This is a genomic window from Pseudomonas nitroreducens NBRC 12694, assembly GCF_002091755.1.
GTDB lineage: Bacteria > Pseudomonadota > Gammaproteobacteria > Pseudomonadales > Pseudomonadaceae > Pseudomonas > Pseudomonas nitroreducens.
Window position 1 is genome coordinate 161,706 of sequence record NZ_BDAI01000003.1, and the last position, 225,923, is coordinate 387,628.

General features: G+C 65.1%; 194 protein-coding genes, 5 tRNA genes, 3 pseudogenes and 1 riboswitch (2 of these 203 cut by a window edge). Of the genes and pseudogenes, 86 read left to right on the forward strand and 116 right to left on the reverse strand.

Annotated elements, in window-relative coordinates; all coding sequences use genetic code 11:
* Both PNI01S_RS09900 and PNI01S_RS09905 read right to left on the reverse strand, forming a co-directional pair.
* On the reverse strand, positions 1-70 hold the start of the coding sequence (locus PNI01S_RS09900; protein ID WP_084358067.1) for a GNAT family N-acetyltransferase. 536 nt of this gene lie to the left of the window's left edge; 70 of the gene's 606 nt are visible here — the first part of the coding sequence; the start codon lies at positions 68-70; its stop codon lies off the left edge, out of view.
* Between the two features lie 60 nt (positions 71-130).
* Entirely contained in the window at positions 131-1,372 is a 1,242-nt protein-coding gene (locus PNI01S_RS09905) for a TIGR03862 family flavoprotein (RefSeq protein ID WP_084358069.1), read from the reverse strand.
* 380 nt (positions 1,373-1,752) lie between these two features.
* On the opposite strand from PNI01S_RS09905, the gene PNI01S_RS09910 reads away from it, so the two are divergent.
* Entirely contained in the window at positions 1,753-2,208 is a 456-nt protein-coding gene (locus tag PNI01S_RS09910; RefSeq protein ID WP_024764648.1) for a hypothetical protein, read from the forward strand.
* On the opposite strand, the gene PNI01S_RS09915 is transcribed toward PNI01S_RS09910, so the two are convergent.
* On the reverse strand, positions 2,193-3,116 hold the full coding sequence (locus tag PNI01S_RS09915; RefSeq protein WP_084358071.1) for a histone deacetylase family protein: 924 nt from the start codon (positions 3,114-3,116) through the stop codon (positions 2,193-2,195). The genes PNI01S_RS09910 and PNI01S_RS09915 overlap by 16 nt on opposite strands.
* 65 nt (positions 3,117-3,181) lie before the next feature.
* Complete coding sequence (locus PNI01S_RS09920; RefSeq protein ID WP_024764650.1) at positions 3,182-4,387, reverse strand: MFS transporter; 1,206 nt, start codon at positions 4,385-4,387, stop codon at positions 3,182-3,184.
* Positions 4,388-4,595: 208 nt separating this feature from the next.
* Here PNI01S_RS09920 and PNI01S_RS09925 point away from each other — a divergent pair, with 208 nt between their 5' ends.
* Genes PNI01S_RS09925 through PNI01S_RS09940 form a run of 4 tightly spaced genes read left to right on the forward strand, consistent with a single transcriptional unit; the run spans position 4,596 to position 8,242 of the window.
* On the forward strand, positions 4,596-5,138 hold the full coding sequence (locus tag PNI01S_RS09925) for a GNAT family N-acetyltransferase (RefSeq protein ID WP_084358073.1): 543 nt from the start codon (positions 4,596-4,598) through the stop codon (positions 5,136-5,138).
* Positions 5,135-6,751 carry a nitroreductase family protein gene (locus PNI01S_RS09930; protein WP_084358075.1) on the forward strand — a complete coding sequence of 539 codons (1,617 nt, stop codon included), beginning with the start codon at positions 5,135-5,137 and terminating at the stop codon, positions 6,749-6,751. Before PNI01S_RS09925 ends, PNI01S_RS09930 begins: the two co-directional genes overlap by 4 nt.
* 13 nt (positions 6,752-6,764) lie before the next feature.
* Positions 6,765-7,634 (forward strand): acyl-CoA thioesterase II, encoded by an 870-nt coding sequence (tesB, locus tag PNI01S_RS09935; protein WP_037010855.1) that lies wholly within the window; start codon positions 6,765-6,767, stop codon positions 7,632-7,634.
* An 8-nt stretch (positions 7,635-7,642) separates the two neighbouring features.
* On the forward strand, positions 7,643-8,242 hold the full coding sequence (locus PNI01S_RS09940) for an HAD family hydrolase (protein WP_024764653.1): 600 nt from the start codon (positions 7,643-7,645) through the stop codon (positions 8,240-8,242).
* 258 nt (positions 8,243-8,500) lie between these two features.
* Here the strand turns inward: PNI01S_RS09940 and PNI01S_RS09945 are convergent, their stop codons facing one another.
* Together PNI01S_RS09945 and dxs are read right to left on the reverse strand one after the other, a co-directional pair.
* Positions 8,501-10,357, reverse strand: coding sequence for a TonB-dependent receptor domain-containing protein (locus tag PNI01S_RS09945; protein ID WP_084358076.1), 1,857 nt, complete (start codon positions 10,355-10,357; stop codon positions 8,501-8,503).
* Between the two features lie 89 nt (positions 10,358-10,446).
* A riboswitch (cobalamin riboswitch) is annotated at positions 10,447-10,785 on the reverse strand.
* A gap of 19 nt (positions 10,786-10,804) precedes the next feature.
* Complete coding sequence (dxs, locus tag PNI01S_RS09950) at positions 10,805-12,715, reverse strand: 1-deoxy-D-xylulose-5-phosphate synthase (protein ID WP_084358078.1); 1,911 nt, start codon at positions 12,713-12,715, stop codon at positions 10,805-10,807.
* Between the two features lie 244 nt (positions 12,716-12,959).
* Here dxs and PNI01S_RS09955 point away from each other — a divergent pair, with 244 nt between their 5' ends.
* The gene (locus PNI01S_RS09955; RefSeq protein WP_024764655.1) at positions 12,960-13,964 is read left to right on the forward strand and encodes an Ldh family oxidoreductase; all 1,005 of its coding nucleotides are present in this window, start codon (positions 12,960-12,962) and stop codon (positions 13,962-13,964) included.
* 102 nt (positions 13,965-14,066) lie between these two features.
* Here the strand turns inward: PNI01S_RS09955 and PNI01S_RS09960 are convergent, their stop codons facing one another.
* The 31 genes from PNI01S_RS09960 to eat all read right to left on the reverse strand — a co-directional run bounded on the left by PNI01S_RS09960 (position 14,067) and on the right by eat (position 44,777).
* Complete coding sequence (locus PNI01S_RS09960) at positions 14,067-15,644, reverse strand: aldehyde dehydrogenase (NADP(+)) (protein WP_084358080.1); 1,578 nt, start codon at positions 15,642-15,644, stop codon at positions 14,067-14,069.
* A 265-nt stretch (positions 15,645-15,909) separates the two neighbouring features.
* Positions 15,910-16,827 (reverse strand): dihydrodipicolinate synthase family protein, encoded by a 918-nt coding sequence (locus PNI01S_RS09965; protein ID WP_024764657.1) that lies wholly within the window; start codon positions 16,825-16,827, stop codon positions 15,910-15,912.
* Positions 16,828-16,941: 114 nt separating this feature from the next.
* A complete protein-coding gene (locus PNI01S_RS09970; RefSeq protein WP_084358082.1) occupies positions 16,942-17,973 on the reverse strand; it encodes a trans-3-hydroxy-L-proline dehydratase in 1,032 nt (343 codons plus the stop codon).
* 170 nt (positions 17,974-18,143) lie between these two features.
* A complete protein-coding gene (locus tag PNI01S_RS09975; protein ID WP_024764659.1) occupies positions 18,144-18,866 on the reverse strand; it encodes an amino acid ABC transporter ATP-binding protein in 723 nt (240 codons plus the stop codon).
* Positions 18,859-19,509: an amino acid ABC transporter permease gene (locus PNI01S_RS09980; protein ID WP_084358084.1), complete on the reverse strand. Its 651-nt coding sequence runs from the start codon at positions 19,507-19,509 to the stop codon at positions 18,859-18,861. The genes PNI01S_RS09975 and PNI01S_RS09980 overlap by 8 nt, the downstream gene beginning before the upstream one ends.
* Positions 19,510-19,520: 11 nt before the next feature.
* Positions 19,521-20,186, reverse strand: a complete 666-nt coding sequence (locus tag PNI01S_RS09985; protein WP_065086602.1) for an amino acid ABC transporter permease — start codon at positions 20,184-20,186, stop codon at positions 19,521-19,523.
* A complete protein-coding gene (lhpI, locus tag PNI01S_RS09990; protein ID WP_500690487.1) occupies positions 20,186-21,961 on the reverse strand; it encodes a cis-3-hydroxy-L-proline dehydratase in 1,776 nt (591 codons plus the stop codon). Before lhpI ends, PNI01S_RS09985 begins: the two co-directional genes overlap by 1 nt.
* A gap of 13 nt (positions 21,962-21,974) precedes the next feature.
* Positions 21,975-22,781 carry an ABC transporter substrate-binding protein gene (locus tag PNI01S_RS09995; RefSeq protein WP_024764662.1) on the reverse strand — a complete coding sequence of 269 codons (807 nt, stop codon included), beginning with the start codon at positions 22,779-22,781 and terminating at the stop codon, positions 21,975-21,977.
* A gap of 502 nt (positions 22,782-23,283) precedes the next feature.
* Positions 23,284-24,063, reverse strand: coding sequence for an AraC family transcriptional regulator (locus PNI01S_RS10000; protein WP_084358087.1), 780 nt, complete (start codon positions 24,061-24,063; stop codon positions 23,284-23,286).
* A 201-nt stretch (positions 24,064-24,264) separates the two neighbouring features.
* Positions 24,265-25,512: an NAD(P)/FAD-dependent oxidoreductase gene (locus tag PNI01S_RS10005; RefSeq protein ID WP_084358089.1), complete on the reverse strand. Its 1,248-nt coding sequence runs from the start codon at positions 25,510-25,512 to the stop codon at positions 24,265-24,267.
* Positions 25,509-25,745 (reverse strand): (2Fe-2S)-binding protein, encoded by a 237-nt coding sequence (locus PNI01S_RS10010; RefSeq protein WP_084358091.1) that lies wholly within the window; start codon positions 25,743-25,745, stop codon positions 25,509-25,511. Before PNI01S_RS10010 ends, PNI01S_RS10005 begins: the two co-directional genes overlap by 4 nt.
* Positions 25,738-26,850: an NAD(P)/FAD-dependent oxidoreductase gene (locus PNI01S_RS10015; protein WP_084358093.1), complete on the reverse strand. Its 1,113-nt coding sequence runs from the start codon at positions 26,848-26,850 to the stop codon at positions 25,738-25,740. The genes PNI01S_RS10010 and PNI01S_RS10015 overlap by 8 nt, the downstream gene beginning before the upstream one ends.
* Positions 26,847-27,791 (reverse strand): 4-hydroxyproline epimerase, encoded by a 945-nt coding sequence (locus PNI01S_RS10020; RefSeq protein ID WP_024764666.1) that lies wholly within the window; start codon positions 27,789-27,791, stop codon positions 26,847-26,849. The genes PNI01S_RS10015 and PNI01S_RS10020 overlap by 4 nt, the downstream gene beginning before the upstream one ends.
* Positions 27,792-27,904: 113 nt before the next feature.
* Entirely contained in the window at positions 27,905-28,579 is a 675-nt protein-coding gene (locus PNI01S_RS10025; RefSeq protein ID WP_024764667.1) for a GntR family transcriptional regulator, read from the reverse strand.
* A gap of 131 nt (positions 28,580-28,710) precedes the next feature.
* Complete coding sequence (ispA, locus tag PNI01S_RS10030) at positions 28,711-29,598, reverse strand: (2E,6E)-farnesyl diphosphate synthase (RefSeq protein ID WP_084358095.1); 888 nt, start codon at positions 29,596-29,598, stop codon at positions 28,711-28,713.
* Positions 29,595-29,840, reverse strand: coding sequence for an exodeoxyribonuclease VII small subunit (locus PNI01S_RS10035; protein WP_024764669.1), 246 nt, complete (start codon positions 29,838-29,840; stop codon positions 29,595-29,597). Before PNI01S_RS10035 ends, ispA begins: the two co-directional genes overlap by 4 nt.
* A gap of 126 nt (positions 29,841-29,966) precedes the next feature.
* Positions 29,967-30,572 (reverse strand): START domain-containing protein, encoded by a 606-nt coding sequence (locus PNI01S_RS10040; protein ID WP_024764670.1) that lies wholly within the window; start codon positions 30,570-30,572, stop codon positions 29,967-29,969.
* 345 nt (positions 30,573-30,917) lie between these two features.
* Complete coding sequence (gene ppa / locus PNI01S_RS10045) at positions 30,918-31,448, reverse strand: inorganic diphosphatase (RefSeq protein WP_017521720.1); 531 nt, start codon at positions 31,446-31,448, stop codon at positions 30,918-30,920.
* An 80-nt stretch (positions 31,449-31,528) separates the two neighbouring features.
* Entirely contained in the window at positions 31,529-32,347 is an 819-nt protein-coding gene (locus tag PNI01S_RS10050) for a M90 family metallopeptidase (protein WP_084358097.1), read from the reverse strand.
* Between the two features lie 7 nt (positions 32,348-32,354).
* The gene (locus PNI01S_RS10055) at positions 32,355-33,014 is read right to left on the reverse strand and encodes a DedA family protein (protein WP_024764672.1); all 660 of its coding nucleotides are present in this window, start codon (positions 33,012-33,014) and stop codon (positions 32,355-32,357) included.
* 194 nt (positions 33,015-33,208) lie between these two features.
* Positions 33,209-34,093, reverse strand: coding sequence for a substrate-binding periplasmic protein (locus PNI01S_RS10060; RefSeq protein WP_084358099.1), 885 nt, complete (start codon positions 34,091-34,093; stop codon positions 33,209-33,211).
* 88 nt (positions 34,094-34,181) lie between these two features.
* A complete protein-coding gene (locus tag PNI01S_RS10065; protein ID WP_024764674.1) occupies positions 34,182-34,646 on the reverse strand; it encodes a GNAT family N-acetyltransferase in 465 nt (154 codons plus the stop codon).
* A 122-nt stretch (positions 34,647-34,768) separates the two neighbouring features.
* Entirely contained in the window at positions 34,769-35,212 is a 444-nt protein-coding gene (locus PNI01S_RS10070; RefSeq protein ID WP_051445640.1) for a type IV pilin protein, read from the reverse strand.
* Entirely contained in the window at positions 35,212-38,634 is a 3,423-nt protein-coding gene (locus PNI01S_RS10075; RefSeq protein WP_084358101.1) for a pilus assembly protein, read from the reverse strand. The genes PNI01S_RS10070 and PNI01S_RS10075 overlap by 1 nt, the downstream gene beginning before the upstream one ends.
* Positions 38,621-39,166, reverse strand: coding sequence for a hypothetical protein (locus tag PNI01S_RS10080; RefSeq protein ID WP_024764677.1), 546 nt, complete (start codon positions 39,164-39,166; stop codon positions 38,621-38,623). Before PNI01S_RS10080 ends, PNI01S_RS10075 begins: the two co-directional genes overlap by 14 nt.
* Positions 39,163-39,906: a PilW family protein gene (locus PNI01S_RS10085; RefSeq protein WP_084358103.1), complete on the reverse strand. Its 744-nt coding sequence runs from the start codon at positions 39,904-39,906 to the stop codon at positions 39,163-39,165. The genes PNI01S_RS10080 and PNI01S_RS10085 overlap by 4 nt, the downstream gene beginning before the upstream one ends.
* Positions 39,903-40,487, reverse strand: a complete 585-nt coding sequence (pilV, locus tag PNI01S_RS10090; RefSeq protein ID WP_024764679.1) for a type IV pilus modification protein PilV — start codon at positions 40,485-40,487, stop codon at positions 39,903-39,905. The genes PNI01S_RS10085 and pilV (PNI01S_RS10090) overlap by 4 nt, the downstream gene beginning before the upstream one ends.
* Positions 40,488-40,492: 5 nt before the next feature.
* A complete protein-coding gene (locus PNI01S_RS10095) occupies positions 40,493-41,005 on the reverse strand; it encodes a GspH/FimT family pseudopilin (RefSeq protein ID WP_065086592.1) in 513 nt (170 codons plus the stop codon).
* 171 nt (positions 41,006-41,176) lie between these two features.
* Positions 41,177-41,983 carry an ethanolamine ammonia-lyase subunit EutC gene (gene eutC, locus PNI01S_RS10100; protein WP_084358105.1) on the reverse strand — a complete coding sequence of 269 codons (807 nt, stop codon included), beginning with the start codon at positions 41,981-41,983 and terminating at the stop codon, positions 41,177-41,179.
* A 23-nt stretch (positions 41,984-42,006) separates the two neighbouring features.
* Positions 42,007-43,401, reverse strand: a complete 1,395-nt coding sequence (locus PNI01S_RS10105; RefSeq protein WP_084358107.1) for an ethanolamine ammonia-lyase subunit EutB — start codon at positions 43,399-43,401, stop codon at positions 42,007-42,009.
* 11 nt (positions 43,402-43,412) lie between these two features.
* Positions 43,413-44,777 carry an ethanolamine permease gene (gene eat / locus PNI01S_RS10110; protein ID WP_084358109.1) on the reverse strand — a complete coding sequence of 455 codons (1,365 nt, stop codon included), beginning with the start codon at positions 44,775-44,777 and terminating at the stop codon, positions 43,413-43,415.
* A 360-nt stretch (positions 44,778-45,137) separates the two neighbouring features.
* Here eat and qhpR point away from each other — a divergent pair, with 360 nt between their 5' ends.
* Entirely contained in the window at positions 45,138-46,190 is a 1,053-nt protein-coding gene (gene qhpR, locus PNI01S_RS10115; protein WP_084358111.1) for an AraC-like transcriptional regulator QhpR, read from the forward strand.
* A 352-nt stretch (positions 46,191-46,542) separates the two neighbouring features.
* On the opposite strand, the gene exaC is transcribed toward qhpR, so the two are convergent.
* Positions 46,543-48,063 carry an acetaldehyde dehydrogenase ExaC gene (gene exaC, locus PNI01S_RS10120; RefSeq protein WP_084358113.1) on the reverse strand — a complete coding sequence of 507 codons (1,521 nt, stop codon included), beginning with the start codon at positions 48,061-48,063 and terminating at the stop codon, positions 46,543-46,545.
* A 323-nt stretch (positions 48,064-48,386) separates the two neighbouring features.
* Between exaC and PNI01S_RS10125 the strand changes: the two genes are divergently transcribed.
* The 4 genes from PNI01S_RS10125 (at position 48,387) to PNI01S_RS10140 (ending at position 52,795) form a co-directional block, all read left to right on the forward strand.
* Positions 48,387-50,303, forward strand: coding sequence for a sigma-54-dependent Fis family transcriptional regulator (locus tag PNI01S_RS10125; protein WP_084358115.1), 1,917 nt, complete (start codon positions 48,387-48,389; stop codon positions 50,301-50,303).
* A 230-nt stretch (positions 50,304-50,533) separates the two neighbouring features.
* Positions 50,534-51,886, forward strand: coding sequence for a UDP-N-acetylmuramate:L-alanyl-gamma-D-glutamyl-meso-diaminopimelate ligase (gene mpl / locus PNI01S_RS10130; RefSeq protein ID WP_084358117.1), 1,353 nt, complete (start codon positions 50,534-50,536; stop codon positions 51,884-51,886).
* A gap of 2 nt (positions 51,887-51,888) precedes the next feature.
* Positions 51,889-52,518, forward strand: coding sequence for a flavin prenyltransferase UbiX (ubiX, locus tag PNI01S_RS10135; protein WP_084358119.1), 630 nt, complete (start codon positions 51,889-51,891; stop codon positions 52,516-52,518).
* Positions 52,508-52,795 carry a YceK/YidQ family lipoprotein gene (locus tag PNI01S_RS10140; RefSeq protein WP_089285819.1) on the forward strand — a complete coding sequence of 96 codons (288 nt, stop codon included), beginning with the start codon at positions 52,508-52,510 and terminating at the stop codon, positions 52,793-52,795. Before ubiX ends, PNI01S_RS10140 begins: the two co-directional genes overlap by 11 nt.
* A gap of 260 nt (positions 52,796-53,055) precedes the next feature.
* On the opposite strand, the gene PNI01S_RS10145 is transcribed toward PNI01S_RS10140, so the two are convergent.
* The 3 genes from PNI01S_RS10145 to PNI01S_RS10155 form a co-directional block, all read right to left on the reverse strand.
* Positions 53,056-53,697: an oxidoreductase gene (locus tag PNI01S_RS10145; RefSeq protein ID WP_024764689.1), complete on the reverse strand. Its 642-nt coding sequence runs from the start codon at positions 53,695-53,697 to the stop codon at positions 53,056-53,058.
* 30 nt (positions 53,698-53,727) lie between these two features.
* Positions 53,728-55,458, reverse strand: a complete 1,731-nt coding sequence (locus PNI01S_RS10150) for a C13 family peptidase (RefSeq protein ID WP_084358122.1) — start codon at positions 55,456-55,458, stop codon at positions 53,728-53,730.
* A 93-nt stretch (positions 55,459-55,551) separates the two neighbouring features.
* The gene (locus tag PNI01S_RS10155; RefSeq protein WP_017521697.1) at positions 55,552-56,007 is read right to left on the reverse strand and encodes a MaoC family dehydratase; all 456 of its coding nucleotides are present in this window, start codon (positions 56,005-56,007) and stop codon (positions 55,552-55,554) included.
* Between the two features lie 168 nt (positions 56,008-56,175).
* Between PNI01S_RS10155 and PNI01S_RS10160 the strand changes: the two genes are divergently transcribed.
* The 3 genes from PNI01S_RS10160 to PNI01S_RS10170 all read left to right on the forward strand — a co-directional run bounded on the left by PNI01S_RS10160 (position 56,176) and on the right by PNI01S_RS10170 (position 58,002).
* Positions 56,176-56,538 (forward strand): CidA/LrgA family protein, encoded by a 363-nt coding sequence (locus tag PNI01S_RS10160; RefSeq protein WP_024764691.1) that lies wholly within the window; start codon positions 56,176-56,178, stop codon positions 56,536-56,538.
* A complete protein-coding gene (locus PNI01S_RS10165; RefSeq protein WP_081754013.1) occupies positions 56,538-57,251 on the forward strand; it encodes an LrgB family protein in 714 nt (237 codons plus the stop codon). Before PNI01S_RS10160 ends, PNI01S_RS10165 begins: the two co-directional genes overlap by 1 nt.
* Before the next feature lie 160 nt (positions 57,252-57,411).
* Positions 57,412-58,002, forward strand: coding sequence for an LON peptidase substrate-binding domain-containing protein (locus tag PNI01S_RS10170; protein WP_037017820.1), 591 nt, complete (start codon positions 57,412-57,414; stop codon positions 58,000-58,002).
* A 264-nt stretch (positions 58,003-58,266) separates the two neighbouring features.
* Here the strand turns inward: PNI01S_RS10170 and prpF are convergent, their stop codons facing one another.
* The 5 genes from prpF to PNI01S_RS10195 form a co-directional block, all read right to left on the reverse strand.
* The gene (gene prpF, locus PNI01S_RS10175; protein ID WP_065084473.1) at positions 58,267-59,454 is read right to left on the reverse strand and encodes a 2-methylaconitate cis-trans isomerase PrpF; all 1,188 of its coding nucleotides are present in this window, start codon (positions 59,452-59,454) and stop codon (positions 58,267-58,269) included.
* Positions 59,455-59,584: 130 nt separating this feature from the next.
* Entirely contained in the window at positions 59,585-62,194 is a 2,610-nt protein-coding gene (gene acnD / locus PNI01S_RS10180) for a Fe/S-dependent 2-methylisocitrate dehydratase AcnD (RefSeq protein ID WP_167632561.1), read from the reverse strand.
* Positions 62,195-62,208: 14 nt separating this feature from the next.
* On the reverse strand, positions 62,209-63,369 hold the full coding sequence (gene prpC, locus PNI01S_RS10185; protein ID WP_024763010.1) for a bifunctional 2-methylcitrate synthase/citrate synthase: 1,161 nt from the start codon (positions 63,367-63,369) through the stop codon (positions 62,209-62,211).
* 172 nt (positions 63,370-63,541) lie between these two features.
* The gene (gene prpB / locus PNI01S_RS10190) at positions 63,542-64,429 is read right to left on the reverse strand and encodes a methylisocitrate lyase (protein ID WP_024763011.1); all 888 of its coding nucleotides are present in this window, start codon (positions 64,427-64,429) and stop codon (positions 63,542-63,544) included.
* A complete protein-coding gene (locus PNI01S_RS10195) occupies positions 64,426-65,148 on the reverse strand; it encodes a GntR family transcriptional regulator (protein WP_024763012.1) in 723 nt (240 codons plus the stop codon). Before PNI01S_RS10195 ends, prpB begins: the two co-directional genes overlap by 4 nt.
* Positions 65,149-65,368: 220 nt before the next feature.
* On the opposite strand from PNI01S_RS10195, the gene PNI01S_RS10200 reads away from it, so the two are divergent.
* On the forward strand, positions 65,369-65,770 hold the full coding sequence (locus tag PNI01S_RS10200) for a hypothetical protein (RefSeq protein WP_084358126.1): 402 nt from the start codon (positions 65,369-65,371) through the stop codon (positions 65,768-65,770).
* Positions 65,751-66,368, forward strand: coding sequence for a class I SAM-dependent methyltransferase (locus PNI01S_RS10205; protein ID WP_024763014.1), 618 nt, complete (start codon positions 65,751-65,753; stop codon positions 66,366-66,368). Before PNI01S_RS10200 ends, PNI01S_RS10205 begins: the two co-directional genes overlap by 20 nt.
* On the opposite strand, the gene PNI01S_RS10210 is transcribed toward PNI01S_RS10205, so the two are convergent.
* The 3 genes from PNI01S_RS10210 to PNI01S_RS10220 all read right to left on the reverse strand — a co-directional run bounded on the left by PNI01S_RS10210 (position 66,347) and on the right by PNI01S_RS10220 (position 67,969).
* On the reverse strand, positions 66,347-66,604 hold the full coding sequence (locus tag PNI01S_RS10210; protein ID WP_084358128.1) for a hypothetical protein: 258 nt from the start codon (positions 66,602-66,604) through the stop codon (positions 66,347-66,349). The genes PNI01S_RS10205 and PNI01S_RS10210 overlap by 22 nt on opposite strands.
* 108 nt (positions 66,605-66,712) lie before the next feature.
* Complete coding sequence (locus tag PNI01S_RS10215) at positions 66,713-66,955, reverse strand: hypothetical protein (protein ID WP_024763016.1); 243 nt, start codon at positions 66,953-66,955, stop codon at positions 66,713-66,715.
* A 120-nt stretch (positions 66,956-67,075) separates the two neighbouring features.
* Positions 67,076-67,969 carry an NmrA family NAD(P)-binding protein gene (locus PNI01S_RS10220; protein ID WP_084358130.1) on the reverse strand — a complete coding sequence of 298 codons (894 nt, stop codon included), beginning with the start codon at positions 67,967-67,969 and terminating at the stop codon, positions 67,076-67,078.
* Between the two features lie 167 nt (positions 67,970-68,136).
* Here PNI01S_RS10220 and PNI01S_RS10225 point away from each other — a divergent pair, with 167 nt between their 5' ends.
* Both PNI01S_RS10225 and PNI01S_RS10230 read left to right on the forward strand, forming a co-directional pair.
* On the forward strand, positions 68,137-69,117 hold the full coding sequence (locus PNI01S_RS10225) for an AraC family transcriptional regulator (protein ID WP_084358132.1): 981 nt from the start codon (positions 68,137-68,139) through the stop codon (positions 69,115-69,117).
* A gap of 173 nt (positions 69,118-69,290) precedes the next feature.
* Positions 69,291-71,015, forward strand: coding sequence for a hypothetical protein (locus tag PNI01S_RS10230; RefSeq protein WP_218191853.1), 1,725 nt, complete (start codon positions 69,291-69,293; stop codon positions 71,013-71,015).
* Between the two features lie 69 nt (positions 71,016-71,084).
* On the opposite strand, the gene PNI01S_RS10235 is transcribed toward PNI01S_RS10230, so the two are convergent.
* From PNI01S_RS10235 to PNI01S_RS10275, 9 genes are all read right to left on the reverse strand, one after another.
* Complete coding sequence (locus PNI01S_RS10235; protein WP_084358134.1) at positions 71,085-71,534, reverse strand: hypothetical protein; 450 nt, start codon at positions 71,532-71,534, stop codon at positions 71,085-71,087.
* 137 nt (positions 71,535-71,671) lie between these two features.
* Positions 71,672-73,006, reverse strand: a complete 1,335-nt coding sequence (gene aauR, locus PNI01S_RS10240; RefSeq protein ID WP_084358136.1) for a two-component response regulator AauR — start codon at positions 73,004-73,006, stop codon at positions 71,672-71,674.
* A complete protein-coding gene (locus PNI01S_RS10245) occupies positions 73,003-74,895 on the reverse strand; it encodes a sensor histidine kinase (RefSeq protein ID WP_089285817.1) in 1,893 nt (630 codons plus the stop codon). The genes aauR and PNI01S_RS10245 overlap by 4 nt, the downstream gene beginning before the upstream one ends.
* An 80-nt stretch (positions 74,896-74,975) precedes the next feature.
* Positions 74,976-76,649, reverse strand: a complete 1,674-nt coding sequence (gene ggt, locus PNI01S_RS10250; RefSeq protein ID WP_084358138.1) for a gamma-glutamyltransferase — start codon at positions 76,647-76,649, stop codon at positions 74,976-74,978.
* 83 nt (positions 76,650-76,732) lie between these two features.
* Positions 76,733-77,467, reverse strand: a complete 735-nt coding sequence (locus tag PNI01S_RS10255; RefSeq protein WP_037013779.1) for an amino acid ABC transporter ATP-binding protein — start codon at positions 77,465-77,467, stop codon at positions 76,733-76,735.
* Positions 77,464-78,132 carry an amino acid ABC transporter permease gene (locus tag PNI01S_RS10260; protein WP_024763030.1) on the reverse strand — a complete coding sequence of 223 codons (669 nt, stop codon included), beginning with the start codon at positions 78,130-78,132 and terminating at the stop codon, positions 77,464-77,466. Before PNI01S_RS10260 ends, PNI01S_RS10255 begins: the two co-directional genes overlap by 4 nt.
* Positions 78,129-78,875 (reverse strand): amino acid ABC transporter permease, encoded by a 747-nt coding sequence (locus tag PNI01S_RS10265; protein WP_017521678.1) that lies wholly within the window; start codon positions 78,873-78,875, stop codon positions 78,129-78,131. The genes PNI01S_RS10260 and PNI01S_RS10265 overlap by 4 nt, the downstream gene beginning before the upstream one ends.
* Positions 78,876-79,069: 194 nt before the next feature.
* Positions 79,070-79,978: a glutamate/aspartate ABC transporter substrate-binding protein gene (locus tag PNI01S_RS10270; protein ID WP_065084484.1), complete on the reverse strand. Its 909-nt coding sequence runs from the start codon at positions 79,976-79,978 to the stop codon at positions 79,070-79,072.
* Positions 79,979-80,216: 238 nt separating this feature from the next.
* Positions 80,217-80,816 (reverse strand): phosphatase PAP2 family protein, encoded by a 600-nt coding sequence (locus PNI01S_RS10275; RefSeq protein WP_243779560.1) that lies wholly within the window; start codon positions 80,814-80,816, stop codon positions 80,217-80,219.
* A gap of 174 nt (positions 80,817-80,990) precedes the next feature.
* Here PNI01S_RS10275 and PNI01S_RS10280 point away from each other — a divergent pair, with 174 nt between their 5' ends.
* Entirely contained in the window at positions 80,991-81,584 is a 594-nt protein-coding gene (locus PNI01S_RS10280) for a hypothetical protein (RefSeq protein ID WP_169891293.1), read from the forward strand.
* Here PNI01S_RS10280 and ada read toward each other — a convergent pair.
* Positions 81,528-82,616: a bifunctional DNA-binding transcriptional regulator/O6-methylguanine-DNA methyltransferase Ada gene (gene ada, locus PNI01S_RS10285; protein ID WP_084358140.1), complete on the reverse strand. Its 1,089-nt coding sequence runs from the start codon at positions 82,614-82,616 to the stop codon at positions 81,528-81,530. The genes PNI01S_RS10280 and ada overlap by 57 nt on opposite strands.
* A 131-nt stretch (positions 82,617-82,747) precedes the next feature.
* On the opposite strand from ada, the gene PNI01S_RS10290 reads away from it, so the two are divergent.
* From PNI01S_RS10290 to PNI01S_RS10315, 6 genes and pseudogenes are all read left to right on the forward strand, one after another.
* The gene (locus PNI01S_RS10290; protein ID WP_084358142.1) at positions 82,748-85,099 is read left to right on the forward strand and encodes an ATP-binding protein; all 2,352 of its coding nucleotides are present in this window, start codon (positions 82,748-82,750) and stop codon (positions 85,097-85,099) included.
* Between the two features lie 98 nt (positions 85,100-85,197).
* Complete coding sequence (locus tag PNI01S_RS10295) at positions 85,198-86,379, forward strand: response regulator (RefSeq protein ID WP_024763036.1); 1,182 nt, start codon at positions 85,198-85,200, stop codon at positions 86,377-86,379.
* A gap of 72 nt (positions 86,380-86,451) precedes the next feature.
* Complete coding sequence (locus tag PNI01S_RS10300) at positions 86,452-87,348, forward strand: PA4780 family RIO1-like protein kinase (RefSeq protein ID WP_024763037.1); 897 nt, start codon at positions 86,452-86,454, stop codon at positions 87,346-87,348.
* The gene (locus PNI01S_RS10305; protein ID WP_024763038.1) at positions 87,348-87,905 is read left to right on the forward strand and encodes a nucleotidyltransferase family protein; all 558 of its coding nucleotides are present in this window, start codon (positions 87,348-87,350) and stop codon (positions 87,903-87,905) included. Before PNI01S_RS10300 ends, PNI01S_RS10305 begins: the two co-directional genes overlap by 1 nt.
* Positions 87,906-88,061: 156 nt before the next feature.
* Positions 88,062-88,959: pseudogene (locus tag PNI01S_RS10310) on the forward strand (EamA family transporter).
* A 63-nt stretch (positions 88,960-89,022) separates the two neighbouring features.
* The gene (locus PNI01S_RS10315; protein WP_024763040.1) at positions 89,023-89,739 is read left to right on the forward strand and encodes a hypothetical protein; all 717 of its coding nucleotides are present in this window, start codon (positions 89,023-89,025) and stop codon (positions 89,737-89,739) included.
* Here the strand turns inward: PNI01S_RS10315 and cueR are convergent, their stop codons facing one another.
* From cueR to PNI01S_RS10330, 3 genes are all read right to left on the reverse strand, one after another.
* Complete coding sequence (gene cueR / locus PNI01S_RS10320; protein WP_024763041.1) at positions 89,740-90,141, reverse strand: Cu(I)-responsive transcriptional regulator; 402 nt, start codon at positions 90,139-90,141, stop codon at positions 89,740-89,742.
* 48 nt (positions 90,142-90,189) lie between these two features.
* A complete protein-coding gene (locus PNI01S_RS10325; protein WP_084358145.1) occupies positions 90,190-92,595 on the reverse strand; it encodes a heavy metal translocating P-type ATPase in 2,406 nt (801 codons plus the stop codon).
* Between the two features lie 120 nt (positions 92,596-92,715).
* Entirely contained in the window at positions 92,716-93,174 is a 459-nt protein-coding gene (locus PNI01S_RS10330) for a hypothetical protein (protein ID WP_024763043.1), read from the reverse strand.
* Positions 93,175-93,328: 154 nt separating this feature from the next.
* Between PNI01S_RS10330 and PNI01S_RS10335 the strand changes: the two genes are divergently transcribed.
* A complete protein-coding gene (locus PNI01S_RS10335; protein ID WP_024763044.1) occupies positions 93,329-93,526 on the forward strand; it encodes a heavy-metal-associated domain-containing protein in 198 nt (65 codons plus the stop codon).
* 36 nt (positions 93,527-93,562) lie between these two features.
* Here PNI01S_RS10335 and PNI01S_RS10340 read toward each other — a convergent pair whose 3' ends face one another.
* A complete protein-coding gene (locus PNI01S_RS10340; RefSeq protein ID WP_037013785.1) occupies positions 93,563-94,195 on the reverse strand; it encodes a TetR family transcriptional regulator in 633 nt (210 codons plus the stop codon).
* Between the two features lie 155 nt (positions 94,196-94,350).
* Here PNI01S_RS10340 and PNI01S_RS10345 point away from each other — a divergent pair, with 155 nt between their 5' ends.
* The 3 genes from PNI01S_RS10345 to PNI01S_RS10355 all read left to right on the forward strand — a co-directional run bounded on the left by PNI01S_RS10345 (position 94,351) and on the right by PNI01S_RS10355 (position 100,075).
* Positions 94,351-95,535 carry an efflux RND transporter periplasmic adaptor subunit gene (locus PNI01S_RS10345; protein WP_024763046.1) on the forward strand — a complete coding sequence of 395 codons (1,185 nt, stop codon included), beginning with the start codon at positions 94,351-94,353 and terminating at the stop codon, positions 95,533-95,535.
* A 12-nt stretch (positions 95,536-95,547) separates the two neighbouring features.
* Positions 95,548-98,700, forward strand: coding sequence for an efflux RND transporter permease subunit (locus PNI01S_RS10350; RefSeq protein ID WP_038803698.1), 3,153 nt, complete (start codon positions 95,548-95,550; stop codon positions 98,698-98,700).
* A gap of 199 nt (positions 98,701-98,899) precedes the next feature.
* Complete coding sequence (locus PNI01S_RS10355) at positions 98,900-100,075, forward strand: multidrug effflux MFS transporter (protein ID WP_084358147.1); 1,176 nt, start codon at positions 98,900-98,902, stop codon at positions 100,073-100,075.
* Here the strand turns inward: PNI01S_RS10355 and PNI01S_RS28510 are convergent, their stop codons facing one another.
* Positions 100,076-100,252 (reverse strand): hypothetical protein, encoded by a 177-nt coding sequence (locus tag PNI01S_RS28510; RefSeq protein WP_089285816.1) that lies wholly within the window; start codon positions 100,250-100,252, stop codon positions 100,076-100,078.
* Between the two features lie 302 nt (positions 100,253-100,554).
* Between PNI01S_RS28510 and PNI01S_RS10360 the strand changes: the two genes are divergently transcribed.
* Positions 100,555-102,450 (forward strand): propionyl-CoA synthetase, encoded by a 1,896-nt coding sequence (locus tag PNI01S_RS10360; protein WP_084358149.1) that lies wholly within the window; start codon positions 100,555-100,557, stop codon positions 102,448-102,450.
* A gap of 169 nt (positions 102,451-102,619) precedes the next feature.
* On the forward strand, positions 102,620-103,054 hold the full coding sequence (locus tag PNI01S_RS10365) for a response regulator (RefSeq protein ID WP_037006697.1): 435 nt from the start codon (positions 102,620-102,622) through the stop codon (positions 103,052-103,054).
* A gap of 32 nt (positions 103,055-103,086) precedes the next feature.
* Here PNI01S_RS10365 and ypfJ read toward each other — a convergent pair whose 3' ends face one another.
* The 5 genes from ypfJ to PNI01S_RS10390 form a co-directional block, all read right to left on the reverse strand.
* Complete coding sequence (gene ypfJ / locus PNI01S_RS10370; protein WP_084358151.1) at positions 103,087-103,989, reverse strand: KPN_02809 family neutral zinc metallopeptidase; 903 nt, start codon at positions 103,987-103,989, stop codon at positions 103,087-103,089.
* Between the two features lie 189 nt (positions 103,990-104,178).
* On the reverse strand, positions 104,179-105,402 hold the full coding sequence (locus tag PNI01S_RS10375; RefSeq protein WP_038803699.1) for a cation:proton antiporter domain-containing protein: 1,224 nt from the start codon (positions 105,400-105,402) through the stop codon (positions 104,179-104,181).
* A gap of 126 nt (positions 105,403-105,528) precedes the next feature.
* Positions 105,529-107,046 (reverse strand): tryptophan halogenase family protein, encoded by a 1,518-nt coding sequence (locus tag PNI01S_RS10380; protein ID WP_159457344.1) that lies wholly within the window; start codon positions 107,044-107,046, stop codon positions 105,529-105,531.
* Positions 107,047-107,675: 629 nt separating this feature from the next.
* Complete coding sequence (locus tag PNI01S_RS10385; protein ID WP_084358155.1) at positions 107,676-109,202, reverse strand: tryptophan halogenase family protein; 1,527 nt, start codon at positions 109,200-109,202, stop codon at positions 107,676-107,678.
* 175 nt (positions 109,203-109,377) lie between these two features.
* On the reverse strand, positions 109,378-110,238 hold the full coding sequence (locus tag PNI01S_RS10390; protein ID WP_065084199.1) for a PhzF family phenazine biosynthesis protein: 861 nt from the start codon (positions 110,236-110,238) through the stop codon (positions 109,378-109,380).
* Between the two features lie 172 nt (positions 110,239-110,410).
* Between PNI01S_RS10390 and alaC the strand changes: the two genes are divergently transcribed.
* Positions 110,411-111,628 carry an alanine transaminase gene (gene alaC / locus PNI01S_RS10395; protein WP_065084200.1) on the forward strand — a complete coding sequence of 406 codons (1,218 nt, stop codon included), beginning with the start codon at positions 110,411-110,413 and terminating at the stop codon, positions 111,626-111,628.
* 169 nt (positions 111,629-111,797) lie between these two features.
* Here the strand turns inward: alaC and PNI01S_RS10400 are convergent.
* Positions 111,798-112,249 (reverse strand): annotated as a pseudogene (locus tag PNI01S_RS10400) (DUF411 domain-containing protein).
* 184 nt (positions 112,250-112,433) lie between these two features.
* On the opposite strand from PNI01S_RS10400, the gene PNI01S_RS10405 reads away from it, so the two are divergent.
* Both PNI01S_RS10405 and PNI01S_RS10410 read left to right on the forward strand, forming a co-directional pair.
* A complete protein-coding gene (locus tag PNI01S_RS10405) occupies positions 112,434-112,892 on the forward strand; it encodes a DUF4345 family protein (RefSeq protein WP_084358157.1) in 459 nt (152 codons plus the stop codon).
* 98 nt (positions 112,893-112,990) lie between these two features.
* Positions 112,991-113,293: a DUF1883 domain-containing protein gene (locus PNI01S_RS10410; protein ID WP_084358159.1), complete on the forward strand. Its 303-nt coding sequence runs from the start codon at positions 112,991-112,993 to the stop codon at positions 113,291-113,293.
* A gap of 3 nt (positions 113,294-113,296) precedes the next feature.
* On the opposite strand, the gene PNI01S_RS10415 is transcribed toward PNI01S_RS10410, so the two are convergent.
* The 3 genes from PNI01S_RS10415 to PNI01S_RS10425 all read right to left on the reverse strand — a co-directional run bounded on the left by PNI01S_RS10415 (position 113,297) and on the right by PNI01S_RS10425 (position 116,462).
* The gene (locus PNI01S_RS10415) at positions 113,297-113,794 is read right to left on the reverse strand and encodes a DUF4136 domain-containing protein (RefSeq protein WP_065084202.1); all 498 of its coding nucleotides are present in this window, start codon (positions 113,792-113,794) and stop codon (positions 113,297-113,299) included.
* Between the two features lie 95 nt (positions 113,795-113,889).
* The gene (gene trmA, locus PNI01S_RS10420; protein ID WP_084358161.1) at positions 113,890-114,975 is read right to left on the reverse strand and encodes a tRNA (uridine(54)-C5)-methyltransferase TrmA; all 1,086 of its coding nucleotides are present in this window, start codon (positions 114,973-114,975) and stop codon (positions 113,890-113,892) included.
* A gap of 191 nt (positions 114,976-115,166) precedes the next feature.
* The gene (locus tag PNI01S_RS10425) at positions 115,167-116,462 is read right to left on the reverse strand and encodes an NCS2 family permease (RefSeq protein ID WP_017521650.1); all 1,296 of its coding nucleotides are present in this window, start codon (positions 116,460-116,462) and stop codon (positions 115,167-115,169) included.
* A gap of 278 nt (positions 116,463-116,740) precedes the next feature.
* Between PNI01S_RS10425 and PNI01S_RS10430 the strand changes: the two genes are divergently transcribed.
* Positions 116,741-117,232 (forward strand): SecDF P1 head subdomain-containing protein, encoded by a 492-nt coding sequence (locus tag PNI01S_RS10430; protein WP_084358163.1) that lies wholly within the window; start codon positions 116,741-116,743, stop codon positions 117,230-117,232.
* A 231-nt stretch (positions 117,233-117,463) separates the two neighbouring features.
* Here PNI01S_RS10430 and glyA read toward each other — a convergent pair whose 3' ends face one another.
* Positions 117,464-118,717 carry a serine hydroxymethyltransferase gene (glyA, locus tag PNI01S_RS10435; RefSeq protein WP_024763060.1) on the reverse strand — a complete coding sequence of 418 codons (1,254 nt, stop codon included), beginning with the start codon at positions 118,715-118,717 and terminating at the stop codon, positions 117,464-117,466.
* A 216-nt stretch (positions 118,718-118,933) separates the two neighbouring features.
* The gene (locus PNI01S_RS10440; protein WP_167632562.1) at positions 118,934-123,097 is read right to left on the reverse strand and encodes a GGDEF and EAL domain-containing protein; all 4,164 of its coding nucleotides are present in this window, start codon (positions 123,095-123,097) and stop codon (positions 118,934-118,936) included.
* A gap of 411 nt (positions 123,098-123,508) precedes the next feature.
* On the opposite strand from PNI01S_RS10440, the gene ettA reads away from it, so the two are divergent.
* Entirely contained in the window at positions 123,509-125,173 is a 1,665-nt protein-coding gene (gene ettA, locus PNI01S_RS10445; protein ID WP_024763062.1) for an energy-dependent translational throttle protein EttA, read from the forward strand.
* Between the two features lie 56 nt (positions 125,174-125,229).
* Here ettA and PNI01S_RS10450 read toward each other — a convergent pair whose 3' ends face one another.
* Positions 125,230-125,526, reverse strand: coding sequence for a prefoldin domain-containing protein (locus tag PNI01S_RS10450; protein ID WP_240157957.1), 297 nt, complete (start codon positions 125,524-125,526; stop codon positions 125,230-125,232).
* Between the two features lie 217 nt (positions 125,527-125,743).
* On the opposite strand from PNI01S_RS10450, the gene gdhA reads away from it, so the two are divergent.
* The gene (gdhA, locus tag PNI01S_RS10455) at positions 125,744-127,078 is read left to right on the forward strand and encodes an NADP-specific glutamate dehydrogenase (RefSeq protein ID WP_024763064.1); all 1,335 of its coding nucleotides are present in this window, start codon (positions 125,744-125,746) and stop codon (positions 127,076-127,078) included.
* A 158-nt stretch (positions 127,079-127,236) separates the two neighbouring features.
* On the opposite strand, the gene PNI01S_RS10460 is transcribed toward gdhA, so the two are convergent.
* From PNI01S_RS10460 to PNI01S_RS10495, 7 genes are all read right to left on the reverse strand, one after another.
* Entirely contained in the window at positions 127,237-128,268 is a 1,032-nt protein-coding gene (locus PNI01S_RS10460; RefSeq protein WP_084358167.1) for a cytochrome-c peroxidase, read from the reverse strand.
* A gap of 122 nt (positions 128,269-128,390) precedes the next feature.
* Positions 128,391-128,750, reverse strand: a complete 360-nt coding sequence (locus PNI01S_RS10465; RefSeq protein WP_084358169.1) for a hypothetical protein — start codon at positions 128,748-128,750, stop codon at positions 128,391-128,393.
* Positions 128,751-128,837: 87 nt separating this feature from the next.
* On the reverse strand, positions 128,838-129,863 hold the full coding sequence (gene rtcA / locus PNI01S_RS10470) for an RNA 3'-terminal phosphate cyclase (RefSeq protein ID WP_084358171.1): 1,026 nt from the start codon (positions 129,861-129,863) through the stop codon (positions 128,838-128,840).
* Positions 129,860-130,660, reverse strand: coding sequence for a nucleotidyltransferase domain-containing protein (locus PNI01S_RS10475; protein ID WP_084358173.1), 801 nt, complete (start codon positions 130,658-130,660; stop codon positions 129,860-129,862). The genes rtcA and PNI01S_RS10475 overlap by 4 nt, the downstream gene beginning before the upstream one ends.
* A gap of 52 nt (positions 130,661-130,712) precedes the next feature.
* Positions 130,713-131,933: an RtcB family protein gene (locus PNI01S_RS10480; RefSeq protein WP_084358175.1), complete on the reverse strand. Its 1,221-nt coding sequence runs from the start codon at positions 131,931-131,933 to the stop codon at positions 130,713-130,715.
* Positions 131,934-131,965: 32 nt separating this feature from the next.
* Positions 131,966-133,108: a slipin family protein gene (locus PNI01S_RS10485; RefSeq protein ID WP_084358177.1), complete on the reverse strand. Its 1,143-nt coding sequence runs from the start codon at positions 133,106-133,108 to the stop codon at positions 131,966-131,968.
* A gap of 352 nt (positions 133,109-133,460) precedes the next feature.
* Positions 133,461-133,533: transfer RNA gene (locus PNI01S_RS10495), tRNA-OTHER, on the reverse strand.
* Positions 133,534-133,818: 285 nt separating this feature from the next.
* On the opposite strand from PNI01S_RS10495, the gene rtcR reads away from it, so the two are divergent.
* The gene (gene rtcR, locus PNI01S_RS10500; RefSeq protein WP_084358179.1) at positions 133,819-135,420 is read left to right on the forward strand and encodes an RNA repair transcriptional activator RtcR; all 1,602 of its coding nucleotides are present in this window, start codon (positions 133,819-133,821) and stop codon (positions 135,418-135,420) included.
* A 13-nt stretch (positions 135,421-135,433) separates the two neighbouring features.
* Here the strand turns inward: rtcR and PNI01S_RS10505 are convergent, their stop codons facing one another.
* Positions 135,434-137,299, reverse strand: coding sequence for an Lnb N-terminal periplasmic domain-containing protein (locus PNI01S_RS10505; protein ID WP_084358181.1), 1,866 nt, complete (start codon positions 137,297-137,299; stop codon positions 135,434-135,436).
* Between the two features lie 61 nt (positions 137,300-137,360).
* Positions 137,361-137,849, reverse strand: a complete 489-nt coding sequence (locus PNI01S_RS10510) for a DUF3015 domain-containing protein (RefSeq protein ID WP_038803701.1) — start codon at positions 137,847-137,849, stop codon at positions 137,361-137,363.
* Positions 137,850-138,078: 229 nt separating this feature from the next.
* Here PNI01S_RS10510 and PNI01S_RS10515 point away from each other — a divergent pair, with 229 nt between their 5' ends.
* From PNI01S_RS10515 to bamJ, 6 genes are all read left to right on the forward strand, one after another.
* The gene (locus tag PNI01S_RS10515; RefSeq protein WP_024763072.1) at positions 138,079-138,402 is read left to right on the forward strand and encodes a TraR/DksA family transcriptional regulator; all 324 of its coding nucleotides are present in this window, start codon (positions 138,079-138,081) and stop codon (positions 138,400-138,402) included.
* A gap of 96 nt (positions 138,403-138,498) precedes the next feature.
* Positions 138,499-141,006 (forward strand): Lon protease family protein, encoded by a 2,508-nt coding sequence (locus PNI01S_RS10520; RefSeq protein ID WP_024763073.1) that lies wholly within the window; start codon positions 138,499-138,501, stop codon positions 141,004-141,006.
* Positions 141,007-141,152: 146 nt separating this feature from the next.
* Positions 141,153-141,494: a PA4575 family protein gene (locus PNI01S_RS10525; RefSeq protein WP_024763074.1), complete on the forward strand. Its 342-nt coding sequence runs from the start codon at positions 141,153-141,155 to the stop codon at positions 141,492-141,494.
* Positions 141,495-141,698: 204 nt separating this feature from the next.
* The gene (locus PNI01S_RS10530) at positions 141,699-142,193 is read left to right on the forward strand and encodes a TIGR00645 family protein (protein WP_017521628.1); all 495 of its coding nucleotides are present in this window, start codon (positions 141,699-141,701) and stop codon (positions 142,191-142,193) included.
* A 126-nt stretch (positions 142,194-142,319) separates the two neighbouring features.
* Positions 142,320-142,616, forward strand: coding sequence for a DUF6482 family protein (locus PNI01S_RS10535; RefSeq protein WP_024763075.1), 297 nt, complete (start codon positions 142,320-142,322; stop codon positions 142,614-142,616).
* Positions 142,617-142,724: 108 nt separating this feature from the next.
* Positions 142,725-143,342, forward strand: coding sequence for a BamJ family beta-barrel-assembly machinery protein (bamJ, locus tag PNI01S_RS10540; RefSeq protein WP_024763076.1), 618 nt, complete (start codon positions 142,725-142,727; stop codon positions 143,340-143,342).
* A gap of 231 nt (positions 143,343-143,573) precedes the next feature.
* Here the strand turns inward: bamJ and PNI01S_RS10545 are convergent, their stop codons facing one another.
* Both PNI01S_RS10545 and PNI01S_RS10550 read right to left on the reverse strand, forming a co-directional pair.
* Positions 143,574-143,798, reverse strand: coding sequence for a PA4570 family protein (locus tag PNI01S_RS10545; RefSeq protein ID WP_024763077.1), 225 nt, complete (start codon positions 143,796-143,798; stop codon positions 143,574-143,576).
* Between the two features lie 170 nt (positions 143,799-143,968).
* Positions 143,969-144,937, reverse strand: a complete 969-nt coding sequence (locus tag PNI01S_RS10550) for a polyprenyl synthetase family protein (protein ID WP_024763078.1) — start codon at positions 144,935-144,937, stop codon at positions 143,969-143,971.
* Positions 144,938-145,179: 242 nt separating this feature from the next.
* On the opposite strand from PNI01S_RS10550, the gene rplU reads away from it, so the two are divergent.
* From rplU to PNI01S_RS10575, 5 genes are all read left to right on the forward strand, one after another.
* Complete coding sequence (rplU, locus tag PNI01S_RS10555) at positions 145,180-145,491, forward strand: 50S ribosomal protein L21 (protein WP_015475683.1); 312 nt, start codon at positions 145,180-145,182, stop codon at positions 145,489-145,491.
* Between the two features lie 23 nt (positions 145,492-145,514).
* A complete protein-coding gene (gene rpmA / locus PNI01S_RS10560) occupies positions 145,515-145,772 on the forward strand; it encodes a 50S ribosomal protein L27 (protein ID WP_017521622.1) in 258 nt (85 codons plus the stop codon).
* Between the two features lie 158 nt (positions 145,773-145,930).
* Positions 145,931-147,151, forward strand: coding sequence for an Obg family GTPase CgtA (cgtA, locus tag PNI01S_RS10565; RefSeq protein ID WP_024763079.1), 1,221 nt, complete (start codon positions 145,931-145,933; stop codon positions 147,149-147,151).
* Between the two features lie 203 nt (positions 147,152-147,354).
* Complete coding sequence (gene proB, locus PNI01S_RS10570; RefSeq protein WP_024763080.1) at positions 147,355-148,473, forward strand: glutamate 5-kinase; 1,119 nt, start codon at positions 147,355-147,357, stop codon at positions 148,471-148,473.
* 11 nt (positions 148,474-148,484) lie between these two features.
* Positions 148,485-148,940, forward strand: coding sequence for a CreA family protein (locus tag PNI01S_RS10575; protein WP_024763081.1), 456 nt, complete (start codon positions 148,485-148,487; stop codon positions 148,938-148,940).
* Positions 148,941-149,070: 130 nt separating this feature from the next.
* Here PNI01S_RS10575 and rpsT read toward each other — a convergent pair whose 3' ends face one another.
* Entirely contained in the window at positions 149,071-149,340 is a 270-nt protein-coding gene (gene rpsT / locus PNI01S_RS10580) for a 30S ribosomal protein S20 (protein ID WP_009617555.1), read from the reverse strand.
* Between the two features lie 253 nt (positions 149,341-149,593).
* Between rpsT and murJ the strand changes: the two genes are divergently transcribed.
* The 6 genes from murJ (at position 149,594) to ispH (ending at position 157,007) form a co-directional block, all read left to right on the forward strand.
* The gene (gene murJ, locus PNI01S_RS10585) at positions 149,594-151,132 is read left to right on the forward strand and encodes a murein biosynthesis integral membrane protein MurJ (RefSeq protein ID WP_024763082.1); all 1,539 of its coding nucleotides are present in this window, start codon (positions 149,594-149,596) and stop codon (positions 151,130-151,132) included.
* 106 nt (positions 151,133-151,238) lie between these two features.
* The gene (ribF, locus tag PNI01S_RS10590; RefSeq protein ID WP_024763083.1) at positions 151,239-152,177 is read left to right on the forward strand and encodes a bifunctional riboflavin kinase/FAD synthetase; all 939 of its coding nucleotides are present in this window, start codon (positions 151,239-151,241) and stop codon (positions 152,175-152,177) included.
* Between the two features lie 21 nt (positions 152,178-152,198).
* Positions 152,199-155,033, forward strand: a complete 2,835-nt coding sequence (gene ileS, locus PNI01S_RS10595) for an isoleucine--tRNA ligase (protein WP_038803702.1) — start codon at positions 152,199-152,201, stop codon at positions 155,031-155,033.
* Positions 155,026-155,535 (forward strand): signal peptidase II, encoded by a 510-nt coding sequence (lspA, locus tag PNI01S_RS10600; protein WP_024763084.1) that lies wholly within the window; start codon positions 155,026-155,028, stop codon positions 155,533-155,535. The genes ileS and lspA overlap by 8 nt, the downstream gene beginning before the upstream one ends.
* Complete coding sequence (fkpB, locus tag PNI01S_RS10605) at positions 155,528-155,959, forward strand: FKBP-type peptidyl-prolyl cis-trans isomerase (RefSeq protein WP_037006688.1); 432 nt, start codon at positions 155,528-155,530, stop codon at positions 155,957-155,959. Before lspA ends, fkpB begins: the two co-directional genes overlap by 8 nt.
* 103 nt (positions 155,960-156,062) lie before the next feature.
* Positions 156,063-157,007: a 4-hydroxy-3-methylbut-2-enyl diphosphate reductase gene (ispH, locus tag PNI01S_RS10610; protein WP_024763085.1), complete on the forward strand. Its 945-nt coding sequence runs from the start codon at positions 156,063-156,065 to the stop codon at positions 157,005-157,007.
* 74 nt (positions 157,008-157,081) lie between these two features.
* On the opposite strand, the gene PNI01S_RS10615 is transcribed toward ispH, so the two are convergent.
* The 8 genes from PNI01S_RS10615 to PNI01S_RS10650 all read right to left on the reverse strand — a co-directional run bounded on the left by PNI01S_RS10615 (position 157,082) and on the right by PNI01S_RS10650 (position 164,387).
* Positions 157,082-157,486: a type IV pilin protein gene (locus tag PNI01S_RS10615; RefSeq protein ID WP_024763086.1), complete on the reverse strand. Its 405-nt coding sequence runs from the start codon at positions 157,484-157,486 to the stop codon at positions 157,082-157,084.
* Positions 157,483-157,812: a PilY2 family type 4a fimbrial biogenesis protein gene (locus PNI01S_RS10620; protein WP_024763087.1), complete on the reverse strand. Its 330-nt coding sequence runs from the start codon at positions 157,810-157,812 to the stop codon at positions 157,483-157,485. Before PNI01S_RS10620 ends, PNI01S_RS10615 begins: the two co-directional genes overlap by 4 nt.
* Positions 157,812-161,324, reverse strand: a complete 3,513-nt coding sequence (locus PNI01S_RS10625; protein WP_024763088.1) for a pilus assembly protein — start codon at positions 161,322-161,324, stop codon at positions 157,812-157,814. Before PNI01S_RS10625 ends, PNI01S_RS10620 begins: the two co-directional genes overlap by 1 nt.
* Before the next feature lie 14 nt (positions 161,325-161,338).
* Positions 161,339-161,914: a pilus assembly PilX family protein gene (locus PNI01S_RS10630; protein WP_024763089.1), complete on the reverse strand. Its 576-nt coding sequence runs from the start codon at positions 161,912-161,914 to the stop codon at positions 161,339-161,341.
* A complete protein-coding gene (locus PNI01S_RS10635) occupies positions 161,911-162,657 on the reverse strand; it encodes a PilW family protein (RefSeq protein WP_159457345.1) in 747 nt (248 codons plus the stop codon). The genes PNI01S_RS10630 and PNI01S_RS10635 overlap by 4 nt, the downstream gene beginning before the upstream one ends.
* Before the next feature lie 11 nt (positions 162,658-162,668).
* On the reverse strand, positions 162,669-163,238 hold the full coding sequence (gene pilV / locus PNI01S_RS10640) for a type IV pilus modification protein PilV (RefSeq protein WP_089285814.1): 570 nt from the start codon (positions 163,236-163,238) through the stop codon (positions 162,669-162,671).
* An 8-nt stretch (positions 163,239-163,246) separates the two neighbouring features.
* Positions 163,247-163,723, reverse strand: a complete 477-nt coding sequence (locus PNI01S_RS10645) for a GspH/FimT family pseudopilin (protein ID WP_024763092.1) — start codon at positions 163,721-163,723, stop codon at positions 163,247-163,249.
* Between the two features lie 151 nt (positions 163,724-163,874).
* The gene (locus PNI01S_RS10650; protein ID WP_084358186.1) at positions 163,875-164,387 is read right to left on the reverse strand and encodes a GspH/FimT family pseudopilin; all 513 of its coding nucleotides are present in this window, start codon (positions 164,385-164,387) and stop codon (positions 163,875-163,877) included.
* A gap of 194 nt (positions 164,388-164,581) precedes the next feature.
* Between PNI01S_RS10650 and thiO the strand changes: the two genes are divergently transcribed.
* The gene (thiO, locus tag PNI01S_RS10655) at positions 164,582-165,691 is read left to right on the forward strand and encodes a glycine oxidase ThiO (protein WP_024763094.1); all 1,110 of its coding nucleotides are present in this window, start codon (positions 164,582-164,584) and stop codon (positions 165,689-165,691) included.
* A gap of 15 nt (positions 165,692-165,706) precedes the next feature.
* On the opposite strand, the gene PNI01S_RS10660 is transcribed toward thiO, so the two are convergent.
* The 4 genes from PNI01S_RS10660 to PNI01S_RS10675 all read right to left on the reverse strand — a co-directional run bounded on the left by PNI01S_RS10660 (position 165,707) and on the right by PNI01S_RS10675 (position 170,062).
* On the reverse strand, positions 165,707-167,044 hold the full coding sequence (locus PNI01S_RS10660; protein ID WP_024763095.1) for a sigma-54-dependent transcriptional regulator: 1,338 nt from the start codon (positions 167,042-167,044) through the stop codon (positions 165,707-165,709).
* A 15-nt stretch (positions 167,045-167,059) separates the two neighbouring features.
* Positions 167,060-168,649 carry a sensor histidine kinase gene (locus PNI01S_RS10665; protein ID WP_024763096.1) on the reverse strand — a complete coding sequence of 530 codons (1,590 nt, stop codon included), beginning with the start codon at positions 168,647-168,649 and terminating at the stop codon, positions 167,060-167,062.
* Complete coding sequence (locus tag PNI01S_RS10670) at positions 168,639-168,881, reverse strand: PP0621 family protein (protein ID WP_024763097.1); 243 nt, start codon at positions 168,879-168,881, stop codon at positions 168,639-168,641. Before PNI01S_RS10670 ends, PNI01S_RS10665 begins: the two co-directional genes overlap by 11 nt.
* Positions 168,882-169,036: 155 nt before the next feature.
* Complete coding sequence (locus PNI01S_RS10675; RefSeq protein ID WP_024763098.1) at positions 169,037-170,062, reverse strand: outer membrane protein assembly factor BamD; 1,026 nt, start codon at positions 170,060-170,062, stop codon at positions 169,037-169,039.
* Between the two features lie 147 nt (positions 170,063-170,209).
* Here PNI01S_RS10675 and rluD point away from each other — a divergent pair, with 147 nt between their 5' ends.
* The 3 genes from rluD (at position 170,210) to clpB (ending at position 174,731) form a co-directional block, all read left to right on the forward strand.
* Positions 170,210-171,169 carry a 23S rRNA pseudouridine(1911/1915/1917) synthase RluD gene (gene rluD / locus PNI01S_RS10680; protein WP_024763099.1) on the forward strand — a complete coding sequence of 320 codons (960 nt, stop codon included), beginning with the start codon at positions 170,210-170,212 and terminating at the stop codon, positions 171,167-171,169.
* Positions 171,166-171,891 carry a peptidoglycan editing factor PgeF gene (gene pgeF, locus PNI01S_RS10685; RefSeq protein WP_024763100.1) on the forward strand — a complete coding sequence of 242 codons (726 nt, stop codon included), beginning with the start codon at positions 171,166-171,168 and terminating at the stop codon, positions 171,889-171,891. Before rluD ends, pgeF begins: the two co-directional genes overlap by 4 nt.
* 275 nt (positions 171,892-172,166) lie before the next feature.
* Positions 172,167-174,731 carry an ATP-dependent chaperone ClpB gene (gene clpB / locus PNI01S_RS10690; RefSeq protein WP_024763101.1) on the forward strand — a complete coding sequence of 855 codons (2,565 nt, stop codon included), beginning with the start codon at positions 172,167-172,169 and terminating at the stop codon, positions 174,729-174,731.
* 105 nt (positions 174,732-174,836) lie between these two features.
* On the opposite strand, the gene PNI01S_RS10695 is transcribed toward clpB, so the two are convergent.
* Positions 174,837-175,190 carry a PilZ domain-containing protein gene (locus tag PNI01S_RS10695; RefSeq protein WP_024763102.1) on the reverse strand — a complete coding sequence of 118 codons (354 nt, stop codon included), beginning with the start codon at positions 175,188-175,190 and terminating at the stop codon, positions 174,837-174,839.
* Positions 175,191-175,201: 11 nt separating this feature from the next.
* Entirely contained in the window at positions 175,202-177,502 is a 2,301-nt protein-coding gene (locus PNI01S_RS10700) for a DUF1631 domain-containing protein (protein WP_024763103.1), read from the reverse strand.
* A gap of 216 nt (positions 177,503-177,718) precedes the next feature.
* Here PNI01S_RS10700 and PNI01S_RS10705 point away from each other — a divergent pair.
* From PNI01S_RS10705 to cyoE, 13 genes are all read left to right on the forward strand, one after another.
* Positions 177,719-177,794, forward strand: a tRNA-Asn gene (locus PNI01S_RS10705).
* Between the two features lie 9 nt (positions 177,795-177,803).
* A tRNA-Pro gene (locus PNI01S_RS10710) sits at positions 177,804-177,880 on the forward strand.
* A gap of 6 nt (positions 177,881-177,886) precedes the next feature.
* A tRNA-Lys gene (locus tag PNI01S_RS10715) sits at positions 177,887-177,962 on the forward strand.
* 341 nt (positions 177,963-178,303) lie between these two features.
* Positions 178,304-185,215 (forward strand): Ig-like domain-containing protein, encoded by a 6,912-nt coding sequence (locus PNI01S_RS10720; protein ID WP_084358188.1) that lies wholly within the window; start codon positions 178,304-178,306, stop codon positions 185,213-185,215.
* A 99-nt stretch (positions 185,216-185,314) separates the two neighbouring features.
* The gene (locus tag PNI01S_RS10725; protein ID WP_024765650.1) at positions 185,315-186,214 is read left to right on the forward strand and encodes an OmpA family protein; all 900 of its coding nucleotides are present in this window, start codon (positions 185,315-185,317) and stop codon (positions 186,212-186,214) included.
* Between the two features lie 263 nt (positions 186,215-186,477).
* Complete coding sequence (locus PNI01S_RS10730) at positions 186,478-188,667, forward strand: type I secretion system permease/ATPase (RefSeq protein ID WP_081754039.1); 2,190 nt, start codon at positions 186,478-186,480, stop codon at positions 188,665-188,667.
* A gap of 10 nt (positions 188,668-188,677) precedes the next feature.
* Positions 188,678-189,991, forward strand: coding sequence for an HlyD family type I secretion periplasmic adaptor subunit (locus PNI01S_RS10735; protein WP_084358190.1), 1,314 nt, complete (start codon positions 188,678-188,680; stop codon positions 189,989-189,991).
* A 4-nt stretch (positions 189,992-189,995) separates the two neighbouring features.
* A complete protein-coding gene (locus tag PNI01S_RS10740; protein WP_084358192.1) occupies positions 189,996-191,597 on the forward strand; it encodes a TolC family protein in 1,602 nt (533 codons plus the stop codon).
* A gap of 923 nt (positions 191,598-192,520) precedes the next feature.
* On the forward strand, positions 192,521-193,513 hold the full coding sequence (cyoA, locus tag PNI01S_RS10745) for a ubiquinol oxidase subunit II (RefSeq protein WP_084358194.1): 993 nt from the start codon (positions 192,521-192,523) through the stop codon (positions 193,511-193,513).
* A 6-nt stretch (positions 193,514-193,519) separates the two neighbouring features.
* The gene (cyoB, locus tag PNI01S_RS10750; protein ID WP_024765645.1) at positions 193,520-195,502 is read left to right on the forward strand and encodes a cytochrome o ubiquinol oxidase subunit I; all 1,983 of its coding nucleotides are present in this window, start codon (positions 193,520-193,522) and stop codon (positions 195,500-195,502) included.
* Positions 195,503-195,505: 3 nt separating this feature from the next.
* The gene (gene cyoC / locus PNI01S_RS10755) at positions 195,506-196,135 is read left to right on the forward strand and encodes a cytochrome o ubiquinol oxidase subunit III (protein WP_024765644.1); all 630 of its coding nucleotides are present in this window, start codon (positions 195,506-195,508) and stop codon (positions 196,133-196,135) included.
* The gene (cyoD, locus tag PNI01S_RS10760) at positions 196,135-196,500 is read left to right on the forward strand and encodes a cytochrome o ubiquinol oxidase subunit IV (RefSeq protein WP_024765643.1); all 366 of its coding nucleotides are present in this window, start codon (positions 196,135-196,137) and stop codon (positions 196,498-196,500) included. The genes cyoC and cyoD overlap by 1 nt, the downstream gene beginning before the upstream one ends.
* Before the next feature lie 11 nt (positions 196,501-196,511).
* The gene (gene cyoE / locus PNI01S_RS10765) at positions 196,512-197,399 is read left to right on the forward strand and encodes a heme o synthase (RefSeq protein ID WP_024765642.1); all 888 of its coding nucleotides are present in this window, start codon (positions 196,512-196,514) and stop codon (positions 197,397-197,399) included.
* A gap of 221 nt (positions 197,400-197,620) precedes the next feature.
* On the opposite strand, the gene PNI01S_RS10770 is transcribed toward cyoE, so the two are convergent.
* The 3 genes from PNI01S_RS10770 to PNI01S_RS10780 all read right to left on the reverse strand — a co-directional run bounded on the left by PNI01S_RS10770 (position 197,621) and on the right by PNI01S_RS10780 (position 199,867).
* Positions 197,621-198,919 (reverse strand): NAD(P)/FAD-dependent oxidoreductase, encoded by a 1,299-nt coding sequence (locus PNI01S_RS10770; protein WP_084358196.1) that lies wholly within the window; start codon positions 198,917-198,919, stop codon positions 197,621-197,623.
* A 53-nt stretch (positions 198,920-198,972) separates the two neighbouring features.
* Positions 198,973-199,143: a DUF3094 domain-containing protein gene (locus PNI01S_RS10775; RefSeq protein WP_037011479.1), complete on the reverse strand. Its 171-nt coding sequence runs from the start codon at positions 199,141-199,143 to the stop codon at positions 198,973-198,975.
* A gap of 94 nt (positions 199,144-199,237) precedes the next feature.
* Entirely contained in the window at positions 199,238-199,867 is a 630-nt protein-coding gene (locus PNI01S_RS10780) for a DUF1780 domain-containing protein (RefSeq protein ID WP_084358198.1), read from the reverse strand.
* Positions 199,868-199,988: 121 nt separating this feature from the next.
* Here PNI01S_RS10780 and PNI01S_RS10785 point away from each other — a divergent pair, with 121 nt between their 5' ends.
* The 3 genes from PNI01S_RS10785 to PNI01S_RS10795 all read left to right on the forward strand — a co-directional run bounded on the left by PNI01S_RS10785 (position 199,989) and on the right by PNI01S_RS10795 (position 201,431).
* Complete coding sequence (locus tag PNI01S_RS10785) at positions 199,989-200,423, forward strand: hypothetical protein (protein WP_037011476.1); 435 nt, start codon at positions 199,989-199,991, stop codon at positions 200,421-200,423.
* Positions 200,420-201,109, forward strand: a complete 690-nt coding sequence (locus tag PNI01S_RS10790) for an energy-coupling factor ABC transporter permease (protein ID WP_084358199.1) — start codon at positions 200,420-200,422, stop codon at positions 201,107-201,109. Before PNI01S_RS10785 ends, PNI01S_RS10790 begins: the two co-directional genes overlap by 4 nt.
* 106 nt (positions 201,110-201,215) lie before the next feature.
* Positions 201,216-201,431, forward strand: a complete 216-nt coding sequence (locus PNI01S_RS10795) for a hypothetical protein (protein WP_054910366.1) — start codon at positions 201,216-201,218, stop codon at positions 201,429-201,431.
* A 176-nt stretch (positions 201,432-201,607) separates the two neighbouring features.
* Here PNI01S_RS10795 and yacG read toward each other — a convergent pair whose 3' ends face one another.
* The 5 genes from yacG to pilB all read right to left on the reverse strand — a co-directional run bounded on the left by yacG (position 201,608) and on the right by pilB (position 206,281).
* Entirely contained in the window at positions 201,608-201,814 is a 207-nt protein-coding gene (gene yacG, locus PNI01S_RS10800; RefSeq protein ID WP_024765636.1) for a DNA gyrase inhibitor YacG, read from the reverse strand.
* A complete protein-coding gene (gene coaE, locus PNI01S_RS10805) occupies positions 201,811-202,419 on the reverse strand; it encodes a dephospho-CoA kinase (protein WP_037011470.1) in 609 nt (202 codons plus the stop codon). The genes yacG and coaE overlap by 4 nt, the downstream gene beginning before the upstream one ends.
* Before the next feature lie 64 nt (positions 202,420-202,483).
* Entirely contained in the window at positions 202,484-203,356 is an 873-nt protein-coding gene (locus tag PNI01S_RS10810; protein WP_084358201.1) for a prepilin peptidase, read from the reverse strand.
* 3 nt (positions 203,357-203,359) lie between these two features.
* The gene (locus PNI01S_RS10815) at positions 203,360-204,577 is read right to left on the reverse strand and encodes a type II secretion system F family protein (protein WP_084358203.1); all 1,218 of its coding nucleotides are present in this window, start codon (positions 204,575-204,577) and stop codon (positions 203,360-203,362) included.
* A 3-nt stretch (positions 204,578-204,580) separates the two neighbouring features.
* Positions 204,581-206,281, reverse strand: a complete 1,701-nt coding sequence (gene pilB, locus PNI01S_RS10820) for a type IV-A pilus assembly ATPase PilB (protein ID WP_084358205.1) — start codon at positions 206,279-206,281, stop codon at positions 204,581-204,583.
* Between the two features lie 226 nt (positions 206,282-206,507).
* Between pilB and PNI01S_RS10825 the strand changes: the two genes are divergently transcribed.
* From PNI01S_RS10825 to PNI01S_RS10835, 3 genes are all read left to right on the forward strand, one after another.
* Positions 206,508-207,053 (forward strand): pilin, encoded by a 546-nt coding sequence (locus tag PNI01S_RS10825; protein ID WP_084358207.1) that lies wholly within the window; start codon positions 206,508-206,510, stop codon positions 207,051-207,053.
* A gap of 95 nt (positions 207,054-207,148) precedes the next feature.
* Entirely contained in the window at positions 207,149-207,871 is a 723-nt protein-coding gene (gene tfpZ, locus PNI01S_RS10830) for a TfpX/TfpZ family type IV pilin accessory protein (RefSeq protein WP_256576618.1), read from the forward strand.
* 67 nt (positions 207,872-207,938) lie between these two features.
* Positions 207,939-208,014 (forward strand) — tRNA-Thr (locus tag PNI01S_RS10835).
* 58 nt (positions 208,015-208,072) lie between these two features.
* On the opposite strand, the gene galE is transcribed toward PNI01S_RS10835, so the two are convergent.
* Together galE and nadC are read right to left on the reverse strand one after the other, a co-directional pair.
* The gene (galE, locus tag PNI01S_RS10840; protein WP_084358210.1) at positions 208,073-209,089 is read right to left on the reverse strand and encodes a UDP-glucose 4-epimerase GalE; all 1,017 of its coding nucleotides are present in this window, start codon (positions 209,087-209,089) and stop codon (positions 208,073-208,075) included.
* A 100-nt stretch (positions 209,090-209,189) separates the two neighbouring features.
* The gene (gene nadC, locus PNI01S_RS10845) at positions 209,190-210,038 is read right to left on the reverse strand and encodes a carboxylating nicotinate-nucleotide diphosphorylase (RefSeq protein ID WP_084358212.1); all 849 of its coding nucleotides are present in this window, start codon (positions 210,036-210,038) and stop codon (positions 209,190-209,192) included.
* A gap of 278 nt (positions 210,039-210,316) precedes the next feature.
* On the opposite strand from nadC, the gene PNI01S_RS10850 reads away from it, so the two are divergent.
* From PNI01S_RS10850 to PNI01S_RS28815, 5 genes and pseudogenes are all read left to right on the forward strand, one after another.
* Entirely contained in the window at positions 210,317-212,614 is a 2,298-nt protein-coding gene (locus tag PNI01S_RS10850; protein ID WP_084358214.1) for a DUF1631 domain-containing protein, read from the forward strand.
* 75 nt (positions 212,615-212,689) lie between these two features.
* Positions 212,690-213,262 (forward strand): 1,6-anhydro-N-acetylmuramyl-L-alanine amidase AmpD, encoded by a 573-nt coding sequence (gene ampD, locus PNI01S_RS10855; protein ID WP_084358216.1) that lies wholly within the window; start codon positions 212,690-212,692, stop codon positions 213,260-213,262.
* Positions 213,259-214,101 (forward strand): regulatory signaling modulator protein AmpE, encoded by an 843-nt coding sequence (gene ampE / locus PNI01S_RS10860; RefSeq protein ID WP_054910378.1) that lies wholly within the window; start codon positions 213,259-213,261, stop codon positions 214,099-214,101. The genes ampD and ampE overlap by 4 nt, the downstream gene beginning before the upstream one ends.
* Before the next feature lie 1,195 nt (positions 214,102-215,296).
* Positions 215,297-215,500, forward strand: a pseudogene (locus tag PNI01S_RS28810) (HAMP domain-containing protein); the annotation flags it as partial.
* 153 nt (positions 215,501-215,653) lie between these two features.
* Positions 215,654-216,358 carry a methyl-accepting chemotaxis protein gene (locus PNI01S_RS28815; protein ID WP_376784831.1) on the forward strand — a complete coding sequence of 235 codons (705 nt, stop codon included), beginning with the start codon at positions 215,654-215,656 and terminating at the stop codon, positions 216,356-216,358.
* A 237-nt stretch (positions 216,359-216,595) separates the two neighbouring features.
* On the opposite strand, the gene PNI01S_RS10870 is transcribed toward PNI01S_RS28815, so the two are convergent.
* Positions 216,596-217,375 carry a TatD family hydrolase gene (locus PNI01S_RS10870; RefSeq protein WP_084358219.1) on the reverse strand — a complete coding sequence of 260 codons (780 nt, stop codon included), beginning with the start codon at positions 217,373-217,375 and terminating at the stop codon, positions 216,596-216,598.
* A gap of 4 nt (positions 217,376-217,379) precedes the next feature.
* Positions 217,380-218,372, reverse strand: a complete 993-nt coding sequence (cra, locus tag PNI01S_RS10875) for a catabolite repressor/activator (protein WP_024765626.1) — start codon at positions 218,370-218,372, stop codon at positions 217,380-217,382.
* Between the two features lie 203 nt (positions 218,373-218,575).
* Between cra and ptsP the strand changes: the two genes are divergently transcribed.
* From ptsP to PNI01S_RS10890, 3 genes are read left to right on the forward strand one after another with little or no spacing between them, the layout of a single operon-like run.
* On the forward strand, positions 218,576-221,470 hold the full coding sequence (gene ptsP / locus PNI01S_RS10880; protein ID WP_084358221.1) for a phosphoenolpyruvate--protein phosphotransferase: 2,895 nt from the start codon (positions 218,576-218,578) through the stop codon (positions 221,468-221,470).
* On the forward strand, positions 221,470-222,417 hold the full coding sequence (pfkB, locus tag PNI01S_RS10885) for a 1-phosphofructokinase (RefSeq protein WP_084358223.1): 948 nt from the start codon (positions 221,470-221,472) through the stop codon (positions 222,415-222,417). Before ptsP ends, pfkB begins: the two co-directional genes overlap by 1 nt.
* Before the next feature lie 26 nt (positions 222,418-222,443).
* Entirely contained in the window at positions 222,444-224,198 is a 1,755-nt protein-coding gene (locus PNI01S_RS10890; protein ID WP_084358225.1) for a PTS fructose-like transporter subunit IIB, read from the forward strand.
* A gap of 99 nt (positions 224,199-224,297) precedes the next feature.
* Here the strand turns inward: PNI01S_RS10890 and PNI01S_RS10895 are convergent, their stop codons facing one another.
* Complete coding sequence (locus tag PNI01S_RS10895) at positions 224,298-225,680, reverse strand: UDP-glucose dehydrogenase family protein (protein ID WP_084358226.1); 1,383 nt, start codon at positions 225,678-225,680, stop codon at positions 224,298-224,300.
* Positions 225,681-225,720: 40 nt separating this feature from the next.
* Positions 225,721-225,923, reverse strand: the final stretch of a protein-coding gene (arnF, locus tag PNI01S_RS10900; RefSeq protein WP_084358227.1) for a 4-amino-4-deoxy-L-arabinose-phosphoundecaprenol flippase subunit ArnF. It continues 226 nt past the right edge of the window; 203 of the gene's 429 nt are visible here — the last part of the coding sequence; its start codon lies off the right edge, out of view — the gene reads right to left on this strand; the stop codon is at positions 225,721-225,723.

The following is a 225,923-nucleotide window of genomic DNA, read 5'->3' on the forward strand; positions in this document are numbered from 1 at the left end:
CGGAGCTGTAGATCAGCGGGATGGCGGCGTCGACATCATCGGGGCGGGCGCGGCGGAAGGTCAGCGGCATGCAGGCGACTCCTGGGTAGGAGTCGAGAATCTAGCACCATGGTTCCATAAAGTGCAGCGCTCAGCCTTGTGCTTCGAGCCAGTGCAGTGCGCCAAGCCCGGCCGCGCGGCCGCTGGCAAAGCAGGCGGTAAGCAGGTAGCCGCCGGTGGGCGCTTCCCAGTCGAGCATTTCGCCGGCACAGAACACGCCCGGCAGCGCCTTGAGCATCAGGCAGTCGTCCAGCGCCTCAAAGGTCACGCCACCGGCGCTGCTGATGGCTTCGTCCAGCGGGCGGGTGCGCACCATGGTCAGCGGCAGCGCCTTGATCAGGGCGGCGAGGCGCTGCGGGGCGGCATAGTCGGCGGCTGTGGACAACTCGCGCAACAGCCCGGCACGCACGCCGTCCAGCCCCAGGCGGCCGCGCAGATGGTTGGCCATGGACTTGGAGCCGCGCGGCTGCGCCACGGCCTTGGCGACCTGCTCCAGGCTGCGGCTGGGCAGCAGGTCCAGGTGCACCGTGGCGCTGCCGGACTGCTCGATGCGCTCGCGGATAGCGGAAGACAGGGCGTAGACCAGGCTGCCCTCGATGCCGCCGGCGGTGACCACGAACTCGCCCTGGCGTGGCGTGGCGCCGGGCAGCGAGAGGGCCACCGGCTTGACCGGTGCGCCAGCGAACTTGTCGCGGAAGAATTCGCTCCAGCCAGCCACCTCGAAACCGCAGTTGGCCGGGCGCAGCGGCGAGATATCCACAGCGCGCTCGGCCAGCAGCGGTACCCAGGCACCGTCCGAGCCCAGGCGCTGCCAGCTGCCGCCGCCGAGGGCGAGTACGGTGGCATCGGCCGTCACGCTGCGTTGGCCTTCCGGCCCTTCGATCAGCAGCGCGCCGTTGACGTTCCAGCCCAGCCAGCGGTGGCGGGTGTGGATGACCACGCCGGCTTCGCGCAGGCGCTTGAGCCAGGCCCGCAGCAGTGGTGCGGCCTTCATGTCGGTGGGGAATACGCGGCCGGAGGTGCCGACGAAGGTCTCGATGCCCAGGCCATGGATCCACGCGCACAGCGCCTGGTTGTCGAAGGCGTCGATCAGCGGCGCCAGGGTTTGCGCACGCTTTCCGTAGCGCGACAGGAACGGCTCGCGGGGCTCGGAATGGGTGATGTTCATACCGCCGACGCCGGCCAGCAGGAATTTGCGTCCGACCGAGGGCATGGCGTCGAACAGGTCCACCTTCACCCCGGCGCCGGCCAGGACTTCGGCCGCCATCAGGCCAGTGGGGCCGCCGCCGATGACGATGGCGGTACGGGAGGCGAGCGGGCGGGAATCGGTCATGCAGAAGGCCAGGCGGAGAGTGCGGGAAAAGGCGCAATTCTAGCGCAGCAGCACTGCGCGCCGGTTGCTCATTTTTTGCCCAGTTTTCCCGGAGCCTGCGCAGGCGAGGGCGTCGAGCGCTTTCCCGCAGGTTATCCACAGGCCGTTCCACAGCCATGGTGGAAAACGTTGGCCGCGGCATATTCCAAGGAGGTGGTCAGTATCGTACAGCGCGCCCTGATCCCCAGAGGGTAGGGCTTACGATAATTCTGACAGCGGATCGAGATTCCGCCGATGTTGGCGCTTTTGTGAATCCGTCAGCATGCGGGCCTCTTGCAACCTTGGTCCGATGCTCGATGAAAGTTCGTGATTACCTTCGCTCTCATGAGGCTCACCTTTGGGTGGAGGGCAGTGACACCCGCGTGCGCGTGAATGGCCTCGACATCGTTATTCGCGCGCTCCCCAGCGAGGAAATTCGCACTCTGCTCAACGAGGCGGTGGCCCATATGGTGGTGCGCCTGAATAAAAACCTGCAGGGTTCGAAGGTGAAGTTCGAGCAGCGTGTGCTCGAGTTGCTGTCGATACAGGTCGCATTGCACAACCTCTACGTGTTCACCAACTGGAGCCGTCTGTTGCCGCGCTACCTGCAGTTCGCGGGGCCGCTGCGCGCCCAGGAACTGCTGCAGCACCATGTACCCGAACAGGTGATGCGCTTCTGCGAGAAGCACTACGGTGAGGATTGCCGCCTGCGCGCCAGCGCGCTGCTGGGCTTCTCGGCCCAAGAGCTGGCGCGTTGGGAGCAGCAGCGCCTGCCCTCGCGCATGGACACCAACAACTCGCGCTACCGGGCCAACTGAAGCTCGCGCGCTACCCGCGCCGCGCTGTGGTGCAGGATGCCATGGCGCCGGGCCAGCGCGCGGCGGTCCTTGTCGTAGCCCCCGCCGATCACGCCGACCACCGGAATATCGCTGGCCAGGCAGCGGCGGATGACATGCTCGTCCCGCGCTGCCAATCCCGCATCGGTCAGCAGCAGATAGCCCAGGGCATCGTCCTTGTGCACGTCCACGCCGGCGTCGTAGAGCACGATGTCCGGCTGGTACAGCGGCAGCAGGTAGTCCAGCGCTTCCTCCACCACCTTCAGGTAGTCCGCATCGCCCAGGTGCAGCGGCAGGGGAATGTCCCAGTCGCTCTGCGCCTTGCGCGCGGGGAAATTCTTTTCGCAGTGCAATGACACGGTCACCGCGTCCGGCACGTTCTCCAGGATGCGTGCAGTGCCATCGCCCTGGTGCACGTCGCAGTCGAAGATCAGCACACGGTTGGCCTTGCCGCTTTCCAGCAGGTAGAGGCTGATCACGGCAAGATCGTTGAAGATGCAGAAGCCCGAGGCGTGGTCGTGGTGCGCGTGGTGGGTGCCGCCGGCCAGATGACAGGCCAGCCCATGTTCGAGCGCCAGTTCGGCCGTCAGCAGCGAGCCGCCGACCGCACGCACGGTGCGCCGGGCCAGCGCTTCGCTCCAGGGCAGGCCGAGGCGGCGCAGTTCTTCGCGGCTCATCTCGCCGCTGCAATAGCGCTCGATGTAATCGCGGTCGTGGGCCAGGGCGAGGATATCCACAGGGCAGAGTTCCGGACGCAGCAGCTCGGCGTCGCTCACCAGGGCGCTGTCCACCAGGTGGTCGCGCAGCAGGCGGAACTTCTCCATGGGGAAGCGGTGGTTGTCCGGGAAGGGCGGACTGTAGTCGTCGTGGTAGACCAGGGGCAGCGGCATGGCTACAAGGGTACGCCGAGCTCGTGCACGGACGAAAGGGCCGGCATGGCGCCGGCCCTTCTGGATCAGCCTTCGTTGGAGAGGGCGGTGCTGCGTTGCGCGCTTCGGCTGGTGACCACCGAGACCGACCACAGCACGAAGCCGCCGATGGCCAGCAGGCTGCCGACCCAGCCCGGCGAGGTCCAGCCGTAGCCGGCCGCCAGGGCCAGGCCGCCGAGGTACGGGCCCAGCGCGTTGGCGAAGTTGAACGCCGAGTGGTTCAGCGCCGCGGCCAGGCCCTGGGCGTCTTCGGCGACGTCCATCAGGCGGGTCTGCAGCACGGTGCCCAGGGCGCCGCCGAAGCCGACGAAGAACACGCAGATGGAGATGGTCCAGATGTTCCCGGCGGTGAACGGGAAGATCGCCAGCACCACCGCACTCCACACCAGCAGGCCACCGGCGGTGGGCATCACGGCGCGGTCGGCGAGTACCGGGATGAACAGGTTGCCCAGGGTCATGCCGATGCCGAACACCGCCATCACCAGCGGCACGATGCTCGGCGAGACGTGGGTGACGGCGCCAAGGATGTCGGCCAGGTAGGTGTACACCGCGAACAGGCCGCCGAAGCCGATGGCGCCGATGCCCAGGGTCAGCCAGACCTGGCCGCGCTTGAGCGCGCCCAGCTCGCGCAGCGGGCTGGAGTCCGGCTCGGCGGGCGCGTAGGGCGCGAGCAGGCGCACGCAGATCATGGTCAGCACGCCCAGTGCCGCGACCAGGGCGAAGCTCCAGCGCCAGCCCACGGCCTGGCTCAGCCAGTTGGCCAGCGGCACGCCGATGATGGTGGCGACGGTGAGGCCGAGGAACATCCGCCCGACTGCCACCGTGCGCCGGTGCGGCGGCACCACGGAGGCAGCGACCAGCGCGGCAATGCCGAAGTAGGCGCCGTGGGGCAGGCCGCTGATGAAGCGGAACAGCAGCATCCAGTGGTAGGTCGGCGCCAGGGCGCTGAGGCCGTTGCCGACGGCGAACAGCGCCATCAGCAGCACCAGCAGGGTACGCCGCGGCAGGCGCGCGCCGAGCACCGCCAGCAGTGGCGCGCCGACCACCACGCCCAGGGCGTAGGCGCTGATCACGTGGCCGGCGGTGGGGGCATCGATGCCCAGCGCCGGGGCGAAATAGGGCAGCAGGCTCATGGTGGCGAATTCGGTGGTGCCGATGGCGAAGCCGCCGACGGCAAGGGCGAAAAGCACCAGGGCCGTACTGCGTTGCAGTCCGGTGGTGGAGGTCGTCATGGGGTTTCCTTGGTCTTCTTGAGGTGCGCCGTGGCAGCGCGGCTGTCTGCGTGAGCACGGTCAAGGCAGTGACCGACAGCGAAGGTTGGAGAAAAATACCAGATGATGGCGCTCGTTGCTGAATCGATTGCGCCTGGTCTGACGGATTGCCGCCTACAGGTCCGTGGGCGGGTATCATGGTCACCTTTGCCGACGCGTGATGCCGACCATGGATATCCCGAGCCTGACTACCGAGCGCCTGCTGCTGCGGCCCTGGCGCACCGAGGACCTTGCGCCCTTCGCCGCGTTGAACGCCGACGCACAGGTGATGCGCCACTTCCCCGCCTGCATGAGCCGCGAGGAGAGCGACCTGCTGGCCGCGCGCATCCTCCAGCATTTCGACGAGCATGGCTTCGGCCAGTGGATAGTCGAGCGCCGCGAGGATGGCGCGTTCATCGGCGTGCTCGGGCTGGCGCGGGTGTCCTTCGAGGCGGCCTTCACGCCCGCAGTGGAGATCGGCTGGCGCTTCAACGTCGCCTACTGGCGCCAGGGCTATGCCTTGGAAGCGGCCCGCGCCGCGCTGGATTTCGCCTTCGAGCAGTTGCAGCTGGAGGAAGTGGTGGCCTTCACCGTGCCGGCCAACCTGCCGTCCCAGGGCTTGATGCAGCGCCTGGGGATGATTCGCGATGAAGCCGGCGACTTCGAGCACCCGCGCCTGCCGGAAGGCCACGCCTTGCGCCCCCATGTGTTGTACCGGATTCGCCGCCCATGAAGCCGGAAGACGGCGTGCGCGCCTACCACGAACTGAGCAGCCATCGTCCGGAGCGCTTCGCCCCCGGCCCCGGCCAGCTCGACTGGGCGACCCAGCCGGCCGCCTTCCGCCGCTACGCGGGGGCGCGCTGTGTCGAACTGCTGCACCGGCCGCAGGAAGAGTCGCCGGGGTATGACGACGCCTTCGCCGGCCCCATCGGCCAACCGGCGCCACTGAGCCTCGCCAGCGTTTCGCAGCTGCTCTACGACAGCCTGGCGATCTCGGCGTGGAAGGAGGCCGGCGGCAACCGCTGGGCGCTGCGAGTCAATCCGTCCAGCGGCAATCTGCACCCAACCGAAGCCTATCTGCTGCTGCCCTCCGGCGCTGTGGATAACGCTGCGCTGCTGGTGCACTACAGCGCCGACGAACACGTGCTGGAGGTGCGCGCCGAGCTGCCCGCGCCGCTGGCCGAACCCTTGAACGATGCGCTGCCGGCGGGTGGTTTCCTGCTGGCGCTGGCGAGCATTCCCTGGCGCGAGGCCTGGAAGTACGGCGAGCGCGCCTACCGCTACTGCAATCATGACCTGGGCCACGCGCTGGCCTGCCTGGGCATCGCCGCGGCGATCCAGGGTTGGGAGGTGCGCCTGTTGCGCGGTATTGCCGATTCACGGCTGGATGCGCTGATCGGTCTCGACCGTGAAGGCTTCAGCGAGCATGAGTTCGCCGACGCACTGCTATGGATCGGCCCGGCGCAGCCGGCCGAATTCCCATTGCCCGACTCCCTGCTCAAGGGCCTTGCCGAGTTGCCGCTGGACGGCACGCCCAATCGCCTGTCCCGCGACTATCGCCACTGGCCGGAGCTGGAGCGCGTGCACCATTTGTGCCGCGCGCCCGCGTTGCCCGCCGACCAATGGAGCGCCGCGAATGCCGATCCCGCTGTGGATAACCCCGGCCTGCCGTTGCGCCCGATCCTGCATCGTCGGCGCAGCGCGCAGTCCATGGATGGCCGCAGCGGCATTCGCGCCGAACTGCTGTATGCCTGGCTGCAGCGGTTGATGCCGGAGCGCTCGCCCGTGCCGTTCGCCTGCACCGGCGAGCCGGCGCGTGTCGACCTGCTGCTGTTCGTCCACCGCGTCCAGGGCCTGGAGCCGGGCCTGTACTGGCTGGGCCGCAGTGGTCGCGAGGCGGGAGGGTTGCGCGAGGACTACCTGTGGCAGCCGGTCGAGGAGAGCGGTGTGCCGCTGTACCGCCTGTTGTCCGGTGATGCACGCGGGCTGTCGGCGTTCCTGTCCTGTGGGCAGGACATCGCCAGCGACGGTTGCGTCGCCTTCGCCATGCTCGCCGACCTCGACACCGCGCTGACCGAGGGCGCCTGGACTTATCCGCGCCTGTACTGGGAAGCCGGGCAGATCGGCCAACTGCTCTACCTGGAAGCCGAAGCGGCGGGCCTGTCGGGCACCGGCATCGGCTGCTATTTCGATCCGGCAGTACACCAACTGCTGGAAGGGGGTCCGGACTGCCCGGTCAGCCTCTATCATTTCACCATTGGCCGCGCGGTCTGGGATGAACGGCTCACCAGCCTTCCCGCCTATCCGTCGCCACGCCGACTCCCACTTCAGCAAGACCGCAATTGAGGAAACAACGCGCATGACCCAGATCCTGGACAACCTGGTGGCTCTGCTGAGCCTGGAGCAGATCGAAGAGAACCTGTTCCGCGGCACGAGCCAGGACCTCGGGTTCCGCCAGCTCTACGGCGGGCAGGTACTCGGCCAGGCGCTGTCGGCGGCCAGCCAGACCGTCGACCCGGAGCGCCACGTGCACTCGATGCACGGCTACTTCCTGCGTCCGGGCGACGCCAGCAAGCCGGTCGTCTACCAGGTCGACCGCGTGCGCGACGGCGGCACCTTCAGCACCCGCCGCGTCACCGCGATCCAGAAGGGCCAGCCGATCTTCGCCCTGAGCACCTCGTTCCAGACCGACGAGGAAGGCTTCGAGCACCAGATCAGCATGCCCGACGTGGTCGGCCCGGAGAACCTGCCGACCGATCAGGAACTCAAGAAGCGCAGCGCCGCGCAGTTCCCCGAGCGTATCCGCGACAAGCTGCTCTACCCCAAGCCCATCGAAATCCGCCCGGTGACCGAGAACGACCCGTACGACCCGGAGGTCGGCGAGCCGATCAAGTACCTCTGGCTGCGCGCCGACGGCAAGCTGCCGGACATCCCGGCGCTGCACAAGTACATCCTCGCCTACGCCTCGGACTTCGGCTTCCTCACCACCTCGCTGCTGCCCCATGGCCGCTCGGTGTGGCAGAAGGACATGCAGGTCGCCACCATCGACCATTCCGTGTGGTTCCACCGCGACCTGCGCGCGGACGAGTGGCTGCTCTACGCCATCGACAGCCCCTGGGCCGGCAATGGCCGCGGCTTTGTGCGCGGCAGTATCTTCAACCGTGAAGGCCAACTGGTCGCTTCCTCGACCCAGGAAGGCCTGATCCGTCGCCGCGAGGACTGGGCATGACGCTCGCCCTGCCGCTGGGAGAGATTCGCCACTGGGTGTTCGACATGGACGGCACCCTGACCCTGGCCGTGCACGACTTCCCGGCGATCAAGCGGGCCCTGGGGATTCCCCAGGAGCACGACATCCTCACCCACCTGGCCGCGCTGCCGGAAGATGAGGCGGCGGCCAAGCACGCCTGGCTGCTGGAGCACGAGCGCGAGCTGGCGGTGGCGTCCAAAGCGGCGCCGGGCGCGGTGGATCTGGTGCGTGCGCTGCATGCTGCGGGTTACCGCCTGGGCATCCTGACGCGCAATGCCCACGAGCTGGCGTTGATCACGCTGGCGGCCATCGGTATTGGTGACTGCTTCCTGACCGAGGACGTTCTCGGTCGCGGCGAGGCCGACCCCAAGCCGAGCCCGGATGGCCTGCTGCGTCTGGCCGCGCGCTGGGACGTGGCGCCGCAGACCATGCTGATGGTCGGCGACTACCGCTTCGACCTCGACTGCGCGCGTGCGGCTGGGGCACACAGTGCGCTGGTGAATCTTGCTGAGAATCCCTGGCCCGAGCTGACCGACTGGCATGCGCAGGATTGCGCGGAGCTGGGGCGGATGGCGGGGGTGCTGGTTTAATCCGCTGCTTGCGAGCGGGCTCCTGCACCGGGCCGCCGTGGATGTCTGCCCGTGCGCGATTGGGCATCGCGGATGAATCCGCTCCTATGGTGGCCTGATTGGCATCGGTGCTGGGGCTCCTCCCCTCACCCCAGCCCTCTCCCAAAGGGAGAGGGGGCCGTTCGGCGTTGCCCGGGGGCACGGCGTTCGCCGGACGCCAGGTCAGTTCCCTCTCCCTCCGGGAGAGGGTTAGGGTGAGGGGCCGCCAGGCCGCTTTTCTTACAGCTCCGGCGTCCAGGTCACCGCCAGCAGTGCGGTACGGCCTGGTTCGCGGTAGGGGCGGGCTTCGCCCATGAAGTCACTCGGGCTGGTGGGGCGCAGGTAGTCGCCCAGGGTGTAGTCGCGGTCCAGGGCGTTATCCAGCTTCAGGTCGAAGCGGACTTCGTTGCTGGCCAGCCAGCTGGTGCGCAGGTCGAGAACGCCGTAGCCGGAGAGTTCGCGGGTGTTGGCCGCGTCGTCGTAGCGCTGGCTGACCGCGCGCCAGCTGCTGCCGACGCCAAAGGCGCCGAACTGGCGATCCAGGTCCAGGCTCAGGGTGCGGCGCGCGCGGTAGGGCAGGGTGTGGCCGGTGTCGCGGTCGCGCGGGTCGATCAGGCTCAGGCCGAGAGCGGCCTGCCAGCCCAGTACTTCGCGGGCAACGCTGGCCTCGAAGCCATTGATGCGTGCCTTGTTGATGTTCTCCGGCTGGTTGCTGGTGCTGTCCCAGGCGATCAGGTCGTCGACCTCGGTGCGGTACAGCGCGGCTTCCAGGTGCGTGCCGGAAAAGTCGCCGCGCCATTGCAGCTCGTAGGTCTTCGAGGTCTCGGCCTTCAGGTCCGGGTTGCTCGCGCCGGGGTAGTAGAGGTCGCTGAAAGTCGGTGCGCGGAAGCCTTCGCCGTAGCTGGCGATCCAGGTCTGGTTGTTGCCGACCGGCAGGCTGAAGGCGGCGTTCCAGCTGTTCTGGCTGCCGTAGGCCTGGTTGTTGTCGTGGCGGATGCCCAGCTCGGTGCCGAAGTCGTCGCCCTTGAAGCTGTGCTGGGCGAAGAAGGCGCGGTTGCTGCGCTGGTCCTCGGCGAAGTCGGTGCTGCCGTCGACCTTGTCCTCGTACCAGTCGGCGCCCAGGGCCAGCTGATTGGCCTCGTCCAGTTGCAGGCGGTTGATCCAGCTCGCCGAGTGGCGGGTGGTTTCCAGCGTGCCGTTGTTCCAGCTGTCGGCCGCGCCCACGGCCTTGTTGCGGTCGAAGCTGCGGCCCAGCTCCAGGCGGCTGTTCCACATGTTGGTGATCTGGCCGTCGAGGTAGGCGCTGTAGCTGCTGACGCGGAATTCGTCGCGGGGCGAGCCCGGCTCGAAGTTGTAGGCGTCGTCGTATTCGTTTTTGCCGCGCTGGTCGTTGAGGTTCAGGCCGGCCTTCCAGTCCTCGCTGAAGCGATGGTCCAGGTTCAGGTGCACGGCCTTGTTGCGCTGGGCGTCGTGGTCGTTGTCGGCGCCGACGTTGTCGCTGGTGCGGTCCCAGCCCTGGCTTTCGTCCAGGCTGCCGCCGAGATTGTAGCGGGTCTGCTCGTCGCCGCCGGAGAGGCTCAGGCTGCGCTCGAAGGTGCCGTGGCTGCCGGCGGCCAGGCGCACTTCCGGGTGCAGGCCGGCTTCGCCGCGGCGGGTGAAGATCTGGATGACGCCGCCGATGGCGTCGGCGCCGTACAGCGCGGAACGCGGGCCACGGGTCACTTCGACGCGCTCGATGCTGTCGATGCTCAGGTAGTCCAGGCGGGCAATGCCGCTGCTGGCCGAGGCGATGCGCTGGCCGTCCACCAGCACCAGGGTCTGCGCGGTGCTGGTGCCGCGCACGGAGTAGGAGACCACGCCACCGGAGCTACCCATCTGCACGCCGGGCACACGGGCGAGCAGGTCAGGGACGCTGCGTACCTGCAGGCGCTCGATGTCGGCGCGGGTGAACACGCTGTTGGCCGAGGTGGCTTCGGCGCGCGGCTCGGCCTGGCGCGCGGAGGTGATCACCTGGTCGGAGAGCCGGTAGATGTCGTCGGCGGCGAAGGCCAGGCCGGGCAGCAGGCTGGTGGCCAGGGCGAGTCGGGTCAGTTTCATGGAGCGTCCTCAAAAGCGGGCGGATGACTTTCGAGGAGGGCGTGGCAAGGGCGGCAGGCCGCACTTGACGGTGCGGCCCTCCGCAACACCTGTCGGGGCGTGTCGAGGGCGGTCTCCGGGCTGCCGACGTCACATCGCCGCCTTCCCACAATCTGCAGTGGCCATGGCGATGCTACGAATCGAACCGGCCCTGATCTGCTGCACGTCGGCATAACGGCGTTGAAAGCAGAAGCGAAATGCTCATTTGCTGTAGCAAACTCCGCTTCCACTTCTGCTTTCGCCTTGTTCTGCTCTAGCTCGCGAGATCAGGATCCGGTTCGGGAACGTGTCGGTTACCGTTGCGGGGGCAGCGCAGGTCTTTCACCTGCTTCCCGTTACCTCGAACGAAAACGGGCGCACCTTAGTAGGTGCGCCCGTGGCTGGCAATACTCAGGACGAGGGATGTGCTCAGCGGTCGCCGAGGACGTGCAGGCGCGCACGTACCGCGGCTTCGATGCCGGCGGCGTCCAGACCGCACTCCGCCAGCATCTGCGCAGGCTTGGCATGCTCGACATAGTAGTCCGGCAGGCCCAGGTGCAGGATCGGCTGCTGGATATTCTCGCGGGCGAGGAATTCGCTGACGGCGGCGCCGGCGCCACCCATCACCGAGTTCTCCTCGATGGTCACCAGCAGCTCGTGGCTGGCGGCCAGCTGGCGCACCAGTTCCTCGTCCAGCGGCTTGACGAAGCGCATGTCGGCGACCGTGGCGTCGAAGTGTTCGGCGACTTTCAGTGCCTCGGCCAGTTGCACGCCGAATACCAGGAAGGCGACCTTGCCGGCCTTGCCTTCACGGCGCACCACGCCCTTGCCGATTTCCACCGGAGCCAGCTCGGCTTCGATGGCGGCGTTCGGGCCGGTGCCGCGCGGGTAGCGTACCGCCGCCGGGCCTTCGAAGTGATGGCCGGTGGTGAGCAGCTTGCGCAGTTCGTTCTCGTCGCTGGGGGTCATCACCAGCATGCCGGGGATGCAGCGCAGGTAGGAGAGGTCGAAGCTGCCGGCGTGGGTCGGGCCGTCTTCGCCCACCAGGCCGGCACGGTCGATGGCGAACAGCACGTCGAGGTTCTGCACCGCGACGTCGTGGATCAGCTGGTCGTAGCCGCGCTGCAGGAAGGTGGAGTAGATCGCCACCACCGGCTTGGCGCCGTCGCAGGCCATGCCGGCCGCCAGGGTCACGGCGTGCTGTTCGGCGATGGCGACGTCGAAGTAGCGATCCGGGAACTTGTCGGCGAAGGCCACCAGGTCGGAGCCTTCCTTCATCGCCGGGGTGATGCCGACCAGGCGCGGGTCCTGGGCAGCCATGTCGCACAGCCACTGGCCGAACACGCTGGAGTACTTCGGCCCGCCGGCCTTCTTCGGCACGGCGTGGGCGGGGGCGCCCTCGGGTTCGAGCTTGGTGATGGCGTGGTAGCCGATCGGGTCGATCTCGGCCGGGCCGAAGCCCTTGCCCTTCTTGGTCACCACGTGGAGGAACTGCGGGCCCTTGAGGTCGCGCATGTTGCGCAGGGTGGCGATCAGGGTCGGCAGGTCGTGGCCGTCGATGGGGCCGATGTAGTTCCAGCCCAGCTCCTCGAAGAGCGTGCCGGGGACCAGCATGCCCTTGGCGTATTCCTCGGTGCGGCGGGCGATCTCCCAGGCACCGGGCAGGCGCGAGAGCACCTTCTTGCTGCCTTCGCGCATGCTGCTGTAGGTGCGGCTGGAGAGGATCTTGGCCAGGTAGTTGGACAGGCCGCCGACATTGTTGGAGATCGACATGTCGTTGTCGTTGAGGATCACCAGCATATCGGCCTTCACTTCCGACGCGTGGTTGAGCGCCTCGAAGGCCATGCCGGCGGTCAGCGCGCCGTCACCGATCACCGCCACCGACTTGCGGTTGGAGCCCTGCATGCGCGCGGCGATGGCCATCCCTAAGGCGGCGCTGATGGAGGTGCTGGAGTGGCCGACGCCGAAGGTGTCGTACTCGCTCTCCGAGCGGCGCGGGAAGGCGGCCAGGCCGTCCTTCTGGCGCAGGCTGCCCATGCGCTCGCGGCGACCGGTGAGGATCTTGTGCGGGTAGGCCTGGTGGCCGACGTCCCACACCAGGCGGTCGTCCGGGGTGTCGAAGACGTAGTGCAGGGCGACCGTCAGCTCGATGACGCCCAGGCCAGCGCCGAAATGGCCGCCGGTCTGGCCGACGCTGTACAGCAGGTACTGGCGCAGTTCGTCAGCGAGGGTCAGCAGCTCCGCTTCCCCCAGCCGGCGCAGCTCGACCGGCGTGCTGGCGCGGTCGAGCAGAGGCGTGGCGGGGCGCTCGCGGGGAATCTCGTGGAACGTCGTGGGCATCAGGCTGATCGTTATGAGAGGCAAAGATGCGGAAGTTTACCCGAAGCTCCGGATTGGCCCAAGCAACGTGGGGCCAATCCTTCGGACGACCGGATGGTCGGGATTCGGCCGCCGGCTGTGCCGAAATCGTCGTCGCCCCTGCCGATTGCAGGCAAGCCAGCCCCGGCGCCAGGCGCCACTGTAGGCACGATGACCGACCGGCGGCGGTTTGCCGCAGCCTTTTGTAGCAATCGAGGAGGATGGCGTGACCCGACTGAGTCTGGAAGAACTGCGCGAATTGTCCGAGGCGATCCTGCGTCGCCATGGCTTCAGCGAGCCCCATGTGCAGGGCGTGACCGAGACTGTGCTGGCCGGCGAGCGTGATGGCTGCACGTCCCACGGTGTTTGGCGCCTGCTCGGTTGCATCCATACGGCGCGCGCCGGCAAGGTCTCGCTGGACGCTGTGCCAGAGCTGTCGGAACCGGCCCCGGCGCTGGTGCGGGTGGACGCCAAGGGTGGCTTCTCGCAGTGCGCCTTCGATCTGGGGCTGCCGAAACTGGTGGAAAAGGCGCGCAGCCAGGGTATAGCCGCGATGGCGGTGAACCACTGTGTGCACTTTTCGGCGCTGTGGGTGGAGATCGAGCGGATCGTCGCCCACGGCCTCGTGGCCCTGGCCGTTACGCCGGCCCAGGCTTACGTTGCGCCGGCCGGCGGGAAGAGGCCATTGTTCGGCACCAATCCCATCGCCTTCGGCTGGCCCCGCGCCGGGCAGAACCCCTATGTCTTCGACTTCGCCACCACGGTCGTGGCTCGGGGGGAAATCCAGTTGCACGAGCGCGAGGGCAAGTCGATTCCGCTGGGCTGGGGGATCGATGCGCAGGGCAACCCCAGCACTGACGCAAGCGCCGTGCTCGACGGCGCCATGCTCACCTTTGGCGGGCACAAGGGCTCGGCGCTGGCGACCATGGTCGAGCTGATCGCCGGCCCGCTGATCGGCGACCTGACCAGTGCCGAGTCCACGGTGTTCGACGAAGGGACGAAGTCCTCGCCGTACCACGGCGAATTGCTGATCGCCATCGACCCGGCGCGCTTCCTCGGCGCCGAAGCGCCGCAGCACCTGGCGCGGGCCGAGACGCTGTTCGAGTCCATCGTCGACATGGGCGCGCGCCTGCCGTCGCAGCGGCGCTTTGCAGCGCGCGAACGCAGCCTGAAAGAGGGCGTAGAGATCAGCGATTCGCTGTATGCCGACTTGCGCAAGCTGCTGGAGTAACGGCACTTCCCTGTAGGCGCGCATAAAAAAGCCCCGGCGCAAGGCCGGGGCTGAGCATCGGTGCGGGACTGGCCGACAGTTCACTCCCGCGCCGACGAACCCTCAGCGAGTCACGGCGTTGCGTGTCGTCTCGCCATCCACCAGCCGCGCGATGCCCAGCGGGTTGGCGTCCTTCAATGCGTCTGGCAGCAGCGCATCCGGGTAGTTCTGGTAGCACACCGGGCGCAGGAAGCGGTCGATGGCGAGGCTGCCGACGGATGTGCCGCGCGCGTCGGAGGTCGCCGGATATGGCCCGCCGTGGACCATCGCGTCGCAGACTTCCACACCGGTCGGGTAGCCATTGATCAGCAGGCGCCCGGCCTTGCGCTCCAGCACCGGCACCAGGGCGGCGAAGTGTGTGAGGTCGCCCGGCTCGGCGATCAGCGTGGCGGTGAGCTGGCCGTGCAGGCCGTCCAGCGCGCGGCGCAGTTCGGCCTCGTCAGCCACTTCGACGACGAGGGTGGTCGGGCCGAAGACTTCTTCCTGCAGCAGCTCTTCGCCTTCCAGCAGCAGGCTGGCCTTGGCCTGGAACAGTTGCGGGAACGCCTGCCGGCCCTCCTGCGGCTGGCCGGCGAGGTGGCGCAGGCCGGGGTGGGTGAGCAGCTTGGCGATGCCCTTCTCGTAGCTTTTCAGAGTGCCGGCGTTGAGCATGGTCTGCGCCGGGCGCTGGCCGATCTCGGCGATCAGGTTGGCGACGAACAGGCTGAACGCGGGCGAGGCGATGCCGATTACCAGACCGGGGTTGGTGCAGAACTGGCCGCAGCCCATGACCACCGAATCCACCAGTTCGCGGGCGATCTTCTCGCCGCGCGCTTCCAGGGCGGCGGGCAGCACGAGGACCGGGTTGATGCTGCTCATCTCGGCGAATACCGGGATCGGCTGCGGGCGGGCGGCGGCCAGGTCACACAGCGCGCGGCCGCCCTTGAGCGAGCCGGTGAAGCCGACCGCCTGGATCGCCGGGTGCTTGACCAGCGGCTCGCCGACGCCAGCGCCGTAGATCATGTTGAACACGCCGGCCGGCATACCGGTGGATTCGGCTGCGCGGGTGATCGCCTCGCCGACCCATTCGGCGGTGGCCATGTGGCCGCTGTGGGCTTTCACCACGACAGGGCAGCCAGCAGCCAGCGCGGCGGCGGTATCGCCACCGGCGGTGGAGAAGGCCAGGGGGAAGTTGCTGGCGCCGAACACGGCTACCGGGCCGACGCCGGTATGGTACTGGCGCAGGTCCGGGCGGGGCAGCGGCTGGCGTTCGGGCAGTGCGCGGTCGATGCGTGCGCCGAGGAAGTCGCCACGGCGCAGCACCCTGGCGAACAGGCGCATCTGGTTGGCGGTGCGGCCACGCTCGCCCTGGATGCGCGCGGCGGGCAGGGCCGTCTCGCGGCAGACGATGGCGATGAAGTCGTCGCCGAGGGCTTCCAGTTCGCTGGCGATGGCGTCGAGGAACTGCGCGCGGCGCTCCGCCGGCAGCGCATTGTAGGCCGGGAAGGCGGCTTCGGCGGCGCAGGCGGCGGCGTCGACCTCAGCTTCGGTGGCCTGGAGGAATTCGCGGGGCAGGGCTTCGCCGGTGCTGGCGTCGAGGCTCTGCAGGCGGGTGGTGCCGGTGCCGATGCGTTGTCCGGCGATGAAGTTCTGGGCGGTCATGGGCGGGCTCTCTGGTGCTGGATTTCGGTGCGGCGAAGAGCCCCTCTCCCCAGCCCTCTCCCTGAAGGGAGAGGGAGTGTCCGAGTGGCTCGGGCTGTCGTGTACTCCTACGGGAAAAGGCGTCAGGCGGACCACGCTCTGCCCCTTCACGCAGAACCAGTCCCCTCTCCCTTCGGAGCGGGGCGCGTAGCCAGGGGTAGGGGGAGGGAGTCGAGCGCACGGTTGTTTCGGTTTGCGCCGACTGCCCTCTTTCCGCAAGTCGCTATTACAGCCCCACATCCGGCAGCTTCGGCCGATTCGCCAGTGCCTTGGCCATGATCGTCTCCACGTGCTCGCGGTCCGCGCCTTGCAGCGCCAGGCGCGGCGGGCGGGTGAGGGCGGTGCCGCGGCCGGCGATTTCTTCGCAGAGCTTGATGCACTGCACCAGATCCGGGCGGGCGTCGAGGTGGAGGATCGGCATCAGCCATTCGTAGATCGGCATGGCCTCTTCGTAACGACCGGCCTTGCACAGGCGGAAGATCGTTTCGCCTTCCTGCGGGAAGACGTTGGACATGCCGGAAATCCAGCCCTCGGCGCCCACCGCGATGCTTTCCAGCACCACGTCGTCGAGCCCGGCGAACAGGATGAAGCGGTTGCCCACTTCGTTGCGCACGTCGATGAAGCGGCGGGTGTCGCCGGAGCTGTCCTTGAAGCAGACGATGTTCTCGCAGTCGGCCAGGGAGATGAGGATGTCCGGGGTGACGTCGTTCTTGTAGATCGGCGGGTTGTTGTAGACCATCACCGGCAGGTCGGTGCTGGTGGCCACGCTGCGGAAGTGCGCGGCGGTTTCATGGGGCTTGGAGGAGTAGACCAGCGCGGGCATCACCATGATGCCGTCGACGCCGACCTTCTGCACCGCCTTGGCCACCTGCGAGGCACCGTGGCTGGTGAACTCGGCGATGCCGCAGATCACCGGCACGCGGCCGCCGGAGGCGTCCTTGGCGACTTCGGTGACGGCCATCTTCTCCTCGATGGTCAGCGAGGTGTTCTCGCCCACGCTGCCGCACACCACCAGGCCGGAGACGCCGTCGCGCACCAGGTTGGAGATCACCTTGTGGGTGGCTTCCAGGTTGACCGAGAAATCATCGTTGAACTGAGTGGTCACCGCGGGGAACACGCCACTCCAATTGACCTTCTTGCTCATGTTGCTCTCCAATTGTCGTATTTCGTATACGAAACGTCTGAAGGAAATCCCGCAGCATTTCGTCGTCGGGTGCCGCTACGCGGCGAATCAGGGGTGGAATCGGTTAGGGGGAAATCAGTAGCCGTTCGGCCAGGTATCCGAGAGCCGATAGCCTTCGGGCCAGGGATCGCTCGGGTCGAGCAGGTGCTGGTGGGTGCCGGTGATCCAGGCGCGGCCGGAAATGCACGGGTGGATCGCCGGTTTGCCGCCGACGCTGGTGAGGCCGTCGATGCGGCAGTGGAACTTGGAATCGATGATCGAATGGCCGACGAAGCGCTCGCCATCCTTCAACTGGCCCTTGGCATGCAGCACCGCCATGCGTGCCGAGCAGCCGGTGCCGCAGGGTGAGCGGTCGATCTTGCCGGGGCGGATGACCACGGCGTTACGGCCGTGCAGCACGCCGTCGATGCGCTCCACCGGCGCGGTCAGCTGGCAGAAGGAGATATGCGCCCAGTCGTGGTTTTCCGGGTGCCTGAAGCCCAGTTGCTGGTTTGCCGCCTGGGTGATCTTCAGGCCGGTGGCGACCAGGTCGGCGGCCTCCGAGGCGTGCAGGGTGAAGCCCAGCGCGTGCGCGTCGGCCAGTACGAAGCTGTCGCCGCCGTAGGCGGTATCCACCTGCAGCGAACCGAGGCCTTCCACTTCGATCCAGGCATCGAGCTGGTCGGCGAAGGAGGGCAGGTTGCGCACTTCCACGCGCTGCACCTTGCCGTCCTTGCAGTCGGCCACGGCTTCGATCAGGCCGCCCGGCGCTTCCAGGGTCAGGCGCGTCTGCGGTTCCTGCATCGGCAGGATGCCGCTGTCCAGCAGCACGGTGCTGACGCACAGCGAGTTGGAGCCGGACATGGGCGGCACGTCCGCCGGCTCCATGATGATCCAGGCCATCTGCGCCCGCGGGTCCTTCGGCGGGACCAGCAGGTTCACGTGACGGAACACGCCGCCGCGCGGTTCGTTGAGGACGAAGTTGCGCAGGGTGTTGTCGCTGGCGATGAAGCGCGACTGTGCCCACAGGGTGTCGCCGGGCGGCGGGGCGACGCCGCCGACGATGACGTCGCCGACCTCGCCTTCGGCGTGGCAGCTGACGACGTGGATGATCTTGCTCGAACGCATTGTCTTTCTCCCTACGTTGTGGAGCCCGGCCTCCCTCACCCCAGCCCTCTCCCAGAGGGAGAGGGGGCAGGCCGTGCCGGCTGATGCTGTGGTTTCATCCTGCACCGATCAGTCCCCTCTCCCGCTTGAGGAGCGGGGCGCGCAGCCAGGGTCAGGGTGAGAGGCTCTTGTCAGTTCACCGAACGGAGGAACTCCGCCGTCTCCGCCCGCTGCGGATTGCCGATCACCTGCTCCGGCGTGCCGATCTCATGTACCAGCCCCTCGCGGAAGAACGCCACGCGGTCGGACACATCGCGGGCGAAGCGAATCTCGTGGGTGACCAGCACCATGGTCATGCCCTCTTCGGCGAGCAGGCGCATGGTGTCGAGCACCTCGCCCACCAGTTGCGGGTCGAGTGCCGAGGTGGCTTCGTCGAACAGCATGTAGTCCGGCGACATGGCCAGCGCGCGGGCGATCGCCATGCGCTGCTGCTGCCCGCCCGAGAGCTTCTGCGGGAACACCTTGAGCTTGTCGCCCAGGCCGACGTGCTTGAGCTGCTTCACCGCCATCGCCTCGGCCTCTTCCTTGGACAGGCCGAGCACCTTGCGCGGGGCGAGCATGACGTTCTCCAGCACGGTCAGATGCGGGAAGGCGTTCCACTGCTGGAAGACGATGCCGATCTTCTGCCGCAGCTTGTTCAGGTCGGTGGTCTTGGCGTGGACCTCGATGCCGTCGACGCGGATCTTGCCGCGCTGGATCGGCTCCAGGCCGTTGATGCACATCAGCAGGGTGGACTTGCCCGAACCCGAGCCGCCGATGATCGAGACCACCTCGCCCTTCTTCACGGTCAGGCTGACGCCCTTGACCACTTCCAGATCGCCGTAGGCTTTGTGCACGTTGTCGATTTCAATCATTTTCCTGCCACCTTTGTTCCAGCCGGGCGCCGAGGCGCGCCACGACCCAACTCATGAGGTAATAGATGACCCCGGCGATGCACAGCACCAGCAGGGGTTCCTGGATGCGCGTCACGATGGTCTGCGAGGCGCGGAGCAGTTCGACGATGCCGATCCACATGACCAGCGCGGTGTCCTTCATCACCCCCAGCACCAGGTTCAGCCAGCCGGGGAAGGCCACCCGCGCGGCCAGCGGCAGCACGATGTAGCGCAGGTCCTGCCAGTAGCTGAGGCCCAGCGAGCGGCTGGCGCGGCGGATGTTCGGGCCGACGGCGAGGATGCCGCTGCGGATGATCTCGGTGCAGAACGCCGCCGCGTACACGCCCAGCACCAGGCAGCCGACGGTGAAGGCGCTCCAGTTCAGGCCGACGATGCTTTTCAGCGAGTTGAACAGCACGAACTGGATCAGCAGCGGCACGCTGCGGAAGATGTCGAGGAACCAGCCGACCGGCATCGTGGTGCGCGGCAGGGTGGCGCGCAGCCAGCCCAGCACGACGCCAGCGAGGGTGCCGATGAGCATGGCGCCGACGGTCAGCTTGACGGTGACCCAGGCCCCTTGCAGCAGGAACATCAGGTCATTGACGGTGAAGCTCGTGGAAAACATGCGTGCTTCTCCTAGTAGCGGAACAGTCGCCAGCTCAGCAGGCGGGCGACCACCACGATGACCTTGGCGATGAGGTAATAGAGCACCGCGGCCAGGGCGAAGTACTCGAAGGTGCGGAAGGTGCGCACGTTGAAGTCCTGGGTCACGCCGGTGAGGTCGTTGTTCAGGCCCACCACCACGCCCAGCGACGTCATCAGCACCGCCCAGACCATCTGGTTCGTCAGCGGGTAATAGACGATGCGCAGCAGCTGCGGAACGATGATCATCCGGTACGCCTGGAAGGCGCTCATGCCCAGCGAGCGCGCGGCGCGCATCTGGGTGTCCGGCACGGCCTTGAGGCCGCCGCGGAAGTTCTCCGCGAGGTAGCCGGCGTTGTTGAAGGTGATCCCCGCCAGCAGCGCCACCCAGGAGCTGACGTGCAGGCCGAAGGAGCCCAGGCCGAAGTACAGGATGTAGATCTGGAACAGCGACGGCGTGTTGCGTGCGATCGATACCCAGGTGTCGGCGAAGCCCTTCAGCCACGGATTCTTCATCTGCCGCATGACGGTCAGCAGCAGCGCGATGAGCACGCCGAGGATCATCGACAGCGCGGCGGTTTCCAGGGTTACCCAGGCGCCGCCGAGCATGTCCGGCAGGGCCTTGAAGGCGGAGCGCCAGTGGAAGCTGTAGTTGAACATCAGCGCACCCCCTCGCTCAGCCAACTCGGGACGCCACCGTCACCGCGCCCGCTGCAGGCCGCCTCGACGCAGGCGGCAAGGCTGCCAAAGTGCACCTGGCGCCCGGCCAGGCCCGGACCGTAGTGGGCGTACTTCGCCGAATTGGTGATCAGCGTGGTGCAGGACGGCGGAATCACCGGCTCGCCGATCATGCACCAGCAGGTGTCGTTGAGCAGTTGCACGCCGAAGTCTTCCAGCACCTTCACGTCGCCGGCGGCGCGGGCCTTTTCCTCCACGGCGCGGCCGAGAGCGACGACCAGCGCGACGCCCGGATGCTTGCGGCGCCCGGCGACCAGCCTGGCCAGTTCGGCACACTCGCTGGCGGAGAAGTGCGGGTTACCCAGGGACACCAGTTGCACGCTGGGCTCTGCCGCGTGGTCCAGTTCGCGCCAGGAGGCGATCAGGTCCGCCGGGGTGACGCGCAGGTGTTGCAGCGGGGCCTTGCCGCCCAGTGCGGTGGTGACGTCCGGCGCTTCCGGGGTGACGCCGGCGATGTGGAACATCGGCGCAGCGGAGGTAGTGGCGAAGGCTGCGCCGAAGGCTTTCAGCGCATCGCTGTCCGGCGCCAGCGGCTGCAGGCCGTCGACCACCGGGATGCGCGTGCCGCACAGCTCGCCGATGTGATAGCCGAGCAGCGGGAAGATCGACTCGTCATGTTCGGCCGGCAGCTCGACATCGATCCGCAGCACGGCCAGCCGACCTTCGTCGCGGTGGCTGCCGACGTTCGGCGCACGGCCGGTGAGGGCGATGCAGATGTCGAGGTAATCCGGGTATTTCAGGGTGCGCGCGCCGAGCACGCTGTTGGCGTAGACCACGGCGTTGGACTCGGCCCACACGACCTGTTCGCCGAGGCTCGGCTTGCTGTCCAGCAGGTAGGGCGCGCAGGTGTAGCTCATCTGCGCGCCCATCTCCATGTAGGCATCGCCCAGCGCGGCGGCGGGCTCGCCGAAGGCCTTGTCGACGCCCAGTTCGCGCCAGCGGCGGTGATCCACGGAGATGGAATTCAGGGTGGTCGGCACCTTCACCTTGCCGCCCCAGTCCGCCAGTTGGCGGGCGAAGCGCAGGCTGGCGGGGCCGGTATAGATGCAGCCGTCGATGTGCGCCTGGGCGATGTCCAGCAGGTCCTTCGCGCCTTGCAGCGCGGCCATGCGCAGGACGATCTGCATGGCGGCCTGGGCGGCCTTGCCGTGCTGGCCGTCGAGCAGCTCATGGTCGCCGGCGGTGAGCACCAGGCCTTCCGGCAAGGGGCCGGCATCGCTGGCCATCACGCCCTGCCAGCTATCGGCAGGGCGCTCGGCGGTGAGTGTTACCTGTCCGTCTTCGATACGGGCCCAGCCGCCCGTGGACAACTGCTCGAAAGCCTCGTGGCCCAGGCACAGCACCGGGATGGAGCGGCCGAACAACGCCTGCGCCACCAGCACGCCGAGGGTGAGGATCTCGTCCGGCTCGGCCAGCAGCAGGGCTGCCGGCGCATGGCCGTTGAGCAGTATTTCCAGCATCACGCTGCTGCCGGTACAGGAGCCGCGTCCGCTGGGAATCGCCAGCACCCGCCCAGGCAGGAAGCTGCCGGAGAGCGGATGGTGGCGGTCGATGACCTCGCCCGTGAAAGGCTCTACGCCTCCCCAGAAGCTCAGCCCGGTGTCGGCATGGAGTAGCGCCCCTTCGGCGCTACCCCCCATCAGGACCCGCCCTGTTAGGCGTGAGTCCCGCACCCTTGAAGCCTGAATCGAAGACATGTTGCGCCCGCCGTCAGTAGTACACGTGGGGAACGGTGAGGTCGACCGGGGTGCCGCCGACCCACTTCTCGTACAGCTCGGCGTAACGGCCGGTGCGGACCTGCTGGTTGACGAAGAGGTTGAGGTAGTGGATCAGGCCGTACTCGTTGCGCGCGGCGGCCAGCGACACGTAGTCGATCACGTAGGGCGCGTTGCCGACGACCTTCAGGCCCTTGTACTTGCCGGATTTCAGGGTGGAGGCGGCGACGGTGTTGGTCACCACGGTGGCGTCGATGTGACCCTGGGCGACGGCGAGGATGGTGTCGTTCTGGCTCTGGTAGGCGCGGAAGGAGCCCTTGCCGCCCCATTTCTTCACGTCCTTCTCCAGAGCGATGGCTTCATAGGTGCCGCTGGTGTTGCCCACCGGGCGGTCCTTTATGTCCTCGTACTGGGTGATGCCGGTGTCCTCGCGGGTCAGCACCACCATCTGGAAGGCGAAGTAGGGGATGGTCATGGCGACCGTCTTGGCGCGCTCCAGGGTGTCGGAGGTGGAAGCGACGATCACGTCGGCGCGGCCGGATACCAGCGCGGGGATACGATCCGGGAAGGGCGTCTCGACGACTTCGGCGGTAACACCGAGGACTTTCGCCAGGTCGTTGCAGTAGTCCACGTCGAAGCCGACCGGGTTGTTCTGCGCATCGCGCGAACCCATCGGCGGGAAGTCCAGGGTGACGGCGCAGCGCAGCTTGCCGGATTCAATGATGTCGTCGAGCTTGTCGGCCTGGGCCTGGCCGACGAGAAACACAGCGGTGAGGGCTAGCGCAATTCGGGAGAATTTCATGGGGGCCTCTCTGAGTCAGTGTTGTGCAGCGATTTTGTATTATGGATTTCATATACGATATTTCTTAGAGCAAGGCATGTGCCAGAAATGGCCCGGGCATGACCGATCGGTCGCGAGGCCTGCTATTGGTGGGATCAGGGCTACAGGGTGCTTCGAATTGGCTGTAGGTGCGTTCCGAGCGCTGTTACCAAATGAAGCAGGAGCGTGTTTCGCTGCCCCGTATGGGAGCACTCGGGAAGCTGTGCGCGTTGATGTCCCTTGTGGGAGCAATTGTCTTCTGCGGGAAAGTTCGTGCCTGCTTTCCCCTATCCCCAGCCCTGGCTACGCGCCCCGCTCCTGAGGGTGAGGGGGCAGATCGTGCCGGCTGACGCTGGGGTCTCATGCTGCTCGGAACGGTCCCCTCTCCCGCTTGCGGGAGAGGGTTAGGGTGAGGGGGCACTTGTAGAGGAGGAGCCCCTCAGCCCATGCCAGCGATCGCGCGCATGGGGCACTACAGGTTTCGTCAGTTGGGCGCGACCTGCGACTCGCGATATTGCGTCGGCGACAGCCCGGTCAGTGCGCGGAACTGCCGGCTGAAGGCGCTGTGGTCTGTGTAGCCGCAACGCAGGGCGATCTCGGTGATCGGCAGGTCCTCGCCGAGCAGGCGCGTGGCGGCACCCAGGCGCGCCTTGTGGATCATCTGCCGTGGCGTGAGCTGGAAGATGCGCTTGCAGTGGCGCTCCAGCTGGGCGACGGAGAGGCCGGCCAGCTCGGTCAGCTCGGCAAGGTTGATCGGCTTGTCGAAGTGTTCGCGGATATAGGCGTCCACTGCCGCCAGGCGCTGGTACGCGGGATGCGTGGATTGCGCCGCCTGCAGGTCGCTGGAAATCCCCGCCATGCCGATCACGGCGCCTTGCGCATCGCGCAGCGCCAGCTTGTGGGTCAGGCACCAGCCTGGCAGCCGGCCGGGGTAGAGGTGCAGCTCCAGCTGATCGCTGAGCTGGCCGCCGGTTTCCAGTACGCGGCGATCCTGCTCGGTGTAGATCGGGCCGAAGCGCGACGGGAAGACCTCCTCGGCGGTGCGCCCGAGCAGCTCGCGGGCATCCTTCACACCGCAGCGCCGTGCCAGGGTCTGGTTGACCAGCACGTAGCGCGCCGCGGTGTCCTTGATGAAGAACACCACGCCGGGCATGGCATCGAGCAGCGGGGAAATCTGCGCAAGGGTCTGCAGCAGGCTGTCCAGGTCGCGGGCGCCCTGGGGAATCAGGTCGTGCATCGGGAGGCGAGTCGGCTGTCGGAACATGGCGGAAGGTACGCTGCAAGGTGGCGAGATGGCGCGGCGCTGTCAACTCGAAGGGCGCGCAATGCCTCTGGCGAACCACTTGGCGGGGCAACGGCGGCGGATAAAGCGTGCCGCTTTAATGCGCCCTACGGGTGCGATGCGTGAGGCCGACGCAGGGCGGATAACGCCTCAAGCGCTATCCGCCATCCTTGGTCTATGCCTTCAGTCTTCGGCGAGCTGCAGCAGGGTTTCCACTCGCGCCGGACTGAAGGGCGGGCGCGGCGCTGGCGGTTGCCAACCGAACAACTGCGTGGCTGCTGCGCCGCACACGCGGCCCTGGCAGGCGCCCATGCCGCAGCGGCTGGCGAGCTTGGCAGCGGTCCAGTCCGGTTTGCCTGCCAGTGCCGAGTAGGGCACGTCTTCGCAGCGACAGACGAGGGTGTCCGGTTGGGCGAGCAGGTTCAGGCGCGGGTCGAGGGCAAAGTCCTTCTTCAGTGCGGCGGCGAAGCCCTGCCAACGCTGGCGCTGCGACCAGAGCTCGCGGGCTCGGTCGTGTTCACCCGCGGCGGCGTGGCCGGCGATGCGACCCTCCACCAGGGCTTTCTCCGAGCCGCCGAAGCCGGTGCATTCGCCCGCGGCGTAGATGCCATCGCGGCTGCTCGCCTGCCAGGCGTCGACGCGGATTGCACCGTCGTCCACCGCGCAGCCCAGTGCCTGGCCGAGCTGCACGTTGGGGATGAGACCGAAGCCGCAGCCCAGTCGGTCGCATTCGATTTCCTTCAGCTTGCCACCCTGGCTGATTCGCACGCCTTCCAGGTGATCTGTCCCCAGTGCGGCGACGATATGGCTGTCGGCACGGTAGGCCGGGTCGTACAGGCCGAAGGACTGCACCAGCTTGTTCGGCCAGCGTGGCAGCTTCAGGGCGAAGCTGGCCAACGCAGACCACGAGGCCTGTTCGGCGATGCGCTGGATCTTCGCGCCGTTGGCGCGGGCGGTCGCGGCGCTGGCGAGCAGCAACGGGCCGCTGCCGGCGATCACTACGCGCTGGCCGTCCACCGGTACGCCGCCTTTCACCAGTGCCTGCAGTCCGCCTGCACCGGTGACGCCGGGCAGCGTCCAGCCGGGGAAGGGCAGCAGCAGCTCGCGGGCACCGGTGCAGAGGATCAGCTTGCGGTAATCCAGCCGCCAGCCACGTTGGAAGTCTTCCAGCAGCAGGCCGTGTTCGCCGGCCAGGGCCACCACGCGGGTGGCGCTGTGAATCCTGATGTTGGCGCAGGCGGCGACTTTTTCGCGCAGCTCCAGAGCGGCGCGCGGCAGGTGCGCATTGGGCCCGTCGCGCCAGATCTGCCCGCCGGGCAGCGGGTTGTCGTCGAGGATGACGATGTTGGCGCCGCTCGGCGCGGCGGCGAGGGCGGCGGACATTCCCGCCGGCCCGGCACCGATGATGAGGATATCGACGGACTCGCTCATGGGCGCGTCTCCACCTGCATGCCCTCGCGGCACAGGGTCTGGCAGGCCAGGCGGCGCTGGCCGTCGATGATCACCCGGCACTCCTGGCAGATGCCCATGCCGCATAGCGGCGCACGGCGCTGGCCGCTGACGGAGGTGCGCGTGGTGCCGTCGCCGCCCTGGGCGAGCGCGGCCGCCACCGTGGTGCCCGCGGTGACGCGCAGGGGGCGGCCGTCGAGGATCAGCTCAGGCATGGGCGGTGGCTCCGAGGAAGCGGCGCGGGGAATAGGGTTCGGCCGGCAGCGGCAACGGTTCGCCGCACAGTTGCGCGGCGAGCAAGTCGGCGGTGCCTGGCGCGGTAGTCACCCCCAGGCCTTCGTGGCCGACCGCGAGCCACAGGCCGGGGCGCTGCGGGTGCTCGCCCACCAGCGGCATGCCGTCGGGGCTGGCGGCGCGGAAGCCGGCCCAGCTGCGGATTACGTTGAGGTTGGCCAGGCCGGGCATGTAGTCCACGGCGCGGCGCAGCATCTTCGCCAGCATCCAGCCTTCCACCTGCGGGTCGGTGGTGCCGAACTGCCGCGAGGCGCCGATGAACAACTGGCCGGTCGGGCGCGGCTGGATGTTGCAGGCCACCGATGGGCCACTGGCGTTGTGCGCGCTGGTCACGTAGCCCAGCTCCACCAGCGTGCGGCGCACCTTGCCGGGGTAGCGGTCGGTGATCAGCAGATGACCTTTTTTCGGCTCGATGGGCAGGTCGGCGCAGAGCTGCGTGGCCTGGATGCCATTGGCCAGGACGATGGCCTTGGCGCTCAGCCACTGGCCGTCGTCCAGGCGCACGCGGGGTTCGTCGATTTCCACCACCTTGGCCTGGCGCTGGCGGATCGGTTTCAGCGCCGACTCCAGCAGCCACGCGGCGGCGCGCGGCGCGTAGAGAATGCCGTCACCGGTGATCTCCAGCCCGCCGTGCAGGTCGCTGCGCAGCTCGGGTTCTTCCTGCTGCAGCTCCGCGCTGTTTAGCAGCCTTGCGGCGATGCCGTGCTCGCGCAGCATGGCGAACTTGCGTTCGGCTTCGGCCATCTCTTCGTCATTGGCCGCCAGCCACATCGTGCCGTTGCTGCGGTACGCGCATTCGGCGGGCATGTCGTGGCCCCACTCGCGCCAGCGCTGCAGCGAGTAGTTGCTCAGCGCCAGTTCGGCGGCATTGTCGTCGAGCACCAGCAGGTGGCCCATGCCGACGGCGGTGGCGCCGGGCAGGCGCGCATCCAGCACCAGCACGTCCAGGCCGCGGCGGGCGAGGGCGTGGGCGCAGGCGGCGCCGACGATGCCGGCGCCGATGACGATGATGTCCGCATCGCTCACGAACGGATGCCCCAGGCGAACGGGTCGTCTTCTTCCAGCAGCAGGGTGGCTTCCGCGCTGATGTTGGCGCGCCCGCGGATGGTCGGGATGATGCGCCCCTCGGCAGGCTCGCCGACCCACTCGAAGCGGCCCTCGAACTGGCTGCCGATCACGCTGGCCTGGCGCCAGGCGTCGCCGGCGGCGAGCTTGCCGTCAGCGGCCAGGCACGCCAGCTTGGCGCTGGTGCCGGTGCCGCAGGGCGAGCGGTCGTAGGCCTTGCCGGGGCAGAGCACGTAGTTGCGGCTGTCCGCATCGGGATCGTCGGCGAACAGCTCGATGTGATCGATCAGGCCACCGTCTTCGCCGCGGATGCCCTGGTCTTCCAGCGCCTTCTGCACGGCGACGGTGTAGGCAGTCAGTTCGTCCAGGTTGTCGCCGGCGACGCGCAGGCCGTGATCGGCGATCAGGAAGAACCAGTTGCCGCCCCAGGCGATGTCGCCGTGCACCAGGCCATGGCCGGGCACTTGCACCGGCACCTGCTTGCGGTAGCGATAGGAAGGGACGTTGCGCACGCTCACCGAGCGGTCGTCGTGCAGGGTTGCTTCGACGGTGCCCACCGGCGTCTCGATCTTGTGCGTGCCGGGGCCGATACGCCCCAGGTGCGCCAGCGAGACGACCAGGCCGATGGTGCCGTGGCCGCACATGCCCAGGTAACCGGTGTTGTTGAAGAAGATCACCCCGGCGCAGGCGCTCGGGTCCACCGGCTCGCAGAGCAATGCGCCGACCAGCACATCGCTGCCGCGCGGCTCCAGCACGGTCGCGGCGCGCCAGCTGTCGTGCTCCCTGGCCAGCAGCGCACGGCGTTCGGCCATGCTGCCCTTGCCCAGATCGGGAAAGCCGTCGAGCACCAGGCGCGTGGGTTCGCCGCCGGTGTGGGAATCGAGAACCTGGATGCGTTTCATGCTGCCCCCTGAGGTGGTCTTGTGGTTGACCCTAGGGTGGCGCGGAGCGGGGATGGGAGCTTGAGGGTTTTCCGCCGGGCCGATGATGAAATCGGCACAGCGGTTCTTTTCGATCAGCTCGGTGTCGGCCGATTCGGCAGGTGCTCGTAGAGCGTGCGGCAGACACCGTTGATGTGTTCTTCCAGCAGGCGCGCGGCCAGCTCGCCATCGCCGGCGCGGCAGGCGTCGAGGATGTCGTGGTGCTCGTGATCCGCGCGATCCTTGCCGGAGGACAGGCTCATCTGCATGCGCAGGTAGCGTTCGAGCTTGTCATGGATGGAGCGGATCAGGCCAACCAGGTAGGGCCGCTGCGCCGGTTCATAGAGACAGGCATGCAGCTCCCAGTTCAGTTCCGCCCAGCGGCCGACATCGTCCTCGCCGACGAACTCGGCACAGATGCGCTCGGCGCGCTCGAAGGTCTCGGCGGTCATGTTCGGCACCGCCAGGCGGATCGCCTGGGCTTCGAGAACGACCCGTACCTCGAACATCTGCGCCAGTTCCGGCTCGGATATCTTCGTCACCAGCGCCCCCTTGTTGCGCTGGAACTCCACCAGTCCCTCGGCCTCCAGGCGCTTGAGCGCCTCGCGCACGGGAATCTTGCTGACGTTGAAGATCTGCGCGATATCGTCCTGGCGGATCGGCTCGTGCTCTGCCATCTGGCCGGAAATGATCGCCTCGCGCAGGTGCTTGGCGATGGTCTCCGAGGCGGAGGGGACGATACCCAGGTTGGGGGCGTTGCGTAGCGGCACGATGCAGTCCGGTCAGGTGGCTGTTGTCGGATATGGTATACGAAATCCCTGTAATGCAGTGAAGCATCGGCGAGCGGTCATCGCAATGGATGAATCACGGGATTTGCACACGCAATGCGCGTGCCGGGGAATCAGTTACGGCGTTCGACGATATAGCGGGCGAGGGCGCGCAGCGGTTCGGCGCTATCGCCAAAGCCTTCCAGCGCCGCCAGCGCCTGGTCGCGCAGGGCGAGGGCGTAGGCCTTCGCTTCGTCGAGGCCGAGCAGCGCGGGGTAGGTCGGCTTGTCGTGCGCCTGGTCCTTGCCCTGGGTCTTGCCGAGGGTGGCGGTATCGCTTTCGACGTCGAGGATGTCGTCCTGTACCTGGAACGCCAGGCCCACAGCTTCGGCGTAGCGGCGCAGGGCTTCCAGCGCATCGGTGTTGGCGCGCCCGCTGGCGAGGGCGCCGAGCTGCACGCTGGCCTCGATCAGCGCGCCGGTCTTGTGCCGGTGCATGGTTTCCAGCGCCGCCTGGTCGATCCTGCGACCCACGGACTCCAGGTCGATCGCCTGCCCGCCAACCATCCCGGCCGAACCGGCGGCGCGGGCGAGGATCATCAGCATGTCCAAGCGGGTCTGGGCATCCTGCGGATTGAGCTTGGCGTTACCGATCACCTCGAATGCCAGTGCCTGCAGGCCGTCACCGGCGAGAATCGCGCAGGCCTCGTCGTAGGCAATGTGGGTGGTCGGCTGGCCGCGACGCAGGTCGTCGTCGTCCATCGCCGGCAGATCGTCGTGCACCAGGGAATAGGCGTGGATCAGCTCCACTGCGCAGGCAGCGCCGTCCGCCCGCTCGGCGTCGCCGCCCAGTGCTTCGCAGGCCGCGTAGGCCAACAGCGGGCGCACGCGCTTGCCACCGTTGACCACGCTGTAGCGCATGGCGGCGTAGATGCGGGTGAGTTCTTCACGGGGGGCGACGAAGAGTTTTTCCAGCGCAGCGTCGACACGCGCCGTACAGCGCGCCTGGTACCCGGCGATCATGCGTCTTCGCCTTCCGGATCGAAGGGCGCTTCGCTCAGTTCGCCATCGCGTTCCAGCAGGATCTGCACCTTCTGCTCCGCCTGGGTCAGCGCCGCCTGGCAGTCGCGCGTCAGGCGGATGCCCTGCTCGAAGGCCCCCAGCGAGTCCTCCAGCGACAACTCGCCGCTTTCCAGGCGCTCCACCAGCGTTTGCAGCTCGGCGAGGGACTGTTCGAAGTCGAGGGAAGCTTTCTTGCGGGCCATGCGGACATCTCGGCGGGGGTATTCGGAAACCTCGCGACACTAGCAGAGACGGGCTTTGCGGGCAAATCTTCGGTCAGGCCGCCGGCGACTGCACAACCGTTGCCGGCGGCGCTTTCGGACCGGTTTCTAATAGCCGCCGTCGCGGACGCCCTGATGCTCCGCCACCACCCTGAGCATGCGCAGCGACTCGAATGGAGCATCGACCACGAACTGATTCGCCAGCCAGGACGGCACGCTGCCGCCGGGTTCGCCGCGCATTTCGTAGGTGACTTCGGTGAGCTTCGGGCCCTTGGGGACCATCTGCCAGGTGCCGGAAACATTGGGTACGCGTATGCGGTCCTTCACCGGAGGAAGATAGTCCGGCGCAGCCTGCAGGTGGCGGATCATGCCGCCGTCCGCGGTTTCCTCGGTGCTCACCTTCAGCACCAGGTCCCGCGGGGCGGCGGGCCACGGGAGCTTGGTGTCGAGGTAGACCCAGATCGCCTCGTCACTGTACTTGAGCAGGCGCATCTGCGCGCAGGCGTAGAGCCAGGCGCAGGAGACGCGCAGGTTCTCCTGCAGGTGGCCGAGGGTGGCGACGTCGGATTTCACCAGGGTCACCCCGCGGAAACTCTTGTAGCGGGAGCCGGGCACGTCGCGAAGGTAAACCTGCACGCCATCTTCGTTCCTCGCCAGTTTCCAGTCTTGCGCCTGCGCCCAGGCCGGGTTGCATGTCAGCAGTGGCGCTGCCATGAGCAAGGCAACGTGAAGTGGCGAGAGGCGTGTCATGTCGGTGCAACCGGCGAGGGGATAGCTTGATCTTATGCCTGCCTGGTGACAGCGGCGCATTGGCTGGCGAGCGGTCTGACATGGGCTGAGGCTTTTTCGCAGGCATTAAAAAAGCCGGCTTGTGGCCGGCTTTCAGGGGGTGGTCCAACCTTACTTCTGGTAGGGCGGGCCGCCTTGATTCTGTGGCAACGCAGGGGACTGCGTGCGGGGCGCGCATGGTAGCAAAGTCGGGACGAAAAGCCTAATCCCGGTCACAAAAAAGCCCCGCAGTGGCGGGGCTTCTTCGCGGCGGGGGCTACCCCGCGACCATCACTTGGCCTGGAAGGCGGCGACGGCCTTGGTGATGTAATCGTGGGCCTGGGCGGCGTCGCCCCAGCCTTCGACCTTCACCCACTTGCCCTTCTCGAGATCCTTGTAGTTCTCGAAGAAGTGCTTGATCTGCTCCAGCAGCAGGGCCGGCAGGTCGGTGTATTCCTTCACGTCCTTGTACAGGACGGTCAGCTTGTCGTGCGGTACGGCGATCAGCTTGGCGTCGCCGCCGGCTTCGTCGCTCATGTTCAGCACGCCAACCGGACGGGCGCGGATCACGGAGCCCGGAGCGACCGGATACGGGGTCACGACCAGCACGTCCAGGGGGTCACCGTCGTCGGCCAGGGTGTTCGGGATGAAGCCGTAGTTGGCCGGGTAGAACATCGGGGTGGCCATGAAACGGTCGACGAACAGGCAGTCGGTGTCCTTGTCGATCTCGTACTTGATCGGCGCGTGGTTGGCCGGGATCTCGATGGCGACGTAAATGTCGTTCGGCAGGTCTTTGCCAGCCGGGATGCTGCTGTAGCTCATGGACGACTCCAGATAGTGGTCGGGCCGAAAAAGTGCGGCGGATTATAGGCAGATTGCCGTGTCCAAGCCACAGACATCGCCTAGTGCGCCCGAGTTTCCTGATATTCGGGGTGCTCGGCTTGCAGCCGGTGCAGGCGCGAGAGCGGATCTTGCCGGTAGAACAGCGAAAGCTGCTCATAGACTTTGGGATAGGCCGCCTGAAGGAGGTCCGGAGCGGTAAAGAAGTACTCGCTGGTGACGGCGAAGAACTCGGCAGGATTCTCGGCCGCGTAAGGGTCGATGGCGGTGTGCGCCTGCGGATCGCGGTCGAGCTGGCGGTTCATGTCGTCGTAGGCGGCCTGCATGGCGGCAGCCCAGTCGGTGACGCGCATGTCGCGGTGCAGTGGCGGCAGGCCGTTGGCGTCGCCGTTGAGCATATCGAGCTTGTGCGCCAGCTCGTGGATCACCAGGTTGTAGGCGTCCCAGCCACCGCCGCTCTCCACGCCGGGCCAGGCAAGGATCACCGGGCCTTGCAGGGAGGTTTCGCCGGCGCGCTCGTCGTCGAATTCGTGCATGACGCCAGCGGGGTCGCGGTGTTTCTGCGGGCTGACGAAGTCGTCGGGGTAGAGCACCAGCTCATGGAAGCCGCTGTACCAGTTCAGGTCCGGCAGGTGCAGCAGCGGCAGCTCGGCCTGGGTGGCGAGCAGCAGGCGGCGGTAGTCGTCCAGTTCGATGCCGGGCAGCGGCGAGAGGCGCTTGTCGCGCAGGAACAGCAGCGCCCGCTCGCCGAGCCGGCGCAGTTCCTCTTCGCTCAGGCCGTCGAGGATCGGCAGCTGCCGCCGCACCTGCTCCCAGAGCTGGGCGTCGAGCGGATAGCGGGCGAGGAAGCGCCGGCGGCGCCAGGCGTTGAACGACCACATGGGCGGATCAGTGCTCGCCTGGCTGGGCCTTGGCCGATGGGCGCATCTTGTGGCGGATGAAGCCGATCAGCATGGGTACCAGGGAGAAGGCGATGATGGCGATGATCATCACCGAGAGGTTCTGCTTGATGAAGGGCACGTTGCCGAAGAAGTAGCCCAGGGTCACCAGGCCGCCGACCCAGGCGATGCTGCCGGCCACGCTGAAGAACAGGAAGCGCGCGTAGGGCATGTAGGCCATGCCGGCGACGAAGGGCGCGAAGGTGCGCACGATGGGCAGGAAGCGCGCCAGGGTCACGGTCTTGCCGCCGTGGCGCTCGTAGAAGGCGTGGGTCTGGTCCAGGTAGTCGCGGCGGAAGACCTTCGAGTTCGGGTTGCTGAACAGGCGCTTGCCCAGGGTTCGGCCGATCACGTAGTTGGTACTGTCGCCGCTGATCGCCGCGAGCAGCAGCAGGCCGCCGAGCAGCCAGGGGTCCATGCCGCCGGCGGCGCAGATGGCACCGGCGATGAAGAGCAGCGAGTCGCCCGGCAGGAAGGGCGTCACCACCAGGCCGGTCTCGCAGAAGATCACCAGGAAGAGGATGGCGTAGATCCATGTGCCATAGTTGGCTACCGCCAGCGACAGGTAGCTGTCGAGGTGGAGAATCAGGTCGATCGGGTTGAATTCCATGAGAAGCCTGTTTGACAACGAGGTGAACGGCCGGGCCGACCATTATAAGGCGCGACCTGACTGCCGGGGGCGCTCTCCGTCGAATCCTGCGACGGAGAGCCGCGGGAGGATATTACAGCTTCTGCGTGAAAATCCTGTCGCTGCAAGCGCGGCAACGCCTTGTGACAAAAACCGCAGAAGCGCTGGACGCTGCGTCAGAGCAGGCTCGCCTGCCAGCTCAACAGGGCGGGCGCCACCTTGGGTGCCGATGCCGCACCGTGCTGCTCGCCGGCGGCTGGCAATTGTTCGGCCAGCGGGTGTGCGGCGACTTCACGGGTATTCATGGCGGTTTCCAGGTGGGCTTCGGCAATCAGCTGCTGCAGGCGCCCGCTGCGGCGCAGGGTGCGCAGGCCGCGGTCGAGGCTGGCGGCGAGGGCTTCGCCTTCGGCGCGCTTCTTCGGCACCAGCACGTAGAGCGGCTTGACCTCCAGCGGCGGGTCGACGAACTCCAGTTGTTCGCGCAGCGCCGGGGCGTTCTGGCTGAGCAACTGGTAGCCGGTGTAACGGTCCACCACGGCCAGGTCGATGCGCCCGCGCAGGAGTTTTTCCAGGTTCTGCCAGTCGCTGCTGACCACGTCCTTGTTGAGGAAGTCGGCGCTGTCGAAGCTCTCCTGGTTGACGTAGCCGCGCACTACGCCGATGCGGTAGGGGCGCAGGGTATCGAGGTCGCGGGGGTTGATCGGCAGGGCGCGGTCGCGACGGCGGAAGAAGCCGAGCTGGGAGTCCAGCAGCGGCATCGAGGTGTAGAAATCCTGGCGGCGGTCGGGCGACAGGTACGCCGGCATCAGCGCGTCGAAGCGGCCCTCGCGGGTTTCGTTGAGCGCCCGCTGCCAGGGCAGGAACACCAGTTCGGCCTTGTCGCCATTGAGCGCCAGGGCTTCGTTGAGGATGCGGCTGGCCAGCCCGTTGCCCGGCAGGTCGCTACCGACGTAGGGCGCCCATTCCAGGGTGGCGACACGCAACGTCTGGGCCTGGGCGATGGCGCCCGCAAGGCCCAGGCAGAAGCAGGCGGTGCGCAGGACGAGCAGGGAAATACGCATGGGATCCCTTCATGCGGAGGCCGCGGCAATTCCGATGATGGCACTTTAGTGTGCCCGGCCCGCCGCCGCCAGCGGGCCGTTGCGTGCCTCAGTTGAGGTCGTCGCTGATCGGCAGGATGTAGTTCTTGAACTCGCTGTCCTCGCGGAAGCCGATGGACTCGTAGACCTTCTGCGCCACTTCGTTGTTGACGCTGGTGGACACGCGCATGCGCACGGCCTGGGTCTCGCGGGCCATCTGTCGGGCGGTCTGCAGCAGGTGGTCGGCGACCAGTTGGCGGCGGGCTTCTTCGGCGACGTAGATGTCGTTGAGGATCCACACGCGCTTGAGCGAGAGCGAGGAGAAGCTCGGGTAGAGCTGGCAGAAGCCCAGCAGCTTGTTGTCGTCGTCGTCCGGCAGGGCCAGGTAGATCACCGATTCCTTGCGGCGCAGGCGCTTCTCGAGGAATTTCCGCGAGGACTCGGGGTAGGGGAGCATCCCGTAGAACTCGCGATATTTGACGAACAACGGAGCGAGCAGATCGAGGTGGTCGAGCGTGGCTTGCACGATGCGCATAAGCGGGCCTCGGCGGGAGGTGGGTGGGCTGGTATGGCAATGCAGGGGCTATGCCAGCGAGTAGCCATTGGTCCGATGCTGCACCAGAATTTGTGGAAAGCGCAATCCAAGCGAGCGTTTGATCAGCGCCAGCAGCTTTCCACGCTGCCGGCGCTGGTGCCGCGCTGGCCCTGGTGGTCGAGGGTGAAGTCGCCGCATTCGCTGTCGCCGGCCTGGGCGCCCCGGCGCAGGGCGCTCAGGCGGTAGCTGCGGGTGTTGCCGCCGATGAACTCGGCCTGCAGTTCATAAAGCTGGTGCGGCGACAGGCGTTTGCCATCGACCAGCGGGTAACCGAAGGCCAGCCGGGTCGCGGCATCGGTGTACTTGCTGTATTGCGCCAGGTAGCGCTCCTGCTGCGCCGCGGCGTCGCGCAGCAGTGTCTGGGCCTCGCTGCGATTGGCGCGCAGGACGTACTGGCGATAGCTGGGGATGGCGATGCCGGCCAGCAGCGCGAGGATGCAGACCACTACCATCAGCTCGATCAGCGTGAAGCCTTGCACCTGGCTCGCGGGCATACGGATGGACATCAGGGGTACCCCGTGGGCAGGTTGAAATTCAGGATCTGCCAGTTGAAGCGGCCCTGGTTGACCGGGTCGAAGAGCTGCACGGGCAGGCGGCTGCCGTCGGGGGTATAGAGGTTGCCGCCGATGCGTGTCACCGGGCCTTCGATCTGGATGCCGCTGGCGCGTTCACTGAAGGAGCCGTCGCCTGCCAGGTCGAAGACGTTGAAGTTCAGCGCCCCTCCGGTCTTCGGGTTGACGGCGAGCAGCCAGTAGGTGATCCCGGCACTGCAGGGGTCGGCGTTGGGCTTGCTGACGGTGACGAAAAGAACGTCGCCGAGCATGAAGGGCTGGTCGAGGATCATCTCGCTGTCGGCCAGATCGAAGTACCAGCCTCGGATGCCGACGCCACGCTTGCCGCTGCTGTCCCAGCTCACGCTGTCGCTGCTCAGTTGCCGGACCAGGGTGCTGCCGCCGCTGTGGCTGACGGTTTCCTCGGTGAGCGTCTGCTTCTGCAGGTCGCCCAGTCTGGTCAGGGTGGCGGGATCGCCGGCGCCATCGACGTGGGCGAGGTAGTCGGTCTGGTCCCAGAACCCATAGAGCGATTGCGCGGTGGCCGGGCCTTCCTTGTCGCTGCCTTCGAAGTACTTGCCCGTGCCGGCCAGCACCAGCTGCCCGCCGCGCGGATGCTGGGTAACTTCCGGTGCCGCGCTCACAGCCTGGCCCCGTGCGCTGGCGAGGCTGGCCAGCAGGCTTGCCTTGGCATCGATGCCGCCTTGGCGATACAGGTTGCCCTGAAGGCTGCCGTAATAGCGCTGGGCGAGTTCCCCGGGGCTGGCGGCCTGGGTCCAGGCGACCGTGCTGGCGACGTCACCGTCGCCGCCGGTGGCGTGGCTGGCGGCATCGATCCGGCCGTCGGCCAGGCGGATCGACAGCGAATAGCCCTTGCCCGCGTCGTAGCCATTGCCAGTGAGGATGTAGGGCTCGCCATCGAAGGAGGTGATGACCGGGCGCTCCAGCAGGTAGCCGAAGTCGATGGTCTTGCCGTCGCGGCTGGTTGCGCGGGCGGTGTGCTCCCAGAGCAGCGCGGGCGAGTCCGGATCGGTGATGTCCAGGGCGAACAGCCCGCGCCCGCCGCGTCCCGGCGCCATCACCAGGACAGTGCGCCAGGCACCGTCGAAATAGACATCCTGGGTGACGGCAGTGCCGTCGACGAAGAAACGGTGCAGGTTGTTGGTGTTCTCCTCCTCCGAGCGCCCCGCGTAGTTTTTCGCCGGCAGGTAGTTGAGCTTGTCGACCACGGCGGCAGGGATGAAGGCCCAGCGTTCCCGGCCCGTTTCGTCGAAGGCATGCAGCATGCCGTCGTTGGCACCCACGTAAATGCGCCGTTCGCGGTCCGCGTGGTCCTGGCGGAAGGTTTCGTAGCCCGTGGTGCGGGCGGCTTTCTCCAGGTAGTAGGTGACGCTGGAGGGGGCGCCGACTACGACCGGCGAGGAGTAGATGATGTCGCCGAGCAGATGGTTGCGCGCACGGAACGTGACGTCTTCGTCACTGCGGTCGCCACGCAGCCAGGCAAGGCGACGCTGGCCGAGATGGTCGCGAGTCTGGGTGCCGGGCGCCTTGTCGAGCAGGTCCTGCTGTGAGGTCGCGAGGTTGTCCCAGGCGAAGGCCTGGAGGCTCCCACTTGGACGGTCGGGGCGTGAGTTGAAGTAGAGGTTGCGGCTCCCAGGCGAGCGCTGGTCGAGCTGGTTGCGGAAGGACAGCGCGGTATTGGCCTGGGCGTTGCCGTCGGCATCGAGGCGGTATTGCAGGATGTCGCCGCTCCAGTCGTTGGGCTGGTAGCTGGCGCGGTAGAGGTAGGTGTCGGTGCTCAGCGAGGTCGAGCTGGCGCCTGCCGCGGCGACCGCCAGCTGGTTGGTGGAAATGCTGCTGACGATGGCCTGGAAGGCCTGTACCAGTTCGCTGGTGGAGTCGGCGCTGAAGAACTCGCCACGGGCGTTCAGCGCACCATGCCAGAGCGCCGCCACCTTGCCTTCGTTGGCGGTTACCGTCATGCCGTCCAGCACCGTGCTGCCGCTGGGGTTGGGCCAGCTCTTGCTGCCATCGAGCAGTTGCGGGTAGGAACCCGAGTAGGTGTCACCTCCCCACTGCAGGTACTTCAGTGTCGGGCCGAGGCCCAATCCCACGGTGTAGGTGGTGACGTGCTGCCAGGTGGCCGGATCGTTCTTCGGATTCCAGTAGTCGTTGCCGTCGCGGTAGCGCGGCGGGACCTTGTTCTCCAGATCGGCACGCGCATCGGTCGCCCAACCGAGGAAGATGTTGTCGGCCAGGGTATTGGACCACTTGTCGTAGAAAGGCGCGCTGGCGGCGAAGGCCTTTCCGTCGGGCAGGGTGCGCGTGGTGCCGTCGGCATTGTTGCCACCGGAGCCGTCACCGAAGCCATCGGTCATCAGCAGGTGGTAGGTGGGGCGGCAGGCGTACTCGGTCTTCACGTCGCGCGTGGCGCCCGGCGCGCGAGCATAGGGGTTGTACGCGGACGTGCTGGAGAGGTAGCTGTTGACCCGGTTCTGCGCGGCGCCCAGCGGGGTACCGCCACTGGCGACCAGGCGGCTGGTGAAGGTGAAGAAGTCGGCCTTGTGCTGGTCGGCGAAGGCCGCCAGGGTCTGGTTGCCGCAGGTTGAGGAGGACAGGTTGAAGTTGGTGTTGTAGCAGCTGTTCAGCCCCTGCCAGGTCACGCGGATATGATCGGGCAGCTCGAACAATGCCAGGTTGGCGGCGGTGCGCGTCGCGAGCTGGCGAGTACGGTAGAAGGAAAACCAGTTGGCGTAGTTCTGTTTTTCCTCTGCCGTCGTGACCCAGCGAGGCGCGAAGCAGCTCTTGGTGCAGGCGTTTGCATTGGTGTACGAGTAGTCGGTTGCGCAGTTCTGTACGGCGCTGAGCGCATTGGTGGCAACGTTGCGGGCATGCGGACAGGCGGCGTCGAACTGGTAGTAGTGGGCGTATTGCTTGTAGCTGTCGGTGGTGTTGACAGCCTGGATCGAGTTCTGCCCGTAGCCGTTGCCGGTGTACCTGTTCAGGTCCAACGTCCCGGTCTGGAGGGTGAGGAAGCCGTCGTAGTACGCCTTGTCGAACTGGGTGGTGTAGCGCTCGCTGATGAGGCGCCCACCGCTGAAGGTGACCTTCCACGGCGCTTCGTAGGTGATCGCCGGGTTGTAGTACATCGGGTTGTACGACGCGGAGCGGTTGGCGATGGTGTAGGAACTCATGCCGTCGGGCGTGTAGGCGCTGGTCATGCTGCCGGAGTCGTCGAGGGTGACGATCAGGTTCGGCGAGACGCCCTCGACCAGGAACAGCGGTGCCTGGCTCGGCGTGGCGGCCGCAGCGTTGCCGCCGGCGAGCACAGCGGCTCCCAGCAGTGCGCCACGCAGGAGGGTTTCAGCGTTGCACACGGGCGTACTCCTGCAGGCGTACCTGGGCCTGGTCGGTGATGCCGGTGGCAAGGGCGTTCACCTGCAGCAGCAGGGTGCCGCTGCCGGCCAGGCAGTCGGCCATGGCGCTGGAGGAGCGGCTTTCGCACTGGGCGGCCACATACCAGCGTGGCGCGCGGCTGAGTTCATCCAGCTCGCCCGGACTGGCGAGGTCGTTGCCGCGGTAGGTGCGCGCTTTCGTGATGAGGGCGCTGCTGGCCGGGTCGGAAGGGTTCAGCCAGAGACGGTCGCAGAGCAGCACCTGCTGCTGGTCCTGCGCGGTATCGATGCAGTCGTCGACGGTGCCCACCGCCATGCTCGGGCTATGTCGACTGCGGTACAGCGCCTCGTTGATGGCCGAGGTGGCGCCGCCCAGCGCCGCCTGATAGTCGCGGGCGTCGGCGAGGCTGTTGTCCAGTAGCAGGCCGTTGCGCAGATTGCCCAGGGTCAGGATGCTCAAGCCGAGCAGCAGGATCAGGGCGATCAACAGGGTCTGGCCGCGTTGCCGGGTCATGGCTGGTTCCTCAGGTAGAGCGTCTGCGCGAAGGCGCCGCACAGCCCGTGCGTACCGGTGTCTTTCTGCTGGTCGCCGAGCGGGTCGGGATAGGTGCAGTTCTCCGGCAGCAGCGGGCGGGTCGAAGTCAGCACCAGGCCGACGCGGACCTGGTTGACCGAGGCGGCGAGGAAACGCAGGTCGTGGATGCCTGTGGCGAGCACCGCCTCGCCGGCGGAAGCGCTGTTGTTGGTCTTGCAGCGCAGCTCGCCGTTCGAGAAGTACAGGTGGCTTACCAGTACCAGCGGCGTGCCGCTGTCGGTATCGCTGTAGAGGGCGCCGCCACTGCAGTCCTGCTGGAACTGTGCGTCGACCCGCTGCGAACGCTGGTAGCGCAGACACAGGCCCTTGCCGTTGGCGTCGACGGAACTGACCTTGCCAGCGCCAAAGCTGCAGCCGGTACGGCTGTCGGTCAGCGAAGGGAAGGGGCCGTCGCGATCGAGGATGAAGTCGAATTGCGTGGCGTCCTGGGCCACGGCATGGCGTTGCCAGGCGACGTAACCGGCATGCCCGGCCTCGTTCTGCAGCAGGTCGAGGAGGAAGCGCGCGCGGCTTTGGTTCTGTTGCTGGGCATTGTTGAAGGCAGCGTGGTCGCTGCCCGACAGGTAGATCTGCAGCACGGTGAACAGCACCAGGGTGCCGAGCGCCAGCGCGACCATGAGCTCGATCAGTGACAGGCCTTTCTGTGTGCTGGCGTTCATGGCTGGAAACTCAGTCGATAGCGCTCGACGCCACCGTCAGCGTCCGCGCTCAGGCAGGCGGAGTCGGCGTCCTCGGCAACGGTCGGGCTGCCGTTGCGGCAGTTGCGGCTGTGCCAGGCCAGCTGGATCAGCAGCAGGGGCTGTTTCGAACCGCTGGCGCAGGATTTACCGTCGCGGGTGGCGCAGATGAAGGTGGAGTCCTTGAGCAGTTCGTCGTCGGTGACGAGTCGGCGCTGTACCTGCGCCGTCCAGCAGGCCAGCTCGCGACGGATCCTGTCGCTCGCGCCGAGCCCGCTGGTGACGCAGGACGCACCGCTGCCCAGGCTGGGGAACGCGCTGCCCTTGGCCACCAGGAATGCCGCATCGTCCCTGAGCTTGCCCTCACGGACCAGCCCCTCGCGGTTGGCCTGCATGCTGCGGGCGAGATCGGCGGCCAGAAGGATCGCGTTCTGCCGCTGCTGGCTGTCGTGGGCGTAGCTGATGCTGCGGGCCTGCAGGGCCAGCATGCCCAGCAGCCCAACGCTGGTGAGCATCACCGCGACCATGACCTCGATCAGGTAGAAGCCCCGCTCGCTGGGCATCGGCCTCATTCGCATACCCATGCCGCTCCGCTGCGTTGCAGGCAGACCTGGCTGCTGTAGCTGCCGGACACGAGGGTGAAGACCAGCGGGTAGTCGAGGCCGGATTCGGCGATACCGTTGCCGTCGAAGACTACCCTTGCGGCGCTGGTGCTGGTCTGGACCTGCACCTTGGCCGAGTCGTCCAGCTGGGTGCGGCGCAGTTCGATGGCCTGGCTGCCAGCCAGGTCGCCGCCACGCCGCTGGGACACCACCAGCATCGAAGCCCAGTCACCGGATGCCTGCGGTGTGACACTGATTTCCTGGTGGCTGATCTGCGCCTGCGCGCGGGCATATTGCAGCAGGCCGATCAGTTGCTTGCCGCCGCTCTGGGCGCGGTTGCGGTTGATCAGCAGGTCGAAGGAGGGCACTGCGATACCCAGCAGGATCGCCAGGATCGCGATGGTCACCAGGGTCTCGACCAGGGTGATGCCGCGTTGGCTCGCAAGCCGGGTGAAGGTAGCGCTACGGGGTGAATCCATGTTCTCGCCATCGACTGGGGTGCGCCGGGCGGCGCAGCCTTCCGTGCCAGTGCACGGTCCTTGATGGCGAGGTTTTTATCGCGATGAGCGGGAGGGGCGATTTAAGACGATTCTTAAAGACGGCGATCACCTGCGCGGCATGTGGTCGCGTTCACGGCAGGGCCTTCCTGCTCAGCCACCGAGCAGGAAATTACCCCGTGACGGCCCGTCGTCTCCTTCCAGCGCAGGTAGCTGCGCCTCGTCCTTCAGGTTCACTCCCGACAGCTGCCGGCGGCACGCCTCGCGCATCAGGTAGAGCAGGCGGTGCGTGGCCAGGCCGTAGCTCAAACCCTCCAGGCGCACGTTGGAGATGCAGTTGCGGTAGGCGTCGTTCAGGCCGACCTTCGGCGCCCAGGTGAAGTACAGGCCGAGGCTGTCCGGTGATGACAGGCCGGGGCGCTCGCCGATCAGGATCACCACCATCTTCGCCCGCAGCAACTCGGCCACTTCATCGGCGACGGCGACCCGGCCCTGTTGTACCAGGGCGACCGGCGACAGGCTCCAGCCTTCATTGCGCGCCTGTTCTTCCATGCGTTCGAGGAAGGGTAGGCTGTGGCGCTGCACGGCCAGCGAGGAAAGCCCGTCGGCGATCACCACGGCGAGGTCGTAGCCTTGTGGATGGCGCTCGGCATGGCGGCGCAGGATCGCTGCCGAATCTTCGTTCAGGCGGCGGCCGAGATCGGGGCGTTGCAGATAGGTGTCGCGGTCGGCGGCGGCGCTGTGCAGCAGCAGCGTCTCGCGGCCGCGTTCTGCCAGTTGTGCGGCGAGACCATCGCGGTCGAAGGGCAGGTGCACAGCGTCGCGCGCCTGGGCGTGGGCGAACTGGAAGTCCAGTTGCGCGCCGGTCGGCAGGCTGGTGCCGGCGCGGCCCAGGGCGATGCGCGCGGAAGTCAGGCGGCGCAACTCCTGCCAGGGGTTGGGGGTGAAGCTGTCGCTCATCGAAGACTCCTCAAGCGATGTCCTCAGGACAGTTGCGCGAGCGCATGGCGGAAGGCGCCGGGAAGCTGGCTGGCCATGTGCACGCGGCCGTCCTGCTGGCGGAGGATTTCCATGCGCGCAAGCCACGCCTCGAACTCCGGCGCCGGCCGCAGGCCCAGCGTCTGGCGCGCGTAGAGTGCGTCGTGGAAGGAGGTGGTCTGGTAGTTGAGCATCACGTCGTCGGAGCCGGGGATGCCCATGATGAAGTTGATGCCGGCCACGCCCAGCAGGGTCAGGAGCATATCCATGTCGTCCTGGTCGGCCTCGGCGTGGTTGGTGTAGCAGATGTCGCAACCCATGGGCACGCCGAGCAGCTTGGCGCAGAAGTGATCCTCCAACCCGGCGCGGATGATCTGCTTGCCGTTGTACAGGTATTCCGGGCCGATGAAGCCGACCACGGTGTTCACCAGGAACGGCTTGAAGTGCCGCGCCACCGCGTAGGCGCGGGTCTCGCAGGTCTGCTGGTCGACGCCGTGGTGGGCGTTGGCCGACAGCGCGCTGCCCTGGCCGGTCTCGAAGTACATCAGGTTGTCGCCTAGCGTGCCGCGCTTCTGCGACAGTCCCGCCTCGTAGCCTTCCTGGAGGATCGACAGGCTCACGCCGAAGCTGGCGTTGGCCGCTTCGGTACCGGCGATGGACTGGAACACCAGGTCCAGCGGCGCGCCACGGTTGATCGCCTCGATGGAACTGGTGACGTGGGTGAGCACGCAGGACTGGGTGGGAATCTCGTAGCGCTGGATGATCGCGTCGAGCATCTCCAGCAGCGTGCAGATCGACTGCAGGCTGTCGGTGGCCGGGTTGATGCCGAGCATGGCATCGCCGTTGCCGTAGAGCAGGCCGTCGAGCACGCTGGCGGCGATGCCCGCCGGGTCATCCGTGGGGTGGTTGGGTTGCAGCCGCGTCGACATGCGCCCGCGCAGCCCCATGGTGTTGCGGAAACGGGTGACCACGCGGATTTTTTGCGCCACCAGCACCAGGTCCTGCACGCGCATGATCTTCGATACCGCGGCTGCCATTTCCGGCGTCAGCCCCGGCGCCAGGGCGCGCAGGCTGGTTTCGTCGGCGGCATCGCCGAGCAGCCAGTCGCGCAGGCCGCCGACCGTGAGGTGGCTGACCGGGGCGAAGGCTTCGCGATCATGGCTGTCGATGATCAGCCGGGTGACTTCGTCGCTCTCGTAGGGGATCAGCGCCTCGTCGAGGAAGTGCTTGAGCGGGATATCGGCCAGCGCCATCTGCGCGGCCACGCGCTCGGCGTCGCTGCCGGCGGCGACCCCGGCGAGGCGGTCGCCGGAGCGCGCCGGGCTGGCCTTGGCCATCACCTCGCGCAGGCTGTCGAAGCGCCAAATCTGGCCACCGATGCTGTGGGCGAATCCGGACATGCTGACCTCTCTCAGCCCTGGCTGGCGAAGGATGCTTCGGTGCCGCGGTTGAGGCTGATGACGATGCTGCAGCAGGAGCAGCCGCCGATCATCAGCACCAGGAACACTGAGGCGATGACGCTATTGAACCATAGCATCGCGGCCAGGCAGACCAGCGCCAGCACCAGGGCGATGGCCGGGACCACCGGGTAGCCCGGCGCGCGGAAGCTGCGCTCCAGGTCCGGCTCGCTGCGGCGCAGCTTGAACAGGCTGAACATGCTCATGATGTACATGACGATGGCGCCGAACACGCTCATGGTGATCATCGCCGCGGTCAGGGTCATGCCCTGCAGGCTGATCAGGCTGTCGCTGAAGATCGCTGCGATACCCACGACACCGCCAGCGAGGATGGCGCGGTGCGGGGTCTGGAAGCGCGAGAGTTTGGCCAGACTACGTGGCAGGAAGCCCGCGCGAGCCAGGGCGAAGAACTGCCGCGAGTAACCGAGGATGATGCCGTGGAAGCTCGCCACCAGGCCGAACAGGCCGATCCACACCAGCATGTGCATCCAGGTGGAATTGTTGCCGACCACGGCTTTCATCGCCTGCGGCAGCGGGTCGTTGATGTTCGACAGGGCGCGCCAGTCGCCCACGCCGCCGGCGAAGATCATCACGCCGATGGCCAGCGTCACCAGGGTCAGGATGCCGGCGATGTAGGCGCGCGGGATGGTGCGTTTCGGATCTTTCGCCTCTTCGGCAGCCATGGCCGCGCCCTCGATGGCGAGGAAGAACCAGATGGCGAACGGAATGGCGGCGAAGATGCCGGCCATGGCCGGGGCGCCGAATACGTCCGAGCCGGCCCAGCCGTTGAGCACGAAGTTGCTGAAGCTGAAGCCCGGCGCGACCACGCCCATGAACACCAGCAGCTCGGCCACCGCCAGCACTGTCACCACCAGCTCGAAGGTGGCGGCGATGCTCACGCCGAGGATGTTCAGCGTCATGAAGATCACATAGGCGCCGGTGGCCGCCCACTTCGGATCGAGGCCGGGGAACTGCACGTTGAGGTAGGCGCCGATGGCCATGGCGATGGCCGGCGGGGCGAAGACGAATTCGATCAGCGTGGCGATGCCGGCGATCATCCCGCCGGTCTTGCCGAACGCCCGCAGGCTGTAGGCGAACGGCCCGCCAGCGTGGGGGATGGCGGTGGTCAGTTCGGTGTAGCTGAAGATGAAGCAGGTATACATCACCGCGACCATCAGCGTGGTGACGAGGAAACCCAGGGTGCCGGCGGCGGCCCAGCCGTAGCTCCAGCCGAAGTACTCGCCGGAGATCACCAGGCCCACGGCGAGCCCCCAGAGGTGCAGGGTGCCCAGCGTTGGTTTGAGTTGGGATGCGCTCATTGTTGTTGTTCCTCTCTCCGCAAGGGGTAGGCCGCAGATGGCGGGCCGCAGGGGCGTGGACGGATACCTGAGCCTCGATGGTAGTGGCGCACTGCCGCGCAAGACTTGACCGCTGGAATCGGCTTTCGCCGCGCAGGGTCAACTGGCTGTTACCCATTGCCCCACACGGCGCCCGGTGCCCGTTTCTGGTGCCCAATTCCTCGCATCTGCCCTCTGCGGTGGCAACTGCAGGCCAGGCGTGGCGCCGTGTCCGGCTGATCGGTAATGCATGGCGAGGCACGGGAATTGCTTTGTTTATTCGTTCCCTACTTTCCGGGAGACATGTGCCTTGCGCGTCTCAAAACAAGATCGGTAACCGACATGAGCCAGCCTCTGTTTTCTCCGTCCGGCCTTAGCCTGCCCCTGGCCAGCAATATCGGCGTGCTGTCTGCTGCCGCCAGCGGCCTGGGTCGTTTCATCGGCGACCAGGGCGGTGATATCGACCGCGTCTTCGGCCGCGCCGGCATTGACCCGGAACGCCTGCTGCATCCCACCCTGAGCCTGGCGCTGACCAACTATTGCCAGGTGCTGGAAGAAGCCGCGCGACAGTCGGGCTGTGACAACTTCGGGCTGCGCTACGGCGAGCAGTTCCGCCCGCGCGAACTGGGCCTGCTGGGCTACGTCGGGCTGTGTTCCGAGACACTGGAAGACGCGCTGAAGAACTTCGCCGCCGCCTTTCCCTATCACCAGCACGACACGCTGATCCGCCTGGTGGATTGCGGCGAGTGCTACCGCTTCGACTACCAGGTCCGCCACGGCGCGATCCTCGACCGCCGCCAGGACGCCGAGCTGACCCTGGGCATGGCGCTGAACCTGATGCGCCATGCGCTCGGCCCCGAGTGGGCGCCCCGTGCGGTGAGCTTTGAGCACGCGCGGCCGGAGGGTTGGCAGGAACATGGCCGGGTGTTCGACGCGCCGGTGCTGTTCCAGCGCGGCTGCAACTCGATGCTGATTCCCAAGCGCGATCTTTACGGCCAGCAGATGCCCGAGCGCGATGCCAACTTGTTGTTCCTGGTGCAGGACGTGATTCGTCGTCTGGGCGAACAAAGTGGCGCGCCCAACCTGGTCGAGGACGCCGGCACGCAGATTCGCCTGGCGCTGGCCGATGGCGAGCCTTCGCTGGAACTGATCGCCGAGCAACTGGAACTCACCAGCGCCGGCCTGCAGCGCCGCCTGCGCGAGGCTGGGCTGAGCTTCAGCCAACTGGTGGAAAACACCCGCCGCGAATTGGCACTGCATTACCTTCGTCAGCCGCAGCGACCGATTTCCGAGTTGGCGCCGTTGCTGGGTTATTCCGAGACCAGTGCCTTCTCCCGCGCCTTTCGCCGCTGGTTCGGCGTGAGTCCTCGGCAGTGGCGGAGTGATGTGGGCTGATATTCCCCGCTCTAGAGGTGAAATCTGCGCTCGGGATTACCCTCACCCTAACCCTCTCCCAGGGGGAGAGGGGACCGTTCGGAGCAGGATGAAACCATAGCGTCAGTCGACTCGAGCTGCCCCCTCTCCCTGAGGGAGAGGGTTGGGGTGAGGGGGAGGTGTTCACTCGGACTAACCAGAAGGAGATCGTTGTTCTTGCAGGTTCAGCATCCTGCTCTGGAGCGGGCACCGTCTGCGATGATCAGCCACAGATTTCCCTCAGGAATAAAAAAGCGCGGCTCGAAAGCCGCGCAAAGATCGATTCGGGGGAGACCGCCCGGCGAGCCGGGCGGGGCCAATCAGCAGCGCGCAATCAGAAGAAGCCCAGCGGGTTGATGTCGTAGCTGACCAGCAGGTTCTTGGTCTGCTGGTAGTGGTCGAGCATCATCTTGTGGGTCTCGCGGCCCACGCCGGATTTCTTGTAGCCACCGAAGGCGGCGTGCGCCGGGTACAGGTGGTAGCAGTTGGTCCATACGCGGCCAGCCTTGATGCCACGACCCATGCGGTAGGCGCGGTTGATGTCGCGGGTCCAGACGCCGGCACCGAGGCCGTACTCGGTGTCGTTGGCGATGGCCAGTGCTTCGGCTTCGTCCTTGAAGGTGGTGACGCCCACCACCGGCCCGAAGATTTCTTCCTGGAACACGCGCATCTTGTTGCTGCCCTTGAGCAGCGTCGGCTGGATGTAATAGCCGGTGGACAGGTTGCCATCGAGCTTCTCGACCGAGCCGCCGACCAGGATCTGCGCGCCTTCCTGCTGGGCGATGTCGAGGTAGGAGAGAATCTTCTCGTACTGCTGCTGCGAGGCCTGGGCGCCGACCATGGTGTCGGTGTCCAGCGGGTCGCCGCGCTTGATCGCCTTCACTTTCTTCATCACCACGTCCATGAACTGCGGGTAGATGGATTCCTGCACCAGTGCGCGGGACGGGCAGGTGCACACCTCGCCCTGGTTGAAGAAGGCCAGCACCAGGCCCTCGGCAGCCTTCTCGATGAAGGTCGGCTCGGCCTGCATGATGTCTTCGAAGTAGATGTTCGGGCTCTTGCCGCCCAACTCCACGGTGGACGGAATGATGTTCTCGGCGGCGCACTTGAGGATGTGCGAGCCCACCGGGGTCGAGCCGGTGAAGGCGATCTTGGCGATGCGCTTGCTGGTGGCCAGCGCTTCACCAGCCTCCTTGCCGAAGCCCTGGACGACGTTGAGCACGCCCTTGGGCAGCAGGTCGCCGATCAACTCCATCAGCACGCAGATGCCCAGCGGGGTCTGCTCGGCCGGCTTGAGCACGATGCAGTTGCCGGCGGCCAGCGCCGGGGCGAGCTTCCACGCGGCCATCAGCAGCGGGAAGTTCCACGGGATGATCTGCCCGACCACGCCCAGCGGTTCATGGATGTGGTACGCGACGGTGCTGTCGTTGATCTCGGCGGCGCCGCCTTCCTGCGCGCGGATGCAGCCGGCGAAGTAGCGGAAGTGGTCCGCAGCCAGCGGGATGTCGGCGTTGAGGGTTTCGCGCACCGGCTTGCCGTTGTCCCAGGTCTCGGTGACAGCCAGCAGTTCCAGGTTCTGTTCGATGCGGTCGGCGATCTTCAGCAGCACCAGCGAGCGGTCCTGCACCGAGGTGCGACCCCAGGCGTCGGCGGCGGCATGGGCGGCGTCCAGCGCCTTGTCGATATCCTCGGCGGTGGAGCGGGGGAATTCGGCGATGGGCTGGCCATTCACCGGCGAGGTGTTGGTGAAGTACTGACCCTTCACCGGCGGGACGAATTCGCCGCCGATGTAGTTGCCGTAGCGCGCCTTGAACGAAACGATGGCGCCTTCGCTACCGGGATGGGCATAACGCATGGTCGGATCTCCTGGGTCTTGTGCTTGTTGGGGAGGACGTTGATCAAGCGTAGAGCAAGGGCCGGGCCATGCCAGTGAAAGCCCCGCGCCGCTTGGGTTGCGGCGAATCGAGCCGGGCGCCGGAAATCGCCCTGTAACGCCCCTGGCACACGGCTGGGTGACACTTTGTCCCGTATTCGTGACAGTAGTGACCTGACGGTCGGACAGGCGTTGCATTGGTTTGACGCGTGGGGGATGCTGTTCTGCGTTCCGCCGAATTGTCTGACAAACAGTCGCTGGAATCCGGGGCTGCCTCCCCGTCCCCCAAGCGGAGAACAACAAGAATGCGCGCCAACGATTTGAGCCGCCACGCCCGCCAGGTCATGACCGTGGCCGAGGGCAAGGCCCGCGCCGGAGCGCCCGGTGCGGACCCGTCCATCGCCCGCTCCTGGATGCGCTGCCTGGAGCAGTACCACCTCGACCCGGCGCAACCCATGGCGCCGACGGTGCTGGAACATGCGCGCATGCTCGAAGTCCGCGAGCACCATCGCCAGGTGCTGGAAATCGCCAGCGGCGAGATGAACAGCCTGCACCAGCAGCTCTCCGGCGCCGGCCATGCGGTGCTGCTCACCGATTCCCGTGGCGTCATTCTCAATTGCGTGAGCGAAGCCGCCGAGCGCCGCACGTTCGAGCAGGCCGGGCTGTGGCTCGGCGCCGACTGGAGCGAAGCGCGCGAGGGCACCAACGGTATCGGGACCTGCCTGGTGGAGCGTCAGGCGCTGACCATTCACCAGGACGAACATTTCCGCAGCCGCCACACCGGGCTGACCTGCTCGGCCAGCCCGGTGTTCGACCCGCAGGGCGAGCTGCTGGCGGTGCTCGACGTTTCCTCCGCGCGCCGCGACGTGTCGCGGCAGAGCCAGTTCCACACCATGGCGCTGGTCAACCTGTCGGCCAAGGCCATCGAGAGCTGCTACTTCCTGCGGCATTTCGAGGACCAGTGGCTGCTGCGCTTCCACCTGCAGCCGGACGGCCTCGGCCTGTTCAGCGAAGGCCTGCTGGCTTTCGGCGCTGACGGGCGAATCCGCGCGGCGAACCAGAGCGCGATCAACCTGCTCGGCAGCCGCCGGGACAGCCTGGTCGGCCGCTCGCTGGAACAGTTCTTCGATTGCCGGCTGGACGACCTGTTCAGCCGCGCCGACCCGCAGCCCAATGCCAGTTGGCCGTTGCGCACCCACGCCGGGCGCACTCTCTATGCGCTGCTGCGCGGCCGGCGCCCCATCGCCGCCGCGCCGGTGCTGCCGCGTGCGCCGCTGGCGAAAGGGCTGTGCATCGACGATCCGCAACTGGCCCATGATTTCCGCCGGGCGCTGAAGGTCTACGCCCACGACGTGCCGCTGTTACTGCAGGGCGAGACCGGCACCGGCAAGGAAGCTTTCGCCCGCGCCGTGCACCTGGGTGGCGAACGTGCCGGCAAGGCTTTCGTCGCGCTGAACTGCGCGGCGATCCCCGAGACCCTGATCGAGAGCGAGCTGTTCGGCTACCGCGGCGGCAGCTTCACCGGCGCGCGCAAGGAAGGCATGCGCGGCAAGTTGCAGCAGGCCGACGGCGGCACGCTGTTCCTCGACGAGATCGGTGACATGCCGCTGGCGTTGCAGACGCGCCTGCTGCGCGTGCTGGAGGAGCGCCAGGTAGTGCCCATCGGCGGCGAGCCGCTGGACGTCGACATCCGCCTGATCAGCGCCAGCCACCGTGACCTGGAAGCGCTGGTGGCCGCCGGGCAGTTCCGTGAAGACCTCTACTATCGCCTCAATGGTTTGGTCGTCGCATTGCCGCCGCTGCGCGAGCGCGAAGACCGTGGTGCGTTGCTCGATCACCTGCTGGCCGAGGAGAGCAAGGGCCGCTCGGTGCGACTGGACGACGACGTGCGCCGGCACCTGCTCGATTTCCCCTGGCCGGGCAACGTGCGCCAGCTGCGCAACGTGCTGCGCACGCTCTGTGCGCTGTGCGAGGGCGGACGCATCCATATGACCGACTTGCCGGCGGACCTGCGACGTACTTCGGCTCCCGTTCCTGTTGTGGTACCGGTGAGCGAGGAGGGCGGCGACACCCTCGGCGCCGCCGAGCGCGACGCACTGCTGGCAGTGCTGGAAGCGCAGCGCTGGCACGTCAGCCGCGCCGCGCAGCAGTTGGGCATCAGCCGTAACACGCTGTACCGCAAGCTCAATCGCCACGGCCTGAACCGGAGAACTCTTTCGTAGGATGGCGTTAAGCGCAGCGATACCCATCAAGGCAGCGCGGCCGAAACAGCATGGGTATCGCTTCGCTCCACCCATCCTGCGGTCCTCGCCTGTGACGGCTTTCGCTGCTCACCGGGAACCGCCTCCCCACCTCGTCGTCTGATGCCCCGGCGGCGGGCCGCGCGGGGGCGCGCTGTGCTACTCTGCCGCCCATTCGAAGCGCCTGGAAAGGCTTGATTGCAGGAGTCTGCATGCATATCCACATCCTCGGCATCTGCGGCACCTTCATGGGCTCGCTGGCCGTCCTGGCCAAGGAGCTGGGCCACCGCGTGACCGGTTCCGACGCCAACGTCTACCCGCCCATGAGCACCCAGCTGCAAGCCCAGGGCATCGAGCTGATGCAGGGCTACGACCCCGCGCACCTGGAGCCGGCTCCGGACCTGGTGGTGGTCGGCAACGCGCTGTCGCGCGGCAACCCCGCCGTAGAATACGTGCTGAACAAGGGCCTGCCCTACGTCTCCGGCCCGCAGTGGCTGGCCGACCACGTGCTGCAGGGCCGCTGGGTCCTGGCCGCCGCCGGCACTCACGGCAAGACCACCACCAGCAGCATGCTGGCCTGGGTGCTGGAACATGCGGGCATGAGCCCGGGCTTCCTGATCGGCGGTGTGCCGCAGAACTTCGGCGTCTCCGCGCGCCTGGGCGGCACGCCGTTCTTCGTGGTCGAGGCCGACGAGTACGACAGCGCCTTCTTCGACAAGCGCTCGAAGTTCGTCCACTACCACCCGCGCACGGCGATCCTGAACAACCTGGAATTCGACCACGCGGACATCTTCCCTGACCTCGCCGCCATCGAGCGGCAGTTCCACCACCTGGTGCGGACCATTCCCGGTGAAGGCCTGGTCATCCACCCCACCTCCGAAACCGCGCTCAAGCGGGTGATCGACATGGGTTGCTGGACGCCGGTGCAGACCACCGGCGAAGGCGGCCAGTGGCAGGCGCGCCTGCTCAGCGAAGACGGCTCGCACTTCGAAGTCCTGTTCGACGGCAAACCCCAGGGCACCGTGGACTGGGAACTGACCGGCCAGCACAACGTCGCCAACGCGCTGGCCTGCCTCGCGGCGGCCCGTCATGTCGGTGTGGTGCCGGAGCTGGGCTGTGCTGCGCTGTCGGCCTTCAAGAGCGTCAAGCGGCGCATGGAGAAGGTCGCCGAGGTCAACGGCGTGACTATCTACGACGACTTCGCCCACCACCCGACTGCCATCGCCACCACCCTCGATGGCCTGCGCAAGCGCGTCGGTGATGCCAAGGTCATTGCCGTGGTCGAGCCGCGCTCCAACTCCATGAAGCTCGGCGCCCACCGCGACGGCCTGCCGGAGTCCGTGGTGCAGGCCGACAACGTGTTCTGGTACGCCCCGCCGAACCTCGGCTGGGACCTGGCCGCCACCGTGGCCGGCTCCACCGTGCCCACCCAAGTGTGCGATTCGCTGGAGGCCATCATCGAGGGTGTGAAGGCCATCGCCACGCCGGGCACCCAGGTGGTGGTCATGAGCAACGGCGGTTTCGGCGGCCTGCACGGCAAGCTGGCCCAGGCGCTGGAGGGCTGAGCATGGGGGGAGCCGAACGCGTCACCCTCGCCATGACCGGTGCCTCCGGTGCCCAGTACGGCCTGCGACTGCTCGACTGCCTGGTGCAGGAAGACCGCGAGGTGCACTTCCTCATCTCCAAGGCCGCGCAACTGGTGGTGGCCACCGAGACCGACGTGACCCTGCCGAGCAAGCCGCAGGCGATGCAGGCCTTTCTCAGCGAGTACACCGGCGCCGCCCCTGGGCAGATCCGCGTGTACGGCAAGGAAGACTGGATGGCCCCGGTGGCTTCCGGCTCCGGCGCGCCCAGCGCGATGGTGGTGGTGCCCTGCTCGACGGGGACGCTCTCGGCCATCGCCACCGGCGCCTGCAACAACCTGATCGAACGCGCCGCCGACGTGGCACTGAAGGAGCGCCGCCAACTGATCCTGGTGCCGCGTGAGGCACCGTTCTCCAGCATCCACCTGGAGAACATGCTCAAGCTGTCCAATATGGGCGCGGTGATCCTGCCGGCCGCTCCGGGCTTCTATCACCAGCCGCAGACGGTGGACGACCTGATCGACTTCGTCGTCGCGCGCATCCTCAATCAACTGGGCATCCCCCAGGACATGCTGCCGCGCTGGGGCGAACACCATCTTGTCAGTGACGAATAAGCTCCTCGCCACCCTGCTGCTGTTGCAATTGGGCGGTTGCGCCACCGTGAAGACCCTCAACGACAGCCGCCCCGGCGATCCGCTGATCTACGCCGGCACCCGGCTGGACTGGTATTCGCTGAATGGCGGCTGCTGCCCGAAGGATCATTTCGGCACCGACGCGCCGGCCTATCCCGGCCTCGACCTGCCCGGCAGCGCGCTGCTCGACACCTTGCTGCTGCCTCTGTCGATCGCCGCGGAACTGGGGGTTGGCCTGCAGGTGTGGGGCGGGAACTGAGCCCGATCCTGTAGGAGCGAGCTTGCTCGCGAACGGGGTTTGGTGCGGTGGCCGGCCCTCACCCTAACCCTCTCCCAAAGGGAGAGGGGACTGATCGGTGCTGTCCGGGCAGCGCATCGCTCCCTGAAACATCAGGAGAACTGTGGCCGTTACTTGTCGCGGAGGACTGCTCCCTCTCCCATTGGGAGAGGGTTGGGGTGAGGGGAAGGCCTGGGCATCGTTTTTCCAGAAGAAGACCATTGCCCTACCGGCCAGGAAGGTCACTTGCCCAGCTTGCGCAACTCGTCCGATTCGACGACGCGGCTACCCTTGCCGGTTTCCAGCGCCAGGCGCCAGAGCGCGCGGGCCAGGGCGATGGCTTCGATGCCGTGCAGCTTGCCCGGCAGGATGCGCGAGAAGGGCGCGGCGAGCAGTTCGGCGAGGCGGATTTCCTCACGCTGACCCAGTAGCAGCGATGGCCGTGCGATGGTCAGCTGCGGCCAGCCTTGCTGGCGCAGGGCATCCTCCAACTCGCCCTTGACCCGGCTGTAGAAGATCGACGACTTGCTGTCCGCGCCCAGTGCGCTGACCACGATATAGTGCCGCGCGCCGAGTGCCAGGCCACGCTCGCCCAGGGCCAGCGGCAGGTCGAAGTCGACACTGCGGAAGGCCTCCTCGGAGCCGGCTTCCTTGAGCGTGGTGCCCAGGCAGCAGAACACCGTGTCCACCGGCTGGACCAGGTGCGGGATGAGCTCGGCCAGCGGGCCGATGGGGTTTTCCAGGCGTGGGTGCTCCGCCAGCTTCCTTCGGGCCGGAGCGATGACGCGCTTGACCGTGGGCTCGTTGAGCATGCGGTCGAGCAGATGTTCACCGGTCAGGCCGGTGGCGCCCGCTAGCAGGATATTCGTCGGTTTCGAGTACATCTGTGTTTCCCCTCTGACACACTTTCCAGCTTAGTTGCCACCCTGTCGTTTTGCCTGCGCATCGGTATTGCCGAGCGCCAGCTCTCCGTGCGACTGCTGCGCGCGCAGGGCCTGCCAGCGAGTAATGACCGCCTTCGGCGCCCAGAGTTGCGGCTCCGATGGTTCGAACTCTTCCTCCTTCTCGCGCTTGGCCACGGTAGCGCTGGCCAGCGTGAAGGCTTGCTTGAGGTCGTCGGTCTGCCGGAGGGCCTTGGCAAAGAGCGCGTCGCCGAAGTAGGTGAAGTCGGCCTCCTCGGAGCAGCCGAAGGACACCCGGTCGCTGCGTGCGGCGGTCATGATCAGGGTCTTGTCGTCCTTGAGCGCGGGGATGAAGCCACCGCTGTAGCAGGCGGAAATCACCAGCACCTTGTCGCGGTCCTTGAGCGGGGCGAGCAGGCTGGCCAGTTCGCTGGCCGGCAGGTCGTCGAGCTTGAGCCCCGGCATGTCCAGCACCAGCTGGTGGTCATGGGAGCCATGGCTGGTCAGGTAGATGAACACCAGGTCTTCCGGGCCGCTGCGTTCGGCGATGGTGCGCAGGGTGCGGGCCAGGGTTTCTCGGGTGGCCATGGGGCGGTCGGCAAGGTGGTCGCGATGGTTCACCAGGCGCACCACGCCGCGCGCGCCGAAGCGTTCGCCGAGCAGGTTGGCGACGTAGTCGGCCTCGCGCAGGAACACGCTCTGCTTGCCGTCGCCGCCGAGGCTGACGCCATAGAGTTCGATCGCCGGAGTGGATGGCGGGAGGGCGGCCAGTTCCTTCTCCAGCAACGCGCCCTGTTCCAGCAAGCCGACTTCCAGTGGATTGGGCAGCCGCTTGCCGGTGGCATCCTGGCGCAGTTGCCCGGCATTCCAGACGCCTTTCTGCAGACTGCCGTCGCTGCGGGTGAGGGTGCCTTCGCCCGAGTATTCGCCGCGGGCGAAGCCGCCGCTGTAGACCTGGCCATCGGAGCGCGTCAGCGTGCCCTTGCCGTCGAAGCGCCAGAAGCGGAACTCGCCCTGGTAGCGGCTGCCGTCGGTGCCGATGAACTCGCCCGGCCCGCTCAGCGCGCCAGCCTTGAAGCGGCCGAACCAGACATCGCCGTCGGCATTCTGGAAGCGCCCGGTCCCCTCGAACTGGTCGTTGCGGAACTCGCCGCTGTACTGGTCGCCCGCCTCGTCGCGGAAGATGCCCTTACCCTCCAGCACGCCGTTCCTGAAGGTGCCGCTGTACTGGTTGCCCAGGCTGTCCCGACGGGCGCCTTCGCCGTTGGCCTCGCCCTTGGCGAAGGCACCCTGGTGGCGGGTGCCGTCGGGCTGTTCGAGGCTGCCCAGGCCTTCGTAGCGACCCTTGCGGAAACCGCCGCTGTAGGTAGTGCCGCCCTGCGCAAGGCGGCCTTCGCCGTCGAACTCGCCGCGCTTGAACTGGCCTTCGTAGACGCTGCCGTCGGCATATTGCAGGCGGCCGCGCCCTTCGAATATTCCGTTGCGGAACTCACCTTCGTAGCTTGTACCGTTGCCGTCGTTCCATTTGCCCTGGCCGCTCTGCAGGCCCTTGTCGAAGCCGCCCTCGTACCAGGCGCCGTTGCTGTAATCGAGCCGCCCCGGCCCCTGCAGTTGACCGTTCACCAGCTCGCCGCGGTAGCGCGCGCCGTCGGGCAGGCGGGCGTCCGGTGGCGTCAGTGGTTCGCCCTCGCCGCAGGCAGCGAGGAACAGGACGAGGCTCAGGGGAAGTAGGTGGCGTGGCATCGGGAGGCTCGAATCGGCGGAGGGGCGCACTGGCAGTGTGACGCAAAAAAGCCCGCGGTCGCGGGCTTTTTTCTCATCGCTGCGAGCGGGCCGTCAGACGAAGCACAGGCTCAGGGATTCGGCGATGTAGGCCGGCTTGGGCAGGCCTTCGATCTCCAGGGTGCAGCGCGCCTTGATCAACCACTGGCCGGGGTTCTTCTCGGTGATGTCGGTGATGGTCACCTGCAGGCGCACGCGCGAATCCACCGGTACCGGCTGGATGAAACGCACGCTGTCCAGGCCGTAGTTGACCACCATCTTTGGGTTTTCCGGCAGGACCAGCAGGCCCTCGCAGAGTTTCGGGATCAGCGACAGCGACAGGAAGCCATGGGCGATGGTGCCGCCGAAGGGCGTCTTCTTCGCCTTTTCCGGGTCGACGTGGATGAACTGGTGGTCCTCGGTGCACTCGGCGAACTGGTTGATGCGCTGTTGATCGATGGTGATCCACTGCGAATGGCCCAGGTCCTTGCCGATGTAGTCCTTCAGTGCGCTTACGGGTACGAATGCCATGTTTCCTCCGGGGAATGCGTTGTTCTTCTAGTACGGCCTACGTGAAATCCGCCTGTAGATCAGCATGGCGCCCAGGAGCGGTCAAGCATTCATGCTTTGGGCGAATGCCGCGCCATAGCGGGCGCTGGGCGGGCATAATGTCGGCATATTGCGCTGGAGATCTTTCTGATGTTGCTACGCGGCCTGACCTGGCTGGTGCTGTTCCAACTGCTCGGCACGGGCCTGAATGCTCTCATCCTGCACATGATCCCCGGCCCGATCATTGGGCTGGTGCTGCTGTTCGCCTTCCTGGTGTGGAACGGCGAGGTGAGCAAGCCGGTCAACGAGGCGGCTGCCTCGCTGCTGCGCTACCTGCCGCTGTTGCTGGTGCCGGCGGCGGTCGGTGTTATGGCCTACGCGAAGCAGATCGCCGCGGACTTCTGGGCGATCGCCGGCGCACTGGCGTTGTCGCTGCTGGTGTCCTTCGTGTTCGCCGGCTGGCTGATGCAGAAGCTCATCGACCGCCAGCGCAAGCAGAAGGAGAACGCCTGATGTTCGACTGGCAAGGCGCGGTGGACTCCGTTATCCACCATCCGCTGTTCTGCGTTGGCGTCACCCTGGGCGCTTATCAGTTGGCGCTGGCCGCCTATGAGCGTACACGCTGGGTATTCCTGCAGCCGGTGCTGGTGTCGATGCTGATCGTTATCGCGGTGCTGCTGGCGTGCGGCATCGACTACAGCGAGTACAGCAACAGTGCCAAGGTGCTGACCATCCTCCTCGGCCCCGCGACCGTCGCCCTCGCCGTGCCGCTGTTCCTCAACCTCAAGCGCATCCGCCAACTGTTCTGGCCGACGCTGATTACCCTGCTGGTCGGCGGCCTGTTCGCCACCGCGCTGGGCATCGGCCTGGGCTGGCTGTTCGGCGTCGACCACGAATTGCTGATGAGCCTGGCGCCCAAGTCGGTGACTTCGCCCATCGCCATGCTGGTGGCCAGCCAGATCGGCGGCGTGGCGGCGCTGGCGGCGGTGTTCGTGCTGATTACCGGCGTGCTCGGCGCCATCCTCGGCCCGGAACTGCTGCGCCGCTTCGGCGTCCACCATCCGGCTGCGCAAGGCATGGCGCTGGGCATGACCGCCCATGCCGTGGGCACCTCCCGCGCCTTGCAGGAGGGCGAGGAATGCGGCGCCTTCGCCGCCCTGGCGATGAGCCTGATGGGCGTGGCCACCGCTGTGCTGCTACCGTTGGCGGTAGCGCTGATCGCCTGAGAGCCTGTTGACGATCTGCTGCGCGTCGGCTGTAGGGCGTTGGCAAACGCCCTCAGATGCTCATTTACAGCAGTAAACTCCGCTCTTCAGGCGCTTGCCGCCTACTACGGCTCTAGCTCGCACGATCGTAAACAGGCTCTGATCGAAAATGGGAGTACCCATGAGTTTTCCGCTCTTCCCCCTCAATACCGTGCTGTTCCCCGGCTGCCGCCTCGACCTGCAGATCTTCGAGGCGCGCTACCTGGACATGATCGGCCGCTGCATGAAGCAGAACGGCGGATTCGGCGTGGTGGCCATCGTCGAGGGCGAGGAAGTCGGCGATGCACCGGAGCGCTACAGCCTGGTCGGCTGCGAAGCGCATATCAAGGACTGGAAGCAGCAGTCCAACGGCTTGCTGGGCATCCGTGTTGAGGGGGGGCGGCGCTTCCGCGTGCTCTCCGCCAACGTGCAGACGGACCAGCTGACGGTGGCTGAGGTGGAGTGGCTGGACGAGCAGCCGAACCAGCCGCTGACCAAGGAACACGACGATCTCGCCGCGCTGCTCGAAGCGCTGTCCATGCACCCCATGGTGTCGGCGCTGGAGATGGGGGGCGAGGTCAATGGCCAGCAGGAACTGGCCTGCCAGCTCGCCTATCTGCTGCCCTTCGAGCGAGACCAGAAGCAGGTGCTGCTGGAGATGAGCGATCCCACCGTGCGCCTGGCGCGGATCCAGGTATTGCTGGAACAACTCCAGGGCGATTTCGTCGCCTGACCCAGCAGCTTTTGTAGGATCGAGGAGGGCGCCTAGCCCTTGCTCGCGAACCCGCCCAGCGCCGTCACCGCCGGTTAACTCTGTTCGCGAGCAAGCTCGCTCCTACCGGGATTGCCTTTCGGTGTGGCTTGCGTGGGGGCGGACTCCGTCCGCGATCTGCCCCGCTGCCGCGCAAAACCATCGCGGATGAATCCGCTCCGACGCGACCTGAAACGACAAAGCCCGCATGTGCGGACCTTGTGTATTCACGGGTCTGGCGAAGGATCAGAACGAATCCCCCGGCACCCGCACCCAGCCTTCCATGAGGATGCGCGAGCTGCGGCTCATGATGGCCTTGGTCACGGTCCACTCGCCGTTCACCTGCTTCGCCTCGGCGCCCACGCGCAGGGTGCCGGAGGGGTGGCCGAAGCGCACGGCGCTGCGTTCGCCACCGCCGGCGGCGAGGTTCACCAGGGTGCCGGGGATGGCGGCGGCAGTGCCGATGGCCACGGCGGCGGTGCCCATCATGGCGTGGTGCAGCTTGCCCATGGACAGCGCGCGGACCAGCAGGTCGATGTCGCCGGCCTGCACTTGCTTGCCGCTGGAGGTGACGTAGTCCTTGGCTGGCGCGACGAAGGCAATCTTCGGCGTGTGCTGGCGGGTGGCGGCTTCTTCGGCGGTCTTGATCAGGCCCATGCGCAGGGCGCCGGCGATGCGGAATTTCTCGAAGCGCGCCAGTTGCTCGGGGTCGCCATTGATCGCTTCGCGCAGCTCGGCACCGGTGTAGCCGATGTCCTGGGCGTTGACGAAGATGGTCGGGATGCCGGCGGTGATCATGGTCGCCTTGAAGGTGCCGATGCCGGGGACCTCCAGGTCGTCCACCAGGTTGCCGGTGGGGAACATTGAGCCGCCTTCGTCGCCATCGTCGGACGGGTCGAGGAACTCCAGCATGATCTCGGCGGCGGGGAAGGTCACGCCGTCCAGTTCGAAGTCACCGGTTTCCTGGACCTGGCCGTTGGTGATCGGCACGTGGGCGATGATGGTCTTCTGGATGTTCGCCTGCCAGATGCGCACCACGCAGGTGCCGTTGTCCGGGATGCGCGTCGGATCGACCAGGCCGGCGTGGATGGCGAAGGATCCGGCGGCGGTGGAGAGGTTGCCGCAGTTGCCGCTCCAGTCGACGAAGGCCTTGTCGATGGAGATTTGCCCGTAGAGGTAGTCGACGTCGTGGTCGGGCTGGGTGCTTTTCGACAGGATCACGCACTTGCTGGTGCTGGAGGTCGCGCCGCCCATGCCGTCGATGTGTGCGCTGTAGGGATCGGGGCTGCCGATCACGCGCATGAACAGCTGGTCGCGGGCCGCGCCGGGCACCTGGCAACGCTCGGGCAGGTCCTGCAGGCGGAAGAACACGCCCTTGCTGGTGCCGCCGCGGATGTAGGTGGCGGGGATCTTCACTTGGGGTACGTGGGGCATGGGTCGGGTCCTGAAATTTGTTGTAGGAGCGAGCTTGCTCGCGAACAGCCCCGCAGTGGGGTTGGTTCGCGAGCAAGCTCGCTCCTACAGGATTAGTGCCGACCCGCCGTGAGGCGGGCTGGCTGTTACATCACGCTACCGCGCCTTCCAGGAAGTCCTTGGCGAAGCGCTGTAGCACGCCGCCGGCGTTGTACACCTTCACTTCGGCGGCGGTGTCCAGGCGGCAGGTGACCGGGACTTCGACCACGTCACCATTGCGGCGATTGACCACCAGGGTCAGGTCGCAGCGCGGCGAGACCTCGCCCCTGATGTCGTAGGTCTCGGTGCCGTCCAGGCCCAGGGTCAGCCGCGTGGTGCCCGGCTTGAACTCCACCGGCAGTACGCCCATGCCCACCAGGTTGGTGCGGTGGATGCGCTCGAAGCCTTCGGCGACTATCACTTCCACGCCCGCCAGGCGCACGCCTTTGGCCGCCCAGTCGCGGGACGAGCCCTGGCCGTAGTCGGCGCCGGCCACGATGATCAGGTTCTGCTTGCGGTTCATGTAGGTTTCGATGGCTTCCCACATGCGCATCACCTTGCCTTCGGGCTCTACGCGGGCCAGCGAACCTTTCTTCACTTCACCGTTGACCACGGCCATTTCGTTGACCAGCTGCGGGTTGGCGAAGGTGGCGCGCTGGGCGGTCAGGTGGTCGCCGCGGTGGGTGGCGTAGGAGTTGAAGTCCTCCTCCGGCAGGCCCATTTTTGCCAGGTACTCACCGGCGGCCGAGTCCGCCAGGATGGCGTTGGACGGCGACAGGTGATCGGTGGTGATGTTGTCCGGCAGGATCGCCAGCGGACGCATGCCCTTGAGCGTGCGCTCGCCGGCCAGTGCGCCTTCCCAGTACGGCGGGCGGCGGATGTAGGTGGACATCGGGCGCCAGTCGTACAGCGGGCTCTCGGCTTCCTGCACGCTGCCCAGGTCGAACATCGGGATGTAGACCTGCTTGAACTGCTCGGGCTTGACGCTGGCGGCGACGATGGCGTCGATCTCTTCGTCGGACGGCCAGAGGTCCTTCAGGGTGACTGGGTTGCCGTTCTTGTCGGTACCCAGTGGGTCCTGCTCGATGTCGAAGCGCACGGTGCCGGCGATGGCGTAGGCGACCACCAGCGGCGGCGAGGCGAGGAAGGCTTGCTTGGCGTAGGGGTGGATACGGCCGTCGAAGTTGCGGTTGCCCGAAAGCACGGCGGTGGCGTACAGGTCGCGGTCGATGATCTCTTTCTGGATCGCCGGGTCCAGCGCGCCGGACATGCCGTTGCAGGTGGTGCAGGCATAGGCGACGATGCCGAAGCCGAGCTTCTCCAGTTCCGGCAGCAGGCCGGCTTCTTCCAAGTACAGCTTGGCGACTTTCGAGCCGGGCGCGAACGACGTCTTCACCCACGGCTTGCGGACCATGCCCAGCGCGTTGGCCTTCTTCGCCACCAGGCCGGCGGCGATGACGTTGCGCGGGTTGGAGGTGTTGGTGCAACTGGTGATGGCGGCGATGATCACCGCGCCATCGGGCATCAGACCTTCGGCTTCCTCGACGCGGCCGGACGCAAGCTTGGCTTCGTCGGCGATGCCGCGCTCGGCCAGTGCCGAGGTCGGCAGGCGGCGGTGCGGGTTGGACGGGCCGGCCATGTTGCGTACCACGCTGCCCAGGTCGAACTCCAGCACGCGCTCGTACTCGGCGGTTTCCAGCGCGGTGCTCCACAGGCCGAGGGTCTTCGCGTAGTTCTCCACCAATTCCACCTGCTCGGGCTCGCGGCCGGTGAGCTTGAGGTAGTCGATGGTCTGGCCGTCGATGTAGAACATCGAGGCGGTGGCGCCGTATTCCGGGCACATGTTGGAGATGGTCGCGCGGTCGCCGATGGACAGGCTGTCCGCCCCCTCGCCGAAGAACTCGACGTAGGCGCCGACCACGCGTTCCTTGCGCAGGAACTCGGTGATCGCCAGGACGATATCGGTGGCGGTGATGCCCGGCTTGCGCTTGCCGGTCAGCTTCACACCGACGATGTCGGGCAGGCGCATCATCGACGGGTGGCCGAGCATCACGGTCTCGGCTTCGAGGCCGCCGACGCCGATGGCGATCACGCCCAGGGCGTCCACATGCGGGGTGTGCGAGTCGGTGCCGACGCAGGTGTCAGGGAACGCGATGCCGCCGCGTGCCTGGATCACCGGGCTCATTTTCTCCAGGTTGATCTGGTGCATGATGCCGTTGCCGGCCGGGATCACGTCGACGTTCTTGAACGCGGTCTTGGTCCAGTCGATGAAGTGGAAGCGATCCTCGTTGCGGCGGTCCTCGATGGCGCGGTTCTTCTCGAACGCGTCCGGGTCGAAGCCGGCGGCTTCCACGGCCAGCGAGTGGTCGACGATCAGCTGGGTCGGCACCACCGGGTTGACCTTGGACGGGTCGCCGCCTTGCTCGGCGATGGCGTCACGCAGGCCGGCGAGGTCGACCAGCGCGGTCTGGCCGAGGATGTCGTGGCAGACCACGCGCGCCGGGTACCAGGGGAAGTCGAGGTCGCGCTTGCGGTAGACCAGCTGCTCCAGCGAAGCCGTCAGGTCCTGTGGGTCGCAGCGGCGCACCAGTTGTTCGGCCAGTACGCGGGAGGTGTAGGGGAGTTTGTCCCAGGCGCCGGCCTGGATCGCCTCGACTGCCTCGCGGGCGTCGAAGTAATCCAGCGCGGTGCCGGGCAGGCGCTTGCGGTATTGGCTGTTCACGGTAGTAGTCATGGTTATTTGCGGTCCTTGAGCGGCACGAACTTCAGGTCTTCAGGGCCTGTGTAGTTGGCGCTCGGGCGGATGATCTTGCCGTCGATGCGTTGCTCGATGACGTGGGCGGACCAGCCGGCGGTGCGGGCGATGACGAACAGCGGGGTGAACATCGCGGTGGGCACGCCCATCATGTGGTAGCTCACGGCGCTGAACCAATCGAGGTTGGGGAACATCTTCTTGATGTCCCACATGATGGTTTCCAGGCGCTCGGCGATGTCGTACATCTTGGTGTTGGACTGCTCGTTCGACAGCTGGTGGGCGACTTCCTTGATCACCTTGTTGCGCGGGTCGGACACGGTATAGACCGGGTGGCCGAAGCCGATCACCACTTCCTTGCGCTCGACGCGGGCACGGATGTCCGCCTCGGCTTCGTCCGGGTTGTCGTAGCGCTTCTGGATCTCGAAGGCCACCTCGTTGGCGCCGCCGTGTTTCGGGCCGCGCAGCGCGCCGATGGCGCCGGCGATGCAGGAGTAGATGTCCGAGCCGGTGCCGGCGATCACCCGGGAGGTGAAGGTGGAGGCGTTGAACTCGTGCTCGGCGTACAGGTTCAGCGAGGTGTGCATGGCGCGCACCCAGGACTCGCGTGGTTTCTGCCCGTGCAGCAGGTGCAGGAAGTGGCCGCCGATGGAGTCGTCGTCGGTCTCGACCTCGATACGCTTGCCGTTGTGGCTGAAGTGGTACCAGTAGAGCAGCGCGGAACCGAGCGAAGCCATCAGCTTGTCGGCGATGTCACGGGCGCCGGGGTGGTTGTGGTCGTCCTTCTCCGGCGACAGGCAGCCGAGCACGGACACGGCGGTGCGCATCACGTCCATCGGGTGGGCCGACGGCGGCAGGGTTTCCAGGGCGGCTTTCACGCCGGCCGGCAAGCCGCGCAGGGCTTTGAGCTTGGCCTTGTAGCCGGCCAGTTCGGCGACGTTGGGCAGCTTGCCGTGGACCAGCAGGTGGGCGATTTCCTCGAAGTCGCAGCGGTTGGCGAAGTCCAGTACGTCATAGCCACGGTAATGCAGGTCGTTGCCGGTACGGCCGACGGTGCACAGGGCGGTGTTACCAGCGGCGGTGCCACTCAGGGCCACGGACTTCTTCGGCTTGAAGCCGGTGGTGGTTTCTGCGGTAGCGCTCATCGCGTGTCTCCTCATCAAATCCGGTTGCTTGTTCTTGTCCCCCGGCGCGGGCCGGGATTTCGGTTCGAATCTGGTCGGCGGATAACGCCTGTGGCGTTATGCGCCCTACGGTGTTTCAGGCCGGGGCGTAGGGCGAATAACGCCTAGCGTTATCCGCCGTTTTTGCCTCAGATCACTTCTTGCCAGCGGCGAACAACGCATCGAGCTTCTGCTCGAAGGCGTGGTAGCCGATGCGGTCGTACAGCTCGGCGCGGGTCTGCATCAGCTCGATCACATTCTGCTGGTGGCCTTCCTGGCGGATCGCGGTGTACACGGCTTCAGCGGCCTTGTTGGCGGCGCGGAAGGCGGACAGCGGATACAGCTGGATGGCCACGCCGACCGAGGCCAGCTCGTCGCGGGTGAACAGCGGGGTGGCGCCGAACTCGGTGATGTTGGCCAGGATCGGCACGTTCAGCGCATCGACGAAGCGCTTGTAGGTCGGCAGGTCGTAGGCGGCTTCGGCGAAGATCGCATCGGCGCCGGCCTCGACGTAGCGCTGGCAGCGCTCGATGGCGGCGTCCACGCCTTCGGCCTGGATGGCGTCGGTGCGGGCGATCAGGAAGAAGTTCGGGTCGGTCTTGGCATTGGCGGCCGACTTCACGCGGTCGACCATCTCCTGGGTGGAGACGATTTCCTTGCCTGGACGGTGACCGCAGCGTTTGGCGCCGACCTGGTCCTCGATGTGGGCGGCGGCGGCGCCGGCCTTGATCAGGCTCTTCACGGTGCGCTCGATGTTGAAGGCGCTGGGGCCGAAGCCGGTGTCGATGTCCACCAGCAGTGGCAGGTCGCAGACGTCGGTGATACGGCGCACGTCGGTGAGTACGTCATCTAGGGTGTTGATGCCCAGGTCCGGCAGGCCGAGGGAACCCGCCGCCACGCCGCCACCGGAGAGGTAGATGGCCTTGAAGCCGGCGCGCTTGGCCAGCAGCGCGTGGTTGGCGTTGATCGCGCCGATCACCTGCAGCGGCTTTTCTTCGGCAAGGGCTTCGCGGAAACGTTGGCCGGCGGTCTTGTAGCTCATTGTTCACCTCGTTCGTTGGCTGTCTTGGCGTGGGCGTCCAGGTAATGGCGCTCCATATTGCGTTTCGACGCGCCGATGTGACGGCGCATCAGCAACTCGGCCAGTTCGCCGTCACGGTCGGCGATGGCATCGAGAATCCGGTGGTGCTCGGCGAAGGCCTGGCGCGGGCGGTTGGGCGTCGCCGAGAACTGCAAGCGGTACATGCGCACCAGCTGGTACAGCTCGCCGCAGAGCATGCGGGTGAGGGTGCGGTTGCCGCTGCCCTGGATGATCCGGTAGTGGAAGTCGTAGTCGCCTTCCTGCTGGTAGTAGCCACGGCCGGCCTGGAAGGCTTCGTCGCGCTCGTGGGTGTCGAGCACCCGGCGCAGTTCGTCGATCTCGGCCGGGGTCATGCGCTCGGCGGCCAGGCGGCAGGCCATGCCTTCGAGGGATTCGCGGATCTCGTAGAGCTCCAGCAGCTCCTCATGGCTGAGCGAGACCACGCGCGCGCCGACGTGCGGTACGCGCACCAGCAGCTTCTGACCTTCCAGGCGGTGGATCGCCTCCCGCAGCGGCCCACGGCTGATGCCATAGGTACGTGCCAGTTCCGGCTCGGAAATCTTGCTGCCGGGGGCGATCTCGCCCTTGACGATGGCCGACTGGATCTTGCGGAACACGTGTTCCGACAGGGTCTCGCTGTCGTCGCTGGCGGGAGTGGGCAGAATCAGGCTATCGCTCATGGTGTCGACAATCTTCTGGGTGTGCGGCGAAAGCTACCCCTGTAAACCCTATGGGTCAATCGAGATCTGATGAATTGTCGACAATCGTCTAGTGGAAGGCTGATATTTGCCGTGCGGTTGTCTCTGCCGCGAACCCAGCCGGACGTGAGAGGATGTCGCCTGGCGCATCAGGGAGAAGGACGTGATATTGAAAGGACGAACAGGCCGGGCAGCGGCCAGCATGACTGGGTTTCTGCTGCTGGGCTGGGGCCAGGCGTCATGGGGGCTGAATTCCTACCGGGACACCCTGCCGGCCGATATGCGCGATGTCGGCCTGACGGGCGAGATGTTGCCGCTGCTGCTGGTCTGGGTGCCGCTCATCGCGGTGCTGGCCTGGGCACGCTGGATTGCCCCGACCTGGCGTGCGTCATTGTCGTCCCTTGCGTCCCTGGCGGGCTGGTTCTGGGTAGACCTGTGCCTTTATGAAAGCCGCGTGGCCGGCTGGAGTACCTACACTCTGGCGGAGCTGGTGATGGAAGTGGCGGTGGTATGTGCCTGGCCTCTGTCGCTGGCGACCTTGCTGAACCTGCTGGCCTGGAGCCTGCCAAGCCTGAGGACGCGACATGATCCGAACCTGGTATGACCGCCATGCTCTGCCCCGCTTGATCGATTTCGCCTGCGGCATGGGCGATGTGATGAAGCAGCGCTCGCTGCTGGTGCCCCGCGCCCGCGGCCGCGTGCTGGAGATCGGCATGGGCACCGGGCTGAACCTGTCGTTCTACGATCCGGCGAAAGTGTCGACAATCGTCGGCGTCGACCCCGCGGCGCAGATGCAGAAGCTCGCCGGCAGCCGTGCCGAAGCGATTCAAATTCCGGTGGAAATGGTGGCGCTGGAACTGGGGCAGATCCGCGCCGACGCAGGCAGCTTCGACAGCATCGTCTGCACGTTCACCCTGTGCAGCATCCCCGATGCGCTGGCCGCACTGCGGGAGATGCGCCGGGTTCTCAAGCCCGGCGGCGAGTTCCTCTTCTGCGAACATGGCCTGGCGCCGGATGCCGGTGTCCGCGCCTGGCAGCACCGGTTGACGCCGGTCTGGAGGCCGCTGGCCGGAGGCTGTCACCTGGATCGCGACATGCCGGCGCTGATCGAGTCCGGCGGCTTCCAGCTACGCGAACTGAGCCAGGATTACCTTCCGGGGCCGCGGCCGATGACCTACGTCTATCGAGGCATGGCCGACTGATAGCGCGGCAGACGCTCGAGCAGCTCGATGCTCAGGATGTAGGCGCTGCGCAGGAACAGGTCTTCCGTATGCTGCACCAGCCCCGAGGCGGACTGGCAGTCGTTCAGCCGCACCACGGTGGGGGCGTGGCCATCACACAGGGCGATATAGTCGCCTTGGCTGATCCAGCCCTGGAGCACTGAGGATTCGCGGTTGTGCGCGCGAACCACGACTTCGACCTTGAGATGTTCGTTCATTGCCACGGCGCTCGAAGGAAGGTGAAAAGAGGTGGCGAACCATAGCGTTCGCTCCGCGCTGCCTCTGTCAGGTTCTTCTGATTGAGCGGTGCGACTGTCCCTCGTCGTTCAGGCCACCCGTTCGGCCGGGGTGACATTGAGGATGTGCGAGCCGCTGAGGAACAGGTCCTGCACCGGGCCGGTCGGGCAGTGACGGCTCTGGCAGTCGCCCAGGCGTACCTCCAAGGGCGCGCGACCGTTGCGCAGGGCCAGGTAATCCTCGCGGCTGATGCGGCCGTGAAGGATGCGTTGCGGGTGGTAGGGAGACCAGGTCTGCACATCGACCCAGAGACTGTCGGGAGCGTGGTTCATGGCGGTGGTCCGGCCGTTTGCAAATGGGCGAGTACTCTAGACAGCGGACCAGCGCCAAATTCATCAGGGTCTTCCGAGATATTTGTAGGAAATTATGTTGCTCTGACCGAAGGCATCGCCTCAGGGCAAGGCCCGGTAAGCTTTGGCCCAGGCCTGGGCGAAGTCCTCGAAGCGGGTCGCCGTCGTATTGGCCGGCGAGCGTGCTTCCTGCGCCCGTACCCGTCCGCTGCTGATCGCCTCGCCCAGTTCGGCGTAGCACGCGGCGACGCTGGGGGAATAGCCGGCCTCCTGCAGGGCGCCGCTCAGTTCCTGCGGCGACACCACTACGTAGGGCAGCTCCGGACGGCCGATGGCTGCCCCCAGCAGGCGGGTCGCCTCGGCGTAGCTGATATCGCGCTGGCCGAGTACTTCGCGGGTCAGCACCCCCTGCCAACTGCGGTCCAGCAGGGCATGGCTGGCGGCATCGGCGACATCCTGCGTGGCGACCATCGGGACTGGCACATCCGCTGCCACCGCGTCGCTGTAGCAGTCGTAGGCGCGGACGATTTCCAGCGCGCCGTACAGGTTCTCGAACAGCGCGCCGGAGCGCAGCATCAGTACATTCACTTGCCGGGGCAACTGGCGCAGGCGCTGCTCCTGGTCGTGCATGCTGATGATCGGCCCGATACCGGAAGCCACCTCGGCACCCACGCTGCTGAGGAAGACCACCCGGCGCACAGCGCTGGAGCGAATGGCCCGGAGTATTGCTTCCCCCTGGGCGGCCTGCTGGTGGCGGTAGTCCTCGGTGTCGGGCCCGTAGGCGAGCAGGGTGTAGACCGCGTCGGCGCCGTGGAAGGCCTTGGTGAGGAAGGCGGCGTCATGCGGCTCGCCCACGGCAATCCGGGCCCCGGCGGCGGCCAGTGCTTCCAGGCGTTCGGCGTTGCGGCCGAGGGCAAGAACCGGCACGCCGGCATCCAGCAGGTTCTGGCAGATTCTCGAACCGGTGCGGCCGGTGGCTCCCATTACGGTGATCATGGCAGTGTCCTCACTTTGGCCGTCCCGCGGCACCCGCCGTGGGATCGTTGGCCTGGGTTCAGTCTCTCGCTGAATTTCTGGACGGTTAATGCCTGAAAATCGATGCTTCATGCTCATTCGTCCAGACCTGCTGGACGCCGTCCAACTGCCGTAGCAGTCTCAGGGCCATGAACGCTCCTACCGCCATACCGGACCTCACCGACGCCTGGGCCTCCACCGATCCCCTGGGTGAGGCTCTGCATTTCCTGCGCATGAGCGGCACCTTCTATTGCCGCTCGGAGTTCACTGCGCCCTGGGGGCTGGATCTGCCGGCGATGCCGCAGTGTCTGATGTTCCATGTGCTGACCGTCGGCGAATGCTGGCTGGAAGCCGAGGGAGATGAGCCACGTTGTCTGGCGCCGGGCGACCTGGTGCTGGTGCCCCACGGTGAGGGCCACCGGTTGGTGAGCGCGCCGGGTGAGCCTGCGGCGGGGTTGTTCGACCTGACACGCGCCTACGCCAGTGACCGCTACGAAGTGCTGCGCCAGGGCGGCGGTGGCGAGCCGACCGCGATGATCTGTGGCGCGGTGCGCTTCGACCACCCCGCTGCGTTGCAGCTGGTGCGCCTGCTGCCGCGCGTGCTGGAAGCGCAGGTGCGTGACCCCGGCCAGCGCGACTGGCTGATGAGCACCCTGCAGTTGATGGAGAACGAGGCTCGGGCCATGCGCCCCGGCGGCGAGACGGTGATCACCCGCCTGGCTGACATCCTGGTGATCCAGGCCATTCGCGCCTGGATCGAGCAGGACCCCGCCGCCCAGTCCGGCTGGCTCGGCGCCCTGCAGGATCGCCAATTAGGCCGCGCACTGAGCCTGATCCACCGCGAGCCGGCGCGGGACTGGAGCCTGCCGGCGCTGGCGGATGCGGCGGCCATGTCGCGCTCCGCCTTTGCCGCACGCTTTGCCGAGCGGGTCGGCATGCCGCCCATGCAGTACGTCACCCGCTGGCGCATGCATGTGGCGCTGAGCTGGCTGCAGGAGCGCGAGATCGCGGTGGCGGAATTGGCCGAGCGCCTGGGTTACCAGTCCGAAGCGGCGTTCAGCCGGGCGTTCAAGCGCTGCATCGGGATTGCTCCCGGCAGTGTGAGGCGTGCTGCTTCGCGAGCCTTATGAAGGCAGCCGTCTGACGGACGAATGTCTCCGCGCGACCGGACGCGTCGTTTTCCGTTCTGCTCCCTGATTCGGGTGGTCACTACCCGTTTGCGGCACCCGTACGGTGATTCGGTCCGTCGGCGCTCGCTCTCCCGAAGTGATCCATGGCGCCGCTCATTCGCAGGAGTCCGTCGATGTCCCGTCGTTGCATGCCTTCCCTTCGTCTGCTTCCGTTTTCCGTTGCGCTCGCCCTGTGCGGCGGGCTGGCCCACGCCGCCGAGCCGGCGTGGCCCGCGCAGAATCCGTACCTCGCCCAGTCCTACAACAACCAGACGCACTGGAACGATGGCGCCACCGACAGCGTCGGCTTCCCGGTGGCCCGCGGTGCGTACGACGTTACCCCCGAGTCGGTGCAGTTCCTGCCCGGCGAAGGCGTGGGCCTGCCGATCTTCTCCGACACCGTGGACGGCAAGCCGGTGTATTTCTGGTGGTCGGGCTTTGCGTTGCGCAAGGTCAGCCTGGAGGGCGGCAAGCTCACCGAGCTGGCGCGTGCCGATATTCCGGTCAAGCTGCCCAACTACACGCCCGTTACTGCCCAGCAGCGCGTCGAGCAGTCCAGGGCGGTGCAGAAGTTCCTCGATGCGAAGGACGAGAAGGGCCTGCTCGACTACATGAAGGCGCAGCCGAACCGCATGCTCACCGCTGCCTCGGACCAGGCGCTCAACGGCTCTGTCTATGCGCTGCTGACCCGGGAAGATGCCTTCGTCGGCTGCAACGGCCGGCAGATATTCCGCATCGACCAGGCCGACCCCAAGCGGGCCGATTCGGCGATGAAGCTGGGCAAGGTCAGCGCGATTCCGGTAGGCCTGTTCGACAACGAGAAGGTCAAGCGCGGTACCCGCTTCCCCGGCGACATGCTGTTCGGCATGAGCATGAGCTACAACGGCTTCGTCGTGGTCAACACCCTGGGCGGCAAGATCATCACGCTCAACCGCGACACGCTGGAGGTGATCGACAGCTACACCGTCGCCGGCGATGACGAGCTCTTCCTCAACAGTTTCGCCACTGGCCCGGAAGCGAACGGAGGCGCCATCTATGTCGCCTCGAACACCACCATGTACCGACTGGTGGTGGACAAGGATGGCAAGATCCACGACGACGAAGCCAGCGGCGCCTGGAAGGCCGGGTACGAGCGCGGCATCCGCATGCCGGCGCCCAAGCTGGCCGATGGCACCGGCGCCACGCCGACGCTGATGGGCTTCGGGCCCGATGAAGACAAGCTGGTGGTGATCACCGACGGCGCGAAGAACATGAGCATGGTCGCCTTCTGGCGCGACCAGATTCCCGCCGGCTGGAAGCAGAAGCCGGGCACCGCCAGCCCGCGCATCGCCGACCAGCGCAAGGTGGAAATCCCCGGTACCGACACGGTGCAGTCAGAGCAGTCGGTGGCGGTCTACGGCGACTACGCCTTCGTGGTGAACAACATCCGCAGCGCCGACGAGAAGACCCTCGATCCGAGCCCCTACTACGTCAGCACCCTGCTCGGCGCGACGCGCCCGGGACCATTGGGTGCAGCGAGCTTCCGCTGGAACAGCCAGACCCATGAGTGGAAGCAGCTGTGGGGACGCAACGACGTATCGTCGATTTCCGTGGTGCCGATGATTTCCGGCGAAGGCCACATGGCCCTTGTCGATGGGTACTTCAACAACGCCTGGAACGATCGCCATCACATCGGCATGGACCTGGACACCGGCAAGACCGTACTGACCATCCGCGAGGGTAGCGATCCGATCTACAACGGCATGTACGCGCCGATCAAGGTCGATACCAAGGGCAACATCTTCTATGGCACAGCGTTCGGCCTGCTGCACCTGGACACCAGCAAGATGAAGCAGGACCAGCTGTCGGCCAAGCGCTGAGGGCGCTCCGCGCGCCGACAAAAAAGCCCGTTCAGTTGAACGGGCTTTTTTCATTTTCCGGGCTGGACGTCAGAGCTGGATATCGTCGCGGATCAGCACGCAGGTGCAGCCGTCCTCGTCTTCGCGCCAGTCGTGGAGGAAGTACATCTGGATCTTGCCGGCGTCCATCACCGCCAGGTAGTCGCCCACTTCCGGAACGAAGAATCCCGAGGTGCCCGGCTCGGCTTCGCACTCGATGCGGACGCTGAAGAACAGCGCCGGGTCGGCGTCGTCGAAGAAGTCCTCGCGCTCGGCGGCGTCCCACTCGGTGGGCGCCTCGAAGGAGCCGATGAACAGCACCTTGGCGTCGCCCATGTCCAGTTCTTCGGCGTCAGGGTCGTTGTCGTCAGGACGGTAGACGGTGGCGTCCAGCGCGTTGCTGTCGGCGAGGATGGCGCGACGCGCGGCCATGCGCTGCTGCGGGTCGACGCCGGCGTCGGCGCAGAGCTGGTTCCAGAGGGTTTCGGCTTGGGTGGACATGGTGGCTCCCGCTCGTGCGGCCGGTTCAAAGGTGGGTAGTGTCCGGGACCGGGCAGTGCAGATCAATGGGGCGCTGCGCCGCGCGGGAGTTCTCTCGCACGAGCAAGCTCGCTCCTGCAGATGTCGGCAGCCTTGGCTCACTCGCCCTTCAGGCCGTACTTCTTCACCTTGTCGAACAGCGTGGTCTTGGCCATCCCCAATGCATGCGCCGCCTGGCTGAGGTTGCCGGCGTGGCGTTCCAGGGCGGTGGACAGCAGGCTCTTCTCGAAGGCTTCCACGGCTTCGGCGAAGCGCGGCTCGCCGGCGTCCGGGCCGAGGTTGCCGCCGGCCAGCACCGGCAGGCCAAGGGCGAAGCGTTCGGCGACGTTGCGCAGTTCGCGCACGTTGCCCGGCCAGTCGTGGGCCATCAGGGTGGCGGCGGTGGCGTTGTCGATGGCCGGCGCGGGGCGGTCGAAGCGCAGCGAGGACTGCTGCAGGAAGTGCTCGAAGAGCATCAGGATGTCTTCGCGGCGCTCGCGTAGTGGCGGCAAGTTCAGGGTGATGACGTTGAGGCGGTAGTAGAGATCGCTGCGGAAGCTGCCTTCGCGGCCCATGGCGGCAAGGTCGGACTTGGTCGCGGCGATCACCCGGCAATCCACGCGGATCAGTTCGTTGGAGCCCAGGCGTTCCAGCTGCTGTTCCTGCAGCACGCGCAGCAGCTTGATCTGCAGGTTCAGCGGCATGCTCTCGATCTCGTCGAGGAACAGGCTGCCGCCGTCGGCGTGCTCGATCTTGCCGATCCGCCGCTTGCCGGCGCCGGTGAAGGCGTGGGCCTCGTGGCCGAAGATTTCGCTGTCGATCAGGCTTTCCGGCAGGCCGCCGCAGTTGAGCGCGACAAAGGGTTTGGGCTGGCGCCGGCTGGAGTCGTGCAGGCAGCGTGCAACCAGTTCCTTGCCGGTGCCGGTCTCGCCTTCGATGAGCACGTTGGCGGAGGTGTCGGCGACGTTGGCGATCAGCTCGCGCAGCGCCTGCATGGCCGGCGAGCGGCCGATCAGCCGGCTTTCCAGGGCCTGCTTGCCGGCGAGCTGGCGGCGCAGTTGGCTGACTTCGCGGGTCAGGGCGCGCTGGGCCAGGGCACGGCGCGCGGTGTCCACCAGCTTCTCGGGGGAGAAGGGCTTTTCCATGAAGTCGTAGGCGCCGTCGCGCATGGCCTTGACCGCCATGGCGATGTCGCCATGGCCGGTGATCAGCACCACCGGCAGGCTGGGGTCGCGCTCCTTGAGCTTCTCCAGCAGCTGCAGGCCATCCATGCCGGGCATGCGGATGTCGCTGACGACGATGCCGGGGAAGTCGGCGCCGACTTTCTTCAGCGCTTCCTCGGCGCTGCCCACGCTGTCGGTCTCGATGTCTTCCAGGGCCAGCGCCTGCTGGCAGCCGAGCCGTACGTGCGGGTCGTCCTCGACGATCAGGACGCGCAGGGATGGATCGCTCATGCGGGTGTCTCCAGGGCGGGCAGCAGCGGCAGGTGCAGCTCGAACGCGGTGCCGCCGGTTTCCGGGTAGGCCACGCCCAGGGAACCGCCGGCGGCGGTGGCGAGGCTGGCGGAAAGGGTCAGGCCCAGGCCCAGGCCGAGTTCGCCGGGCTTGGTGGTGAAGAAGGGCTCGAACAGGTGCACGCGGGCGTCTGGCGGAATGCCGGGACCGTTGTCGCGCACCACGAGGCGGTAGTGGTTGTCACCTTCGATACGCCCTTCCAGCCAGAGCTGGCGGTCGCTCTGGCCGCTCATGGCGTCGAGGGCGTTGGCGATCAGGTTGACCAGTATCTGTTCCAGGCGCGTCTGGTCGATGGCCAGGTGCGCATCGGGGTAATCGCGGTGCAGGGTTACCGGCACTTCGGAAAGCCGCCCCTGCAGCACCATCACGGCGGCGTCCACCGCCTTGCTCAAGGTCGCCTGGCCGTGGTCGTCGGCGCGCCGGGCGAAGGCGCGCAGGCTGGCGGTGATGCGGCCCATGCGGTCGACCATCTCGGCGATGGCTTCGAGGTTGCTGCTGGCGACGTCCAGCTTGCCGCGTTCGAGGAAGCGCACGCTGTTGCTCGACAGGGTGCGCAGTGCTGCCAGCGGCTGGTTGAGTTCATGGGCGATGCTGGTGGACATCTGCCCGATCACCGCCAGCTTGCCGGCCTGTACGAGGCGGTCCTGGGCCTTGCGCAAGGTGTCCTCGGCCTGGCGGCGCTCGCGGATCTGTTCGCGCAGGTGCTGGTTGCTGGCGCGCAGGTCGGCGGTACGCTCGGCGATGCGGCGCTCCAGCGCATTGTTGGCCTGCTCCAGCGCTTCGCGGGCGGCGAGGCGGGTGGCGATGACCTTGCGCCGCTCGTTCCAGGCAATCAGCAGGAAGGCGAACAGGGCGAAGCCGGCGGCGGCGAGCATGCCGTGGATCATCGCCTCGCGGCGCAGGTCGGCCAGCGGGGTGAGCAGGGTGAAGTTCCACGGCGTGTCGCTGAGCTGGCGCGTCTGCATCAGGTAGCTGAGCGGCTTGTGGCTGTCGGCGTGCTCGCCCGGCGCGAAGCTGATTTCCTCGACGCCTTCGCCCAGCGGTCGGCGCGCCAGCGGCTGCCATTCATTGAGCGCCCACCAGTAGTACTGCAGGCTGCGGGCCAGGCGTTCCTTGTCCGCATCGCTGAGCGGGCGCACGGCCTTCAGGCGCAGGGCCGGGTCGCTGGAAAGGATGATGATGCCGTTCTCGTCGCTGACGAAGGCCTGCAGTCGAGCCTTCTCCCAGCGCTCTTCCAGGGATTCCATCTTCACCTTGACCACCGCCACGCCGACGATCCTGCCGCCATGTACCAGGCCGTGGGCGAGGTAGTAGCCGGGCTCGCCGGTGGTGCTGCCAATGCCGTAGAAACGACCGGGGCGGCCCTGTACGGCTTCCTGGAAATAGGCGCGGAAGGACAGGTCCTCCCCCAGGTAGCTGTCGGCGTCCTGCCAGTTGCTGGTGGCCAGCACGCGGCCGGAGGTGTCCAGCAGGTACACGGCTCGGCTGCCGGCGCGGCGGTTGAGGCCTTCCAGGTAATGGTTGACGCGGTCGCGGTGCAGCGGCGTGGGCTCCACCAGCAGGCGGCTGACGCTGCCTTCGAGTTCCAGCAGGCTGGGCAGGTAGGTGTAGCGGCTGATCTCGCTCTCCACGCCACGGGCGTGCAGTTCCAGCTGGCGCTCGCCGGACTCGATCAGGCTGCGGGTGCCGGCGCCTTCGCTGATCAGGTAGCCGCCGTAGCCGAAGCCCAGGGTGAGCAGGAGCAGCAGGAAGGGCAGCAGGTAGTTGCGCACGAGGCGTGGCTTCACGGTGAGCGGCGGCGGCAATGGGCTGGAAGCGCATTGCAGCACAGTCGCCGGGGCCGAGCCAGCCCAACGCCGGGGGGCGGCGATGGACTGGCTCGGGTACCACACGGTGCGTCTGCCGGGGCTTAGGGTTTGACCACCATCCCGACGCCGCGGCCGCGCGGATCGGAGGCGGTTTCCAGGGCCTTGCCGTTCACACGGATGGCCTGGATGTCACCCATGTTCCAGCCCTGATCTTCCAGGGTGTAGCCCATGGCCTTGAGCTCGTCGGCGACCTTGCCGGTGAGCGGTGCGTACGCGTCGTAATAGATGGTGTCTTTCGGCAGCAGTTGGTGATGCACACGCTGCGCGGCCACGGCCTTCTCCAGGGGCAGGTGGAAGTCGTAGACGTTGTTCAGCACCTGGAAGATCGAAGTGAAGATCCGCGAACCGCCGGGCGTGCCCAGCACCAGGCTGACGTGGCCGTCGCGGGTGACGATGCTCGGGCTCATGGAGGAGAGCATGCGCTTGCCCGGCTCGATGGCGTTGGCGTCGCTGCCCACCACGCCGAAGGCGTTGGCCACGCCCGGCTTGGAGCTGAAGTCATCCATCTCGTCGTTGAGCAGGAAGCCGGCGCCCTTGACCACCACGCCGCTGCCGAAGTCCCAGTTGAGGGTGTAGGTGTTGCTGACGGCGTTGCCGTCCTTGTCGACGATGGAGAAGTGCGTGGTCTGGTGCGGCTCCAGGCCCGGGCGGACTTTCTCGGTTGCCGAGATGGCGTCCGGGTTTACTTCCCCGGCGCGCTTGGCGATGTATTTCGGATCGGTCAGCTGGGCTACCGGCACCTTGGAGAACTGCGGGTCACCGAGGTAGTCGGCGCGGTCGGCGAACACGCGCTTCTCGATCTCCGAGAGCAGGTGGATGTACTTCGCCGAGTTCAGCTCCACGCCCTTGAAGTCGGCGGCGCGCTGTTCCTTGATGCCGATCAGCTGGGCCAGGGCGATGCCGCCGGAGCTGGGCAGCGGCGCGGTGTAGAGGGTGTTGCCCTGCCAGTCGATGCGCATCGGCTCGCGCCACTTGGCCTGGTAGTCGACCAGGTCGTCGGAAGTGATCAGGCCGCCATCCTGCTTCATCTGCGCGATGAGCAGCTTGGCTGTCTCGCCCTTGTAGAAATCGTCCGGGCCCTTGTCGGCGATGCGCTCCAGGGTCTTGGCCAGTTCCGGCTGCTTGAACACTTCGCCCGGTTTCATGGTGCCGAAGTAGTCGCCGAAATTGGTCTTGCCGTTGAACAGCGCGATGGCGTCCTGGCGGTACTGGTACTGCTGGTCGGCGACCTTGAAGCCGGTCTGCGCGTAGCCGATGGCCGGTGTCAGCAGCTCGCTCCACTTCAGCTTGCCGAAGCGCTGGTGCGCTTCCCACAGGCCCATCACGGTACCCGGCACGCCGGCGGCCTTGGCGCCGACCAGGCTGAGGTTCTCGATCACCTCGCCTTTCTCGTTCAGGTACATGGTCTTGGTCGCGGCCTTCGGCGCGATCTCGCGGTAGTCGAGGAAGTACGGCTTGCCGTCGACGTACAGGGTCATGAAACCACCGCCGCCGATGTTGCCGGCTTCGGGGTAGGTGACGGCGAGGGTGAAGGCGGTGGCGACCGCGGCGTCGACGGCGTTGCCGCCCTTCTTGAGGATCTCGGCGGCGACTTTCGCGCCGTACTGATCGGGCGCGGCAACCGCGCCGCCGTCGAGGGTGACGGCGAAGACCGACGAACTCGCCGCGAGGATCGCGACGCCCAGGGGCAGCTTGCTGAAGTGGAACACGCGCATGGGACTTCCTTATTTATTCTTGTGCTTGCGGTGAGGTTGAGTGCCCCGGCAAGCCAGGGCACTCGGGTAGAACAACAGCGGGATCAGTGCGGCAGGATCTTGGCGAGGAACTGCTGGGTGCGCTCGGCGCGGTTCTGCAGGTCGCCGAAGAATTCTTCCTTCGGGCAGTCCTCGACGATCTGCCCGCGGTCCATGAAGATCACCCGGTCGGCGACCTTGCGGGCGAAGCCCATCTCGTGGGTCACGCACATCATGGTCATGCCTTCGTGGGCGAGCTGGACCATCACGTCGAGCACCTCGTTGACCATCTCCGGGTCGAGCGCCGAGGTCGGCTCGTCGAACAGCATGACGATCGGGTCCATGGCCAGCGCGCGGGCGATCGCCACGCGCTGCTGCTGGCCGCCGGAGAGCTGGCCGGGGTGCTTGTGCGCATGGGCCTTGAGGCCGACGCGATCGAGCAGCGCCAGGCCCTTGTCCATCGCCTCTTCCTTGCTCCGTCCCAGCACCTTGCGCTGGGCGATGGTGAGGTTTTCGGTGATGGTCAGGTGCGGGAACAGCTCGAAGTGCTGGAACACCATGCCGACCCGGGAGCGCAGTTTCGGCAGGTCGGTCTTGGGGTTGGCGATGGAGGTGCCGTCGACGGTGATGTCGCCCTTCTGGAAGGGTTCCAGCGCATTGACGCACTTGATCAGGGTCGACTTGCCCGAGCCGGACGGCCCGCAGACCACCACCACTTCACCCTTGGCGACCTTGGTGTTGCAGTCGGTGAGAACCTGGAAGTCGCCGTACCACTTGCTGACGTTATCGATGGAGATCATACGGTTAACCTTTTCTGCAGGCGCTTCACGCAGAGGGACGCGGCGAAGCTGATGACGAAGTAGACGAGACCGGCGAAGATCAGGAACTCATGGGGCTGGCCGATGATGTCGCCACGCGAGCGGGCGGCGTTGAGGAAGTCCATCAGGCCCACCGAGTACACCAGCGAGGTGTCCTGGAACAGGATGATGCTCTGCTGCAGCAGCAGCGGGGTCATCTTGCGGAACGCCTGCGGGAGGATGATCAGTCGCATGGACTGGCCGTAGGTCATGCCCAGTGCGTAGGACGCGCCAATCTGGCCCTTCGGAATGGCCTGGATGCCGGCGCGGACGATCTCGCAGTAGTACGCCGCCTCGAACATCATGAAGGCCACCAGGCACGAAGTGAACGCGCCCACGGGGGTGTCCTGGCCGGTGATCCAGCGCAGGATGAACGGAACCGCGAAGTAGAACCAGGTGATCACCAGCAGCAGCGGGATCGAGCGGAAGTAGTTCACGTAGAAGCCGGCGATGTTCGACAGCAGCTTGCTGTTGGACAGCCGCATCAGCGCGAGGATGGTGCCCAGCACCACGCCGCCCAGCACACCCAGCACCATCAGCTGCAGGGTGGTGAGCATGCCTTCCCAGAGGCCGGGGAGGGCGGGGACGATCTGGCTGAAGTCCATCATTTACCTCCCACGGAGATCAGGCCCGGCACGGCGACCTTCTTCTCGACCATGCGCATGATCAGCATCAGGCTCATGTTCAGGGTGAAGTAGATCGCGGTGGCGAGGGTGAAGGCCTCGAACAGGTTGGCGCTGAATTCGGCGGTCTGCTTGGTCTGCGCCAGCAGCTCCATCAGGCCGATCAGCGAGGCCACCGAGGAGTTCTTGAAGACGTTGAGGAATTCCGAGGTCAGCGGCGGAATGATGATCCGGAAGGCCTGCGGCAGCAGCACGTGGCGGTAGATCGCCGGCAGGCGGAAGCCCACGGCACTGGCGGCGGCGAGCTGGCCCTTGGGCAGCGCCTGGATGCCGGTGCGCACCTGCTCGCAGACCCGCGCGGCGGTGAACAGACCCAGGCACACGACGACGCTGATGAAGGCCGAGGTTTCCGGGGCGATGCCCAGCTTGAACCAGTCCTGGATCGGCTGCGGCAGGTAGTCCGGCACCAGGAAGTACCAGATGAACAACTGCACCAGCAGCGGCACGTTGCGGAACAGCTCCACGTAGGCGGTGGCGATGCCCGACAACCAGCGGTTGGGCAGGGTGCGCATCACGCCCAGCAGCGAGCCGAGCGCCAGGGCGATGACCCAGGCCGCGAGCGAGACGGCGATGGTCCAGCCCAGGCCGGTGATGTACCAGTCCAGGTAGCGCTCGTCGCCAATCCCGGTGGACTTGAAGAACACGCCCCAGTCCCAGTTGTAATCCATGACGGGTTTCCCCTCGATTGCGTTTCACGGTGGCTTTGTACGGCACGGGGCCGGGCGCGGGCGCAAGGCCGCCCGCCACCCGCGGGTAGCGGGTGTTCCGGCATCGTCATCAGGAAAGGTGGGCCAGGAGCGCATGGCGTGCGCTCCCGATCCCCCGCCGGGTGCCGCCTTGTGGGCGGCACCCGGCGCGACCGTTACATCTGCTCGGCAGACTTGTCGGTCGGATTGGCGATCAGCTTCTTGAGCTCATCACTCATCGGGAAGTTGAGGTTCAGGTTCTTCGGCGGAATGGGCTGCATGAACCACTTGTCGTAGATCTTGTTGACCTCACCCGAGGCGAAGGTGTCGGAGATGGCCTTGTCGACGACCTTCTTGAACGGCGCGTCGCCCTTGCGAACCATGCACGCATAGATCTCGTAGGACTGCGGCTTGCCGACCACGTGCCAGTCGTCCGGCTTCTTGGCCTTGGCCATTTCACCATAGAGCAGCGCGTCGTCCATCATGAAGGCCACCGCGCGGCCGGATTCGAGCATCAGGAAGGACTCGCCGTGGTCCTTGGCCGAGATGATGTTCATGCCCATCTTCTGATCGGCGTTCATCTGCTTGAGCAGGCGCTCCGAAGTGGTGCCGGCGGTGGTCACCACGTTCTTGCCCTTCAGATCCGGGAAGTCGTTGATGCCCGAGCTGGTCTTGGTCAGCAGGCGGGTGCCGACCTCGAAGATGCCGACGGAGAAGTCGACCTGCTTCTGGCGCTCGAGGTTGTTGGTGGTGGAGCCGCACTCGATGTCCACGGTGCCGTTCTGCACCAGCGGGATACGGGTCTGGGAGGTCACCAGGTTGTAGCGAACCTTCAGGTCGGGAGCATTCAGCTCTTTCTTCAGGGCCTCGACGACCTTGATCTGCAGGTCGTGGGAATAACCTTCCGGCTGACGCGGATCGCTGCCGAGGTAGGAGAAGGGGATGGAGGCGTCACGGTGGCCGAGGACGATGGTGCCGGAGTCCTTGATCTTCTTCAGGGTACCGGTCAGTTCTTCGGCGACGACGGGAGTGGCGAGCAGGGCCGCGACAATGGCGACGCCCAACGCACGGGGTGCGAAACGCATGGAGACTACCTCGACTGGTTGTGTTTGTTATTCAGTCCTGCGCCGGCGAGGCTCACTCCAGGCCGGTCGCATGTTCGAGGAGGAGCAGAGCAGGCTCCGTGCCAAGGCTGTCTTTTTTATTTAACTATTTGAATTTAAACAGTTATTTTTAGAATGGCGGTGAGCGAAAAGTCCCCCGTCATTCGGATATCCGGATTTTTCCGGATTCCTCGTTCGGAAAACCGAACGACAAACAGGGTCAGACGTCCGGCTGACCGCCCCATTGCCCGCGCTGGAACGGCTGATCGCGATCGGCCAGGTGCGCGGCGATGCGCTCGAGCAATTGGTGCGTCGGAGCGCGTACGCCAGTGACGGTCTGCCCGAGAGCCAGCGCGAGGATCAGCAGCAGGGCGGCCGGATGGAAGGCCGGCAACTGCGCACGGGTGGCGGCGAGGAAGGCCGCGCTGGTGCCCAGGCCCAACGCCAGGCCGGCGTAGACCTCGGAGGGCGAGTGAACGTTGATCGCCAGCCGCGAGAGACCGACCAGCACGGCGATCACTGCCGCCAGCGCGGCGGCGGCCAGGCCGGCGCGGCGCGTGGTGAAGAGCTGCGCGGCCAGCGTCGGCAGCACGGCACCAGCCAGCATGCTGTGCCCGGAGAAGCCGGTGAAGTTCAGGTTCGGAATTCCGATTCCCCAGCCCATGAACGCCAGCTTCGAACCGACCACCAGCGTGGTCGAGAATCCGAACAGCAGCAGCCACAGCCCGGCCTTTGCGGTCTGGCGGCGATACAGCAGCCAGCAGAAGACGAGCACGGCGGCCGGCGCCAGCAGGGAGCTGTCGCCGAGGCGGGTAATCATTGGCCAGAAGGACATGGGCATGGGAAGGCGGGGCTGAGGCGGGCAACGTTAGCACAGCCCGGTGCCGTCCCCGAGAGCCGTGCGACGGGATGCGAGCCTGTGCGCATGCGCCAGCTTGGCCCCTGCGCCAGCCCTGGCCCACAATGGCGCCTTCAGTTCAAAGGAATGTTCGCCATGGAAATGGAAAATCCCTACCGCGCCCCCGAAGCCCCATTGGTCGAGACGCATGCTGGCGCCGAACAGGCCAGCCGGTTCTTCGTCATCTCCATCACCAAGATGGTCGTGCTGTATGTGGCGACGCTGGGACTGTTCAACCTCTACTGGATGTACAAGCACTGGTCGATCCAGAAGCCGCACATGCCGCGCAAGATCAACCCGCCGCTGCGCAGCCTGTTCATGATCTTCTATATCCATTCCCTCGCCCGACGCGTGCACGAAGCGCTGCCGGAGGAACAGCGCAGGGCGTGGCGCTTTGGCAGCGACGCCACCTGGGCGGTGGTGCTGCTGATCCTCTCCAATGTCGCCGACAAGCTCACCAGCCGGATTCCCGAACTCAGCCACTACAGCCTGCCGTTCCTCATCCTCGGTCTGGTGCCACTCATTCCGCTGACGAACATCCAGCGCCGCGCCAACGAGGCCAGCGGCGATCCGCTGGGCCAGGGCAACGCCTCGCTGACCCGCTACAACGTGCCCTTCCTGATCCTCGGCGGCCTACTCTGGGTGCTGATCCTGATCGGCTCGGTGGCGGAGTTCGCCGGCGTCGCCTGAGCCGCCCTCGCGTCGCAGCAGTTCGCGCTTGCGCGGCAGGCCCCAGCGATAGCCGCCTTCGCCGGTGCCGCCGACCACGCGATGACACGGCACCAGCAGGCCGACGTTGTTGCTGGCGCAGGCGCGGGCGATGGCGCGCGGATGCGTGCCCAGCTCCTCGGCCAGCTCGCCGTAACGCCGAGTCTCGCCGCTGGGAATGCGCGTGAGGGCGCGCCAGACGCGCAGCTGGAAGGCGCTGCCGTGCAGGTCCAGCGGCAGGTGGGCGGCCTGTTCGGGCTCTTCCAGCTGGATGATCACCTCGCGCAGCCAGTCGCCCAGCCCCGTGTCGTCGCGGGTTCGCTCGGCGGCGGCGAAGCGTTCGGCCAACTGGCGTTCCAGCTCGCTGGCGTTGTCGGCGAAGAGCAGGGCGCAGACGCCCTTGTCGGTGGCCGCCAGCAGCACCAGCCCGAGCGGGCAGGGCGCGATGGCATAGCGCAGTCGTTCACCCGCGCCTTTCTGCCGGCGTTGTGCCGGGCTCAGTGGCGTGGCGCTTTCGTACAGGGCACGGGTGCCGGAGTAGCCGGCCTCCAGCGCGGCGTCGAGCACCGAGCGCGATTGCGGCAGGGCGGCAGCCAGGCGCTGCTCGCGGCGGGATTCCGCCCAGGCTCGGGGCGTGAGGCCGGTGCGGGCCTTGAAGGCGCGGGCCAGGTGCGAGGCGGAGAGACCGATACGGCTGGCCAGTTCGTCCAGGGTCAGGGGCTTCTCGGCCTTGTCGAGCAGCTCGCAGGCCGCAGCAACCAGCGCATCGAGTTGCTCGCGCGGGCTCGGGCCACGCGGCGAGCAGCGCTTGCAGGGGCGGAAACCGGCAGCTTCGGCCGCCTCGGCGGCGCTATAGAAGGCCACGTTCTCCCGTGATGGCCGGCGTGCCGGGCAGTTCGGCCGGCAGTAGACGCCGGTGGAGCGCACGCTGAAGACGAAACGTCCCTCGTAACGCGCATCGCGCTCGCAGACCGCCTGCCAGCAGCGCTCGGGGTCAAGTCGGGTGGTCGTCATGGCTGTCTCCGGGGCAATGGCCGTTGGGGAGATTCTCCGTCGGGCCTGGCGGAGCAGCAATCCGCATCGCGTTTTCAAACTCGTTGTCGCCGGCCGGGCTACGCTTGCAGGGTATTCCCAGAGAGACCTCCATGCCCTTGCGCCGATTCTGCCTGTGCTGCCTTCTGCTGCTCGTTGCGCTGTGCGCCCAGGCCCGAGCAGCAAGCCTGGCGCTGTCCGATGAGGAGCGTGCCTTCGTCACGGCCCACGAGCCGATCCGTGTCGGCCTGTTCCGCGCCGGCTGGCCGCCGTTCGAGGTGATCGACGAGTTCGACCAGTTCCATGGCATCAGCGCCGACTACCTGCAGCTGATCTCCGAGCGCCTGGGCATGAAGGTCCAGCCGGTGCTGTACAACACCTGGGAAGAGGTGCTGGCCGCGGTGAAGGCAGGCGAGGTGGACCTGCTGCCGTCCATGGCGGCCACCGACGAGCGCCAGCGCTTCCTGAGCTTTACCCAGCCCTACGTCACCACCAGCAGCCTGATCTTCGCCCGGCGCGACAGCACCATCCGCACGCTGGACGACCTGTCCGGCCGCCGGGTCGCGGTGGAGCAGGGCTATGCCGTCCATGAGCTGCTGGCCAAGGCGGTGCCGGGGATCGACTTCGTGCTGGCGGAGGATTCGCCCAGCGCGCTCAAGGCCGTCTCCATCGGGCGGGCCGATGCCTATGTGGGCAACCTCATCACCTCGACCTTCCTGATCGAGCAGCTCGGCCTGTCCAACATGGAAGTGCGCGGCGATAGCGGGCTGGGCAATAGCCAGGTGCGCTTCGCCACGCGCAAGGAGCTGGAGCCGCTGGTGCCGCTGCTGGACCGCGCACTGAACAACATCACCCGCAATGAGCAGGAGGCGATCCAGGCGCGCTGGTTGCCGTCGCTGGACGTCTTCGACTGGATGCACCTGCTGCAGATCGCCTGGCCCTGGGTTGTGGGCGTGCTGGCCCTGCTGACCTTCGTGCTGGTGTGGAACCGCCGGCTGTCGATCCAGGTGGCCGAGCGCGCGCGCGCCGAAGCAGAGGAGCGGCGCCAGCGCAGCACTCTGCTGGCGTTGATCAACTCGATCCCCGACCCGATCTGGTTCAAGGACACCCAGGGCCGTTACCTGGGGGTCAACCAGGCCTTCGCCGACTGCCTGGGGCGCGCGCCGGAGGACATCGTCGGGCGCAGCGACCAGCAGATGTTCAGCCGCGCGGCCGGCGCCGGCCGGCAGGAGCGCGACCGCCAGGCGCTCAACGAGAGCGAGCCCTATGCCAGCGAAGGCTGGGTGGTCTATCCGGATGGCCGGCGGGTGCTCTTCGATACCCTGCGCAGTGCCTTCCACGACGACCACGGGCGGCTGCTCGGCCTGGTCGGCGTCAGCCGCGACGTCACCGCGCGCAAGGCCACCGAACTGGCGCTGGCCGAGGCCCGCGACCTGGCGGAAGAGGCGGCGCAGCTCAAGAGCGACTTCCTGGCCAACATGAGCCATGAGATCCGCACGCCGCTGAACATCATCATCGGCCTGGCGCACCTGCTCCAGGAGACCACCCTGGACCCGCAACAGGTGGACTACCTGGGCAAGATCCAGGGCTCGGGCCAGTACCTGCTGGAGCTGATCAGCGACATCCTCGACCTGTCGCGCGTGGAAGCGGGCAAGCTGGAGTTCGAGCACATCCCCTTCGACCTGGAGCGTCTGCTCGGCGAGCTGTTCGACCTGTTCAACATCCGCGCCGCGAGCAAGGGCCTGGCGGTGCGTTGCGAGATCGACCCGCGGGTGCCCGCCCAGGTGGTGGGGGATTCGTTGCGCCTGCGGCAGATCCTGATGAACTACGGCAACAACGCACTGAAATTCACCGAGCAGGGCGAGGTGGTGCTGATCGTCCGCCTGGAGGACGAGGACGAAGACAGCCTGCAGCTCTACTTCGCCTTCCGCGATACCGGCATCGGCATCTCCGAGCCGCAGCAGGAGCGCCTGTTCGAATCCTTCCAGCAGGCGGACAGCTCGATCACCCGCCGTTACGGCGGCTCCGGCCTGGGCCTGGCGATCTGCAGGAAACTGGCAGAGGCGATGGGCGGCAGCGTCGGCGTGGAGAGCGAGCCGAACCGTGGCAGCCTGTTCTGGTGCCGGCTGCCCATGGGGCGGGTCGACGACTCGGCCAGCCTGAGTCTGCAGAACATCAGCCACGAACCGCTGCCGGTGCCCATGCTGCCGGCAGCGGCGGCGGCGCCTGCGCTGCTGGAGAGCGGCAACGACGCCGAGGTCGAACAGGTCTGCCGGCGCCTGGCGCACCTGCTGGCCGCCGACGACCCGCGCGCAGGGAGGTTGCTCGGCGAACGTGCAAGCCTGCTGCGCAGCGTCTTCAATGAGGGCTATGAGGGCATCGCCACGAGCGTGCGGCGCTTCGAGTTCGAGCGGGCCCTGGAGAGTCTGGTGAATCTCGCGAGGGAGCGCGATATCCGTATATGAAGTGGCAGATAGGGAAATGCGGGACAGGAACACGCGGACAGGGCGGTGGTCCGATCCCCCATGGCATGTCACGAATCTGACCGATGCGAGGAGTTGCGATGGATAGCATGCTGGACCGGCCGGAGCAGGAGATGATCCTGGTGGTGGATGATCAGCCGGACAATCTGATGCTCATGAGCGAACTGCTGATGGACCGTTACCAGGTGCGCGTCGCCGCCAGCGGGCCGAAGGCGCTGCGCCTGATGCAGAGCGATCCGCGCCCGGACCTGGTGTTGCTCGACATCATGATGCCGGAGATGGACGGCTACGAAGTCTGCCGCCAGCTCAAGGCCGACCCGCTGACCCGCGACATCCCGGTGATCTTCCTTACCGGCATGGTCAGCCCCGCCGACGAGCAGAAGGGCCTGGACCTGGGGGCGGTGGACTACCTGACCAAGCCGATCAGCCCGCCGGTGACCCTGGCGCGCATCCGCGCGCACCTGAATCTGAAAGCCAATTCCGATTTCCTGCGCGACAAGAGCGAGTACCTGGAACTCGAGGTGCGTCGCCGCGCCCGCGAGCTGCAGGCCATCCAGGACGCCACCCTGGAAGCCATGGCGACCCTCTGCGACCTGCGCGACAACCCCCACAGCAACCACCTGGTGCGCATCGAGCACTACATGCGCCTGCTGGGCAGCGCGCTGTCGCTGCACAGCGAGTTCGCCGCCGAGCTGTCAGTGGAGAACATCGAGTTGCTGGTGCGCTCGGCGCAGCTGCACGACATCGGCAAGGTCGCCGTGCCCGACCGAATCCTGCACAGCCCCGGCCAGTTGGAAGAGGCCGACCGGTTGATTCTCGAAAGCCACACCACCGTTGGTCGAGATGCCCTGGCGGCGGCCGAGCGCAAGCTGGGCTCCCCGGCGGATTTCCTGCGTTTCGCCAAGGAAATCGCCTACAGCCACCACGAGCACTGGGATGGCAGCGGCTTCCCGGCGGGCCTGGCTGGCGAGCAGATTCCTCTGGGCGCGCGGATGCTCTCGCTGATCGATTGCTATGACGAATTCACTTGCCGCCATGCCTATCGCACCTCGCTGACCCCGGACGAAGCCGCCGAGCGCATCAAGGCCGGCGCCGGCAGCCAGTTCGACCCGCGCGTGGTGGAGGCTTTCGGGGAAGTCGCCGAAGGCTTTGCCAACATTGCCCAGCGTTACGCCGACAGTGACGAAGCGCTGGGGCTGGAACTGCAGCGCCTGGAAGATGCCGTGACCGAAAGTATCGAGTTGACGCCGCCTGAGCCCTGATCGTACTGGGCGGTTGTCGATGATTGCCGTATAAGGAGCGCAGCGCCCCAGAGAGGTACGCCAGGAAGCCCGATGAAGACCCCGAAACGCCTAGAGCCGTTGATCGAAGACGGCCTGATCGACGAAGTATTGCGGCCGCTGATGAGCGGCAAGGAAGCAGCGGTCTATGTAGTGCGCTGCGGCGAAGAGCTGCGCTGCGCCAAGGTCTACAAGGAAGCGAACAAGCGCAGCTTCCGCCAGGCCGCCGAGTACCAGGAAGGCCGCAAGGTGCGCAACAGCCGCCAGGCGCGCGCCATGGCCAAGGGCACCAAGTACGGCCGCAAGGAGCAGGAAGACGCCTGGCAGAACGCCGAGGTGGCTGCGCTGTTCCGCCTGGCCAACGCCGGAGTGCGGGTGCCCAAGCCCTACGACTTCCTTGACGGCGTACTGCTGATGGAGATGGTTGCCGACGAAGACGGTGACGCCGCGCCGCGTCTGAACGACGTGGTGATGGAGCCGGAGCTGGCCCGCGACTTCCACGAATTCCTCATCCGCCAGATCGTCATGATGCTCTGCGCGGGCCTGGTGCACGGCGACCTGTCGGAGTTCAACGTACTGGTCGGCCCGGATGGCCCGGTGATCATCGACCTGCCGCAGGCCGTCGATGCCGCCGGCAACAACCACGCCTTCCGTATGCTGGAGCGCGACGTGGGCAACATGGCTGCCTACTTCGGCCGCTTCGCCCCGGAGCTCAGGTACACGCACTACGCCAAGGAAATGTGGGCGCTCTACGAGGACGGCAAGTTGCTGCCGGATACCGAGTTGACCGGGCATTTCGACGACCCGGAAGACGAGGCGGATGTGGACTCCGTGCTGCGGGAGATCGCCGACGCCATGCGCGAGCAGGAACGTCGCGAAGCTGGCCGCGCTGCCCAGGATTCCCCGCAGAAGAGCGACGAGCCACCGCCTCCGCCTTGGGAGCAGGCCTGATGCCACCGCCCGGCGAGAGGAAGCTTCTCGCGCTGATCGCCGGGCAACCTGAACGCATGCACCTGCTGCGCGTCGTGCGGGATCACGGCCCCGCGGGCGCCTGGATTGCGGCGGGCTTCGTGCGCAACGCGGTGTGGGACGCCTTGCATGGCTATGGCGAACCCACGCCGTTGAGCGATATCGATGTGCTGTATTTCTCTGCCGACTGCCTGGAGCCCGAAGCGGATTACGCCTGGGAGCGTCGGCTGCTGGGCGTCTGCACGGATGTACCCTGGTCCGTGCGTAACCAGGCGCGGATGCATCTGCGCAACGGCGACTCGCCCTACCGAGATTGCGCCGACGCCATGATCCATTGGCCGGAAGTCTGCACCGTTGTGGCCGTTCGGCTGAGCGACGAGTCCCTGCAACTACTGGCGCCGCTGGGCATCGATGACATCTGGGAACTGCGCGTCAGGCCCACCGAGCACTTCCGCGGCAAGCCGGACATCTACCGCGCACGCCTCGCCGCCAAGAACTGGCCGGCGCGCTGGCCGAAACTACGTATCGAGCCCTTGTAGGAGCGGGCTTGCTCGCGAGCTCTGGCGTTCCGGTGCACGTGGCGGGATGAAAGATCCCACGAAGATCATCTCGGAAAACTGTAAGGCCGCAACTGTATCCATACATTTCAGGCGTGGGCTGGTAGTTTTCCGGTATCCCACCCCGAGCGCTCTGCCATGCCCCTTCGCCACGTTCTCCTCGCCTTGCTGGTCACCTTGATCTGGGGCGTCAACTTCGTCGTGATCAAGGTCGGCCTGCATGACTTCCCGCCTCTGCTGTTCTGCGCCCTGCGCTTCGCCCTGGCGGCGTTGCCACTGATCTTCCTGCGCGGCCCGCTGCCGGCACCGTTCTGGCGCATCGTGCAGATCGGTGTGCTGCTGGGCGTGGTCAAGTTCGGCCTGCTGTTCGTCGGCATGCATATCGGTATGCCGGCGGGCCTGTCGTCGCTGGTGCTGCAGAGCCAGGTGTTCTTCACCGTGCTGATCGCCGCCGCCTTCCTCGGCGAGCGTCCCAGAGCGCGCGCTCTGATCGGCCTGGCGCTGGCCGCCGGCGGCCTGCTGCTGATTGGCCTGGAGCGTCCCATGGGCGACAGCCTGGTGGCCTTCCTGCTGGTGATCGCCGCCGCACTTGCCTGGGCCTTCTCCAACATCGCCACCAAGCGCTCCGGCGCCAGCGACATGCTGCGCCTGATCAGTTGGGTGAGCCTGATCCCGCCGCTGCCACTGCTGGTGCTGTCGTGGATCTTCGAAGGCCCCGAGGCCATCGAGCACGCCGTCGTGAACATCAGCTTGAACGGGGTAGGTGCGCTGCTCTACATCGCCTTTCTCGCCACTACCGTCGGCTTCGGCCTGTGGAGCTTCCTGCTGCGCCGCTACCCGGCCAGCCAGGTCACGCCCTTTGCGCTGGCCGTGCCGGTGTCCGGGCTGTTGTCGGGCTGGCTGTTCCTGGGTGAAGACCTCACCGCCCAGGACTGGATGGCCTGCGTGCTGGTCTTCATCGGCCTCGCCGTGACGGTGCTGCCGGCATCGATCTGGCGTCGCCGGGCGGTGGCCAGCGCGTAAGCGGAGCGGTTGAATTGCCGGGGGCGAGCGCCTGGTACACACTCGCGACTTGATCTTCTGGAAGGGATATCTGGATATGCGTTCGAAATTCGCCGCGGCGGCTTGGCTCCTCTCATTGCTACCGTTGGCCGCGCATGCCGCACCAGGTGACAGCGACCTGGCGCAGGCGCGCGAGTTGCTGTCCCTTTCGCAAAGCTCGATCAAGGATTACGACCTCCTGACGACGCAGGGGGGGACGGATCCGGCCTTGCAGACCCAGTTCGTCAACTATGTGACCTTCGCCAGGGAGGCGTTGCCTGCGTTGCGACGCTCCGCTGAGGAGGGAAATGCCGCTGGCCAGTACTTGCTGGCGATGACGCTCAGGATTCCCTCGGTGGGGCCGTCGGAGAAGCAGGAAGCTGTCTGCGATCTACTGATGCGCAGCGCGAAGCAGAATTTCCTGCCAGCGGCCTTGGTTGGCCCGAGTATCTGCCAGGAACAGATGGCGCCGCAGGATATGCAGGGGGGCCTGAAGCAAGCCATTGAGCAGGCACCGCGCCACGCTGCGTATTATCCGATGCAATCTCCTGCCTACCGCCTTTGTGTGCACAATCAGCGTGCTGCCTTCCCACTCCCCGAACTGACCCAAGCGGAATTCGAAGCGGAGGCCTACTTTGAGCTAGCGCGTCGCACAAAGGCCGTAAGTCGCAGAGGGCAGGAGGAGCGGTTGCGTTACCTGCGATTGGCTATGGAGCGAGATTGCGAAGGTGCAAAAAGTGCCGTTGCGGCACTCGAGGCTCGTTTGAAATCATAGTCAGTGACAGCACGCTCCCGACTCCAGGTCCTTGAGGATCGGGCAGTCCGGGCGATGGTCGCCCTGGCAGTGGTCGCTCAGCTCCTGCAACGTATCGCGCAGGCTGCTCAGCTCGGCGATCTTGCGGTTCAGCTCATCGATGTGCCGGGCGGCCAGGGCCTTGACGTCAGCGCTGGCGCGCTGGCGGTCCTGCCAGAGGGCGAGCAGTTGGCCGACCTCCTCCAGGGAGAAGCCAAAGTCCCGCGAGCGGCGGATGAAGGCCAGGGTGTGCAGGTCCTGCTCGCTATAGTGCCGGTAGCCGCTGGCGCTGCGGCCGGCGGGGGCGAGCAGGCCGGTGGATTCGTAGTAGCGGATCATCTTCGCGGTCAGGCCGCTCTTCTTCGCCGCTTCGCCGATGTTCATGCCGATTCCTCTTGAACGGCCGCCCCCGATGGTTCGGGGGCGGCAAGGTCATTTCTGATCCTGTGGTTTCCAGCGCTTGAGCAGCAGGGCGTTGCTCACCACGCTGACGCTGGAGGCGGCCATCGCCGCGCCGGCGACCATGGGGTTGAGCAGGCCGAAGGCGGCCAGCGGGATGCCTACCAGGTTGTAGATGAAGGCCCAGAACAGGTTCTGGCGGATCTTCGCGTAGGTACGCCGGGAGATGTCCAGCGCCGCCGGGACCAGGCGCGGGTCGCCGCGCATCAGGGTGATGCCGGCGGCATGCATGGCCACGTCGGTGCCGCCGCCCATGGCGATGCCGACGTCCGCCGCGGCAAGTGCCGGGGCGTCGTTGATGCCGTCGCCGACCATCGCCACGACTTTCCCTTCCTTGCGCAGCGCGCCGACCACGGCAGCCTTGTCGCCGGGCAGTACTTCGGCGTGCACATCGTCCAGGCCCAGGGCATCGGCCACGACCTTGGCGCTGCCACGGTTGTCGCCGGTGATCAGGTGGCTGTCGATACCGCGTTCACGCAGGGCGTCGATGGCGGTTTTGGCGCCTTCCTTGAGGCTGTCGCCGAAGGCGAACAGGGCAAGCACGCGGGCCTTCGGCTCGCGCTCGATCAGCCAGGACAAGGTGCGGCCCTCTGCTTCCCATTGCGCGGCGGAGTCGGCCTGCGCGCCGGGTGGCAACTGCGCTTCGTCGAGCATCCGCCGGTTGCCCAGGGCGAGCAGGCGGTCTCCCACTCGTCCCTGGATGCCGCGCCCGGTGAGCGCCTGGGTAGCCTCGGCAGCAGCGGGGTTGAGCCCGCGCTCGGCACACTCATCCAGCACGGCCCTGGCCAGCGGATGCTCGCTGCCGCGTTGCAGGGCGCCCGCGAGGGCCAGGGCTTCGGCTTCGTCGCCTGGCGCCGCGAGATTGGTGATGCGCGGCTGACCGGAGGTGAGAGTGCCGGTCTTGTCGAAGGCCACGGCAGTCACCGCGTGGGCGACCTCCAGGGCCTCGGCATCCTTGATCAGGATGCCGTGCTTGGCCGCCACGCCGGTGCCGGCCATGATCGCGGTCGGTGTGGCAAGGCCGAGGGCGCAGGGGCAGGCGATGACCAGCACGGCCACGGCGTTGATCAGTGCGTGTTCCCAGCCGGCGCCGGCGATCAGCCAGCCGACCAGGGTGACCAGCGCAATGCCGATCACCACCGGGACGAACACGTTGCTGACCTTGTCCACCAGCTTCTGGATCGGCGCCTTGGCGGCCTGGGCGTCCTCCACCAGGCGGATGATCCGCGCGAGCACGGTTTCGCCGCCCAGTGCGGTGGTCTTCACGCGCAGCACGCCTTCGCCGTTGATGGCGCCGCCGGTGACCGGGTCGCCGATGTCCTTGGGCACCGGCAGGCTCTCGCCGGTGATCAAGGCTTCATCCGCATGGCTCTGGCCGGCGAGGACTTCGCCGTCCACCGGGAAGCGCTCACCGGGGCGTACCAGCACTTCGTCGCCCAGGCGCAGCTCGGCGATGGCGACGTCTTCTTCCATGCCGTCTCGCACACGGGTCGCTCGCTCGGGGCGCAGGGCTTCCAGTGCTCGGATAGCGGCGGCGGTCTGGCGCTTGGCGCGGCTTTCCAGGTACTTGCCGAGCAGGATCAGGGTGATCACCACGGCGCTGGCTTCGAAGTACAGGTGCGGCATCTGCCCCGGAGCGGCGGCGTACCAGAGGTACAGGCTCAGGCCGTAGCCGGCGCTGGTGCCGAGGGCGACCAGCAGGTCCATGTTGCCGCTGCGGGCGCGCACTGCCTTGTAGGCCGAGACATAAAAGCGCGCGCCGATGAGGAACTGCACGGGTGTGGCGAGGAGGAATTGCGCCCAGGCGGGGAGCATCCAGTGCTGGCCGAACCAGTCGCCCACCATCGGCAGCACCAGCGGCAGCGACAGCAGGATGGCCGCGGCCAGCCACCAGCGCTCGCGCGCCAGGCGGGCCACGGCGGGATCCACAGCAGGCTGGTCGGGTTCGATCGGACGGGCCTTGTAGCCGGCCTTGTCGACGGCGCTGATCAGGGTGGCGGTATCCACGGCGCCGAGCAACTCGACGTGGGCGCGTTCGCTGGCCAGGTTGACGCTGGCCGAGCGCACGCCAGGAACCTTGTTCAACGCACGTTCGACACGACCGACGCAACTGGCGCAGGTCATGCCCTCGATAGCCAACTCCAGGCCGTGGGACGGCACCTGATAACCGGCCTGCTCGACCGCGGCGACCAGCGCCGGCAGTGTTGCATCGCTGGACGGCGAGGCCAGTTGGACGCGGGCCTGTTCGCTGGCGAGATTGACGCTGGCTTCCTGCACGCCGGGTACTTTGCGCAGGGCGCGCTCGACCCGACCGGCGCAGCTGGCGCAGGTCATCCCGGAGACGGGCAGGTCGAGTTCGATGGGGTTGGCGCTGCTCATGGGGCTTTCTCCCTGAAGTTCCCCGATAGCATCAACCTTGACACGAGGGTAAGGTCAACCCTCGTTCGCTGTCATCTTGCCGCAGGTCAAATCCGCGGCCGCATTTCAGCTGCCCCTTTATCAACTGCCGCTGGAGACCGGCATCAGGTAAAGGCCACTTTCGCTGTTGGCGATGCGGAACTTGCGCACTTCGCCGGCATGCAGTTGGACGGATTGTGCGCGCAGCGGCTGGATGCCGCTGCGGCAGAGGCCGGAGTTGGCTGTCTGCAGGCGCAGGGAGACTTCGCCCGGTGGCAGGTTGAGGGCGACTTCGCCTTCAGGCTGCAGGCGCGAGACCTTTTCGTCCTGCACGTAGAGGTCGATGTCGCAGGCGGTACCGGTATCCAGCCGTTCACGGCTGACGATCAGCACGGCGTAGGCCACTGGCTGGGCGTCGGGTACCGGCCAGGAGCCGGGCGTGCTCGCTGGCGGAGCCGAGGGTGTTGCGGGCGCGGCGGGTTCGTCGGGCATGCCATCGGCGCAGGCGAACCAGGGCAGGGTGGCGACGAAAGCGGTTGCGAGCAGAAGGGAACGGCGCATGGGCGTTCTCCGATGTGTCAGCTTTTTCCGCAGCTTGGCTTAGAGCCTGACGTAGGACAAGTACAAGACGACGTCGACGAGAGAGGCTTGACCTTGCCACCGTGGCAAGGTCGAGACTGCATCCAGTGCTTCAACCCATCAGAGGAGACATTCCATGCATACCTTCACTGTCAAAGGCATGAGCTGCGGTCACTGCGTCAGGGCTATCACCCAGGCGGTACAGGCGCTGGACGCTGCGGCGGACGTGCAGGTCGACCTGGGCGCCGGCGAGGTTCGGGTGGCCAGCCGGCTGGACGATAGCGCGATCCTCGCGGCGATCCGCGAGGAGGGCTACGAGGCCGAGGCGGCCTGAGTCTTTATCCTTTCCGGGCCGGCGTCCTGCCGGCCCTTATGCCAGCGCCGGGTGCCAGTCGCGCACCAGGCCACGGAACACGGCGTCGAACAGTTCGCGGGTTTCCTGCAGTGGGTCGAACAGGGCTGGGTCGCGCAGCCAATCGCTGAGCAGGCCGAAGATCATGGCGTGCACCGCGCGCGAGGCTATCTTGGGCGTCACGCCCGACATCAGCCGCGTGCGGCAATCCTCGCGGCTGAACAGTTGCTCGCAGAGTTCGATGAACTGGCGAACGAAATGATTGTGGCGCTCTTCCGCGTCGCGCAGCTCGTCGGTGAACTCGCAGCGTTGCAGGAGGATGGTGAGGATACGCCGACGCTGCTCGTCGCGGGCGAGGTTCTCGACGACCTCCACGCTGAGCTGGAACAACGACTCGATCGGATCGTGGCCATCGCAACCGGACAACCGCTGGGCGAGTTGCTCCGGTGGCAGGCGAACCTGGTTGAGCATGTCGTTGAACAGGTGCGCCTTGTTCTGGAAATGCCAGTACACCGCCCCGCGGGTAACTCCGGCGGCGCGAGCGATCTCTTCCAGGCTGGTATTGGAGACGCCTTTCTCGAAAAAAAGGCCCTCAGCCGAGTCAAGAATCGTCTGGCGTGTACGTTCCGAATCTTCTTTAGTTCTTCTCATGGCGCTTGTTGGTATACAGGCTAGGATCACTGAGTGACGGGCAGTTTACTGATTTTATAGCGCGAACAGTGCTTTACAGACACTGGCGTAGGTAAACGTCGTGCAATCGTCGATCTTCTGAGTTCCGCCGTCAGTCAATTCCATGGAGAGGTTACATGCCGTTTGCCCGCCGTTTGCCCGTCGCGCTTGTTGTCGTTGGGTTGCCAGTCCTGTTCGCCAGCGGAGTACGGGCGGACGACAAGCCCGCAGCAGCGGCACCACCCCCTCCTGCGGTGACCATCGAAGTGGCGAAGAGCGCGCCGGTACCGATGACATTGGAATATTCGGCACGTACCGCCGGCTATCGCGAGGTGGAAGTGCGGGCGCAGGTCAGCGGCATCCTGCAGCGGCGTACCTACGAGGAAGGTCGGCCGGTGAAGGCGGGGCAAGTACTGTTCCGTATCGATCCACGCCCATACCAGGCGGCGCTCGGCCAGGCCCAGGGCTCGCTGGCCCAGGCCCAGGCGCGTTACCGCCAGACCGACCGCGACCTGCGGCGCATCCGTGAATTGCAGAAGAAGGGCTTCGCCAGCGAGAGCGAACTGGATCGCTACATCTCCAACTTCGAGCAGGCCAAGGCCGATGTCGAAGCCGCCCGCGCCAACGTGCAGGCCAAGCAGATCGACCTCAACTACACCACCGTGACCGCGCCGATCTCCGGCATGGCGAGCAAGGAAGTGCGCTCCGAAGGCAGCCTGGTGGCCGCCGCCGACCCCAATTCCAGCCTGCTGACCAAGCTCACCCAGCTCGATCCGGTCTATGTCAACTTCGCCTACCCGGACACCGAGGCCGCGCGCCTGCGCGACGGGGTGCAGAGCGGCAAGCTGAGTCTGCCGAGTGGGGGCAAGCTGGCGGCTGAGCTGCGCTTCGGCGACGGCAGCAAATACCCCATCGACGGCGTGGTCGACTTCACCGATAGCTTCGTCAACACCGGCACTGGCACGGTAAATGCCCGCGCCGTGGTGCCCAATCCGGATAACCAGCTGATTCCCGGCCAGTTCGTCCGCGTGCTGATCAAGGGCATCACCCGCAAGGCCGCCGTGACCGTTCCCGAGCGCGCCCTGGCCCAGGGGCCACGCGGCACCTTCGTCTATGTCGTGGACAAGGACGGCTTCGCCCGTGTGCGCCAGGTGACCACCAACCAGACCGTGAACGGTCGCTGGATCATCGATGCCGGCGTGGATGACGGTGACCACGTCATCGTCGAGGGCATTCCGAAAGTGCGGCCCGACCAACCGGTCAAGGCCAGCGAGGCAGCACCGCAGGCTCCCGCGCCGCAACCCGCCCAGGCACAGTCCTAAGGAGCGCTCATCGTGATCTCGCGCTTCTTCATTGAACGTCCCGTGTTCGCGATGGTGATTTCCATCGTGATCCTGCTCGCCGGCCTTGTCGCCATGCGCGCATTGCCCATCGCCCAGTACCCGGAAATCGTGCCACCGCAGGTCTCGGTGACCGCGGCCTATCCCGGCGCCAGCTCCCAGGTAATCGCCGAAACCGTGGCCGCGCCGCTGGAGCAGGAAATCAACGGCGTCGAAGGCATGATCTACCAGCTGTCGAACTCCGACAGCAGCGGTGCCATGAGTCTGACCGTGTACTTCGAGGTCGGCACCGATCCCGACCAGGCGACCATCGACGTCAACAACAAGGTGCAGGCCGCGCTGGCCAAGCTGCCCGAGGAAGTGCGCCGGCAGGGCGTGCAGGTGGAGAAGAAGTCCTCCGACATCCTGCAGGTGGTGACCCTGTATTCGCCGGACAACTCCCGCGACCCGATCTTCATCAGCAACTACGCGCTGATCAACGTCATCGACGACCTCAAGCGGATCCCCGGCGTCGGCGACGTCAGCCAGTTCGGCTCCAAGGACTACTCCATGCGCATCTGGCTGCGGCCGGACAAGCTGGCGCAGTACAATATGACGCCCACGGATGTGGTGAATGCGATCCGCGAGCAGAACTCGCAGTTCGCCGCCGGCAGCTTCGGCCAGCAGCCGATGAAGGAGCCGCAGGACTTCACCTACATGGCCACGGCCCAGGGTCGTTTCACCGATCCCAAGGAGTTCGAGAACGTCATCCTGCGCAGCGACCAGACTGGCGCCAGCCTGTTGCTCAAGGACGTGGCGAGGGTGGAGTTGGGGGCGCAGGACTACTCCCTGGTGACCTCGCTCAATGGTCAGCAGAACGCTGCCTTCGGCATCTACCTGCAACCGGGCGCCAACGCGCTGGACACCGCCCAGGCCGTGCGTGATCACATGGCGGCGCTGGCCAAGCGCTTTCCCGAGGGCATCACCTTCAAGATTCCCTACGACACCACTACCTTCGTGAAGGTCTCCATCGAGGAAGTGATCCACACCTTCATCGAAGCGCTGATCCTCGTGATGATCGTCGTCTACGTGTTCCTGCAGAGCTTCCGCGCCACACTGATCCCGGTGCTGGCGATTCCCGTGTCCCTGATCGGCACCTTCGCCGGCATGTACCTGCTGGGCTTCTCCATCAACCTGCTGTCGTTGTTCGGCATGGTGCTGGCCATCGGCATCGTGGTGGACGATGCCATCGTGGTGCTGGAGAACGTCGAGCGGGTCATGCGCACCGAGAAGCTCGGACCTAAGGAGGCGGCGATCAAGGCGATGGAGGAAGTGACCGGACCGATCGTCGCCATCGTGCTGGTGCTCTGTGCGGTATTCATTCCTGTCGGCTTCCTCGGCGGTCTGGCCGGACAGATGTACCAGCAGTTCGCGATCACCATCGCGGTTTCCGTGGTGATTTCCGGCATCGTCGCTCTGACGCTGTCGCCCGCGCTCTGCGCGCTGATCCTCAAGCCGGAGCACAAGGAGCCTGCCGCGCCGTTCCGCTGGTTCAACCGGGTGTTCGAGCGGGCCACCAACGGTTACGGTGCGGGCGTGCAGTTCTTCCTCAAGCGCGCCATCCTCGGCCTGGTACTGTTCGCCGGAATGGTGGCGTTGCTGGTGGTCCTTTTCGGCCGCGTACCTGGCTCGCTCGTCCCCGATGAAGACCAGGGCTACGTGATCAACGCCTACTTCCTGCCGCCGGCCGCCTCGCTGAGCCGCACCGAGAAGCTCACCGGCGACGTGACCCAGCAACTGATGAAGAATCCTGCGGTGCAGGACGTGGTGACCTTCGCTGGTTTCGACATCCTAACCTTCGGCACCCGCAGCAACGCCGGGGTCTCTTTCGTTCCGCTCAAGGACTGGAAGGAGCGCACCACGCCGGAAACCGACGCGCGCAACCTGACCCATGAATTCATGAAGATGGGTGCTTCGCAGGAAGACGGCGTCGTCATGTCGTTCAACCCGCCGCCCATCACCGGCATGAGCACCACCGGCGGCTTCGAGGCCTACATCCAGGACCGCAGCGGCGGCACCTCCGAGCAGCTCGAGGAGGTGACCATGAAGTTCCTCGCCGCCGCGGCAAAGCGCCCGGAGCTGGCGGGGGTCAATACCACCTTCAACGCCAACGTGCCGCAGTACTACATCGATCTGGACCGCACCAAGGCGCGTTCGCTGGGCGTGGCGATCAACGACGTGTTCACCGCCATGCAGTCCACCTTCGGCAGCTATTACGTCAACGACTTCACCCTCTACGGGCGGACCTGGCAGGTCACCCTGGAGTCGGAGCCGGAGTTCCGCCGTAAGCCGGAGGACCTGAGCCAGGTCTTCGTGCGTGCCTCCACCGGCGATCTGGTGCCGCTGTCGACGCTGGTCTCGGTCAAGCGCGTCCTTGGTCCTGATTCCTACGCGCGCTTCAACGTGTTCCCGGCGGCCAAGCTGCTTGGCGGCCCGGCGCCGGGCTACAGCTCGGGCCAGGCGCTGGCGGCGATGCAGGAGGTGGCGGACCAGGTGCTGGGCGAGGACTACTCGCTGGCGTGGATCGGCTCGGCCTACCAGGAGCTGGCGACCCAGGGCTCGGGCAGTACCGCGTTCATCTTCGGCCTGATCCTGGTGTTCCTCATCCTGGCTGCGCAGTACGAGCGCTGGACCCTGCCGCTGGCAGTGGTCACCGCGGTGCCCTTCGCGGTATTCGGGGCGATCCTGGCGATTTGGATCCGTGGTCTGGACAACGACGTGTACTTCCAGGTCGGCCTGGTAACCCTGATCGGCCTGGCGGCGAAGAACGCCATCCTGATCATCGAGTTCGCCGTGCTGTGCCGCGAAGAGCAGGGCATGGGCCCGATGGAAGCGGCACTGGAGGCGGCCAAGCTGCGCTTCCGCCCGATCGTCATGACCTCGCTGGCGTTCATCCTCGGTTGCGTGCCGCTGGCCATCAGCACCGGGGCCGGTTCGGCCAGCCGCCACTCCATCGGTACCGGGGTGATCGGCGGAATGCTGGCCGCGACCCTGCTGGCCACCTTCCTCATCCCGATGTTCTACATGCTGGTGGAGTCGGCTGCCGACAAACTCAGCGGCCGCAAGAACAAGGCCAAGCCCGCCGCAGAGGGGGCGCACGAGGCCTGAGGTGCCGACAGGTCCGGCTGCGCCAGCCGGGCCTGTCCCTCCCTTTGTTCCGGGAGTTGCTTAGGGAGCTTGCTAATTTTCCGGCGCTCGCCACAATGCATGGCTTCGCTGCGCCATCCGTGCGCGCCAACCCGTTATCCACACCGAACTGCCCGCGCTGCGCAGCGCCATTCGGCGACCCGGCGTGATCAGGTGATCCATGAACCTCCGCATCCTGCTGATCCTCGGCGCCCTGAGCGCCTTCGGGCCCATGGCCATCGACTTCTACCTGCCCAGTTTCCCCACGCTGGCGCAGGCTTTCGGTACCGACGTCGAGCATGTGCAGTTGAGCCTGTCCGCCTACTTCGCCGGCCTCGCCATCGGCCAATTGCTCTACGGCCCGCTGGCCGACCGCGTCGGCCGGCGCATCCCGCTGCTGTTGGGGGTGAGCATCTTTACCCTGGCGTCCGTTGCCTGCGCCGTCGCGCCGAATCTGGAATGGCTGATCGGCGCGCGCTTCGTCCAGGCACTGGGCGGCTGCGCGGGGATGGTGATCTCGCGGGCGGTGGTGCGTGACCTGTGCGACCCGGTCGCCGCCGCCAAGGCCTTCTCGCAACTGATGCTGGTGATGGGGCTGGCGCCGATCCTGGCGCCATTGGGAGGCGGATTGCTGCTCAGCCTGTCCGGCTGGCAATCGATCTTCCTGACGCTCACGCTGTTCAGCGCCCTCGCTGGTGGGGCCATCGCGCTGTGGCTGCCGGAGACGATTCCGGCCGGGCCGCGCGCTCCGTTGCGGGGCGCGCTGGGGCAGTATCGGGCGCTGTTCCGCGACCGTTCCTTCATTACCTACGCACTCACCGGCGGGGTGGCCATCGCCGGGATGTTCTCCTACATCGCCGGGTCGCCTTTCATCTTCATCCAACTCTACGGCGTGCCGGCCGAGCACTATGGCTGGATCTTCGGCAGCAATGCTGCCGGCTTCATCCTGATGGCACAGGTCAACGCACGGCTGCTGCGCTATCGCGGGCCGGGATTCTGGCTGCGCCGGGCGGTGTGGGTGTACTTCGGTTGCGGGGCCGCACTGCTGGTGATCACCCTGTTCCGGCCCGAGCACCTGTGGCCGTTGCTGATTCCTCTCTTCGGCGCCATTGCCAGCCTGGGCTTCCTGATGCCCAACTCCTCGGCCTGCGCCATGGCCAGCCAGGGCCGCCACGCGGGCAGCGCCTCGGCGCTGATGGGCAGCCTGCAGTTCACCGTAGCGGCCGGCGCCTCGGCGCTGGTCGGTGCGCTGCACGACGGCACCGCGCTGCCCATGGCGGTCGTCATCACCACCTGCAGCCTGGTGGCTGCGGTGCTGGGCTGGCTGAGCGGGCAGATCAGCGAGCGCGCCGCCTGATCAACTGGCGCGTTGCACCAACTCGGGCAACTGGTGCGGCGCCTTCAGGCGCGCCTCGAGGGTAGCGACGAAACTTCGCGCCTCGAGCTCGCTGCGGAAGCGTACCGCCTGCTGGTCGAGGCAGACTTCCCACGGCTGGTCTTTGCGGAGGCTGGACGGACGGACGAGGATGTTCATGGTGCTCACCCCTGTGCAGTCAGGTGAAAAGGGACCCTCAGTGTAGTCCTGTCATATGGCGGTAGCAGGTGCGACCTGTGGTCGCCGACATGCGGTGGCGCCGTGCCCGATTCTTCCTTCAGCCCCGTGGTAGACAGCCTCGGCCGCCGACGTGCCGCTTCGCTGAAAAATCCTGAAAAGCAATGGCGCCGGATCTGCTACCAGGGCGACGACGGAACTACGACCAAAGGTTGATGGTGGGGCCGCGATCCCCGTCCATACTCGTTGTTCGACCTCGATAACAACAATAAGAGGCAGTGACGATGAGTTACCGGCAGTCCCATGACCGTTCCATCGCGGATCCCTCCGCCTTCTGGGCCGAGCAGGCCGGCCGCGTGGCCTGGTACCGCGCGCCGCAGGATACCCTGCAAGCCCTGCCCGACGGCAGCCACCGTTGGTTCGCCGATGGCCGCCTGAACACCTGCTACCTCGCCCTCGATCGGCAGATCGAACTGGGCCGCGGCCACCAGGCCGCGCTGATCTACGACTCCCCTGTGACCCAGACCCAGCAGCGCTTCAGCTACCTGGAGTTGCGCGATGAGGTCGCACGCCTGGCCGGCGCCTTGCGCGCGCTCGGCGTGGAGAAAGGCGACGGGGTGATCATCTACATGCCGATGGTGCCCCAGGCGGCCATGGCGATGCTGGCCTGCGCCCGGCTGGGCGCCGTGCATTCGGTGGTATTCGGTGGCTTCGCGCCGCACGAACTGGCGCTGCGTATCGATGACGCGAGGCCCAAGCTGGTGCTCACCGCCTCCTGCGGGCTGGAGTTCGAGCGGGTCATCGAATACAAGCCGCTGGTGGACAAGGCCCTGGAACTGGCCACCCATCAACCGGCGCACGTGCTGGTGCTGCAGCGTCCGCAGGCGATGGCCGAGCTGCGCGCCGGCCGAGACCTGGACTGGCGCGAGACACTGGTCCACGCGCAGCCGGCTGACCCGGTGGAAGTGGCCAGCGGCGACCCGCTGTACATCATGTACACCTCCGGCACCACGGGAAAACCCAAGGGCATCGTGCGTGACAACGGCGGCCACGCCGTGGCGCTGAGCTATGCGCTGCCGACCATCTTCGGTCTGCAGCCGGGGGATGTCTGGTGGGGCGTTTCCGACGTCGGCTGGGTGGTCGGCCACTCGCTGATCGTCTACGGCCCCTTGATGAACGGCTGCACCACGGTGTTCTACGAGGGCAAACCGGTACGCACGCCGGACGCCGGCAGCTACTGGCGGGTGATCGAGGAGCACAAGGTCAACAGCCTGTTCTGCGCGCCCACGGCGATCCGCGCGATCCGCAAGGAAGACCCGCAGGGCGAGCTGCTCAAGCGCCATGACCTGAGCTCGCTGCGGCACCTGTTCCTGGCCGGCGAGAAGCTCGACAGCACCACCCAGCACTGGCTCGAGGAGCTGACCGGCAAACCGGTGCACGACCACTGGTGGCAGACCGAGACCGGCTGGCCGGTGACGGCGCCTTGCACGGGCCATGGCGACCACGACCTGCGCGCCGGCTCCACCAACCGCGCGGTGCCCGGCTACGACGTGAAGGTCGTGGACGACGAAGGCCGACTGCTGGGACCGAACGAACAGGGCTCCATCGTCATCGCCCTGCCGTTGCCCCCCGGTTGTGCGCAGACGCTTTGGAACGATCATCCGCGCTACCTGCAGGCCTACCTGAAGACCTATCCCGGCTACTACCACACCGGCGACGGTGGCTACGTGGACGAGGAAGGCTTCGTCTACATCATGGGGCGCACCGACGACGTGATTAACGTCTCCGGTCACCGCCTGTCCACCGGTGAGATGGAGGAGTTGCTGGCGCTGCACGATGCTGTCGCCGAGTGCGCGGTGATCGCCGTGCAGGACGACCTCAAGGGCCATGTACCGGTGGGACTGGTGGTGCTCAAGGACGGCGTACAGGTCACCGAGGGCCACCTGCAGCGTGAGCTGGTGGCGCTGGTGCGCGAGCGCCTCGGCGCACTGGCCTGCTTCCAGCGTGCGGTGGTGGTGAAGCGGCTGCCGAAGACCCGCTCGGGCAAGATCCTCCGCGCCGTACTGCGCAAGATCGCCGACGGCGAAAGCTACGTGCCGCCTTCGACCATCGATGATCCAGCCATCCTCGGCGAGATCGCCGAGCGCCTGGGCCAGGCAGGCTTGGCGAAGGCCGGCTGAAATCCCACGACGCCGGCATGACCGGCGTATTTCCAGGGCCGCACGCGTTGCGGCCCTTTTTTTGTCCGCCCGGCTTGCCCATACATCGCCCCAACCTTGGTCCGGCAGGAATAAAGACGTGTTGCCATCTAAGATAATGGCACCGTGCCTCTACTGGTCGTATCGCGCCATGATCAACCGCCATTCCCTCGATGATGACGAACTTGAAGCGCTGCGCGATATCGCCTCCGTGGCACCGCGCAAGCCGGTGATCCTGGTGGTGGACAATGATCGCGCCGCGCTGGCCCGGCTTCGCCGGCTGGTGGAGGGCGCCGGAATGCGCTGCGTGACGGCCAGCAGTGCAGCGGAGGCATTGCGCCGCATTCTCCGCGATGAGTCGGCCCTCGACCTGCTGGTCAGCGGCCTGGGCCTGGAGCCCGATGGCCCCGGACTTGCGTTCATTCGCGAACTGAACCGGAGCGGCAGCTTTCTGCCCATCATCGTCCTGTCCGCGCCGATGCCGCTCGGTGAATCGCGCTTGGAGCCGCCCCTGAACGTGCTGGACTTCCTGCCTAAACCTGTGGATCCAGTGCTGTTCGTGAGCGCGTTAAGCCGCAGTTTCTAGGCGCAGACTCCAAGCCGATACGTCTCGGTGCCTTACAGCGTCTGCGCCTTGAAGGTATCGCACTTGCCCGGCGAGCCGCTTTCGAAGCCGAGCTTGAACCAGCGAACACGCTGCGCGGAGGAACCGTGGGTGAAGGAGTCGGGCATCACTGTGCCGCGTGCCTGGCGTTGCAGGTGGTCGTCGCCGATGGCATTGGCAGCATTCAGCGCTTCTTCCACGTCGCCCGGCTCCAGCCAGTTCAGGCGCTGCTGGGCATGGTTGGCCCAGACGCCGGCAAAGCAGTCGGCCTGCAACTCCTGGCGCACCGAGAGGCCGTTGGCTCCCTCCATGCGCGCGCCGCGTTGGCGTGCGGCGTTGATCTTGGCGGAGATACCCAGCAGGTTCTGCACGTGGTGCCCGACTTCGTGGGCGATCACGTAGGCCTGGGCGAAGTCGCCGGCGGCGGAGAACTTCTGCTCCATCTCGCGGAAGAATCCGAGGTCGAGGTAAACCCGGTGGTCGCCGGGACAGTAGAAGGGGCCGACCGCCGAGGAAGCGAAGCCGCAGGCCGAGTTCACCCCGCCGTTGAACAGGATCAGCTTGGGTTGCTCGTACTGCTGGTTGCTGCGGGCAAAGATCTCGCCCCAGGTGTCTTCGGTATCGCCGAGGATCGACTGGACGAATTCCACCTGCGGGTCGGCGCCGGTGGCCGGCTTGCCCTGCACTGGGCGGCCCGGTGCCTGTTGCTGGGAAACATCCATCTGACCGAGCAGCGAGCCGAGGATGGTCATCGGGTCCTGTCCGGAGAGCAGGCCGATCACCACGACGATAGCCACGCCGCCCAGACTCAGTCCACGCCCGCCGATGCGCATGCCTCCGCCACCGCCCATGCCTCCGCCGGTTTCATCGCGGGCATCCACTACGTTGTCGCTGCGTCGTCCTTTGCGCCAGAGCATGGCGGCATCTCCATCGAATAAGTGGGTTGAGTGTTGTCTTGGGAGGCGTTTGCCGCCAGCCCGATCGTCAGGCGAGGCGTTGGACTGAGCTCAGGATGCACTGATATCGCTCAGTCGTGTGGCCGATGCCAAGTCTGCGCGATTCGCCTGAGCCCGATCTGCCCTGCGGCACTCCAGTCGGTTCTGTGTTCAGGGAAGTCGGGCGGATGCACTGAACAGGCTGAGTAACGGGGCGGTCATGGCAGTGGTCAGAATCGCCATCACCAACAACATGGTGAACATCTCGGGGCCGATCAGGCCTGCGTCGAGCCCAACTTTCATGACGATCAGTTCCATCAGGCCACGGGCGTTCATCAACGAGCCAACTGCAAAGCTGTCCCGCCAGGCGAGTCCGCCAGCGCGAGCTCCCGCAGCGCCACCCAGTACCTTGCCGGCGACTGCAACCAGGATAACCAGTATCAGGGCTCCGATATGAGTCGGAGTGAATGCGTCGGTGGTGGTGCTGAGTCCGGCAATCGCGAAGAACACGGGCATCAACAGGACCAGCGCAGGAAACTCCAGGCGTTCGACCAGCGTTTTCAGCAGGCGATCATCCCGCGGCAGGCAGGCCCCGAACAGGAAGGCGCCGAACACAGCGTGGACGCCCAGCCACTGGGTCAAAGCGGCGCAGCCTATCGCACCGCCGGCCAGGACCGAAAGCATCATCAATCCAGGGCAACCGTCCTTCACGTAGGTCCGCAGCAGCCATGCGCACAATGGCTTGAACAGGATAAAGATGACGGCCACGAGAACGACCAGGCCGAGTGTCGTCTTTACGATGGCGGTAGAGCCATCGATTCCGGTCAGTGCGACGACCGCGGCGAGCATGATCCAGGCAAGCACGTCAGCGATAGCCGCCGATGCCATCGACAGGCGCCCCATGGGTGTCTGGGTCATGCCGCGCTCTTTCAGGATGCGCGCCATGACAGGGAAGGCGGTAATCGACATGGCTGCCGCCATGAACAGCGCGAAGGGCCAGAAACCTACTCCGGCCGGGGCCAGGGAGGAATGGAGCAGGGCGGACGCGAAAAAGCCGAGAACCATTGGTACCAGGACGCTGAGGATACCCACCAGGCTGGCTGACTTGAGTTGGGCACGTGCACCATCGGGCGTGCGCAGTTCGGCGCCGACGACGAACATGAACAGTACCAGCCCCAGTTGTGACAGGGAGGACAGCGCCGAAAGCGAATGGGGCTCGAACAACTCGGCGTGCTGCGCCGGGAACAGCGCACCGAACACGATCGGCCCCAGCACTATTCCAGCGGCCATTTCACCGATCACGGTGGGTTGTTTCAGTAACCCTAGCAACAGGCCGCACAAGCGGGAAACGGCCAGTATGACCAGCAGCTGGAGAAGAAATGGCGAGTGAGGCATTGCGCTTGATCTCAGGCATTGCTGGGGTGGCGTGAGCGGGCAGGCGATCGCTCAGTACGTTGGACGTCCCTGCGAGACAGGCAACGTCCAACGTTCTGGTGCTGGCGAGTGTGGCGTCCGTCCGGCTTAGTTGGAGGCGCCGCTCTCTGCCTTCATGCGGCTTTCTACCTTGGCGAGGAAGCTGCCCAGGCGCTGTCGCTTTTCCTGCGACAGGGAGCGCAGATCCAAGGCCGTCGCTTCTCGGGACAAAATGCCTAGCGGAGCTGCCACCGACATCCAGTTGGGCACGCCGAACATACGGAACGGTCCACCCTGGTATTGCTCCATATCCATCAGCCGGGGCGGGCGATGGGCGAGGGTTCGCTTGAGCTCTTTGTATGTGCTGGGTGCCGCTGCATTGCTCGCCGCACGCCAGAACGCGGTGTCGTTGCGCGGGGTGTCATAGTGCAGGAACAGGAAGTCTCGAATGCCATCCCAGTAGCGTCCGATCTCATGATTGAACTGGTCGATCAGTTGCTGCGGAATGATGCCGTCGCAGGCGAAGATCAATTCGCCGAAGCGCGCGAGCTGGTCCAGTGTCTGACCAATGGAGGTTGCCTCCAGCGGCTCGACGAATCCGGAGGAGAGGCCGACGGCCATGACATTGCCCAGCCACACCTGGTCGTAGTGTCCGGGCTCAAAGGCGAAGTCGTTGGCCGGCTCGATGTCCATCCCCCAGTAGTCCTGGACTTCTTTTACTGCCGCCTCCTTGTCGGTGTACCGGTCGCAATACACGTAACCCACACCCAGGCGCTCAAGGGTTGGAATACACCACATCCAGCCATGTTTCATGGCGATAGCGCGGGTGACCAGCGGTGGGTGTTCCGTCTGTGAGGGGATAAAGAAGGGGAGCGCCCGGTTCAACAGCAAATGGTCTGCATAAGACTGCCAGGACGCATTCAGCGTCTTGCCGATGATCAGTCGATGCAGACCAGAGGCATCGATGACGAAATCGACTTCGATCTCGCGATCAGGCAATACCAGTGCGGTGACATGCCTTTTTTCGTCAAGGCGCACACTTTCGACGGTTGCGTTGATGTGCTGTACCCCTCGCTTGATCGCGATATCTCGCAGATAGGAGGCCAGCTTGCGGGCGTCGAAGTGGTAGGCCATGGGCGTCTTGGCGGGGAGACTCTGGAGAAAGGCCTCCGCGGTGGCCTGACTGGCTCCTTCTTGCCACATCTTCCAGGTGGCCGGGTAGTGCTGTAGCTGGTAGCCCTGGTTGATCAGTATCGAGGCCAGGGGGTAGCTGCCGTTGGGCTCGACCCATGACGTCAGGTCGACACCGTCATGGCTGTAGGAAAACTGATGCAGGAAAATGTCATCTGGAGCGCCGCTGCGCCAGCCTTCCAAGGCCAGTCCCAACTTGTGCGTGGAGTGGGTTTCGCGCATGAATTCGGTACGGTCGAGCCCGTAATGTTCCAGCGCGCGGTTGAAATTAGGCAGGCTGCCTTCGCCGGCACCAATGATGCCCAGCGATTCTGCCTCAACCAGGACGACTTCCACTTTGTGGAGAAAGAGCTTCCTTAGTTCGAGTGCGGCGAACCACCCGGCGCTTCCTCCGCCCACTACGGCGACTCGGCGGCAGTTGGATAAATTCAACATCATTGGCTTCCTGGAGTGCTACTGGATGGAGTGCGGTGCGGCACTCCGGGTACCCCGCAATCATCCGTATTCGACGCGGAAATGAAGAGAGCAGGGCGCTTACAGTGCGTGTAAGACTTTCCGGAATTTAAGTGATGAAAAGCTCTTGATAATTATAGGAATTAATTCGGGACAGTGTGTACGTGTCGTGCTGCCCGAAGTTGCTTGCGAGTGGACGGAGAACTAGTCCGGTTTCGCTAGTTCGTCGGCGGGGAGTGCGACGCTCCGGTTCGGCGTGCCGAAGCGGTTGCATGCCGTCTCCAGTCGTTTGGCAAGGTGCCGCGTTATCCACAAAAGGTGCCTGGGAGAGATGCATATTGGCCATGGCATGGGCTCCGATCTGTCAGCCGGATCAAGACGTGCTCCGGTGCGCTGCCGGAAGCAATTTCCCTGTCGATATTGAGTGGCGTGGGATTCTGCGCGCGCGCGGCTCGGTAGTTCCGGCATGAATCAGCGTGGGGCGTGGATTTCTCATAAGAGCGCCGCAAGAAGTGCAAAGACAATTCGCGCTGCCACTCTGCGACGGCACAGCAGAGTGGCTCGGCGGCTCCATGCTAGTCCTGGAGGAGCCGGTATCGCGGGGCTGGTCCTTAGATCGACATGGCAGCTTCCGCGGTCATGCGCGGCTCTACCTTGGCGAGGAACTCACCGATGTTCCATCGTTGCTCCTTCGACAGTGGCACCAGGTCCGCAGCTGTTGCCTTTCGGGTCAGAACGCCTAGTGGCGCAGCCACAGACATCCAGCTGGTAGGTCCGAAAAGGCTGAAGGTACCGCCGCGATAGGGCTCGAGATCCACGTCGCGAGGTGGACGAAGAGCGAACGTCCGCTTGAGCTCTGCGTAGGTGGAAGGGGGCGTCGCACTGCTTGCCGCCTTCCAGAACTCGGTATCCTGGCGTGGCGTGTCGTAATGGAGGAAAAGGAAATCGCGAATGCCGTCCCAGTGGCGGGTGATGTCACGGTTGAATTGATCAATCAGCTGCTGCGGAATGAGGCCATCGCAGGCGCTGACCACTTGGTTGAACCGGGCAAGCTGGACGAGTGTCTGGCCGATGGACGTGGCTTCCAGAGGCTCGACAAAGCCGGAGGATAGTCCGACGGCCATGACGTTGCCGATCCATACCTCCTTGAAGTGGCCCGCTGAGAAGGCGAAGTGGTTGACCGGCTCAATCTCCCTCCCCCAGTACGCCTGGGCTTCGCGCAGGGCGCCTTCCTTGTCGGTGTGCTGGTTGCTGTAGACATAGCCGACGCCAAGTCGGTCCTGAGTCGGGATGCACCACATCCAGCCATTCTTCATCGCGATTGCGCGGGTGACCAGCGAAGGGTGCGCGCCTTGTGCGGGGATGAAGAAAGGCAATGCCTGGTTCAGCAGCAGGTGATCGGAGTAGGACTCCCAGGGCGAGTGCAGGGCCTTGTCGATGATCAAGCGGTGCAGGCCGGAGGCGTCGATGACGAAGTCGACCTCGAGCTCCCCATTCTCCAGAATCAGGTGGGTTACATGCCGACGCTCGTTCAGGCGCACTGACTCTACCCGCGCGTTAACCCTCTTCACCCCGCGCTTGAGGGCAACCTCACGCAAGTATTCCGCCAGTTTCCGCGCGTCGAAATGGAAGGCCATCGGTGGCACGGCATATAGCTTCAGTTGCTCCTGCAGATAAGCTTCGGCCTGCTGCTGGCTGGCCCCTTCACGGTAGAGGCGCCACGCATCGGGGAAGTGATGAAGCTGCAGGTCCTGGTTGAGGAGGATGGAGGCCAGTGGATAACTGCCGTTTGGCTCGATCCAGGCATTCAGGTCCACGCCATCGCTGTGGAACGAGAAAGGGTGGAAGAAGATGTCGTCCTTTTTCCCGGTACGCCAGCCTTCCAGCGTCAGTCCCAGCTTGTAGGTCGAACGGGTCTCGCGCATGAACTCGGCACGGTCGATCTCATAGCGATCGAGTGCGCGATTGAAATTGGGCAGGCTGCCCTCGCCTGCACCGATGATGCCCAGTGTCTCGGACTCGACCAGGACAACCTCGACCTGATCGAGAAAGAGTTTCCTGAGCTCGAGCGCGGCGAACCATCCAGCGCTTCCTCCGCCAACAACGGCGACGCGGCGGTAATTGGAAAGATTCAACATGAAAGGCGTCCTGAAAATCTGCTGGAAGGTGCGCCGCGAGGCGCTCCGAAATAGTCAGCGCGATTATCCGGACCTGATCGGAGTCTTAGAGGAAGGCGATTCCTCAATATTGATCAGACGATTCCTGGGATGATGTTCCAGGTTTGTCTCTCTGTACTGCCGATCTATCCAGTGGTCAGGCGAATCGATGCAGCAGTTCGGCGCGGGCAAGCAACTGGACATCACCGCCGACGCGGACTTCGTCGTCCTGGCCGACCTGCACGTCGAGACGGCTGGGGCGGCCCACGAAGCGGCCCTGGGACAGCTGGAACAACTCGCCGCGGCGCGCCTTGCCCAGCTCCACCAGGTAGGCCGCGACAGGGCCGGCAGCACTGCCGGTGGCAACGTCCTCGATGATCCCGGCGCCGTCCCAGGTGCGGCCCTCGCGATTATCCACATCCAGTACGAAGACGAAGGCGGCGTTGAGTTTTGCCAGCTCGGCCGTCAGATCCGTGCGCTGGCGCACGCGGCCCATTGCTTCGCTGCGCACTGGCAGCAGCAGGTAGGGCAGGCCGGTGCTGACCACGGCCGCCGGATAGTCGGCCAGGTCCGCGGCGTTCAGCGAGAAGGCTTCGGCGAACCAGCGGCGCGCCTCGTCATCCAGCACGGTGCCGAAATCAGCCGTGCCCTGGTTCATCTCGGCGTGGAAGCCTGTGCCCCGGCGGCGGGTGGCAACCTTCACGGCTTTCGCCGGCAGCTCCAGCGTCCAGTGTTCTTCCTCTCCGCGCTGGTGCAGGTGGTGAAGCAGAGCAGCGGCTCCCAGGACCGGGTGGCCAGCAAACGGCAGTTCCTCGTCGACGGTGAAGATGCGCGCCGAATAGGTGTCCAGCGTGGCCGAGGGGAACAGGAATATCGACTCGAACTGACGCAGTTCCTGGGTCAGCGCCAGCAGGGTCTGGGCGGGTATGCCGCGGGCGTCGGGGAACACCGCCAGGCCGTTGCCGGTGAGCGGTTGGTCGGCGAAGACGTCGAGCTGCCAGTACTGTTGCGCGGACATGGGCCTCCAGATGCCGCTCTTGAGCGGCGTAAAGAAAAACTCGACAGCCAGCCTAGCGAGCTATATGTTCGCCGACAAGAAAGCGCAGGTCACAGCGCCGTGCTTTCCAGGCCACCGCAGTGGCCGGCGTCGCTCGGACGGTTCCGGGCGCCTACGTTAATCAGAGGACACCATGACTGAACCCCGTTCAGCTCGTCGCTTTGCGCGCATCGATCGCCTGCCCCCCTACGTCTTCAACATCACCGCCGAACTGAAGATGGCCGCCCGCCGCCGTGGCGAGGACATCATCGACCTGTCCATGGGCAACCCGGACGGGGCCACGCCGCCGCACATCGTCGAGAAACTCTGCCAGGTCGCCCAGCGCGAAGACACCCACGGCTACTCCACTTCCCGTGGCATTCCGCGCCTGCGCCGCGCCATCTCGCACTGGTACCGCGACCGCTATGAGGTCGAGATCGACCCGGAATCCGAAGCCATCGTCACCATCGGCTCCAAGGAAGGCCTGGCGCACCTGATGCTCGCCACCCTGGACCACGGCGACACCATTCTTGTGCCCAACCCCAGCTATCCGATCCACATCTACGGTGCGGTGATCGCCGGCGCGCAGGTGCGCTCGGTGCCGCTGGTGCCGGGGATCGACTTCTTCAACGAGCTGGAGCGGGCGATCCGCGAATCGATTCCCAAGCCGAAGATGATGATCCTCGGCTTCCCCTCCAACCCCACCGCGCAGTGCGTGGAGCTGGACTTCTTCGAGCGCGTGGTGGACCTCGCCAAGCGCTACGACGTGCTGGTGGTGCATGACCTGGCCTACGCGGACATCACCTTCGATGGCTGGAAGGCGCCGTCGATCATGCAGGTACCCGGCGCCAAGGACATCGCGGTGGAGTTCTTCACCCTGTCCAAGAGCTACAACATGGCCGGCTGGCGCATCGGCTTCATGGTCGGCAACCCGGAGCTGGTCTCGGCCCTGGCGCGGATCAAGAGCTACCACGACTACGGCACCTTCACCCCGCTGCAGGTGGCGGCCATCGCTGCGCTGGAAGGCGACCAGCAGTGCGTGCGCGACATCGCCGACCAGTACCAGAAGCGCCGCGATGTGCTGGTGAAAGGTCTGCACGAAGCCGGTTGGATGGTGGAGAACCCCAAGGCCTCCATGTACATCTGGGCGAAGATCCCCGAGCCCTATGCGCACCTGGGCTCGCTGGAGTTCGCCAAGAAGCTGCTCAAGGACGCCAAGGTCTCCGTATCGCCCGGCATCGGCTTCGGCGACTACGGCGATGACCATGTGCGCTTCGCCCTGATCGAGAACCGTGATCGCCTGCGTCAGGCCGTGCGGGGGATCAAGGCGATGTTCCGTGCCGACGGGCTGTTGCCGGCCAAAGCCGAATGACGAGTGTGTGAATGAAAAAGGGCGACCCAATGGTCGCCCTTTTTGTTTGGAGTCCCCCACCCCATCCTGCTCGCGGAGCATTGCCGCGCGGGAACCTGGAGAGTGCCCCGCGCGCCGGAAGCCCCATCCCACCTCCGCCAGCGCTCAGGGGTGAGGGATAGCCCTGGCGTCAGTGTGCCGGGTAGTCGGCGATCACTTCGCGCTGACCGCTCCTGGTCAGCCCGACCACCTGGTAAGCGTCGTGCCGGTCGCCCATTTCCATGCCCGGCGAGCCCATCGGCATGCCCGGCACGGCGGCGCCGATCAGGTCGGCACGCTCACGCAGCTTCAGCACATCGGCTGCCGGCACGTGGCCCTCGACGAATTTGCCGTCGATCACGCCGGTGTGGCACGAGCCCATGCTGTGCGGGACGCCGAGTTTGGTCTTCACTGCACTCATGTCCGCCTCGACGTGGTCGTTGACGGTGAAGCCGTTGCTTTCCAGGTGCTTGATCCAGTCCTTGCAGCAGCCGCAGTTGGCATCGCGGTGCACGTCGATGGACAGCGGCTCGGCAGCCTGGGCGGCGCCGGCGACGAGGGCGGTTAGCAGAAGCAGGGTGCGCATGGTTGGAACCTCGAAATTCGAACGCGATTGAGCATACTCCCCAGTGTACCCGGCCCCCACCCGGTGTTTGTTTCCCCATATGACGCGCTTGCCCGAACTTGCCGCGCCGTGCGGGGTCTTTAGCTGATCGGTGGTGCGTCCGCGACTCCCGGTCGCAGGTCTGGACGCTCGGCAATGGCTGCATGGCCAAGGAGAAATCGGATGCTCTTCGCCCGTCTCGTCCTGCTGGTCCAGGCTCTGGTCTGGGGTGGCCTGGGATTGCTCTACTGGATTCGTCCCTATGAGATGGCCAACCTCAGCGGCATGTTGCTGATGGAGCCGTCGTCGGTGAGCGACGCTCGCGTGTTCTATGGCGGCCATCAGTTCGCCCTCGCGCTGTTCCTTGTCTTTGCCCTGCGTCGCCGCCTGCTGGTGCGGCCGGCGCTGATCCTGGTGATCCTGGTGCAACTGACCCTGACATTGTCGCGCCTGCTGATCGCCTGGACCGAAGGGGGCATGGAGTGGGACGCACAGCTGGCCGGCGTGGTCTACCGCGGAGTGATTTCGGCGCTGGCGATCTTCGCTCTCTACTGGTTGGAGCGGCAGTCGAGTAATCGCCAGGTGGTGGTGCGCGAAGAGCCGGAGCCCGAGGAGCGCAAGGCCGACTTCGAGGGGTTGTGAGTTCGGATGAGTGGCGTCGCCAGCAAGCAGCGGCGCTGCCGGGCCGACCCCGCTCCGTGCTATCGTATTGATTTTGCGGTAGTAGCAGCGGAGCCAGCATGAAGTTCGTCCATCAACGTGAACACCTCAACGAAGGCGATCTGGTCGTCATCGAGTGTTCCATGACCTGCAACATCCGCCTGATGACCGATGCGAACTTCCGCAGCTTCAAGAACGGTGGCCGCCATTCGTACCACGGCGGCGCCTTCGACCGGTTCCCGGCCAAGATCAAGGTGCCCAGCACCGGCAACTGGAACATCACCATCGACACCGTCACCCGCCGCGCCATCAGCGTCACGCGCAAGGCCGACTTCAAGTACAGCATCAAGTTCGTGCGCAAGTCGCCGTCGAGCTTCAGCTGATCCTCAGTTCCCCGCCTGTGCGGGGAAATCCTTCAGCAGGCGGGCGATGCCTTCGTCCACGGCCTGCTGGGTGATCTTCGGGTCGTGCAGCTGGCGCGCCACTTGTGCCTGGTACAGCACCTGCCCGGTAGCCTCGTCGAGAATTCGCAGCGCCAGGCGCGCCTGTTCCTGATCGGTGAACTGGGTCTGGGTCATCACGCCCGCGCTGGTCGCCACCGGTCGCTGGACGATACCGGTCTGGCTGTCCAGGCCGACGGCATAGATCACCCGTAGCTCTCCCGAGCCTTCCTTGAATTCATAGCCCTTGGCTTCCAGCGCGCGGCGTACGGCGAGATCGAAGCGATCCTCCAGATCCTCGCGGTGGCCCTGCGCGCGCACGGCCTGGATGAAGAAGGTGCTTTGTCGGCCATTGGCGGCGGGGGAGACGCTGATATCGGCGGGGTCGCTGCCGGCACAGGCGCTCAGCAGCAGGAACAGCAGGGGAAGGATCAGGCGGGACATGGGCGTGCCTCTTGTCGTTGTTCCGCAAGACTAGCTGCAGAACCCGGAGGCGCCGCCCAACCCTAGGTTGGGCGGCCCGTGGTGGTAGCGGGGGCTCAGCGGCGGGTCAGCAGCACGCCGGCTTCCATGTGGTGCGTGTAGGGGAACTGGTCGAACAGGGCGCAGCGGCTGACCTGGTGGGTGTCGTGCAGCTGGGTGATGTTCTGCGCCAGGGTCTCCGGGTTGCAGGAGATATAGAGGATGTTGTCGAAGCGGCGGGTCAGCTCGCAGGTGTCCGGGTCCATGCCGGCACGCGGCGGGTCGACGAACACGCTGCCGAACGCGTAGGACTTCAGGTCGATGTCAGCCAGGCGGCGGAACGGGCGAACCTCGTTGAGCGCCTGGGTCAGCTCCTCGGCGGAGAGGCGCACCAGGGTGACATTGTCCACGGCGTTGTCGGCCAGGTTGGCCAGTGCGGCGTGCACCGATGTCTTGCTGATCTCGGTGGCCAGCACCTTGCGCACGCGGGTGGCGAGCGGCAGGGTGAAGTTGCCGTTGCCGCAGTACAGCTCCAGCAGGTCGTCGTCGCGCTGGCCCAGGGCTTCGTACGCCCAGTTGAGCATCTTCTGGCACACCTCGCCGTTGGGCTGGGTGAAGGCGCCCTCCGGCTGGCGGTAACGGAAGGTGCGGCCGGCAACGGTCAGCTCCTCGCTGACGTAATCACGTCCCACCACCAGACGCTTGCCGCGCGAGCGGCCAACGATGCTCACGCCCAGTTCGGCGGCCAGCTTCTCGGCGGCGGCCTGCCAGGCGGCGTCCACCGGACGGTGGTAGCAGAGGGTGATCAGCGCGTCGCCCGCCAGGGTGGTGAGGAACTCCACCTGGAACAGCTTGTGGCCCAGCGTCGGCTCGGCCCAGGCGGCCTTCAGGCGCGGCATCAGCTCGTTGATGCGCTGGCTGGCGATGGGGAATTCCTCGATCAGGATCGGCGTGTGCTTGTCGCCCTGCTCGAACATTGCGTAGTGGCGGGCCTCGCCCTCGCGCCACAGGCGGAACTCGGCGCGCAGGCGGTAATGCTCACGGGGCGAGTCGAACACCTCCGGTTCCGGCGCGGCGAAGGGAGCCAGCAGCTCGCGCAGGCGTGCGGCCTTGTCGGCCAGTTGGCTGTCGTAGTGGGAGGGATCGAAACGCGGACTGCTCATGGGGAACGCTCTTCAAGGGGCCCGGACTCGCTGGGCCGCTTTTCATTAAGGACAACTCGAAACTGTCGGGGCTCGCGAGCTAGGTCAGACAAGGCGCCAGGTCGATTCGGAAGCGGAGTTTACGGCTGTAAATGAGCATTCCGGATTGACCTGGCAACGCAGTATGGCCGACGCGCAGCAGCCCCCTTCACTCAAGCGTTGAACCAGCCCAGCTTGATCACGAAGAGAATCGACAGGATCACCAGCGCCGGGTTCAGTTCGCGGAAGCGGCCGGACAGCAGCTTGCAGGCGGTCCAGGTGATGAAGCCGAAGGCAATGCCGTTGGCAATGGAGAAGGTCAGCGGCATGGCCAGGGCGGTCACTACCACGGGGGCGGCGACGGTCAGGTCGTCCCAGTCGATCTCGGCCAGGCCCGAAGCCATCAGCACGGCGACGAAGAACAGCGCCGGGGCGGTGGCGAAGGCCGGCACATTGCCCGCCAGCGGGGCGAAGAACAGCGCCAGCAGGAACAGCACGGCGACCACGATGGCGGTCAGGCCGGTGCGGCCACCGGCGGAAACGCCCGCCGCCGACTCGATGTAGCTGGTGGTGGTGGAAGTGCCCAACAGCGAGCCGACCATGGCGGCGGAGCTGTCGGCGATCAGCGCGCGGCCCATCTTCGGCATGTGCCCGTCCTTGCCCATCAGGCCGGCGCGCTTGGCCACGCCGATCAGGGTGCCGGAGTTGTCGAACAGGTCGACGAAGAGGAAGGCGAAGATCACGCTGAACAGGCCGATGTCCAGCGCGCCCTTGATATCCAACTGGAGGAAGGTCGGCGCCAGCGACGGCGGCATCGATACCACGCCGCCGAACTGGGAGACGCCGATGGCGATGGAGATGAAGGTGACGACCAGGATGCCGATCATCACCGCGCCGGTCACGCGGCGCGCTTCCAGGGCGACGATCAGGATGAAGCCGAGGATTGCCAGCAGCGGTGCGGGCTTGGCGAGATCACCCATGCCCACCAGGGTGGCCTGGTTGGCGACGACGATGCCCGATTCCTTCAGCGCGATCAGCGCGAGGAACAGGCCGATGCCGGCGGCGATGGCCGAGCGCAGGGCCAGCGGGATGCTGTTGATGATCCACTCGCGGATGCGGAAGATCGAAATGATGAAGAACATGCACGCGGATAGGAACACCGCACCGAGCGCCACTTGCCAGGTGTGGCCCATGTGCAGGACCACGGTGTAGGTGAAGAAGGCGTTCAGGCCCATGCCGGGAGCCAGGGCGATCGGGTAGTTGGCGATCAGGCCCATCACCGCCGAGCCGATGGCGGCGGCGAGGCAGGTGGCGACGAAGATCGCGCCTTTATCCATGCCCGTCTCACCGAGGATGCTCGGGTTGACGAAGAGGATGTAGGCCATGGTCAGGAAGGTAGTGATACCCGCCAGGATCTCGGTGCGCACATTGGTGTTGTGTGCCTTGAGTTGGAACAGCTTTTCCAGCATGTTTGGCTCCCCGTGACGCTCTTGCGCCGTTATCGTTCTGGCCGGGAAAAGCAAGGTACATGCCCAGGTGGGCCCTGCGCCTTTTCTTGTGGCCGGCAAAAGGCGCGCATGATACCAGCTTGCCCTGAGCCGGAGAATTTCTGACCGGACCGCCAGCATCCGTTCGTCTGCAAGCTTAGTCGCGGGTGCCGACCAAGGGAGTGCAACTTGTGCGCTGACGGTGGTCTGATCCTTCATAACCCTGGCCCGACCGGGCCGCTCGGTCCGATTCGCAGTCGATGAAACGCTCTATTCCGATCCTCCTCGCCTCATTGTTGGGCGCCTGCGCCGGTACACCGCCGTCGGCGCCGCAGCATACCTTCGATGTCCACGCCCTGGCCGAGAAGCCCACGGCCAGTACCCGCACCCTGGCCGACCCGCAGGGCAAGGCGGTGCTGCTGGAAACCCATCCGGTGTTGACCCAGCACGATGTGCAGCGCGCCGAGCTGGCCAGCGTGGCTGACGGCAAGCCGGCGGTGCGGGTGCTGTTCACCCCCGAGGCCAGCCTGCGCCTGGCCAGGCTGACCGAGGATGAGCAGGGCAAGGCCCTGGCGGTGGTGATCGACGGGCAGCTGCGACTGCTACCCCAGGTGACGCGGGTGGTGACGGATGGCCAGGTGATGCTCAAGGGGTTTGCCAGCCAGGCGGAGGCGGAGACGCTGGTGCGGCGACTCAACGACTTGCGGGATGTGCCGGTGCAGCCGGAGCAGAAATCAGGTGGGCAGCCCTAGCCCATCCTTTATGGGGCGTATCCCTGAGTGGGACGAATAACCTGGAACTGGTTATTCGCCGGCTGCGTGGAGGCGGATAACGCTGGCGCGTTATGCGCCCTACGAAGCTTTATTACTGTTACCGGCGCGTAGTGGATTTTTCGTAGGAGCGAGCCTGAGCCCTGTGAGCGACAGACATGAAAAAGCCCGGCATCTGCCGGGCTTTTTCGTTTCGCGGTTCGCGGGTTCGGCTTAGGCGCCGTAGACCGGGAACTTGGCGCAGATGGCCTTGACCTTCTCGCGCACGCCGTCCACCACGGACTCGTCGCCCATGTTGGTGAGGATGTCGCAGATCCAGCCGGCCAGCTCGCGGCACTCGGCTTCCTTGAAACCGCGGGTGGTGACAGCCGGGGTGCCGATGCGCAGGCCGGAGGTGACGAACGGGGAGCGCGGGTCGTTCGGCACGCTGTTCTTGTTCACGGTGATGAAGGCGCGGCCCAGGGCGGCGTCGGCGTCCTTACCGGTGATGTCCTGCTTGATCAGGGACAGCAGGAACAGGTGGTTCTGGGTACCGCCGGAAACCACGTCGAAGCCGCGCTCGATGAACACGCTGGCCATGGTCTGGGCGTTCTTCAGGACCTGCTGCTGGTAGGCCTTGAACTCGGGCTGCAGGGCTTCCTTGAAGCACACTGCCTTGGCGGCGATCACGTGCTCCAGCGGGCCACCCTGGGCGCCCGGGAAGACGGCGGAGTTCAGCTTCTTCTCGATCTCTTCGTTCTTGCGAGCGAGGATCAGGCCGCCGCGCGGGCCGCGCAGGGTCTTGTGGGTGGTGGTGGTGACCACGTCGGCGAACGGCACCGGGTTCGGGTAGACGCCAGCGGCGACCAGACCGGCCACGTGGGCCATGTCGACGAACAGGTAGGCACCGACCTTGTCGGCGATGGCGCGGAAGCGGGCGAAGTCCAGCACCTGGGAGTAGGCGGAGAAGCCGGCGACGATCATCTTCGGCTTGTGCTCGACGGCCAGGCGCTCGACTTCGTCGTAGTCGATCAGGCCGGCGTCGGTGATGCCGTACTGCACGGCGTTGTACAGCTTGCCGGAGGAGGAAACGCTGGCGCCGTGGGTCAGGTGACCACCGTGGGCCAGGCTCATGCCCAGGATGGTGTCACCGGCCGACAGCAGGGCCAGGTAGACGGCGGCGTTGGCCTGGGAGCCGGCGTGCGGCTGGACGTTGGCGTAGTCGGCGCCGAACAGCTCCTTGGCGCGGTCGATGGCCAGCTGCTCGACGACGTCGACGTACTCGCAACCACCGTAGTAGCGCTTGCCCGGGTAGCCTTCGGCGTACTTGTTGGTCAGCACCGAACCCTGGGCTTCCATCACCGCCGGGCTGGTGTAGTTCTCGGAGGCGATGAGCTCGATGTGCTCTTCCTGGCGCTGGGCTTCCTGCTCCATCGCGGCGAAGAGTTCGGCATCGTAGCGGGCGAGGGTCAAATCACGGCTGAACATGGCGGTCCTCTTAAGGATCGGGTGCTGGGGAAAGGCGCGCATTCTAACCCAAGGCGCCGGTGCTGGCACATGAAAGGCGGTCATGTGGCTGACAAGCGGGGTTCAAGGCCAGGATCGCGGGAGAGACGAGCGGCAGAGTGGGGTGGATAGCCGCTTGTCGAAGGTGCAGGATGAATACGCCATCCTACAAGGGCGCTCGCCTGCTGCGCCGTGCTGTCAGCCGAGCAGGAACAATGCGTTGCTGGCGAACAGCGCGGCGAACTGGTCCGCCGGCACCGGGCGGCCGAAGAGGAAGCCCTGCACCTCGTCGCAGCCGTGTTCGCGCAGGAACTCCAGTTGCTCATGGCTCTCCACGCCCTCGGCGATCACCATCAGGTTCAGGCTGTGGGCCATGGCGATGATGGCGCGGGCGATCTGCGCGTCCTGTTCGCCGTGGGGCAGGCCGTCGACGAAGCTGCGGTCGATCTTCAGTACGTCGATGGGGAACTGCTTGAGGTAATTGAGCGAGGAGTAACCGGTGCCGAAATCGTCGACCGCGATCGCCAGGCCCAGACGTTTCAGGCCCTGAAGTATCTGCATCGCCTGGGAAACATCGCTCATCAGGATGCTTTCAGTCAGCTCCAGCTCCAGGCAGGCCGGGGCGATGCCGGTGTCGGCGAGGATGCTGGCGATGCGTTCGCCCAACTGGCCGTCGGCGAACTGCCGGGCCGAGAGGTTCACGGAAATCTTCGGCACCCGCACCTTGTCGCGGTGCCAGGCTCGCAGTTGCAGGCACGCCTGCTCCAGCAGCCAGTCGCCGACCTGGGCAACCAGGCCCAGCTCTTCCAGCACCGGGATGAACTCCGTCGGCGGAATCAGCCCGCGCTTGGGATGCTGCCAGCGCAGTAGCGCCTCGGCGCCGGTCAGGCGGCGGCCGTCGCCGGTGAACTGTGGCTGGTAGTGGAGAATGAATTCTTCCTGCTCGATGGCCCGGCGCAGGTCGCTTTCCAGTTCCAGGCGCTCCAGGGCGCGGGCGTTCATCTCGGCCTGGTAGAACTGGAAGTTGTTCTTGCCCATCTCCTTGGCGTGGTACATCGCGGTGTCGGCGTTCTTCATCAACTGGCTGAGCTCGGCGCCGTCCTGCGGCGAGAGCGCCACGCCGATGCTGGCGGTGACGAAGAACTCGCGGCCTTCCAGGGTGAAGGGGCGGGCAAGGCTGGAAAGAATCTGCTCGGCCACCTGGATCGCCTGCCGGAGCGCCTTCTCGCGGTCCTTCTGGCCGGGCAACAGCAAGGTGAACTCGTCGCCGCCCATGCGCGCCACGGTGTCGTCGTCGCTGACGCAATGGCTCAGGCGCTCGGCCACTTCCTTGAGCATGCGGTCGCCCGCGGCGTGGCCGAGGGAGTCGTTGATCGGCTTGAAGCGGTCGAGGTCGAGGAACATCAGCACGACCCACTGCTGGTGCCGTTCGGCCTGCAGCAGGGCGGTGTGCAGGCGGTCCTGGAACAGCGTGCGGTTGGGCAGGTGGGTCAGGGCGTCGTAGTACGCCAGGCGGTGGATGCGCCGCTCGCTGGCCTTGCGCTCGCTGATGTCGCTGAAGAAGCAGACGAAGCTGACCAGATCGCCCTCATCGTCGTGCACGGCCGTGATGCCGACCCAGCTCGGGTACAGCTCGCCGCTCTTGCGCTTCTGCAGGATTTCGCCTTCCCAGCTGCCGCTCTTGCGCAGGCTTTCCAGCACGTGCTTGAGCTGGTTGGCCTCCTGGCGGTCGGCGGTGAGCAGGCGCGGCAACTGGTCCAGCACCTCTTCGGCGGAATAGCCGGTAAGGCGGCTGAAGGAGTCGTTGATCTGCACGATGTAGCCGGCGGGGTCGGTGACCATGATCGCCGCGGTGGAGTGCTCGAATACCGTGGCCGCCATGCGCATCTCGCGCTCGGCGCGGCGCTGCTGGCTGACGTCGCGGGCGACGCCGAGCAGCCCCTCGAAGCGGCCATGGTCGTCCCACATCAGGGCGATGCGCAGTTCCACCGGGATCTTGTGGCCGTCGGCGTGCAGGCAGTCGAGGCTGAACAGCTGCGGTTCGGCGCTTTCGCGTAATTCGGCCAGGCGCTTGGGCTCGCCGATGGCGCCCTGTACGCGGTGCAGCAGCTCCTCCAGGCGCTCCAGCTGCGCCGGGTTGGCGGCCACCTGCTGGAAGCCGTTGGCCAGCACCCATTCCGGGCTGTAGCCGAACACCTGCTGGATCGATGGGCTGATGTAGTTGAGCTTCACCTGGGCGTCGGTGGAGAGGATGACGTCGCTGATGCTCTCGGCGAGCATGCGGTAGCGGCGCCCGCTCTCACGAAGGGAGTTGTGTGCTTCGACGGTATCGGTGATGTCCTTGGCCACGCCGATCAGGCGGGCCACGCGGCCGGTGTCGTCGCGGGTCAGGGCCTGCTCACGGATGTCGAACCAGTGCCAGGAACCGTCGCGATGACGCCAGCGCAGCTGGCTGTCCAGCAGCAGGCCATCGCCCACCACCTGCTGCAGGTTGCGCACGCGCCAGTAGTACTCGACATCGTCCGGGTGCAGCACTTTTTCCCAGAAGCGCTCGCCCATGTCGCGCAGCTCGTCGCCGCTGTAGCCCAACTGGTAACCGAGGTTGTGGTTGGTGAAGATCACCCGGCGGGCGGCGATGTCGTGGATGTACAGGGTGTCGGGCACCGCGCGCACGGCATCGGACCAGAACTTTTCGCGCTCGATCAGCGACAGCTCGACCTGCTTGCGGCTGGTGATGTCCGACAGGCTCAGGGTGACGGCGTGGAAGTCCTGGATCATCTCCGGAACGCGCAGTTGCAGCCACAGATGGCGCTGCTCGCCCTGGCGGGTGGTGATGCAGGCTTCCAGTTCGACCATGCCCTGGCCGTGCAGCACGGCTTCGAGCACTTTGCTGCGCACGCCGTCCGGGCGCATCCCGGCGCTGCCGATCAACACCTGCCAGGCCTGTTCGGTGTTGGTGACGCGCATCAGGCGTTTGGCGACATTGTTGATCTCGGTGATGCGCACTTGGCGCAGCAGCCAGGGCAGGCGTTCGGGCTGCGAGGCGATCCAGTCGCGCAGGTCGCTCTGCCGGCGCAGGTTGAGATCCACCAGGCTCTGGCGCAGGGCGGAAAGGTCGAGCACGCAGAGGGCGACGCCGACGCCGTCGAAGATGTCCTGGTAGCGTCGGCGGGTTTCCTCGAGGATGTGCAGCGCCTGCTGTTCCTCGGTGACGTCGCGCAGTACCCAGACCTGTCCGCCCTGGGGCAGGTTGCCACGCAGGACCCAGGTCTGCTCCGCTGCCAGCGGGCTGTCGTCCAGCGAGTGATGGCTGACGGCGAACAGGCGTGCCTGGCCGGCATCATTGACGCGAACCAGCTCGGAGCCGTTGTCCGCCGAGGTGTCGCTGCTGGCCAGCAGGCCGCCAAGACCGGGTAGCAGTTCCAGCAGGTGGTGCTCGCCGGCTTTGCCGCCGGCGATGCCGAACAGTTGCTCGGCCTGTGGATTGAGGTAGGCAAGGCGACCGTCGGCGCGGGTCACCAGCACCCGCTCGTCGATGGCGCCAAGGGCCTGTGCAGCCTGGCGCAGGCTCTGTTGCGACTCTACGGTCAGCGCTCGCAGGTTCTGTTGTTCGCGTTGCAGGCGCAGCAGGGCGGCGCCGGCGATGCCGGCCAGCACCAGCAGCAGCGCCAGCTCACCCCCCAGGCGCGGTAGCAGGGTGGCGCGGATCTGCCGGTCGTCGAATTGCGGGCGCAGTTGCCAGTCGGTGTTCTGGATCTCCAGGCCGTCCAGGCTCTGCGCCTGCTCCAGCGGCGAGGCGGCGGACAGTGGGCCGGGACGGAAACCGCTGGAGCGGCCGAGGACCTTCTGCTGGACGCTGTCGACCAGTATCCAGTCCGGCGACTCGGGGCGGATCTGTGCCGCCCAGCCGCGCCGGGCGATTTTTTCGTCGAGGCGGATGACGCTGTCTTCTTCACCGGGCTCGGTGGCCTTCAGCCAGACATAGAAATGCCCGCCGTTCTCCTCGCTGAATGCATAGTGATAAGGCTGCTGTGCACTGCGCTGACGCAGGGCTTCGATGAATGCCGTGTCCTTGATGCTGCTGGCGGAGTCGCTCAGGGGGGCGCCACCGGCATCCAGCCTCACCAGGCTGTGGAAGGACGGATAGATGTGTTTGAGTCCGGTGATCAGCGTGGCACGGATGTCGCCGTGGTCGCGGGAGAGCTCCTGCTGCAGCAGGGCCTGGGCCGCCACTGCCTTGAGCTCCAGGGTCAGGGAGATCCGCTGGGCCATCTGTTCGCCGTGCAATACTACCCGCTCGCGCTCGAAGCGCTCCTGGCTGCGGAGCTCCTGGTGCAACTGCCAGCCCAGCAGACCGAGCATGAACAGCACCAGCAGCACCAGGGCTGTCCGGGTCGCCACGCGGCCAGGCCTGACCAATGCGTCCGGAAGGGTACGGGGAGAAATAGACACGGACTTAGGGACCTGGGGCGATACGGCTGAATTCGGCGCAGGCTAGGATGCCCGGAAAGGCGGCTAAGTGCCAGTATGGCCGACGAGCGTCGTTTGCCCTTCCCGACTCATTCCGGTAGCTTTGCCGCACGCGCGCGTGATGTACGGCCAGAGTTCGGGGCATAAAGTACATCCCCGCAGAGTCCCGCGCGAAGGGCCGTCCATCGGCCGTTCGCGCCCTCCGGTGGCCCACGGTGCCACCGTTCCGGCCCGAAGTGCCGGCGCTGCCGTCGTCCGTTCCGGCCATCCCGATCGTCAATTCATCCCAGAAGTCAGGTATCCATGGCTCAATACGTCTACACCATGCACCGGGTCGGCAAGGTCGTGCCGCCCAAGCGTGAAATCCTCAAGGACATCTCCCTGTCGTTCTTCCCCGGCGCCAAGATCGGCGTGCTCGGCCTGAACGGCGCGGGTAAATCCACCCTGCTGCGCATCATGGCCGGCGTCGACACCGAGATCGAAGGCGAAGCCCGCCCGATGCCGGGCATCAATGTCGGCTACCTGCCGCAGGAGCCCAAGCTCGACCCGCAGGCCACCGTGCGCGAGATCGTCGAGGAGGCCGTCGGCCAGATCAAGGCCGCCCAGGCTCGCCTGGACGAGGTCTACGCCGCCTACGCCGAGCCGGATGCCGACTTCGACGCCCTGGCCGCCGAGCAGGCCAAGCTGGAAGCCATTCTCCAGGCTTCCGACGGCCACAACCTGGAGCGCCAGCTGGAAGTCGCCGCCGACGCCCTGCGCCTGCCGCCGTGGGACGCCAAGATCGAACACCTCTCCGGTGGTGAGAAGCGCCGCGTGGCGCTATGCCGCCTGCTGCTGTCCGCGCCGGACATGCTGCTGCTGGACGAACCGACCAACCACCTGGACGCCGACTCTGTCGCCTGGCTGGAACACTTCCTCCACGACTTCCCCGGCACCGTGGTGGCGATCACCCACGACCGCTACTTCCTCGACAACGTCGCCGGCTGGATCCTCGAACTGGACCGTGGCCACGGCATTCCATTCGAAGGCAACTACTCCGGCTGGCTGGAATCCAAGGCCAACCGCCTGGCCCAGGAAGCCAAGCAGGAAGCCTCCCACGCCAAGGCCATGAAGGCCGAACTGGAATGGGTGCGCCAGGGCGCCAAGGGCCGCCAGGCCAAGTCCAAGGCCCGCCTGCAACGCTTCGAGGAACTGCAGTCGCAGGAATTCCAGAAGCGCAGCGAGACCAACGAGATCTACATCCCGGCCGGTCCGCGCCTGGGCGACAAGGTCATCGAACTGCACAACGTCACCAAGGGCTACGGCGAGCGCGTGCTGATCGACAACCTGTCGCTGAGCATCCCCAAGGGTGCCATCGTCGGCGTGATCGGCGGCAACGGCGCGGGCAAATCCACCCTGTTCCGCATGCTGACCGGCAAGGAGCAACCGGACTCGGGCACCATCGAGATCGGCGAGACCGTGCAGATCGCCAGCGTCGACCAGAGCCGTGAAATCCTCGAAGGCAACAAGACCGTATGGGAACAGGTGTCCGACGGCTTCGAGCAGATCAAGATCGGCAACTACGAAGTCCCGTCGCGCAGCTACGTCGGCCGCTTCAACTTCAAGGGCGGCGACCAGCAGAAGTTCGTCAAGGACCTCTCCGGTGGTGAGCGTGGCCGTCTGCACCTGGCCCTGACCCTGAAGCAGGGCGGCAACGTGTTGCTGCTCGACGAACCGTCCAACGACCTCGACGTGGAAACCCTGCGTGCGCTGGAAGAAGCGCTGCTGGACTTCCCCGGCGCCGCCATCGTGATTTCCCACGATCGCTGGTTCCTGGACCGCATCGCGACCCACATCCTCTCCTACGAGGACGACGGCAAGGTGACCTTCTTCGAAGGCAACTACACCGAGTTCGAAGCCGATCGCAAGAAGCGCCTGGGCGACGCAGCCTCGCAGCCGCACCGCGTGCGCTACAAGAAGCTGGCGTAAGCCACTTCGCCATGAAAACGGGGCCTTCGGGCCCCGTTTTCATTTCTGTGCCTTATTCAGCGACTGCGCTTGAGATCGTCCAGGGTGCGCCGTTGCTCCTCCAACTGGCGCTGCAGTGTGTCGATTTGCCGCGCCTGGTCCTGCAGTGTGCGCTGCTGCTCCTCCAACTGCCGCGACATGCGTTGCAGGTCGTCGGTGCTGAAGTTCGACTTGTGGATCACTTCGCTATCGAATGTATCCGCTACCACCAGGGCGCCGGACTCGGTGAAGTTGCCCAGTTTCATGGCCGCCTGGGCGGGCAGGGCGAAGGCACAGGTGAGAGCGGCGAGGAGCGCGAAGGGGCGTGCGTGCATCGGAATCATCCTGGAGGGGTTGCGTTGTTTGAGTGCAAATGCTTATTGATTTTGTATACAAAAATCTGGTTTTCTGCTGGTCCGGCAGAGGTGGGATTTATATTTTTGCACCATAAAGATTCATAAAGGCGTCACGCTGCACTATCTGAGTGCGGCGTGGGTTGTTAGAGTCTGCCGGCAAAAAGCATCACATAACCAGAAAAGTACCGGTGTAGACATGACGCAATCCGTTGACTCGTTCCTCGAGCGCCTCAAGCGGCGCGACCCCGATCAGCCCGAGTTCCACCAGGCGGTGGAAGAGGTGCTGCGCTCCCTCTGGCCCTTCCTCGAAGCCAACCCGCATTACCTGCAGGCCGGCATCGTCGAACGCATCGTCGAGCCTGAACGCGCGATCCTGTTCCGCGTGCCGTGGGTGGACGACGCCGGGCGAGTGCGGGTCAACCGCGGTTTCCGCATCCAGATGAGCAGCGCCATCGGCCCATACAAGGGCGGCCTGCGCTTCCACCCTTCGGTCAACCTTGGCGTACTGAAGTTCCTGGCCTTCGAGCAGGTCTTCAAGAACTCCCTGACCTCGCTGCCCATGGGCGGCGGCAAGGGCGGCTCGGACTTCGATCCGAAGGGCAAGAGCGACGCCGAAGTCATGCGCTTCTGCCAGTCGTTCATGAGCGAGCTGTTCCGCCACGTCGGCGCGGACCTCGACGTGCCGGCCGGTGACATCGGCGTCGGCGCCCGCGAGATCGGCTACCTGTTCGGCCAGTACAAGCGCCTGTCCAACGAGTTCACCTCGGTGTTGACCGGCAAGGGTATGTCCTACGGCGGCAGCCTGATCCGCCCGGAAGCCACCGGCTACGGCTGCGTGTATTTCGCCCAGGAAATGCTCAAGGCCCGCGAGAGCGGCTTCGACGGCCAGCGCGTGGCCATCTCCGGTTCCGGCAACGTGGCCCAGTACGCCGCGCAGAAGGTCATGGAGCTGGGCGGCAAGGTGATCTCGCTGTCCGATTCCGAAGGCACGCTGTTCTTTGAAGCTGGCCTGACCCTGGAGCAGTGGGAAGAAGTCATGGAGCTGAAGAACGTCCGTCGCGGCCGCCTCAGCGAGATGACCGGCCCCGGCCTGCGCTTCATTGCCGGTGAGCGTCCGTGGTCGCTCGCCTGCGACATCGCGCTGCCCTGCGCCACCCAGAACGAGCTGGACGCCAACGATGCGCGCACCCTGCTGGCCAACGGCTGCATCTGCGTGGCCGAAGGCGCGAACATGCCGTCGACTTTGGAGGCTGTGGATATCTTCCTCGAGGCCGGCATCCTCTACGCGCCGGGCAAGGCTTCCAACGCCGGCGGCGTCGCCACCAGCGGCCTGGAGATGAGCCAGAACGCCATGCGCCTGGCCTGGACCGCCGGTGAGGTGGACCAGCGCCTGCACGGCATCATGCAGAACATCCACCATGCCTGCGTCGCCTACGGCGAGGAGAATGGCCGGATCAACTACGTGAAGGGCGCCAACATCGCCGGCTTCGTCAAGGTGGCCGACGCGATGCTGGCCCAGGGCGTCGTCTGACCGCTCAACCAGCAGGAAGAACGGGCCCGATGGGCCCGTTTTTCTTTTCGGTCTCATGGTGGCCGAAGATGAGCTCCGTGCCTATGCATCACCCTCACCCCGGTCATCTCCTTCAGGGGGAGGGGCCGTTGGTCTCAAGGAGGTCTTGACGCTCGCGCTCAATCCTCTGGCTTCGGGGTAGTTGCCGTGCTTGTCGGTAGCAGTGGGTATTCCACCTTCGGCTGTTTGCCGGTGGCGGTCTTGAGGAAGGCGACGATGTCGCCGATTTCTTCCGCGTTGAGCTGCTTGCCGAGCTGAGCGGTGCCCATGATCGCTACAGCTTCCTCCAGGTCCCAGACCTGCCCGCTGTGGAAGTACGGCGCGGTCAGGGCGATGTTACGCAGCGGCGCAGCGCGGAATACGTACTGGTCATTCTGCGTCTTGGTCACCTCGAAGCGACCCAGGTCGCCGGTGGGCAGGATCTTGCCGTCGGGCTTCTTCACCAGCCCGAATGGGAAGTACGCCTGACCGCCCAGGTTCACGCCGTTATGGCAGCTGATGCAGCCGGCGCTCATGAAGGTCTGCAGGCCTTTCTTCTCCTTCGCGTCGAGGGCGGTTTCGTCGCCCTTGAGATAGAGGTCGAAGCGCGAGTCCGGGGTGATCAGGGTCGACTCGAAGGCCTGCAGCGCGCGGGCCATGTTGTCGAAGCTGACCGCCTGCTTCTCGCCAGGGAAGGCTTTTTCGAAGGAGGCGACGTACTCCGGCATGCTGCGTAGCGTGGCCTCGACATTTTTCGGCGAGTTGTGCATTTCCACCGGGTTCTGCACCGGGCCCTTGGCCTGTTCTTCCAGGTCCTTGGCGCGACCATCCCAGAACTGCGCGACGTTGAAGACCGCATTGAATACGGTGGGCGAGTTGCGTGCGCCCTTTTGCCAGGCATGGCCTTTGGAGGTGGGCACGTTGTCGGCGCCACCGGTACCGATGTTGTGGCAGGTGTTGCAGCTGATCACATGGCTGGCGGACAGCCGCGGCTCGAAGAACAACTGCCGGCCCAGCTCGACCTGGTTCGGGTCGAGCTTGTCGCTGGGCTGTTCGGGGATCGGTTTGAAGATGCTGTTGGCCTGGTCGCGCAGGGGGTCGGCATCGGCATGGGCTGCCGCGGTGCTTACCGCCAGCAGCAGGCTGCCCAGGGTCAGTTTGATGGGCTGCATGTGGAGTCTCCTTTTCTCAGGCTTCGGTGTTTTCCGAGTCCAAGGAGAGGCCAGCGCGCCAGCCGCCGGCTTGACCGAAATCAAACGGGCGTTCATGCCGTCTGTGGAATGTTGACGCAGTCTCAGTTTCCCCGCAGGGCTCGGCCGAGCGCGCGGTCCTTCTGTTGCTCCCAGTCGCGGTCCCGGTCGCTGTTGCGCTGCTCTTCGTACTGCTGGCGCTCCTGGCTCACGCGCATCGCCTGGCATTGCTGGAAGCCGTCGTTCCAGCCCAGGGCGTACTTCGGCTCGCCCAGGTAGCGCGGCAGGTTCTTGCGAAACTCCCCGGTGATGGCGCCGGCGGCCTGGCGACCGCTGCCGCAGCCGTCGTCGTAGCCATCGGCGTAGGCGGGCGGATAGCCCTGGGCGATAAGGGTTTCGTGGGTGGTTTCGCAGCCGGCGAGCAACGCGGCGCATAGCAGGGCGAGGGCGGCGCGGTGCGCCATGGAGACTCCCATGTGCCGGGGAGGCGGGCACACGCGCCGGGTAGGGTGATTGGGCGGCACTCTATCCGGCGTTTGGTGAGGAAAGCGTCAAGCTGGCGTGATACGGATGTGCTGGCCGGTTGTCGCCCGTGCCGTGCAGTCGATGCGCACCGGCAGGAAGGCTTCTACCACTGCGCGATTGCTCAGCAGGTGATCGCTCAGCGCTGGCGTGGTGAAACTGCCACCGCCGGCCAATGCCATGGGCAGTAGCAGCTGGTCGGCGAGGTGCTCCTCGACGCTGGTGCCGCTGCGGCGCCATTCGTCTGCCTGGCGCAGCGCCTGGCTGGCGACGCGCTCGGCGCTGACCCCGGACTGGCCGAAGGCGCAGAACACCAGGCTCAGATGCTCGCACTCGATTTCCAAAAGCAGCGCATTGCCCGGGCCCTGATCCTCCGGCAGGCGGACGACCTGAACGGAAGCGGCGTGCCAATCCTGATGCCGCTTCACTTTCTCCAGTTCGCGGTCCGCCACGTGGCCGGGGATGGCGGCCAGCACTGGACGGGCCGAGCGTGAGCGTTCGGCCCCCGCATCCGGCAGATGCAGCGGTTGCAGTTCACCTGGCATCACGCGCACCGCCAGTTCACCACCGCCCGCCGGCATGAAACCATGGCGCAGCAGTTCGAAGCCCACCTTCGCCCCCATGCGCCGCAGCAGCGGCAACCAACTGCGCTGGATGAAGTCCGCCGGTGGCGCCAGCGGGTTGTGCGTGCCGCCGCTGATGGCCAGGCTGCTCGGGCCATCGGCGAACAGCAGGGCGGGCAGCAGCGTCTGCAGCACTAGCACGGCACTGCCCGCGCTGCCGATGGCGAAGCGGTAGTCGCCGCCGCGAATCGCGCCGGGTCGGAAGGTCAGGCTGCGCGAGCCCAGCTCGCCGCCTTCCACCGCCGCGCCGCAGATTTCCGCCGCCGCGCGTACCGCCGTCAAGTGCTGGCGCAGCAGTCCCGGCCGCGAGCGCCGGCCACGGATATTGACGATGCGCAGCGCCTTGCCGGTGATCATCGACAGGCTCAGCGCGCTGCGCAGGATCTGCCCGCCGCCTTCGGCGCCGTCGAGTTCGATCAGGTCGCTTTTCATCTTTCGTGTTTCCTTACTTGCTCGCGCAGGAAGCGATCCAGGCGTTCAGTGTTGTGGCAACCGCCGCGGGGCGCGCCGAGGTTTTCCGCGCGCTGCAGCTCTTGCTCGATCAGCCGGTGCAGGGCCGGGCGCGCCGGGCCGTATTCGGCCTCGACCGCCTGACGCTTGAGCACCAGCAGCTCCTCGACTTCGGCGCGCTGCGCGGCATCGTCTAGCGTTGCTTCCATCAGTGTCTCGAAGACCATGGGCGGCATGCCCAGGCCCTGGTCGATCCATCGCACCGCCAACAAGGGTCGCAGCACGTAGAGGTACTTCTTGTAGCGAACCTCCTCTCCCTGCAGGTAGCCACGAAAATTCTTCTTCGCCATCGACAGGTAGTGCGCCCGTGCGGCAGCGGGCGAGTAGAAGTCCCGTCCCAGTTGGCGCAGGCCCTCGGATGTCGCGGATTCACAGCGATACACCAGCGGTGAGTCCAGCCACTCCAGCAGCGTCGGGTTGGATTTGCGCAGCAGGCGCAGCGTCTTGCGCAATTCCCAACCGCTGAGGTCCAGCTCGTCGGTCAGCGGGCGCTCCAGAACGTCGCGCGGCTCGTCCACACGCAGGTACCAGTCCGGTTGCTGCACATAGACGAAGCGTACGTCGTAATCGCTGTCCGGAGAGGCGAAGCCCCAGGCGCGGCTGCCTGATTCGCAGGCGTAGAGCACGGTGACGTCGTGCTCCTGTTCCAGTCTTGTCAGTTCCTCCAGTACTCGCTCGCGCATGGCGTCGGGTAGTGGATGGCGGTATTCCTTGTTCATGTCCTTGTTCCTTGTCTTGCAGTCGAGGTGGGCGGTTTGCGCCCGACTCGCTTTATCCCTTCACACACACCACCTGACGCAGGGTGTGCAGCACTTCCACCAGCTCGCGCTGGGCGTCCATCACGGCGTCGATGTCCTTGTAGGCCATCGGGATCTCATCGATCACGTCCTTGTCCTTGCGGCATTCGACGTGGGCGGTGGCACGCACCTGGTCTTCCACGCTGAACAGCTTCTTCGCCTTGGTGCGGCTCATGGTCCGGCCGGCGCCGTGGCTGCAGGAGCAGAAGGCTTCCTCGTTACCCAGGCCGCGGACGATGAAGCTCTTGGCGCCCATCGACCCCGGAATGATGCCGAGCTGGCCCTTCTGCGCGGACACCGCCCCTTTACGCGTTACCAGTACCTCTTCACCGAAGTGACGTTCCTTCTGCACGTAGTTGTGGTGGCAGTTCACCGCTTCCAGGCTGGCCTCGAACGGCTTGCGGATCACCTGCCGCGCCGCTGCGATCACCGCGCGCATCATCAGCTCGCGGTTCTGCCGGGCGAAGTCCTGAGCCCAACCGACGGCTTCCACGTAGTCGTCGAAGTGCTGGCTACCTTCCTCGAAGTAAGCCAGGTCACGGTCGGGCAGGTTGGCGATGTGCTGGCGCATATCGGCCTGGGCCAGTTCGATGAACAGGTTGCCGATGGCGTTACCCACACCGCGCGATCCGCTGTGCAGCATGAACCAGACGCGGTTGGCCTCGTCGAGGCAGACCTCGATGAAGTGGTTACCGGTGCCCAGGGTTCCCAGGTGCTTGCGGTTGTTGGTCTTCTCCAGCTTCGGGTACTTGTCGGTGATCGCCTTGAAGCGCCCGGCCAGTGCCTTCCACGCATCGTCGGCGTGCTCGGGCACGTCTTCCCAGGCGCCCTGGTCGCGGCGGCCGAAGGTCTTGCCGTGGGGCACGGCCTTCTCGATGGCGCTGCGCAGGCCGTGCAGGTTATCCGGCAGGTCCGCGGCTATCAGCGAGGTGCGCGCGGCGATCATGCCGCAGCCGATGTCCACGCCCACGGCGGCCGGGATGATGGCGCCTTTGGTGGGAATCACGCTGCCGATGGTCGAACCCTTGCCCAGGTGCACGTCCGGCATGACCGCCATGTGCTTGAAGATGAAGGGCATCTTCGCGGTGTTCATCAGTTGCTGCTTGGCGTCTTCTTCCACCGGCACGCCCTGGGTCCAGAGCTTGATCGGTTTGCCGTTGGCGACTTCCAGCAGTTGGAAGGTTTTCTCTTTCATGTCCGTTTCCTTCGTTGCCGAGCAGGCCCTTGTCAGGCCTGCTTCAGCGTTACCAGTCCATTCAATACCTGATCCAGGCCGCCGAATACCGAGATGCGGTCGATTCGTTCGGCCACCCGTTCCAGGGTTTCCAACTCCTTCAGGCGCAGGGCGGTGGGGTTGTCTTCCATCACCTTGGCCGTGTTCAGCAGCGAGCGGGTCGCCGAGGTTTCTTCGCGGCGACGGATCACGTTGGCCTGCGCGGCTTTCTCCGCTTCCACCACCTGGGCCAGCAGGGTCTTCATCTCGCCCGGCAGGATGATGTCGCGCACGCCCAGGCCGTTGACCTCGATGCCGGTGCCTTGCAGCCGCTCCTTCAAGTAGGCGCCGACCGACTCGTCGATCACCTGCTTGTTTTCCAGCAGTTCATCCAGCGTGCGTGTTCCCACCGCCGCCCGCAGGCCGAATTGCAGCTCGCGGTAGAGGTGCTCCAGCGGCTTGGACAGGCTGGAAAACGCCTTCAGCACATCGCTGTAACGCCAGTTGGCGGCCAGATTCAGGCGCAGGCTCACCTTGTCACGGGTGAGGATTTCCTGCCCGCTGACCTCCAGCGCCTGGATGCGTGTATCGATCAGCTCCACGCTCACCTGGCGGTTGTAACGCCAGAAACCATACTGGCCGGCCGGCAGCAACTCGATCACCGCGCCATCGACCTTCAGCACGCCGACCTGGTAGGCCGGCACCAGGGTTACCAGCAGCGCCTCGGCGCCGATCACGCTGCGGCCGCGCAGGTTGCCCTGCATCTGCTGCAGCAGCGACGGTGCGACGCGGTACTCCTGGCTCAGGTCGATGCGTTCCAGGCGCTGCTCGGTCTGGCCTTTCCAGTACAGTTGGCGGCTGCCGGGTGCGAGGATCTCCACCAGCACGCCGTCCTCGAAACGCAGGCCGGCCTCGTTCTCGGCCAGGTCCATGCGGGTGAAATAGCGTTCGACCAGCGCAGGTTCGGACTGGCGCAGGTAGCCGGCCAGGCGGTGCTCGAACAACGGGGTGTTCAGGCTGAAGGTTTCCACGCTCAGGCGGTTGTACAGGTCCAGGTGGCGGTGGATACCCGGCTCGAGGATCGCCAGGAAATCGCCTTCGGAGTACAGCAGGCCACGTTCGTTCTTCTTCACGGTAAAGCGCTTCAGCAGTTTCATCTCGTTCTCTTCCTTCTTTTCTTTGCCCTTGGGTGCCGGTGTTCGCCGGCCCGTCGGGTGGCGAGGAGGGAGCCTGCGAGAGCCAGGTACTGCGGACTTCCTGTCCATTGCGCCGAATCCATCGGCCAGCACGTGTCTTGTCGCAGGCCCGGTCCTCGTACCGGGCGGGCCGGCGGTGGCTTCGGGGCCCTGGCATATCCGGCCTTCCTGGCCGCTTTGCGCCTGTCCCGTCGCCCACCGGCGGGGTGTTGCCTTCATGAGTAGCTGCCTTAACAGGGCAGTGTTCGAGCGGGAGTCGAACCCGCGACAGGCCATTCCTTCGATGGCTGCTCTACCGGACTGAGCTATCGAACGGCGCGGGCAGGATTCGAACCTGCGACGGTTCCCTCGAAAGGGAGTGCTCTACCAGGCTGAGCTACCGCGCCATCGACCGTGACTGCTGCAGCGGCATGCACGAAGCCGACGCCAGGGGTGGGCTCGGGCACCGGCGGGAGTGGAAGTCCCTGCCCGTGGGCTGCATCAGCGATGCGGTCGAGGGAGATATAGCGAGGGGCGTGCCAGGTTTGCTTTTGGTGGGCGATGTATTTTTATAACTTTTTGATAAATAACGATTTATTTATTTTTATCACATGTGTTTCTGATTTCTCTGGTTGGTCGATATGGATATTTATGGATATTCTGAGATCGTTGTTTATCTTGATAGATAAAAGATGAAAGCCAAGAAAACGGTCGCCATCGGCTTCCTCGGTTCAACCCTGGACCGCGTCGGCAAGGGTGCGGCGCGCTGGCAGAAGTGGCGGCCCACGGTCGGGCTGTGCCAGCAGCAGGACCTGCTGATCGACCGCCTGGAACTGATCCACGGGTTGGATGCGCGGGATGTCAGCCTGGCCGAGCGCATCGCCGCCGACGTGCGGCATATCTCTCCGGAAACCGAGGTGCGCCTGCAGCCGATGGCGCTACGCAACCCGTGGGACTTCGAGGAGGTCTACGGCGCGCTGCATGATTTCGTCGGCGGCTATGCCTTCGATACCGAGCACGAGGACTACCTGGTGCACATCACCACCGGGACCCACGTCGCGCAGATCTGCTGGTTCCTCCTGACCGAGGCGCGCTACCTGCCTGCGCGGCTGGTGCAGGCCTCGCCGTCACGGCGCAAGGACGAGGCGCGGCAGCCGGAAGGGACGGTCGCGGTGATCGACCTCGACCTGTCGCGGTACGACCGCATTGCCACGCGCTTCCGCCGAGAGCAGGAGGAGAGCCTGGCGTTCCTCAAGTCCGGTATCGCCACGCGCAATGCCGAGTTCAATCGTTCCATCGAGCAGATCGAACGGGTTGCCGGGCGTTCCCGCGCGCCGATGCTGCTGATCGGCCCGACCGGCGCGGGCAAGTCCTTCCTCGCCCGCCGCGTCTACGAACTCAAGCGTGCGCGGCACCAGTTCCAGGGGCGTTTCGTCGAGGTGAACTGCGCCACGTTGCGCGGTGATGGCGCGATGTCGGCGCTGTTCGGTCATACCAAAGGCGCCTTTACCGGCGCGCAGAACGCCCGCGAAGGGCTGTTGCGTGCGGCGGACGGCGGCATGCTGTTCCTCGACGAGATCGGCGAGCTGGGTCTGGACGAGCAGGCCATGCTGCTCAAGGCCATCGAGGAGAAGCGTTTCTTCCCGCTGGGCTCGGACCGCGAGGTGGGCAGCGATTTCCAGCTGATCGCCGGTACCCACCGCGACCTGCGCGAACGCGTCGCCGAAGGGCTGTTTCGTGAGGACCTGTTCGCCCGCATCAATCTCTGGACCTTCGACCTGCCGGGCCTGGCCGGGCGCCGCGAGGACATCGAGCCGAACATCGATTTCGAGCTGGAGCGCCACGCTCGCGAGCAGGGCCGGCTGGTGCGCTTCAACCGCGAAGCGCGCATGCGCTACCTGGCCTTCGCCAATTCGCCGCAGGCGCCGTGGAGCGGCAACTTCCGCGAGCTGTCGGCGTCCATCACGCGCATGGCGACCCTGGCCGACAGCGGGCGGGTCGACGAGGCGCTGGTCGAGGAAGAGATCGGCCGGCTACGCCGCTCCTGGGGCGCCACCCAGGCGGAAAGCCTGCTGCAGCCTTTGCTGGGGGAGGGCGCCGAGGCGCTGGACCTGTTCGACCGCCTGCAACTGGAAGCGGTAATCGGCGTCTGCCGGCAGGCACGCAGCCTGTCCGACGCCGGTCGTCAGCTGTTCGCCATCTCGCGCCAGGAAAAGCAGAACCCCAACGATGCCGATCGCCTGCGCAAGTACCTGGCGCGCTTCGGCCTGGATTGGGCGTCGTTGAGGGGCTGAGGCGCAATGCGCCTCAGTAGTGGTACCAGCGCAGCTCCAGCATCACCTCGTTGCGCGGGCTGGCCTCGTGGCTGAACTCGCGCTGGGCGGACAGGCGCAGCCCCAGGTTGCGGCCCAGTTCCACCTGCTGGCCGAAGCTCAGGGTGCGGCGCACTTCGCCGTTGTGGAAGAAGTCGCCCTTGCCTTCGAGGCTGAGGTTGCCCAGCGGGTTGCTCCACAGCACGCCGGTGTCGAAGCCCATGGCCGGGGCGATAGTGGCGGCGAAGTCCGGGTTGTTCTCGATGCGTGCAGTGCCGAGGGCGTAGGCCTGCAGATCGTCGGTCAGTTTCCAGCTGCCGCCGGCGCCGCCGTTCAGGTGGCCGACCAGGGTGTCGTGGTCGTTGTCGCTGTGCTTGCCGACCACCCGTTCCCAGCCGCCGGCGACCTGCCAGGACAGCGGTTGCAGCAGCTCGTTGCGCGGCGTCATGGAGCGGATGGTGACCAGGTCCAGTTGCTGCAGTTGCCAGCGGTTGCCTTCGTACTGGCGCAGCTTGAGCTGGCCGATCTCGATCTGCGCGCCCAGCGGGAAGCCATAGGCGTTGTCGTCGAGGTCGTGGTAGGCCATGCGCAGGCCGTACTGGGCGAAGGCTTCGCCGTCGCGGCTGCCGGCGCCCAGTTGCCAGGTGCGCGACTCGTGGCCGTTCTCCGGCTGGCCGGGGCGCTCCACCTCCAGTGCCGGCGGCGGGTTGCGGTTGATCGCCTTGAGCAGGTTGTAGCTGCGCGAGGCGGTGGACTGGTCGCGCTCCTGGCCAGTGGCGCGGTAGCGCACCAGGCGGAAGGCGGTGTCCTGCACCAGGGCCTGACGGTCAGGGGGCAGGGCGGCGAATTCGGAGCTCTGCAGCTGGCTGTCGTCGTCGGCGATGTGTCGCGCCAGTACCTTCTCGTCGTGGCTCAGCGGTTCGCCGCGGGCCAGCAGCTCGCGCTCGCGGGAGGGGCGGTAGTCCACGCGATCGATCAGCCCGGCGTCCTTCACCGCGCGCACGGTGTCGGTGGGGATGGCGGTGAGCGGGAAGTGGTCGGTGAGCTCGGTGCCGGGACGGGCGATCTCCAGCAGCTCCAGCAGGCGGAAGGAGCAGTTCTCGTCGAAGAAGTAGTACTTGAAGCGGATCTGCTTAAGCTCCCAGACGTGCTCGACCATGCGCGCGGTTTCTTCCGGCGTCAGGTTCAGGCGGTATTCCCAGAGGTCGCGATTCTCCAGGCGGCTGTATTCCGAGAGCTTCTCGCGGTAGGGCACCAGGGCGAACAGGCCGGGGTAGCCGCCCATCAGGCCCTTCCAGGCATAGAGGATGCTGTTGTCCATGCCCTCGATGTAGGCGCCGAAGTTGAGCGCGTAGCTGAGCAGGGCGGTGTTGTCGGAGTCGACATCGGCCTGGTCGATGCGTAGCAGGGTGTGGCCGAACATCGAGGAGGGGCTGTTCAGGTAGGCGGCCGGGAACACCAGCACGGCGCTGTGCGGGTTGATGTCGTGGTACCAGGTGGTGAATTCCTTGCACTCGACCGCCGGCAGGTCATCGAGCTGCAACTGCTGGCGCAGCCAGCGGGTGCGCGCCGGGTAGACGCACTGGGCATGCTTGTCGCCGAGGCTGGCCGGGGCGTAGAGGGCCTTCACGGTGGCGGCCAGTTCCGATTGCGGATGGCGATCACCGTCCTTGGCGAGGAAGAACTTCGGGTCGTCGACGAAGCTGCGCCAACCGCCGAGCTTGGCGTGTTCGTAGTGACCCAGGGCCAGCCAGTAGGGTTCGTCAGCCAGCGTCTGCAGGCGTTGTGGGTCGATCGCCGGCGAAGCCAGCAGTGGGGTGCAGGCGCACAGCGCCATCCAGGGCAACAGGCGTTTGGGCATCGAATGGGCTACTGGAAGGGAAGGGTGAGCCCGCCCGGAGCGGGCGGGCTCGCGTTGGCCATCAGGCCTGTTCGGCGTACTTGGCCAGGGTGCTGTCCTGTTTCAGGACGGCCTGGGTGTTGGCGTAGACGTCCTCGGCGGTGACGTCGGACTTGTTGAAGATCTGTGCGAAGTGCTCGTGGGTGACCTGGGCGAAGTGCGCACGGTCCTCGGGCTTCACGCCCAGTACCACGGCGTAGGTGGTCAGCGCTTCGCCGTCACCCTTGGCCATGTCTTCGGACAGCTCGTCCATCATGCTGCTGAGCACGATCATCGGCTTGCCGCCATAGGTCAGCGCGCCGTTGGTGTGGCAGCCGTTGGTGCCGGTGGTCATGCCGAAGGTGTTGTTGCCGCTGGTGCCGTTGGTGGTGGCGGCGAGGACGTGGGTCGCAGTGCCGCGCTGGCCCTTGAACAGCATGTTCCCCCAGCCGCAGCCGTCGCTGCCGGGGGCATCGGCGAGAGCGCTCAGGGAGGCGGTGGCGAGGAGGGTACCGAGCAGAATCCTTTTCATCGTTTTTCTCTCTTTTTGAGGTCGGGGACCATTGAACAGTCGCTGACAGCGAAACAGCGCCTGCCAGAGCTTTTCTCCAATGCCTTGCGGGTGTCAAGGCAACCGCCGCTGCAGTCAGTATGGCCGGGGCCGGTTGAAGGGCTCGGATGGCTTGCTGTTGATCGGCATCAGCGGCGGAAGTCTTGGAACCGACCACACTTGAATCAGTTCCCCTTGCGAGGATGTAGTCATGGTCGATTTCGATCCGCGGCCAGCGCTGGACCAGTTGGCGGCCGAGTATTCCAAGCGTGCCGAAGCCATTCGCCGCGACCTGGGTCGCAGCCACTCGCCTGACTTCGCCGAGCAGGCCCAGCAGCGGCAGAACGACGATGTCCTGCGCGCCCTGCTGGCCGAGGCGGAAGCGGGCATGCGCCTGGTGGGCATGGCGCGCCTGCGCCTGGCCGACGGCACCTATGGCGAGTGCGCGCGCTGCGGCGAGGCTATCGAGGAGCGGCGCCTGCGTGCCCTTCCTGCCGCTGAGCACTGCCTGCGCTGCGCCGACGCAGTGGACTGACACTGTCACCAATACTGCCTTGCCAGTGGCGCGCGGGCGGCGCGAGAATGCGGACGAATCTCCGCGGCCTCGCGCCGCTCGAAGCAAGGACCTCCAATGCCCGATTCCGTTGCTGCCGGCCTGCGCCTGGCGCCCGATGAACTGACCCGTCCCTTCACTCCCGAACAGTTTCCCTTCAAGACCACCGAAGAACTGGAGCCTTTCCTGGGCGTGCTCGGACAGGAGCGCGCGGTCGAGGCGCTGCAGTTCGGCGTGGCGATGCCGCGTCCGGGTTACAACGTGTTCGTCATGGGCGAGCCCGGAACGGGCCGCTTCTCCTTCGTGCAGCGCTACCTGAAGGCCGAGGGCAAGCGCCTGCCGACCCCGGCCGACTGGGTCTACGTCAACAACTTCGACGACTCCCGCGAACCGCGCGTGATCGAGCTGCCACCGGGCAGTGCCGCCGAGTTCGGCGCCGATATCGATCACCTGATCGACAACCTGCTGTCCACCTTCCCCTCGGTGTTCGAGAACCCGGCCTACCAGCAGAAGAAGAGCGCCATCGATCGCGCCTTCAACCAGCGCTACGACAAGGCCCTGGATACCGTCGAGCGCCTGGCGCTGGAGAAGGAAGTCGCCCTGTACCGCGACAGCGCCAACATCGCGTTCACCCCGATGAAGGACGGCAAGGCGCTGGATGAGGCCGAGTTCGCCCAACTGCCGGAAGAGGAGCGCGAGCGCTTCCACGCCGACATCGCCGACCTGGAGGAACACCTCAACGAGGAGCTCTCCAGCCTGCCGCAGTGGAAGCGCGAGTCCAGCAACCAGTTGCGCCAGCTCAACGAGGAGACCATCACCCTCGCGCTGCAGCCGCTGCTGGCGCCGCTGGTGGAGAAGTACAACAACAACTCCGGGGTCAGCGCCTACCTGCAGGCCATGCAGCTCAACCTGCTGAAGACCGTGGTCGACCAACTGGTGGACTCCGAACGTACCGACCCGCAGCGCAAGCAGAGCCTGGAAGAGCAGTACGCGCCTAACCAGGCGATCGCCCACCATGCCACCGGTGGCGCGCCGGTGGTGTTCGAGTCTCACCCGACCTACGACAACCTGTTCGGCCGTATCGAGTACGCCTCTGACCAGGGCGCGCTCTACACCAGCTACCGCCAGCTGCGCCCCGGTGCGCTGCACCGCGCCAACGGCGGTTTCCTGGTGCTGGAGGCGGAGAAGCTGCTCAGTGAGCCATTCGTCTGGGATGCCCTCAAGCGCGCGCTACAATCGCGACAGCTGAAGATGGAGTCGCCCCTGGCCGAACTGGGCCGCCTGACCGCCATGAGCCTGACGCCGCAGGTGATCCCGCTGCACATCAAGGTGATCATCATCGGTTCGCGGCAGATCTACTACACGCTGCAGGACCTGGATCCGGATTTCCAGGAGATGTTCCGCGTACTGGTGGATTTCGACGAGGACATCCCGCTGGCCGAGGACAGCCTCGAACAGTTCGCCCAGTTGCTCAAGACCCGCACTTCGGAGGAGGGCCTGGCGCCGCTCACCCGTGAGGCCGTGGCCCGCCTGGCCACCTACAGCGCCCGCCTGGCCGAACACCAGGGCCGCCTTTCCGCGCGCATCGGCGACCTGTTCCAACTGGTCAGCGAAGCGGACTTCATCCGCCAGCTGGCCGGCCAGGAAGTGACCGACCTGGGCCACATCGAGCGTGCCCTGAAAGCCAAGGAAACCCGCACTGGTCGCGTCTCGGCGCGGATTCTCGACGACATCCTCGCCGGCATCATCCTGATTGACAGCGAAGGCGCCGCGGTGGGCAAGTGCAACGGCCTGACCGTACTGGAAGTCGGCGACTCGGCCTTCGGCATGCCGGCGCGCATTTCCGCCACCGTCTATCCGGGCGGCAGCGGCATCGTCGACATCGAGCGCGAGGTCAACCTCGGCCAGCCGATCCACTCCAAGGGCGTGATGATCCTTACTGGCTACCTTGGCAGCCGCTACGCCCAGGAGTTCCCCCTGGAGATTTCCGCGAGCATCGCGCTGGAGCAGTCCTACGGCTATGTGGACGGCGACAGCGCCTCCCTGGGCGAGGTCTGCACGCTGATCTCTGCCCTGTCGCGCACGCCGCTGCGCCAGTGTTTCGCTATCACCGGATCGATCAACCAGTTCGGCGAAGTACAGGCGGTCGGCGGGGTCAACGAGAAGATCGAAGGCTTCTTCCGCCTCTGCGAGGCCCGCGGCCTGACGGGCGAACAAGGCGTGATCATCCCGCGCGCCAACGTCGCCACCCTGATGCTCGACGAGCGTGTGCTGCAGGCGGTGCGCAACGGTCAGTTCCATATCTATGCCGTGCGCCAGGCCGACGAGGCGCTGAGCCTGCTGGTCGGCGAGCCCGCGGGGGCGCCGGATGCCAAAGGCCACTTCCCCAAGGGCAGCGTCAACGCCCGCGTCGTGGAGCGCCTGAAGGAAATTTCCGAGCTGGGCATGGATGAGGACGAGAAGGAGAAGCCGGCGAAGGAGGCAGTAGCCGCCAAGCCGGTCAGCAAGCCGAAGGTGGAGAAGGTGCCGGTGGACAAGGCCCCCGTAGAGAAAGAGCGCGCCCGCAAGAAGAAAGACGTCGACTGAGGACGGCCAGGGCAGGGCGCCGGCCGGGACATTCCACCGGCGCCATTTTCACGCCGTTGCCCGCAAGATGGCCGGATAAATCCGCACTTTCGCGTGTCAGAACCTGGGTGTAGTCTCAATCTCAGGACAACCGCGAGGGTGCCGCCATGCCGCGTAACCTCTGCCTTATCCGCCCCTGTCTGGGGCTGACCACGCGCATTGAGTGCGAGATCAGGCCGCTGGCCGGAGAGAATGGACTCTGGACTTTGTTGTGCGCCGCCGGCATGTCCGGTGCGCAGCCCACCGCCATCAAGGCGCAGGGCCCGTTCTGCGGGCCTTTCGTGGCCGAAGGTGTGCTCGAGGCGATCTCCGACTGCCTGGCCCAGCAGGGCTACATCGTGGCGGACGATCCCCCCATCTGGCAGTTGCACCTGCAAGGCGAACTGCGCCGCCTGAACGGCGAGCGCTCGCGCCATGTCGGCAACTTCCAGTTCCGCCCCGAGGGTTGAGGCTTTCAAGGCCGGGAGAGGAACTGTGCAGTCCCTGCACGATCCACTGAAAGCCGCGGGGCGCCTGGGCGCTACGGTTTCATACCGCGGCCGCCTACCTATTTATCCACAGACATATTTATCTATAGAAAGCCGGGATAACTCGCAAAGGTCATCCGCTATACTGCGGCCGCCCCTTTCCCAACGACCATTCCTGCGAGAACCATGGAACGCTTCGTCGAAAACTCCCTGTATGCCGCGCGCTGGCTGCTGGCGCCGATCTACATCGGCCTGTCGCTGGCCCTGCTGGCGCTGACCATCAAATTCTTCCAGGAAATCTTCCACATCCTGCCGAGCATCTTCAGCATCGCCGAGGCGGACCTGATCCTGGTGCTGCTGTCGTTGATCGACATGGCGCTGGTCGGTGGCCTGCTGGTGATGGTGATGTTCTCCGGCTATGAGAACTTCGTGTCGCAGCTGGATATCGACGAAGGCAAGGAAAAGCTCAGCTGGCTGGGCAAGATGGACGCCAGTTCGCTAAAGAACAAGGTGGCGGCTTCCATTGTGGCGATCTCCTCGATCCACCTGCTGCGCATCTTCATGGACGCCAAGAACATCGAAGACAACAAGCTGATGTGGTACGTGATCATGCACCTCACCTTCGTCCTCTCGGCTTTCGCCATGGGCTACCTGGACAAGGCCACGCGCCACGACCACTGAAGCCCTGCTGCGCCATCCACGCCGCCCGGCCGTTGCAAAACGGACGGGCGGTTGCGTTTTCACCTTGCGGTGAGCGCCTGCTGGTCAAGACTTTCCGCGTGGATCAATCCGCAGGAGGTGCAGCACATGAATCTGCAGGAACTGACCAGCCGCTCCGTCGCCGGCGACATCGACGAGATCAACCTGGTGTCGCTGGAGGGGGATATCTACGTGCTGGAAGCACGCATGGGAGCCCGTTTCTATCCGGTTCAGGACGAGGCCGGGCACGTCATCAGCGTGCGCTCCGTTGCCCACGCGCGTGAAGTGCTCCGGGCGCTACCCAGTGTCCCCTTCCATCTGGTACATGCCGTGGTGCACGACGAGATGTGCGGCATGGACGATGAGCGCGACATCGGCGCGGGCGTGACCATCCCGTTGCATTAGGTCCCGGGCGCTGGGCCCGTCCCGCTACGCGAGGCTCGCACGGTGGGGGCGGCGGTGCATCTGTGCTAGGCTGGCGGCCCTTTTTTGAACCCCCAGCGGAGCGCCGCCATGAGCGAACTCAATCTTTCCACCGACGAAGCCCGCGTCAGCTACGGTATCGGCCGTCAGCTGGGCGACCAGCTGCGCGAGAACCCGGTCCCGGGCATGACCCTCGACGCCATCCTCGCTGGCCTGTCCGACGCCTACGCCGGCGCCGAAAGCCGTGTTCCGGGCGAAGCCCTGTCCGCCAGCTTCCAGGTAATCCGCGAGCGCATGCAGGCCGAAGCCCAGGCTAAAGCCGAAGCCGCCGCCGCCGTTGGCCGCGAGTACCTGGTGGAAAACGCCAAGCGCGAAGGCATCACTGTCCTGCCGTCCGGCCTGCAGTACGAAGTGCTGGTCAGCGGCGACGGCGCCAAGCCGTCCCGCGAAGACACCGTGCGTACCCACTACCACGGCACCCTGGTCGATGGCACCGTCTTCGACAGCTCCTACGAGCGCGGCCAGCCGGCCGAATTCCCGGTGGGCGGCGTGATTGCCGGCTGGGTCGAGGCCCTGCAACTGATGAACGCCGGCAGCAAATGGCGCCTGCATGTGCCGAGCGAGCTGGCCTATGGCGGCCAGGCCGTCGGCAGCATCCCGCCGCACAGCGTGCTGGTGTTCGACGTCGAGCTGCTGGAAATCCTCTGATCCCACGAGGGTTCACTGCGGAGTGCCATCCCTGGCCGCTCCGCAGGAAAAGGGGCGCTCCGGCGCCCCTTTGTGCATCCGCCTCCCGGGCGACGGAGCACTGGCGACGCGTCCTGCGCCGCCACAATCGTTCAGGTGCACCCGCGTTTTTGTAGGAGCGACCTTGCTCGCGAACCTGGTGACGTTGGTGCGGAGCTCTTTGCGAGCACGCTCGCTCTCACAGGCTTTTGCCTAGCGCAGTGCGCGGGCGTAACAGAACAGGAACAGGTTGCGCACCAGTTCCTTGAGCACCAGCGGTTCGCTGGTGCTGAGCTCGGACAGCTCCAGGCCGCCCTGTTCGCGCAGCTCATCCAGGGCCTCTTCCTCCAGCACTGCGCAGACTTCCCCGGTGTCCCGATGCAGGATGCGCAGATAGGGGTGCGGGCGATCCAGCCAGGCGTCGATCATGTAGGTCATGGCATGTTCCTCCGTGCAGACCGTTTAATGAGAATAATTCTTATTATCTCAATAGCAAGCCTGAATTGGAAAAAATTTCGCGCCGGTGACGATCTATTGTTCCCGATCAACGGGCAGGCAACAAAAAGCCCGCCGCGGCGAACCGGGGCGGGCCTTTGTGAAACGGCGGATCAGTGCGTGCGGGCGACCGAGAATTCCGCGAGCTCGATCAGTGCGGCGCGATACTCGTTGTCCGGCAGTGCCTTGAGGTGCTCGATGGCGCGGGCGGCATACTCGCGTGCCAGGTTGGCGGTGTAGTCCAGCGCGCCGGCGGCTTCCACGGCGGCGCGGATGCCTTCCAGGTCCTGGCTGCCGCCCTGTTGGATGGCCTTGCGCACCAGCGCAGCCTGCTCCGGGGTGCCATCGCGCATGGTGGCGATCAGCGGCAGGGTCGGCTTGCCTTCGGCGAGGTCGTCGCCGACGTTCTTGCCCAGGCTGGCGGCATCGCCGCGGTAGTCGAGCAGGTCGTCCACCAGCTGGAAGGCGATACCCAGGGCATCACCGAACAGTCGCAGCGCCTCGGATTGCTCCGGCTGAGCGTTGGCCAGTGCGGCGGCGCTGTGGGTAGAGGCTTCGAAAAGCATCGCGGTCTTGCCGCGAATGACTTCCATGTAGGTTTCTTCGGTGGTGCTGGCGTCGCGGACCTTGGACAGCTGCAGCACTTCGCCTTCGGCGATCACGCGGGTAGCCTGGGAGATGATGCGCATCACCGGCATCGAGCCCAGTTCGACCATCATTTCGAAGGAGCGTGCATACAGGAAATCGCCCACCAGCACGCTCGGCGCGTTGCCCCACTGGGCATTGGCGGTGGCGCGACCGCGGCGCAGGCCGGAGGCGTCGACCACGTCGTCGTGCAGCAGGGTAGAGGTGTGCAGGAATTCGATGGTGGCGGCCAGCAGCTTCAGGTCGTCGCCCGAATAGCCCAATGCCTTGCCCGAGAGGAGCACCAGCAGCGGGCGCAGGCGCTTGCCGCCAGCGGAGATTATGTAGTCGCCGATCTTTTCCACCAGGGGAACGCGGGAAGTGAGTTGGCGACGGATGATGCCGTCGACGGCGGTGAAGTCGTCCGCCACCACGCGATAGAAAGCCTGGGGTTGCATTAAAGACAGCGCTCCTCGTAGATTGCGCGGCATGCTAGGTGCCGCGGGGAAGACCTGTCAAGGCGAGGCCCCATGGGGCTTGATCCGCGCCGAGCGTTTGCGTAGAATCGCGGCCCCGAACTTCCCTGGCATATCCTGCCTTACGCAATTGCACGGGCGTCCTTTCCGGCCCCATGCAGCCATGCCGACCGATTCCTCTTTCTATAAAGCGTCGGGTGAGCAGGTCTAACGGAGACATCCAGATGTACGCAGTAATTGTTACTGGTGGCAAGCAATACAAAGTCACCGAAGGCGAATTCCTCAAGGTCGAAAAACTCGACGTCGCCACCGGCGAAGCGATCAACCTGGATCGCATCCTGCTGGTCGCCAACGGCGATGACGTCAAGATCGGCCTGCCGGTGGTAGAAGGCGCGAAAGTGACCGCGGAAGTGGTTTCCCACGGCCGTCACGACAAAGTGCGCATCATCAAGTTCCGCCGCCGCAAGCACCACATGAAGCGTCAGGGCCACCGCCAGTGGTTCACTGAAATCAAGATCACCGGCATCCAGGCCTAATTCCTCTTCAGGAGAATTGACTCATGGCACACAAAAAAGCTGGCGGTAGTACCCGCAACGGCCGCGACTCAGAAAGCAAACGCCTTGGCGTGAAGCTGTTCGGTAGCCAGGCTGTGAAAGCAGGCAACATCATCGTGCGTCAGCGCGGCACCCAGTTCCACGCTGGCTACGGCGTTGGCATGGGCAAGGATCACACCCTGTTCGCTAAAGTCGACGGCGTGATCAAGTTCGAAGTGAAAGGCGCCTTTGGCCGTCGCTATGTAAGCGTCGTCGCTGCCTAAGCGAGCTCTCACTGAAAAAGCCCTGTCTCGCGACGGGGCTTTTTTGTTTCTGGCGTTTCCAGGCGAGGTGCCGTCGGTTCGGGCGTTTGCGTGGACTTGGCTGTATCCTATGCTCCTTTTCTTATTTTCAACCCGCCGCTAGGCGGGAGGCGTTCGCAATGAAATTCGTCGACGAAGTATCCATCCACGTGAAAGCCGGTGACGGCGGCAACGGCCTCATGAGCTTCCGCCGCGAGAAGTTCATCGAGAAAGGCGGTCCCAACGGCGGTGACGGTGGCGACGGCGGCTCGGTGTATCTCGAGGCCGACGAGAACCTTAATACCCTGGTGGACTACCGCTACACCCGTCGTTTCGACGCCCAGCGTGGCGAGAACGGTGGCAGCAAGGACTGCACTGGCGCCAAGGGTGACGATCTCGTCCTGCCCGTGCCGGTCGGTACCACCATCATCGATGCCAATACCCAGGAAATCATCGGTGACCTGACCGTTGCGGGTCAGCGCATCATGGTTGCCCAGGGTGGCTGGCATGGCCTGGGTAATACCCGTTTCAAGTCCAGCACCAACCGCGCGCCGCGCCAGACCACTCCGGGCAAGCCCGGCGACGCGCGTGACCTCAAGCTGGAGTTGAAGGTGCTGGCAGATGTCGGTCTGCTCGGCCTGCCGAACGCCGGCAAGAGCACCTTCATTCGCGCGGTTTCCGCCGCCAAGCCGAAGGTTGCCGACTATCCCTTCACCACTCTGGTTCCGAACCTGGGCGTGGTCAGTGTCGGCCGCTTCAAGAGCTTCGTGGTCGCCGACATTCCTGGCCTGATCGAAGGTGCTGCCGAAGGCGCTGGCTTGGGGATCCGCTTCCTCAAGCACCTGGCGCGTACCCGCCTGCTGCTGCATATCGTCGACATGGCGCCGCTGGATGAAAGCGATCCGGCCGATGCCGCGGAAACCATTGTCCACGAGCTGGAGAAGTTCAGTCCGGCGCTGACCGAGCGCGACCGTTGGCTGGTGCTGAACAAGATGGACCAGATCCTCGAGCCCGAGGAGCAGGAGCGTCGCAAGCAGGCCGTGGTCGAGCGCCTGGGTTGGGAAGGTCCGGTCTATGTGATCTCCGCCCTGGAGCGTGAAGGCACCGAGAAGCTGAGCCAGGACATCATGAAATACCTCGACGAGCGCACCCTGCGCATCGAGGAAGAGCCGGCCTACGGCGAAGCCCTGGCGGCCCTGGATCAGCGCATCGAAGACGAGGCTCGTGCTCGTCTGCAGGCTCTGGACGACGCCCGTGCTCTGCGCCGTTCCGGTCTGAAGAATGTCGACGATGTGGACGACGATGATTTCGAGGATGACGAAGACGACGGCGATGGGCCGGAAATCTTCTACGTGCCTTGATCGGAGCGGTGCCCGCCGGTCCGGATGAAACGTGTGAAGCCTGACTTCTAGAGCCTGTTCAACGTCTTGCCGAGCGCAGCTCAGGCAAGGCAAAAGCAGGTGAAAAAGCGCAGTTTACGAGTGGTAAATGAGCATTTTGAGCCTGCTTTAACGCAGTATGGGCAAGCGCAGGCAGACATTGGACAGGTTCTAAGGTTGAGGGTATGCGTGAGAAGGTAACTGGCGCCAAGCGCTGGGTAGTCAAGATTGGCAGTGCGTTGCTGACCGCCGATGGTCGCGGTCTGGATCGCGATGCCATGGCGGTTTGGGTCGAGCAGATGGTCGCGCTGCATCGCGCGGGCGTCGAGCTGGTGCTGGTGTCCTCGGGCGCCGTCGCGGCAGGCATGAGTCGCCTGGGTTGGGCTTCCCGACCTAGCGACATGCATGAGCTGCAGGCCGCCGCTGCCGTGGGGCAGATGGGGCTGGTGCAGGCCTGGGAGTCCAGCTTCGCTGTGCATGGCCTGCAGACCGCGCAAGTGTTGCTGACCCATGACGACCTATCCGACCGCAAACGCTACCTGAACGGCCGTAATACCCTGCGCACGCTGGTCGATCTCGGCGTGATTCCGGTGATCAACGAGAACGACACCGTGGTCACCGACGAAATCCGTTTCGGCGACAACGACACCCTGGCGGCGCTGGTGGCCAACCTGGTCGAGGCTGACCTGCTGGTGATCCTCACTGATCGTGACGGTATGTTCGATGCCGACCCGCGCAATAATCCCGACGCGCAGCTGATTTTCGAGGCGCGTGCCGATGATTCGGCGCTGGATGCGGTCGCTGGCGGCACCGGTGGTGCGCTGGGGCGTGGTGGTATGCAGACCAAGCTGCGTGCGGCCCGTCTGGCGGCGCGTTCCGGCGCGCATACTGTTATCGTTGGCGGTCGTATCGAGCGTGTGCTGGATCGCTTGCGTGTTGGCGAGCGTCTCGGCACGCTGCTGACTCCCGAGCAGAGCCGCAAGGCGGCGCGCAAGCAGTGGCTGGCCGGCCACCTGCAGATGCGCGGCACATTGGTGCTGGATGATGGTGCGGTCAAGGCCGTTGCTCAGGATCACAAGAGTCTGCTGCCGGTCGGTGTGAAGGCTGTGCAGGGCGGCTTCCGTCGCGGCGAGATGGTGGTCTGTGTGGATCAGCAGGGGCGCGAAATCGCTCGCGGGCTGGCGAACTACAGTGCACTTGAGGCGCAGAAGATCATTGGCCAGCCGACCGATGCCATCGAGGGCCTGCTGGGCTATGTCGATGGGCCGGAGCTGGTGCACCGCGACAACCTGGTTCTGGTCTGAGGGGTACTCGCATGCGCAAGGGATTGATCGCTGCATTGCTGTTGTTGCCGGCATTGGCTCGGGCCGATGTGATCGGTGAAGTGTCCACCGTCTTCAAGTGGGTTGGGCCGAACGACAAGATAGTCGTCGAGGCTTTCGATGATCCGAAGGTGGCGGGCGTCAGCTGTTACCTGTCGCGCGCCAAGACCGGCGGTGTGAAGGGTGGGCTGGGTTTGGCGGAGGATCGCGCCGAAGCGTCGATCTCCTGTCGTCAAGTCGGGCCGATCCGATTCTCTGGTGAGCTGAAGGATGGCGAAGTGGTCTTCCAGCAGCGCACGTCCCTGGTGTTCAAGACCATGCAGGTGGTGCGTTTCTTCGACAGGAAGCGCAATGCGCTGGTCTATCTGGTCTACAGCGACCGCGTCATCGAGGGCAGTCCGCAGAATGCGGTGACGGCGATTCCGATTATGCCGTGGCCTGAAAAGTAAGACGAAGAAGGGCGGATTGACCGCCCTTTCTTTTTGCCCGCAGAAAGTGCACCTGTGGATAAGTTCTCAATAGGCAAATCGCAGGCAATAAAAAACCGGCCCTGGGGCCGGTTTTTCAAGAACGGAACGCTTACGCGGTGGCCAGGGCCTTCACGTGGGCGTTCAGGCGGCTCTTGTGGCGAGCGGCCTTGTTCTTGTGGATGATGCCTTTGTCGGCCATGCGGTCGATGACCGGTACGGCAGCAACCAGAGCGGCCTGGGCCTTCGGCAGGTCCTTGGCGTCGACTGCTTTGACTACGTTCTTGATGTAGGTACGAACCATGGAACGCAGGCTGGCGTTGTGGCTGCGACGCTTCTCAGCCTGTTTGGCGCGTTTTTTGGCGGAAGGTGTGTTGGCCACCGTCGAGCTCCTCGAAAAAAACTTGGGATGTTGCGAATAAATTAAGGCCGCGAATAATGCCGTTGCATCAAGGCCTTGTCAAGGGTATGAGCCGCCTCCGACGAGTGGTGCGACAGGTGCACGCTCTCCGGCGGATGGGGTGATTTATTCGCCCCGCGGCCCTACACTGCTGCGCTTCGCCTGGCAGTCGAGCAATCGCTCTAGGCCAGGGCTGCACCCTGCAGGGTCGGCCATTCTACCAGTTCTGGACGCTATGAACCTACTCAAGTCGCTGGCCGCGGTCAGCTCGATGACCATGATCTCGCGGGTGCTCGGCTTCGTGCGCGACACGATCGTCGCCCGCATGTTCGGCGCCGGCATGGCCACCGACGCCTTCTTCGTCGCCTTCAAGCTGCCCAACCTGCTGCGCCGCATTTTCGCCGAAGGGGCGTTCTCCCAGGCTTTCGTGCCGATCCTGGCGGAGTACAAAACCCAGCAGGGCGAGGAGGCGACGCGCACCTTCATCGCCTATGTATCCGGCCTGCTGACCCTGATCCTCGCGCTGGTCACTGCGCTGGGCATGCTCGCTGCGCCCTGGGTGATCTGGGTGACGGCGCCCGGCTTCGTCGATTCGCCGGAGAAGTTCGAACTCACCAGCTCCCTGCTGCGGGTGACCTTTCCTTATATCCTGCTGATCTCGCTGGCCTCGCTGGCGGGGGCAATCCTCAATACCTGGAACCGTTTCTCGGTGCCGGCCTTCGTGCCGACGCTGCTGAACGTCAGCATGATCCTGTTCGCGCTGTTCCTGACGCCTTACTTCGACCCGCCGATCATGGCGCTGGGTTGGGCGGTGCTGGCCGGCGGCCTGGCGCAGTTGCTCTACCAGCTGCCGCACCTGAAGAAGATCGGCATGCTCGTGCTGCCGCGCATCAATCTGCGCGATTCCGGCGTCTGGCGTGTGCTCAAGCAGATGGGGCCGGCGATCCTTGGTGTCTCGGTCAGCCAGATTTCGCTGATCATCAACACCATCTTCGCCTCGTTCCTGGTCGCAGGCTCCGTGTCCTGGATGTACTACGCGGACCGCCTGATGGAGCTGCCGTCCGGGGTTCTCGGCGTGGCGCTGGGCACCATCCTGCTGCCGTCGCTGGCCAAGACCTACGCCAGCGACGATCGTCATGAATATTCGCGGCTGATGGATTGGGGCCTGCGCCTGTGCTTCCTGCTGGTGCTGCCGTGCTCCCTGGCCCTGGCGGTGATCGCCGAGCCGCTGACCGTCGCGCTGTTCCAGTACGGCAAGTTCAGCGCCCACGATGCCCTGATGACCCAGCGTGCGCTGATCGCCTATGCGGTCGGTCTGCTCGGCATCATCCTGGTGAAGGTCCTGGCCCCGGGCTTCTACGCGCGGCAGAACATCAAGACGCCGGTGAAGATCGCGCTGTTCACCCTGGTTTCCACCCAGCTGATGAACCTGGTGTTTATCGGTCCGCTCAAGCATGCGGGTCTGGCGCTGGCGATCAGCCTCGCGGCCTGCCTGAACGCCGGCCTGCTTTATTGGCAGTTGCGCAAGCACCAGCTGTTCGATCCGCAGCCGGGCTGGGGCAAGTTCATCGCCAAATTAGTCCTATCTGTACTGGTGATGTGTGCGGTGCTGATGGGCATGATGCACTTCATGCCGGCCTGGGATCAGGGGGGGATGCCGATTCGCCTGGTGCGCCTGGGTGCGCTGGTGGTGGCCGGTGTGGTCGCCTATTTCGGTATGCTCGCGCTCCTGGGCTTCCGCCTGCGGGACTTCTCCCGCCGCGCGGTGCTGTAACCTTCGCCAGGCAAAGCATTGCATCGGTTTGCGGCGACGGCATTTTGCCTGTCGCATGGCAACGGGTGCAGGTATAATCGACCACTTTCTGAGCAATACGCGCGCTATGCAGCTGCTTCGAGGCCTTCACAACCTGCGGCCCCTGTCCGGGGGCTGTGTCGCCACCATCGGTAACTTCGACGGCGTCCATCTTGGCCACCAGGCGATCCTGGGGCGTCTGCGCGAGCGTTCGCTGGAGCTGGGCGTACCCAGCTGCGTGGTGATCTTCGAGCCGCAGCCGCGCGAGTACTTCGCACCCGATGCCGCGCCGGTACGCCTGAGCCGCCTGCGCGAGAAGCTCGAATTGCTGCGTCAGTACGGCGTCGATTTCGTGCTATGCCTGGCCTTCAATCTCCGCCTGCGCGAGCTGTCGGCCGCCGAGTTCGTTCGCCAGGTGCTGGTGGAAGGCCTGCAGGTCCGCCATCTGGAAGTGGGCGACGATTTCCGCTTCGGCTGCGATCGTTCCGGCGACTTCGCCTTCCTGGTCAACGCCAGCGCGGAGCAGGGCTTCACGGTCGAGGCCGCGACCACGGTGGAAGTCGACGGCATGCGCGTGAGCAGTTCGCGTATCCGCAAGGACCTGGCCGACGGCGACCTGCACATGGTCGAACGCCTGCTGGGTCGCCCGTATCGCCTGAGCGGCCGCGTGCTGCACGGGCAGAAGCTGGGGCGCACCCTGGGCTCGCCCACTGCGAACATCCAGCTCAAGCGCCGCAAGGCGCCGCTCAATGGCGTCTACCTGGTCAGCACTCTCGTGGCTGGCCAGCGTCGCAACGGGGTTGCCAACATCGGCACCCGGCCGTCCGTGAATGGCGACGGTCGGCCCCATCTGGAAGTGCATCTGCTGGATTTCGCCGGCGATCTGTACGGCCAGCACCTGGATATTACGTTCCACCAGAAGCTGCGTGATGAGCAGCGTTTCGCCTCGCTCGAGGCGCTCAAGGCGGCCATCCTCGCCGACATCGCCGCCGCCCGAGCCTACTGGCTGGGCCAACCGCTTGATTGAAGATCCTGAACAGGCCCTGAGATGACCGATTACAAAGCCACTCTGAACCTTCCCGAAACCGACTTCCCGATGAAAGCCGGCCTGCCGCAGCGCGAGCCGCAAACTCTCAAGCTCTGGAACGACATTGGCCTGTACCAGCAGCTGCGGAAGATTGGCGAAGGTCGCCCGAAATTCATCCTGCACGATGGCCCGCCCTACGCCAATGGCAGCATCCATATCGGTCACGCGGTCAACAAGATTCTCAAGGACATCATCGTCCGCTCTAAGACCCTGGCTGGCTACGACGCCCCTTATGTGCCGGGCTGGGACTGCCACGGCCTGCCGATCGAGCACAAGGTCGAGACCACCCACGGCAAGAACCTGCCGGCGGACAAGACCCGCGAGCTGTGCCGCGAATATGCTGCCGAGCAGATCGAAGGGCAAAAGGCCGACTTCATCCGCCTGGGTGTGCTGGGTGATTGGGACAATCCCTACAAGACCATGAACTTCTCCAACGAGGCCGGTGAAATCCGCGCGCTCGCCGAGATGGTCAAGCAGGGCTTCGTGTTCAAGGGCCTGAAGCCGGTGAACTGGTGCTTCGACTGCGGCTCCGCCCTGGCTGAAGCTGAGGTTGAATACGCCGACAAGAAGTCCGACGCCATCGACGTTGCCTTCCCGGTGGAAGACGAAGGCAAACTGGCCGCCGCCTTTGGTCTGGCCAGCCTGTCCAAGCCGGCCGCCATCGTCATCTGGACCACCACCCCCTGGACCATCCCGGCCAACCAGGCGCTGAACGTCCACCCCGAATTCACCTACGCGCTGGTCGATACCGGCGAGCGCCTGCTGGTGCTGGCCGAGGAGCTGGTCGAGTCCTGCCTGCAACGCTACGGCCTGGAAGGCAAGGTGATCGCCACCGCACAAGGCGAAGCGCTGGACCTGATCCGCTTCCGCCACCCGTTCTACGAGCGCCTCTCGCCTGTCTACCTGGCCGAGTACGTCGAACTGGGCGCCGGCACCGGCGTGGTTCACTCCGCCCCGGCCTACGGTGAGGACGACTTCCGTACCTGCAAGCAGTACGGCATGAGTAATGACGACATCCTCAGCCCGGTGCAGAGCAACGGCGTGTACGTGGCCGACCTGCCGTTCTTCGGCGGCCAGTTCATCTGGAAGGCCAACCCGGCTATCGTCGCCAAGCTCGACGAAGTGGGCGCGCTGCTCAAGCACGCGGCCATCAACCACAGCTACATGCACTGCTGGCGCCACAAAACCCCGCTGATCTACCGCGCCACCGCACAGTGGTTCGTTGGCATGGACAAGCAGCCGCAGACCGGCGCCACCCTGCGCGAGCGCGCGCTGGAAGCCATTACCGAAACCGAATTCGTGCCCACCTGGGGCCAGGCGCGCCTGCACGGCATGATCGCCGGCCGTCCGGACTGGTGCATCTCGCGTCAGCGCAACTGGGGCGTACCGATCCCGTTCTTCCTGCACAAGGCCACCGGCGAGCTGCACCCGCGCACCGTCGAGCTGATGGAAGAAGTTGCCCTGCGCGTGGAGAAAGAGGGCATCGAAGCCTGGTTCAAACTCGATGCCGCCGAACTGCTGGGCGATGAGGCCGCGCAGTACGACAAGATCAACGACACCCTGGACGTCTGGTTCGACTCCGGCACCACCCACTGGCACGTGCTGCGCGGCTCCCACGCCGAACTGGGCCACGCCAGTGGCCCGGCTGCCGACCTCTACCTGGAAGGCTCCGACCAACACCGCGGCTGGTTCCATTCCTCGCTGCTGACCGGTTGCGCCATCGACGGCCATGCGCCGTACCGCCAGCTGCTGACCCACGGCTTCACCGTGGACGAGTCCGGCCGCAAGATGTCCAAGTCCCTGGGCAACACCGTGGTGCCGCAGACCGTGATCGACAGCATGGGCGCCGACATCCTGCGCCTGTGGGTCGCGTCCACCGACTACTCGGGCGAGATCGCCGTTTCCCAGCAGATTCTCCAGCGCAGCGCCGACGCCTACCGTCGTATCCGCAATACCACGCGCTTCCTGCTGTCCAACCTGTCCGGCTTCGACCCGGCCAAGGATCTGCTGCCCAATGACCAGCTGCTGGCCCTGGACCGCTGGGCCATCGATCGCGCGCTGCAGCTGCAACGCGAGCTGGAAGAGGCCTACCGCGACTACCGCTTCTGGAACGTCTACTCCAAGGTGCACAACTTCTGCGTGCAGGAGCTGGGCGGCTTCTACCTGGACATCATCAAGGACCGCCAGTACACCACCCAGGCGAACAGCGTTGCCCGCCGTTCCTGCCAGACCGCGCTGTTCCACATCGCCGAGGCCCTGGTGCGCTGGATCGCGCCGATCATGGCCTTCACCGCCGAGGAAATCTGGAGCTTCATGCCGGGCGAGCGCGCCGAGTCGGTGATGCTGACCACCTGGTACGACGGCCTTTCGGAACTCCCGGCCGACGCCGAACTGGATCGCGCCTACTGGGACGAGGTCATGGCTGCCAAGGCCGCCGTGAACAAGGAACTGGAGAACCTGCGCAGCGCCAAGACCATTGGTGGCAACCTGCAGGCCGAGATCACCCTCTACGCCGAAGACTCCCTGGCCAAGCGTCTGGAGAAGCTGGGTAACGAGCTGCGCTTCGTGCTCATCACTTCCGCCGCCACTGTCGCGCCGCTGTCCACAGCGCCCGCCGATGCGGTAGCGAGTGAACTGCCGGGCCTGAAACTGCAGGTCGTGAAGTCCTCCCACGCCAAGTGCGGCCGTTGCTGGCACTTCCGCGCGGACGTCGGCAGCAATGCCGCGCACCCGGAACTGTGCGGCCGCTGCGTCGAGAACATCGAAGGTGCCGGCGAGGTTCGTCACTATGCCTAACGCCGATCGCTTCGGTCGCCTGCCCTGGCTGTGGATTACCGTGCTGGTGTTCGTCCTGGATCAGCTCTCCAAGGCCTTCTTCCAGGCCGAGCTGAGCATGTACCAGCAGATCGTGGTTATCCCCGACCTGTTCAGCTGGACCCTGGCCTACAACACCGGTGCCGCGTTCAGCTTCCTGGCCGACAGTTCCGGCTGGCAGCGCTGGCTGTTCGCCCTGATCGCCATCGTGGTCAGCGTGGTGCTGCTGGTCTGGCTCAAGCGCTTGAAGCGCGGCGAGACCTGGCTGGCCATCGCCCTGGCGCTGGTGCTGGGCGGCGCGCTGGGCAACCTGTACGACCGCATGGTCCTGGGCCACGTGGTGGACTTCATCCTCGTGCACTGGCAGGACCGCTGGCGCTTCCCGGCCTTCAACCTGGCCGACAGCGCCATCACCGTCGGCGCCATCATGCTGGCGCTGGACATGTTCAAATCGAAGAATTCCGGAGAGACCGCCAATGGTTGATGTCCGTATTGGTGGTGATTCCCAGGTCACCCTGCATTTCGCCCTGAAGCTCGAAGACGGCAACGTCGTCGACAGCACCTTCGACAAGCAGCCGGCCACCTTCAAGGTCGGCGACGGCAACCTGCTGCCGGGCTTCGAGCAGGCGCTGTTTGGCCTGAAAGCTGGCGACAAGCGCACCCTGACCATCGAGCCGGAGAATGGCTTCGGCCAGCCGAACCCGGCCAATGTGCAGGTGATGCCGCGCGATCAGTTCCAGGACATGGAACTGGCCGAAGGCCTGCTGGTGATCTTCAATGACGCCGCCAAGACCGAGCTGCCGGGTGTCGTCAAAGAGTTCGACGAACAGCACGTGACCATCGACTTCAACCATCCGCTGGCCGGCAAAACGCTCGCCTTCGAAGTCGATATCATTGATGTGAAATAAGCCTGACCTTGCGGATGCCCCGGCTTCGAGGGGGGCGTCCGGCGCCAGGCGAAGAATTCCTACCGGCCCCTCGTGGGCCGGCTTGCGTAGCACCGAGGCCACCATGCAAATCAAACTCGCCAATCCCCGCGGCTTCTGTGCCGGCGTCGACCGGGCGATCGAGATCGTCAACCGCGCCCTCGACGTCTTCGGCCCGCCGATCTACGTGCGCCATGAAGTGGTGCACAACAAGTTCGTGGTGGAGAACCTGCGCAACCGCGGCGCTGTGTTCGTCGAGGAGCTCGACCAGGTGCCGGACGACACCATCGTCATCTTCAGCGCCCACGGCGTTTCCCAGGCCGTGCGCAAGGAGGCTGAGAACCGCGGCCTGAAAGTCTTCGACGCCACCTGCCCGCTGGTGACCAAGGTGCACATGGAGGTCGTGCGCTACAGCCGCGACGGCCACGAGTGCATCCTGATCGGCCACGAAGGGCATCCGGAAGTGGAAGGCACGATGGGGCAGTACGACGCCTCCAACGGCGGCGCCATCTACCTGGTGGAAGACGAAGAAGACGTCGCTGCGCTGGAAGTGCGCAACCCCGAGGCGCTGCACTTCGTCACCCAGACCACCCTTTCGATGGACGATACCTCGAAGGTGATCGACGCCCTGCGCGCGAAATTTCCGCACATCCAGGGCCCGCGCAAGAACGACATCTGCTACGCCACCCAGAACCGCCAGGACGCGGTGAAGGAACTGGCCGACCAGTGCGACCTGGTGCTGGTGGTCGGCAGCCCGAACAGCTCCAACTCCAACCGCCTGCGCGAACTGGCGGAGCGCATGGGCACTCCCGGTTACCTGATCGACGGTGCGGAGGATATGCAGAAGGAGTGGTTCGATGGCGTGCAGCGCATCGGTATCACCGCCGGCGCTTCGGCCCCGGAAGTACTGGTGCGCGGCGTTATCCAGCAATTGCGCGATTGGGGGGCGGAAGCCGAGGTGGAACTGGATGGGCGGGAGGAGAACATTACGTTCTCGATGCCCAAGGAGTTGCGGGTCAAGGCCCTTTAAGTCAGTGCTGCTATAGAAAAAAGCCCGATCAGGTGATCGGGCTTTTTTGTGCCTGGCTTGCCGGCAGGGCGCGTTCAGCGCCAGCAGTCGGCAACGGTCAGACGGCCCGTAATGGCGCGGAGGCCGTCCTGGTCCAGTGTGTACGTGGCACAGTCCCGGTCGGCGGCCTGCTTGTTGATGGGGACCGCGCTGAGGGTATAGGTAGTGTTGCTGGGGCGCGCGATCTGTAACTGGTAAACATTACTGCGGGAGTTGGCCGATGCCAGGCCCAGTTGCGCCGTCGTGGTGGCGTACTGGTTGTTCTGGCTGAAGAAACGTTCCTGGCGAGCTGCCGCGTCGGTGAGCAACGCCTGGCCTTCGGCGCGGTTGTTACGGGTGATATAGCTCTGGTAGCCGGGCACCGCGAAGGCCGCGAGAATGGAGATGATGACCAGTACAATCATCATCTCGATCAGAGTGAAACCATTGCTGCGCTTCATGGGGTCTCCGGACTGGTTTTTGTTGTATCGGTCGGCTGGCGCAGATGGATGGCCAGGGACTCGATGGTATCCATCTGGCCGGTCTGGCCGGAGAACACGACGAACATGCCTTCCTTGAGCTGAAGGATCGCTGGACCGGCGTTGGGGGAGTTGCTCTCGACGACGCGGTTGGGCAGCAGGTAGGTCTTGCCGTCGATTCTGACCTGGTTGGCGCCCACGGCGATGCTCTCGACGGTGCCATTGTCTTCGAAGGTGGCGGCGTGGGCCGCCCAGCTCAGGGCGAGCCCGCCGAGGATCGCGAGGATCCGCCTGGTTTGAATGATCATTATTGGTCCTCGATCTGATGCCAGTTCTGCCGCCCGCGAGCCTGCGCCCCCAGGGAAATGGTGGTGCGGGTCGCGCCGTCCTTGAGGTTGGTGTACATGTCGTCGCCGACGATGTTAGACGAGCCGAAGCCGGGCATGCGAATGCTCGAGACGACCTGACCGTTCACTCCGTCAGCGGCGGTGACGTAGTTGTTCCCGGACATGTCGAACACGTTGAAGGTAGTCGCGCCGCCGGTGGTACCGTCAATCCCCTGTACCCAACGGTCGATGCTGGGTTCGCAGGGGTCGACGTTGGGAATGATCGAGGAGTAGAACAGCACACTGGCGCGGGTCGACATATCGGTCGCGATCATCTCGCCCTTGAGGGTATTGCCTTCCTTCAGGTCGATGAACCAGCCGTACTTGTTCACGCCCTGGGAGGGGTCGTTGTTGACGTACCACTGTACCGGGTTGCGGCTCAGCAGCCGGTACTCCATGGTCTGGCTGGTCGTGCCGTCGGTGAACGCGCCGCTGGTGCGGGTAGTGATGGTCTGTTCCACCAGGTTGGAGCGGCTGAGCGTTGGCGTGCTGGTGATCCCGCCGGATACTGGCAGGGTCTGGCGATCCCAGATGCCATAGAGGGACATGGCCTTGCTGGAGTCAGCCTGGGCGTCGCTGCTTTCGAAGTACTTGCCGGTGCCGACGGCGACAATGTAGCCGGTGCCGCTGGGGTGGCGGATCAGCGATGGGGCGGCCGTGATCGGCTGTGCCACGGTCTGATTGCTGGTGTTGGTGACAGTGGCCTTGTACAGCGGGTTGCCGCCAAAGGCGATGCGCCAGTTGGTGCTGCTGCCATTGGGGACCGTGCCGTTGCTGCCAATCACGTTGAGGTTGGTCAGCGTCGGGTCGTACAGGTCGAAACGCCACAGATTGCCCTGCAGATCGCCAGCGTAGACGTAATCGGCGATCAGGTCGCCGTTGATGTCCACCACGCGTGGCGTGGACAGGCCATTGACCAGGGCGCCGGTGTTGGGCGTCAGTTTCTTGGTCACGGCGCCAGTGGCGGCATTGAGAACGAAGAGGACAGCCTTGTCGTTGGTGCTGTTATAGCCGTTGGCCAGGATGACGCCCCAACTGCCGTCGTGCAGCTTGGTTACCACCGGTTTGCTGAAGGTGTAGCCCAGGTCGCCATCGTTGCTGTCGCTGAACTCCCAGAGCAGCTTTTCCGCGCCCGGGTCGGTGATGTCCAGGGCGAAGATCGAGCGGCCGCCACCGCGCAGACTGCCGATCAGGATGGTACGCCACTGGTTGTTGATGACGATTTCCGAGACTACCGGCGAGCCGTCGACGAAGAAGCGGTGCTTGGTGCCCTTGTAGCTCTGCGAGCTGAGCAGGTAGAGCTTGTCCAGTACCGCGGTGGGGATGTAGGCGAACTGCTCTACGCCATTCTCGTCGAAGCCGTGCAGCATGCCATCGTTAGCGCCGACGTAGATGCGTTTGGCGCGATTGAGGTAGTTGGAGTAGAAGGTGCCGTACTTCTGAACGGCCGAGCCGGTCGAGTTGGCACCGCTGACCGGATTCATCAGCGATTCGAGGCTGTCGGGTTTGGTCACCACCACGGGGCTGGAGTAGATGATATCGCCCAGCACGTAGTTACGTTCGCGCAGGTCGGTGGTGGCGGTGCCTTCGTAGGTGCGATCGCCGCGAACGTAGGACACGCGCTTCTGGGCATTGGTGTCGGTACTTTCGGTCACGCCGTCGTCGTTCTTCTGGAACAACAGACGTTGCGCGGCGGTCAGGTTGGTCCAGTTGAAGTCGGTCAGGCTGGTAGTGCCGTTGACCGTCTTGGCGAACTTGATGTTGCGGCTGCTAGCGGCCTTTTTCTCAAGCAGGTCGCGAGCGTCCCAGGATGGGGTCAGGGCACCGGTGGTGTCGCTGATGTCGTACTTGATCAGTTGGCCGCTCCAGTTCTGGCTGGAGAAGCGGGCGTAGTACAGCTCGTTGCCGGAGCTGGTGACAGCGGATTCCAGGGAGACCGCCGAAGCCGAGGTATCACGGTCGGCAATGCGTCCCAGGATGGTGGAGAACGCGGTTGTCATGGCGTCCGGGCTGTCCACACTGAAGAACTCGCCGCGACCGTTGATCGCCGCGTGCCAGAGGTCATACACGTTGTTGGCGCTGTTGTCCGCCGCGGCCGGCCAGGACTTGGTGCCGGCCGCCAGGGCGGTGTAGTCGCCGGTGAAGGTCGAGCCATCCCATTTCGGGTTGGTCAGGCTGGTGGTAAGGCCCAGGCCCAGGGTGTATGTCACCAGGTGTTGCCAGGTGGCCGGATCGTTGCGTGGGTCGAAATACTGCGTAGTGGCGTTGCTGCTCTTGTAGGGCGTGTAGGGAGCCAGGTTGTTCGCAAGATCTGTACGCGCATCGGTGGCCCAGTAATAGAAGGCCAGGTCCGCCAAGGTATTGCTGGCGTTGTCAGCGAAGGGGGCCCGGCTGCTGTAGGTCTTGCCATCCGGCAGGCTGAGGGAAGCGCTGTTGTCGTAGTTGCCGACACTGGCCGAATCGCCGTTCCACAGACCGTCGGTCATCACGATGTTATAGCTGGGACGACAGGTGTACTCGGTGCCAACGCTGGTGCCAGGGACGGCAGCGTATGGACCGTTGACCCCTGTAGTCTTGAGAAACTCCCCGGCCCGGGCGAAAGCTGCCCGCAGCGGCGTACCACCGGTGACGCTGAGGTTTTCCAGGAAGCTGAAAAAATTGACCCGGTGGTTACCCGACAGTGGCCGTAGGAAGTTGCTGTAGCAGTTGCTGTTGCCGGAGCCAATGTTCTTGCAGTTGCTGTTGTTGAGCACCTGCCAGGTGACCCGGACGTTTTCCGGCAGGCTGTAGAACGCCAGGTTGGCGGCCGACTGAGTGGCCAGAGCGCGTGTGCGATAGAACGAATACCAGATGGCGAAGTTGCTTTGCTGGGCAGCCGGTACGGTGACCAGGGTGTAGCAGGACGCGTTGGTCAGGCTACCGGTGGTGCAGTTCTTACCGCCGGGGGTGTAGTTGTAGTAGTAGCCGGCACCGGCGGTACCAGTCTCTTCGTCGTTGCTGCTACCGCGACCATACTCGACAGTGGCCTTGTAGGCGGAGGACAGGTTGACAGCGCTGGTCTGGGTAAAGCCGTTGCGCCAGGCCTTGGTATAAGTCGGCGCGGCGTACTCGGTAACCTGCAAGTTGCCATTGGACATCGTGACCTTCTTGGGAATCTTGTAGGTCACGGCGGGGTTGTAATACATCGGGTTGTAGACGTTGGACTTGAAGTAAACCTGGGCCTTGTTCGACTCGATGGCATCGGGGGCGTAGGCGAACGCCATACTGCCGGAGTCGTCGAGGGTGACCAGGATGTTCGGGTCCACAGTCTGGTTCAGGAATAGCGGCTGCTGGCTGATGGTCAGAGCGGCCGACTGGACCGACTGGGCCGACAGGAAGACGTAGCCGAATGCCAGGGAGGCCAGAGCCGTACGGCGAGAGGGGATGAGCTTCATGCTGGGCTCCCGGGTCAGTAACGCTGAACAGAGGTGGATTGCAGCAGGACCATCACGCGTTGCGAGTCGCTGCGCGCTGCTGCATTGAGTTGGTAGTAGTACGGGCCGACACCACGACGGCGATCGTCGATGTCGGTAACTTCGACTGTGCCTTGGGAGTTCTGCGGATCGAAGCCGATGAAGGCGGCGAACCAGCGAGGACGATCACTCAGCCCAGCCAGGACGTTGTTGTCACCGGTGTTGCCGATATAGTTCTGGGCATTGGCGTTACTCGACCACCAGGTCCAGTTGCGTTGCACCACGCCATTGGCGGGGACGTTCTTGAGCACGCACAGGCCTGACTGCGCCGTGCAGTCCGCGCTGGCAGTGGGCGGGCCGAGGTTGGCGGCCAGGCGCCCCTCGCCTTCGCGCAGGCTTGACTCGGCGCCGGCGGCGCCAATCTGATAGGCGCGCTGGTTGCCGATCAGGCGCTCCTGCAGCACTGTGCCGCGCATGCTCGAAATGGCCAGAACGGTGATCACCAGCAGCATGATCAGGCTGACGAAGAGGACCGCCCCGTGCTGTCGGTGCAGGCTATTGTTCGACTTCATTGCGCGATGTTCCTCAACGTCACGGTGGTCTGTGCGGAGTTGTACAGACGGGTGTCCGTAGCGGTCGTGGCGGCGGTGCTCGACAGAGGGAAGAAGTAGCTCTGCTGGCCGATCGCGGTGCCGTTGTTGCTGCTGCGTTGCAGCAGCGATACCCGTACCGATACAGGCCAGGCATCCGCTGCGGGCGTCGTGACGAAGGCCTCGGCCAGGCGGTCATCATTGGTGTCGATGCCGTAGGTGAAGGCGATATTCGCCACATCCGACACCAGCGTCTGTGCAGCGGCGCCCTGTGCCGAACACTGCAGTTCGTTTGTCGCAGCCACTCGTTCCAGGCGAGTCACGATGGCATTGCTGGTGGCGATGGTATTGCCCAGGCAGTCCGTTTCGGTGGTGATGCGCCGCTGATAGCGGATACACACGCCCAGGCCGTTTGCAGTGGGGCGTACGCTCTGGCCGGCAGCAAAGGCCTGGCAGCCATTGGCCGCTGCCAGGTAGGGGAAGGCGATCTCGCGGCTGTCCTGCGCCAGGGTCTTGTAGCCAGTCTTGAGCAGTAGCTGCTGGATGCTGAACAGCGCGAATCGGCTGCCGTCCTGTGTGTCGTTCTGGTCGTGCTGCGACAGGAAGGTGCGCTTGTTGTCGATGTAGACCTGGGTCACGCCCAGGATCAGAAGGGTGCAGAGCAGCAGGGCGATCATCAGCTCGATGATCGACAGGCCGCGCTGGCTGAATGGTGGCCGACTCATGCTGGGCATTCTCATGGCTGGAAGCTCATCCGGTAGAACTCGCGGCGGCTGGCGTCGAGAGCTGTGCAGACAGTACCGGCCGGGCAGACGTCCTTGCCCAGCCAGGCGATCTGGATCAGGACACTGGAACCGGTTCCCGAGCACGGGTTGGCGGCGCTGGCATTGTTGGTCCGGCAGACGATGTACTGATTGGTCAGCAGGGTCAGGTCCGGGCCGATCGGCAGAGCGTTCTGAACCTGGCGCGCCCAGGTGGCCATTTGCGTCGTGGCCAACTGGTCCACGGTGCAGCCGGCAGCTGTCTGGCAGTTGGCTGTGATGGTGGTCGGGAACGCGGTGCCCGCGGCCTTGTAATAGTTGGAGGCGGCGTTCGGCAGGCCATTGGCCCCGATGAGTGCATTGCGATTGCTGCGCATCATCTCTGCCAGGTCATTTGCCAGCATGATTGCCCGGTCGCGCTGGGTGCTTTCGTTGGAGTACTGGATGGTGCGTCCCTGCATGGCCACCAGGCCTAGTACTCCGACGCTGATGATGATCAGGGCGACCATGGCCTCGATCAGGCTGAAACCCTTGCTCTTCTTCATGGTTTGGCTCATGGGGCGCAGGACGCCAGGGCGGAGTTGTTTTCATCCACGCCCACCGCAAACTGGCGAACTCGGCCGCTGCGCTCGGCAATGGTTTTGCGGGCGGTGGTAGTGCTGTTGTCATGGCAGACGATGATCGAGGTCTGGGCGTTGGCGCCACCGCGCGCGCTGTAAACGATGCTGGCAGCGGATGCCCGGGCAGTCACACCTTCAGGTAGCAGGACGCTACGAAGAGTCGTGTTGTTCTGCGATGCTGACCAGGTGGTGTTGCCGACGTTGACCGTCACCGGCTGGCTGCGCGTCGCGGCTTCCATGCGGGCGTACTCAAGCAGTTCGCCAATCTCGTTGGAGGCGGTCTGCAGACGATTGTTGTTGATCATCGTCTGAAAGCCGGGCAACGCGAGCGTGGCGAACATCGCCAGCAGCGTTACCACGATCATCATCTCGATCAGCGTAAAGCCCGCCGATGCCTTGGGGCGCGACATAGGCGCATTCCTCGCTTTTTAGATAGAGGTAATGCTGCCCGGTCCAGTAGGAAATGTCTGTTTTGTATGGATGACCGTTCGCGATAGGGCGATGTTCGGTCATGTGCCCTGACGTTATGTGATCCCTGTCGCTGAAAGCGTGCGAAGTCGGTCAGTGGGGGCAGAGGTCTTCGGTGATCCCGGGTTCGGTGCGAATGCGCCCGGCCTTGTTGAACACGATCCGATAGCTCGTTCGGCCCTCGCCGCAGAGAGTCAGCGTGCCGGAGTGAAAGGCACCGTTGGGCTGGATCGCGTTACCGCGAGGGGTGAAGTGAATGTAGCGGCGCGAGGTGCTGTCGGTGCGGATGCTGATGCCGCTCAGGGCGTCGTGAGCGGCGAGCGGAGGTTGTTGTGGGTCGCGGGAGCCGCGATTGCCAGGATCGACGAAGGCTTCCCAGCCGGCGGCCCAGTCAGCACGAGTTGCTGCGATGCTGATCGATTGTCCGCTGTGCACGGCCGATTCGCGGGCGAAGTCCAGTGTGTTGCGCAGCTCCTGGGTGGCGACGCTCGCTCGCTGGTCGCGCAGGAGTTCGCTCAAGGACGGAGCGGCGACGGACAGTACGATGGCGAGTATCGCGAGGGTGAACAGCAGTTCGACAAGGGTGAGGCCACGTTCCCTGGTCATGGTTCGCTTCCGGGCAGTTGAGGTGCGGGAAGTATTGGCCGCGAACGGGCGGGCGCTTGTGGTCGAGTTGGATTAAGGATGTAGGAGCGGTCCGATGCCGCATCGACTTCCGTCGTGCTCCGTCAACGAACCAGGCCCGGTATAGTGTGCGGCCGGCGATGGGCCGTTGATTTTCCTGTGATGTGGGGCGTGGTATGCCGGACATGATCGTGGTGGGCGGTGGGGTAGTCGGGATGCTGACTGCCTGGACTCTGGGGCAGGCAGGTGCCGAGGTGGTGCTGCTGGAGAAGGGCGAGACCGGGCGTGAAGCGTCCTGGGCTGGCGGTGGCATCGTCTCGCCGCTTTATCCGTGGCGCTACAGTGCGGCGGTCGCCAACCTGGCCCACTGGTCGCAGGACTTCTACCCGCGGCTGGGTGACCGACTGCTCACCGATACCGGGCTTGACCCGGAAGTACATGTCACGGGTCTCTACTGGCTGGACCTCGATGACCAGGCCGAGGCGCTGGCCTGGGCCAAGGCCCATGGCCGCCCACTTGCGGAGGTGGACATCGGCGCTGTGCATGAGGCCGTTCCGGTGCTGGGGCAGGGCTTCGAGCGTGCCGTGTACATGTCCGGGGTGGCCAACGTGCGCAATCCGCGCCTGGCCAAGTCGCTGCGCGAGGCGCTGCTGCGACTTCCAAATGTCAGCGTGCGCGAGCAGGTCGAGGTGACCGGCTTCCTGCGCGAGGGCGAGCGCGTGAACGGCGTGTGCACTGAGCAGGGCGATTTCATTGCCGATTCAGTGGTGCTGGCGGCCGGTGCCTGGAGCGGCGAGTTGTTGGCGAAGCTGGGCCTGCAGCTGCCGGTGGAGCCGGTGAAGGGGCAGATGATCCTTTACCGCTGCGCCCCGGACTTCCTCTCCAGCATGGTGCTGGCCAAAGGTCGCTACGCGATTCCGCGCCGCGATGGGCACATCCTGGTAGGCAGCACGCTGGAGCATGCCGGTTTCGACAAGACTCCGACGGGTGAGGCCTTGAGCAGCCTGCGTGCCTCGGCAGAGGAGCTGATCCCCGCGCTGGCGGGCAGGGAGCCGGTGAATCACTGGGCCGGGCTGCGCCCGGGCTCGCCACAGGGCATTCCCTTTATTGGCGAGGTGCCCGGCCATCAGGGCCTGTGGCTGAACACTGGTCACTATCGCAATGGCCTGGTGCTGGCGCCGGCGTCCTGCCAGTTGCTGGCGGACGTGATGCAGAAACGCTCGCCGATCATCGAAGCGGCGCCTTACGCGCCGGAAGGGCGCCTGGTGGCGACGCCCATCGTCTAGGGGCGGCTGGGGGGATCAGTCGATCCCCAGCTTCTTCAGGCGGTAGCGCATGGAGCGGAAGGTCAGGCCCAGGCGCTGCGCCGCCGCGGTGCGGTTCCAGCGCGTCTCTTCCAGGGCCTGCATGATCAGCTTGCGTTCGATGTCCTCGAGGTAGTCCTCGAGGTTGTCGATCTGCGCCAGGCTGGCTTCGCCACCGCCGTCCGCGGTACCTGTCTCGGCCAGACGCAGGTCGTGGGGCTGGATAACGTCGTCTTCGCAAAGCGTGTAGGCGCGCTCGAGCATGTTCTCCAGCTCCCGCACGTTGCCCGGGAAGCGGTAGCTCTTGAGCTTCTCCAGGGCGTCGGCGCTGACCGAGGCGGCTGTCAGCCCGCTGTCGCCGGCCAGGCGCTTGAGTACGCGATCGGTCAGCAGCGGGATGTCTTCACGACGCTCGCGCAGGGGCGGAACCCGCAACTCGATGACGTTCAGGCGATAGTAGAGGTCCTGACGGAAGCGCCCGGCGGCCACTTCGGCGGCCAGGTCCTTGTGCGTCGCACAGAGGATGCGCACGTCCACCGCGACCTCCTGCTGGCCCCCCACGGCGCGCACGGCCTTTTCCTGGATGACGCGCAGCAGCTTGACCTGCATCGGCAGCGGCAGGTCGGCCACCTCGTCGAGGAACAGGGTGCCGCCGTTCGCTGCCTGGAACAGGCCCAGCTTGTCTTCCACGGCGCCGGTGAAGCTGCCTTTCTTGTGGCCGAAGAACTCGCTTTCCATCAGCTCCGACGGGATGGCGCCGCAGTTGACCGGCACGAAGGTCTGTACCTCCCGCGGGCCCTGCTCGTGGATCAGCCGGGCCACCAGTTCCTTGCCGCTGCCGGATTCGCCGCTGATATAAACCGGCGCCTGGCTGCGGGCCAGCTTGGCCACCTGGTTGCGCAGGGTGCGCATGGGTGGGGAGTCGCCGAGCAGGCGGCTGTCCACCGGCGCTTCCTCGGCTTCCGGCGAGCGCAGGCGCAGGGCGGAGTTCACCAGCTCGCGCAGACGGGCGAGGTCCACAGGCTTGGTCAGGAAGTCGAAGGCGCCGGCCTTGAGCGCCTGCACCGCGGTATCCAGGCTGCCGAAGGCGGTGATCATCGCCACCGGCATCTGAGGATGGCGTTGCTGGATGTATTGCACCAGGTCCAGGCCGGTGCCGTCGGGCAGGCGCATGTCGGTGAGGCAGAAGTCGAACGGCTCGCGGGCCAGGAAGTCGCGGGCTTCCTTGACGTTGCGGGCGCTGCGGGTGTCCAGCTTCATGCGGCCGAGGGTGATTTCCAGCAGCTCGCGAATGTCGGGTTCGTCGTCGACGATCAGGGCTTTTTGACGGCTCATGTTCTTTGCGTCTTCTTAGCTTTGTTTGCGCGGGTGGGCGAAGGTGATGCGGAAGCAACTGCCGCCTTCGTCACGCGTCTTGTAGTCCAGTCGAGCCTGATTGCTTTCGCACAGCTCGCGGGAGATGTACAGGCCAAGGCCTGTGCCCTTGCTTTCGGTGGTGAAGAACGGCTCGAACAGTTTTCCCCGCTGTTCGGCGCTGATGCCGGGGCCGTCGTCGAGCACTTCCAGCACGGGCAAGTCGGTCTCGCTGTCGCGGTACAGGCGCAGCCAGACCTGGCCGGTGCCGTTCTTCTGGGTGCTGTACCGTAACCCATTCTGCACGAGGTTGGTCAGTACCTGCGTCAACTGATGCGGGTCCATGCGCGTCTGCACGGTGCCCTGGCCGGTCTCCACGTGGATCTGCTGTCCCTCGCGCAGGCCCTCGCGCATTTCGCCGGCATAGCGGTGCAGCCAGTATTTCAGGTCGAGCAGTTGCGGTTCGGACTGGCGTCGGCGCGACAGCTGCAGGACGTTCTCGATGACCAGGTTCATGCGCCGCGACTGGTCCTGGATGATCTGCGTCAGGCGTCGGTCGGGCTTGTCCAGCTCTTCGGACTCCAGCAGCAACTGCGCCGCATGGCTGATCGCGCCCAGTGGGTTGCGGATCTCATGGGCAATGCCGGCGGTCAGCCGGCCAAGCGCCGCAAGCTTGAGCTGCTGGGCCTGCTGGGCGATCTGCGAGATGTCCTCGAGGAACATCAGGATATGCTGTTCGTTGCCCCGGCGCAGGGGGATGAAGCTGGGCTGTACGGTCGGGCCGGACTCCGCAGGTTGCAGGCTTGGCGGGCGCAGGGCGGGATTCTGCTGCCATTGCTGCAGGCTGGAGACGAGCTGCGGGCTGTACTCGGCCAGCGAGTGGCCGGGCAGGTCGTGGCCACCCAGCAGCGTAGTGGCGCTCTGGTTGGCCAGCAGCACGCGGTGGCGATCGCCCAATACCAGGATGCCGGTGCGCATGCGCTGCAGGATCAGTGCGTTGAGCTCTTCGAGGTTGGCGACCGTGGTGGCACGTTGCTCGGCAATGCTCTCGACGACCTGCTGGCGCCGAGCCAGGGCCTGGATCAGCAGGGCCGAGGCGAAGCTCAGGGCGCCCAGGCCGCCGGCCTGCACGTAGTGGTTGAGGGCGGTGACCTGGCTGAGGCTCAGGTAGAAGGTCAGGTAGATCAGGTTGATGGCGGCGATGGCGGCGATCAGCAGGCCGATGCGCCCGCGCAGCAGGATGTTGGCAATGGCCACGGCGACCACCATCAAGTTGCCGATGCCACTGGGGATGCCGCCGGCGGTATAGAACAGCGCGCTGAGCAGGAGTATGTCCAGCGCTGCCAGGATGAACAGCGGCAGCAGCTGGCGCGGTGTCGGCATCAGCACGGCGATCAGGATGTTGAGGATCAGGTAGACCCAGCAGCCGACATGGAAAAGCTCGGGGTGGGCCAGCTTGAGCAATTCGTCATCCAGGCTGCTGGAGATCAGCAGTACCAGCACCAGGCCGATGGTCAGGCGATACAGGTGGTACAGGCGCAGGACCCGCAGGCCCTGGCCCGTGAGGGAGATCCCTTCAGCGACCACGGTCGGTGCGGTCCTGTTCGAGGTGCGCGCGGCTGCAGTACCACTTGCTCTCGTCCTGCAGGGCGTGGCTCTGCGGCACGTGCACGCCGCACTGTGCGCAGCGGACCATCGGCGCGGCGGGGTCGTCGCCCTTGGGCTTCTCGACGGGGCGCGCCGGTCGGGTGGCCTTGCGCCACAGCCACCAACCGAAGGCGAAGAGGGCGATCCAGAACAGCAGACGGGTCATGGCAATCCCTTGTGCATAAAGAGCGGCAGTTTATCCAAGCCTCGCGGTGGCGCACAGTGAGCCCGTGTACGCTCCGCCGATCAGGGGTAAAAGACCCTTGAATCTATTCAGGATGAAAAAAGGGAGGCCGAAGCCTCCCTTTTTCGTCGAACCCGACGGTATCAGTCGAAGATACCGAAGGTCATGTAGCTGAACCAGGAACGGTTGCTGCTGCCGGAGTTGCCTTCGGACTCGTGCTGTTCCTCTTCCACGTCGCTCTGGTTCTCGGGCTTGAGCTCAGCGGGGATCTGCTGTTCGGCGTCCTCGTACTGCTTGATCACGTCCTTGGATGCCTGGGTTTCCATGTGCGGCGGGGCATCGTTGGTTTCGATCAGGCCCAGGGTGGCCTTGGCCAGCCAGGAACGGTTGTCGGCTTCGTCTTCACGCGGAACGAACTGGCCATCCTTGAGACTGGGATTGTCCGGGTAGTTCGCCTTCAGGGTTTCCAGGCTGGAATCGGCCAGGTCGTTCAGGCCCAGACGCTGGTAGGCCTCGACCATGATCGCCAGGCCATCGCCGACGGCCGGGGTTTCCTGGAAGTTCTCGACCACGTAGCGGCCGCGGTTGGCGGCGGCGACGTAGGCCTGGCGCTTGAGGTAGTAGTGGCCGACGTGCACTTCGTAGGCTGCCAGCAGGTTGCGCAGGTAGATCATGCGCGCCTTGGCGTCCGGGGCGTAGCGGCTGTTGGGGTAGCGGCTGACCAGTTGGGCGAACTCATTGAACGAGTCGCGGGCGGCGCCTGGGTCGCGCTTGGTCATGTCCAGCGGCAGGAAGCGCGCCAGCAGGCCGCGGTCCTGGTCGAAGGAGGCGAGGCCCTTGAGGTAGTAGGCGTAGTCGACGTTCGGGTGCTGCGGGTGCAGGCGGATGAAGCGCTCGGCGGAAGCGCGAGCGGCCTCGGGCTCCATGTTCTTGTAGTTGGCGTAGATCAGTTCCAACTGGGCCTGCTCGGCATAGCGGCCGAAGGGATAGCGGGACTCCAGCGCCTTCAGCTTGGCGACGGCGTTGGTGTAGCTCTTGTTATTGAGGTCTTCCTGGGCCTGCTGGTACAGCTGGCTTTCGCTCAGGTTCTCATCCACCTTCTCGCCCTTGGAGGAGCAGGCGGTAACGAAGGCGAGGGTGGCGATCAGCAGCAGGTGTTTCACTTGCATGGCGGCTTGCGTCCCTGGACGGTCGGCTGTCGCGGCCGCAACCGTCTGTTATGATTGGCGCCCCAGGGATACCCCTGGGACAAAGGCCCCGTATTTAACCACAGCGCACAGCCGAACCAAAAGGCCGCGCGCCCTTCGTGTCCAGTCATGTCCAATATGATCCAACTCGCGGCAGAAGTGCCGTTCGACCTCGGTGGTCAGCGTCTCGACCAGGTCGCCGCCCAGCTCTTCTCCGACCACTCCCGTTCCCGCCTGGCTGGCTGGATCAAGGACGGCCGTCTCAAGGTCGACGGCGCCGTGCTGCGCCCGCGCGACATTGTCCATGCCGGCTCGCGCCTGGAACTGGATGTCGAGTTGGAGGCCCAGGGTGAATGGGTTGCCCAGGACATCGAGCTGGACATCGTCTACGAAGACGATCACATCCTGGTCATCGACAAGCCGACCGGCCTGGTGGTTCATCCCGCCGCGGGCCACCAGGATGGCACTTTGCTCAATGCGCTGCTGCACCACGTGCCGCACCTGGCCAACGTGCCGCGCGCCGGCATCGTGCACCGCCTGGACAAGGACACTACCGGCCTGATGGTGGTCGCCAAGACCCTGGAGGCCCACACCAATCTCGTCGCGCAGTTGCAGGCGCGCTCGGTCAGCCGCATCTACGAAGCCATCGTCACCGGCGTCATCGTCGCCGGGGGCACCGTCGACGCGCCCATCGGTCGTCACGGTGTGCAACGGCAGAAGATGGCGGTGATCGAGACCGGCAAGGTCGCCATCAGCCATTACCGCGTGCTGGAGCGCTTCCGCGCGCACACCCACACCCGGGTGAAGCTGGAAACTGGCCGTACCCACCAGATCCGCGTCCATATGACGCATATCGGCCACCCGCTGGTAGGCGATCCCACCTACGGCGGGCGCTTCCGCATTCCGCCGGGTGCCAGCCCGACCCTTGTCGAGTCCTTGCGCGACTTCCCGCGCCAGGCCCTGCATGCGCGCTTCCTGGAGCTGGACCACCCGGCCACCGGCGTGCGCATGAAGTGGGAATCGCCGCTGCCGGACGATTTCACCTGGCTGCTGAGCCTGCTGCGGCAGGACAACGAGTCCTTCGTATGACGCCCTGGCTGACGCCTGACTGGCCGGCTCCGGAGAATGTCCGCGCCTGCGTGACTACCCGTGCCGGTGGCGTCAGCGTCGAGCCTTTCGACAGCTTCAACCTCGGTGACCATGTCGGTGACGAGCCGGCGGCCGTCTTCGAGAATCGCCGTCGCCTGACTGCCGAACTGGGTTGCCAGCCGGCCTGGCTGAGCCAGGTGCATGGCATCGAGGTGGTCGAGGCCGATCCGTCCGCCGTCGCCATTGCGGATGCCAGTTGGAGTGCTGCGCCAGGCATCGCCTGTACCATCATGACCGCCGACTGCCTGCCGGCGCTATTCTGTGACCGCGCTGGTACCCGGGTTGGTGCTGCCCACGCCGGTTGGCGCGGGCTGGCTGGTGGCGTGCTGGAGGCGACCGTGAACGCCATGGGCGTCGCGCCGAGAGAACTGCTCGTCTGGCTCGGCCCTTCCATCGGCCCGCAGGCCTTCGAAGTCGGCGCGGAAGTTCGCGAAGCCTTCCTGGCCGAGCATGCCGAGGCCGAGCGCGCCTTCCTGCTCGGCACCAAGGCCGACAAGTTCATGGCGGACATCTATGAGCTGGCGCGCATACGCCTCGCGGCGAAAGGCGTGACGGCTGTTTACGGCGGTGATTTCTGTACCTTTACCGAGACCGAGCGGTTCTATTCCTATCGCCGCAGCTCCCGCACCGGCCGCCTGGCGAGCCTGATCTGGCTGAGCTGATCTGCTTTTCGCAGGAGCGGGCTGGCTCGCGAACGTCGCCGGGCAACACGGCAACAAGCGATTCGCAGGCAAGCCCGCTCCTACAGGTTTCTCCCGTGGTTCAGGTTCGCAGACCCGCTCCTAATGGCCTTTCTGTAGGCACGAACTGACGGGTGTCATGGCCAAATGGCTTGAACCGACCAAAATCGTCCTTATCTATCTCGCATCCCGGCGGGTTAGTCGTGATCAGGGGCACTCATCGCTCCGGCCCGCTATTGAAAGGAAGGACGACCCTCATGCGAATCGACCGTTTGACCAGCAAGCTCCAGCTTGCCCTCTCCGATGCCCAGTCCCTGGCCGTTGGACATGACCACCCGGCCATCGAGCCGGTGCACCTGCTGTCTGCGCTCATCGAGCAGCAGGGCGGCTCCATCAAGCCCCTGCTGATGCAGGTAGGCTTCGACATTCCCGCGCTGCGCGCCTCGCTCAATAAAGAGATGGACACGCTGCCGAAGATCCAGAATCCCACCGGCGACGTGAACCTGTCGCAGGACCTGGCGCGCCTGCTCAATCAGGCGGATCGCCTGGCCCAGCAGAAGGGCGACCAGTTTATCTCCAGTGAGCTCGTGCTGCTGGCCGCCATGGACGACAGCACCAAGCTGGGCAAGTTGTTGACCAGCCAGGGCGTCTCCAAGAAGGCCCTGGAAAACGCCGTGGTCAACCTGCGCGGCGGCGAGGCGGTGAACGACCCCAATGCCGAGGACTCGCGCCAGGCGCTGGACAAATACACCGTCGACATGACCAAGCGCGCCGAGGACGGCAAGCTCGACCCGGTGATCGGCCGTGACGACGAAATCCGCCGGACCATCCAGGTCCTGCAGCGCCGCACCAAGAACAACCCCGTGCTGATTGGCGAGCCCGGCGTCGGCAAGACCGCCATTGTCGAAGGCCTGGCCCAGCGCATCGTCAACGGTGAAGTCCCCGACGGCCTGAAGGACAAGCGCCTGCTGGCGCTGGACATGGGCGCGCTGATCGCCGGCGCCAAGTTCCGCGGTGAGTTCGAGGAGCGCCTGAAGGCGGTACTCAACGAGCTGTCCAAGCAGGAAGGCCGGATCATCCTGTTCATCGACGAACTGCACACCATGGTCGGTGCCGGCAAGGCAGAGGGCGCCATGGACGCCGGCAACATGCTCAAGCCAGCCCTGGCCCGTGGCGAGCTGCATTGCGTCGGCGCCACCACCCTGGACGAGTACCGCCAGTACATCGAGAAGGACGCCGCCCTGGAGCGCCGCTTCCAGAAAGTGCTGGTGGATGAGCCGAGCGAGGAAGACACCATCGCCATCCTGCGTGGCCTGAAAGAGCGCTACGAGGTGCACCACGGCGTCACCATCACCGACGGCGCGATCATCGCCGCGGCCAAGCTCAGCCACCGCTACATCACCGACCGTCAGCTGCCGGACAAGGCCATCGACCTGATCGACGAGGCGGCGAGCCGCATCCGCATGGAGATCGACTCCAAGCCGGAGGAACTCGATCGCCTGGATCGTCGCCTGATCCAGCTGAAGATCGAGCGCGAGGCACTGAAAAAAGAGGATGACGAGGCCACCAAGAAGCGCCTCGCCAAGCTCGAAGAAGACATCGCCAAGCTCGAGCGCGAGTACGCTGACCTCGAGGAAATCTGGAAGTCGGAGAAAGCCGAGGTCCAGGGTTCCGCGCAGATCCAGCAGAAGATCGAGCAGGCCAAGCAGGAAATGGAAACCGCGCGGCGCAAGGGCGACCTGGAAACCATGGCGCGCATCCAGTACCAGACCATTCCGGACCTGGAACGCAGCCTGCAGATGGTCGACCAGCACGGCCAGACCGAGAAGCAGCTGCTGCGTAACAAGGTGACCGACGAGGAAATCGCCGAGGTCGTCGCCAAGTGGACCGGCATTCCGGTCTCCAAGATGCTCGAAGGCGAGCGCGAGAAGCTGCTGCGCATGGAAGACGAGCTGCACAAACGCGTCATCGGCCAGCACGAAGCTGTGGTGGCCGTCTCCAACGCCGTGCGCCGTTCCCGTGCGGGCCTCGCGGATCCGAATCGCCCCAGCGGCTCGTTCCTCTTCCTCGGCCCGACCGGGGTGGGCAAGACCGAGCTGTGTAAGGCCCTGGCCGAATTCCTCTTCGATACCGAGGAAGCGCTGGTGCGTATCGACATGTCCGAGTTCATGGAGAAACACTCCGTGGCCCGCCTGATCGGTGCACCGCCGGGCTATGTGGGCTATGAAGAGGGCGGCTACCTGACCGAAGCCGTGCGCCGCAAGCCTTACTCCGTGGTGCTGCTGGACGAGGTCGAGAAGGCCCATCCGGACGTTTTCAACGTCCTGCTGCAGGTGCTGGAAGACGGTCGTCTGACCGATAGCCACGGCCGTACGGTGGACTTCCGCAACACCGTGGTGGTGATGACCTCGAATCTGGGCTCTGCGCAGATCCAGGAACTGGTCGGCGACCGTGAGGCTCAGCATGCTGCGGTCATGGACGCGGTGAATGCGCACTTCCGCCCGGAATTCATCAACCGGATCGACGAAGTGGTGGTCTTCGAACCGCTTGCCCGCGATCAGATCGCCGGCATCGCTCGGATTCAGATGGGCCGCTTGCGCAAGCGCCTGGCCGAGCGCGAGCTGAGCCTGGAGCTGAGCGACGAGGCGATGGACAAGCTGATCGCCGTTGGCTTCGATCCGGTGTACGGCGCGCGGCCGCTCAAGCGTGCGATCCAGCGCTGGATCGAGAACCCGTTGGCGCAGTTGATTCTGGCCGGCAGGTTCAACCCTGGCGCGAAGATTCACGCCAAGGTCGAGAACGACGAGATCGTCTTCTCCTGATCACCGCTCCACGAAAAAAGCCCGCCCATCGGCGGGCTTTTTTCTGCGCCAGGGGAAAAGGCCTTCGCTTGCGCCTGTGCTTTTGGCTTGCCGCCAGAGGGGCGATCAGATGGTCTTGCGGGAACCGCCGAGCAGGGTGAGCAGTTGCTCGACCAGTTCGGCCTGGTCCTCGGCGATATCGATGATATGGAAACCCGCCCAGCCCAGTTGGCCATCGGCGCCGGCACGGCTCCACAGGCAGTCCGCGCCCAGATGGATTTCGCCTATCTCGTCCAGCGGCGGGGCCGGCACGAGCTGGCAATCCCAGACGGAATCAGCCTCCGGGACGTCCACGCCACAGAGCATGAACCCCTCGGCAGAGAGGTCGGCGAGTCGACCCAGGCTGCGCCCGGTATGGCGGTCGAAGACTTCCACGGTCAGCCCGGTCTGCTGCCGGCTGTGCTGGCGACGCTCTCCCATCGACTGCTTCCTCAGGTCTGTGCCGGGCTGCGCCCGGAGGTAATGCGTTGCAGGACCCGGTAGATCGCATTCAAGGCGCGATCCATCAGCGGGGCGGACTGTTCCGTCGGTACCAGGCGGACCTTGCCCGCTTCCATCTCCTGGGCCAACTGCACTATCGGTTTGACCGCCACGCGCTGCCCGGTGTGGTCGACGAACATATAGTTGCGCGTGGTCGGGCTGAACCACGAAAGCTTGAGCCGGCGAGCCGGAGTGGTGTCGCCGAACTCGAACCAGGTGCCGAACTCCAGGTGGCTCAGCTCTTTCATCAATACCCGCACGCGCTCGGAGAGTGCCTCGCTATCGGGTTTGACCAGCGTGTGCCCTTCGGCACCAAGCATGGCGCCCAGCGGGCTTTCCGGCAGTTCCTGCTTGAGTTGTGCGGCGATCTGCGGCTTCTGCGCCTGAATCGCGTGCTGGCAGGCGACCAGGTCCTGTAGCAGCCGGCGGATTCCGTCCTCGTGGTAGCCGCCCAGCACCTCCAGCCCCCTGCGCAGGTCTTCCAGCAGGGCCAGGCGGATCGCTTGCAGATGATCGCGACCGTCGGCATCCAGCGGTGTCACGCTCCAGGCCAACTGCTCGGCTACCTCGCAGGCACGCCTCCATTCGTCGCTGTGCTCTCCGCTGCGCAGGACGATGAAGGTGAGAGCATCACACCAGCTCATTTCGAGGAAATTACGCACCAGTTCCGGCAGTTCGCGCTCGTGGGTCACCTTGGTAATGGCGTCCAGCGCCTGCTCCCGTGCGGCGAGGAGGCGGTCGCGACCGCGCGCGGCCTCCATGGCGCGGCGCTCGCGCAACTCGACCTTCTGTCGCAGGTTGGTGACGTATTCGTTGAAGTCCCCCAGCAGGGTGTCGAACAGCGAAAGGTCGCCGACGAAGTCCTGGATCACCCGCTCGACCACCCAGTGCATCTTCGCCAGCAGTGCGCGCTCCTCGCCCTCTCCGCCGTAGAGCACGCCGGCCTGGGCCATGGCGTTGAGCAGCTTGCGAGCCGGATGGTGGTGCTGGGTGAACAGTTGCTTGTCCAGCAGCGCCACCTTGAGGAAGGGCGTGTGCAGGTGGGAAAGTGTGGTCTTGCAGCTGTCAGGCAGGTTCTCGTCATCGAGGATGAAGTCGAAGACCATGCCCACCAGGTCGATGACGTCGGCTTCCTGGTCGGTCAGCCGAGTGTTCTTCGGCTGGGCGCTGCCGGCCTCCAGCTGGCGCTGCAGGTCGGCCTTCAATGCATCGACCGGCTGCGGCTGGCGCAGGCGCTGGGCCAGTTCCTGGGCCGATTCGCGCTGCAGCCGGTTCAAGGCTTCCAGTAGCTCGTTGGCGCTGTAGGTCGTCGTGGCGGAACTCGGGCCGAAGCTGACAATGCTCTGGGTGTTGCCGAACAGCGTGGCCTTGTCTCCGCGTCGACGGCGTTCGGCAAGCAGCACGGCGAGCCCGCCGAACAGCGCATTGCGGTCTCCGGGCGGGATCTCCGGCAGGTCGCCGGTGGCATAGCTCTGTGGTGCCGATGGAATGCCGTTCGTCGCCCCTGCGTCCTTCTCATCCGTCACGGAGCGGGGCGGCGGCGCAGACACCGAGCGTTGCCCCTGCGGGCGGTACTTGAGGTTCGGCAGGACGCCGCCGTCGGCCAACCGTTTGTTCAGCTGTTCAAAGAGCGGCTGAAGATGCTGCATGACCTGCTGATCGAACAGGACGTACAGGATGGTCTTGATGCGTAGAGGGAAAGCGCTGCGCGCCAGGGTGTCGCGGAACGCCTGGGCAACGGCGTGCGGGCCGAAGGGGTTGCGGTCCTCGCCCAGCTTGCTGCCGTTGTTGAGCAGCGCCAGGCGTTGATCGAGGGCGAACAGCAATTGCGCACAGTGGGCGCGTACCTGGTTGACCATGTTGGTCACCAGCAGGGTCTCTTCGTATTCGTCGTTGCCGACCAGGGTCAGCTGGTCCATGTCCAGCTCTTCCAGCGGCTCGGCGGTGGGCAGCTTGCCTTCGAGGAAGTCGCTCAGGCCCTGGGCGATACGCTGGTGGTAGAAACGCTCGAGGTTAGGTCTTTCACGACGGACTTCGCGCATGGCGTCGAAGAACAGCGCCTGGACCTGATTGTTCTCGGCTTTTTCCGCGCACTCGAAGAGTGTGTCGTCCACCTGGGCGAAGACATTGCCCAGGAGCTCGGCGATGTGATTCATCGCCAATTGGCGGCAGCCCTGGACCAACTCGCCGAAGCGGGGCTGGATGACCCGGCTGGCGATCGGGGAGGGCGGTGGGGTGTCCTTGCTGCTCATGGCCATCCTGTGCGTGATCGTTCCGTTTACACCCGCGGTGGATCACTCGTGTTTTTCCAAGCAGATATAGCAATCAGCCCGGCCCCTGCAAAGCGAAGAAAAACTTTTTGGATCAGAGTGTTGACAGGCGTTTCGATATACGTAAAATGGCGCGCCTCTGATACGGGATTCCGGTGAAGCCGGAAGCGAAGTGGAAGAGATTGAAAGGTTCGTCGTTCCGCGATAGCTCAGTCGGTAGAGCAAATGACTGTTAATCATTGGGTCCCTGGTTCGAGTCCAGGTCGCGGAGCCAACTTTCAAACGGGGTATAGCGCAGTCCGGTAGCGCGCTTGCTTTGGGAGCAAGATGTCGGGAGTTCGAATCCCCCTACCCCGACCAAATTTTGGGTCGTTAGCTCAGTCGGTAGAGCAGTTGGCTTTTAACCAATTGGTCGTAGGTTCGAATCCTACACGACCCACCATATTTGGATTGCGAAATTTCGCGATCCGGGCTTGAAGATAAGCCCGCTGTAAAAAGCCCACCTCTCGAGGTGGGCTTTTTCGTTTCGGCCGTTTTTTCTTTTCCCGGCCCGTCTTCCTGGTGCTCCAGGAGTCCTATCCTTTCGTATGGTTTTGTGTCGTCTCCCCGGCGAGCTCGAACCATTGCTATTGATCGCCTGGAAGCTTGGCTCGTTTCGTACGAGCGGGAAGCTGATGTATGGGAAATTCCTTACGTAACATAGGACCGGTCTGATCTGGAAGATCGCTGCATAAATTTATCCTCCCCACCTCATGGTTCGTGTCCCCAAAAGGTGGGTTCTTTATGTCAGTTGAAAAGGTTGGCTTGATCGCCGTTGCCGAGAATGCAGTCCAGCGGGTTGCGTTCAAGGAAGGTGGAAAGATCAAGGCGAAAGTCGGCACTAAATATTTGTTCAAGCTGGATGACAGCGACGTTGCTCCGGAGAACGTCACCGTCAAGCGCGATGGCAAGGACCTCCAGGTATTCTTCGAGGGCAGCGATAAGCCTGACCTCACTATCGAGGACTTCTTCGCCGACGGCATGGACTCACAGCTCTATGGCGTTTCCGAAAATGGCCAGATGTACGCCTATGTCCGCACCGACGGTGAAGGCTTCTACGGTCAGCTGATGCTGGCCGACGGCGAGGAGGCACCTGTTGCCCTGGGGGGCGATCCGCTCGGTGCGGTGCCAGTGGTCGATGGCGAGATCGATGAGAGTGGCGGTTTCCTGCTGTGGCCGTTGCTGGCGGGTGCTGGTGTACTGGGTGCGGGTGGCGCGGCATACGCCGCCAACAAGGACGACCACAAGCATCATCCCACGCCCCCGGTCACTCCCCAGACCAGCCCTGGCGTAACCGACACCAAGGTCACTGACAATGTCGGTCCCATCACGGGTGATCTGGTCAACGGCCAGGCCACTGACGATAACCGCCCGAGCATCTCAGGCGGTGGCGTGCCCGGCGCCGTTATTCATGTTCTCGACAATGGTGTCGAAATTGGCACGGTTACGGTAGGCGCGGATGGCAAGTGGGTATTCGTTCCCTCCAGCGACCTGAGCGACGGTAACCATAGCATCGACCTCGTCCAGGACGCCCCGGGCAACAGCCCCAGCGAGCCGGTTCATGTGATCGACTTCTCCGTCGATACCGTTCCTCCGCCTGCCCCCGCTGCGCGCATCGATGGTGGCCACTTCGATGGCAATGACTACTACAGCCCGGACAACGCTCCCACCATCTATGGCAACGGGGAGCCAGGCGACACCATTATCGTCGTCTATCCGACTGGCGAGACTGTCACCACTCAAGTCCAGGAAGATGGTTCCTGGGTAGCTCCGCCGCCGAGCCAGCCGCTGCCGGATGGCAATGCTGATATCAAGGTCATCGAGCAGGATCCTGCCGGTAACCAGAGCCAGATCATTATTCCTGTGGTGATCGATACCACTCCTCCGGATGCCCCGCAGGTATGGCTGGATCCCGATTCCGATACCGGCGTCAAAGGTGATGGCATCACCAGCGATACCATGCCGACTATCGACGGTAAGACTGAGCCACACGCCGAGATTACGGTGACTCTGCCGACCGGCGAGACACTCACTGCTACGGCAGATGATCAGGGCAACTGGTCGGTGACGCCGACCCAGCCGTTGCCGGAAGGCAGCAACGTCATCACCATCATTGCCACCGATGTGGCAGGCAACCCGAGCCAACCCACTGTCATCACCGTCGACATCGACACTTCGATCCCTCCGAAGCCGACGTTCGGTCCGGATGGTGCCCTGTCCGAGGTTTACGACAATGTCGAGCCCAAGATCGGTGACCTGAACAGTGGTGACAGCACCAACGATCCCCGTCCGACGTTCTCCGGGAATGGCGAGGCTGGCGAGATCGTCACCCTTTACGACAACGGCGAGAAGATTGCGCAAGTGGTTGTGGGCCCGGATGGCAAATGGAGCTACGAGGCTCCCGCTGACCTGGCGCTTGCCGAAGGCGCGCATAACATCACGCTGACCGTGACCGATGTTGCGGGCAACACCAGCCCGATGTCGGATCCATTCGTGGTCAATGTCGACACTACCTCTCCGAACGCCCCGCAGGTTTGGCTGGATCCGGATTCCGATACGGGGATCAAGGGTGACGGCATTACCAATGACAATCTGCCGACCATCGATGGCAAGACCGAGCCGGGAGCTGAAGTCTCGATCACCTTCCCGACTGGTGAGACCATCACCGTCGTGGCCGACGATAACGGTGACTGGAAGGCAACTCCGACTCAACCTCTGCCGGAGGGCGACAACAAGATCACCGTCATTGCCAGCGACGATGCTGGCAACACCAGCGACCCTACCGTCATTTCCGTGGGTATCGATACTACGCCGCCGGACTCTTCCAAGCTGTCCATCTCCGGCGTGATGGATAACGAAGGACCGGTCACTGGCAATATTGTCAACGGCGGTATCACCGACGACGCGCGTCCGGTGATCAGCGGTACCGGTACGGCTGGCGACACCATCACGGTCTACTCCAAGGACTTCACCGGAAACCATCCGGTTGGTACAACCATCGTCAAAGCGGATGGCACTTGGTCGTTGCAGCCGGACTTCAAACTGGTCTCTGGTCTGAATGACCTGACCGCCGTGGAGAGTGACCCTGCAGGCAATGCCACAGATCCCAGCGCGAAATACAGTTTCACCCTGGATACAGGCAAACCGCAGGCCCCGGCGATCGAGAGCGTCTTCGACGACGTCGGACCGTACACCGGCTTCCTGCAGAAAGGCGATGTGACCGACGACACCCAGCCGACCTTCAAGGGTACTTCGGAAGGTGGCGCCGTCATCAAGCTGTACGACGGCAGCACCCTGATCGGCAGCGCCAAGGCCGATGCTTCGGGTAGCTGGACCATCACCACCAACATCCTGGCCGATGGCCTGCACAACGTCACCGCCACCGCGACCAATGCCGTAGGGCAGGTCAGTGACCCGACCGGCATCTGGAACTTCAGCACCGACACCAGCAAGCCGGCCAACGTGACCGACCTGGTGGTACTGGACGATGTGGGCAATCAGACCGGTCCGCTGCACAGTGGCGACATCACCGACGACAACCGTCCGACCTTCAGTGGCGGCGCGGAAGCCGGCGGCAAGGTCATCATCTACGACAACGGCGACAAGATCGGCGAAGCCCCTGTGGGCACCGATGGCAAGTGGAGCTTCACGCCGAGCAGCGATCTGCCTGAAGGCAACCATGCCTTCACCACGGAAGTGGTGGATGCAGCAGGCAACGGCAGTGGCCAGAGTGCCCCGCTGAACGTGGTGGTAGACACCAGCACGGTCGACGTGAGCATCGTGCGCGTGATCGATGCGGTCGGCAGCATTACTGGCAACATCGCTCCCAACGACGGCGTGACCGACGATACCCGTCCGGAAATCGACGGCAAGGGCAAGGCTGGCGCGACCATTACGGTCTACGATGGCAGCGTTGCGCTGGGCACCACCACGGTGAAACCCGATGGTACCTGGAGCTTCAAGCCGACTACCGACCTGGCCGAAGGTCCGCACAGCCTCAAGGCCGAGTCGAAGGACCTGGCGGGTAACGTCAGCGACTCGTCGACCTTCAACTTCAGCGTCGACACCACGGCGCCGGCCAAGCCGAGCATCGGCGAAGTCATCGACGACGTCGGAGCCATCACCGGTCCGATTGCCAATGGCGGTGTGACCGACGACTCGACGCCGACCCTGACGGGCCAGGCGGAAGCGGGCTCGAAGGTCACCGTCTACGACAACGGCGTGATTCTGGGCACCGTGACCGCAGGCTCGGATGGCAAGTGGAGCTACACGCCGACCACCGGTATCAGCGAGGGTGAGCACAAGTTCACCACCGATGCGACCGACAAGGCCGGCAACACCAGTCCGAAGTCCGACGTCTTCACCATTACCACCGACTACACCCCGCCGGATGCCAGCAAGCTGGCCATCACTGGCGTGCTGGACAGCGTGGGCGATGTCACCGGTAACATCAGCAATGGCGGCGTTACCGACGATTCGCGTCCGGTGATCAGCGGTACAGGCACGGCCGGCGACACCATTACGGTGTACGCCAAGGACAGCACCGATAACCATCGGATCGGTACTGCAATTGTGGACTCGACTGGGCATTGGACGTTGCAGCCCGCGACTGCCCTGGCCTCGGGTCTGAACGACCTGACCGCGGTAGAGTCCGACCCAGCCGGCAATGCCACCGCCCCGAGTGCGAAGTACAGCATCATGCTGGATTCGTCAGCTCCTTCGCATCTCGCGACCATTACTGGGATCAGTGATGACACGGGTGTCTCCGACCATGACTTCATCACCCAGGACCGCACATTGCTGATTAACGGCACAGTCGACGGCGTGCTGCAGTCTGGTGAGAAGGTGCAGTTCTCCGCCGATGGAGGAGCTACCTGGAAGGACGCCACGCTCAGCGATGATCGCCTGCGCTGGTCCTATGACAACACAGCGATATCCTTGATAGATGGCAAGTACATCTTTGAATCGCGTGTTGTCAGCGAGGCGGGTATTGCTGGAGCGGCAACTTCCCAGTCGGTCATCATCGATAACTCCCAGCCGACCAACAAGGTGACTTTCTCCCTGGATCCTGCCAGCGACAACGGCGTGTCCAACACCGATAACATCACCTCGATCATGACGCCAACGATCAACGGTACGGTGCAGGCGGGTAGTCACAAGTTCGAAGACCTTACCGTCACGCTGTTCTGGGACAAGAACGGAAACAACCAGATCGATCCCGGCGAGGACATCTACGGGCAAGGCATCAAGGTCAACAGCGATGGTACCTGGTCCACCGACCTGTGGTCGTTGCACGAAGGCGACTACCTGCTGAAGGCCGTGGTAACGACGGCGTCCGGCGTCACCGCTTCGCCTGGCTATGTTGGCTCGCTGGATGGCAAGAATGACATCCTGACCATCACCAAGGATGCGCCGCAGCACTATTACGGTGCCAAACAGGCGGGCTTTGAATTCGGCTGGGACGTCGTCAACATCGGTGACTTCAACGGCGACGGCTACGATGACCTGCTGGTTTCCGCACGTAACTCCGATACCTTGGGTCGGGTCAACAACGGCGGTGCATGGATCCTGTTCGGCAGCGAGAACGGCTTGCCGGTGCTGGACCAGAACACCATCACCAATCTGAGACCGGACCAGGGCATCTTCTTTGCCGGTGCCTACAACGGCGACATTATGGGTACGGGCATCAATGCGCTGGGTGACTTCAATGGAGATGGCTACAAGGACGTCATCATCTCCTCTCACTGGCCGGACAAGATCTATGTGATCTTCGGCGGACCGAACGGCAGTTGGGGCAATGGTACGGTGGACCTCGCGACCATCGATGCTGGCGACAACACGCATGGTTTCGTGATCCGTAACGCGGGCGTCAACCCTAACAACCCCTCCGCGCCGGGCTATGACAGCTGGAACGGTGTTGGTGTGGGCGGTGGCGGCGACTTCAATGGCGATGGCTACTCGGACCTGTTGTTCGGCAACCGCGAGGCGGGCCCGAATAACAGTGGTGCTGGTTACGTTCTGTACGGCGGCGCCGGCGTCAACAAGAACATCGCCATGGATTGGAGCAACCCGGCCACTGGTACCGGCTCCAACCAGACCTGGGCGCACTTCCCGGCTGGCGTGAACGGCACGATGATCATCAACTCGTTCACTGGTACGGTCACCAACTCGTCGCAGGTGAATGGAGTCGATCTGGGTGACTCGATCAACAATGTCGGCGATGTCAACGGCGACGGTATCGACGATTTCGTGATCGCCGACCCCCGTGCCAACAACATCATGTCGCAGGGCTACGGCGCTTCTGCGGGTACCGCCTACCTGGTCTATGGCAAGGAAGGTGGTTTGGGGGCTTCCCTCGACCTGAAGAACCTGACTCTGGATCAAGGCATCCGCATCAATGCGCAGCACTACGAATGGCTTGGCTCGACACGCCAGGACTACTCGACCAACACCATCACCGCGTTGGGCGATATCAACGGCGATGGCATTGGTGACTTTGCGATCAGTGCACCTTACTCGGAGCCGGGCGACCCGGGCCGTGTGTGGGTCATCTATGGCAAGGCGGGTGGCTACACCAGCGATATCAACCTGGATGCATTGAATACCGTCGGTGTGCCGTCGCAGTTCAACACCAACCCGACCTTCGACTCCAGTGTCGGCTCGCTCATCCTCAACGAGAAGGCGACCTACAACTCGGCCACTGGCAAGTGGACGCAGAGCACCGTAGACGAATGGTTCGGCGTCAGTATCCGCGCCGGTGGCGATATCAACGGCGACGGCATTGATGACTTCATCATTGGTGCGCGTTATGCCGATCGCCCTGGTATGGGTAATGGCGATAACGCCGGTGCGGTCTATGTGGTCTATGGCACCGAGCATGGTCTGCCAGCCATCTGGTCGATCAAGGACGTTGTCAACGATCCGAGCAAGGGCTTCGTGCTGTATGGCGAAGGTGCCGGCTATGAACTGGGCAACGGCGTGGCCATGGGCGACTGGAACGGCGACGGCATGGCGGATATCGCCACCGGTGCCTACAACGCCGACTTCACTGCCAACGACTCGGGAGCGATGTATGTCTACTACTCCTCCTCCGACTCGTTCACCAAGAAGTACACCAATGGTGATGATTACCTGGTCGCGGATGGCAAGGACGACCATGGCAACCCGGTCAATGACTACCTCCTGGGCGGAGCTGGCAATGACACCATCGTCAACATTGGCACCATGGACTATGCCAACGGCGGCGAGGGCAATGACTTCATCCATATCGTCAGCACCGATTTCCTCGGTGTTAACGGCGGCTCGGGCACCGACACCCTGGTGTTCGATGGCCAAGGTCTGGACATCAACCTGTCGGTCATGAAGACCAAAGTGATCAGCTTCGAAAAGTTCGACCTGGGACACGGTGGCAATAGCCTGACGGTCAAGCTGGACGACGTGCTGCGGATGGGTGAAGCCGATCTGATGTTCAAGGACGGCAAGAAGCAACTGGTGGTCAATGGCGACACCAGCGGCACTGTCGACTTGGTTAAGACCGGTGTCACCTGGACCGAATCGAGTGCCACCGGCAGCGATGGCCACGCCTACAAGGTGTACAGCTCGGGCACTGGCGAGCTGTGGGTCGAGGACCACGTTCAGGTGCACATGATCGCCTAAGCCCAGGCTGGAGCGTGGAGTTGTCCACGCTCCAGCCCCATCTCCCGTTCAATTGCAAACCTCGCCGTGCAAGCGGCGAGGGCTTGGAGAGTATTTCAAATGGTATTTTCTCTTTTCACCCCCCTGCACAAAGGCGCCAGCCTCAGTGCCCTGGTGGTGGCTCTGGGTTTCGCTTCGGCTGCCCTGGCACAAAACGATTCCATCTACGGCAATACCTACAGCCCGGTTCCCAATGCGGTGCCGGAGCAGGCTCAAGTCGTGCTCTATCGCGCCATCGGCGAAGGCCGTGAGGCCAATCACGTTTATGTCGATGGTGAACTGCAAAGCGCGCTGATGCCGGGTGGCTTCACCGTGTTCTGTCTCGCACCCGGCCGTCACTCGCTAGAGACCTACGAAGGCGATGCGCCGTTGTATGCAGGCAAACGCAATCCCAATACCTACGCCGAGTTCACTGGAGGCAAGAGCTACTTCCTCAAGGCCTCGGCCAGTGCCACCAGCAAGGTCCCCTCAGCACTCGTTCGTTCGACAGCTGAGCAAGAACTGCAAGGCCTGCGTCAGCAGACCCACATACTCAATCGTGCTAGCGCCGCCGTGCCCTGCCAGACTGCGACCAAGCTGAGTCTGCGCAGCGATGTGTTATTCAACTTCGGTAAGAGTTCCTACAACGATCTCACTGCGCAGGGCCATGCGGAGCTGAACAAGATCGCCCAGCAGATCAGCAGCCAGACTCAGTCTATCGAGAGCATCGAGGTAGTGGGCCATGCCGACCCGATCGGCAATGCCCGGGCCAACCAGCGTCTTTCGTTGGCGCGTGCCGAAACCGTTCGCCGCGCATTGCTTGAACTGGGTATCCAGAGCGATCTGGTGCAGGCCAGCGGGCGTGGTAGCAGCGAGCCGGTTGTGCAGTGTGATAGCGGCTCGCGTAAGCAGCGCATTGCCTGCAACGCTCCCAATCGTCGAGTCGAATTGGTGATTCGCGGTGCGCGTGGCGACACCTAAGAGGTAATCCCGTCTCCGCCGGGACCGGGCTTTGCCTGGTCCCGGCGGTTCTGTTCTGCCCTTCTTTCCTCCCTCGCGGCGCTTGCCGACCCGTCCCGTCTCCGCTCGTTCCTACAGCCGTTTCTGCCCAGATAGCAATTTCGATATCCCGGTCTGTCGGTAGACAGAAAGATACGTCAGATCAATCAGGCTTTTCCTATGCCGCGCGAAACGGGCCGTTTCTACCATGCGCATGCCTTTTCTTCCTCATCGTAGGTGCATTGATGAATCCCTCTGCGTTATCCCCTTCCGCCACCGTGGATCTGGGCGCTTCTTCCGAGAACGACAGTCTGCTGGCGGGGGTGCAATGGTTCTGCGCCCATTACGACAAGCCGGCGACCCTCGAGTCCCTGTACGCCGGTCTGCCACGCGGCCAGCGCCTGAAGCCGAGCCTGGTGGTGCGCATGCTGGAGCAAGCTGGCATCGGTGCCGGCTGGGTCAAGCGCCGTCCGGCTGAGCTGTCGTCCTACCTGTTTCCGCTCATGCTGCTGTTCAAGAATGGTGAGGCACGCATCCTGGTGGCTCGTCGCGGCGAACAGTTCGAGCTGGTAGTGCCTGAGGCGGGCGGCGGCACCATGACTCTGAGCGCTGAGGAACTGCAGGAAAACTACCTAGGCTATGCGCTGCTGGTACGGCCGAAGGCTGCCCCGGATGCGCGTACGGAGATCCCTCAGGGGGAGGGCCAGACACACTGGCTGTTCTCCACCTTGTGGAGCTATCGCCGCTATTACTACAGCGCGGCACTGGCGACCTTTCTGATCAACATCCTGGCGCTGTGCAGCACATTTTTCATCATGAACGTGTACGACCGCGTCGTACCCAACCAGGCCTTCGTCACACTCTGGTCGCTGGCAATCGGCGTGATGGTGGCGATCGGTTTCGAGTTCACTTCGCGGCAGACCCGTGCCTACCTGCTCGATTCCGCCGGCAAGAAGGCCGACCTGATCCTCGGTGCCAAGCTGTTCCGTCAGCTGATGGAGGTGCGCCTGGAGCACAAGCCTGCGTCGGCCGGCTCCTTCGCCAACCAGTTTCGCGAATTCGAGTCGGTGCGGGACTTCATAACCTCCGCTTCACTGGCGACGTTGGCGGACCTGCCGTTCTGCCTACTGTTCATCTTTGTATTGTTCCTGATCAGTGGCCCGCTGGCATTAGTGCCCCTGGGGGCGATGATCGTGCTGCTGGCCGTCTGCACCTACATCCAACTGCCGCTGTCGCGCCTGATGAAGGAAAACCTGCGTGAGGCTTCTCAGAAACACGGGTTGCTGATCGAGGCCATTGAAGGCGTTGAGACGCTGAAAGCAACCCATGCCGAGGGCAGCATGCAGCGACGCTGGGAAGATTTCAGCGCGCAGCTGGCAGCCTCGTCGATCAAGACCAAGGCGCTGTCGAACCTGGCCAGTAACTCCATATCGCTGATCAGCCAGATGACCACCGTGGTGCTGGTGCTGTGGGGCGTTTACCGGATTGCCGACGGAGACCTGACCCAGGGAGCACTGATCGGGACCGTCATGCTGACCAGCCGTGCCATTGGGCCGCTGGCCAGCGCAGTAGGCCTGGCGGTGCGTTACCAGCAGGCGAAAACCGCCTTGAAGTCGCTGAACCAGTTGATGGAAATCCCGACGGTTCGTGAGAACAGCCGCCGTTATCTGCAGGCACCGAAGGACGCGACCCTGTCGCTGCGTCGTGTGAAGTTCCATTACCCGGCGCCGCCAATGCAGCCCGCGCCGACTGTGCTGAACAACATCAGCCTGAATATCAAGCACGGCGAGCGTGTTGCCATCGTCGGCAGCATCGGCAGTGGCAAGTCCACCCTGCTGCGAGTGCTGGCCCGGCTGTACCAGCCAGTGGAAGGCCAGGTGTTGATGAATGGCATCGACGCCGAGCAGATCGATCCGGCGGACTGGAGCGCGGCGGTGGGCTTTGTCGGGCAGGACGCGCGGCTGTTCTACGGCTCGTTGCGGGAAAACCTGCTGATTGGCAACCCGTCGGCGACCAGTGAGGAATTGATTCACGTCGTGCAGTTGACCGGCCTGGCTTCCGTGGCCAGCAGCCATCCGCTGGGGTTCGATCGTCCGGTGGGGGAAATGGGGCAGGCGTTGTCCGGTGGCCAGCGGCAACTGGTTGCTCTGGCGCGTTCGCTGTTGCTGCATCCGCAGGTGCTGCTGCTGGATGAACCCACCAGCGGCATGGATATGCAGACCGAGCGCATGTTCCTGCAACGCCTGGAACAGGCTACGCAAGGCCGCACGCTGGTGGTGGTGACCCACCGGTTCTCGCTGCTGGAGCAGATCGATCGGCTGATCGTCCTGGATGCTGGCCAGATCGTTGCCGACGGTCCCAAGGACGAAGTGCTGCGCGCTCTGCAATCCAACCAAACCCCGACCGAGCCGAGCAAGGCTGCGGTCCACTCCTGACGAGCCCAACATGACTGACTCCCCAATCAAGGTCCCGGTAGCGCCAACGGGCGCGTCGCCGAACGTGCCGGCCGCCAAGAGTGAAACGAAAGCGGTTGCATCCTATGCCAAGGAAGTAGCGCGCCTGCGTGAAAACGACATGGCCTATGTAGAAGACCTACAGGCGGCACTGATCTCCCAGAAAACCACGGCGAGCACGATTCTCCTGCTGCTGATCGGGGTGATTTTCTGCGGAGCGTTGGTCTGGGCCTACTTTGCCCGCGTCGAGGAGATCACCCGCGGCGAGGGCAAGGTGATCCCCTCCAGTCGTGAGCAGGTCATCCAGAGCCTGGAGGGCGGCATCCTCGAGCAGATGAATGTTCGCGAAGGCGATGTGGTGCAAGCCGGCCAGGTGCTCCTGAAAATCGACCCGACCCGGGCCGGCGCGAGTTTCCGCGAGACTGAGTCCAAGGTGCTGGCACTGAAGGGCCAGTTGGCTCGCCTGCGTGCCGAGGCCTATGGGCAGAAGCTGAGTTTCCCGGCGGACGTGCAGGCGGTTCCGTCGATCGTCGACTCCGAGACCGAAGCCTATAACGCCCGCCGGCAGATGCTCGACGAAGGCCTTTCCGGATTGCAGAAGAGCCTGGCACTGGCGGAAGGCGAGTTGAAGGTGTCGGAGCAGTTGGCCAAGAAAGGTCTGATCTCGGATGTCGAGATCCTGCGCATGCGCCGTGCAGCCAACGAACTGCGTATCCAGATGAGCGAGCGGCGCAACAAGTACCGCTCGGACGCCAACGCCGATCTGACCCGCACGGAAAGCGAACTCGCCCAGTCCGTCGAGAACCTCGCCGGACGCGAGGATGTGATGAAGCGCACCACGATCACTTCGCCGATGAAGGGCATCGTGAAAAACGTGCGGGTGAACACCATCGGCGGCGTGATCCGGCAGGGCGACGACATCATGGAGATCGTCCCGCTGGAGGACCAGTTGCTGGTGGAAGCGAAGATCCTGCCTGCCGACGTTGCCTTCCTGCGCCCCGGCCTGCCCGCAACCGTGAAGATCTCGGCTTATGACTACGCCATCTATGGCGGCCTCAAGGGCAAGGTCGAACTCATCAGTCCCGACACCATCAAGGATGACGAAAAGGCTCGCCAGGGGCGCCCGGATACCTATTACCGAGTGCTGATCCGAACCGACCAGGCCGAACTGGTCAAGGGCGAGAAGCATTTCCCGATCATTCCGGGCATGACCGCGATCGCGGACATTCGCACCGGCGAAAAAACCATCCTGGATTACCTACTTAAGCCCGCGCTCAAAGCACGCGAGGCGTTCCGCGAGAGATGATGAAATGAAACCGCGTAAACCCCTGAAACTCGGACGCAAGCGCGCCTGGCTCAATGGCTCGGCACTTGCCGTCGCTCTGGCTTCCCTTTCGACCGTTTCAGCTCCTGCTGCAGTGGCGGCCGATGATGATGGCGAGTTGCTGAGTTTCCAGACCAAGCCTGCCGCGAGTGTCGCTACGACTGCCAAGCCTGCTGCCACGTCGTCGGTGGCGGCCGGTCCTGTCGAGACGGTCGTCCCCGCGCGCGCCGCTCCTGCGCCGGCCGCTGCCGACAAGAAGGTCCTGGCCTCCAGTGCGTTGGACCTGTCCTTGCCGGCTGCCCTTGCCAGCAATTCGAGGTCGGCGGTTGGTGCCGATGGTGCTCCGGCGCAGGGTGCCGACCTGCAACTGTCGACCCTCGAGTACCTGCGTAACATGGTCGGCATCGCCCTGAGCATCAGTCCGGAGATGAAGCAGGCGTCTGCCTCGCTGGATGCTGCGCACAGCGATGTGGACCAGGCGAAGGGCGCACGCTGGCCGCAGGTGCAGGTAGGGCTGAATTCGCCGACCATCCGCTCCAAGAAGCAGGATGGTGAGGGTGATGGTTCGGGGACGTCCATTCAGGTGGTGACGCCGGTCTATGACTTCGGTGCCATCAGCAACACCATCGACAGCCGCAGCAAGACGGCGAACGCTCAGGAGCAAGCCGTGGAGCAGACGAGGGTCACGGTCGCCTATAACACGGTTGCCTCTCTGCTGGAGCTCAGCCATCAGCAGGAAGCGCTGGTCGCGACCGATCGCTATGTGTCGCGCATGCGTGAACTGGTGGACATGCTGTCGCAGATTTCCCAGGTCGACCCGGGGCGGCGCAGTGAAGTCGTGCAGGCGCGCGCTCGTCTGCTCCAGGCCGAGACTTCTCGCGCCAACGTGCAGGCCAAGCTGCAGCAAGTGAAGACCAGCCTGGCCAAGTTGGTCGGTGAGGACGTGGTGGTGCCTGCCAGTGTGAAATGGGAGTGGACGCGGATGAACCTGGAGCGAGCCCTCAGCGAGATGCAGGAAAGCCCGGCGATTCAGCAGGCCCGTTGGGAAATGGACGCCGCCCGCGCGAACGCGGAGTCCGTCAAGTCCTCGCAGCTTCCGGCACTCAACTGGGTAATCGGACGCAACACCGGCAATGACGTGTTGAGTAACAACGAGCCGTGGTCCACCGGACTCGCCGTACAGTGGAACGCTTTCCAAGGCGGCTCGGGGAGAGCCGCTCAGCGTGCCGCTTACCAGCGCGCCGATGCTGCCGAACAGAAGATGGAGACTGCTCGTCGGGAAGCGGAGTATCAAATTCGCAATCTGGCAGAGCAGCGTGATCTCGCCGTGTCCCGGATTGGCGAGTTCGACTCCTTGCTGGCGGAGTCCGACAGCGTGCGCAAGATGTTCTATGACCAGTGGTACCACCTGGGCAAGCGCACCTTGCTGGATGTGCTGATTGCGGAGAACGACTATTACTCGGGTCAGGTACAGTCGATCGACAACTTCTATGCCAGCAAGTCGGCCGACCTGCAGATTCGCTCGGAAGCCAGTGGACTGCTTGCATGGCTTGCCATGGGCGAGGATCGCACGGCTGTGCAACGGTGATTGCGGGGGGCTTGCCGGCCCTCGCCAACCATGGTCTGTCCGTGAAGAGATGCGCCTCTTTGGTAACGAAGAGGCGCTTTCGTTTCCGAGGGGCGGCGCCGTATGACAAACAGAATGGCAAAGCGGATTGCGGTCCAGGTGAGACTTATCCGGAAACAACCTGCATTGATTGAGCGCAGCAAATTGCTCCAGTGCGGCGATATGTCGCAACGCGAAATGCCCCATTCGCTCCCTCGAAAATATCCCTGAGTGCAACATTGATCGAGGCCCTGCCCGAACGTGTGCCGGCCCCTCTCGCGGTACTTCACTTTGTCCTGCAGCCCCTTTGTTACGGCATCTGCAGCCCTTTAGACGCAGATGGATAACTGCTCTGGGCGCGGGGCTGGATGGCTGATTTCGACCGTTTGGTCGTGCTGGGAACGCTTCGGACTGTTTCCTGGTTTGAGAAAATATCTTGTTAAAAATGGGGGGCTGGGGCCTTGAAAGGCGTTTCTGAAATGCTTTGTAATACCCGCCGTCCATTTCCTACCCCCAAATCGCTGAGTCGCACTGACGCAGATCATTGCCAGTGTTCACCCTTCGGTGCAGCGGCATAACAACAGGGGGCTGCCATCGGTGGGCTCCTGTCATCTGTCGAGTCGGGCAATCCGCTCGTGCAATCGGTGTGCGACGCGCGTGCTTTTACGAGCCGCCAGTCCAGACACCACACGCTGAATACTCACGGAACGAATCAGCTGACGAAATCGGTTTCGCATCGCGAAGACCGGGCGACTTCCCTTTGCCTGGAATCCTTGCGGCCGCATTCGTGAATCCATGACAGCCCTGGCAGGCGACCTGGAAAGGTCGCGGGTAACGAGTCGTCGAGCGATGCGTGGCGAAGGCTCGTGGGCGGTGAAGCGATTTTCATCCACTAAGGCCGCAAGATGAAAAAAGAGCAGTACACAGGATTTTTGAAGAGACTGGCGTGGCTGCCGATGCTGATGCTCGGTGGTTGCAACATGGCGCTGTTCGACCCGAAAGGGCAGGTTGGCGCCGACGAGAAGTCCCTGATCATCACGGCAACCCTGCTGATGCTGATCGTGGTGGTGCCGGTCATTCTGATGACCCTCGGGTTCGCCTGGAAATACCGGGCTTCGAACACCAAGGCCACCTACATGCCGGACTGGTCGCACTCGACCAAGATCGAGCTGGTGGTATGGCTGGTTCCCTGCCTGATCATCGCCGTGCTCGGCTGGATCACCTGGGAGAGCACCCACAAGCTGGACCCGTACCGTCCGCTGGACTCCGAGGTCAAGCCGGTGACCATCCAGGCCATCTCGCTGGACTGGAAGTGGCTGTTCATCTACCCGGAACAGGGTATCGCCACCGTCAACGAAATCGCCTTCCCGAAAGACACCCCGGTGAACTTCCAGATCACCTCGGATTCGGTGATGAACTCGTTCTTCATCCCGCAGCTGGGTAGCCAGATCTACTCCATGGCCGGGATGCTGACCAAGCTGCACCTGATCGCCAACGAAGAAGGCGTGTTCGACGGCATCTCCGCGAACTACAGCGGCGGCGGTTTCTCGGGCATGAAATTCAAGGCCATCTCCACCTCCGAGCAGGGCTTCCAGGATTGGGTTGCGAAGGTCAAGGCCTCGCAGCAGACCCTGAACCTGGAGCAGTACCCGGAGCTGGTGAAGCCGACCGAGAACGTCCCGGCCACCTACTTCGCCACCGTCAGCCCCGAGCTGTTCTCCCACGTGCTGAACAAGTGGGAACACGCTGGCCATGTGATGGCCAAGGCCCATGAGGCCAAAGAGCAGGCCGAGAAGGGCGAGCACGGCGAAGCGCATGAAGAGGCCGCCATGGCAGGCCACGACATGAGCAACATGCAAGGCATGCAGGGCATGCAAATGAATCCGAGCCAGGAGTAACCGCAGATGTTCGGGAAACTGACACTGTCGGCCGTGCCGTATCACGAGCCGATCATCGTCATCACGCTGGCTGTCGTCGCCCTGTTGGGCCTCGGCGTGTTCGGCGCGATCACTTACTACCGCAAGTGGACCTACCTGTGGACCGAATGGCTGACCTCCATCGACCACAAGAAAATCGGCGTGATGTACATCATCGTCGCCCTGATCATGCTCCTGCGCGGCTTCGCCGACGCCATCATGATGCGCGGCCAGCTCGCGCTGGCTGAAGGCGCCAACCACGGCTACCTGCCGCCGGAACACTACGACCAGATCTTCACCGCTCACGGCGTGATCATGATCATCTTCATGGCCATGCCCTTCATGACCGGTCTGATGAACCTGGCCGTGCCGCTGCAGATCGGCGCACGCGACGTGGCGTTCCCCTTCCTGAACTCCCTGAGCTTCTGGCTGCTGGTCGTCAGCGCCATGCTGGTGAACGTCTCCCTGGGTCTGGGCGAATTCGCCCGCACCGGCTGGGTCGCCTACCCGCCGCTGTCCGAGCTGGCCTACAGCCCGGGCGTGGGTGTGGACTACTACATCTGGGCGCTGCAGATATCGGGTATGGGTACCTTGCTGACCGGCATCAACTTCCTGGTGACCGTGTTCAAGATGCGCACCCCCGGCATGAAGCTGATGCAGATGCCGATCTTCACCTGGACCTGCACCTTCGCCAACATCCTGATCGTTGCGTCGTTCCCGATCCTGACCGCGGCCCTGGGCCTGCTGTCGCTGGACCGTTACTTCGACATGCACTTCTTCACCAACGAGCTGGGCGGCAACGCCATGATGTACATCAACCTCTTCTGGGCCTGGGGCCATCCTGAGGTGTACATCCTGATCCTGCCGGCTTTCGGTATCTTCTCCGAAGTCACCGCGACCTTCGCTGGCAAGCGCATGTTCGGCTACACCTCGATGGTCTGGGCGAGCGCCGCGATCACCTTCCTCGGCTTCACCGTTTGGCTGCACCACTTCTTCACCATGGGTTCGGGCGGCGACGTCAACGGCTTCTTCGGCGTTGCGACCATGCTCATTTCCATCCCGACCGGGGTGAAGCTGTTCAACTGGCTGTTCACCATCTACCGTGGCCGCCTGCGCTTCGACACCCCGATCCTGTGGACCCTGGGCTTCATCGTCACCTTCACCATCGGTGGCATGACCGGCGTTCTGCTGGCCATCCCGGGCGCTGACTATCTGCTGCACAACAGCCTGTTCCTGATTGCGCACTTCCATAACACCATCATCGGTGGTGCAGTGTTCGGCTACCTGGCCGGCTTCGTCTTCTGGTTCCCGAAAGCCTTCGGCTTCAAGCTGGACGAGAAGTGGGGCAAGCGTTCCTTCTGGTGCTGGCTGGTCGGCTTCTACATGGCCTTCATGCCGCTGTATATCCTCGGCTTCATGGGCATGACCCGTCGCCTGAACCACTACGACAACCCGATGTGGAAGCCGTATCTGGTCGTGGCCTTCTTCGGCGCCGTGCTGATCTTCTTCGGCATCGCCTGCCAGCTGATCCAGCTGCTGGTGTCGATCAAGAACCGCAAGGCTCTGGCCGACCTGACCGGCGACCCGTGGGGCGGCCGTACCCTGGAGTGGTCCACTTCCTCGCCGCCGCCGTACTACAACTTCGCCGAACTGCCGAAGGTCAACGACATCGACGCGTTCCACGACATGAAGCAGACCGGTACCGCGTACCGCAAGCTGCCGGCCTACGCACCGATCCACATGCCGAAGAACACCGCCGCTGGCTTCTCCATCGCCGTGTTCGCCTTCCTCTTCGGCTTCGCCGCCATCTGGCACATCTGGTGGCTGGTGGGTGTTGGCTTCGTCGGCATGATCGCTTCGGTCATCGTGCGCAGCTACATCACCGACGTGGACTACTACGTCCAGCCGGATGAGATCGAGCGCATCGAGAACGCCAACTTCCAGCAACTCGCCTCCGCACAGCAGGTATAAACCATGTCGACGGCAGTACTTGATCAACACCTGGTCGATACGCACGAAGCGGCGCACGACCATGACCATGCTCACGACAGCGGCGGTATGACGGTATTCGGCTTCTGGCTGTACCTGATGACCGACTGCATCCTGTTCGCGAGCGTCTTCGCCACCTACGCCGTGCTGGTCAACCACACGGCCGGCGGCCCGAGCGGCAAGGACATCTTCGAACTGCCCTACGTGGCCGTCGAAACCGCGATCCTGCTGATCTCCTCCTGCACCTACGGCCTGGCCATGCTGGCCGCGCACAAGGGTGCCAAGGGCAAGGCCATCGCCTGGCTGGGCGTGACCTTCCTCTGCGGCGCCGCGTTCATCGGCATGGAACTCAACGAGTTCCATCACCTGATCGTCGAAGGCTTCGGCCCGAGCCGCAGCGCCTTCCTGTCGTCCTTCTTCACCCTGGTTGGCATGCACGGCCTGCACGTAAGTGCCGGCCTGCTGTGGATGCTGGTGCTGATGGCGCAGATTGGCACTCGTGGCCTGACCGCGCAGAACAACACCCGCATGATGTGCCTGAGCCTGTTCTGGCACTTCCTGGACATCGTCTGGATCTGTGTCTTCACCGTCGTCTACCTGATGGGGGCTCTGTAATGTCCGCTGCTGCACATCATCACGACTCCCACGGCGCCCACGGCCACGACTCCCACGGTGCCGGCCACGGCAGCCTGGGCTCGTACGCCATCGGCTTCGTGCTCTCGGTGATCCTCACCGCTATCCCGTTCTACATGGTCATCGACGGTGGCTTCTCGCGTCACGCCACCCTGCTGACCATGGTGATCCTGGGCCTGGTCCAGGTCGTCGTGCACCTGATCTGCTTCCTGCACATGAACTTCTCCTCGGAAGGCCGCTGGAACGTCATGGCATTCATCTTCACCGCCATCATCATCCTGCTGGTGGTCGGTCTGTCGCTGTGGATCATCTACACCGCAGACACCCTGATGATGCCGATGCCCTGAGGGCCGATGCCGTGAAACTCAAGCGTTATCTCCTGGTCGCCAAGCCGGGCATCATCTTTGGCAACCTGATCGCGGTGGCGGGGGGATATTTCCTCGCCGCTCGCGGCAGCGTTGACCCGATGCTGCTGCTGGCCACCGTGATCGGCCTGTCCCTGGTCGTTGCCAGCGGTTGTGTGTTCAACAACTGCATCGACCGCGACATCGATCGCTTCATGGAGCGTACCCGCAGCCGTGTCACCGTGACCGGGCAGATCTCGCTGAAGGCCGCCCTGGCCCATGGCGTGGTCCTCGGCGCGGCGGGCTTCGGCCTGCTGGCGTGGAAGACCAACGTGCAGGCAACCCTGCTCGCTGCGTTCGGCTTCTTCGTCTACGTCGTGCTCTACAGCCTCTGGCTCAAGCGCGCCTCGGTCTACGGCACACTGGTCGGCAGTCTCTCCGGAGCCATGCCGCCAGTGGTGGGCTACTGCGCTGCCAGCGGTCACTTCGACATGGGCGCGGCGGTGCTGCTGCTGATCTTCTGCCTCTGGCAGATGCCGCACAGTTACGCCATCGCGATCTTCCGCCTCAACGACTATCGCGCCGCCGGGATTCCCGTGCTGCCGGTGGAGCGGGGCATCGAAGCGACCAAGAAGCAGATCCTCTATTATGTGCTGGCCTTTGGTCTGGCGACCCTGCTGCTGACCGTCACCGGCTTCGCCGGCTACGGTTACCTGGTAGTGGCACTGGCCGTCAGTGCCTGGTGGCTGTTCATCGCGGTGAAAGGCTTCAGTGCCGAAGACGATCGCCGCTGGGCCCGCCAGTTGTTCGCCTTCTCCATCATCGCGATCAGCGTGCTGAGCCTGATGATGTCCATCGACTTCCAGGCCATCCCGGCCCAGTCGATGCTGGCGGCGCTGTAAGGCCGTTCTGCTGCAACGAAAAAGCCGCCCCTCGGGGCGGTTTTTTTGTGCCAAGCATTCCTCGGCAATGAAGCTTTTTGTAGGAGTGAGCTTGCTCGCGAACCGTCCCAGCTTAGGAACTGCCGGGAGGAGCGTTCGAGCAGTCTCGCTCCTACAGGGGCTCTGCGTACAAAAAAGGGCGGATACCTCGCAGTATCCGCCCTTCGTCTTTCATTGCTGGATCAATGCAGCTTCAAGCGCGGCTCCGTGCTTCGCCCGATCCGGTCCGCGATCATCAGCAACGCCGTGCGGAACGGCCCGTACAACGCCATCTGGTGCATGCGGTACAACGACACATAGAACATCCGCGCCAGCCAGCCTTCCAGCTTCACGCTGCCCATCAGGTTGCCCATCAGGTTGCCGACAGCACTGAAGCGCGACAGCGAGATCAGCGAGCCGTAGTCGGTGTAGCGGTACTCCGGCAGCGGCTTGCCATCGAGCCTCGCGACCAGCGCCTTGGCCAGCAGCGAAGCCTGCTGGTGCGCGGCCTGGGCGCGCGGCGGCACGGTGCGTTCGCTGCCATCGCCCATCGGGCAGGCGGCGCAGTCACCGAAGGCGAAGATGTTGTCGTCGCGGGTGGTCTGCAGAGTGGAGCGCACCACCAGCTGGTTGATGCGATTGGTCTCCAGCCCGTCGATCTCCTTGAGCAGGCTCGGCGCACGAATGCCCGCCGCCCAGACTTTCAGACTCGCCGGAATGAACTCGCCTGCTGCCGTGCGCAGGCCGTCAGCCGTCACTTCCTGCACTGCCGAACCAGTTGCGACGCGCACGCCGAGTTTCTCCAGCGTCTGGTGCACCGGCTGGCTAATGCGCTCGGGCAGCGCCGGCAGCACACGTGGGCCGGCCTCGATCAGGGTGATGCGCATGTTCTGCGGCTGGATGCCGGTCAGCCCGTAGGCCGCCAGTTCCTGCGCGGCGTGGTGCAGCTCGGCGGACAATTCGACACCAGTGGCACCGGCGCCAACGATGGCGACGCTGATCTGATCGTCCTTGTCCTGCCCGGCGTGGGCGCGCAGGTAATGAGTGAGTAACTGCTTGTGGAAGCGCTCGGCCTGCTCGCGGGTATCCAGGAAGATGCAGTGATCCGCGGCCCCGGCGGTGCCGAAGTCGTTGGTGGTGCTGCCGATGGACAGGACCAGCGTGTCGTATTCCAGACTGCGCGCAGGCACCAGTTCTTCGCCCTGCTCATCGAGCGTGGCAGCGAGCTGAATGCGCTTGCTTGCGCGGTCCAGGCCATCGAGGCGGCCGAGCTGGAATTCGAAGTGGTTCCATTTCGCCTGGGCGACATAGTTCAGCTCATCCTCCGAGGAGTTGAGCGAGCCGGCGGCGACTTCGTGCAGCAGGGGTTTCCAGATGTGGGTGAGGTTGGCGTCGACGAGGGTGACTCGCGCGCGGCCTTTCTTACCCAGGGTGCGGCCGAGACGGGTCGCGAGCTCCAGCCCGCCGGCGCCGCCGCCGACGATCACGATACGATGGGACATGTTGCATTCTCATAGCTTAAGGAATCCTGTATCGGCCCGTGGCGGCACGGCGCTCACGCAAGGTAGGCCAGGAGGCGGCTCAGCAAACCCAGGGCGATGACTACCGCGAGCAAGCCTCCCATCATCAGCCAGGGTTTGAACGGCGCGCGTTCGACCTGGTGCACGGGGGAGCTGAGGTAGTGATCGACCTTCTGCTGGTCTTCGGGGCTCAGGCGACTGGGCATGGGCGGCCTCCGTTTATAATGTCGAGCATTCTAGTAGGGCTTGGGCGGCCTCTCAATGCGCCGCCGATCAATGCAGCATTGCATGAGCGCCTATTTACAGGCCGACGCCCATGTCGAAAAGGATGCTTCGGCCCAGGCTGCCGCGCAGGAAATCCGGCGCGTCACTGTGGGCGAACAGCACGCGGGCAAAAGTCGGCCCGACCACCGACAGCGAGCGCCAACCCTGGCGCAGGTACTCGGTGGGCGGCGGAAATGGCGTGTTGAAATCGGGCGTCTCGCGCTTGAGGCTGACGAAGGCGAGCAGGTCCAGCTCGCGCGGGTCGATGCCGCGCTCGGTGTAGTTGTGTGCTTTCTTGCGCAAAGTAGGCGCGAGGCGCGCCTGCAGCTCCGCGCAGGGAATCCGCCGTGGTCGCTGCTCTCGGCGAATCAGCTGGTTGAGGCTCTGGGCCATGCGCCGGCGCAGCAGTTCTTCCTTCCATTCCTCGTTGAGCCGGCGGCCCTGGTCGAGCACAAAGAACACCTCGAAGATCGCGTCGCGGAACAATACGTCCGGCGGCTGCTGGGGCGGCGCAACGAAGTCTTCCTGGCGATACGGTACCTTGAGCGCCTGCAGCAGTCGCTGGCAGGCCCAGCACTCCCGTTCCCACTTGCGGGCATTGGAGAGGAAATCGTTGGCTTGTTCCGCCTGGCGCGTCAGCAGGCGCAGATAGTCGGACTCGTTCATGCCTCAAGCATAGTTGCTGCGAAGCGCGGGCGGGTGGCGGGGGCGCGTGTAGACTGTTGCCAATCTTTGATGTTCGGGTCGAGGGTCAAGCGTGAAACGACTGCTGAGTGGGTTTGTGTTGATGATAGTGGCGAGCTTTGCGGTGGCGCAGGAGTCGCCAGCCATCGGTTGGACGCTGCTGGACCAGTTCGACAAACCCTACACGGCGAACGCCGATCTGAAGGTGCTGCTGGTCGCCCACGACATGGCTGGTTCGAAGCTGGTAAAAGCCGCCCTGGCGGATCGTCCGCAGGGTTACCTGGAGTCGCGCAGCGCCGCTTTCGTCGCTGACATCAGCCGCATGCCGGCACCGATCTCGAGCATGTTCGCCATCCCCGCGATGCGCGACTACTCCTATCGCGTGCTGCTCGACCGCGAGCCGCGCGTGGCCAGTCGCTTCCCCGCCACGGCGGATGCGGTGACCTGGTTGCAGCTGGAACAGGGCAAGGTTGTCGCCAGCCATAGCTTCGACTCGGCGGATGCCCTGCGCCAGGCGCTTGAGCGGGGCGCACCGTGATCGCCGCGCAGCTGCTGTCCGAAGAAACTCTCGAACTCGGCTGGGCGATCTACCTGCCCGTCGTCGCCTGGGCCATCTGGCGCGCGCCGTGGCTGGAACTGGTCAGCGATTTTCGCCGCCAGCACCTGGTGTTCGGCACGATGCTCGGGCTATTCCTGCTCTGGCTGGTACGGCGAGATTTTGCTTCCGGGGTGTCCTTCCACTTCATCGGCATGACCGCCGTGACTCTGCTGCTGGACTGGCCGCTGGCGATTATCGTCGGGCTCGTCGCACAGGTCGGCCTGTGCCTGATCGACCGCCAGGACTGGGCGGCCATCGGCGTCAACGGCATCCTGCTGATCCTGATTCCGGTGCTGATCACCGAGGTGGCGGCGATCCTCGTCGAGCGCCGACAGCCGCGCAACCTGTTCGTCTACATCTTCTGCTCGGGCTTTTTCCCCGCTGCGCTGGCCGCGCTGTGCAGCCTGATGCTCGGGCTCGGCCTGTTGTGGATGGACGGGCTGTTCCCGATGCCGCCGTGGATCGAAGACTTCATCGGTTACCTCTGGCTGATCATGTTCCCCGAGGCATTCATCAACGGCACCATCGTCACCGGGCTGGTGGTCTTCTACCCGGACTGGCTGGAGACCTTCAATCGCACGCGCTACTTGCAGGCGCCGTGGAAGGATGACGATGAACCACGTTGATGTTCGGCCATCTGCGAGGCCCATGCCCCCTGTGGCTTGATCCAGGTCAGTTCGGAAACCTCCTGCGATCGGGGAAGCTTGGCCCCCCTTCGCAAGGAGATTGCCGATGAGCATTCACAGCTGGGCCGAGCAACGCCTCCACGAACTGCTGGTCGAGGCGGAAGCGGCGGGCCAGGACCCGCAACTGGTCGTGCGTGCGCTGCTGAGCGCGGTGGTGCAGGCCAATGCGCAGGTCCGCACGCAGGAAGACCTGGGGCATGAACTGCATTTTCTCGCCGACAACCTGGATGAGGAACGGGACTACGCCTTCATGCGCCCCTGATTGAAACCCCCGCATCCGCTGGCCTTGGCTTTTCTGTAGGAGCGAGCTTGCTCGCGAACCGCCCAATCACGAAGGCTGCCTAAAAAGCGTTCGCGAGCAGGCTCGCTCCTACAAAGAGTCCTGTGGCCTGAAGTGGCGCACAAAAAAGCCGCCTCTCGAGGCGGCTTTTTCACGGATCAATGCCCGCGCGGCGGTTTTTCCAGATCGCCGGAGAACAGCTCGTCCTCCTGGTTATCGCCGGGAATAGCGTGTTCTTCCGCCGCCCAGGCGCCAAGGTCGATCAGCTTGCAGCGGTGCGAGCAGAAGGGACGGAATTCATTCTTAGCGCTCCATTCAACAGGGGCGCCACAGGTGGGGCATTCCACGGTCAGGGGTTGGCTCATGGTTGTCCTCCACGCAGGCCTAGATAGAACTGATGCAGACGCTCGACCTGCTGGTGCAGGTGGGCGAGGTCGCCATCGTTGAGCAGCACGTCATCCGCGTGCTTGAGTCGGTCGTCGCGCAAGGCCTGGGCCTTGAGAATCGAACGGACCTGTTCTTCGGACACCTTGTCCCGGCGCATGGTGCGCTCCAGTTGCAGGTGCTCGGGGGTATCCACCACCAGCACGCGCTGGGTCATACGGTGCTGTCCGGACTCCACCAGCAGCGGCGATACCAGGATGGCGTAGGGCGATTGCGCCTGCGCCAGGTTGCTGGCGATCTCCTGGCCGATCAGCGGGTGCAGCAATTGCTCCAGCCAGCGTCGCTCGTCCTCCGCCTTGAAAATGCGCTCGCGCAGGGCGGCACGGTTGAGTTGACCGTCCGGCAGCAGCACGGCTTCGCCAAAGCGCTCGACGATCCGCGCCAGGGCAGGGCGGCCGGGTTCCACCACCCAGCGCGCGGCGTGGTCGGCGTCGACCATGTGTATGCCCAGCGAGGCAAAATGCTCGGCGGCGGCGCTCTTGCCACTGCCGATGCCGCCAGTGAGGCCCAGAATCCAGGGTTTCATCGTTCTCCTTTCTGCCGGCCCGGTGGCCGTCACGGGCGCCGAGGGAAGTCGGCGCCGGAGAAGGCTAGCGGAAACCGGCGAACTGCAGATAGGTCGCGGTTATTTGATCACCCCAGAGCAGCGCAATCCAGCCGGCGATGGCCAGATAGGGACCGAAGGGGATCGGCGTACTGGTCTCGGCGTTGCGCAGGCGCAGCATGATCACGCCGAGTACGGCGCCTACCAGCGATGACAACAGGATGGTCAGCGGCAGCACCTGCCAGCCACCCCAGGCGCCGAGCATGGCCAGCAGCTTGAAGTCGCCGTAGCCCATGCCTTCCTTGCCGGTGACCAGCTTGAACAGCCAGTACACCGACCACAGGCTCAGGTAGCCGAATACCGCGCCCCAGAGCGCATCGCCCAGGTTGGTGAAGAGCCCGAAGTGGTTGACGATCAGCCCCAGCCAGAGCAGCGGCAGCACCAGGGCGTCCGGCAGCAACTGGTGATCGACATCGATCATGCTCATCGCCAGCAGGCCCCAGGTCAGCAGCAACATCGCTCCGGCCTGCCAGCCAAAACCGTAATGCCAGGCGATAAAGGCCGAGAGCAAGCCACAGGCCAATTCGACCAGCGGGTAGCGCTTGCTGATCGGTGCCTTACACGACGAGCACTTGCCGCCCAGCACCAGCCAGCTGACCAGCGGGATGTTCTCCCAGGGCTTGATCTCATGGGAGCAGTGCGGGCATTGGGAGTTGGGCAGCACCAGGTTATAGGTCGGTCGCTTCTCGCCCTCCGGCAGGCCCAGGGTTTCCCGCGCCTGCTGCTGCCAGTCCAGCTCCATCATTCGCGGTAGACGATGGATCACCACATTGAGGAAGCTGCCGACCAGCAGACCGAAGAGGGTGGCACATAAAACAAAGGCCAGCGGGGTGCTGGCCAGGAAGTCGAGAACAGACATGAGTTAGATGGCGTTGCCCAGTTGGAAGATCGGCAGGTACATGGCAATGATCAGGCCACCAACCAATATGCCCAGTACCGCCATGATCATCGGTTCCATCAGGGTGGTCAGGTTATCGACGGCGTTGTCGACCTCCTCTTCGAAGAACGTCGCCACCTTGCCCAGCATGCTGTCCAGAGAGCCGGACTCTTCGCCGATGGCGGTCATCTGGATAGCCATGCTGGGGAACACGCCGGTGGTACGCATGGAGAAGTTCAGCTGGGTGCCGCTGGAGACGTCCTGCTTGATCTTGTTCACCGCATTACGGAACACGACGTTGCCGGTGGCGCCGGCCACGGAGTCCAGGCCTTCCACCAGAGGTACGCCGGCGGCGAACGTCGTCGACAGAGTACGAGCGAAGCGCGCCACCGACGACTTGTAGAGGATCATGCCGACGATGGGCAGCTTCAGCAGCGTGCGGTCGACGAAGTTGCGGAACTTCTCTGAGCGCTTGTGCGCTTCCTTGAAGACGAAGGCGATGGCGATGGCGCCGATCAGGAAGAGGAACCACCATGCCTGCATCGCTTCGGACATATGGATCACCATCATGGTGAAAGCCGGCAGTTCCGCGCCGAAGTTGGCGAATACCGACTGGAACTGCGGCACCACCTTGATCAGCAGAATGGCCGACACGATGACGGCGACCACGATGACCGCGATGGGATAGGTCATGGCCTTCTTGATCTTGGCCTTGAGCTGTTCGGTCTTTTCCTTGTAGGTGGCGACCCGGTCGAGCAGGGTTTCCAGCGCGCCGGATTGCTCGCCGGCGTCCACCAGGTTGCAGTACAGGTCGTCGAAGTACTGCGGCTTCTTGCGCAGGGAGTTGGCCAGGCTGTTACCCGCGGCGACCTCCTGCTTCACGTCATCCACCAGCTTGCGCATATTGGGGTTGTCGAAACCCTCGCCGATGATGTCGAACGACTGCAGCAGCGGAACACCGGCCTGCATCATGGTCGCCAACTGGCGGGTGAAGAGGGCGATATCCATCGGCTTGATGCGTTTGCCTGCACCCAGCAGCGAGATGCCCTTCTTGCGCACCTTGGTCGGGTTGATGCCTTGTTTGCGCAGCTGGGCCTTGACCAGCGCAGTGTTGACCCCCGACAGCTCCCCCTTGATCTTCCCGCCCTTCTTGTCGGTGCCTTCCCAGACGAAGAGACTGGTTTTTAACGCTTTTTCCGCCATGGATTAATCCTTGGTCACGCGGTTGACTTCCTCGAGGCTGGTGATGCCTTGCATGGCCTTCAGAAGGCCCGAGGTGCGCAGATCATTGAAGCCTTCTTTGCGGGCTTGTTCGGCGATCTGAATGGAGTTGCCTTCCTCCATGATAATTCGCTGCAGGGCCGGCGTGTTTTTAACCACTTCATAAATACCCACGCGACCTTTGTAACCACCCTTGCAATTATCGCAGCCCACTGGCGAATACAATTTGAAAGTCCCGATCTTGTCTTCCGGGAAGCCTTCGTGACGCAGTGCCTCGGCGGGTACATCGTGTTCTTTCTTGCAATGAGGGCAAAGTTTGCGCGCCAGGCGCTGGGCGATGATCAGGTTCACCGAGGTGGCCAGGTTGAAGGCAGCCACGCCCATGTTCAGCAGGCGGGTAAGAGTTTCCGCGGCGCTGTTGGTGTGCAGCGTCGACATTACCATGTGGCCGGTCTGCGCGGCCTTGATGGCGATTTCGGCGGTTTCCAGGTCGCGGATCTCACCGACCATGATCACGTCCGGGTCCTGGCGCAGGAAGGCGCGCAGCGCCTGGGAGAAGTCCATGCCCTGCTTGGGATTGACGTTGACCTGGTTGATGCCCTCGAGGTTGATCTCTACCGGGTCTTCGGCGGTGGAGATGTTGATGTCCGGGGTGTTGAGGATATTGATGCCGGTATACAGCGATACCGTCTTGCCCGAACCGGTGGGGCCGGTGACCAGGATCATGCCCTGGGGCTGCTTGAGAGCTTCCAGGTAGAGCTGCTTCTGTGCGTCCTCGTAACCCAGCGCATCGATGCCCAACTGAGCGCTGGCGGAGTCGAGGATCCGCATCACGATCTTCTCGCCCCACAGGGTGGGCATGGTGTTGACGCGGAAGTCGATGGACTTGGTCTTCGACACGCGCATCTTGATCCGGCCGTCCTGCGGCTTGCGGCGCTCGGAAATGTCCAGGCCAGCCATCACCTTCAGGCGCGCGGAGATACGGGTGGCGAGCTGGATTGGCGGCTTGGCGACCTCGTGCAGCATGCCGTCGGTACGGAAGCGCACTCGGTAGACTTTCTCATAAGGCTCGAAGTGCAGGTCGGAAGAGCCGCCCTTGATGGCGTCCAGCAACATCTTGTTGACGAAGCGAACCACGGGCGCATCGTCGGCGTCCCCGCCCGCATCTTCCTTCGCTTCGGTATTGCCATTCTCGATGTCCAGGCCATCGAGGTCGATGTCGCCCAGGTCGTCCAGGCCGCCGGTGGAGCTCTCGAACAGTTTCTCGATGGCGTCGCCGAGCTTGTCGTCTTCTACCAGGATAGCTTCGGTGGTCAGCCCGGTGCTGAACTGGACATCGGTGATCGCCTGGTGATTGGTCGGGTCGGAAACGCCGACGAACAGCTTGTTGCCCCGGCGCCAGAGCGGCAGTACACGGTGCTGGCGCACCAGCTTCTCGCTGACCAGCTCTTTTGGAAAGCCTTCCTTGTCCAGGCTGGACAGGTCGCAGAACGCCACACCGAATTGATCTGCAGCCAGCTCTGTCAATGGCCGGCTCTTCACCAACTTGTTCTGCACCAGGTAGGTGACCAGCGACAACTTGTTGCGTTGGGCCTGTTGCTGGGCCTGCTGGGCGCTCTTCTCGTCGAGCAGCTCGGAAATCACCAGTTGCCGGGCGAGGCCGGAGAGGACGACTTGTTCGTTCATGGGAAATGGCCGGGCATGGAATTGAAAGCCTTATAGCGCAGTTGGACTAAGGAACCAAATCAGTCACTCGCTGCTGTCAAAAAATGTCACTTCCTGCGTAATTTAAGAAGTCGCCCGTGTGAATATTCCGGTTAAATAGGCTGAATTAGCTGATAAGTATTTTTGGCATGGAAGCTGCTTCGACGGATGCAGGTCCCAAGACCTCTTCTAAAACCTGGAGTGAACTATGAAAGCTCAAAAAGGCTTTACCCTGATCGAACTGATGATCGTGATCGCGATCATCGGTATTCTGGCCGCCATCGCCCTGCCGCAGTACCAGGACTACACCATCCGTACTAAGGTTTCCGAGGGCATCACCTTGGCCTCCGCTGCTAAGACTGCCGTGACCGATACTTTCTCCTCCCGTTCGCAGGGTGCGGTTGCTGACTACGCTGGTACTGGTCCGGCTGCCGATAGCTCCTACGGCTACGAGTTCACCGCTACCACCAACGTTGCTTCGATCGCCATTCTGGGTATTGCCAACGTTGCCGCTCCGGCGCGTGGCGAAGGTGCCATCACCATCACTTATGCCAACCAGGTTGGCACTGCAATGGGCGCTGAAACTCTGCAACTGACCCCGGGTCGCGGTCTGGTGCCGGAAACTGGTGGTACTGGCGTTGCGGGTCGTCCGGCTGGTGCGATGCTTGCTGGTCAGCCTGTGGTATGGGGCTGCTCCACCACTGGCGGCGATACCACTGTTTTCAAATATATCCCGGCCACCTGCCGCTACTAATCAGCAGCAGTTTGCCTAGCCAGCTTCGTCTGGTGTAGTAACAGGGCCGCCGCAAGGCGGCCCTGTTCGTTGTGGAGGAAAACGCGTTGTATAGAGTGAAGGCTGGGCTGATCCATCTGCTGGGTTCCTGCCTGCTGGCTGCGCTGGCGGTCACGCTGGTATTTCGCGTGTGGTATCCCGCGCCGCTCAGTGATGCGGTAGGGGTGACGTCGATCTTTCTTCTGATCCTGGGCGTCGACGTGGTCCTCGGGCCGCTGCTGACTACCATCGTCTATCGTCCGGGTAAGCCGTCGCTGCGTTTCGACCTGGCCTGCATCGTCGTCGTCCAGATGATCGCCTTCGGCTATGGCCTGTGGACGGTGTCCCAGGGGCGCCCTGCCTGGCTGGTCTACAACGCCAATCGCTTCGACCTGGTTCAGGCCTACGAGCTGGATGCCCGCAAGCTGGAAGCGGTGCCGGATGCCTACCGTTCCGCGCCCTGGTGGGGGCCGCGCTGGGTGGCGGCGGAGATTCCCAAGGACCTGCAGCAGCGCAGTGACCTGACCCTGGAGGCGGTATTCGCCGGCCTCGATGTGCCGCAGCGTCCCAACCTGTACCGCCCGTTGGAGTCGTTCGCTGATGACTTGCGCAAGCACGCCCAGCCGCTGGCAGAGCTGGACAAACTCAACGACCCGGCTTCTGTGAAAGAGTGGCTGCAAGCCAACCCCCAGGCCGATGCCTGGCTGCCGATGATGGCGCGAATCCAACCCATGGTCGTGCTGATCAACAAGGCGCAGGCCCGCGTGGTGGCCGTCGTTCCGCTCAAGCCCTGGAGTTGAGGGCGGATCGGTTGAATTGCGTTCGCCGGAATGGTAGCTTTCCGGCGCCGCTCGCAGGAGCGGCATCGCCGGTGTAGCTCAGTCGGTAGAGCAGCTCATTCGTAATGAGAAGGTCGGGGGTTCGATTCCTCTTACCGGCACCATCTTCAGCAAAAAGCCCCGCTCTCGAGTGGGGCTTTTTGTTTTCCGGCAGATGGGAAGTCAGGCGTAGCCGCTGGGGTTCTGGCTCTGCCAGTTCCAGGCGTCGCGGCACATGTCTTCGATGTCGCGGCTGGCGCTCCAGCGCAGTTCTGCGCCGGCGAGGGCCGGGTCGGCGTGGTAGCTGGCGATGTCGCCGTCGCGGCGGGGGAGGAACTGGAAGGGCAGTTCGCGACCGCAGGCTTTTTCATAGGCGTGGATGATTTCCAGCACGCTGTAGCCGCGGCCGGTGCCGATGTTGAAGGTCTTTGCGCCGCTGGCGCCATCGAGCCAGCGCAGGGCGCTGAGGTGAGCGTTGGCCAGGTCGACGACGTGCAGGTAGTCGCGCACGCCGGTACCGTCCGCGGTGGGGTAGTCGTTGCCGAAGACGCGGATGAAAGGTTGCTTGCCGGTGGCGACCTGGGAGACGTAGGGCATCAGGTTGTTGGGGATGCCGCTGGGATCTTCGCCGATGCGCCCGCTGGCGTGGGCGCCCACCGGATTGAAGTAGCGCAGGATGGCCATCGTCCATTGCGGATCGGCATGGGCGATGTCGCGCAGGGCGATTTCCGCCATCAGCTTGGACTGGCCGTAGGGGCTGGCGGGGCCGGTGGGGGCGTCTTCGCGGATCGGGCTCTCGGCCGCCAGGCCGTACACCGTGGCCGAAGAGCTATAGATGAAACGCTTCACGCCATGGCGTTGCATGACCTGGCACAGGGTGACGGTGCCGGTGAAGTTGATCTGGTAGTAAGTGATAGGGTCGGCCACCGATTCGGCGACGGACTTGACGCCGGCGAGGTGGATGGCCGCGTCGATGGCGTATTCGTTGAACAGCCGGTCGAGGGTGGCCTCGTCGCGGACGTCGCCCCTGACGAAGGGAATGCTTTGTCCGGTGAGCTGCTCGATGCGCTGTAGCGGGATGGTCGAGCTGTTGCTCAGGTTGTCGAGCACAACGGGTCGATAACCCTGTTCGATCAGTTCCAGACAGATATGGGAGCCGATATAGCCGCAGCCCCCGGTCAGCAGAATCTTGCCCGCCATTGCGCCAGTGCCTCCTTTCGCCAGCCGTAGGAAAGCGCCTAGGGAAATTCAGGCGCTTGGCTGGAAGCGTAGGCGAGGGCAGGCGCGCCTGCCGGGGCGGTTACAAGCTCAGGCGCATCGACAGGTCCAGCGCCTTGACGTCCTTGGTCAGGGTGCCGATGGAGATGTAGTCCACGCCGGTCTCGGCGATGGTACGCAGGGTGCTCTCGGTGATGCCGCCGGAGGCTTCCAGCTTGGCGCGGCCGGCGGTGAGGGCGACGGCGGTGCGCATGTCGTCCAGGCTCAGCTCGTCGAGCATGACGATGTCGGCGCCGGCGTCCAGGGCCTGGCGCAGCTCGTCCAGGTCTTCCACTTCGATTTCCACCGGCTTGCCCGGGGCGATCCGCTGGGCCGCTGCGATGGCCTGGGCGATGCCGCCACAGGCGGCAATGTGGTTTTCCTTGATCAGGAAGGCGTCGTACAGGCCGATACGGTGGTTATGGCAACCGCCGCAGGTGATCGCGTACTTCTGCGCCAGGCGCAGGCCGGGCAGGGTCTTGCGGGTGTCGAGCAGCTTCACGCCGGTGCCGTCCACCAGGTTGGCGTAGTGGCGAGCGCGGGTTGCGGTGCCGGAGAGCAGCTGGAGGAAGTTCAGGGCGCTGCGCTCGCCGGTGAGCAGGGCGCGGGCGGGGCCTTCCAGGGTGAACAGGGTCTGGTCGGCGCTGACCTGCTCGCCATCGCTGACCTGCCATTTCACCTGCACGCGCGGATCGACCTGGCGGAATACCTCGTCGACCCAGGCGGTGCCGGCGAGGGTAGCGTCCTCGCGGGTAATGATGCGGGCGCTGGCGGCACGCTCGGCGGGGATCAGTTGGGCGGTGATGTCGCCGCTGCCGACGTCTTCGGCCAGGGCGGCACGGACGTTGGCCTGGATTTCCCCGGAAAGCTCGGCGAGGGTGAGGTTCGGCATGCAAGGCTCCTGTTCGCAGTGGCGCGATTATACGGGCGGCGGCGCGTGACGTGCAGGGAGTGCCATTTTTTGTCTTATCGCGTGATCTGTCGGACGGACGGCGCCTACTGCTCTGTGAATTTCTTCAAGAATGCGTGAAATGTCTCTTGGTTGTGTAAGAAGCTTCCCTATAATGACGTTGAACCTTTCCGCTTTTTGACGCCACTAAATTGACGTTATGGATGACGCTTCGATGACTGTTGGTGCCGCCAGCCAGGTCTGACGGCAGGAGACTTGCGATGCAGAACGACGCGAACGTAGTGCCGCTGAACAAGCCGGCCACGGAATCCTCGCAGACTTCGTTCGCTGGACGCGTTCCGGCGGGGCTCGTCGCTGTCCGCGACAAGGTCGCCGTCCAGTTGCGTCATGCCATGCAGGCCCTGTTCGACAACGCCGACGATACCCTGTTCGAGATGGCCGATCGCGCCGCCAACAACGCCGAACAGAGCGCCTATTTCGAGGCCATGCGTGACCTGCGCCTGAAGCGCAAGGGGATCGAGCGCGGCTTCCTGCAGAAGGTCTTCGAAAGCTTTGCCAACCTGAACCAGTATGAAATCGGCCGCGCGCCGGTGCTGGATACGGTTTCCTACGAGAATCTCACCCTGGTGCAGAACGACGAGCTGGAAGAGTCCGTCGCCCTGGATGCCATGGTCGCCAAGGTGATGAGCCGCGACGGCGTTGCCCTCACTCACCTCACCACCCGTTTCAATACCCTGGTCAGCAAGAAGGTCGAGGACAAGACCAACCCGCTCGGTCCGCGCCAGCTCTGCGAGGCCTTCCTCGATGCCTGCCGCGGCCTGGGTGTGGAGATCAAGGTCAAGCTGATCATCCTCAAGCTCTTCGAGAAGTACGTGCTGGCCGATGCCGAGCACCTGTACGCGGAAGCCAACCAGACGCTGATCGCCCTGAACGTGCTGCCGGAGCTCAAGTCCGTTCCGCTGCGTCGCCCGCCGCAACGTACGGTGCCCAGCAGCCAGGGCGCTGCCCCGGCCGCCGCTGGTGCCGCCGAGGCCGGCGAGCAAGCAGGCGCTGGCCAGTACATGGACGCCGACAGCCAGGCGGCCTTCGCGGCCCTGCGCGACCTGCTCTCGCAGGTGCGCGGCAGCGCAGCCCCGGCGCGCCCGATGCCTGCCGATGCAGTGCCGATTTCCAGCAACGACCTGATGCGCCTGCTGTCCCACCTGCAGTCGCACCTGCCGGCGCAGAGCATCGAAGAGATCGATGTGCGCCAGCACCTGGACCATCTGCTGACCCGCGTCAGCAGCAAGAGCGGCCGTTCCCGTGTGGTCGGCCAGGTGGACGAGGACGTCATCAACCTCGTTTCCATGCTCTTCGAATTCATCCTCGACGACCGCACCCTGCCGGATTCGCTCAAGGCCCTGATCGGCCGCATGCAGATTCCGATGCTCAAGGTCGCGGTGCTCGACAAGACCTTCTTCAACCGCGGCAGCCACCCGGCGCGCCGCCTGCTCAACGAGATCGCCTCGGCCGCCCTGGGCTGGGCCGAGCATTCCGACGGCCAGCGCGACCAGCTGTACCAGAAGATCGAGCAGGTGGTGATGCGTCTGTTGAATGATTTCGTAGACGACCCGGCGATCTTCTCCGAGCTGCTCGACGAGTTCATCGCCTTCACTGGCGACGAGCGTCGCCGCAGCGACCTGCTGGAGCAGCGCACCCGCGATGCCGAGGAAGGCCGCGCCCGCGCCGAACTGGCCCGCCAGGACGTGGAAGGCGTACTCAATGAGCGCCTGCTCGGTCGCACCCTGCCCGAAGTGGTGGTGCGGCTGCTGCAGGAGGCCTGGAGCCAGGTCCTGCTGCTCACCTGCCTGAAGCACGGCACCCATTCCGCCGAGTGGGAAGGTGCGCTGGCGACCATGGACGACCTGATCTGGAGCGTGGAGCCCCACGAGGACCCGGACTCCCGTCTGCGCCTGCTGGAGATGGTGCCGCAGTTGCTCAAGTCGCTGCGTGAAGGGCTGGCTTCGGCTGCCTTCGATCCGTTCTCCACGGGCGAATTCTTCAGTCGCCTGGAAGGGCTGCACGTGCAAGCCTTCCAGCGCTACAAGCAGGTCGAGGAAGCTCCGCTACTCGACCTGGAAGACGACCTGCCGCTGCTGGACGATCCGCTGGATGCTCCGGCAGCCGCCGCGCCTGCCGCTGCGCAGCCGGCGATGGTCGCCGTGGTCGAGGAAATCGTCCTCGCCTCGCCGGAACCTGCCCGTGTGGTGGAGCCCGAAGAAGCTTTCGCCGATGACGACGAGTCGCTGCGCAAGGTCGACGACCTGCGTGTCGGCAGCTGGGTGGAGATCCAGGAAGACGACGAGCACAAGCTGCGCTGCAAGCTGGCTGCGGTGATCCGCCCGAGCGGTCGCTACATCTTCGTCAACCGCACTGGTATGAAGGTGCTGGAAAAGACCCGCATGGGCCTGGCCGTCGAGTTCCGCCGCAATGCCGTGCGTCTGCTCGACGATGCACTGCTGTTCGACCGCGCCCTGGAATCGGTGATCGGCAACCTGCGCCGCCTGAAGAACGCCTGAGTCCGCTGGCCGCGTGCCAGCGGGTGCATTTCCCCCGTCGCCTGCTTTAGAGTGGGGCTCTGCCAAGGAGTCTCCATGCAGATCGACCCCGAATCCGGCTGGTGCCTCGACGCCCAGCGCTGCCCCTCGCCGAACTTCAACGCCCGCCCCGATGGCGAGGAAGTCTCGCTGCTGGTCATCCACAACATCAGCCTGCCGCCCGGCCAGTTCGGCACCTGCAAGGTGCAGGAGTTCTTCCAGAACCGTCTCGATGCCGACGAGCACCCGTACTTCGCCAGCATCTGCAGCCTGACGGTGTCCGCGCATTTCCTCATCGAGCGCGATGGCTCGCTGTTCCAGTTCGTCTCCTGCAACTCGCGCGCCTGGCATGCCGGCGTGTCGAGGTTCGATGGACGGGAGAACTGCAACGATTTCTCCATCGGTATCGAACTGGAAGGCACCGACATCGAACCCTACAGCGACCGCCAGTACGAAGTGCTGGCCGAGCTGACACGGCAGCTGCGCAAGGTCTATCCCGCGATCACGGCGGAGCGCATCCAGGGGCATTGCGACATCGCGCCGGAGCGCAAGACCGACCCCGGTGAGGCGTTCGACTGGGCGCGCTACCTTGCCGATATCGGCGCGGCTGTGAAGAGGGAGTCGACATGAGTTTCCTGGTGCTGTTGCTGGTCCTGCTGGTCGAGAAGTTTTCCAGCTGGCGTGCGCGAGTACAGCGTGACGGCTGGTGGCTCGGCTGGCTGGATACCGTGGGTGGCGTGAAGTCGCTGGTGGCGCAGCCCTGGCTCGGCCTGCTGGTGGCCATCCTGCCGCCGCTGCTGTTGCTGGCGCTGCTGCTGACCATTCTGGAACCGGTGGCCTACGGCCTGCTGGCGCTCCCGGTACAACTGCTGGTGGTGGTCTGGAGCCTGGGGCGCGGTGATGTGCTGCGTGCCATCGGGCCGTTCCGCGATGCCTGGCGCCGTGAAGATGCCCAGGCGGCCTACCATGTCGCCGAGCGAGACCTGGGTGTGCAGGTCCAGGCCGATGGTGACGACGATCTGTTCGCTGTGGTGCAGGGCACATTGGTGTGGGAGGCCTACCAGGCCTTCTTCGCGGTGATCTTCTGGTACGCCCTGCTCGGCCCGGTGGCCGCGCTGGCCTACCGCCTGCTCGCCATCGCCGCCGAGCAGGGGCGCCAGCCGGTGCTGCGCGAGCGCGCCGCACAGTTGCGCCATGCCTTCGACTGGCTGCCGGCGCGGGCACTCGTGCTGAGCTTCGCCCTGGTGGGCAACTTCGTTGCGGTGACCCGCACGCTGCTGCACGACCTGCTGGCCTGGGATGTGCCTGCCGCTCGTCTGCTGGCGCGCGCCGGGTACGTGGCCGAAGACTTCAACGAGGGCGGCCTGGGCGCGAAGGGCGTCGCCAGCCTGGATGCGCTATGGCAGCTGCTGGTGCGCTCCGCCGTGCTCTGGTATGCGGTCTTCGCCATCTGGGCATTGCTGCTCTGATCTCGCGAATCGGGCCGGCTGCCGCCGGTCCGGTAATGGCATTTTAACCTTAAGTTACAGAACTCCCCGCCGATATCAGGTACACATCGATTCCAAAGCGCGAGATGACGGTCGCTTTACGACAGCGGCCGCGCCGATGAGCGCACGTGGCGACACCCCGTCCAGGGGCGCGCCGCACCATCCCCGACAAGCGACATAACAATAACGGGAACAGGAGACGTCTTTCGTGAGGACCGTGCTCTATCCGGCCATCGCGCTGATGAACCGTCTGAGCTTCGGCATGAAGTTCAGCCTGATCAGTGTGCTGTTTTTCCTGCCGATGCTGATTACCAACTTCTACCTGGTGCGCGACTCCTACGGGCAGTTCGTCAGTACCCGTGCCGAACTGGAAAGCCTCCAGCTGATCGGCAACGGCCTGCAGGTGCGCCGTCATCTGGAGTCCTACAACGATCTGCTGCAGATCAACGGGGTGCTTGGCCAGTCGAACAAGTCTTCCGGCATCGACTCGCGCATCAGCCAGTTGCACAAGGACCTGCAGGCGCAGATCGAAGCGCTGCAACCGGTCACCCAGGACGCCGAGCAGATCACCGAGTTCAACACCAAGCGCGATGAGCTGCTCGCCAGCCTGAAGGGCGTCGACGCCGAGGGCTCGCTGCAGAGCAAGTCGGCCATGGCGGCGCGCCTGCTCAGCGAAGTGCAGGTCTTCAACAAGCTGCTGGTGTCCCAGGCTGGCCTGAGCCAGGACGACGCCCGCGACCTGCGCCAGTTGGCCGAGCTGATCACCTCCGGCACTCCACAGGTGACCGAGACCCTCAGCCAGGGCCGCACCATGGGCGCCAGCGCGCTGGGCCAGGGCTTCCTGAATTCCTCCACCAGCAGCAAGCTCGATGACCTGCTGCAGGAGCTGGAGAAGCTCCACGCCGAATACGGGCTCAAGCTGCAGGAGGCTCTGGGCGCCAGCGCTGCAGCGCAGAGCACGCTGGCCGCCGATGCCCAGGCCAGCCGCGAAACGATCAAGGCCATGGGTAAGCTGTTCGAGGACAAGGTGGTGATGGCCGACACCCTCGACACGCCCTGGCTCGACTTCTACGAACAGGTCAGCAAGGCGATCGAGCAGACCTATCGCCTGGACGACCATGTCCTGCAGTTCTTCGACGGCCAGTTGCAGGCCCGCCTGGCCAGCAAGCAGCGGCAGATGGTGCTGCTGGTGGTGGCGCTGCTGGTGGTGTTCGTTTCCATCGTCTACCTCTACGGCGGCTTCTACGTCTCCACCCGCACCACCCTCAAGAGCCTGGGCAAAATGATGGAGCGCGTCGCTGCCGGCGACATGACCGTCAACTTCCAGGCCCAGAGCCGCGACGAGCTGGGCGAGCTGGGCGATGCCTTCAACCAGACCGTGTCGAAGATCCACGACCTGATCGAGCAGGTCGGCCGCACGGTCAGTGAAGTGGAGCGGCAGACCGTGCGCGTGGAGTCGGTTTCCGCCGAGAGCAACCAGGCGGTAGCCGGCCAGCGCAACCAGATCGAGCAGGTCGCCACGGCGATGAACCAGATGGCCGCAACCGCCCAGGAGGTCGCGCGCAGCGCCGCCGTGGCGGTGGGCAGCGCCCACAACGTGAACCAGGAAACCACCAGCGGCCGCGCCCTGGTGGCATCCCAGGTGGGCAGCATCCAGCGCCTGGCTGGCGAGATCGACGAGTCGGTGGCGGTGATCAACCAGCTGGCCGCCGACAGCGCCTCGATCAGCCGTGTGCTGGACGTGATCAAGGGCATTGCCGAGCAGACCAACCTGCTGGCGCTCAACGCCGCCATCGAGGCGGCGCGTGCTGGTGAGCAGGGCCGGGGCTTCGCCGTGGTCGCCGATGAGGTGCGTACCCTGGCCAAGCGCACCCAGCAGTCCACCGAGGAGATCGAGCAGATGATCGCTCGCCTGCAGAATGGTGTGGGCGCCGCCGTGAAGGCCATGGGCAGCAGCCACCAGACCGCCGATGGCACTGTCAGCCAGTCGGCCCAGGTGCAGCAGGCGCTGGAGAATATCCTCAGCGCGGTCGGCGCCATCGTCGACCAGAACCAGCAGATCGCCGCTGCGGCCGAGCAGCAGACCGCCGTGGCCCACGACATCGACCAGAACATCGTCGAGATCAACCAGGCCGGCGAGCGCACCTCCGAAGGTGCCAGCGAGACCGAGCGCGCCAGCCGCGAACTGGCCGGGCAGGTGGTAGAGCTCAAGCGGCTGATCGGCGCGTTCCGCGTCTGACCTCGGGTTGTGCGAGGCGATCGCAGCGGTCCGCCTCGCTACAGGGTTTCGCCAGCAGACCGATGTCCGTGGGTCGCACGGATGCACCCCATCTCACGGGCATCGGTTTGTCGGTGAATTCGCTATTGGCCTGTAGGAGCGAGCTTGCTCGCGAACAGATTCGGCAGGCCACTTCATTGTCGTGCGGTTCGCGAGCAAGAACTGGGCGTCCCCCTCGCTCCTACGAAGAGCAACCGCTCAGCTCCAGCCGAACAACTCCATCGCATTGCGCGTGCTGGCGCTGGCCAGCTCTTCCGGGCTGATACCCTTCAACTGCGCCAGTGCCACGCAGATATCCGGCAGATGTTCCGGGCTGTTGCGTACGCCGGGATACATCGACGGCGCCATGTCCGGCGAGTCGGTTTCCAGCACGATGGACTCCAGCGGAATCTCCGGCACCACCTTGCGCAGGCGATTGGCCTGCGGCCAGGTTGGTGCGCCGCCCAGGCCCAGGCGGAAACCCAGCTTGAGGTATTCGCGAGCCTCTTCGCGGCTGCCGGCGAAGGCGTGGACGATGCCCTGGCGCTGGGGCTTGTAGCGCTTGAGCGTGGCGATCATCGCCGCATGGGCGCGACGCACGTGCAGCAGCACCGGCAGCTCGAAGTCGATGGCAATGCGCAACTGCTCCTCGAAGATGGCCTGCTGGCCCTCGCGGTCGAGTTCTTCCAGGTAATAGTCCAGGCCGATCTCGCCCACCGCGCAGAGCTTCGGGTGGCCGGCGAGACGCTGTAGCCACTCGCGCAGCGCAGCGAGGTGTTCCGGCTTGTGCCGCGCCAGATAGATCGGGTGCAGGCCCAGAGCGGCGTAGAGGTCCGGCTCGCTGTCCACCAGCGCCCAGACGTCCTCCCAGTTCTCGCGGAACACTCCCAGCAGCACCTGTCGTTCCACGCCCCGCTCGCGGCTGCGTTGCAGCACGGCGGCGCGGTCCTGCTCGAAGTCCGGGCAGTCGAGGTGGTTGTGGGTGTCGATCAGGCGCATCGGTTCACTCCGTGCGCAGCTTGAGGTTGCGCGGGATCGGGTGCACGCCGGGCGTGTAGCTGTTCTGTTCGATGGCGGCCAGCGCCAGGTCCAGCGCGCGCTCGGCGATCAGCGCGTGCTGCTGGGAAATCGCGTTGACCTTCAGCGGAACGAAGTCCAGCAACTGGGTATCGCCGAAGGTGGCAATGCGCAGGTTCGCCGGCCAGCCGCTGGGCAGCGCCTGGAGCACGTCGAACACGCCTTCGAGCAGCACGTAGGAGGTGGTGATCAGCGCGTCGGGCAACTGCCCCTGGCCGGCCAGCAACTCCTCCATCAGGCGCCGGCCGCAGGGGCGACTGAAGGTCTCGCCGTGCTCGACCAGCACCTGGCCCTGGTAGTCGCGCAGGGCGCTGCGGAAACCGGCGGCGCGTTCCTGGGAAATGATCAGCTCCGGCCGCGCGCCAAGCAGGGCGATGCTGAGCGGCGCGGGTTTCAGCAAGCTGGCGGTGAGGCGCTGGCTGGCGTCGCGGTCGTCGCTGACCACCGAGCAGAAGCGCTGCGGGTCGAGCTGGCGATCCACCGCGATGATCGGCACGCCGTCAGCCTGCAGGCGGGCGTGGCTTTCGTCGCCGACGGGCAGGCAACTGGCGACGATCAGCGCGTCGCAGCGGCGCGCGCGGAACAGGTTGAGCACCTGGCGCTCGGTGTCCGGTTCGTCGTCGGAACAGGCGATCAGCAACTGGTAGCCGCGCGCCCGGGCACCTTGCTCCAGCAGCTTGGCGAGCTTGGCGTAGCTGGGGTTCTCCAGGTCCGGCAGGACGAAGCCCAGGGTGCGGGTCTGCCCGCGCCGCAGGCTGGCCGCCTGCTGGTCCGGGTGGTAGCCATGCTCCTCGATCACCGCGCGCACGCGCTCCACCGTGGCGGCGCTGATGCGCCGCTGCACGGCCTTGCCATTGATCACATAGCTGGCGGTGGTGACCGAAACACCGGCCAGGCGGGCGATATCACTGAGTTTCAACGCGGGATGCTGCCGACAATTGGGGGCTTCAAGGATCACGCATTATCGAGTAACGTTCCAGTCTCAATAGGTGAAACGATTCAGCATTGCGCGCGCAGTATTGCCTGAACCCTGTTCCTGCGCCGCAGCCTCTAAGCTGATCACCGTACAAGCGGATAACCGCCCCAGCGCCGGCACGCGCGAACGCCGGTGAGGAGAACGCGATGCTCGAATTCAACGCGCAGCAGGTCCGCATGGGCCAGCGCGCTGCCGACAAGCAGGCCGCCCTGGCCATGCTTGGCTCTGCCCTCGAAGACGATGGCCTGGTTGCCGAAGGCTACCTGGCGGGTCTTCAGGCCCGTGAAGCGCAAGGCTCCACCTATCTCGGGCAGGGCATCGCCATTCCCCACGGCACGCCGGAAACGCGCCACCTGGTGCAGCGCACCGGCGTACGCCTGATGCACTTCCCCGAGGGGGTGGCCTGGGGCGACGGGCAGACCGTGCACCTGGCCATCGCCATTGCGGCCAAGTCCGATGAGCACCTGCGCCTGCTGCAACTGCTTACCCGTGCGCTGGGCGACGGCGAAGTAGGCCCGGCCTTGCGCGCAGCGGAAAAACCCGAGGACCTGCTGCAGCTGCTGCAAGGTGGCGCGCCTCAGCCGTTGCTGTTCGACGAGCATCTGGTAGGGCTTGGCGTCGCTGCCGAAGACTTCGACGAACTGGCGCTGGTCGGTGCGCGGCGTTTGAAGAAGGCCGGCTGCGTGGTTCCCGGCTTCGCTGCCGCGCTGCATGACCAGGAGGCCTTGCCCTTGGGCGCGGGGCTCTGGTGGCAGGACAGCGAGCAATGCGTCACTCGTCCGGGCCTCGTCTTCGTTACCCCCGCGCGCGAGCTGAGCCACGCCGGCCAGCCGGTGCGTGGCCTGTTCTGCCTGGCTCGCCAGGACGACGCGCACGAGGCGGTGTTCGCGCGCCTGTGCGACCTGCTGGTGGATGGCCGTGCCGGCGAGCTGGCCAGCGCCACCTCCGTACGTGCGCTGCTGGAAGCCCTGGGCGGTGAATTGCCGGTGGATTGGCCGAGCATCCGTGTGCCGCTGGCCAACCCGCATGGCCTGCATGCGCGCCCGGCACAGGTGCTGATGCTGCTGGCGCGGGACTACAGCGGCGAAATTCGCGTGCGCATCGCCGAGGGCGACAGCGCCCCGGTTTCCATCCGCAGCCTGAGCAAACTGCTCACCCTTGGCGCGCGGCGTGGGCAGGTGCTGGAGTTCTTCGCCGAGCCGGAAATCGCCGAGGCCGCACTGGCTGCCGTTCGCGCGGCCGTGGAGCAGGGCCTGGGCGAGGAAGTCGAGCCGCTGCCGGAAACCCAGGAGCTGGTCGTCGACAGCGTGCAACAGGACGAGCAGGAATTGCAGGCCGTGCGGGCTCCCGAAGCGGGCGCGCAGTTGCAGGCCATTGCCGCATCGCCGGGCATTGCCCACGGCCCTGCGTACGTGCAGGTCGCTCGTGCCTTCGAGTTCGCCGTGCGCGGCGAGTCGGCGGACGTCGAGCGCCAGCGCCTCGATGAGGCGCGGATGGCCATCAGCGGGGAAATCGGAGCGCTGGTGGGGCGCAGCCAGGTCAAGGAAATTCGCGACATCTTCGTCACTCACCAGGCACTGCTGGACGACCCCGAGTTGCTCGACGAGGTGCAGGCGCGCCTGTCCGAAGGTGCCAGCGCCGAAGCGGCCTGGAGCCAGGTGATCGAGCGGGTGGCCGGCGAGCAGGAGGCCCTGCGCGATGCGCTGCTGGCTGAGCGCGCGGCGGACCTGCGCGACGTCGGCCGGCGCGTGCTGGCGCGCCTGTGCGGCGTCGAGAGTGCGCTGGAGCCGAGCGAGCCCTACATCCTGGTGATGGACGAAGTCGGCCCCTCGGACGTGGCACGGCTCGATCCGGAACGCGTGGCGGGTATCGTCACGGCGCGCGGTGGCGCCACTTCGCACAGCGCGATCATCGCCCGCGCGCTGGGTATTCCCGCGCTGGTGGGCGCCGGGGAAAGCGTGCTGGCGCTGGAGTCCGGCACGGCGTTGCTGCTGGATGGCGAGAAAGGCCAGATGACGGTCGCCCCCGATGTGCAAGCGTTGCACGCCGCCGAAACCCAGCGCGACCTGCGCCAGCGTCGCGCCACGCAGGCCGAGGCGCGCCGCCATGAGCCGGCGGTGACTCGCGATGGCCATGCCGTGGAAGTCTGCGCCAACCTTGGCGACACCGCCGGCGCGGCGAAAGCCGTGGAGCTGGGCGCGGAGGGCGTGGGTCTGCTGCGTACCGAGTTCGTCTTCATGGACAACCCGCAGGCGCCCGACCAGGCAACCCAGGAGATCGAGTACCGCCGTGTGCTCGATGCCCTCGAAGGCCGTCCGCTGGTAGCGCGCACCCTCGATGTGGGCGGCGACAAGCCGCTGCCGTACTGGCCGATCGCCGAGGAAACCAACCCCTACCTGGGCATTCGTGGCGTGCGCCTGACGCTGCAACGCCCGCAGATTTTCCGCACCCAGCTGCGAGCGTTGCTGAGTGCGGCTGCCGGCCGCCCGCTGCGCATCATGTTCCCCATGGTCGGCCAGGTGGAGGAGTGGCGGCAGGCGCGCGACCTGACCCACGAAATCTGCGCGGAACTGGGCGGTCAGCATGACCTGCAACTGGGCATCATGGTCGAGGTGCCTTCCGCTGCGCTGCTGGCACAGGTACTGGCGCGCGAGGTGGATTTCTTCAGCGTCGGTACCAACGACCTGACCCAGTACGCCCTGGCCATCGACCGTGGCCATCCGAGTCTGTCCGCCCAGGCCGATGGCCTGCACCCGGCGGTGCTGCAACTGATCGACATGACCGTGCGCGCCGCCCATGCCCACGGCAAGTGGGTGGGCGTGTGCGGCGAGCTGGCCGCCGACCCGCTGGCGGTGCCCTTGCTGGTCGGGCTGGGAGTGGACGAACTGAGCGTTTCGGCGCGCAGCATCCCGCTGGTCAAGGCGCGGGTGCGCGAGCTGGACCTGCCGACATCCCGCGAGCTGGCTCGCGCCGCATTGGCCCTGTGCTCGGCAGCGGACGTGCGCCAGAGCGTCGCCCTGGCGCTGCCGGAGGTGCACTGATGGCCCGTATTCTCACGCTGACCCTGAACCCTGCGCTGGACCTAACCGTGCGCCTGCCGACGCTTGCGCCCGGCGAGGTGAACCGCAGCGAGTCGGCACTCAGCCAGGCCGCCGGCAAGGGCCTCAACGTTGCCCAGGTGCTGGCCGACCTGGGACATTCGCTGACCGTTGCCGGCTTCCTCGGTGCGGACAATGCGTTGCCCTTCGAGGCGTTGTTCCGTCGTCGTGGTTTCGTCGATGCCTTTGTCCGCGTGCCGGGCGAAACGCGGCGGAATATCAAGATCGCCGAAGGCACCGGGCGGATCACCGATATCAACGGTCCGGGCCCGACAGTCAGTGGCGCCCAGCAGGATGCGCTGCTCGACCGCCTCGACCTGATCGCCGCCGATTTCGACATGGCCGTGGTCGCCGGCAGCCTGCCGCGCGGCGTCGATCCGCAGTGGTTGCGCGAGCTGTTGCTGCGCCTGCAGGGCCATGGCCTGAAAGTCGCCTTCGATTGCAGCGGTGCCGCGCTGCGCGCCGGGGTGGACGCCGCACCCTGGCTGATCAAACCCAACGACCAGGAGCTGGCCGATGCCTGCGGAAAACCCGCTGGCAGTGCTGATGAGTTGGGCGCGCAGGTCGAATCATTGCGTGCGCGCGGTATCGAGCAGGTGGTGCTTTCCCAGGGCGCCGAGGGCGTGCGCTGGTTCGGTCCGCAGGGTGTCTGGCAAGCGGTGCCGCCCAGGGTGGAAGTCGCCAGCACGGTGGGCGCCGGCGATTCCCTGCTGGCCGGCATGGTCCATGGCTTGCTCGCCGGTTGGCCGCCCGAGCGTGTGCTGCGCCAGGCCACGGCGGTGGCGGCACTGGCGGTCACCCAGATCCAGTTCGGCATCGGCGACGCGCAGCGGCTCAAGCGCATCGAGGACGCGGTGCAGGTTCAGGCGTTGGCCCCGTGCCAGCCCTGAGCGATAGAACAACAAGAGGTATGACGATGAACCTTGCCCTGATCACGGCCTGCCCCAACGGCCAGATTTCCAGCGTGCTCAGCGCCCGCCTGCTGCGGGCGGCGGCCGGGCGCCTGGGCTGGTCGGTGTGTGTCGAGCAACGCGACCCGCAGCATCCGGAACGCCAGTTGAGCGAAGGACAGATTGCCGCGGCCGACTGGGTGCTGGTGGTCAGCGCGCAGCCGCTGGATCTCTCGCGCTTCGCCGGCAAGCGCCTGGTGCAGGCGCGCCCGGCCGAGGCCTTGGCCGACCCGGCCGGTTTCCTCCAGCGCGCGGCGGCAGAGGCTCCCGTCTGGCAGCCGGGCGAGGCCTCGCCAGTGCCTGCCGCAACGGGACGCGTGGCGAAGGTCGTAGCGGTGACTGCCTGCCCGACCGGCGTGGCGCACACCTTCATGGCCGCCGAGGCGCTGCAGCAGGCGGCGCAGCAGATGGGCGTCGAGCTGCGGGTGGAAACCCAGGGCTCGGTGGGCGCGCGCAATCCGCTGAGTGCGGAAGAAATCGCTGCTGCGGACGTGGTCCTGCTGGCGGCGGACATCGAGGTCAATCCCGAACGTTTCGCCGGCAAGCGCATTTTCCGTTGCGGCACGGGTGTGGCGTTGAAGCAGCCCCAGGCGACCATCGAGCGCGCGCTGCAGGAGGCGACGACGGAGTCCGCCGCGTCCGCCGGCAACAGTGCGGCACCGACGAAGAACGAAGCGCGCGGCGTCTACAAGCACTTGCTCACCGGCGTGTCCTTCATGCTGCCGATGGTGGTGGCCGGCGGGCTGCTGATCGCCTTGTCCTTCGTCTTCGGCATCGAGGCGTTCAAGCAACAGGGCACCCTGGCGGCGGCGCTGATGCAGATCGGCGGCGATGCGGCGTTCAAGCTGATGGTGCCGATGCTCGCCGGTTACATCGCCTGGTCCATCGCCGACCGCCCCGGGCTGGCGCCGGGGATGATCGGCGGGCTGTTGGCGAGCACGCTGGGGGCGGGCTTCCTTGGCGGCATCGTCGCCGGTTTGCTCGCCGGCTATTCGGCGCGCGCGATTGCCCAGTGGGTTCCGCTACCGGCCAGTGTCGCGGCGCTCAAGCCGATCCTGATCATCCCGCTGCTGGCCAGCCTGTTCACCGGGCTGGTGATGATCTACGTGGTGGGTTCGCCGGTGGCGGCGATGATGAGCGCGCTGACCGATTTCCTCGCCGGCATGGGTACCACCAACGCCATCCTGCTCGGCCTGTTGCTGGGCGGGATGATGTGCGTGGACCTGGGCGGGCCGATCAACAAGGCCGCGTACGCCTTCTCGGTCGGCCTGCTCGCCTCGCAGAGCTACGCGCCGATGGCGGCGGTGATGGCCGGTGGCATGGTCCCGCCGATCGGCATGGGCATCGCCACGCTGCTGGCGCGGCGCAAGTTTGCCCAGAGCGAGCGCGAGGCCGGCAAGGCCGCGCTGGTACTGGGGTTGTGCTTCATCTCCGAGGGCGCGATTCCCTTCGCGGCCAAGGACCCGCTGCGGGTGATCCCGGCAAGTATCGCCGGAGGTGCGCTGACCGGCGCGCTGTCGATGCTGTTCGGCTGCAAGCTGCTGGCGCCCCATGGCGGGCTGTTCGTGCTGCTGATCCCCAACGCGATGAACCACGCGCTGCTTTACCTGCTGGCGATTGCCATCGGCAGCGTGGTGACCGGGGTGCTCTATGCGCTGCTCAAGCGCAGTGAGGCAGCGCCGATGATGGTGATGGGCGAGCAAGCGCCGGGGCGGGGTTGAGCATCCTGGCCTGGTCGGCGTGGGTGGGTTCGCGAGCAAGCTCGCTCCTACGAAGAGCCGTGTCCCTCGTGTAGGAACGAGCCTGCTCGCGAATGCTCTTCAGGCCGTGCGCCGCGTGCGTTGTTCGACGACCTGCGCCGGCACCGGCAGGCGGTGCGAGTCGCCGCGGCCCATGGGGAAGTATTCGAAGCCGTAGCGCGCCACGCGCTCGGGGTCGAACAGGTTGCGGCCGTCGAAGATCAGCGGGGACTTCAGGCGGCTGGCCACCAGCTCGAAGTCCGGCGCCTTGAACTGCCGCCACTCGGTGCAGATCACCAGGGCATCGGCGCCGCCGAGGGTGGCTTCCGGGGTGCCCATCAGGGTCAGGCGTTCATCGTGGCCGTACAGGCGCTGCGCCTCGGGCATGGCCTCGGGGTCGAAGGCGCGGACCTTGGCGCCGGCAGCCCACAGGGCTTCCATCAGGGTGCGGCTGGGGGCGTCGCGCATGTCGTCGGTGTTGGGCTTGAACGACAGGCCCCAGAGCGCGAAGGTGCGCCCCTTGAGCTTGCCGCCGTAGTAGCTGTGGATGCGTTCGAACAGCTTGCTCTTCTGCCGCTGGTTGACCGCTTCCACGGCGCGCAGCAGGTCGCTGGAGCAGTGGGCTTCCTCGGCACTCTGGATCAGCGCCTGGACGTCCTTGGGGAAGCACGAGCCGCCATAGCCGCAGCCGGGATAGATGAAGTGGTAGCCGATGCGCGGGTCGGCGCCCATGCCCTGGCGCACGGCTTCGATGTCGGCGCCCAGGTGCTCGGCCAGCTCGGCGATCTGGTTGATGAAGCTGATCTTGGTGGCGAGCATGCAGTTGGCGGCGTACTTGGTCAGCTCCGCGCTGCGCAGGTTCATGGTCAGGATGCGGTCGTGGTTGCGATTGAACGGCTCGTAGATCTCGCGCATCACGTCCAGCACCTCGGGGCTTTCGCAGCCGATGACGATGCGGTCGGGTTTGCGGCAGTCGGCCAGCGCCGAGCCTTCCTTGAGGAACTCGGGGTTGGAGACGATCTCGAAGTCCAGGCTGCGGCCTTCCTCGGCGAGCACCGCGAGTACCTTGGCCTTCACGCGGTCACCGGTGCCCACCGGCACGGTGGATTTCTCGACGATGATCACCGGCTGGGTGCGGTGACGGGCGATGCCTTCGGCCACGGCCAGCACGGCGCGCAGGTCGGCCGAGCCATCGGGCAGCGGCGGGGTGCCGACGGCGATGAACTGCACGCGGCCATGGGCGGCGGCCTCGGCGACGTCGCTGGTGAAGTGCAGGCGTCCGGCTTCCAGGTTGTCCCTCACCAGCTCGGCCAGGCCCGGTTCGAAGATGCTGATCTGGCCGCGCTTGAGCTTGGCGATCTTGTCCTCGTCGATGTCCATGCACAGGACGTCGTGGCCCACTTCGGCCATGACCGCGGCCTGCACCAGGCCTACATAACCGATTCCGAATACGCTGATTTTCATGGTCTGCTCTCCCGAAAAGGGACTTGAAGCGGGATTGAGGTCAGTCGAACTGCGCGTGCTCGGAGCGAGCATCGCTGGGTTTGATGACGGTTGTTCTGTCAGGTCGGCGTGGCGCGTTGATCGCGATCACGCCGGCGATCACCAGGGCTACGCCCAGGGTGCGCGGCAGGCTCAGCGGCTCGCCGAGGCCCGGCAGCACGGCAGCGCCGAGGTAGACGAGGGCGTAGCTCAGGCTCAGCAGCG

What these genes read in the sequence shown, in the direction of transcription:
- PNI01S_RS09905 (WP_084358069.1), bottom strand. Translation starts at nt 1,372, where the DNA reads ATGACCGATTCCCGCCCGCTCGCCTCCCGTACCGCCATCGTCATCGGC.
- PNI01S_RS09915 (WP_084358071.1), bottom strand. Translation starts at nt 3,116, where the DNA reads ATGCCGCTGCCCCTGGTCTACCACGACGACTACAGTCCGCCCTTCCCG.
- PNI01S_RS09920 (WP_024764650.1), bottom strand. Translation starts at nt 4,387, where the DNA reads ATGACGACCTCCACCACCGGACTGCAACGCAGTACGGCCCTGGTGCTT.
- PNI01S_RS09925 (WP_084358073.1), top strand. Translation starts at nt 4,596, where the DNA reads ATGGATATCCCGAGCCTGACTACCGAGCGCCTGCTGCTGCGGCCCTGG.
- PNI01S_RS09930 (WP_084358075.1), top strand. Translation starts at nt 5,135, where the DNA reads ATGAAGCCGGAAGACGGCGTGCGCGCCTACCACGAACTGAGCAGCCAT.
- tesB (WP_037010855.1), top strand. Translation starts at nt 6,765, where the DNA reads ATGACCCAGATCCTGGACAACCTGGTGGCTCTGCTGAGCCTGGAGCAG.
- PNI01S_RS09945 (WP_084358076.1), bottom strand. Translation starts at nt 10,357, where the DNA reads ATGAAACTGACCCGACTCGCCCTGGCCACCAGCCTGCTGCCCGGCCTG.
- dxs (WP_084358078.1), bottom strand. Translation starts at nt 12,715, where the DNA reads ATGCCCACGACGTTCCACGAGATTCCCCGCGAGCGCCCCGCCACGCCT.
- PNI01S_RS09960 (WP_084358080.1), bottom strand. Translation starts at nt 15,644, where the DNA reads ATGACCGCCCAGAACTTCATCGCCGGACAACGCATCGGCACCGGCACC.
- PNI01S_RS09965 (WP_024764657.1), bottom strand. Translation starts at nt 16,827, where the DNA reads ATGAGCAAGAAGGTCAATTGGAGTGGCGTGTTCCCCGCGGTGACCACT.
- PNI01S_RS09970 (WP_084358082.1), bottom strand. Translation starts at nt 17,973, where the DNA reads ATGCGTTCGAGCAAGATCATCCACGTCGTCAGCTGCCACGCCGAAGGC.
- PNI01S_RS09975 (WP_024764659.1), bottom strand. Translation starts at nt 18,866, where the DNA reads ATGATTGAAATCGACAACGTGCACAAAGCCTACGGCGATCTGGAAGTG.
- PNI01S_RS09980 (WP_084358084.1), bottom strand. Translation starts at nt 19,509, where the DNA reads ATGTTTTCCACGAGCTTCACCGTCAATGACCTGATGTTCCTGCTGCAA.
- PNI01S_RS09985 (WP_065086602.1), bottom strand. Translation starts at nt 20,186, where the DNA reads ATGTTCAACTACAGCTTCCACTGGCGCTCCGCCTTCAAGGCCCTGCCG.
- lhpI (WP_500690487.1), bottom strand. Translation starts at nt 21,961, where the DNA reads ATGTCTTCGATTCAGGCTTCAAGGGTGCGGGACTCACGCCTAACAGGG.
- PNI01S_RS09995 (WP_024764662.1), bottom strand. Translation starts at nt 22,781, where the DNA reads ATGAAATTCTCCCGAATTGCGCTAGCCCTCACCGCTGTGTTTCTCGTC.
- PNI01S_RS10000 (WP_084358087.1), bottom strand. Translation starts at nt 24,063, where the DNA reads ATGTTCCGACAGCCGACTCGCCTCCCGATGCACGACCTGATTCCCCAG.
- PNI01S_RS10005 (WP_084358089.1), bottom strand. Translation starts at nt 25,512, where the DNA reads ATGAGCGAGTCCGTCGATATCCTCATCATCGGTGCCGGGCCGGCGGGA.
- PNI01S_RS10010 (WP_084358091.1), bottom strand. Translation starts at nt 25,745, where the DNA reads ATGCCTGAGCTGATCCTCGACGGCCGCCCCCTGCGCGTCACCGCGGGC.
- PNI01S_RS10020 (WP_024764666.1), bottom strand. Translation starts at nt 27,791, where the DNA reads ATGAAACGCATCCAGGTTCTCGATTCCCACACCGGCGGCGAACCCACG.
- ispA (WP_084358095.1), bottom strand. Translation starts at nt 29,598, where the DNA reads ATGATCGCCGGGTACCAGGCGCGCTGTACGGCGCGTGTCGACGCTGCG.
- PNI01S_RS10035 (WP_024764669.1), bottom strand. Translation starts at nt 29,840, where the DNA reads ATGGCCCGCAAGAAAGCTTCCCTCGACTTCGAACAGTCCCTCGCCGAG.
- PNI01S_RS10040 (WP_024764670.1), bottom strand. Translation starts at nt 30,572, where the DNA reads ATGGCAGCGCCACTGCTGACATGCAACCCGGCCTGGGCGCAGGCGCAA.
- ppa (WP_017521720.1), bottom strand. Translation starts at nt 31,448, where the DNA reads ATGAGCTACAGCAGCATCCCGGCTGGCAAAGACCTGCCGAACGACATT.
- PNI01S_RS10050 (WP_084358097.1), bottom strand. Translation starts at nt 32,347, where the DNA reads ATGTGGTCGTTCAACGCCTGGCGCCGCCGGCGCTTCCTCGCCCGCTAT.
- PNI01S_RS10055 (WP_024764672.1), bottom strand. Translation starts at nt 33,014, where the DNA reads ATGGAATTCAACCCGATCGACCTGATTCTCCACCTCGACAGCTACCTG.
- PNI01S_RS10060 (WP_084358099.1), bottom strand. Translation starts at nt 34,093, where the DNA reads ATGCGTATTTCCCTGCTCGTCCTGCGCACCGCCTGCTTCTGCCTGGGC.
- PNI01S_RS10065 (WP_024764674.1), bottom strand. Translation starts at nt 34,646, where the DNA reads ATGCGCATCGTGCAAGCCACGCTCGACCACCTCGATCTGCTCGCTCCG.
- PNI01S_RS10070 (WP_051445640.1), bottom strand. Translation starts at nt 35,212, where the DNA reads ATGTCCATCCGTATGCCCGCGAGCCAGGTGCAAGGCTTCACGCTGATC.
- PNI01S_RS10080 (WP_024764677.1), bottom strand. Translation starts at nt 39,166, where the DNA reads ATGACCCGGCAACGCGGCCAGACCCTGTTGATCGCCCTGATCCTGCTG.
- PNI01S_RS10085 (WP_084358103.1), bottom strand. Translation starts at nt 39,906, where the DNA reads ATGAACGCCAGCACACAGAAAGGCCTGTCACTGATCGAGCTCATGGTC.
- pilV (WP_024764679.1), bottom strand. Translation starts at nt 40,487, where the DNA reads ATGCCCAGCGAGCGGGGCTTCTACCTGATCGAGGTCATGGTCGCGGTG.
- PNI01S_RS10095 (WP_065086592.1), bottom strand. Translation starts at nt 41,005, where the DNA reads ATGGATTCACCCCGTAGCGCTACCTTCACCCGGCTTGCGAGCCAACGC.
- eutC (WP_084358105.1), bottom strand. Translation starts at nt 41,983, where the DNA reads ATGAGCGACAGCTTCACCCCCAACCCCTGGCAGGAGTTGCGCCGCCTG.
- PNI01S_RS10105 (WP_084358107.1), bottom strand. Translation starts at nt 43,401, where the DNA reads ATGTCCGGATTCGCCCACAGCATCGGTGGCCAGATTTGGCGCTTCGAC.
- eat (WP_084358109.1), bottom strand. Translation starts at nt 44,777, where the DNA reads ATGAGCGCATCCCAACTCAAACCAACGCTGGGCACCCTGCACCTCTGG.
- qhpR (WP_084358111.1), top strand. Translation starts at nt 45,138, where the DNA reads ATGAGCCAGCCTCTGTTTTCTCCGTCCGGCCTTAGCCTGCCCCTGGCC.
- exaC (WP_084358113.1), bottom strand. Translation starts at nt 48,063, where the DNA reads ATGCGTTATGCCCATCCCGGTAGCGAAGGCGCCATCGTTTCGTTCAAG.
- PNI01S_RS10125 (WP_084358115.1), top strand. Translation starts at nt 48,387, where the DNA reads ATGCGCGCCAACGATTTGAGCCGCCACGCCCGCCAGGTCATGACCGTG.
- mpl (WP_084358117.1), top strand. Translation starts at nt 50,534, where the DNA reads ATGCATATCCACATCCTCGGCATCTGCGGCACCTTCATGGGCTCGCTG.
- ubiX (WP_084358119.1), top strand. Translation starts at nt 51,889, where the DNA reads ATGGGGGGAGCCGAACGCGTCACCCTCGCCATGACCGGTGCCTCCGGT.
- PNI01S_RS10145 (WP_024764689.1), bottom strand. Translation starts at nt 53,697, where the DNA reads ATGTACTCGAAACCGACGAATATCCTGCTAGCGGGCGCCACCGGCCTG.
- PNI01S_RS10150 (WP_084358122.1), bottom strand. Translation starts at nt 55,458, where the DNA reads ATGCCACGCCACCTACTTCCCCTGAGCCTCGTCCTGTTCCTCGCTGCC.
- PNI01S_RS10155 (WP_017521697.1), bottom strand. Translation starts at nt 56,007, where the DNA reads ATGGCATTCGTACCCGTAAGCGCACTGAAGGACTACATCGGCAAGGAC.
- PNI01S_RS10160 (WP_024764691.1), top strand. Translation starts at nt 56,176, where the DNA reads ATGTTGCTACGCGGCCTGACCTGGCTGGTGCTGTTCCAACTGCTCGGC.
- PNI01S_RS10165 (WP_081754013.1), top strand. Translation starts at nt 56,538, where the DNA reads ATGTTCGACTGGCAAGGCGCGGTGGACTCCGTTATCCACCATCCGCTG.
- PNI01S_RS10170 (WP_037017820.1), top strand. Translation starts at nt 57,412, where the DNA reads ATGAGTTTTCCGCTCTTCCCCCTCAATACCGTGCTGTTCCCCGGCTGC.
- prpF (WP_065084473.1), bottom strand. Translation starts at nt 59,454, where the DNA reads ATGCCCCACGTACCCCAAGTGAAGATCCCCGCCACCTACATCCGCGGC.
- prpC (WP_024763010.1), bottom strand. Translation starts at nt 63,369, where the DNA reads ATGAGCGCTACCGCAGAAACCACCACCGGCTTCAAGCCGAAGAAGTCC.
- prpB (WP_024763011.1), bottom strand. Translation starts at nt 64,429, where the DNA reads ATGAGCTACAAGACCGCCGGCCAACGTTTCCGCGAAGCCCTTGCCGAA.
- PNI01S_RS10195 (WP_024763012.1), bottom strand. Translation starts at nt 65,148, where the DNA reads ATGAGCGATAGCCTGATTCTGCCCACTCCCGCCAGCGACGACAGCGAG.
- PNI01S_RS10200 (WP_084358126.1), top strand. Translation starts at nt 65,369, where the DNA reads ATGACTGGGTTTCTGCTGCTGGGCTGGGGCCAGGCGTCATGGGGGCTG.
- PNI01S_RS10205 (WP_024763014.1), top strand. Translation starts at nt 65,751, where the DNA reads ATGATCCGAACCTGGTATGACCGCCATGCTCTGCCCCGCTTGATCGAT.
- PNI01S_RS10210 (WP_084358128.1), bottom strand. Translation starts at nt 66,604, where the DNA reads ATGAACGAACATCTCAAGGTCGAAGTCGTGGTTCGCGCGCACAACCGC.
- PNI01S_RS10215 (WP_024763016.1), bottom strand. Translation starts at nt 66,955, where the DNA reads ATGAACCACGCTCCCGACAGTCTCTGGGTCGATGTGCAGACCTGGTCT.
- PNI01S_RS10220 (WP_084358130.1), bottom strand. Translation starts at nt 67,969, where the DNA reads ATGATCACCGTAATGGGAGCCACCGGCCGCACCGGTTCGAGAATCTGC.
- PNI01S_RS10225 (WP_084358132.1), top strand. Translation starts at nt 68,137, where the DNA reads ATGAACGCTCCTACCGCCATACCGGACCTCACCGACGCCTGGGCCTCC.
- PNI01S_RS10230 (WP_218191853.1), top strand. Translation starts at nt 69,291, where the DNA reads ATGTCCCGTCGTTGCATGCCTTCCCTTCGTCTGCTTCCGTTTTCCGTT.
- PNI01S_RS10235 (WP_084358134.1), bottom strand. Translation starts at nt 71,534, where the DNA reads ATGTCCACCCAAGCCGAAACCCTCTGGAACCAGCTCTGCGCCGACGCC.
- aauR (WP_084358136.1), bottom strand. Translation starts at nt 73,006, where the DNA reads ATGAGCGATCCATCCCTGCGCGTCCTGATCGTCGAGGACGACCCGCAC.
- ggt (WP_084358138.1), bottom strand. Translation starts at nt 76,649, where the DNA reads ATGCGCGTGTTCCACTTCAGCAAGCTGCCCCTGGGCGTCGCGATCCTC.
- PNI01S_RS10255 (WP_037013779.1), bottom strand. Translation starts at nt 77,467, where the DNA reads ATGATCTCCATCGATAACGTCAGCAAGTGGTACGGCGACTTCCAGGTT.
- PNI01S_RS10260 (WP_024763030.1), bottom strand. Translation starts at nt 78,132, where the DNA reads ATGATGGACTTCAGCCAGATCGTCCCCGCCCTCCCCGGCCTCTGGGAA.
- PNI01S_RS10265 (WP_017521678.1), bottom strand. Translation starts at nt 78,875, where the DNA reads ATGGATTACAACTGGGACTGGGGCGTGTTCTTCAAGTCCACCGGGATT.
- PNI01S_RS10270 (WP_065084484.1), bottom strand. Translation starts at nt 79,978, where the DNA reads ATGCGTTTCGCACCCCGTGCGTTGGGCGTCGCCATTGTCGCGGCCCTG.
- PNI01S_RS10275 (WP_243779560.1), bottom strand. Translation starts at nt 80,816, where the DNA reads ATGATTACCCGCCTCGGCGACAGCTCCCTGCTGGCGCCGGCCGCCGTG.
- PNI01S_RS10280 (WP_169891293.1), top strand. Translation starts at nt 80,991, where the DNA reads ATGGAAATGGAAAATCCCTACCGCGCCCCCGAAGCCCCATTGGTCGAG.
- ada (WP_084358140.1), bottom strand. Translation starts at nt 82,616, where the DNA reads ATGACGACCACCCGACTTGACCCCGAGCGCTGCTGGCAGGCGGTCTGC.
- PNI01S_RS10290 (WP_084358142.1), top strand. Translation starts at nt 82,748, where the DNA reads ATGCCCTTGCGCCGATTCTGCCTGTGCTGCCTTCTGCTGCTCGTTGCG.
- PNI01S_RS10295 (WP_024763036.1), top strand. Translation starts at nt 85,198, where the DNA reads ATGGATAGCATGCTGGACCGGCCGGAGCAGGAGATGATCCTGGTGGTG.
- PNI01S_RS10300 (WP_024763037.1), top strand. Translation starts at nt 86,452, where the DNA reads ATGAAGACCCCGAAACGCCTAGAGCCGTTGATCGAAGACGGCCTGATC.
- PNI01S_RS10305 (WP_024763038.1), top strand. Translation starts at nt 87,348, where the DNA reads ATGCCACCGCCCGGCGAGAGGAAGCTTCTCGCGCTGATCGCCGGGCAA.
- PNI01S_RS10315 (WP_024763040.1), top strand. Translation starts at nt 89,023, where the DNA reads ATGCGTTCGAAATTCGCCGCGGCGGCTTGGCTCCTCTCATTGCTACCG.
- cueR (WP_024763041.1), bottom strand. Translation starts at nt 90,141, where the DNA reads ATGAACATCGGCGAAGCGGCGAAGAAGAGCGGCCTGACCGCGAAGATG.
- PNI01S_RS10325 (WP_084358145.1), bottom strand. Translation starts at nt 92,595, where the DNA reads ATGAGCAGCGCCAACCCCATCGAACTCGACCTGCCCGTCTCCGGGATG.
- PNI01S_RS10330 (WP_024763043.1), bottom strand. Translation starts at nt 93,174, where the DNA reads ATGCGCCGTTCCCTTCTGCTCGCAACCGCTTTCGTCGCCACCCTGCCC.
- PNI01S_RS10335 (WP_024763044.1), top strand. Translation starts at nt 93,329, where the DNA reads ATGCATACCTTCACTGTCAAAGGCATGAGCTGCGGTCACTGCGTCAGG.
- PNI01S_RS10340 (WP_037013785.1), bottom strand. Translation starts at nt 94,195, where the DNA reads ATGAGAAGAACTAAAGAAGATTCGGAACGTACACGCCAGACGATTCTT.
- PNI01S_RS10345 (WP_024763046.1), top strand. Translation starts at nt 94,351, where the DNA reads ATGCCGTTTGCCCGCCGTTTGCCCGTCGCGCTTGTTGTCGTTGGGTTG.
- PNI01S_RS10355 (WP_084358147.1), top strand. Translation starts at nt 98,900, where the DNA reads ATGAACCTCCGCATCCTGCTGATCCTCGGCGCCCTGAGCGCCTTCGGG.
- PNI01S_RS28510 (WP_089285816.1), bottom strand. Translation starts at nt 100,252, where the DNA reads ATGAACATCCTCGTCCGTCCGTCCAGCCTCCGCAAAGACCAGCCGTGG.
- PNI01S_RS10360 (WP_084358149.1), top strand. Translation starts at nt 100,555, where the DNA reads ATGAGTTACCGGCAGTCCCATGACCGTTCCATCGCGGATCCCTCCGCC.
- PNI01S_RS10365 (WP_037006697.1), top strand. Translation starts at nt 102,620, where the DNA reads ATGATCAACCGCCATTCCCTCGATGATGACGAACTTGAAGCGCTGCGC.
- ypfJ (WP_084358151.1), bottom strand. Translation starts at nt 103,989, where the DNA reads ATGCTCTGGCGCAAAGGACGACGCAGCGACAACGTAGTGGATGCCCGC.
- PNI01S_RS10375 (WP_038803699.1), bottom strand. Translation starts at nt 105,402, where the DNA reads ATGCCTCACTCGCCATTTCTTCTCCAGCTGCTGGTCATACTGGCCGTT.
- PNI01S_RS10380 (WP_159457344.1), bottom strand. Translation starts at nt 107,046, where the DNA reads ATGTTGAATTTATCCAACTGCCGCCGAGTCGCCGTAGTGGGCGGAGGA.
- PNI01S_RS10385 (WP_084358155.1), bottom strand. Translation starts at nt 109,202, where the DNA reads ATGTTGAATCTTTCCAATTACCGCCGCGTCGCCGTTGTTGGCGGAGGA.
- PNI01S_RS10390 (WP_065084199.1), bottom strand. Translation starts at nt 110,238, where the DNA reads ATGTCCGCGCAACAGTACTGGCAGCTCGACGTCTTCGCCGACCAACCG.
- alaC (WP_065084200.1), top strand. Translation starts at nt 110,411, where the DNA reads ATGACTGAACCCCGTTCAGCTCGTCGCTTTGCGCGCATCGATCGCCTG.
- PNI01S_RS10405 (WP_084358157.1), top strand. Translation starts at nt 112,434, where the DNA reads ATGCTCTTCGCCCGTCTCGTCCTGCTGGTCCAGGCTCTGGTCTGGGGT.
- PNI01S_RS10410 (WP_084358159.1), top strand. Translation starts at nt 112,991, where the DNA reads ATGAAGTTCGTCCATCAACGTGAACACCTCAACGAAGGCGATCTGGTC.
- PNI01S_RS10415 (WP_065084202.1), bottom strand. Translation starts at nt 113,794, where the DNA reads ATGTCCCGCCTGATCCTTCCCCTGCTGTTCCTGCTGCTGAGCGCCTGT.
- trmA (WP_084358161.1), bottom strand. Translation starts at nt 114,975, where the DNA reads ATGAGCAGTCCGCGTTTCGATCCCTCCCACTACGACAGCCAACTGGCC.
- PNI01S_RS10425 (WP_017521650.1), bottom strand. Translation starts at nt 116,462, where the DNA reads ATGCTGGAAAAGCTGTTCCAACTCAAGGCACACAACACCAATGTGCGC.
- PNI01S_RS10430 (WP_084358163.1), top strand. Translation starts at nt 116,741, where the DNA reads ATGAAACGCTCTATTCCGATCCTCCTCGCCTCATTGTTGGGCGCCTGC.
- glyA (WP_024763060.1), bottom strand. Translation starts at nt 118,717, where the DNA reads ATGTTCAGCCGTGATTTGACCCTCGCCCGCTACGATGCCGAACTCTTC.
- PNI01S_RS10440 (WP_167632562.1), bottom strand. Translation starts at nt 123,097, where the DNA reads ATGCTCGGTCTGCTGGGCTGGCAGTTGCACCAGGAGCTCCGCAGCCAG.
- ettA (WP_024763062.1), top strand. Translation starts at nt 123,509, where the DNA reads ATGGCTCAATACGTCTACACCATGCACCGGGTCGGCAAGGTCGTGCCG.
- PNI01S_RS10450 (WP_240157957.1), bottom strand. Translation starts at nt 125,526, where the DNA reads ATGCACGCACGCCCCTTCGCGCTCCTCGCCGCTCTCACCTGTGCCTTC.
- gdhA (WP_024763064.1), top strand. Translation starts at nt 125,744, where the DNA reads ATGACGCAATCCGTTGACTCGTTCCTCGAGCGCCTCAAGCGGCGCGAC.
- PNI01S_RS10460 (WP_084358167.1), bottom strand. Translation starts at nt 128,268, where the DNA reads ATGCAGCCCATCAAACTGACCCTGGGCAGCCTGCTGCTGGCGGTAAGC.
- PNI01S_RS10465 (WP_084358169.1), bottom strand. Translation starts at nt 128,750, where the DNA reads ATGGCGCACCGCGCCGCCCTCGCCCTGCTATGCGCCGCGTTGCTCGCC.
- rtcA (WP_084358171.1), bottom strand. Translation starts at nt 129,863, where the DNA reads ATGAAAAGCGACCTGATCGAACTCGACGGCGCCGAAGGCGGCGGGCAG.
- PNI01S_RS10475 (WP_084358173.1), bottom strand. Translation starts at nt 130,660, where the DNA reads ATGAACAAGGAATACCGCCATCCACTACCCGACGCCATGCGCGAGCGA.
- PNI01S_RS10480 (WP_084358175.1), bottom strand. Translation starts at nt 131,933, where the DNA reads ATGAAAGAGAAAACCTTCCAACTGCTGGAAGTCGCCAACGGCAAACCG.
- PNI01S_RS10485 (WP_084358177.1), bottom strand. Translation starts at nt 133,108, where the DNA reads ATGAAACTGCTGAAGCGCTTTACCGTGAAGAAGAACGAACGTGGCCTG.
- rtcR (WP_084358179.1), top strand. Translation starts at nt 133,819, where the DNA reads ATGAAAGCCAAGAAAACGGTCGCCATCGGCTTCCTCGGTTCAACCCTG.
- PNI01S_RS10505 (WP_084358181.1), bottom strand. Translation starts at nt 137,299, where the DNA reads ATGCCCAAACGCCTGTTGCCCTGGATGGCGCTGTGCGCCTGCACCCCA.
- PNI01S_RS10510 (WP_038803701.1), bottom strand. Translation starts at nt 137,849, where the DNA reads ATGAAAAGGATTCTGCTCGGTACCCTCCTCGCCACCGCCTCCCTGAGC.
- PNI01S_RS10515 (WP_024763072.1), top strand. Translation starts at nt 138,079, where the DNA reads ATGGTCGATTTCGATCCGCGGCCAGCGCTGGACCAGTTGGCGGCCGAG.
- PNI01S_RS10520 (WP_024763073.1), top strand. Translation starts at nt 138,499, where the DNA reads ATGCCCGATTCCGTTGCTGCCGGCCTGCGCCTGGCGCCCGATGAACTG.
- PNI01S_RS10525 (WP_024763074.1), top strand. Translation starts at nt 141,153, where the DNA reads ATGCCGCGTAACCTCTGCCTTATCCGCCCCTGTCTGGGGCTGACCACG.
- PNI01S_RS10530 (WP_017521628.1), top strand. Translation starts at nt 141,699, where the DNA reads ATGGAACGCTTCGTCGAAAACTCCCTGTATGCCGCGCGCTGGCTGCTG.
- PNI01S_RS10535 (WP_024763075.1), top strand. Translation starts at nt 142,320, where the DNA reads ATGAATCTGCAGGAACTGACCAGCCGCTCCGTCGCCGGCGACATCGAC.
- bamJ (WP_024763076.1), top strand. Translation starts at nt 142,725, where the DNA reads ATGAGCGAACTCAATCTTTCCACCGACGAAGCCCGCGTCAGCTACGGT.
- PNI01S_RS10545 (WP_024763077.1), bottom strand. Translation starts at nt 143,798, where the DNA reads ATGACCTACATGATCGACGCCTGGCTGGATCGCCCGCACCCCTATCTG.
- PNI01S_RS10550 (WP_024763078.1), bottom strand. Translation starts at nt 144,937, where the DNA reads ATGCAACCCCAGGCTTTCTATCGCGTGGTGGCGGACGACTTCACCGCC.
- rplU (WP_015475683.1), top strand. Translation starts at nt 145,180, where the DNA reads ATGTACGCAGTAATTGTTACTGGTGGCAAGCAATACAAAGTCACCGAA.
- rpmA (WP_017521622.1), top strand. Translation starts at nt 145,515, where the DNA reads ATGGCACACAAAAAAGCTGGCGGTAGTACCCGCAACGGCCGCGACTCA.
- cgtA (WP_024763079.1), top strand. Translation starts at nt 145,931, where the DNA reads ATGAAATTCGTCGACGAAGTATCCATCCACGTGAAAGCCGGTGACGGC.
- proB (WP_024763080.1), top strand. Translation starts at nt 147,355, where the DNA reads ATGCGTGAGAAGGTAACTGGCGCCAAGCGCTGGGTAGTCAAGATTGGC.
- PNI01S_RS10575 (WP_024763081.1), top strand. Translation starts at nt 148,485, where the DNA reads ATGCGCAAGGGATTGATCGCTGCATTGCTGTTGTTGCCGGCATTGGCT.
- murJ (WP_024763082.1), top strand. Translation starts at nt 149,594, where the DNA reads ATGAACCTACTCAAGTCGCTGGCCGCGGTCAGCTCGATGACCATGATC.
- ribF (WP_024763083.1), top strand. Translation starts at nt 151,239, where the DNA reads ATGCAGCTGCTTCGAGGCCTTCACAACCTGCGGCCCCTGTCCGGGGGC.
- ileS (WP_038803702.1), top strand. Translation starts at nt 152,199, where the DNA reads ATGACCGATTACAAAGCCACTCTGAACCTTCCCGAAACCGACTTCCCG.
- lspA (WP_024763084.1), top strand. Translation starts at nt 155,026, where the DNA reads ATGCCTAACGCCGATCGCTTCGGTCGCCTGCCCTGGCTGTGGATTACC.
- fkpB (WP_037006688.1), top strand. Translation starts at nt 155,528, where the DNA reads ATGGTTGATGTCCGTATTGGTGGTGATTCCCAGGTCACCCTGCATTTC.
- ispH (WP_024763085.1), top strand. Translation starts at nt 156,063, where the DNA reads ATGCAAATCAAACTCGCCAATCCCCGCGGCTTCTGTGCCGGCGTCGAC.
- PNI01S_RS10615 (WP_024763086.1), bottom strand. Translation starts at nt 157,486, where the DNA reads ATGAAGCGCAGCAATGGTTTCACTCTGATCGAGATGATGATTGTACTG.
- PNI01S_RS10620 (WP_024763087.1), bottom strand. Translation starts at nt 157,812, where the DNA reads ATGATCATTCAAACCAGGCGGATCCTCGCGATCCTCGGCGGGCTCGCC.
- PNI01S_RS10625 (WP_024763088.1), bottom strand. Translation starts at nt 161,324, where the DNA reads ATGAAGCTCATCCCCTCTCGCCGTACGGCTCTGGCCTCCCTGGCATTC.
- PNI01S_RS10630 (WP_024763089.1), bottom strand. Translation starts at nt 161,914, where the DNA reads ATGAAGTCGAACAATAGCCTGCACCGACAGCACGGGGCGGTCCTCTTC.
- PNI01S_RS10635 (WP_159457345.1), bottom strand. Translation starts at nt 162,657, where the DNA reads ATGAGTCGGCCACCATTCAGCCAGCGCGGCCTGTCGATCATCGAGCTG.
- pilV (WP_089285814.1), bottom strand. Translation starts at nt 163,238, where the DNA reads ATGAAGAAGAGCAAGGGTTTCAGCCTGATCGAGGCCATGGTCGCCCTG.
- PNI01S_RS10645 (WP_024763092.1), bottom strand. Translation starts at nt 163,723, where the DNA reads ATGTCGCGCCCCAAGGCATCGGCGGGCTTTACGCTGATCGAGATGATG.
- PNI01S_RS10650 (WP_084358186.1), bottom strand. Translation starts at nt 164,387, where the DNA reads ATGACCAGGGAACGTGGCCTCACCCTTGTCGAACTGCTGTTCACCCTC.
- thiO (WP_024763094.1), top strand. Translation starts at nt 164,582, where the DNA reads ATGCCGGACATGATCGTGGTGGGCGGTGGGGTAGTCGGGATGCTGACT.
- PNI01S_RS10660 (WP_024763095.1), bottom strand. Translation starts at nt 167,044, where the DNA reads ATGAGCCGTCAAAAAGCCCTGATCGTCGACGACGAACCCGACATTCGC.
- PNI01S_RS10675 (WP_024763098.1), bottom strand. Translation starts at nt 170,062, where the DNA reads ATGCAAGTGAAACACCTGCTGCTGATCGCCACCCTCGCCTTCGTTACC.
- rluD (WP_024763099.1), top strand. Translation starts at nt 170,210, where the DNA reads ATGTCCAATATGATCCAACTCGCGGCAGAAGTGCCGTTCGACCTCGGT.
- pgeF (WP_024763100.1), top strand. Translation starts at nt 171,166, where the DNA reads ATGACGCCCTGGCTGACGCCTGACTGGCCGGCTCCGGAGAATGTCCGC.
- clpB (WP_024763101.1), top strand. Translation starts at nt 172,167, where the DNA reads ATGCGAATCGACCGTTTGACCAGCAAGCTCCAGCTTGCCCTCTCCGAT.
- PNI01S_RS10695 (WP_024763102.1), bottom strand. Translation starts at nt 175,190, where the DNA reads ATGGGAGAGCGTCGCCAGCACAGCCGGCAGCAGACCGGGCTGACCGTG.
- PNI01S_RS10700 (WP_024763103.1), bottom strand. Translation starts at nt 177,502, where the DNA reads ATGAGCAGCAAGGACACCCCACCGCCCTCCCCGATCGCCAGCCGGGTC.
- PNI01S_RS10720 (WP_084358188.1), top strand. Translation starts at nt 178,304, where the DNA reads ATGTCAGTTGAAAAGGTTGGCTTGATCGCCGTTGCCGAGAATGCAGTC.
- PNI01S_RS10725 (WP_024765650.1), top strand. Translation starts at nt 185,315, where the DNA reads ATGGTATTTTCTCTTTTCACCCCCCTGCACAAAGGCGCCAGCCTCAGT.
- PNI01S_RS10730 (WP_081754039.1), top strand. Translation starts at nt 186,478, where the DNA reads ATGAATCCCTCTGCGTTATCCCCTTCCGCCACCGTGGATCTGGGCGCT.
- PNI01S_RS10735 (WP_084358190.1), top strand. Translation starts at nt 188,678, where the DNA reads ATGACTGACTCCCCAATCAAGGTCCCGGTAGCGCCAACGGGCGCGTCG.
- PNI01S_RS10740 (WP_084358192.1), top strand. Translation starts at nt 189,996, where the DNA reads ATGAAACCGCGTAAACCCCTGAAACTCGGACGCAAGCGCGCCTGGCTC.
- cyoA (WP_084358194.1), top strand. Translation starts at nt 192,521, where the DNA reads ATGAAAAAAGAGCAGTACACAGGATTTTTGAAGAGACTGGCGTGGCTG.
- cyoB (WP_024765645.1), top strand. Translation starts at nt 193,520, where the DNA reads ATGTTCGGGAAACTGACACTGTCGGCCGTGCCGTATCACGAGCCGATC.
- cyoC (WP_024765644.1), top strand. Translation starts at nt 195,506, where the DNA reads ATGTCGACGGCAGTACTTGATCAACACCTGGTCGATACGCACGAAGCG.
- cyoD (WP_024765643.1), top strand. Translation starts at nt 196,135, where the DNA reads ATGTCCGCTGCTGCACATCATCACGACTCCCACGGCGCCCACGGCCAC.
- PNI01S_RS10770 (WP_084358196.1), bottom strand. Translation starts at nt 198,919, where the DNA reads ATGTCCCATCGTATCGTGATCGTCGGCGGCGGCGCCGGCGGGCTGGAG.
- PNI01S_RS10775 (WP_037011479.1), bottom strand. Translation starts at nt 199,143, where the DNA reads ATGCCCAGTCGCCTGAGCCCCGAAGACCAGCAGAAGGTCGATCACTAC.
- PNI01S_RS10780 (WP_084358198.1), bottom strand. Translation starts at nt 199,867, where the DNA reads ATGAACGAGTCCGACTATCTGCGCCTGCTGACGCGCCAGGCGGAACAA.
- PNI01S_RS10785 (WP_037011476.1), top strand. Translation starts at nt 199,989, where the DNA reads ATGATAGTGGCGAGCTTTGCGGTGGCGCAGGAGTCGCCAGCCATCGGT.
- PNI01S_RS10795 (WP_054910366.1), top strand. Translation starts at nt 201,216, where the DNA reads ATGAGCATTCACAGCTGGGCCGAGCAACGCCTCCACGAACTGCTGGTC.
- yacG (WP_024765636.1), bottom strand. Translation starts at nt 201,814, where the DNA reads ATGAGCCAACCCCTGACCGTGGAATGCCCCACCTGTGGCGCCCCTGTT.
- coaE (WP_037011470.1), bottom strand. Translation starts at nt 202,419, where the DNA reads ATGAAACCCTGGATTCTGGGCCTCACTGGCGGCATCGGCAGTGGCAAG.
- PNI01S_RS10810 (WP_084358201.1), bottom strand. Translation starts at nt 203,356, where the DNA reads ATGTCTGTTCTCGACTTCCTGGCCAGCACCCCGCTGGCCTTTGTTTTA.
- PNI01S_RS10815 (WP_084358203.1), bottom strand. Translation starts at nt 204,577, where the DNA reads ATGGCGGAAAAAGCGTTAAAAACCAGTCTCTTCGTCTGGGAAGGCACC.
- pilB (WP_084358205.1), bottom strand. Translation starts at nt 206,281, where the DNA reads ATGAACGAACAAGTCGTCCTCTCCGGCCTCGCCCGGCAACTGGTGATT.
- PNI01S_RS10825 (WP_084358207.1), top strand. Translation starts at nt 206,508, where the DNA reads ATGAAAGCTCAAAAAGGCTTTACCCTGATCGAACTGATGATCGTGATC.
- galE (WP_084358210.1), bottom strand. Translation starts at nt 209,089, where the DNA reads ATGGCGGGCAAGATTCTGCTGACCGGGGGCTGCGGCTATATCGGCTCC.
- nadC (WP_084358212.1), bottom strand. Translation starts at nt 210,038, where the DNA reads ATGCCGAACCTCACCCTCGCCGAGCTTTCCGGGGAAATCCAGGCCAAC.
- PNI01S_RS10850 (WP_084358214.1), top strand. Translation starts at nt 210,317, where the DNA reads ATGCAGAACGACGCGAACGTAGTGCCGCTGAACAAGCCGGCCACGGAA.
- ampD (WP_084358216.1), top strand. Translation starts at nt 212,690, where the DNA reads ATGCAGATCGACCCCGAATCCGGCTGGTGCCTCGACGCCCAGCGCTGC.
- ampE (WP_054910378.1), top strand. Translation starts at nt 213,259, where the DNA reads ATGAGTTTCCTGGTGCTGTTGCTGGTCCTGCTGGTCGAGAAGTTTTCC.
- PNI01S_RS28815 (WP_376784831.1), top strand. Translation starts at nt 215,654, where the DNA reads ATGGCCGCAACCGCCCAGGAGGTCGCGCGCAGCGCCGCCGTGGCGGTG.
- PNI01S_RS10870 (WP_084358219.1), bottom strand. Translation starts at nt 217,375, where the DNA reads ATGCGCCTGATCGACACCCACAACCACCTCGACTGCCCGGACTTCGAG.
- ptsP (WP_084358221.1), top strand. Translation starts at nt 218,576, where the DNA reads ATGCTCGAATTCAACGCGCAGCAGGTCCGCATGGGCCAGCGCGCTGCC.
- pfkB (WP_084358223.1), top strand. Translation starts at nt 221,470, where the DNA reads ATGGCCCGTATTCTCACGCTGACCCTGAACCCTGCGCTGGACCTAACC.
- PNI01S_RS10890 (WP_084358225.1), top strand. Translation starts at nt 222,444, where the DNA reads ATGAACCTTGCCCTGATCACGGCCTGCCCCAACGGCCAGATTTCCAGC.
- PNI01S_RS10895 (WP_084358226.1), bottom strand. Translation starts at nt 225,680, where the DNA reads ATGAAAATCAGCGTATTCGGAATCGGTTATGTAGGCCTGGTGCAGGCC.